At 64.8% G+C, this 227,562-nt stretch carries 219 protein-coding genes, 3 tRNA genes and 3 pseudogenes (2 of these 225 cut by a window edge); 93 read left to right on the top strand and 132 right to left on the bottom strand.

Annotated elements, in window-relative coordinates; translation table 11 throughout:
* The 3 genes from QMF22_RS06550 to QMF22_RS06540 all read right to left on the bottom strand — a co-directional run.
* On the bottom strand, window positions 1–1,282 hold the 5' portion of the coding sequence (locus QMF22_RS06550) for a glycosyltransferase (RefSeq protein ID WP_283451550.1). Its footprint begins 1,199 nt before the window's first position; the window shows 1,282 of its 2,481 coding nt (coding positions 1–1,282); its start codon is at window positions 1,280–1,282; the stop codon falls past the left edge of the window.
* A 109-nt stretch (window positions 1,283–1,391) separates the two neighbouring features.
* Entirely contained in the window at window positions 1,392–2,138 is a 747-nt protein-coding gene (locus QMF22_RS06545) for an ABC transporter ATP-binding protein (RefSeq protein ID WP_283451549.1), read from the bottom strand.
* Window positions 2,135–2,971, bottom strand: a complete 837-nt coding sequence (locus QMF22_RS06540; protein WP_283451548.1) for an ABC transporter permease — start codon at window positions 2,969–2,971, stop codon at window positions 2,135–2,137. The genes QMF22_RS06545 and QMF22_RS06540 overlap by 4 nt, the downstream gene beginning before the upstream one ends.
* A gap of 110 nt (window positions 2,972–3,081) precedes the next feature.
* Between QMF22_RS06540 and QMF22_RS06535 the strand changes: the two genes are divergently transcribed.
* The gene (locus QMF22_RS06535) at window positions 3,082–3,933 is read left to right on the top strand and encodes a glycosyltransferase family 2 protein (protein WP_283451547.1); all 852 of its coding nucleotides are present in this window, start codon (window positions 3,082–3,084) and stop codon (window positions 3,931–3,933) included.
* Here the strand turns inward: QMF22_RS06535 and rfbA are convergent.
* The 3 genes from rfbA to QMF22_RS06520 form a co-directional block, all read right to left on the bottom strand.
* Window positions 3,930–4,793, bottom strand: a complete 864-nt coding sequence (gene rfbA / locus QMF22_RS06530) for a glucose-1-phosphate thymidylyltransferase RfbA (protein WP_283451546.1) — start codon at window positions 4,791–4,793, stop codon at window positions 3,930–3,932. The two genes, QMF22_RS06535 and rfbA, sit on opposite strands and share 4 nt — an antisense overlap.
* A 5-nt stretch (window positions 4,794–4,798) precedes the next feature.
* Window positions 4,799–5,407, bottom strand: a complete 609-nt coding sequence (locus QMF22_RS06525; RefSeq protein ID WP_283451545.1) for a dTDP-4-dehydrorhamnose 3,5-epimerase family protein — start codon at window positions 5,405–5,407, stop codon at window positions 4,799–4,801.
* A gap of 277 nt (window positions 5,408–5,684) precedes the next feature.
* Complete coding sequence (locus tag QMF22_RS06520; RefSeq protein WP_283451672.1) at window positions 5,685–6,416, bottom strand: class I SAM-dependent methyltransferase; 732 nt, start codon at window positions 6,414–6,416, stop codon at window positions 5,685–5,687.
* Window positions 6,417–6,609: 193 nt separating this feature from the next.
* Between QMF22_RS06520 and rfbB the strand changes: the two genes are divergently transcribed.
* From rfbB to QMF22_RS06490, 6 genes are all read left to right on the top strand, one after another.
* Window positions 6,610–7,596: a dTDP-glucose 4,6-dehydratase gene (rfbB, locus tag QMF22_RS06515; RefSeq protein ID WP_283451544.1), complete on the top strand. Its 987-nt coding sequence runs from the start codon at window positions 6,610–6,612 to the stop codon at window positions 7,594–7,596.
* Window position 7,597: 1 nt separating this feature from the next.
* Window positions 7,598–8,452, top strand: coding sequence for a dTDP-4-dehydrorhamnose reductase (gene rfbD, locus QMF22_RS06510; protein ID WP_283451543.1), 855 nt, complete (start codon window positions 7,598–7,600; stop codon window positions 8,450–8,452).
* On the top strand, window positions 8,449–9,591 hold the full coding sequence (locus QMF22_RS06505) for a glycosyltransferase family 4 protein (RefSeq protein WP_283451542.1): 1,143 nt from the start codon (window positions 8,449–8,451) through the stop codon (window positions 9,589–9,591). Before rfbD ends, QMF22_RS06505 begins: the two co-directional genes overlap by 4 nt.
* A gap of 5 nt (window positions 9,592–9,596) precedes the next feature.
* Entirely contained in the window at window positions 9,597–10,001 is a 405-nt protein-coding gene (locus QMF22_RS06500) for a GtrA family protein (RefSeq protein ID WP_283451541.1), read from the top strand.
* Between the two features lie 83 nt (window positions 10,002–10,084).
* Window positions 10,085–10,342, top strand: coding sequence for a type II toxin-antitoxin system Phd/YefM family antitoxin (locus tag QMF22_RS06495; protein ID WP_104131970.1), 258 nt, complete (start codon window positions 10,085–10,087; stop codon window positions 10,340–10,342).
* Window positions 10,339–10,740, top strand: a complete 402-nt coding sequence (locus tag QMF22_RS06490) for a type II toxin-antitoxin system VapC family toxin (protein WP_283451540.1) — start codon at window positions 10,339–10,341, stop codon at window positions 10,738–10,740. The genes QMF22_RS06495 and QMF22_RS06490 overlap by 4 nt, the downstream gene beginning before the upstream one ends.
* A 175-nt stretch (window positions 10,741–10,915) precedes the next feature.
* On the opposite strand, the gene QMF22_RS06485 is transcribed toward QMF22_RS06490, so the two are convergent.
* The 3 genes from QMF22_RS06485 to QMF22_RS06475 form a co-directional block, all read right to left on the bottom strand.
* Window positions 10,916–12,280, bottom strand: coding sequence for an LCP family protein (locus QMF22_RS06485; protein WP_283451539.1), 1,365 nt, complete (start codon window positions 12,278–12,280; stop codon window positions 10,916–10,918).
* Window positions 12,277–12,744: a 5-(carboxyamino)imidazole ribonucleotide mutase gene (gene purE, locus QMF22_RS06480; RefSeq protein ID WP_283451670.1), complete on the bottom strand. Its 468-nt coding sequence runs from the start codon at window positions 12,742–12,744 to the stop codon at window positions 12,277–12,279. Before purE ends, QMF22_RS06485 begins: the two co-directional genes overlap by 4 nt.
* 83 nt (window positions 12,745–12,827) lie before the next feature.
* Window positions 12,828–13,964 (bottom strand): 5-(carboxyamino)imidazole ribonucleotide synthase, encoded by a 1,137-nt coding sequence (locus tag QMF22_RS06475; protein ID WP_283451538.1) that lies wholly within the window; start codon window positions 13,962–13,964, stop codon window positions 12,828–12,830.
* 130 nt (window positions 13,965–14,094) lie between these two features.
* Here QMF22_RS06475 and QMF22_RS06470 point away from each other — a divergent pair, with 130 nt between their 5' ends.
* Window positions 14,095–14,625 carry a GtrA family protein gene (locus QMF22_RS06470; RefSeq protein ID WP_283451537.1) on the top strand — a complete coding sequence of 177 codons (531 nt, stop codon included), beginning with the start codon at window positions 14,095–14,097 and terminating at the stop codon, window positions 14,623–14,625.
* On the opposite strand, the gene QMF22_RS06465 is transcribed toward QMF22_RS06470, so the two are convergent.
* Window positions 14,602–15,177 carry a PH domain-containing protein gene (locus QMF22_RS06465; RefSeq protein ID WP_283451535.1) on the bottom strand — a complete coding sequence of 192 codons (576 nt, stop codon included), beginning with the start codon at window positions 15,175–15,177 and terminating at the stop codon, window positions 14,602–14,604. The genes QMF22_RS06470 and QMF22_RS06465 overlap by 24 nt on opposite strands.
* Window positions 15,178–15,185: 8 nt before the next feature.
* Entirely contained in the window at window positions 15,186–16,010 is an 825-nt protein-coding gene (locus tag QMF22_RS06460; protein ID WP_283451533.1) for a biotin--[acetyl-CoA-carboxylase] ligase, read from the bottom strand.
* Window positions 16,011–16,253: 243 nt separating this feature from the next.
* On the opposite strand from QMF22_RS06460, the gene QMF22_RS06455 reads away from it, so the two are divergent.
* The gene (locus tag QMF22_RS06455) at window positions 16,254–17,858 is read left to right on the top strand and encodes an acyl-CoA carboxylase subunit beta (RefSeq protein WP_283451531.1); all 1,605 of its coding nucleotides are present in this window, start codon (window positions 16,254–16,256) and stop codon (window positions 17,856–17,858) included.
* Window positions 17,858–18,088, top strand: coding sequence for an acyl-CoA carboxylase subunit epsilon (locus tag QMF22_RS06450; RefSeq protein ID WP_283451528.1), 231 nt, complete (start codon window positions 17,858–17,860; stop codon window positions 18,086–18,088). The genes QMF22_RS06455 and QMF22_RS06450 overlap by 1 nt, the downstream gene beginning before the upstream one ends.
* A 446-nt stretch (window positions 18,089–18,534) precedes the next feature.
* On the opposite strand, the gene QMF22_RS06445 is transcribed toward QMF22_RS06450, so the two are convergent.
* From QMF22_RS06445 to QMF22_RS06430, 4 genes are read right to left on the bottom strand one after another with little or no spacing between them, the layout of a single operon-like run.
* Window positions 18,535–19,590, bottom strand: a complete 1,056-nt coding sequence (locus QMF22_RS06445) for a DUF8320 family protein (RefSeq protein ID WP_283451526.1) — start codon at window positions 19,588–19,590, stop codon at window positions 18,535–18,537.
* Window positions 19,587–20,978 (bottom strand): sensor histidine kinase, encoded by a 1,392-nt coding sequence (locus QMF22_RS06440; protein ID WP_283451524.1) that lies wholly within the window; start codon window positions 20,976–20,978, stop codon window positions 19,587–19,589. Before QMF22_RS06440 ends, QMF22_RS06445 begins: the two co-directional genes overlap by 4 nt.
* On the bottom strand, window positions 20,971–21,678 hold the full coding sequence (locus QMF22_RS06435; protein WP_283451522.1) for a response regulator transcription factor: 708 nt from the start codon (window positions 21,676–21,678) through the stop codon (window positions 20,971–20,973). Before QMF22_RS06435 ends, QMF22_RS06440 begins: the two co-directional genes overlap by 8 nt.
* Window positions 21,679–21,716: 38 nt before the next feature.
* Entirely contained in the window at window positions 21,717–23,033 is a 1,317-nt protein-coding gene (locus tag QMF22_RS06430; protein WP_283451520.1) for a class I SAM-dependent RNA methyltransferase, read from the bottom strand.
* Window positions 23,034–23,118: 85 nt separating this feature from the next.
* Here QMF22_RS06430 and QMF22_RS06425 point away from each other — a divergent pair, with 85 nt between their 5' ends.
* On the top strand, window positions 23,119–23,769 hold the full coding sequence (locus QMF22_RS06425) for a Maf family protein (protein WP_283451517.1): 651 nt from the start codon (window positions 23,119–23,121) through the stop codon (window positions 23,767–23,769).
* An 85-nt stretch (window positions 23,770–23,854) separates the two neighbouring features.
* Window positions 23,855–25,627 carry an acetyl/propionyl/methylcrotonyl-CoA carboxylase subunit alpha gene (locus tag QMF22_RS06420; protein ID WP_283451515.1) on the top strand — a complete coding sequence of 591 codons (1,773 nt, stop codon included), beginning with the start codon at window positions 23,855–23,857 and terminating at the stop codon, window positions 25,625–25,627.
* 417 nt (window positions 25,628–26,044) lie between these two features.
* Here the strand turns inward: QMF22_RS06420 and QMF22_RS06415 are convergent, their stop codons facing one another.
* Window positions 26,045–27,481 (bottom strand): NAD(P)H-quinone dehydrogenase, encoded by a 1,437-nt coding sequence (locus QMF22_RS06415; RefSeq protein ID WP_283451513.1) that lies wholly within the window; start codon window positions 27,479–27,481, stop codon window positions 26,045–26,047.
* A 182-nt stretch (window positions 27,482–27,663) separates the two neighbouring features.
* Here QMF22_RS06415 and QMF22_RS06410 point away from each other — a divergent pair, with 182 nt between their 5' ends.
* Entirely contained in the window at window positions 27,664–28,497 is an 834-nt protein-coding gene (locus QMF22_RS06410; RefSeq protein ID WP_283451510.1) for a purine-nucleoside phosphorylase, read from the top strand.
* Window positions 28,498–28,937: 440 nt separating this feature from the next.
* Window positions 28,938–30,620, top strand: a complete 1,683-nt coding sequence (locus tag QMF22_RS06405; protein WP_283451667.1) for a phospho-sugar mutase — start codon at window positions 28,938–28,940, stop codon at window positions 30,618–30,620.
* A 136-nt stretch (window positions 30,621–30,756) separates the two neighbouring features.
* On the opposite strand, the gene QMF22_RS06400 is transcribed toward QMF22_RS06405, so the two are convergent.
* From QMF22_RS06400 to QMF22_RS06385, 4 genes are all read right to left on the bottom strand, one after another.
* A complete protein-coding gene (locus tag QMF22_RS06400) occupies window positions 30,757–31,455 on the bottom strand; it encodes a hypothetical protein (RefSeq protein ID WP_283451508.1) in 699 nt (232 codons plus the stop codon).
* 230 nt (window positions 31,456–31,685) lie between these two features.
* The gene (locus QMF22_RS06395; RefSeq protein WP_283451506.1) at window positions 31,686–31,961 is read right to left on the bottom strand and encodes a PTS sugar transporter subunit IIB; all 276 of its coding nucleotides are present in this window, start codon (window positions 31,959–31,961) and stop codon (window positions 31,686–31,688) included.
* A complete protein-coding gene (locus tag QMF22_RS06390; RefSeq protein ID WP_283451504.1) occupies window positions 31,958–32,401 on the bottom strand; it encodes a PTS sugar transporter subunit IIA in 444 nt (147 codons plus the stop codon). The genes QMF22_RS06395 and QMF22_RS06390 overlap by 4 nt, the downstream gene beginning before the upstream one ends.
* A gap of 45 nt (window positions 32,402–32,446) precedes the next feature.
* The gene (locus QMF22_RS06385; RefSeq protein ID WP_092341600.1) at window positions 32,447–33,565 is read right to left on the bottom strand and encodes an adenosine deaminase; all 1,119 of its coding nucleotides are present in this window, start codon (window positions 33,563–33,565) and stop codon (window positions 32,447–32,449) included.
* 229 nt (window positions 33,566–33,794) lie between these two features.
* Here QMF22_RS06385 and uriH point away from each other — a divergent pair, with 229 nt between their 5' ends.
* Window positions 33,795–34,745, top strand: a complete 951-nt coding sequence (uriH, locus tag QMF22_RS06380) for a uridine-preferring nucleoside hydrolase UriH (protein WP_283451499.1) — start codon at window positions 33,795–33,797, stop codon at window positions 34,743–34,745.
* Between the two features lie 175 nt (window positions 34,746–34,920).
* Window positions 34,921–35,874: an SDR family oxidoreductase gene (locus QMF22_RS06375; RefSeq protein ID WP_283451497.1), complete on the top strand. Its 954-nt coding sequence runs from the start codon at window positions 34,921–34,923 to the stop codon at window positions 35,872–35,874.
* On the opposite strand, the gene QMF22_RS06370 is transcribed toward QMF22_RS06375, so the two are convergent.
* Complete coding sequence (locus QMF22_RS06370) at window positions 35,871–36,710, bottom strand: alpha/beta fold hydrolase (protein ID WP_283451495.1); 840 nt, start codon at window positions 36,708–36,710, stop codon at window positions 35,871–35,873. The two genes, QMF22_RS06375 and QMF22_RS06370, sit on opposite strands and share 4 nt — an antisense overlap.
* Before the next feature lie 2 nt (window positions 36,711–36,712).
* A complete protein-coding gene (locus tag QMF22_RS06365) occupies window positions 36,713–36,934 on the bottom strand; it encodes a hypothetical protein (RefSeq protein ID WP_283451493.1) in 222 nt (73 codons plus the stop codon).
* A gap of 159 nt (window positions 36,935–37,093) precedes the next feature.
* On the opposite strand from QMF22_RS06365, the gene QMF22_RS06360 reads away from it, so the two are divergent.
* Genes QMF22_RS06360 through QMF22_RS06350 form a run of 3 tightly spaced genes read left to right on the top strand, consistent with a single transcriptional unit; the run spans window position 37,094 to window position 40,509 of the window.
* Window positions 37,094–37,933: a DUF4349 domain-containing protein gene (locus QMF22_RS06360; RefSeq protein WP_283451491.1), complete on the top strand. Its 840-nt coding sequence runs from the start codon at window positions 37,094–37,096 to the stop codon at window positions 37,931–37,933.
* A gap of 9 nt (window positions 37,934–37,942) precedes the next feature.
* The gene (locus tag QMF22_RS06355) at window positions 37,943–39,166 is read left to right on the top strand and encodes an acyl-CoA dehydrogenase family protein (RefSeq protein ID WP_502846910.1); all 1,224 of its coding nucleotides are present in this window, start codon (window positions 37,943–37,945) and stop codon (window positions 39,164–39,166) included.
* Window positions 39,163–40,509 carry a threonine/serine exporter family protein gene (locus QMF22_RS06350; protein ID WP_283451489.1) on the top strand — a complete coding sequence of 449 codons (1,347 nt, stop codon included), beginning with the start codon at window positions 39,163–39,165 and terminating at the stop codon, window positions 40,507–40,509. Before QMF22_RS06355 ends, QMF22_RS06350 begins: the two co-directional genes overlap by 4 nt.
* Window positions 40,510–40,552: 43 nt before the next feature.
* Here QMF22_RS06350 and QMF22_RS06345 read toward each other — a convergent pair whose 3' ends face one another.
* The gene (locus tag QMF22_RS06345) at window positions 40,553–40,798 is read right to left on the bottom strand and encodes a hypothetical protein (protein WP_283451487.1); all 246 of its coding nucleotides are present in this window, start codon (window positions 40,796–40,798) and stop codon (window positions 40,553–40,555) included.
* Window positions 40,799–40,988: 190 nt separating this feature from the next.
* Here QMF22_RS06345 and QMF22_RS06340 point away from each other — a divergent pair, with 190 nt between their 5' ends.
* Together QMF22_RS06340 and QMF22_RS06335 are read left to right on the top strand one after the other, a co-directional pair.
* The gene (locus QMF22_RS06340) at window positions 40,989–41,111 is read left to right on the top strand and encodes a hypothetical protein (protein ID WP_255408738.1); all 123 of its coding nucleotides are present in this window, start codon (window positions 40,989–40,991) and stop codon (window positions 41,109–41,111) included.
* Window positions 41,112–41,370: 259 nt separating this feature from the next.
* Window positions 41,371–42,240: an alanyl-tRNA editing protein gene (locus QMF22_RS06335; RefSeq protein ID WP_283451480.1), complete on the top strand. Its 870-nt coding sequence runs from the start codon at window positions 41,371–41,373 to the stop codon at window positions 42,238–42,240.
* Between the two features lie 171 nt (window positions 42,241–42,411).
* Here the strand turns inward: QMF22_RS06335 and QMF22_RS06330 are convergent, their stop codons facing one another.
* On the bottom strand, window positions 42,412–43,227 hold the full coding sequence (locus tag QMF22_RS06330) for a putative endonuclease domain-containing protein (protein WP_283451478.1): 816 nt from the start codon (window positions 43,225–43,227) through the stop codon (window positions 42,412–42,414).
* Window positions 43,228–43,523: 296 nt separating this feature from the next.
* On the opposite strand from QMF22_RS06330, the gene QMF22_RS06325 reads away from it, so the two are divergent.
* Window positions 43,524–44,768: an acyl-CoA dehydrogenase family protein gene (locus QMF22_RS06325; RefSeq protein ID WP_283451477.1), complete on the top strand. Its 1,245-nt coding sequence runs from the start codon at window positions 43,524–43,526 to the stop codon at window positions 44,766–44,768.
* Between the two features lie 74 nt (window positions 44,769–44,842).
* Here the strand turns inward: QMF22_RS06325 and adhP are convergent, their stop codons facing one another.
* On the bottom strand, window positions 44,843–45,853 hold the full coding sequence (gene adhP, locus QMF22_RS06320) for an alcohol dehydrogenase AdhP (protein WP_283451662.1): 1,011 nt from the start codon (window positions 45,851–45,853) through the stop codon (window positions 44,843–44,845).
* A 345-nt stretch (window positions 45,854–46,198) separates the two neighbouring features.
* Here adhP and QMF22_RS06315 point away from each other — a divergent pair, with 345 nt between their 5' ends.
* From QMF22_RS06315 to QMF22_RS06305, 3 genes are all read left to right on the top strand, one after another.
* Window positions 46,199–47,083 (top strand): dioxygenase family protein, encoded by an 885-nt coding sequence (locus tag QMF22_RS06315; RefSeq protein ID WP_283451475.1) that lies wholly within the window; start codon window positions 46,199–46,201, stop codon window positions 47,081–47,083.
* Window positions 47,084–47,476: 393 nt separating this feature from the next.
* Complete coding sequence (locus QMF22_RS06310; RefSeq protein WP_283451472.1) at window positions 47,477–47,758, top strand: hypothetical protein; 282 nt, start codon at window positions 47,477–47,479, stop codon at window positions 47,756–47,758.
* 260 nt (window positions 47,759–48,018) lie between these two features.
* A complete protein-coding gene (locus QMF22_RS06305) occupies window positions 48,019–48,435 on the top strand; it encodes a DUF6855 family protein (protein ID WP_283451471.1) in 417 nt (138 codons plus the stop codon).
* 142 nt (window positions 48,436–48,577) lie between these two features.
* Here the strand turns inward: QMF22_RS06305 and QMF22_RS06300 are convergent, their stop codons facing one another.
* From QMF22_RS06300 to QMF22_RS06270, 7 genes are read right to left on the bottom strand one after another with little or no spacing between them, the layout of a single operon-like run.
* On the bottom strand, window positions 48,578–49,258 hold the full coding sequence (locus tag QMF22_RS06300) for a GntR family transcriptional regulator (protein ID WP_283451469.1): 681 nt from the start codon (window positions 49,256–49,258) through the stop codon (window positions 48,578–48,580).
* Window positions 49,259–49,283: 25 nt separating this feature from the next.
* Complete coding sequence (locus QMF22_RS06295) at window positions 49,284–51,014, bottom strand: acetyl/propionyl/methylcrotonyl-CoA carboxylase subunit alpha (RefSeq protein ID WP_283451467.1); 1,731 nt, start codon at window positions 51,012–51,014, stop codon at window positions 49,284–49,286.
* Between the two features lie 3 nt (window positions 51,015–51,017).
* Window positions 51,018–52,550 carry a 5-oxoprolinase subunit B/C family protein gene (locus QMF22_RS06290; protein WP_349357077.1) on the bottom strand — a complete coding sequence of 511 codons (1,533 nt, stop codon included), beginning with the start codon at window positions 52,548–52,550 and terminating at the stop codon, window positions 51,018–51,020.
* A 33-nt stretch (window positions 52,551–52,583) separates the two neighbouring features.
* Complete coding sequence (locus tag QMF22_RS06285) at window positions 52,584–53,342, bottom strand: LamB/YcsF family protein (RefSeq protein ID WP_283451462.1); 759 nt, start codon at window positions 53,340–53,342, stop codon at window positions 52,584–52,586.
* 5 nt (window positions 53,343–53,347) lie between these two features.
* Entirely contained in the window at window positions 53,348–54,421 is a 1,074-nt protein-coding gene (locus tag QMF22_RS06280) for a DUF2891 family protein (RefSeq protein ID WP_283451461.1), read from the bottom strand.
* Window positions 54,422–54,444: 23 nt separating this feature from the next.
* On the bottom strand, window positions 54,445–55,413 hold the full coding sequence (locus tag QMF22_RS06275) for a DUF979 domain-containing protein (protein WP_283451459.1): 969 nt from the start codon (window positions 55,411–55,413) through the stop codon (window positions 54,445–54,447).
* A complete protein-coding gene (locus QMF22_RS06270; protein ID WP_283451458.1) occupies window positions 55,410–56,129 on the bottom strand; it encodes a DUF969 domain-containing protein in 720 nt (239 codons plus the stop codon). The genes QMF22_RS06275 and QMF22_RS06270 overlap by 4 nt, the downstream gene beginning before the upstream one ends.
* 436 nt (window positions 56,130–56,565) lie before the next feature.
* Between QMF22_RS06270 and QMF22_RS06265 the strand changes: the two genes are divergently transcribed.
* Complete coding sequence (locus tag QMF22_RS06265) at window positions 56,566–57,552, top strand: trypsin-like serine peptidase (RefSeq protein WP_283451455.1); 987 nt, start codon at window positions 56,566–56,568, stop codon at window positions 57,550–57,552.
* Entirely contained in the window at window positions 57,533–57,703 is a 171-nt protein-coding gene (locus QMF22_RS06260; protein WP_283451453.1) for a hypothetical protein, read from the top strand. The genes QMF22_RS06265 and QMF22_RS06260 overlap by 20 nt, the downstream gene beginning before the upstream one ends.
* 50 nt (window positions 57,704–57,753) lie before the next feature.
* Here the strand turns inward: QMF22_RS06260 and QMF22_RS06255 are convergent, their stop codons facing one another.
* Window positions 57,754–58,401, bottom strand: a complete 648-nt coding sequence (locus tag QMF22_RS06255; RefSeq protein ID WP_283451451.1) for a CoA transferase subunit B — start codon at window positions 58,399–58,401, stop codon at window positions 57,754–57,756.
* Between the two features lie 11 nt (window positions 58,402–58,412).
* Window positions 58,413–59,129: a CoA transferase subunit A gene (locus QMF22_RS06250; RefSeq protein WP_283451449.1), complete on the bottom strand. Its 717-nt coding sequence runs from the start codon at window positions 59,127–59,129 to the stop codon at window positions 58,413–58,415.
* A 180-nt stretch (window positions 59,130–59,309) separates the two neighbouring features.
* Between QMF22_RS06250 and QMF22_RS06245 the strand changes: the two genes are divergently transcribed.
* Window positions 59,310–60,167 carry an IclR family transcriptional regulator gene (locus QMF22_RS06245; RefSeq protein WP_283451447.1) on the top strand — a complete coding sequence of 286 codons (858 nt, stop codon included), beginning with the start codon at window positions 59,310–59,312 and terminating at the stop codon, window positions 60,165–60,167.
* Between the two features lie 54 nt (window positions 60,168–60,221).
* Here QMF22_RS06245 and QMF22_RS06240 read toward each other — a convergent pair.
* From QMF22_RS06240 to galU, 4 genes are all read right to left on the bottom strand, one after another.
* A tRNA-Ala gene (locus QMF22_RS06240) sits at window positions 60,222–60,294 on the bottom strand.
* 99 nt (window positions 60,295–60,393) lie between these two features.
* Window positions 60,394–61,323 carry a hypothetical protein gene (locus QMF22_RS06235; protein ID WP_283451445.1) on the bottom strand — a complete coding sequence of 310 codons (930 nt, stop codon included), beginning with the start codon at window positions 61,321–61,323 and terminating at the stop codon, window positions 60,394–60,396.
* Between the two features lie 105 nt (window positions 61,324–61,428).
* On the bottom strand, window positions 61,429–62,088 hold the full coding sequence (locus tag QMF22_RS06230) for a GNAT family N-acetyltransferase (RefSeq protein ID WP_283451443.1): 660 nt from the start codon (window positions 62,086–62,088) through the stop codon (window positions 61,429–61,431).
* A 41-nt stretch (window positions 62,089–62,129) separates the two neighbouring features.
* Window positions 62,130–63,023, bottom strand: a complete 894-nt coding sequence (gene galU, locus QMF22_RS06225; protein ID WP_283451440.1) for a UTP--glucose-1-phosphate uridylyltransferase GalU — start codon at window positions 63,021–63,023, stop codon at window positions 62,130–62,132.
* A gap of 34 nt (window positions 63,024–63,057) precedes the next feature.
* Here galU and QMF22_RS06220 point away from each other — a divergent pair, with 34 nt between their 5' ends.
* The 3 genes from QMF22_RS06220 (at window position 63,058) to mscL (ending at window position 64,595) form a co-directional block, all read left to right on the top strand.
* On the top strand, window positions 63,058–63,636 hold the full coding sequence (locus QMF22_RS06220; RefSeq protein WP_283451438.1) for a 5-formyltetrahydrofolate cyclo-ligase: 579 nt from the start codon (window positions 63,058–63,060) through the stop codon (window positions 63,634–63,636).
* 106 nt (window positions 63,637–63,742) lie between these two features.
* On the top strand, window positions 63,743–64,099 hold the full coding sequence (locus tag QMF22_RS06215; protein ID WP_283451436.1) for an FmdB family zinc ribbon protein: 357 nt from the start codon (window positions 63,743–63,745) through the stop codon (window positions 64,097–64,099).
* Between the two features lie 4 nt (window positions 64,100–64,103).
* The gene (gene mscL, locus QMF22_RS06210) at window positions 64,104–64,595 is read left to right on the top strand and encodes a large conductance mechanosensitive channel protein MscL (RefSeq protein WP_283451434.1); all 492 of its coding nucleotides are present in this window, start codon (window positions 64,104–64,106) and stop codon (window positions 64,593–64,595) included.
* 240 nt (window positions 64,596–64,835) lie between these two features.
* On the opposite strand, the gene QMF22_RS06205 is transcribed toward mscL, so the two are convergent.
* From QMF22_RS06205 to QMF22_RS06195, 3 genes are all read right to left on the bottom strand, one after another.
* A complete protein-coding gene (locus tag QMF22_RS06205) occupies window positions 64,836–65,054 on the bottom strand; it encodes a hypothetical protein (protein WP_283451432.1) in 219 nt (72 codons plus the stop codon).
* Window positions 65,051–68,821, bottom strand: a complete 3,771-nt coding sequence (locus QMF22_RS06200) for an AAA family ATPase (RefSeq protein ID WP_283451430.1) — start codon at window positions 68,819–68,821, stop codon at window positions 65,051–65,053. The genes QMF22_RS06205 and QMF22_RS06200 overlap by 4 nt, the downstream gene beginning before the upstream one ends.
* Before the next feature lie 79 nt (window positions 68,822–68,900).
* Window positions 68,901–69,917 carry a magnesium and cobalt transport protein CorA gene (locus tag QMF22_RS06195; RefSeq protein WP_283451428.1) on the bottom strand — a complete coding sequence of 339 codons (1,017 nt, stop codon included), beginning with the start codon at window positions 69,915–69,917 and terminating at the stop codon, window positions 68,901–68,903.
* An 89-nt stretch (window positions 69,918–70,006) separates the two neighbouring features.
* Between QMF22_RS06195 and QMF22_RS06190 the strand changes: the two genes are divergently transcribed.
* A complete protein-coding gene (locus QMF22_RS06190; RefSeq protein WP_283451426.1) occupies window positions 70,007–70,615 on the top strand; it encodes a 4'-phosphopantetheinyl transferase family protein in 609 nt (202 codons plus the stop codon).
* Here the strand turns inward: QMF22_RS06190 and QMF22_RS06185 are convergent.
* The gene (locus QMF22_RS06185) at window positions 70,612–71,937 is read right to left on the bottom strand and encodes a M1 family metallopeptidase (protein WP_283451424.1); all 1,326 of its coding nucleotides are present in this window, start codon (window positions 71,935–71,937) and stop codon (window positions 70,612–70,614) included. The genes QMF22_RS06190 and QMF22_RS06185 overlap by 4 nt on opposite strands.
* Window positions 71,938–71,955: 18 nt before the next feature.
* Window positions 71,956–75,903: a Pls/PosA family non-ribosomal peptide synthetase gene (locus tag QMF22_RS06180; RefSeq protein WP_502846909.1), complete on the bottom strand. Its 3,948-nt coding sequence runs from the start codon at window positions 75,901–75,903 to the stop codon at window positions 71,956–71,958.
* Between the two features lie 133 nt (window positions 75,904–76,036).
* Here QMF22_RS06180 and QMF22_RS06175 point away from each other — a divergent pair, with 133 nt between their 5' ends.
* Complete coding sequence (locus tag QMF22_RS06175) at window positions 76,037–76,402, top strand: hypothetical protein (RefSeq protein WP_283451685.1); 366 nt, start codon at window positions 76,037–76,039, stop codon at window positions 76,400–76,402.
* The gene (locus QMF22_RS06170) at window positions 76,285–76,611 is read left to right on the top strand and encodes an alkaline phosphatase family protein (RefSeq protein ID WP_283451422.1); all 327 of its coding nucleotides are present in this window, start codon (window positions 76,285–76,287) and stop codon (window positions 76,609–76,611) included. Before QMF22_RS06175 ends, QMF22_RS06170 begins: the two co-directional genes overlap by 118 nt.
* Here QMF22_RS06170 and QMF22_RS06165 read toward each other — a convergent pair.
* Window positions 76,592–76,888 (bottom strand): sigma-70 family RNA polymerase sigma factor, encoded by a 297-nt coding sequence (locus tag QMF22_RS06165; RefSeq protein WP_283451420.1) that lies wholly within the window; start codon window positions 76,886–76,888, stop codon window positions 76,592–76,594. The genes QMF22_RS06170 and QMF22_RS06165 overlap by 20 nt on opposite strands.
* Window positions 76,889–77,190: 302 nt before the next feature.
* On the opposite strand from QMF22_RS06165, the gene QMF22_RS06160 reads away from it, so the two are divergent.
* Both QMF22_RS06160 and QMF22_RS06155 read left to right on the top strand, forming a co-directional pair.
* A complete protein-coding gene (locus QMF22_RS06160) occupies window positions 77,191–77,343 on the top strand; it encodes a hypothetical protein (protein WP_283451418.1) in 153 nt (50 codons plus the stop codon).
* A gap of 126 nt (window positions 77,344–77,469) precedes the next feature.
* Window positions 77,470–77,682, top strand: coding sequence for a nucleotidyl transferase AbiEii/AbiGii toxin family protein (locus QMF22_RS06155; RefSeq protein WP_283451415.1), 213 nt, complete (start codon window positions 77,470–77,472; stop codon window positions 77,680–77,682).
* Here QMF22_RS06155 and QMF22_RS06150 read toward each other — a convergent pair.
* Window positions 77,660–78,214 carry a TetR/AcrR family transcriptional regulator gene (locus QMF22_RS06150; RefSeq protein ID WP_283451413.1) on the bottom strand — a complete coding sequence of 185 codons (555 nt, stop codon included), beginning with the start codon at window positions 78,212–78,214 and terminating at the stop codon, window positions 77,660–77,662. The two genes, QMF22_RS06155 and QMF22_RS06150, sit on opposite strands and share 23 nt — an antisense overlap.
* A gap of 70 nt (window positions 78,215–78,284) precedes the next feature.
* On the opposite strand from QMF22_RS06150, the gene QMF22_RS06145 reads away from it, so the two are divergent.
* Together QMF22_RS06145 and QMF22_RS06140 are read left to right on the top strand one after the other, a co-directional pair.
* Entirely contained in the window at window positions 78,285–78,641 is a 357-nt protein-coding gene (locus tag QMF22_RS06145) for a sulfur reduction protein DsrE (RefSeq protein WP_283451412.1), read from the top strand.
* 100 nt (window positions 78,642–78,741) lie between these two features.
* Window positions 78,742–79,587: an SDR family NAD(P)-dependent oxidoreductase gene (locus QMF22_RS06140; protein ID WP_349357076.1), complete on the top strand. Its 846-nt coding sequence runs from the start codon at window positions 78,742–78,744 to the stop codon at window positions 79,585–79,587.
* 531 nt (window positions 79,588–80,118) lie between these two features.
* Here the strand turns inward: QMF22_RS06140 and QMF22_RS17460 are convergent.
* The 3 genes from QMF22_RS17460 to QMF22_RS06120 all read right to left on the bottom strand — a co-directional run bounded on the left by QMF22_RS17460 (window position 80,119) and on the right by QMF22_RS06120 (window position 82,021).
* Window positions 80,119–80,637, bottom strand: coding sequence for an integrase core domain-containing protein (locus tag QMF22_RS17460; RefSeq protein WP_502846913.1), 519 nt, complete (start codon window positions 80,635–80,637; stop codon window positions 80,119–80,121).
* Window positions 80,638–81,169: 532 nt separating this feature from the next.
* Window positions 81,170–81,460: a DUF4287 domain-containing protein gene (locus QMF22_RS06125; protein ID WP_283451407.1), complete on the bottom strand. Its 291-nt coding sequence runs from the start codon at window positions 81,458–81,460 to the stop codon at window positions 81,170–81,172.
* Between the two features lie 120 nt (window positions 81,461–81,580).
* On the bottom strand, window positions 81,581–82,021 hold the full coding sequence (locus QMF22_RS06120; RefSeq protein WP_283451405.1) for an SRPBCC family protein: 441 nt from the start codon (window positions 82,019–82,021) through the stop codon (window positions 81,581–81,583).
* A gap of 259 nt (window positions 82,022–82,280) precedes the next feature.
* Here QMF22_RS06120 and QMF22_RS06115 point away from each other — a divergent pair, with 259 nt between their 5' ends.
* Entirely contained in the window at window positions 82,281–82,751 is a 471-nt protein-coding gene (locus tag QMF22_RS06115) for a GNAT family N-acetyltransferase (protein WP_283451403.1), read from the top strand.
* A gap of 141 nt (window positions 82,752–82,892) precedes the next feature.
* Here the strand turns inward: QMF22_RS06115 and QMF22_RS06110 are convergent, their stop codons facing one another.
* The 3 genes from QMF22_RS06110 to QMF22_RS06100 all read right to left on the bottom strand — a co-directional run bounded on the left by QMF22_RS06110 (window position 82,893) and on the right by QMF22_RS06100 (window position 84,303).
* Window positions 82,893–83,330: a bleomycin resistance protein gene (locus QMF22_RS06110; RefSeq protein WP_283451401.1), complete on the bottom strand. Its 438-nt coding sequence runs from the start codon at window positions 83,328–83,330 to the stop codon at window positions 82,893–82,895.
* Window positions 83,331–83,334: 4 nt separating this feature from the next.
* A complete protein-coding gene (locus QMF22_RS06105; protein ID WP_502846912.1) occupies window positions 83,335–83,736 on the bottom strand; it encodes a GNAT family N-acetyltransferase in 402 nt (133 codons plus the stop codon).
* Window positions 83,737–83,910: 174 nt separating this feature from the next.
* Window positions 83,911–84,303, bottom strand: a complete 393-nt coding sequence (locus QMF22_RS06100) for a VOC family protein (RefSeq protein ID WP_283451397.1) — start codon at window positions 84,301–84,303, stop codon at window positions 83,911–83,913.
* 124 nt (window positions 84,304–84,427) lie between these two features.
* On the opposite strand from QMF22_RS06100, the gene QMF22_RS06095 reads away from it, so the two are divergent.
* Both QMF22_RS06095 and QMF22_RS06090 read left to right on the top strand, forming a co-directional pair.
* Entirely contained in the window at window positions 84,428–85,057 is a 630-nt protein-coding gene (locus tag QMF22_RS06095) for a hypothetical protein (protein WP_283451395.1), read from the top strand.
* Between the two features lie 479 nt (window positions 85,058–85,536).
* Window positions 85,537–86,250 carry a GAF and ANTAR domain-containing protein gene (locus tag QMF22_RS06090; protein WP_283451392.1) on the top strand — a complete coding sequence of 238 codons (714 nt, stop codon included), beginning with the start codon at window positions 85,537–85,539 and terminating at the stop codon, window positions 86,248–86,250.
* A gap of 149 nt (window positions 86,251–86,399) precedes the next feature.
* On the opposite strand, the gene QMF22_RS06085 is transcribed toward QMF22_RS06090, so the two are convergent.
* The 5 genes from QMF22_RS06085 to QMF22_RS06065 all read right to left on the bottom strand — a co-directional run bounded on the left by QMF22_RS06085 (window position 86,400) and on the right by QMF22_RS06065 (window position 89,606).
* Window positions 86,400–86,471: transfer RNA gene (locus QMF22_RS06085), tRNA-Arg, on the bottom strand.
* An 84-nt stretch (window positions 86,472–86,555) separates the two neighbouring features.
* Window positions 86,556–86,945 carry a VOC family protein gene (locus tag QMF22_RS06080; protein ID WP_283451391.1) on the bottom strand — a complete coding sequence of 130 codons (390 nt, stop codon included), beginning with the start codon at window positions 86,943–86,945 and terminating at the stop codon, window positions 86,556–86,558.
* A 10-nt stretch (window positions 86,946–86,955) separates the two neighbouring features.
* On the bottom strand, window positions 86,956–87,453 hold the full coding sequence (locus QMF22_RS06075; protein ID WP_092112504.1) for an HNH endonuclease: 498 nt from the start codon (window positions 87,451–87,453) through the stop codon (window positions 86,956–86,958).
* A 346-nt stretch (window positions 87,454–87,799) separates the two neighbouring features.
* On the bottom strand, window positions 87,800–88,468 hold the full coding sequence (locus QMF22_RS06070) for a C40 family peptidase (protein WP_283451388.1): 669 nt from the start codon (window positions 88,466–88,468) through the stop codon (window positions 87,800–87,802).
* A gap of 418 nt (window positions 88,469–88,886) precedes the next feature.
* On the bottom strand, window positions 88,887–89,606 hold the full coding sequence (locus QMF22_RS06065; RefSeq protein WP_283451386.1) for an iron-dependent transcriptional repressor DtxR: 720 nt from the start codon (window positions 89,604–89,606) through the stop codon (window positions 88,887–88,889).
* 133 nt (window positions 89,607–89,739) lie between these two features.
* On the opposite strand from QMF22_RS06065, the gene serC reads away from it, so the two are divergent.
* Complete coding sequence (gene serC / locus QMF22_RS06060) at window positions 89,740–90,858, top strand: phosphoserine transaminase (protein ID WP_283451384.1); 1,119 nt, start codon at window positions 89,740–89,742, stop codon at window positions 90,856–90,858.
* Between the two features lie 171 nt (window positions 90,859–91,029).
* On the opposite strand, the gene QMF22_RS06055 is transcribed toward serC, so the two are convergent.
* Both QMF22_RS06055 and QMF22_RS06050 read right to left on the bottom strand, forming a co-directional pair.
* On the bottom strand, window positions 91,030–91,659 hold the full coding sequence (locus QMF22_RS06055) for a DUF3027 domain-containing protein (protein ID WP_283451382.1): 630 nt from the start codon (window positions 91,657–91,659) through the stop codon (window positions 91,030–91,032).
* Entirely contained in the window at window positions 91,652–92,032 is a 381-nt protein-coding gene (locus tag QMF22_RS06050; RefSeq protein ID WP_092112494.1) for a cold-shock protein, read from the bottom strand. Before QMF22_RS06050 ends, QMF22_RS06055 begins: the two co-directional genes overlap by 8 nt.
* Before the next feature lie 93 nt (window positions 92,033–92,125).
* On the opposite strand from QMF22_RS06050, the gene QMF22_RS06045 reads away from it, so the two are divergent.
* From QMF22_RS06045 to QMF22_RS06035, 3 genes are all read left to right on the top strand, one after another.
* Window positions 92,126–92,401 (top strand): hypothetical protein, encoded by a 276-nt coding sequence (locus QMF22_RS06045; RefSeq protein WP_283451379.1) that lies wholly within the window; start codon window positions 92,126–92,128, stop codon window positions 92,399–92,401.
* A 29-nt stretch (window positions 92,402–92,430) separates the two neighbouring features.
* Window positions 92,431–94,293, top strand: a complete 1,863-nt coding sequence (locus QMF22_RS06040) for a helicase-associated domain-containing protein (RefSeq protein ID WP_283451377.1) — start codon at window positions 92,431–92,433, stop codon at window positions 94,291–94,293.
* A gap of 111 nt (window positions 94,294–94,404) precedes the next feature.
* On the top strand, window positions 94,405–96,057 hold the full coding sequence (locus tag QMF22_RS06035) for a DNA repair helicase XPB (protein ID WP_283451375.1): 1,653 nt from the start codon (window positions 94,405–94,407) through the stop codon (window positions 96,055–96,057).
* Between the two features lie 116 nt (window positions 96,058–96,173).
* Here the strand turns inward: QMF22_RS06035 and QMF22_RS06030 are convergent, their stop codons facing one another.
* Entirely contained in the window at window positions 96,174–96,932 is a 759-nt protein-coding gene (locus tag QMF22_RS06030; protein WP_283451373.1) for a pyrimidine reductase family protein, read from the bottom strand.
* Between the two features lie 35 nt (window positions 96,933–96,967).
* Complete coding sequence (folP, locus tag QMF22_RS06025; RefSeq protein ID WP_283451371.1) at window positions 96,968–97,882, bottom strand: dihydropteroate synthase; 915 nt, start codon at window positions 97,880–97,882, stop codon at window positions 96,968–96,970.
* Window positions 97,883–98,024: 142 nt separating this feature from the next.
* Between folP and QMF22_RS06020 the strand changes: the two genes are divergently transcribed.
* From QMF22_RS06020 to QMF22_RS05995, 6 genes are all read left to right on the top strand, one after another.
* The gene (locus tag QMF22_RS06020; RefSeq protein WP_092112483.1) at window positions 98,025–98,717 is read left to right on the top strand and encodes a response regulator transcription factor; all 693 of its coding nucleotides are present in this window, start codon (window positions 98,025–98,027) and stop codon (window positions 98,715–98,717) included.
* A gap of 46 nt (window positions 98,718–98,763) precedes the next feature.
* On the top strand, window positions 98,764–100,497 hold the full coding sequence (locus tag QMF22_RS06015) for a sensor histidine kinase (RefSeq protein ID WP_283451366.1): 1,734 nt from the start codon (window positions 98,764–98,766) through the stop codon (window positions 100,495–100,497).
* A gap of 124 nt (window positions 100,498–100,621) precedes the next feature.
* Entirely contained in the window at window positions 100,622–100,912 is a 291-nt protein-coding gene (locus QMF22_RS06010; protein WP_283451363.1) for a WXG100 family type VII secretion target, read from the top strand.
* Window positions 100,913–101,180: 268 nt separating this feature from the next.
* Window positions 101,181–103,337 carry a choline BCCT transporter BetT gene (gene betT / locus QMF22_RS06005; RefSeq protein WP_283451361.1) on the top strand — a complete coding sequence of 719 codons (2,157 nt, stop codon included), beginning with the start codon at window positions 101,181–101,183 and terminating at the stop codon, window positions 103,335–103,337.
* A complete protein-coding gene (locus QMF22_RS06000; RefSeq protein ID WP_283451359.1) occupies window positions 103,334–104,821 on the top strand; it encodes an aldehyde dehydrogenase family protein in 1,488 nt (495 codons plus the stop codon). The genes betT and QMF22_RS06000 overlap by 4 nt, the downstream gene beginning before the upstream one ends.
* 50 nt (window positions 104,822–104,871) lie before the next feature.
* The gene (locus QMF22_RS05995) at window positions 104,872–106,452 is read left to right on the top strand and encodes a GMC family oxidoreductase (RefSeq protein ID WP_283451357.1); all 1,581 of its coding nucleotides are present in this window, start codon (window positions 104,872–104,874) and stop codon (window positions 106,450–106,452) included.
* A 221-nt stretch (window positions 106,453–106,673) separates the two neighbouring features.
* Here QMF22_RS05995 and QMF22_RS05990 read toward each other — a convergent pair whose 3' ends face one another.
* The 10 genes from QMF22_RS05990 to QMF22_RS05945 form a co-directional block, all read right to left on the bottom strand.
* The gene (locus QMF22_RS05990; protein ID WP_283451355.1) at window positions 106,674–108,074 is read right to left on the bottom strand and encodes an ABC transporter permease; all 1,401 of its coding nucleotides are present in this window, start codon (window positions 108,072–108,074) and stop codon (window positions 106,674–106,676) included.
* Complete coding sequence (locus tag QMF22_RS05985) at window positions 108,071–108,832, bottom strand: ABC transporter ATP-binding protein (protein WP_283451353.1); 762 nt, start codon at window positions 108,830–108,832, stop codon at window positions 108,071–108,073. The genes QMF22_RS05990 and QMF22_RS05985 overlap by 4 nt, the downstream gene beginning before the upstream one ends.
* 81 nt (window positions 108,833–108,913) lie before the next feature.
* Window positions 108,914–109,582 carry a response regulator gene (locus QMF22_RS05980; RefSeq protein ID WP_283451350.1) on the bottom strand — a complete coding sequence of 223 codons (669 nt, stop codon included), beginning with the start codon at window positions 109,580–109,582 and terminating at the stop codon, window positions 108,914–108,916.
* Complete coding sequence (locus QMF22_RS05975; protein ID WP_283451348.1) at window positions 109,579–110,841, bottom strand: sensor histidine kinase; 1,263 nt, start codon at window positions 110,839–110,841, stop codon at window positions 109,579–109,581. The genes QMF22_RS05980 and QMF22_RS05975 overlap by 4 nt, the downstream gene beginning before the upstream one ends.
* Window positions 110,842–110,872: 31 nt before the next feature.
* On the bottom strand, window positions 110,873–111,313 hold the full coding sequence (locus QMF22_RS05970) for a hypothetical protein (protein WP_283451346.1): 441 nt from the start codon (window positions 111,311–111,313) through the stop codon (window positions 110,873–110,875).
* A 170-nt stretch (window positions 111,314–111,483) separates the two neighbouring features.
* Complete coding sequence (gene groL / locus QMF22_RS05965) at window positions 111,484–113,112, bottom strand: chaperonin GroEL (protein ID WP_092341848.1); 1,629 nt, start codon at window positions 113,110–113,112, stop codon at window positions 111,484–111,486.
* A 142-nt stretch (window positions 113,113–113,254) separates the two neighbouring features.
* Entirely contained in the window at window positions 113,255–114,310 is a 1,056-nt protein-coding gene (locus QMF22_RS05960; RefSeq protein ID WP_283451343.1) for a DUF3048 domain-containing protein, read from the bottom strand.
* 69 nt (window positions 114,311–114,379) lie between these two features.
* Window positions 114,380–114,583: a cold-shock protein gene (locus QMF22_RS05955; protein WP_035834941.1), complete on the bottom strand. Its 204-nt coding sequence runs from the start codon at window positions 114,581–114,583 to the stop codon at window positions 114,380–114,382.
* Window positions 114,584–114,867: 284 nt separating this feature from the next.
* The gene (locus tag QMF22_RS05950; protein WP_283451339.1) at window positions 114,868–115,431 is read right to left on the bottom strand and encodes a LytR C-terminal domain-containing protein; all 564 of its coding nucleotides are present in this window, start codon (window positions 115,429–115,431) and stop codon (window positions 114,868–114,870) included.
* Between the two features lie 82 nt (window positions 115,432–115,513).
* The gene (locus QMF22_RS05945; RefSeq protein WP_283451338.1) at window positions 115,514–115,831 is read right to left on the bottom strand and encodes a DUF3263 domain-containing protein; all 318 of its coding nucleotides are present in this window, start codon (window positions 115,829–115,831) and stop codon (window positions 115,514–115,516) included.
* A gap of 228 nt (window positions 115,832–116,059) precedes the next feature.
* Here QMF22_RS05945 and msrB point away from each other — a divergent pair, with 228 nt between their 5' ends.
* Together msrB and QMF22_RS05935 are read left to right on the top strand one after the other, a co-directional pair.
* Window positions 116,060–116,461, top strand: coding sequence for a peptide-methionine (R)-S-oxide reductase MsrB (gene msrB / locus QMF22_RS05940; protein WP_283451337.1), 402 nt, complete (start codon window positions 116,060–116,062; stop codon window positions 116,459–116,461).
* Window positions 116,462–116,465: 4 nt separating this feature from the next.
* Window positions 116,466–117,038: a nitroreductase family protein gene (locus QMF22_RS05935; protein WP_283451336.1), complete on the top strand. Its 573-nt coding sequence runs from the start codon at window positions 116,466–116,468 to the stop codon at window positions 117,036–117,038.
* A gap of 1 nt (window position 117,039) precedes the next feature.
* Here the strand turns inward: QMF22_RS05935 and QMF22_RS05930 are convergent, their stop codons facing one another.
* From QMF22_RS05930 to QMF22_RS05910, 5 genes are all read right to left on the bottom strand, one after another.
* Window positions 117,040–117,744: a type 1 glutamine amidotransferase gene (locus QMF22_RS05930; RefSeq protein ID WP_283451335.1), complete on the bottom strand. Its 705-nt coding sequence runs from the start codon at window positions 117,742–117,744 to the stop codon at window positions 117,040–117,042.
* A gap of 2 nt (window positions 117,745–117,746) precedes the next feature.
* Window positions 117,747–118,790: a DMT family transporter gene (locus QMF22_RS05925; protein WP_283451334.1), complete on the bottom strand. Its 1,044-nt coding sequence runs from the start codon at window positions 118,788–118,790 to the stop codon at window positions 117,747–117,749.
* A gap of 270 nt (window positions 118,791–119,060) precedes the next feature.
* Complete coding sequence (locus tag QMF22_RS05920; protein ID WP_283451333.1) at window positions 119,061–120,656, bottom strand: ABC-F family ATP-binding cassette domain-containing protein; 1,596 nt, start codon at window positions 120,654–120,656, stop codon at window positions 119,061–119,063.
* A 154-nt stretch (window positions 120,657–120,810) separates the two neighbouring features.
* A tRNA-Thr gene (locus QMF22_RS05915) sits at window positions 120,811–120,886 on the bottom strand.
* Window positions 120,887–120,978: 92 nt separating this feature from the next.
* Window positions 120,979–121,893, bottom strand: a complete 915-nt coding sequence (locus QMF22_RS05910) for a DsbA family protein (protein ID WP_283451332.1) — start codon at window positions 121,891–121,893, stop codon at window positions 120,979–120,981.
* A 210-nt stretch (window positions 121,894–122,103) separates the two neighbouring features.
* Between QMF22_RS05910 and QMF22_RS05905 the strand changes: the two genes are divergently transcribed.
* Window positions 122,104–123,201: an ABC transporter ATP-binding protein gene (locus QMF22_RS05905; protein ID WP_283451331.1), complete on the top strand. Its 1,098-nt coding sequence runs from the start codon at window positions 122,104–122,106 to the stop codon at window positions 123,199–123,201.
* A gap of 113 nt (window positions 123,202–123,314) precedes the next feature.
* The gene (locus QMF22_RS05900) at window positions 123,315–124,625 is read left to right on the top strand and encodes a DUF4032 domain-containing protein (RefSeq protein WP_283451330.1); all 1,311 of its coding nucleotides are present in this window, start codon (window positions 123,315–123,317) and stop codon (window positions 124,623–124,625) included.
* Window positions 124,626–124,888: 263 nt separating this feature from the next.
* Here the strand turns inward: QMF22_RS05900 and QMF22_RS05895 are convergent, their stop codons facing one another.
* The 5 genes from QMF22_RS05895 to QMF22_RS05875 all read right to left on the bottom strand — a co-directional run bounded on the left by QMF22_RS05895 (window position 124,889) and on the right by QMF22_RS05875 (window position 130,642).
* The gene (locus tag QMF22_RS05895; protein ID WP_283451329.1) at window positions 124,889–125,875 is read right to left on the bottom strand and encodes a type IV toxin-antitoxin system AbiEi family antitoxin domain-containing protein; all 987 of its coding nucleotides are present in this window, start codon (window positions 125,873–125,875) and stop codon (window positions 124,889–124,891) included.
* Window positions 125,876–126,203: 328 nt separating this feature from the next.
* Window positions 126,204–127,355 (bottom strand): 23S rRNA (guanosine(2251)-2'-O)-methyltransferase RlmB, encoded by a 1,152-nt coding sequence (rlmB, locus tag QMF22_RS05890; RefSeq protein ID WP_283451328.1) that lies wholly within the window; start codon window positions 127,353–127,355, stop codon window positions 126,204–126,206.
* Entirely contained in the window at window positions 127,355–128,770 is a 1,416-nt protein-coding gene (gene cysS / locus QMF22_RS05885; RefSeq protein WP_283451327.1) for a cysteine--tRNA ligase, read from the bottom strand. Before cysS ends, rlmB begins: the two co-directional genes overlap by 1 nt.
* Window positions 128,767–130,080, bottom strand: coding sequence for a 2-C-methyl-D-erythritol 4-phosphate cytidylyltransferase (ispD, locus tag QMF22_RS05880; protein ID WP_283451326.1), 1,314 nt, complete (start codon window positions 130,078–130,080; stop codon window positions 128,767–128,769). The genes cysS and ispD overlap by 4 nt, the downstream gene beginning before the upstream one ends.
* A gap of 79 nt (window positions 130,081–130,159) precedes the next feature.
* The gene (locus tag QMF22_RS05875; RefSeq protein WP_283451325.1) at window positions 130,160–130,642 is read right to left on the bottom strand and encodes a CarD family transcriptional regulator; all 483 of its coding nucleotides are present in this window, start codon (window positions 130,640–130,642) and stop codon (window positions 130,160–130,162) included.
* Window positions 130,643–130,818: 176 nt separating this feature from the next.
* Here QMF22_RS05875 and QMF22_RS05870 point away from each other — a divergent pair, with 176 nt between their 5' ends.
* Window positions 130,819–131,346: a hypothetical protein gene (locus QMF22_RS05870; protein WP_283451323.1), complete on the top strand. Its 528-nt coding sequence runs from the start codon at window positions 130,819–130,821 to the stop codon at window positions 131,344–131,346.
* 59 nt (window positions 131,347–131,405) lie between these two features.
* Here the strand turns inward: QMF22_RS05870 and QMF22_RS05865 are convergent, their stop codons facing one another.
* Both QMF22_RS05865 and QMF22_RS05860 read right to left on the bottom strand, forming a co-directional pair.
* Window positions 131,406–132,089, bottom strand: a complete 684-nt coding sequence (locus tag QMF22_RS05865) for a response regulator (RefSeq protein WP_283451321.1) — start codon at window positions 132,087–132,089, stop codon at window positions 131,406–131,408.
* The gene (locus QMF22_RS05860) at window positions 132,086–133,267 is read right to left on the bottom strand and encodes a sensor histidine kinase (RefSeq protein WP_283451319.1); all 1,182 of its coding nucleotides are present in this window, start codon (window positions 133,265–133,267) and stop codon (window positions 132,086–132,088) included. The genes QMF22_RS05865 and QMF22_RS05860 overlap by 4 nt, the downstream gene beginning before the upstream one ends.
* Before the next feature lie 159 nt (window positions 133,268–133,426).
* Between QMF22_RS05860 and phoU the strand changes: the two genes are divergently transcribed.
* Window positions 133,427–134,083, top strand: coding sequence for a phosphate signaling complex protein PhoU (phoU, locus tag QMF22_RS05855; RefSeq protein ID WP_283451317.1), 657 nt, complete (start codon window positions 133,427–133,429; stop codon window positions 134,081–134,083).
* Window positions 134,084–134,320: 237 nt separating this feature from the next.
* Here phoU and QMF22_RS05850 read toward each other — a convergent pair whose 3' ends face one another.
* The 5 genes and pseudogenes from QMF22_RS05850 to QMF22_RS05835 form a co-directional block, all read right to left on the bottom strand.
* Entirely contained in the window at window positions 134,321–135,073 is a 753-nt protein-coding gene (locus QMF22_RS05850) for a phosphoglyceromutase (RefSeq protein ID WP_283451315.1), read from the bottom strand.
* 276 nt (window positions 135,074–135,349) lie between these two features.
* Window positions 135,350–136,624 carry a CAF17-like 4Fe-4S cluster assembly/insertion protein YgfZ gene (gene ygfZ / locus QMF22_RS05845; RefSeq protein WP_283451310.1) on the bottom strand — a complete coding sequence of 425 codons (1,275 nt, stop codon included), beginning with the start codon at window positions 136,622–136,624 and terminating at the stop codon, window positions 135,350–135,352.
* Between the two features lie 344 nt (window positions 136,625–136,968).
* A pseudogene (locus QMF22_RS17370) lies at window positions 136,969–137,370 on the bottom strand (nitrobindin family protein); the annotation flags it as partial.
* 231 nt (window positions 137,371–137,601) lie between these two features.
* Window positions 137,602–137,799 (bottom strand): annotated as a pseudogene (locus QMF22_RS17365) (heme-binding beta-barrel domain-containing protein); the annotation flags it as partial.
* Window positions 137,800–137,942: 143 nt separating this feature from the next.
* Window positions 137,943–138,194, bottom strand: coding sequence for a hypothetical protein (locus QMF22_RS05835; RefSeq protein WP_283451306.1), 252 nt, complete (start codon window positions 138,192–138,194; stop codon window positions 137,943–137,945).
* Window positions 138,195–138,266: 72 nt separating this feature from the next.
* Here QMF22_RS05835 and QMF22_RS05830 point away from each other — a divergent pair, with 72 nt between their 5' ends.
* The 8 genes from QMF22_RS05830 (at window position 138,267) to pstB (ending at window position 147,709) form a co-directional block, all read left to right on the top strand.
* The gene (locus tag QMF22_RS05830) at window positions 138,267–138,959 is read left to right on the top strand and encodes a response regulator transcription factor (protein WP_283451304.1); all 693 of its coding nucleotides are present in this window, start codon (window positions 138,267–138,269) and stop codon (window positions 138,957–138,959) included.
* Complete coding sequence (locus QMF22_RS05825; RefSeq protein ID WP_283451302.1) at window positions 138,928–140,067, top strand: GNAT family N-acetyltransferase; 1,140 nt, start codon at window positions 138,928–138,930, stop codon at window positions 140,065–140,067. Before QMF22_RS05830 ends, QMF22_RS05825 begins: the two co-directional genes overlap by 32 nt.
* Window positions 140,068–140,354: 287 nt before the next feature.
* The gene (locus QMF22_RS05820; protein WP_283451300.1) at window positions 140,355–142,526 is read left to right on the top strand and encodes an RNA degradosome polyphosphate kinase; all 2,172 of its coding nucleotides are present in this window, start codon (window positions 140,355–140,357) and stop codon (window positions 142,524–142,526) included.
* 5 nt (window positions 142,527–142,531) lie between these two features.
* Window positions 142,532–143,467 (top strand): NUDIX hydrolase, encoded by a 936-nt coding sequence (locus QMF22_RS05815; RefSeq protein WP_283451656.1) that lies wholly within the window; start codon window positions 142,532–142,534, stop codon window positions 143,465–143,467.
* Between the two features lie 172 nt (window positions 143,468–143,639).
* Entirely contained in the window at window positions 143,640–144,734 is a 1,095-nt protein-coding gene (gene pstS / locus QMF22_RS05810) for a phosphate ABC transporter substrate-binding protein PstS (RefSeq protein ID WP_283451298.1), read from the top strand.
* A gap of 144 nt (window positions 144,735–144,878) precedes the next feature.
* Window positions 144,879–145,820 carry a phosphate ABC transporter permease subunit PstC gene (gene pstC / locus QMF22_RS05805; RefSeq protein WP_283451297.1) on the top strand — a complete coding sequence of 314 codons (942 nt, stop codon included), beginning with the start codon at window positions 144,879–144,881 and terminating at the stop codon, window positions 145,818–145,820.
* Window positions 145,820–146,908, top strand: a complete 1,089-nt coding sequence (gene pstA / locus QMF22_RS05800; RefSeq protein ID WP_283451294.1) for a phosphate ABC transporter permease PstA — start codon at window positions 145,820–145,822, stop codon at window positions 146,906–146,908. The genes pstC and pstA overlap by 1 nt, the downstream gene beginning before the upstream one ends.
* Window positions 146,909–146,929: 21 nt before the next feature.
* Complete coding sequence (gene pstB / locus QMF22_RS05795) at window positions 146,930–147,709, top strand: phosphate ABC transporter ATP-binding protein PstB (RefSeq protein ID WP_283451293.1); 780 nt, start codon at window positions 146,930–146,932, stop codon at window positions 147,707–147,709.
* Between the two features lie 181 nt (window positions 147,710–147,890).
* Here pstB and QMF22_RS05790 read toward each other — a convergent pair whose 3' ends face one another.
* Window positions 147,891–149,375 carry an amidohydrolase gene (locus QMF22_RS05790; protein ID WP_283451291.1) on the bottom strand — a complete coding sequence of 495 codons (1,485 nt, stop codon included), beginning with the start codon at window positions 149,373–149,375 and terminating at the stop codon, window positions 147,891–147,893.
* Between the two features lie 275 nt (window positions 149,376–149,650).
* Between QMF22_RS05790 and QMF22_RS05785 the strand changes: the two genes are divergently transcribed.
* Complete coding sequence (locus tag QMF22_RS05785; protein ID WP_283451289.1) at window positions 149,651–149,995, top strand: hypothetical protein; 345 nt, start codon at window positions 149,651–149,653, stop codon at window positions 149,993–149,995.
* An 853-nt stretch (window positions 149,996–150,848) separates the two neighbouring features.
* Here QMF22_RS05785 and QMF22_RS05780 read toward each other — a convergent pair.
* The 3 genes from QMF22_RS05780 to QMF22_RS05770 all read right to left on the bottom strand — a co-directional run bounded on the left by QMF22_RS05780 (window position 150,849) and on the right by QMF22_RS05770 (window position 153,285).
* On the bottom strand, window positions 150,849–151,370 hold the full coding sequence (locus tag QMF22_RS05780; protein WP_283451287.1) for a PIN domain-containing protein: 522 nt from the start codon (window positions 151,368–151,370) through the stop codon (window positions 150,849–150,851).
* Entirely contained in the window at window positions 151,367–152,488 is a 1,122-nt protein-coding gene (locus QMF22_RS05775) for a helix-turn-helix domain-containing protein (RefSeq protein ID WP_283451286.1), read from the bottom strand. The genes QMF22_RS05780 and QMF22_RS05775 overlap by 4 nt, the downstream gene beginning before the upstream one ends.
* A 368-nt stretch (window positions 152,489–152,856) precedes the next feature.
* Window positions 152,857–153,285, bottom strand: a complete 429-nt coding sequence (locus QMF22_RS05770; RefSeq protein ID WP_283451283.1) for a hypothetical protein — start codon at window positions 153,283–153,285, stop codon at window positions 152,857–152,859.
* Window positions 153,286–153,592: 307 nt separating this feature from the next.
* Here QMF22_RS05770 and QMF22_RS05765 point away from each other — a divergent pair, with 307 nt between their 5' ends.
* A complete protein-coding gene (locus QMF22_RS05765) occupies window positions 153,593–154,762 on the top strand; it encodes an ATP-binding protein (protein WP_283451281.1) in 1,170 nt (389 codons plus the stop codon).
* Window positions 154,763–155,088: 326 nt separating this feature from the next.
* Here the strand turns inward: QMF22_RS05765 and QMF22_RS05760 are convergent, their stop codons facing one another.
* The gene (locus tag QMF22_RS05760) at window positions 155,089–155,931 is read right to left on the bottom strand and encodes a TRADD-N-associated membrane domain-containing protein (RefSeq protein ID WP_283451279.1); all 843 of its coding nucleotides are present in this window, start codon (window positions 155,929–155,931) and stop codon (window positions 155,089–155,091) included.
* Window positions 155,932–156,076: 145 nt separating this feature from the next.
* On the opposite strand from QMF22_RS05760, the gene QMF22_RS05755 reads away from it, so the two are divergent.
* Window positions 156,077–156,436, top strand: a complete 360-nt coding sequence (locus QMF22_RS05755) for a YidH family protein (RefSeq protein ID WP_092340272.1) — start codon at window positions 156,077–156,079, stop codon at window positions 156,434–156,436.
* 5 nt (window positions 156,437–156,441) lie between these two features.
* Window positions 156,442–156,789, top strand: coding sequence for a DUF202 domain-containing protein (locus QMF22_RS05750; RefSeq protein ID WP_283451654.1), 348 nt, complete (start codon window positions 156,442–156,444; stop codon window positions 156,787–156,789).
* A gap of 30 nt (window positions 156,790–156,819) precedes the next feature.
* On the opposite strand, the gene QMF22_RS05745 is transcribed toward QMF22_RS05750, so the two are convergent.
* From QMF22_RS05745 to QMF22_RS05730, 4 genes are all read right to left on the bottom strand, one after another.
* Complete coding sequence (locus QMF22_RS05745; protein WP_283451275.1) at window positions 156,820–157,875, bottom strand: N-acetylglucosamine kinase; 1,056 nt, start codon at window positions 157,873–157,875, stop codon at window positions 156,820–156,822.
* Window positions 157,875–158,774: a carbohydrate ABC transporter permease gene (locus QMF22_RS05740; protein ID WP_283451273.1), complete on the bottom strand. Its 900-nt coding sequence runs from the start codon at window positions 158,772–158,774 to the stop codon at window positions 157,875–157,877. The genes QMF22_RS05745 and QMF22_RS05740 overlap by 1 nt, the downstream gene beginning before the upstream one ends.
* The gene (locus QMF22_RS05735) at window positions 158,771–159,724 is read right to left on the bottom strand and encodes a carbohydrate ABC transporter permease (protein WP_283451271.1); all 954 of its coding nucleotides are present in this window, start codon (window positions 159,722–159,724) and stop codon (window positions 158,771–158,773) included. Before QMF22_RS05735 ends, QMF22_RS05740 begins: the two co-directional genes overlap by 4 nt.
* A gap of 70 nt (window positions 159,725–159,794) precedes the next feature.
* The gene (locus QMF22_RS05730; protein ID WP_283451652.1) at window positions 159,795–161,057 is read right to left on the bottom strand and encodes an extracellular solute-binding protein; all 1,263 of its coding nucleotides are present in this window, start codon (window positions 161,055–161,057) and stop codon (window positions 159,795–159,797) included.
* A gap of 273 nt (window positions 161,058–161,330) precedes the next feature.
* Between QMF22_RS05730 and QMF22_RS05725 the strand changes: the two genes are divergently transcribed.
* A complete protein-coding gene (locus QMF22_RS05725) occupies window positions 161,331–163,136 on the top strand; it encodes a family 20 glycosylhydrolase (protein WP_283451268.1) in 1,806 nt (601 codons plus the stop codon).
* 34 nt (window positions 163,137–163,170) lie between these two features.
* Here the strand turns inward: QMF22_RS05725 and QMF22_RS05720 are convergent, their stop codons facing one another.
* From QMF22_RS05720 to QMF22_RS05680, 9 genes are all read right to left on the bottom strand, one after another.
* A complete protein-coding gene (locus QMF22_RS05720; RefSeq protein ID WP_283451267.1) occupies window positions 163,171–164,298 on the bottom strand; it encodes an ROK family transcriptional regulator in 1,128 nt (375 codons plus the stop codon).
* Between the two features lie 586 nt (window positions 164,299–164,884).
* Window positions 164,885–165,271, bottom strand: coding sequence for a RidA family protein (locus QMF22_RS05715; RefSeq protein ID WP_283451265.1), 387 nt, complete (start codon window positions 165,269–165,271; stop codon window positions 164,885–164,887).
* 52 nt (window positions 165,272–165,323) lie between these two features.
* Window positions 165,324–166,055 carry an IclR family transcriptional regulator gene (locus QMF22_RS05710; protein ID WP_283451264.1) on the bottom strand — a complete coding sequence of 244 codons (732 nt, stop codon included), beginning with the start codon at window positions 166,053–166,055 and terminating at the stop codon, window positions 165,324–165,326.
* Window positions 166,056–166,115: 60 nt separating this feature from the next.
* On the bottom strand, window positions 166,116–167,693 hold the full coding sequence (locus tag QMF22_RS05705) for an N-acyl-D-amino-acid deacylase family protein (protein WP_283451263.1): 1,578 nt from the start codon (window positions 167,691–167,693) through the stop codon (window positions 166,116–166,118).
* A 1-nt stretch (window position 167,694) separates the two neighbouring features.
* A complete protein-coding gene (locus QMF22_RS05700; protein ID WP_283451261.1) occupies window positions 167,695–168,870 on the bottom strand; it encodes an ABC transporter ATP-binding protein in 1,176 nt (391 codons plus the stop codon).
* A 5-nt stretch (window positions 168,871–168,875) separates the two neighbouring features.
* Complete coding sequence (locus QMF22_RS05695; protein ID WP_283451259.1) at window positions 168,876–169,712, bottom strand: carbohydrate ABC transporter permease; 837 nt, start codon at window positions 169,710–169,712, stop codon at window positions 168,876–168,878.
* A complete protein-coding gene (locus QMF22_RS05690; protein WP_283451257.1) occupies window positions 169,709–170,632 on the bottom strand; it encodes a carbohydrate ABC transporter permease in 924 nt (307 codons plus the stop codon). The genes QMF22_RS05695 and QMF22_RS05690 overlap by 4 nt, the downstream gene beginning before the upstream one ends.
* A gap of 87 nt (window positions 170,633–170,719) precedes the next feature.
* Window positions 170,720–171,976: an ABC transporter substrate-binding protein gene (locus QMF22_RS05685; protein WP_283451255.1), complete on the bottom strand. Its 1,257-nt coding sequence runs from the start codon at window positions 171,974–171,976 to the stop codon at window positions 170,720–170,722.
* A 153-nt stretch (window positions 171,977–172,129) separates the two neighbouring features.
* The gene (locus QMF22_RS05680) at window positions 172,130–173,275 is read right to left on the bottom strand and encodes an alanine racemase (RefSeq protein WP_283451254.1); all 1,146 of its coding nucleotides are present in this window, start codon (window positions 173,273–173,275) and stop codon (window positions 172,130–172,132) included.
* Between the two features lie 281 nt (window positions 173,276–173,556).
* Between QMF22_RS05680 and QMF22_RS05675 the strand changes: the two genes are divergently transcribed.
* Genes QMF22_RS05675 through QMF22_RS05665 form a run of 3 tightly spaced genes read left to right on the top strand, consistent with a single transcriptional unit; the run spans window position 173,557 to window position 175,436 of the window.
* Complete coding sequence (locus tag QMF22_RS05675; protein ID WP_283451253.1) at window positions 173,557–174,438, top strand: sugar kinase; 882 nt, start codon at window positions 173,557–173,559, stop codon at window positions 174,436–174,438.
* 19 nt (window positions 174,439–174,457) lie between these two features.
* Window positions 174,458–175,069, top strand: coding sequence for a bifunctional 4-hydroxy-2-oxoglutarate aldolase/2-dehydro-3-deoxy-phosphogluconate aldolase (locus QMF22_RS05670; protein ID WP_283451252.1), 612 nt, complete (start codon window positions 174,458–174,460; stop codon window positions 175,067–175,069).
* On the top strand, window positions 175,062–175,436 hold the full coding sequence (locus tag QMF22_RS05665; RefSeq protein ID WP_283451251.1) for a rhodanese-like domain-containing protein: 375 nt from the start codon (window positions 175,062–175,064) through the stop codon (window positions 175,434–175,436). The genes QMF22_RS05670 and QMF22_RS05665 overlap by 8 nt, the downstream gene beginning before the upstream one ends.
* An 11-nt stretch (window positions 175,437–175,447) precedes the next feature.
* Here the strand turns inward: QMF22_RS05665 and QMF22_RS05660 are convergent, their stop codons facing one another.
* Together QMF22_RS05660 and QMF22_RS05655 are read right to left on the bottom strand one after the other, a co-directional pair.
* On the bottom strand, window positions 175,448–176,617 hold the full coding sequence (locus QMF22_RS05660) for an exo-beta-N-acetylmuramidase NamZ family protein (RefSeq protein WP_283451250.1): 1,170 nt from the start codon (window positions 176,615–176,617) through the stop codon (window positions 175,448–175,450).
* Window positions 176,618–176,639: 22 nt separating this feature from the next.
* The gene (locus QMF22_RS05655; RefSeq protein ID WP_283451249.1) at window positions 176,640–177,506 is read right to left on the bottom strand and encodes a MurR/RpiR family transcriptional regulator; all 867 of its coding nucleotides are present in this window, start codon (window positions 177,504–177,506) and stop codon (window positions 176,640–176,642) included.
* 166 nt (window positions 177,507–177,672) lie between these two features.
* Here QMF22_RS05655 and QMF22_RS05650 point away from each other — a divergent pair, with 166 nt between their 5' ends.
* The 5 genes from QMF22_RS05650 to QMF22_RS05630 all read left to right on the top strand — a co-directional run bounded on the left by QMF22_RS05650 (window position 177,673) and on the right by QMF22_RS05630 (window position 182,853).
* Window positions 177,673–178,596 carry an N-acetylmuramic acid 6-phosphate etherase gene (locus QMF22_RS05650; RefSeq protein ID WP_283451247.1) on the top strand — a complete coding sequence of 308 codons (924 nt, stop codon included), beginning with the start codon at window positions 177,673–177,675 and terminating at the stop codon, window positions 178,594–178,596.
* Window positions 178,593–179,873: an ABC transporter substrate-binding protein gene (locus QMF22_RS05645; protein WP_283451244.1), complete on the top strand. Its 1,281-nt coding sequence runs from the start codon at window positions 178,593–178,595 to the stop codon at window positions 179,871–179,873. The genes QMF22_RS05650 and QMF22_RS05645 overlap by 4 nt, the downstream gene beginning before the upstream one ends.
* Window positions 179,874–179,940: 67 nt before the next feature.
* Window positions 179,941–180,903 (top strand): carbohydrate ABC transporter permease, encoded by a 963-nt coding sequence (locus QMF22_RS05640; RefSeq protein WP_283451242.1) that lies wholly within the window; start codon window positions 179,941–179,943, stop codon window positions 180,901–180,903.
* The gene (locus tag QMF22_RS05635; RefSeq protein ID WP_283451240.1) at window positions 180,903–181,826 is read left to right on the top strand and encodes a carbohydrate ABC transporter permease; all 924 of its coding nucleotides are present in this window, start codon (window positions 180,903–180,905) and stop codon (window positions 181,824–181,826) included. Before QMF22_RS05640 ends, QMF22_RS05635 begins: the two co-directional genes overlap by 1 nt.
* A gap of 52 nt (window positions 181,827–181,878) precedes the next feature.
* Complete coding sequence (locus QMF22_RS05630) at window positions 181,879–182,853, top strand: serine hydrolase domain-containing protein (protein WP_283451238.1); 975 nt, start codon at window positions 181,879–181,881, stop codon at window positions 182,851–182,853.
* 170 nt (window positions 182,854–183,023) lie between these two features.
* On the opposite strand, the gene QMF22_RS05625 is transcribed toward QMF22_RS05630, so the two are convergent.
* On the bottom strand, window positions 183,024–183,899 hold the full coding sequence (locus QMF22_RS05625; RefSeq protein ID WP_283451237.1) for a hypothetical protein: 876 nt from the start codon (window positions 183,897–183,899) through the stop codon (window positions 183,024–183,026).
* Between the two features lie 175 nt (window positions 183,900–184,074).
* Window positions 184,075–184,458 (bottom strand): annotated as a pseudogene (locus QMF22_RS05620) (NAD-dependent epimerase/dehydratase family protein); the annotation flags it as partial.
* A gap of 13 nt (window positions 184,459–184,471) precedes the next feature.
* Between QMF22_RS05620 and QMF22_RS17455 the strand changes: the two are divergent.
* From QMF22_RS17455 to QMF22_RS05605, 3 genes are all read left to right on the top strand, one after another.
* Complete coding sequence (locus QMF22_RS17455) at window positions 184,472–185,449, top strand: FCD domain-containing protein (protein ID WP_502846908.1); 978 nt, start codon at window positions 184,472–184,474, stop codon at window positions 185,447–185,449.
* A gap of 134 nt (window positions 185,450–185,583) precedes the next feature.
* Entirely contained in the window at window positions 185,584–186,081 is a 498-nt protein-coding gene (locus QMF22_RS05610; protein WP_283451233.1) for a hypothetical protein, read from the top strand.
* Window positions 186,082–186,250: 169 nt separating this feature from the next.
* Window positions 186,251–187,720 carry a sugar transferase gene (locus QMF22_RS05605; protein ID WP_283451231.1) on the top strand — a complete coding sequence of 490 codons (1,470 nt, stop codon included), beginning with the start codon at window positions 186,251–186,253 and terminating at the stop codon, window positions 187,718–187,720.
* Window positions 187,721–188,028: 308 nt separating this feature from the next.
* Here the strand turns inward: QMF22_RS05605 and QMF22_RS05600 are convergent, their stop codons facing one another.
* The 3 genes from QMF22_RS05600 to QMF22_RS05590 form a co-directional block, all read right to left on the bottom strand.
* Window positions 188,029–189,312 (bottom strand): oligosaccharide flippase family protein, encoded by a 1,284-nt coding sequence (locus tag QMF22_RS05600; RefSeq protein WP_283451229.1) that lies wholly within the window; start codon window positions 189,310–189,312, stop codon window positions 188,029–188,031.
* Window positions 189,305–190,387 (bottom strand): glycosyltransferase, encoded by a 1,083-nt coding sequence (locus QMF22_RS05595; protein ID WP_283451650.1) that lies wholly within the window; start codon window positions 190,385–190,387, stop codon window positions 189,305–189,307. The genes QMF22_RS05600 and QMF22_RS05595 overlap by 8 nt, the downstream gene beginning before the upstream one ends.
* Window positions 190,388–191,329: 942 nt before the next feature.
* The gene (locus QMF22_RS05590) at window positions 191,330–191,503 is read right to left on the bottom strand and encodes a hypothetical protein (protein WP_283451227.1); all 174 of its coding nucleotides are present in this window, start codon (window positions 191,501–191,503) and stop codon (window positions 191,330–191,332) included.
* 964 nt (window positions 191,504–192,467) lie between these two features.
* Between QMF22_RS05590 and QMF22_RS05585 the strand changes: the two genes are divergently transcribed.
* The 6 genes from QMF22_RS05585 to QMF22_RS05560 all read left to right on the top strand — a co-directional run bounded on the left by QMF22_RS05585 (window position 192,468) and on the right by QMF22_RS05560 (window position 201,972).
* On the top strand, window positions 192,468–193,109 hold the full coding sequence (locus tag QMF22_RS05585) for a glycosyltransferase (protein ID WP_283451225.1): 642 nt from the start codon (window positions 192,468–192,470) through the stop codon (window positions 193,107–193,109).
* Window positions 193,110–193,407: 298 nt separating this feature from the next.
* A complete protein-coding gene (gene galE, locus QMF22_RS05580; protein WP_283451223.1) occupies window positions 193,408–194,421 on the top strand; it encodes a UDP-glucose 4-epimerase GalE in 1,014 nt (337 codons plus the stop codon).
* A gap of 192 nt (window positions 194,422–194,613) precedes the next feature.
* Window positions 194,614–195,690, top strand: coding sequence for a glycosyltransferase family 4 protein (locus QMF22_RS17360; protein ID WP_349357075.1), 1,077 nt, complete (start codon window positions 194,614–194,616; stop codon window positions 195,688–195,690).
* A 269-nt stretch (window positions 195,691–195,959) separates the two neighbouring features.
* The gene (locus QMF22_RS05570) at window positions 195,960–198,227 is read left to right on the top strand and encodes a putative transposase (protein WP_283451219.1); all 2,268 of its coding nucleotides are present in this window, start codon (window positions 195,960–195,962) and stop codon (window positions 198,225–198,227) included.
* A 594-nt stretch (window positions 198,228–198,821) separates the two neighbouring features.
* On the top strand, window positions 198,822–199,691 hold the full coding sequence (locus QMF22_RS05565; RefSeq protein ID WP_283451217.1) for a glycosyltransferase family 2 protein: 870 nt from the start codon (window positions 198,822–198,824) through the stop codon (window positions 199,689–199,691).
* 901 nt (window positions 199,692–200,592) lie between these two features.
* Window positions 200,593–201,972, top strand: coding sequence for a hypothetical protein (locus QMF22_RS05560; RefSeq protein ID WP_283451215.1), 1,380 nt, complete (start codon window positions 200,593–200,595; stop codon window positions 201,970–201,972).
* Between the two features lie 57 nt (window positions 201,973–202,029).
* Here the strand turns inward: QMF22_RS05560 and QMF22_RS05555 are convergent, their stop codons facing one another.
* The 5 genes from QMF22_RS05555 to QMF22_RS05535 all read right to left on the bottom strand — a co-directional run bounded on the left by QMF22_RS05555 (window position 202,030) and on the right by QMF22_RS05535 (window position 205,693).
* Window positions 202,030–202,179 carry a hypothetical protein gene (locus tag QMF22_RS05555; protein ID WP_283451213.1) on the bottom strand — a complete coding sequence of 50 codons (150 nt, stop codon included), beginning with the start codon at window positions 202,177–202,179 and terminating at the stop codon, window positions 202,030–202,032.
* Between the two features lie 314 nt (window positions 202,180–202,493).
* Complete coding sequence (locus QMF22_RS05550) at window positions 202,494–203,561, bottom strand: acyltransferase family protein (protein ID WP_283451212.1); 1,068 nt, start codon at window positions 203,559–203,561, stop codon at window positions 202,494–202,496.
* A 612-nt stretch (window positions 203,562–204,173) separates the two neighbouring features.
* On the bottom strand, window positions 204,174–204,518 hold the full coding sequence (locus tag QMF22_RS05545; protein ID WP_283451210.1) for a nucleotidyltransferase domain-containing protein: 345 nt from the start codon (window positions 204,516–204,518) through the stop codon (window positions 204,174–204,176).
* 334 nt (window positions 204,519–204,852) lie between these two features.
* A complete protein-coding gene (locus QMF22_RS05540; protein WP_283451208.1) occupies window positions 204,853–205,218 on the bottom strand; it encodes a DUF1622 domain-containing protein in 366 nt (121 codons plus the stop codon).
* Window positions 205,219–205,285: 67 nt separating this feature from the next.
* Window positions 205,286–205,693, bottom strand: a complete 408-nt coding sequence (locus QMF22_RS05535; RefSeq protein ID WP_283451648.1) for a hypothetical protein — start codon at window positions 205,691–205,693, stop codon at window positions 205,286–205,288.
* Window positions 205,694–205,992: 299 nt separating this feature from the next.
* Between QMF22_RS05535 and QMF22_RS05530 the strand changes: the two genes are divergently transcribed.
* Complete coding sequence (locus QMF22_RS05530; RefSeq protein ID WP_283451206.1) at window positions 205,993–206,427, top strand: BLUF domain-containing protein; 435 nt, start codon at window positions 205,993–205,995, stop codon at window positions 206,425–206,427.
* Here the strand turns inward: QMF22_RS05530 and QMF22_RS05525 are convergent.
* Window positions 206,419–207,108: a GntR family transcriptional regulator gene (locus tag QMF22_RS05525; RefSeq protein WP_283451204.1), complete on the bottom strand. Its 690-nt coding sequence runs from the start codon at window positions 207,106–207,108 to the stop codon at window positions 206,419–206,421. The genes QMF22_RS05530 and QMF22_RS05525 overlap by 9 nt on opposite strands.
* 133 nt (window positions 207,109–207,241) lie before the next feature.
* On the opposite strand from QMF22_RS05525, the gene QMF22_RS05520 reads away from it, so the two are divergent.
* The 3 genes from QMF22_RS05520 to QMF22_RS05510 all read left to right on the top strand — a co-directional run bounded on the left by QMF22_RS05520 (window position 207,242) and on the right by QMF22_RS05510 (window position 212,143).
* Window positions 207,242–209,023: an L-lactate permease gene (locus QMF22_RS05520; RefSeq protein ID WP_283451202.1), complete on the top strand. Its 1,782-nt coding sequence runs from the start codon at window positions 207,242–207,244 to the stop codon at window positions 209,021–209,023.
* Window positions 209,024–211,846 (top strand): FAD-binding and (Fe-S)-binding domain-containing protein, encoded by a 2,823-nt coding sequence (locus tag QMF22_RS05515; RefSeq protein ID WP_283451201.1) that lies wholly within the window; start codon window positions 209,024–209,026, stop codon window positions 211,844–211,846.
* 96 nt (window positions 211,847–211,942) lie between these two features.
* Window positions 211,943–212,143, top strand: a complete 201-nt coding sequence (locus QMF22_RS05510; RefSeq protein WP_283451199.1) for a hypothetical protein — start codon at window positions 211,943–211,945, stop codon at window positions 212,141–212,143.
* Window positions 212,144–212,196: 53 nt separating this feature from the next.
* Here the strand turns inward: QMF22_RS05510 and QMF22_RS05505 are convergent, their stop codons facing one another.
* The 9 genes from QMF22_RS05505 to QMF22_RS05465 all read right to left on the bottom strand — a co-directional run bounded on the left by QMF22_RS05505 (window position 212,197) and on the right by QMF22_RS05465 (window position 220,861).
* A complete protein-coding gene (locus tag QMF22_RS05505) occupies window positions 212,197–212,412 on the bottom strand; it encodes a cupin domain-containing protein (RefSeq protein ID WP_283451198.1) in 216 nt (71 codons plus the stop codon).
* A gap of 62 nt (window positions 212,413–212,474) precedes the next feature.
* Window positions 212,475–213,140: a nucleoside/nucleotide kinase family protein gene (locus QMF22_RS05500; protein ID WP_283451197.1), complete on the bottom strand. Its 666-nt coding sequence runs from the start codon at window positions 213,138–213,140 to the stop codon at window positions 212,475–212,477.
* Between the two features lie 111 nt (window positions 213,141–213,251).
* A complete protein-coding gene (locus QMF22_RS05495; RefSeq protein ID WP_283451193.1) occupies window positions 213,252–213,572 on the bottom strand; it encodes a hypothetical protein in 321 nt (106 codons plus the stop codon).
* 258 nt (window positions 213,573–213,830) lie between these two features.
* A complete protein-coding gene (locus QMF22_RS05490) occupies window positions 213,831–214,820 on the bottom strand; it encodes a hypothetical protein (protein WP_283451191.1) in 990 nt (329 codons plus the stop codon).
* Entirely contained in the window at window positions 214,820–215,431 is a 612-nt protein-coding gene (locus tag QMF22_RS05485; protein ID WP_283451189.1) for an arsenate reductase/protein-tyrosine-phosphatase family protein, read from the bottom strand. The genes QMF22_RS05490 and QMF22_RS05485 overlap by 1 nt, the downstream gene beginning before the upstream one ends.
* Window positions 215,428–216,864 (bottom strand): tyrosine-protein kinase domain-containing protein, encoded by a 1,437-nt coding sequence (locus tag QMF22_RS05480; RefSeq protein WP_283451187.1) that lies wholly within the window; start codon window positions 216,862–216,864, stop codon window positions 215,428–215,430. Before QMF22_RS05480 ends, QMF22_RS05485 begins: the two co-directional genes overlap by 4 nt.
* Before the next feature lie 108 nt (window positions 216,865–216,972).
* Window positions 216,973–217,497 (bottom strand): hypothetical protein, encoded by a 525-nt coding sequence (locus QMF22_RS05475; RefSeq protein WP_283451184.1) that lies wholly within the window; start codon window positions 217,495–217,497, stop codon window positions 216,973–216,975.
* A 91-nt stretch (window positions 217,498–217,588) separates the two neighbouring features.
* Window positions 217,589–219,385, bottom strand: coding sequence for a DUF4012 domain-containing protein (locus QMF22_RS05470; protein ID WP_283451183.1), 1,797 nt, complete (start codon window positions 219,383–219,385; stop codon window positions 217,589–217,591).
* A gap of 30 nt (window positions 219,386–219,415) precedes the next feature.
* Window positions 219,416–220,861: a tyrosine-protein kinase domain-containing protein gene (locus QMF22_RS05465; protein ID WP_283451179.1), complete on the bottom strand. Its 1,446-nt coding sequence runs from the start codon at window positions 220,859–220,861 to the stop codon at window positions 219,416–219,418.
* A 166-nt stretch (window positions 220,862–221,027) separates the two neighbouring features.
* Here QMF22_RS05465 and QMF22_RS05460 point away from each other — a divergent pair, with 166 nt between their 5' ends.
* Together QMF22_RS05460 and QMF22_RS05455 are read left to right on the top strand one after the other, a co-directional pair.
* Window positions 221,028–221,774: a CPBP family intramembrane glutamic endopeptidase gene (locus QMF22_RS05460; protein ID WP_283451177.1), complete on the top strand. Its 747-nt coding sequence runs from the start codon at window positions 221,028–221,030 to the stop codon at window positions 221,772–221,774.
* Window positions 221,775–221,987: 213 nt separating this feature from the next.
* A complete protein-coding gene (locus QMF22_RS05455; protein WP_283451174.1) occupies window positions 221,988–222,296 on the top strand; it encodes a DUF7882 family protein in 309 nt (102 codons plus the stop codon).
* A 173-nt stretch (window positions 222,297–222,469) separates the two neighbouring features.
* Here QMF22_RS05455 and QMF22_RS05450 read toward each other — a convergent pair whose 3' ends face one another.
* The 5 genes from QMF22_RS05450 to QMF22_RS05430 all read right to left on the bottom strand — a co-directional run.
* Window positions 222,470–223,006 carry a hypothetical protein gene (locus tag QMF22_RS05450; RefSeq protein ID WP_283451172.1) on the bottom strand — a complete coding sequence of 179 codons (537 nt, stop codon included), beginning with the start codon at window positions 223,004–223,006 and terminating at the stop codon, window positions 222,470–222,472.
* 195 nt (window positions 223,007–223,201) lie between these two features.
* Window positions 223,202–225,565: a sensor histidine kinase gene (locus QMF22_RS05445; protein WP_283451171.1), complete on the bottom strand. Its 2,364-nt coding sequence runs from the start codon at window positions 225,563–225,565 to the stop codon at window positions 223,202–223,204.
* Entirely contained in the window at window positions 225,565–226,218 is a 654-nt protein-coding gene (locus QMF22_RS05440) for a response regulator transcription factor (protein ID WP_283451168.1), read from the bottom strand. Before QMF22_RS05440 ends, QMF22_RS05445 begins: the two co-directional genes overlap by 1 nt.
* A gap of 52 nt (window positions 226,219–226,270) precedes the next feature.
* Window positions 226,271–226,900, bottom strand: coding sequence for a thymidine kinase (locus QMF22_RS05435; RefSeq protein WP_283451166.1), 630 nt, complete (start codon window positions 226,898–226,900; stop codon window positions 226,271–226,273).
* A protein-coding gene (locus QMF22_RS05430; protein ID WP_283451164.1) for a hypothetical protein crosses the window boundary here: on the bottom strand, window positions 226,900–227,562 show its 3' portion. The gene runs 753 nt beyond the window's last position; the window shows 663 of its 1,416 coding nt (coding positions 754–1,416); its start codon lies beyond the right edge, outside the window — the gene reads right to left on this strand; the stop codon is at window positions 226,900–226,902. The genes QMF22_RS05435 and QMF22_RS05430 overlap by 1 nt, the downstream gene beginning before the upstream one ends.

The raw sequence follows: 227,562 nt of genomic DNA, 5'->3' as shown, positions 1-227,562 counted from the left end.
ATTTCTCGTGCTCGACGACGGAGTTCGGGTGATGATGATCGATCACACCGACCTCAACAGCATCGTCGAGAGCGACGGCCTTCGTCATGCTTACTAGGCGCACGTCGTGCTCGTCTGAGAGCAGCTTGGCAATATTCCAGGCGCGAATTGCCGGGCCTGCCATCTGATGACCGACGGGGTCGCCCGTGATGACAAGAATGTGTCGGCGTCCTTCAATCCTCAGCTGACCGAGACTGTCTACGATTTTCTCGTAACCGCGAAGATACTTCTCGATGGGGTATGCCGGCTCATCGGTGTTACCAAACAGCCGCTTGAGTTGGCGATCTGTCACAGTGCGGGACGCCTGGACCTCGGCGCGCGCTTTCGTCATCTCGGGAAGCAACTCGACGAACTGATCGACGGCGTAGATTCCGGCCATCGTCTGCTTCGAAATCGGCAGCGTCGGTTCATCATCGTTACCGGGAACCCGAAGGTCTAACGATGCTGAATCGTGCTCGCCACGAGCTACCGCACGGCGGGTTGCGAGAAGCAGTGCCCCCGGGAAGATTTGCGCCAGGGATTCGTCGTCCAGGTTCTTGTACAGCGTGTACAGGGCGTTGCGCTCGAGAAGGTACGTCTCACGAAAGTTGCCGAACTTGTTCATGGAGGCATGGTGCTTATGAAATGCCAACGATTTGGGCTGGAAGCGGAACCTGTACCCCAACAGGTTGAGGCGCCAGCCGAGATCTACGTCGTCGTAGAACATGAAGAAGCTGTCGTCAAAACCACCGATCTGCTCGAAAACGGATGCCCGGACGAACATGGCCGCACCCGTACCGAACAAAACGTCGCGTTCGTCGTTCCAGGCTCCTCGGTCCGTCTCTCCCGCGTGCGGCTTGTACCCCATGCCATACCAGGTTATGGCGGCACCGATGTAGTCGACGCGGTCACCCTCCCAGTCGAGCACCTTGCTCGCGACAGCACCGATATTGTTGCCCGCTGCGAAGGTGGCGATGGCTTCTTTGATCCAACCGGAATCTGGCTTCGCGTCGTTGTTCAGGAAGGCGATGAACTCGCCAGTAGACTTCGATACGCCCAAATTGCATCCACCGGTAAACCCAAGGTTTTCTGAGGACTCAATCAAAGTTACTTGCCCGCTAATGCTCTGGAGCTTTTCAAGGCTGTCATCACCGGAACCATTCTCAACGACGATGATTTCCAGCAGCTCTGACGGCCACTCCAGTTTCAACAGGCCCTGTACACACTCGATCGTGTCGTCAGCACCCCGAAAGTTGACGAGCACGACCGATACAACACCTGTACGTCGCTTCTTCACAGTGAACCTCACAAATAGATGACTAAAAAAAATGGCGTCGATGCCTGTGCTGCGCTAGCGCAGCACACCAGCGCGATTAGGCTGCTGACGCACCCGGCAAGGATCTGAGGTAGGCGTCAATTGTTTCGTCAGCCGGACCGACCTTGATAAGCTCCCCGTGGCTGAGCCACGCTGCGCTGTCACACATCTCCCGCACTGATTCCATTGAGTGGCTGACGAGGATGACGGTTCGTCCCTCATTCTTGAAATCAACGAATTTCTGAGCACACTTCGCCTGAAATTCGGTGTCGCCCACGGCCAGAACTTCGTCGACAACGAGAATATCGGGGTTGACGTTGATGGCCACGGAAAAGCCAAGTCGAACGTACATTCCCGACGAATAGTTCTTGACCGGCTGGTCGATGAACTGTTCGACTCCCGAGAAATCTACGATTTCGTCGAATTTTCCCGTGATCTCTTTCTTGGACATTCCCAGAATCGAACCGTTCAAAAAGATGTTCTCTCGGCCCGACAATTCGGGATGAAAACCAGAGCCGACTTCAAGAAGCGCAGCGATCTTGCCGTTGTAGGTGATGCTTCCTGTCTCGGGGTAGTAGATCTTGGCAAGGCATTTCAACAGGGTCGACTTACCCGACCCGTTGCTACCGATGAGGCCGAAGGTCGAACCGACCGGGACTTCAAAGCCGACATCTTTCAAAGCCCAAAAGTCTTCGTGCACAGACCGACGACCGCGCATGATTGCAGATTTTATGGATTGATTGCGCTCGTGATACAGGCGAAACTTCTTACTGACGTCTTCAATTTTTACGGCAATTTCGCTCACAGTGCTTCAGCCAGTCCTCTCTCGCTCCGTCGGAAGATCCACAATCCTACTGTGAATGCAGCGAGTGCCCAGATCGCACAGAGCAGGAAGTCCTGCGGATCGGGCCACCGGTTGTCGTAGAGGAGCTGACGGAATACCGCGACGAATCGCTCAAGTGGATTGATGCGGTACACATCGAGGATCGTCACCGTCGTGCCGAACAGGCCACCATATTTGTCGGACTGCGTCGCTACGAGGCTGATGGGATAGATGATCGGTGTCAGGTACATCCAAATTTGCATGATGATCGAGACAAAGTATTGAGTATCCCGGAAGTGCACGTTGGCGACGGCCAGCATGAGCGCGAGACCGGCCGCGAAGATAGCCAGAAGGACCATAGTCACAACAACTAGGGGAAGCCAGGGCCAGACGAAGGCACCGCAGATTACCAGCACGACAACGAGCACGCCCATCTCGAAGAGCCAGTTGTACCCGACCGACCCGACTTTTGAGAGAGGGAGCACGATTCGCGCGAAATACACCTTTTGGACGAGGCCAACGTTGCTTAGGATCGACCCCATGCCCTGCTGGACCACGTTCGAGAAGAACGTCCACGGGAGCAGCCCGCAGAGTAGCCAAACGGCGAAAATATCCAACCCACTGGGATCGCCAGCTTCAGGTTGCACTCGGATGATCAACGCAAAAACGAGGGTGTAAACCAGCATTGAAGCGAGCGGGTTCACCAATGACCAGAGCTGGCCGAAAATTGTGCGTTTGTACTGACCGCGAATCTCACGCAGGGTGAGATTGGCCAGGAGCTCTCTCGACTCGAGAACTTCCTTTAGGTATCGCATTTAGCCTCACTGGGGTATCTGGCCGGTATGGCCGCATGCCAATCTAGCCTAGAACTATGATTGGGAGTCGTATGTCCACCGTATCGAAGCCTCCCGCCCCTACCGCACGTGTGGCAGTCGTCACTGTCAGCTATGGCTCCGAGGATGTCCTCGGCCCGTTCCTCGCTTCACTGCCCTTGGCATCCCGCGAGCCGCTCCGCGTGGTCGTGGCAGACAACAAGCCCATGGCGGCCTCCAACGCGATTATGTCGATGACGACCTCGGCCGGTGCGACCTACCTCCCGCTGCCGTCAAATCGGGGCTACGGGTACGCCATCAATACAGCCGTTCGCGAATTGGGACCAGAGATCGACTGGGTTGTGGTGAGCAATCCCGACGTGACAGTAAATCCCGGGTGCGTTGACATCCTGTTGGAGTCGGTCCGCGATTCGACCATCGCTGCGGTGGGCCCGCGCATTCTCTCGTCCGATGGCGAGGTCTATCCCTCGGCTCGCACCATCCCGTCACTTCGATCTGGCGTGGGCCACGCGATCTTTGCCAATTTGTGGCCAAAAAATCCGTGGACGCGAAACTACCGCAAAGAATCCGAAATCGAGCCAATTCGGAGAGATGCCGGCTGGCTGTCTGGGGCTTTTCTCATGATTCGTCGATCTGTCTTCGACGAGATGAATGGTTTCGATGAGAGCTACTTCATGTATTTCGAAGACGTCGACCTGGGTTACCGCATCGGACGCTTGGGTCTCCGAAATGTATATGAGCCAACCGCCGTCGTCGTACACACCGGCGCGCACTCCACCTCAACGCTGGATGAGTCCGCAGGAATGATCCGTGCACACCACGAGAGCGCGAAGAAATTTCTCGCAAAGAAGTACTCGGGCCCGTGGCTTCTCCCCGTTCGCGCAGTCCTGGCGTTCGGGCTGGACGTTCGGTCTCGCATCGAGGGACGCCGAACTGCGCGCTAAGGCTGAACGAGACCTGCCAGGTACCGACCGTATCCGCTCTTAATTAGCGGAGCAGCCAGAACGGCGAGCTGCGCATCTGTGATCCACCCAGCACGCCAGGCGATCTCTTCGATGCAGCCCACCTTGAAACCCTGTCGGTCTTCAATAACCCGCACATATTCAGACGCCTGCATCATGGACTCGAACGTGCCCGTGTCGAGCCACGCCGTGCCACGATCGAGCACCTGAACGTGCAGGGTTCCCTGCTCCAAGTAGCGCTCGTTCACCGTGCTGATTTCCAGTTCTCCACGCGCGCTAGGTTCAATGGTCTTCGCGATCGCGACTACGGAATTGTCGTAGAAGTACAGACCGGGAACTGCATAGTTGCTCTTCGGCTTGGGCGGCTTTTCTTCAATCGAGATGGCGGTCATCGACTCATCGAACTCGACGACTCCGTAAGACGTGGGGTTGCTGACGTGATAGGCGAAAATGCGTGCGCCCTCAATTTCGGCGTTGCCACGTAAGGCCGAGCCGAGGCCCGCTCCGTGGAAAATGTTATCGCCCAGGACGAGCGCAACACTCTCGTCACCGATGAACTCCTCACCGATGATGAACGCCTGGGCGAGACCGTCGGGAGAAGGCTGAATGGCGTACTCAATGCGAATACCCAGATCGGAGCCGTCGCCGAGCAGCGCCCGGAACTGCTCGTTGTACTCCGGAGTGGTGATGATCAGGATCTCTTTGATGTCCGCCATCATGAGCGTCGAGAGGGGGTAGTAGATCATCGGCTTGTCCCAGATAGGCATGAGCTGCTTGGAGATGCCTTTGGTGATCGGCCACAGGCGCGTGCCCGAGCCACCGGCGAGAATGATTCCGCGCATAAGCGTTAGTTCCTGTCGTTCAAAGTGGCGTAGTAGGCGCGCGCGGTGTCCCAAGTAGGGAGCAGGCCGGCGGCTGCAGCTGCGGCGAGGGTGGGGGCTTCCGTGTCTTTGGGAGAAAGCAGCAGCTCTCCGGCTTCGGGCGGGAACACGAGGCCGATCTCTTCGTCGAGTGGGCTGATACCGTGCTCGCGGCCCGGGCTGAATGTGCTGTTGACGAGATAGCTCACCGTGGCGTTGTCGGTCAGCGCAACGAAGCAGTGCCCGAGTCCTTCAGCAAGGTAGACCGCACGACGATCCGTGTCGTCGAGAAGTACGCTGTCCCACTGGCCGTACGTCGGCGAACCAACACGGATGTCGATGATGTAGTCGAGAACCGCGCCGTGAACCGCCGTGACGTACTTGGCCTGGCTGGGCGGGACATCCGCAAAGTGAATGCCGCGCACCGATCCGCGCTTCGACACGGACGTGTTCGCCTGAGCAAGGTCGAGCTTGTGCCCGACCCGCTCTTCGAGCTTGTCAAACCGGTACCACTCGAGAAACACTCCCCGGTCGTCACCAAACTGCTTGGGGGTGATTTCGAATGAATCGGGGATAGAGAGTTCGCGAATCTGCACCTTCGGAGTCTAGCAATGGCCGCCACGTTGAGCGGTTGGGGCTCCCCCGCCCACCGCGTGTCTATGATTTGAGCCGCGCACCGATCGCGCGGAGCGGGCGTGTGACAGTCCAGCGGGTGCTGGATTGAAGGGCAAGAAGTTGTTGACGCAGCCCCGTAACGTCGGCCTCCGCGGCCGCGAATCGTTCGCGCGCGTTTCGGAGCTCTGTCTAAACTTCACGGATGACCTCGTCGCTTCCTGCGACCTTGATCGCCAAGGACTCTGCTTGCTGAGCACGCTAGTGGAGTTCAGCAAGTTCTTCAATTTGGGCACCCAAGCGCTCGTAGGCCGCTCGCACCTGATCAGGCGACGCGGCCGAAGCGGCAAAGAATGCTTGCATCGTGAGCGGCAGGTCTGGCCCGACCCCCAAGACACCCAGCCCGTGGGCGTGCTCAAACTCAAACGACGGATATTGCTTGCTCACGCCCTCCCAAAACTGCCAGACCCCGAATCCCTCTTGGTGTTCGGCGATGTCATGAAAGATGACTACCCCGCGATTCGACATTTTGGGCAGCCACGCCGCGAAATCATGTGTGACGTCTGCATAGCCGTGCCGACCGTCAATGTGCAGGAGGTCGACGCTGCCGTCCGCAATGGAAGCGAGGGAATCGTCGAAATAGCCGCGCAGAAGCGTCGAGAAGCTGGAGAACTCCGCACTATTGGTAGCGCTAACGGACTGGAAGACTTCCTCACCGTAAATGCCGGCTTGGTCGTCTCCCTGCCACGTGTCGAGGGCGTATGCACGGGTATCCAACTGGAGTCGTACCGCGGCTTCACAGAACACGAAGTAGGAAGACCCGAAGTGCGTGCCCAACTCGACGATGGAACGCGGCCGAATCGCATCGACAAGCCAGAACGCAAAGGGAGCGTGCCCCGGCCATGCGGAGGTTGTGATGTGGGTCCGCTTCCAAGAGGAGCTCGCCCCCAGCCAGGCGTCACGCGAATCTGTCGAAGACGTCATCTCGGCCACATCGTTCAAGTTGATCTCCCTTGCACCGCTGGTAATAAGGACGACCTTGTCCTATTGGGTGGATTTCATCGGAATGGTTACACGTGCACTCGCCCAATGCCTGAGCACGCCGCTGCATGGGCTCTCAGGAACCACCGCCCGGCCACGGTAGAATCGCGGAGGCCATTGAAGCGAACGGAACGGTTACTCCTATATGAAGATCCTCGTCACCGGCGGCGCCGGTTTTATCGGCTCCAACTTTGTGCGACGCACGATTGAAGACAAGTACCCGGGCCTGGAAGGCGCCGAGGTCGTCGTGCTCGACGCCCTGACCTACTCGGGCAACCTCGAAAACCTCGCCCCGATCGCCGATTCACCGCGCTACAGCTTTGTGCACGGCGACATTCGCGACGGCAAACTGCTCGACACCCTGTTTCCCGAGCTCGACGCGGTCGTGCACTTCGCCGCCGAATCGCACGTGGACCGTTCCGTGATGGACTCGACGATCTTCGTTGAAACCAACGTGCTCGGCACCCAGCAGCTGCTCGACGCGGCGCTGCGCCACAAACTCGCCCGGTTCGTGCACGTCTCCACCGACGAGGTCTACGGCTCGATCGCCGAAGGCTCCTGGAACGAGGAGCGGGCCCTTGAGCCCAACTCCCCCTACAGCGCATCGAAGGCCGGCAGCGACCTGCTCGCCCGCAGCTACCACCGCACCCACGGCCTCAACGTGTCGATCACGCGCTGCTCGAACAACTACGGCCCGTACCACTTTCCCGAGAAGGTCATTCCGCTCTTCGTCAGCAACCTGATCGACGACCTGCACGTGCCCCTCTACGGCGAGGGCAACAACATTCGCGACTGGCTGCACGTGGACGACCACACTCGCGCCATCGCCATGGTGCTAGTCGGCGGCCGCGCCGGCGAGATCTACAACATTGGCGGCGGCACCGAGCTGACCAACAAGGAACTCACCCAGCTGCTGCTCGACTCCACCGGCAAGGACTGGTCGTATGTGGACCGGGTGGCCGACCGTCTCGGCCACGACCTGCGCTATTCGGTCGATATCAGCAAGATTCAGGCCGAACTCGGCTATGCCCCCGAGGTTCCGTTCGAACAGGGCCTGGCCGACGTGGTGCAGTGGTACCGCGACAACCGTCAGTGGTGGGAACCGCTCAAGGCTCGGGCGGCGCTGAACTAGCATGACCCGCTACCTGATCACCGGCGCGACCGGAATGCTGGGCCTTGACCTGCAGACGGCTTTGGCCGGCCGCGATGTGACGGCTCTCGGTCGCAGTGACCTCGACGTGACCGACCTTGACGCGGTCAAGTCCGCCGTCGCCGGGCACGACGTCATCATCAACTGTGCCGCGTACACCAAGGTCGACGACGCCGAAACGCACGAAGACGAGGCCTACGCCGTGAACGCGGTGGGGCCGTACAATCTGGCGGTGGCGGCATCCGCTCTGCAAGCCAGGCTCGTGCAGATCTCAACGGACTACGTCTTCGACGGCAGCGCGACGACGCCCTACGCCGAGAACACTCCGCACAGCCCGATCTCGGCCTATGGCCGCACCAAGGAGGCCGGCGAGGTTTTCGTGCTGGTGGAGAACGGTTCGCGCAGCTACATCGTGCGCACCGCGTGGCTGTACGGCAAGAACGGTCCGAACTTCGCCAAGACCATGCTCAAGGCCGCTGGCACGCGCGACACGTTGAGCGTTGTCACCGACCAGGTGGGCCAGCCAACCTGGACGGTGGATCTGGCCGCGCAGATCGTGCTGCTGCTCGACTCCGATGCGCCCGCAGGTACCTACCACGGCACGAACTCGGGAGTCGCGTCGAAGTTCGACCAGGCCCGCGACGTGTTCACACTGGCCGGGCTCGACCCGGAACGCGTGCAGCCGACCGACAGCTCGGCGTTTGTGCTGCCAGCACCGCGTCCGGCGTATTCCGTGCTCGGGCACGCCAACTGGGCCGCGGCCGGGCTTGCGCCGATGCGCAGCTGGCAGGACGCCCAGGCCGAGGCTTTCGCTGCAGGAGTTTTCGAGACAGCATGATCACTTTGCGGGTAGTCGTCGACCAGATGGTCGCCCCGGTTCCGGGCGGCGTCGGGCGTTACACCGAGGAACTCACGCGGGCGCTGATCGCTAGTGCCCCAGCCGAGTGCGACGTTGAGGGTATCGTCTCGTCGTCGCCACCCGCACAGTATGAACTCATTGAGGCCGCACTCCCGGGCTTGGCCAACCTGCACAAGACGCCGCTGGCCCGACGTGAGCTGGCCACGGCCTGGGCGCTCGGCGTGACCGCGTCGGCCGGAACTGGCCTGATTCACGCGCCGGGACTGCTCGCGCCGCTGCGCCGCCACAACCGCGCAGAGGACGGCACCCAGATTGCGGTGACGCTGCACGACGTGCTGGCGTGGACGCATCCGTCGTCGCTGACCCCAACGACCGTCGCGTGGACCAAGGGCATGCTCAAGCGTGCCCGCAAGCACGCGGACGCGATTGTCGTGCCGAGCCACGCCGTAGCCAGGCAACTGACCGAGATCATGGATCTGGGCGACCGGGTGCGCGTGATCGGCGGTGCCGTGGGACGCGGGCTGGTGCTGCCGGCTATTCCCTTGGTGGAAGAGCGCCTGCAGGCGCTGGAGCTGCCGTCACAGTACATTCTGACCTCCGGGTCGCTCGACCCGCGCAAGGCCGTGACGGCGCTCATCACAGCGCTCGGGCTGCCGGGTGCGCCCGACCTGCCGCTGATCGTGCTCGGTCCGGATACCTGGGGCGAACTCGACCTCGCCTCGGTCGCCGATGAAGCCGGGCTCGCACCGGGGCGCGTGCGCGCACTGTCGGGCCTGAGCGACTCCGACCTGGCCGTGGTCATTGCCCGGTCGAGCGTGTTCGTGTATCCGAGCCTGGAAGAAGGCTTCGCACTACCGATCATCGAGGCGTTCCACCTCGGCACTCCGGTCGTGCACTCCGACGCCCCGGCACTGCTCGAAGCGGCCGGTGATGCCGGCGTGGCGGTCGAGCGGTCGGACCCGAAGGAGTATCCCGCCCGACTCGTCGACGCCATCAACCGGGTGCTCGGTGACAGCGTGCTGCGGAACCGCATGAGCATCTTTGGTCAGGATCGGTCGCGCGCCTTCAGCTGGCGGGACTCCGCCGAGCGGGTCTGGCAGCTGCACGCGGATCTGTAGCCACCATGCTGAGGCTTCTGGGTGACCAGCGCGTTCGGTTTCTCGCGGTCGGTGCCACGAACACGGCGGTCGGCTACCTGGTCTTCTCTCTTTTCACCGTGTGGGTGTTCGCGGATGTCTACCTCGGCTACCTGATCAGCCTCGCGCTCTCCTACGTGGTCGGTATCACCCTGGCCTTCGTGCTGTACCGGCGGTTCGTGTTCGTCGTGCACGGGCAGGTGCTGCGGGACTTCGCCCGGTTCGTGAGCGTGTATCTGGTAGCGATCGGCATCAACGCCGCCGCGCTGCCGCTGCTGGTGGAAGTTCTGCTGGTGCCTCCGCTGCTCGCACAGCTGATCATTCTCCTGATCACGACGTTGCTGAGCTTCTTCGGGCACAAGAAGTTCTCGTTTCGCCGCAGCGGTGAATGATCGGGCTGAGACGCTTATTGGCATCCGCGGGCATGCTGGAATGATGCTTGCTACAGCGTGCTACTCCCGGCTACACTCAGCGCATGAGCTTGGTTCCTGTTCGAGAATTGCGCAATCACACCGCCGATGTGATCGAGCGCGCGCGACAGGGTGAAGAAGTAACGATTACCAGCAACGGCGTTCCAATCGCGACACTGGTGCCGATCCGTTCAGGCAAGCAGGCGTTTCTCACGAAAGCCGATATGCAACGTCTGGTGCGACGTCCCGGCGATCCGATCGCGGAATACTACGACGACGAGGAACCCGACGAGACAACGGACGATCTGGGTCCTATCCAGTGAACCCCTCCCGGGGTCTGATTGATACCAGCGTCTTCGTGGGGCTCGAGACAAATCGTGCAATACAGTTCAACAAATTGCCCGAAGAGCAGTTTGTCAGCGCCGTGACGCTCGGTGAGCTGTACGCCGGCGTACATGCAGCGCGGGACGCCGACACACGGGGAGCCCGACTGCAGACCCTCGACACAGTGTCAATCGCAACGGTGCTCAATATCGATGAGGCAGTGGCCGCGCATTGGGCGCGATTGCGGCAAAAACTTCGCGAGCGCGAACGTCGGCTCAACGTCAACGACCTGTGGATTGCATCGACGGCACTCGCGCATTCGCTCACCGTCTACACCCAGGACACCGATTTCCAGGTCTTGTCAGACCTTGGTGGCCCCGAAGTGATCGTCATTTAGCCCGCGTTGGCATCCGCTTTCGCCATGCGCGCATTAGTACGGGCGGTCGCGCGGGCGAAAGTTGCAGGAGCAATCAGCGGATGCTGGCGCGAGCAGCGTGCCAGGCGCGCGTGCAACGTTTGGACGCGCATGCAGGATCCGGCGCGAACACCGGCGTGCAGGATCAGCCTCAGGGCTACGGGACCGGGGTGGCGGTGGGCGCGGGGGCAAGAGCCGTGGCGATCATGAGTTTGATGGCGGCGTAGTCGGGGTTCTCAGGGTCGACGCCGTTCTCCGGAATCAGCGGCACCGAGATGACCGGCAGTTCTTTGGTCTTGCTGGCGAGGTTCACAAAGTAGGGGAGCATGCCCTGCGGCACGTCGGTCTTGACGACGCGCGTGCCGGCGGCGGCCACTCCCTGAAACTTGGCGAGCACGTTCGCCGGGCTGGCCTGCGCGAGCAAAGCCTCCTGCATCTGCGTCTGGCGCTGCATGCGGTCGTAGTCACTCGTGCCGTGGCGGGAGCGGGCAAACCAGAGGGCGTGGTAGCCATCCATGTGCTGCATGCCGGGCTCGAACCAGAACAGCACCTTGCTGAAGGTCTCGTCGGTGTGCACCGGAACCCGGTTCTGCACGTCGATGTCGACGCCGCCGAGGGCATCGATGAGATCGGAGAAGCCCTGCATGTCAATGAGCACGAAGTACTGGATGGTGAGTCCGGTGATGCCCTGCGCGGCCTCAAGCGTGGCCTGGATTCCCGGGGAGCTGCCCTCGGCCGTGGCATTCGGGTAGTACTCCGGGCGTTTCAACTCGGCCTCGGTGAAGATGGAGTTGAGCATGCAGGCCGAGACGTCGCATCCGTCGATCGAGCCGTAGCCCTCGGGGTAGAGGGCGCCGAGTGAGGACCCGGCCGAGAACGGCACGTTCTCGAGGTTGCGCGGCAGGCTGATGGTCGTGGCCTGGCCGGTCGTGGCGTCAACGCTGACCACGGAGATGCTGTCGGGGCGGAGGCCCTCACGGTCGGCGCCGGCGTCTCCGCCGAGCAGCAGAACGTTGTAGCGGCCGTCGACCGGCGGTTGGCTCGGGCCGGCGACGAAGACGGAGGAGAGAAAGCCGCTGGCCGAGGTGGCAACGAAGGCGCCATAGCCGGCGGTGCCACAAACCACCACCATGAGGGCCGCCGAGAACGCCGCGATCAGCGGGCGGGCGCCGGGCGCGGCCTTGACCAGGTTGATCAAGCTGAGGGTGTTGACCGTGAGCACGAGCCAGGTGAGGGCGTAGAACGCAAGCGCCGCGGCGGCGACCCACAGGCCGATGGTGCTCGTGAACACGGTAAGCAGCGCTTCGGGCCAGAACAGATTGACGGCGCCAGCGATGATGGCCACGGTCACCAGGGTGAGAGTGGCGCCGAGGCCGAATCGGCCGAGCCGACGGTTGCCGGCCAGTACCTGCGCCGAACCGGGCAGAATGAAATTGAGTACGACAAGCCACCACGCACGCGTTGTCATGATGCGTGCGGAGCCGGAATTCGGGTGCCGGATCGGGTCGGAAACACTACTCATAGTCGCTCTTGGAGGTCCCGGTTCTTCTGCTCAACCAGATCTGCGAGCTGCACGGAATAGTCTTCGAGCTTCAGGCGCAGCGCGCCGTCGCTGATGGCGAGAATCTTGATCGCGATCAGCGCGGCGTTCTTCGCTCCGCCGATCGATACGGTCGCGACCGGCACGCCGGCCGGCATCTGCACGATCGACAGCAGCGAGTCGAGGCCGTCGAGCAGCCCGAGCGGAACGGGCACGCCCACCACGGGCAGCGTGGTCATGGCGGCCAGCATGCCGGGCAGGTGCGCGGCTCCCCCTGCGCCGGCGATGATCACTTTGAGGCCGCGGGCCTGCGCGGTGCGACCGTAGTCGAGCATCCGTTCTGGGGTGCGGTGTGCCGAGACAACCTGCACCTCGTGCGCGACCCCGAAGTCTTTGAGGGTCTGCGCTGCAGCACTCATGACGGTGAAGTCGGAGTCGCTGCCCATGACCAGGCCGACGACAGGCTTGCTGCCGTCAGTAGGCACAGTGGATGTCTCGGTGTTGTTTGGCACGCAGATGATCCTATGGCTCAGTCCTGAAAGATTTGTGCAGTGGCGCGCGCCTGATAGGCAACTTCGTCGAGATCGTCGCCGCCCGCCGTGACGTGGCCGACCTTGCGGCCGGGCCGCGATGCCTTGCCGTAGTTGTGCACTTTCACGAGCGGATGCTCCGCCAGCGCCGCCCCATAACGGTCACCCAGCGAGCCTGACGCCGGCCCGCCGAAGATGTTCACCATGACCGTCCACGGGTCCCTGGCGCCGGTCGCCCCGAGCGGCAGGTCAAGCACAGCACGGAGGTGCTGCTCGAATTGGCTGGTCGTGGAACCCTCGATCGACCAGTGACCGCTGTTGTGCGGGCGCATCGCCAGCTCGTTGATGAGCAGGCGCTCGTCCGTGGTCTGGAACAGCTCGACGGCGAGCACCCCGGTGACGCCGATGCCCTCAGCGACGGCCACGGCGATGTCGGTGGCGACGTCGGCCAGGCGTCCCATGGACTGGGGGGCCGGCGCGATGACCTCGGCGCAGACGCCGTCTTTCTGCACGGTCTCAACGACCGGCCAGACCGCAATCTCTCCGCTCGGGCGGCGGGCCACCACCTGGGCGAGCTCACGGCTGAAGTGCACGAGCTCTTCGACCAGCAGCGCGCCGCCGTTGCCGTCTTCGGCGAGCGCCTGAAACCAGTCGTCAACGTCGTGTTCGTGACTGACCACGCGCACGCCTTTACCGTCGTAGCCGCCGCGCGCGGTCTTCACGACGGCGCGGCCGCCGTGGTCCTTCAGAAAGTCGGCCAGTCCCACGACATCGGTGATGCGGGCCCAGTCCGGCACGGGCAGGCCCAGTTCGGCGAGTTTCTCGCGCATGAGCAGCTTGTCCTGCGCGTACAGCAGGGCGTCGGGGCCGGGGTGCACGGTGATACCTTCGCGCTCGAGCTCGCGCAGAATCTCCTGCGGCACGTGTTCGTGGTCGAAGGTGATGACATCGACGGTTTTGGCGAAGGCGAGCACGGTGGCCAGGTCGCGGTAGTCGCCCACGCTCACGGCGGCGAGCTCCGCGGACATACCATCGGCTTCAGCGAGAACCTTGAGCTCGATGCCGAGGTTCACGGCCGCGGGGATCATCATGCGGGCCAGCTGGCCTGCGCCAATCACACCGACGGTCAAAGCCATCTGTTCACCATTTTCTATGCAAGCGTTCAGCTAAACGATCTGGAATACCCAGCCAGGCACTTTCATCACGCCGTAGACTGCGAGACTTCAGTGCTTTCCTAGCCCACTTTACCGAACGTCGGACGGACGCATGTCGATCACCCTGAAGCAGCGCCTGCTCAGCTTTCTGAGTCAGGGCCTCAAGTTCGGCGCCGTCGGTGCACTGGGCTTCGTTGTGGACTTCACGGTGTTCAACCTGCTGCGCACCACCGTGCTCGACTCCGCCGACGTGCATGCCGGCCCGATCTACGCCAAGGTCATCTCGACCGTGCTGGCCATTCTGGTGAACTGGCTCGGCAACCGCTACTGGACTTTCAGCAAAAACCGGCAGGACCACACGGCTCGCGAGGGCCTGGAGTTTCTCGCGGTGAGCCTCGTGGGCATGGGCATCGGCATCGGCTGCCTCTGGTTCAGCCACTACGTGCTCGGCTACACCAGCGTTCTCGCCGACAACATTTCGGGCAACGTCGTTGGCCTCATTCTGGGCGCGGTGTTTCGCTTCGCGCTGTACCGCTACTGGGTGTTCGCGCCGAGTCGGAGCGGGGCGCCGGCATCCGCTGGTATCGCCGTGGTCAGTACCCGCACCGGGGCTATTCGGCTAGCGGCGACCCCAGAACGCTGACTCCGCAGCGAGGGCCGATTGCTCCTGCCGGCGGGAACCCATAACGGTGCTGGCCTGCTCCATGAGATCGTGCAGGGTGCTCTGTACGAGGTCGACGTTGGGAACATCTTTCAACACAAGCGGATGCTCCAGCCCCGAATTAATGAGCACCGTGCCCGAGCGGAACCCGGCCTGCACCCAGTTTTGCCGCACGCTCACGTCGTAGCCGCGGCTGTGCAGCAGCTCTTGCCGGGTGCGCACGAAGAATCCGTGGCGAAAGATGATTCGGCGAGTGGTGATCGTGTAGCGCTTGGTGAGCCAGGCGGCCAGCGGCAGCAGGCAGCCGAGCAGCGCCAGCAGGATGGCCCCGGCGAGCAGGGCGGCGTTCTGCCACGGCTCGGGCAGGTTGCCGAAGAAGTAGCCGGTGCCGCCGGCCAGGACGAACAGGAGCAGGGTAGGCCAGGCCAGCACCCGGGCGTGCGGGCGCAGGCGGGCAACGACCTTCTCGGGCCGGCTCTCGCGGGCGTAGCCGGAGAGTTCGGTCTCGTTGGTCTCTGTCTTCTTGGCTTTCATTAGTTCTATTAATACCTCAGGTGGGTGACATCGCCGGCGGCGACAGACCGTTCTTCGCCATCGGCCTGGTTGACGACGCGCAGCCTTCCCTCAGCGTCGATGCCGGTGGCGGTGCCGACCAGGTCGGCGCCGCCGGGCAGTTCGACCCGAACCGCGCTGCCGAGCGTGCCGCAGAGTTCTGCAACGGCGGCGTGCAGGCCGCTCGTTTTCGCGTCGCCGTGTGCTGCCAGGAAGGCCCGGTAGAGCGTGGCGAGCTCGTGCAGGTAGGCGGCGAGCACCGCATCGGGATCGGGCGCGGTGCGGGTGACCAGCAGCAGCGAGGTGGAGGTGAGCGTGGGCAGGTCGTGCTCGTCGAGCGAGAGGTTGAGGCCGGCGCCGATGATGATGCCGCTGGCGTCGGGCAGCAGTTCGCAGAGGATTCCGCACACCTTGTAGCCGTCGATGAGCACGTCATTGGGCCACTTGAGGGTCACGTCGTGGCGGGGATCCTCGGCCTCTTTGACCCCTTCGACGGGTTTCATGCTTTGTTCCACCACGTTTTTGACGGCCCGGGTCATGGCGGCGCCGGCCAGGAGCGGGAACCAGCCGAGGCTCGCCGGCGGCAACTGGGGTCGGATCAGCACCGAGATGGCCAGGGCTTTGCCGGTCGGGGCCAGCCAGACGCGGCCGAGCCGGCCGCGCCCCTGAGTCTGGTTGTCGGTGACGAGGGCGGAGAGGTCGGGCCAGGCTGCGGCATCCGTGGTGGCGAGCTGTTTGAGCACATCGTTGGTGGAGGTGGCCTCGTCCCGGTACTCGAACCGGCTCACCTCGGTGCGGCTGAGCGAAAACTCCATGGCTACTCTCTCTCCCAAACGTAACTGCGGTAATTCTCCCGAATCTGACCCCGAATGTGTTATTCCGTGCCATTTCGGCCAAAATCTCCGCAGTTATGAACCGGGAGGGTGGGAGAGGCCGCCCGTGGAGCCGCGAGAGGGGCTGAAATGCATGTCCGGAGGGGGAAACGTGCAGTGTTGCGCTGCAAAGTTGTGGAACATCGTCAACGGGGAGCGTGCGGGGGGTGCCGGTAGAGTGAAACGGTGACTGACAAGACGCCCCCCGCGGCACCGGACCTGTATACGACGGCGGGAAAACTCGCCGACCTCAAGCTGCGCTATCACGAAGCCGTGACCGCCAGCGGGGCGACCGCCATCGAGAAGCAGCACGCCAAGGGCAAGATGACCGCCCGCGAGCGCGTCGACCTGCTGCTCGACCAGGGATCCTTTGTTGAACTCGACGAGTTCGTGCGGCACCGCACCGTGGCCTTCGGCATGGAGAAGAAGCGGCCGTACGGCGACGCCGTCGTGACCGGAACCGGCACCATCCACGGCCGCCAGGTGGCCGTCTACTCGCAGGACTTCACCATCTTCGGCGGTTCGCTCGGCGAGGTCGCCGGCGAGAAGATCATCAAGGTGATGGACCTCGCCCTGAAGACCGGGGTGCCGATCATCGGCATTCTCGACTCCGGCGGAGCGCGCATCCAGGAGGGCGTCGTGGCCCTCGGCAAGTACGGCGAGATCTTTCGTCGGAACACGGCGGCATCCGGGGTCATTCCGCAGATCTCGATCATCTGCGGCCCGGCCGCCGGTGGCGCCGTCTACTCCCCCGCGCTGACCGACTTCGTGATCATGGTCGACAAGACCAGCCAGATGTTCGTCACCGGCCCCGACGTCATCAAGACCGTCACCGGCGAAGACGTGGGCATGGAAGAGCTCGGCGGCGCGCTCACCCACAACAAGATCTCCGGCGTCTCGCATTACCTCGCCAGCGACGAGCCCGACGCGCTCGACTTCGCCCGCGCCCTGCTCAGCTACCTGCCGGACAACAACCTGGCCGAGCTGCCCGTGTTCGACAGCGAGGTCGAGCTGGAAACAACGGATGCCGACCGTCGCCTCAATACGATTATCCCCGATTCGCCCAACCAGCCCTACGACGTGAAGACGGTCATCGAACACATCGTGGACAACGGTGACTTTCTCGAGACGCAGCCGCTGTATGCGCCGAATATCGTCGTGGGCTTCGCCCGGGTCGAGGGCCGCTCGATCGGCATCGTCGCCAACCAGCCCAACGCCATGGCCGGCACGCTAAACATCGAGGCCGGTGAGAAGGCGTCTCGCTTTGTGCGGTTCTGCGACGCGTTCTCCATTCCGATTCTCACCCTCGTGGACGTGCCCGGCTTTCTGCCGGGTACCGACCAGGAATGGACCGGAATCATCCGTCGCGGGGCGAAACTGCTCTACGCCTACGCGGAGGCCACCGTGCCGCTGGTCACCGTCATTTTGCGCAAGGCCTACGGCGGCGCGTACATCGTGATGGGTTCCAAGCAACTCGGCGCCGACACCAACCTGGCCTGGCCGACCGCGGAGATCGCCGTCATGGGCGGCCAGGGCGCCGTGAACATTCTCTACCGCGCCGAGATCAAGGCGGCCGAGCAGGCCGGCGAAGACGTCGCGGCCGTGCGCACCCGCCTGGCCAACGAGTACACCTACAACGTGGCCAGCCCGTTCCTGGCCGCTGAGCGCGGGGAGCTCGACGGCATCATCGAGCCGGCCGCGACCCGGGTGTCCGTCATCAAGGCCCTGCGCGCGCTACGCACCAAGCGGGCGACCGTGCCCGCCAAGAAGCACGGGAACATTCCGCTCTAATGCCGAAGCCGTCAGAGTTTGATCCGTCGGAGCTGGTTTTCGTGACCACCGGCGTGAGTGACACCGAAGTGTCGGCGGTGACCGCCGTCATCCGTGGTCTGTTGCGGGAGGAATCCGACGAGCGTCGGGCCGCTCCGGAACTGGGCCAGAGCGCCTGGCAGCAGAACCAGCGCGCCATCCGCAAGCCCGTGCACCCTGGCTCGGGTCGCTGGCGCGGCTTCACCGGCTGACGCTCAAGTTTCGTCCCCTCGCTATTTTCCGGGCCCGGGCCCGGAAACTGGGCCCATGATCTATCATGGTCCCAGTTCCCGAAGGTGGGCCCGGAGCAGACCGGTCCGACGAACAGTGTGCCCGCGTTCATAAGGTGGTCCTGCTTCCAGGGCCTGGGCCCGTCCCGAAATGCGGGGGCGCAACTACCGGTCGGTCTGTCCTCCTAAATGCCGACTGTGCGAATGATGGAGATGGTACAGACTGAAGGTGCTCGGTGACGCTCCTGGAGTTTCACCACCAATCATTCGCTGACTAGGGTAAGCGAGCGAATGTGTTGGGGGCGAGAACGGATGCCATTCGGGTTGGCGTCCTTTCTCGAATAGTCGTTAGGGGATCAGCTTCGGCTGATCCCCTTTCGCGTTCCCACCTCAAGCAGGCACCACTTTGGCCAGCGGATGCCGCGGCTCTACGCGGTCGCGGCGGCAGTCGCTGCCCGCCGAGGGATTTCCATCCACAGGTCGACTTCTTCTTCGCCGGATGAGTCCGGTCCGAGGGCGCTCACGGCCGGGTCAGGGCTCAAGAGGCCCACCACGGTGACCGCGACGATCGCGCTGTCGGCCGATGTGCGGGCGATGATCTTATCGGCCTTCGTGCGGCCGATGGCCGTCGCGAGGGCGTTCAGCACGACCTCCAGCTCGGAACCGTTGAGGTCGTCGATCCCGCCCTCATCCAGCAGGGTAACGCTTGCACCGCGTCGCCTGGCCGCCATGACCTGCTCGCGCACGGCGTGGTTCAACAAACGCCGCCCACGGATTTCGTCCCGAATTGACGCTTCGAGCAGACGGCACTCCTGGCGATCGGCCTCGCTCAGATCGCCGTCCCTTTCGCTGATGCGGCGCAGCATGGGCATGGCCAGGCGCATGGTCTGGGTAAGTCGCACCTGGCGCTCGTAGAGGTGGGCCTCCTGGGCTGCGTGCCATCCGCTCGCCTCACGCTCGGCCCGCGCATACTGGCGCGCATCCCGGCTGGCCTTTACGAGGGCTCGAGAGAGGAGCCCGGCAGCGACAACCCAGACCACGCTGCCGATGACGCCCATGTGTCCCAGCTCGCCGACGCCGGCCCAGACGATGCTGTGCACGACGAGCGCGCCAACTCCCAGCAGGGCCAGCTGCGGGCGCTTGCGGGTGGCGGTGATCGTCATCAGGGTGCCGACCGCGGCCACGTACCAGGTGGCATACCCAAGATTTCCGGAGGATCCGTCGAGCTGGCTGCCCACGATCAGTGGGATCGCCACTGAGACGCCCACATTGAACAGGGCCAGCGGCAACGACATGCGCATGGGGCTGGTAGGCCAGAGGCTCGCAATCGTCGCCACGAGGTACAGGCCCATGGCAGCGAGAATCGGCCCTGCCGAGTGCGGTGTGTCGAGCGAATATACGCCGAGCAGCACGTGATAGCCAGAGAAGAAGGCCGCCACGATGAGGGTCAGGGTGCGGGAGACGACGACGACGCCGGTCATCATCGGCCACCCGCGTCGCGCCCGGAGTGCCCGCCCTTCGCCTCGGTCGGCTGGTCGGCGATCGGCTCGTCCGCCTCATCGTGCCGCGGCCAGGTGATGGTGATGGTCGTGCCGTGGCCGACGCTGGTGCGCAGCACGGCCACGCCGCCGGCGGTGGCCACGCGGTTATGGATCGACACTCGCAAGCCCAGGCGGGCGCTGGCGACGGCCGACACGTCGAAGCCGCGGCCAGTGTCGCTGATCTCGATGGTGCATCCGTTCTGGTCGTTACCGCCCACCGTGACGCTGCGCGATTGTGCGTGACCCGCGTGCTGCACGCTGTTGACCATGGCCTGTACGCTGGCCGAATAAAGGGCCTCGGCGGCATGCTCCGGAATGCTGAGGCCCTCCACGCAGAGCTCGGTCACCGTGAACACGCCCGTCGCGGTCGCCGCGGAGCGGATGCGCGCGACCAACTTGCTGACGGCGACGGAAGCATCGTCGAGATTGCGCTCGCCGTTGGCTTCCTGCAAGCGGATGATGGCGCTGCGAGCCATTGCGGCGGCCAGTTCGGCGCCTTTAGCGTTGCGCACGCCCGCAGCGGAGAGCAGGGTCGCGAGCACGCTGTCGTGCACGATGGAATCGACCTCGACCCGTTCCACCTCGGTGGCGTGATGGCGCACCGCCACGGAGTACTTCGCGAGCGCATTGGATTGTGCGGTATCTACCTTGGCGGTGGCCTCGCGCAGTACGTAGATAATGATGAGCACGGTTCCGCCGAGCAGCATGGCGTAGCAGGTGTCTAACACTGCAAGCAGGTTCTCGGCCTCGCCGCCGGAGGGCAGCACCCGCACCAGCCCAAACGCGACCGGGGCAACCACCGTGTAGACAGCTGCCCAAAACAAGGGCAGAGCTATGGCCGCGCACGAGGTAGCAACACTGCAGAGATACCAGAGCCAGGGCTTGCTCGCTAGTACCGCTGTGGGATCGATCATGACCAGGGGCCACACGAAAAGTGCGGCGAGGTAGACGGCAGCCACTGCCGCCGCGGCCGTGCGGATGCCCCGTCGAATCAGCGTCGCAACGACGAAGATCACAATCGTCAGCCCCAGAAGGAGCGCAATCGGCACACCCGCCGCGGCTTTGCGGCTCTCCAACTGCTCGAGTATGAGCGGCACGGACTGCAGCGCGAAGATCACCGCGACGGCGGCTACCGATCGCGACAGCACGATTTCGATCTGGGCGTGGCTGATCGGGTTGCGCGGCTGCCGGGCGCGGCCAAACAGGCTGCCGTCGGTTTCGATTCCGGCGTCACCGACGGCCGCGAATGGCTGCGTTGTCGTGGAGACCAGGGTGCCCTGACTTTCGCGCTGCCGGTGTTGGTCGCCCTGGCGGGCGGCCCGTTTAGACACCGCGGTCAGCTTCGGTGGCGTCGAGCCCTGGCAGGATTCCGTCTTCGACGGCGCGTCGCAGCAGGTCAACCTTGGTCGGTGCGGGACGCCCGACCTCGACGTACTTCACCCGAATGCGATCGAGGTATTCGCGGGCGGTGGAGTGCGCGATCCCCAACTGCATCGCGACCATTTTGAGTGGCAGGCCCGAGGCGTAGAGGTGCAGCACATCGCGTTCGCGGCGGCCGAGCTGCGCCTTGGCGAAATCCCGGTCGGCGTCGATGGCGGTGGCCCACTCGAGGTTGTTGAGTACGTCGCCGCGGGCAACGGATGCGACGGCCGCCATCACCGTGGTGGTCGGCGACGACTTGGGGATGACGCCGGCCGCGCCGGCGGCGAGGGCTTCCCGCACCGAGGCGACCCGGTCGGCGATGCTGTGCACGAGCACGGCGGAGCCGGTCGTCTGCACGAGGTGCACGTTGTCGGTGACGAGCGAGCCATCACCGAGGGACAGGTCCAGCACGATCACATCGCATGTGCGGCCGGCCAGGCCGTCGACGAGCCCCTGCGCGGTGGCTGCCGCGAACAAGACTTCGTAGCCGGCGTTCTCGCAGGCGGCTTGCAAGCCCAGTCGTACCGACTCGTGGTCGTCGACAATGCCGACGCGCACGGGCGCGTCGGCGGGGGTGGATGGTGCGGGATCAGTTACTGCGTGGCTCACGGTAGGGCTGCCTTCGGGTTGTCTAGTCTCAACGATAGCTATTTGCAGAGCAGTGCGACGGCTTCGACGTGGTGAGTATTGGGGAATAGGTCAAAGGCGCGCAGGGTCTTCAGCTGGTAGCCCTGCTTCGCAAACAGCGCCACGTCGCGGGCGAGCGCCACCGGGTCGCAGGCCACGTAGACGATCTGCTGCGGTGCGAGGATCACAAGCTGGTCGACGACGGCCTTGCCCGCACCGGAGCGTGGCGGGTCGAGCACCACGGTGGCGGCGGCGAGACGGGCCCGTTCGGCGGCATCCGCTTCGCGCAGCAGGCGCTGAAGAAAGCGGTCCACGCGGTCGGCCTCGGCGGTGGCGCCGGCCCATTCCTTGAGGTTGCGGGCGGCGAACGCAACAGCTTCGGAGTCGCTCTCGACCGAGGTGATGCGGGTCGTGGGGCCGAATTTATCGCCGACGGCCGCGGCGAGCAGTCCGACGCCGCCATACAGGTCGAGGTTGGAGGCGCGCGGGTCGAACAATGACGGATCGATGATGTTCCGAACCGCGTGGAACAGGGTGTCGGCGGCCATGGAGTGCACCTGCCAGAATCCGGAGCGGTCCAGCTCGAATTCGCGGTCGGCGACGACCTCGTGAATGAGGCCGTGCGGCACCCGTTTGGGCTTTCCGTTGCTGTCTTTGGCCGAGACCAGCACCTGCACGTCGCCCTTGCTCGGCGCGACCAGATCCACCTGAGCTGCGTTGTGAAATAGGGTGTCGAGCGGGGCGCGCAGTTCAAGCTCGTGCTCGGCGAGCGGCAGGTCGTCGACCGGAATGACCCGGTGACTGCGGGCGGCATACGGGCCGATAGTTCCGTCGGCGGCGACGTGCAGGCTGACCCGGGTGCGCCATCCGGTGCCGTCCATCGCGTCGCCGGGGCTGGCCTTGGCGCTGACGGCGACCGGCTCCACCACGACGTCGGTGGCGATTCCGGCCATGCGCTGCAGGGCGTCGGCGAGCACCTGGCGCTTGAGTTCGCGTTGGAAGCCGAGTTCGATGTGGCCGAACTCGGCACCGCCGGCGCGGTCTTCGGGGGCGCGATCAATGGAGGCCGCGCTCCAGATATGCGGCTGCCGTTCGGGGGCGGCGTCGACGGCGGCGACGGTTTCGGCACGCCAGAAACTCTTGTGGTTGGCCTCGGTGAGGCGGGCGCGCACCCGTTCGCCGGGCAGGGTGTCGCTGACGAAGATCACGCGGCCCTCGTGGCGGGCAATGAAGATTCCGCCGTGGGCGACGTTGGTGATGTTCAGTTCAAGCTCGTCGCCGACACTCGCAGAGGATGTCGGCTCGGAGGCCTGGGGCTGGTGACTCGTGTTGCTCATCTAACGATGATCCCACACCCCTTGCCGGGCTGGCGGTTGCCGCCTGCTTGAATGGATGCTTACGCCCCGTTTGAAAAGGATCACCATGCGCCTCTATCTGGCTTCCACCTCTCCGGCTCGCCTGGCCCTGCTGCGCGCGGCCGGCATCGAACCGGTGCTCATCAACCCCGAGGTCGACGAGGCCCGGGTCGTCGCCGAGACCGAAGCCGCCGTGGGCTCGGCGCTCGAGGCGCGAGTACTCGTGGAGCTGCTGGCGCGCGCGAAAGCGGAGGCAGCGGCATCCGCTCGGCTGGACGAACCTCTGAACGGTCTGCTGCTCGGCGGCGACTCGGTGTTCGTGCAGGGCGATGTCATCTACGGCAAGCCGCACACAGCGGATGCTGCCCGCGAGCGGTGGGAACGCCAGCGCGGGCGCACCGGCACGCTGTATTCGGGTCACTGGCTGATCGAGATGGCCGACGGCCTGCCCGGCCGGGCGATCGGCGCAGTCGCGGTGGCCGAGGTGACCTTCGCCGACGACCTCGACGATGCCGAGCTCGATGCCTATATCGCCACCGGTGAGCCCTTGTTCGTAGCGGGGGCGTTCACGATCGACAGTCTCGGCGCTCCCTTTATTACAAGCATCATCGGGGATCCGTCGACCGTGGTGGGGCTGTCGCTGCCGACGCTGCGGCGGCTGGTGCGCGCCCTCGGACACGAGTGGCCGACCCTGTGGAATCGCCCCGGAGCACTGTAGTTGTAGGCATCCGCAAGAATCTGCCGCGTCTTTTTGTGGGACAGAACCAAAAGGGATGCGGCGGCGGGCAATAGGCTAGGTGATTGTGTCACTCATAACGAAGGTCCTCATCGCCAACCGAGGCGAGATCGCCGTTCGGGTCATCCGTGCCGCGAAAGACAGTGGAATTCTCTCTGTCGCCGTCTACGCCGACCAGGATCGCGACTCCCTGCACGCCCGTCTCGCTGACGAGGCGTACGGTCTCGACGGCACCACCGGCGCCGAAACCTACCTGGTCATCGACAAGATTCTATCGATCGCCCGCCGGAGCGACGCTGACGCCGTGCACCCCGGCTATGGCTTTCTGGCCGAGAACGCCGACTTCGCCCGCGCCGTGATCGGCGCCGGTCTCACCTGGATCGGGCCGTCGCCCGAAGCCATCGAACAACTCGGCGATAAGGTCTCGGCCCGCAAGATCGCCGAAAAGGTCAATGCGCCTATGGCGCCCGGCACCCTGAACCCCTGCAGCGACGCCGCTGAGGTGCTCGCCTTCGTCGACGTGCACGGCCTGCCCGTCGCGATCAAGGCCGCCTTCGGTGGCGGAGGCCGAGGCCTCAAGGTTGCCCGCACCCGCGACGAGGTTGCCGAAATGTTTGACTCCGCCACCCGCGAGGCCGTTACAGCCTTCGGTCGCGGCGAATGCTTCGTCGAGAAGTACCTGGACTCCCCCCGTCACGTTGAAACGCAGTGCCTCGCTGACATGCACGGCAACGTCGTCGTGGTGTCGACCCGCGACTGCTCGCTGCAGCGTCGGCACCAGAAGCTCGTCGAAGAGGCCCCGGCCCCGTTTCTCACCGAAGCGCAGACGACCGAGATGTACCGCGCCTCCAAGGCCATTTTGAAAGAGGTCGGCTACCTCGGTGCCGGCACCTGCGAGTTTCTCATCGGCCAGGACGGCACCGTCTCGTTCCTCGAGGTCAACACCCGCCTGCAAGTGGAGCACACGGTCTCCGAAGAGGTCACCGGCATCGACCTGGTGCGCGAACAGTTCCGCCTCGCTGAGGGCGGCGAGCTTTCCGGTGGCGACCCGGTCGCATCCGCTCACTCCTTTGAATTTCGCATTAACGGGGAGGATGCCGGCCGCGGCTTTCTGCCCGCGCCCGGCCCGGTTCACGTGTTCAAGCCCGCCGGCGGCCCTGGCGTGCGTGTCGACACCGGCGTGCAGTCCGGCGATGTGATCAGCGGATCGTTCGACTCCCTCATCGCCAAGCTCGTCGTCACCGGTGCAACCCGTGAGGAAGCGCTCGAGCGCTCGCGCCGTGCCCTCGACGAGTTCGAGGTGGCCGGCCTGCCGACCGTGCTGCCCTTTCACCGCAAGGTCGTGCGCGACCCGGCCTTCGCGCCGACCGACGGCAAGCCCTTCACGGTCTTCACCCGGTGGATCGAGACCGAATTCGAGAACGACATCGAACCGTGGAGCGGCAGCATGGAAGACGCCGCCGGCCCGCAGAAACGCCACAGCATCGTCGTCGAGGTGGAGGGACGCCGCATCGAGGTGACGCTGCCCACCCGCCTGCTGCCCGGCGGCGCGAGCGCCCGCTCGGTCGGCCCAGCCCCCAAGCGGCGTGGCGGCCTGCACTCCGTCGACACCGCCACCGGAGACGCAATCAAAGCGCCGATGCAGGCGACCATCGTGAAGCTGCTCGTCGCCGAGGGTGATCTGGTCGTCAAGGGCGACCTGCTGCTCGTGCTCGAGGCCATGAAGATGGAGCAGCCGCTGGTCGCCCACCGCGATGGCACCGTGGGCAACGTCGCCGCGGTAGTCGGCGAGACGGTCTCTTCCGGCAGCGTGCTGCTCACGGTCTCCGACGCCGCCTAGCCCTTTCGTTTTCCCGCCGACCGCAAGTTACCGAGACTGGCGGATGCTGTTCTAGACGGGGTTGGGGACAAGGCAACCGCTCCTCAGCTCAAACAATGCCGGTTTCCAGAAAGAGATCCGAGAAAAGCGTTCGGATCCCTTTCTGAAAACCGGCATAACTCGTCACCCCGCGGATACCTTGCCCCCGCCCGGTTCCCGAGATAGCTCGGGAAATCAGATGGTGACACTACCAAAACTCGACCCGCGCTGCTGGCAGCCGCGGGGGCGGGTTTTCCGCGGGGTTGCGAGTTTTGCGGTGTTTCGGGGCTCTGCGCACGCTTTTCGCGCAGGGCCCCGAAACATCGCAATGTTTGAGCGAGGAGCGGATGACCCGCTCACGCGGCCCACCCCGAAAACTATGGCGGCGTGCCGCGGGAGCTAGAGGACTACGTGCATCGCTCGCGCAGCATCCGTTATGGAGCCGGTGAGCGAGGGGTAGACGGGGAACGTGCGGGCGACCTCGTCGACGGTGAGCCGGTGCTCGACGGCCAGGGCGAGCGGGAAGATGAGTTCGCTGGCCTTGGGGGCAACGATGACGCCGCCGATGACCGTGCCGCTGCCGGTGCGGGCGAAGATCTTGACGAAGCCGTCCTTGATACCCATCATCTTGGCGCGCGGGTTTTGTGACAGCGGCAGCTTGTAGATCTCGCCCTGCGCAAGTCCGTCTTCGATCTGCTTCTGGGTCCAGCCGACGGTCGCGATCTCGGGCTGCGTGAAGATGTTAGCGGCCACGTTGCGGATCTCGATGGGGTTGACCGTGTCTCCCATAGCGTGGAAGACGGCAGTGCGCCCCATCATTGAGGCAACGGATGCCAGCGGAAGCTCAGTCGTGCAGTCTCCCGCCGCGTAGATGTTCGGAATCGAGGTGCGGGCGACCCGGTTCGTCTGGATGTGCCCGGAGTCGGTGATCTGCACGCCGGCCTGCTCGAGACCGATGTTGGCGGTGTTCGGAATGGAGCCGACGGCGATGAGGCAGTGGCTGCCCTCGACCGTGCGTCCGTCTTCGAGGGTGGCGATGACACCGGTCTTGGTGCGTTCCACCGAGGAGGCCCGCGACTTGGACAGCACCGTCATGCCGTTGCGCTTGAAGACGTTCTCGATGACGTTGGCGGCGTCGGCGTCTTCACCGGGCAGAACCTGGTCGCGGCTGGAGATGAGGGTGACCTTGGCGCCGAGGGCACGGTAGGCGGAGGCGAACTCGGCTCCGGTGACGCCCGATCCGACCACGATCAGGTGCTCGGGGATGGCCTTGAGGTTGTAGAGCTGGGTCCAGGTGAGGATATGCTCCCCGTCGGGCAGCGCGGAGGACAATACGCGCGGGCTCGCGCCGACGGAGACGACGAGGGTGTCAGCGTCGATGCGGTCGAAGTCGGTGGCGGCCTTGTCGCCGGAGGTGGCGACGATGATGCCGGTGGTGCCGTCGAGGCGTCCGTGACCCTGCACGTAGCGCACGCCGGCACGAATGAGCGTGGCCTTCATATCTTCGGACTGCTGGCGGGCGAGAGCGAGCAGGCGCTTGTTCACTGCGGCCAGGTTGATGGCCACTTCCGGGCGCAGGGGCTTGCCAGTTTCTCCGCGCACGAAGAACTGCACGCCGAGGTCGGTGGCCTCACCGATCGAGTTCGAGGCCTCGGCCGTGGCGATGAGAGATTTGGAGGGGACGACATCCGTTATCACGGCGGAACCGCCGACACCGACGCTTTCAATGAGGGTGACGTCAGCACCCTGTTGTGCTCCGGCGATGGCCGCTTCGTATCCGCCGGGCCCACCGCCTAGTACTGCGATGCGCTGCTTGCGTTCGAACTCATAGGCCATGTTCTCCATTCTCTCAAGCCGTCGAGCCCCCGCAAAACCGCTTCACCGCCCGTCGAGCCCGGTTTGTCCCTCGAAAAGGGCGAAAACACGCCGAATGACCGTCTCGACGGCCGGTCGGCGCGCCGATGAGCAGAATTCGCGCAGAATCTCCGTGCTCAAGGTGGGGGTTCTAGAGTAGTGAAATGTTCACGAACGAGATCAACCCGTTAGACCTGCCCGAAACAGATCCGTTTGAGGCAGCACGGTCGGCCGCTGCGGAGATCGCCGGCATCACGGGAGTGCCCCGGCACGATATCGCTCTCACCCTGGGCAGCGGTTGGGCCAAGGCCGCTGACCTGATCGGCGAGACCACGCACACGGTCGCCGCCGCGGACATCACCGGGTTCAGCGCGCCCGCGCTGGTCGGCCATGCCGGCACGCTGCGCTCGATTCTGCTGCCCGGCGGCAAGCGCGCGCTCGTGATCGGTGCCCGCACGCACTACTACGAGGGCCACGGCGTGCGCCGGGTCGTGCACAGTGTGCGCACGGCGGCGGCGACCGGAGCGACAACGATGATTCTGACCAACGGGGCCGGCGGCATCCGTGAATCGTGGAAGCCCGGAACCCCGGTACTGATCAGCGACCACATCAACCTGACGGCTGATTCCCCGATCGAGGGCGCGAACTTCGTCGATCTGACCGACCTGTACTCGAAGCGGTTGCGCGATCTCGCGCGCGGAATCGACCCCACGCTCGACGAAGGCGTGTACTGCCAGTTTCGCGGGCCGCACTACGAGACGCCGGCCGAGGTGCAGATGGCCAAGGCCATCGGCGGCCACATTGTGGGTATGTCGACCGCACTCGAGGCCATCGCGGCCCGGCAGGCCGGCATGGAGGTTCTCGGGCTCTCGCTCATCACCAACCTCGCCGCCGGCATTCAGACGACCCCGCTCAGTCACGGCGAAGTGATCGAGGCCGGCGCGCTGGCCGAACCCGTGATCAGTGCGCTCCTCGCCCGGATCGTGGCCGCACTGTGACCGGCGCCGAGCGTGGCGACGCGGAGCCGACGGTTTCGCGCAGCGGCGGCCGCCATTCCGGCCCGCCAGCGGTTGAACCGGCGAACGTGACCCCGCCGGTCACGCCGGCTACCGTGCCGGTCGTTGCGCCGGCTACTGCGCCCGTCACGCCGCCGACCACCTCGGATGCCGCGCCGCAGGTCACCGACTCCGACGAGGCCGACGAGGTGCACACCCCGACCCGCGCCCTGCCGATCGTGCAGGACGGCGACGATGCCGGCTCCGAGCCGACCGTTGCCATTCAGACCATCGCGCACGACAGCGACGATGCCGGCTCTGAACCGACCGTTGCCATTCAGACGATTAGAACCGATGCTGCTGCGAACGACGATGTCGACGACCTCGCAACCGCTCCGGTCGCACACGAGACGCCGAAGACTCCGAGCGACCGCACAGCAGCTCTGCTGCAGGCGGCCAGGGCCTGGCTGAACCAGGATCCCGATCCGGAGACGCAGGCGCAGCTTCGTGCGCTCATCAATGCCGTCGACGACGGCGACACGGTAGCCCTGTCGAACCTTCACTCGCGCTTTGACACCCGCCTGGCGTTCGGCACGGCCGGGCTGCGCGGCGAAATCTCCGCCGGACCGAACCGCATGAATCGCGTGCTCGTCTCGCAGGCGGCGGCTGGCCTCGCCACCTACCTGCGCCGGCACGCCGCGCCCGGCGTGACGCCGTCGGTGGTCATCGGGTACGACGGACGCAAGAACTCGCACGTCTTCGCGACGGACACGGCGGCGCTGATGGCGGGCGCGGGGGTGCGCGCCATCCTCTTGCCGCGGCTGCTGCCGACGCCCGTTCTCGCCTTCGCGGTGCGGCACTTCGACGCCAGCTGCGGTGTGATGGTGACCGCGTCGCACAACCCACCCAATGACAATGGCTACAAGGTGTATCTGGGCGGCGCGAACAATGGCGCGCAAATCGTCTCGCCCGACGACAAGGCGATCTCGGATGAGATTTTGCGGGTCGCCGCCGACGAGCACGTGTTGAAGCTTCCGCGCGGGGCGTATGAGACCGCCGAGGAAGACGTCGTGCTCGCCTACATCGCGGCGACGGCCGGCCTCGCACACACGCCGCGCGCGCAGGTGAACGCCGTGTACACCGCTATGCACGGGGTCGGCTGGGATACCACCCGCCGCGTGCTCGTCAAGGCCGGGTTCGACCTGCCGACCTTGGTCGATGCGCAGATCGCGCCGGACGCTGCCTTTCCGACCGTGGCATTTCCGAACCCGGAAGAGCCCGGCGCCATGGATCTCGCCTACGAGACCGCGCGTGAGGTGAGCGCCGAGCTGATCATCGCCAACGATCCGGATGCGGACCGCCTCGCCGTGGCCATCCCCGATCTGTCCAGCGCGAGCGGCTACCGCCGGCTGAGCGGCAACGAGGTTGGCGCAATTCTCGGCTGGCGGGCCGCTGCGCTGGCTGGTTCAGACCCTGACGCTGTTATCACTGAGGAGACCGGGGCACTCGCGTGTTCCATCGTGTCGTCTCCCGCCCTGCATGCGGTAGCGGATGCCTACGGCCTGCGTTTCGTAGAAACCCTCACCGGATTCAAGTGGGTCTCGCGCGTGCCTAACCTGGTCTACGGCTTCGAAGAAGCACTCGGCTACCTGGTCAACCCGGAGACCGTGCGCGACAAGGACGGCATCTCCGCCGCCGTCGCACTGCTCTCGCTGGTGAGCGATCTCAAGTCGGAGGGGACCACTCTCGCCGGCTACCTCGACCTGTTCAGCGAGAAGTTCGGTCATTTCGCGTCGGGTCAGATCTCGGTGCGGGTGTCGGACCTGTCCACGATCGCGCTCGTGATGACGCGTCTGCGGGAGTCCCCGCCGACCCACGTCGGCCGCATCCGGGTCGACGAGATCGACGACTTTCGCTGGGGGCTGGGCGACCTTCCCCCGAGTGACGTGCTGCGCATCCGTTTGACGGACGGGTCGCGCGTCATGGTGCGCCCGAGCGGAACTGAACCGAAGCTCAAGGTGTACATCGACACGCGCAGCACGGTCGGCACGCTGGTGGAGCGGCGGGCGGCCGCGCAGGCGGCGCTCGATGAGCTCGATCGGGGCATGCGCGCGCTGATCGCGTAGGTGGCGGCATCCGCTCGCGCGCTGATAGGCATCCGTTGGTGATGCTTCTTTAGGCATCCGCTGCGGAATCCGTTTGCTCAGCGATGGGGCATCGGCGGACGGGGCCCGTCCCGTGTGGGGTGGTTCGGGGGACGAGCTAGCCGAGCAGGGAAACCGCCCGGGCGATCACGAGGGCCAGCAGTACGAAGCCGCCGAACGATTCGAGGGCCATGAGCGACTTGGCGCGCAGCGAGAGCGGCATCGTGTCGGTCGGGCTGAACGCCATGGAGTTGGACAGCGAGAAGTACACGTAGTCGAAATACGACGCGACCCAGCCGATGCGCCGCGAGGAGCGGGCCGCGACCTCGTCGATGGCGTCGTGGTCCTCGTCCTGCGGAAAGCGAAAGTCGGCCGGGGGAAAGTCGGCGCGCTTCGCATGGCGGCGGGAGACCGGTCCGCCGCGGTCGAGTTCCCAATAGACCAGGGCGAACGCGATGACGTTGGTGACCCACACCTGCAGGGCCGCGAGCAGTAGGGTCGGGCCGTCGTTTTGGCCGCCCGAGGTGAGCTGGATCACGAGCTGCACGAGGGCGACCTCGTTGGCCACGACGAGCAGAAAGGCCTGGCCGGTGGCGATATATCTGGACCAGCGGGTCTCGCGGTGCAGGCGGTGCGGGTTCAAGGCAATGAGCGGGATCAGCAGGGCGAGTCCGATGGCGACGACCGTATAGCGCAGGCCAGGCAGGAACGTGCTCGGCAGCGTGGCGTACAGCGCGAGCGCGATCAGCAGCCCGAGTACAGCCGGCCAGCGATGTTCGGCCCTGGCGCTGTCGCTGTCGTTGGCGTTGTCGCTCATGCGCTGAGCATAGGCCCGCGGCGCCGGCGTTCATTGGTGCCGCGCGCGCTCATATGGAGTGGGTGGCGGCATCCGCCTGCCGGGAGGGACATGCGAGCGGCGTCATCCGTTTGCCTGGCGGGAGGCGGGACCAGGCGGCATCCGCTCGCCGGGCCCACCTTTGAGAACCGGGCCCATGATCGAACCTGGGCCCGCTTTCCGGGCCCGGGCCCGGAAAGCGCTCAGCGGGGCTAGGAGCCCAGGGCCACCTCGAGCTTGGCGACGAGTTCGTCGACGTCGAAGTAGTTGTTGATGACGATCACGTCGGCGTTGGTCTTACCGATCGCGTCGACGAGTTCCGACGAGGTCAGAATGACCTGGGCGTCGGCTGCGGCGGTGCGCACGCCCGCCACATCCGTTGCCTGCACCCGCGCGTCGATGTCGAGGCGTTCCAGGGCTCGCTCGGTGTTGACTTTGAGAATGGCCGAAGTGCCCAGGCCGATTCCGCACATCACGACGATCTTCATGACTGACCGAACACACTCTGCACGAACTCGGCGGTGGTCGCGCCGGCGAGGGCCGGAATCACCGTCGGGTCGTTGAAAACGTTGGCGAGTTCGGCGACGAACTGCAGGTGATCGTCGGCGCCGGTCACGGCCAGGCCGACGATCACGCTGACCGGGTCGTTGTGCGGATGCCCGAAGGCGACCGGATCAGCCAGGGTGACGACGCAGAGTCCGTCGGTGAGAACATCCGCTCCCGGGCGTGCATGCGCGAGCGCCAGGCCCGGCGCGATCACGATGTAGGCGCCGAATTCGCGAATCACCGCGATCATGCGCTCGGTATAAGCGGATGTCGCGGCGCCGGAACGCACGAGGGCGTCACCGGCCGCCGTGATGGCGGCCGGCCAGTCGTCAGCGTTCGCGCCAATGGTGATGGCGTCAAGCGGGAGGTGAGGGAGTGGCATGATCACTTTCGGTTGAGCGGCTGGTGCGGGCTCGGGCGGCCGGTCTCAGGCGTCGCCGAAACCGGCTTCGATGGCTTCCACGAGCTCTTCGCGGTCTTCCAGCGGCAGGAACGCGGCGTGGGCCGCGTTGAGCTGGAACGTCTCGAGGTCGCCGAGGTCGTAACCGAAGGCATCCGAGAGCAGGGCGAGCTCCTGGGTGAGGGTGGTGTCGCTCATCAGACGATTGTCGGTGTTGACGGTGACCTTGAAGCCGAGCTGGTAGAGCAGGTCGAACGGGTGGTCGAATAGCTCCTCGCCCCAGGCGGCGACCGCTCCGGTCTGCAGGTTCGAGGAGGGGCTCAGCTCGAGCGTGATCTCGCGGTCGCGCACCCACTGGGCCACCGGGCCGAGGGTGACGAAGGTGTTGTCGTCGTCCTGACGTTCGATGGTGACGTCTTCGGCGAGGCGCACGCCGTGGCCGAGACGCAGTGCGCGGCCGTCGAACAGGGCGCCGCGGATGCTGTCGAGCCCGTCGGCCTCGCCGGCGTGCACGGTGACCGGCATGAACTCACGGGCCAGCAGGTCGAAGGCTGCGCGGTGGTTTCCGGCCGGGAAGCCGGCCTCGGCGCCGGCAATGTCGAAGCCGACGACGCCGTCGAAGCGGTAGCGCACGGCGAGTTCGGCGATCTCGAGGCCGCGGTTGGCGTGGCGCATGGCGGTGATGAGCTGGCCGATGCGGATGCTGCGGCCCGACTGCTCGACGTTCTCGATGCCGGCCTCGATGCCGTCCTGCACGGCTTCGACGACCTCGTTGAGGGTGAGGCCGCGGGCCAGGTGCTGCTCGGGAGCCCAGCGGATCTCGCCGTAGATGACGCCGTCATCGGCGAGGTCCTCAACGAATTCGCGGGCAACACGGCTGAGGCCCTCGCGGGTCTGCATGACCGCCGTCGTGACGTCGAAGGTCTTCAGGTATTCCACGAGCGAGCCGGCGTTGGACTGGTCGGAGAACCACTCGCCGAGGGCGTCGGCATCCGTTGTCGGAAGCACGAATCCGATGGAGTCGGCCAGCTCGATGATGGACTGCGGTCGCAGGCCGCCGTCGAGGTGGTCGTGCAGCGAAACCTTGGGCAGGGTGTTGATGCTCGTGCCGCCGCCGGGCATGAGGAATTCCTCGATCAAAGTCATACGAACAAGCTCCTCGGTACGGGGGCGGATGTGAACTACAACCGCGCGCCCAGCTTATCGGAGGCGCTCTGGACGGACGATGAGAAATGCGGCGAGTGGATGCCGCAGCGCGCGTCGCTGCCTCTGCCCGCACGCGCAGTGCCCACCTTCGGCAACCGGGGCCATGATCTACCGTGGTCCCAGTTTCCGGGCCCGGGCCCGGAAAGAGCAGGACCACGTACCCTGAGCTGTGCCCACCAAAATCATTCTCGACTGCGACCCCGGCCACGACGATGCGATCGCGCTGCTGCTCGCCCACGGCAATCCGAACATCGAACTCGTCGCCGTGACCACGGTGATGGGCAACCAGACGCTCGCCAAGGTCACCCGCAATGCCCTGTCCGTCGCCCGCGTGGCCGGCATCACCGGCGTGCCATTTGCCGCCGGATGCCCGCGCCCGCTGGTTCGGCAGATTGAAACGGCCCCGTCGATTCACGGCGAGTCCGGCCTCGACGGCCCGGTGCTGCCCGAACCGACGCTCGAGCTCGACACCCGGCACGCCATCGACCTCATCATCGACACGGTCATGGCGCACGAGCCCGGCGAGATCACCCTCGTGCCCACCGGCGCGTTGACCAACATCGCCCTCGCCGCCCGCAAAGAGCCCCGCATCGTCGAGCGGGTCAAGCAGGTCGTGCTGATGGGCGGCGGCTATCACGTGGGCAACTGGTCGGCCACGGCCGAGTTCAACATTGTCATCGATCCCGAAGCCGCCCACATCGTCTTCAACGAGAAGTGGCCGCTGACCATGATCGGCCTCGACCTGACCCACCAGGCCCTCGCCACCCCCGACATCGTCGCCCGCATCGCCGCCGTCGGCACGGCGCCGGCCCGGTTCGTCGGCGAGCTGCTGGCCTTCTTCGCCGAGACCTACAACGATGCCCAGGGTTTCGACTATCCGCCGGTGCACGACCCGTGCGCGGTCGCCTACGTGATCGACCCGAGCGTGATCACCGTGCGGAAGGCTCCCCTCGACGTGGAACTCGCCGGCACCCTCACGCTCGGCATGACCGTGGCCGACTTTCGCGCGCCGGCCCCGCTGGATTGCACCACGCAGGTGGCCGTGGACCTCGACCACGAGAAGTTCTGGGCGCTCATCATCGACGCCCTCGAGCGCATCGGCGACCCGCCCCAGGGCTAGCCGCGCCGCCCTGCAGGGTGCCCGGCAAGACGGACGGGGCCCGGGCCCGTCCGAAAGTGCAGCGGTCACTGGCACAGAATCCGCGGCCACCCGTGAATCTGCCGGGCACCGCGGGCGCCGCGTGACTTCCCCCGCCCGAACGGGTTCAATAGAGCACCACGACAACGGGAGACCCATGACGAAGACCGACGCAACCACTCCCGACATTCAGGTCCCCGACCTGCGCGGCAAACTCGCCGTCGTCACCGGCGCCAACAGCGGCCTCGGATTCGGTCTCACCGGCCGCCTCGCCCGGGCCGGCGCCGAGGTCATCCTCGCCGTGCGCGACGAGGAGAAGGGCAGCGCGGCCATCAAACGGCTCACAGACCAGAACCCCGACGCGACCCTCAGCATCCGTCATCTGGATCTGGCCTCACTGTCGAGCGTCGCCGGGCTCGGCGAGGAGCTCACCCGCGAGGGGCGCCCGATCGACATCCTGCTCAACAACGCCGGCCTCATGATGCCACCCGTGCGCGACGAGACGGAAGACGGGTTCGAGCTGCAGTTCGGCACCAACCACCTCGGCCATTTCGCGCTCACCGCGCACCTGCTTCCGCTGTTGCGAGCCGCCGGAACCAGCCGGGTCGTGAGCCTCTCCAGCCTGATCGCCCGAACCGGACGCCTCGATTTCAACGATCTGCAGAGCCTGCGCTACCGCGCGCACCGCGCCTACGGGCTCTCGAAACTGGCGACGCTCATGTTCGCGCGCGAACTCAACCGGCGCAGCATCGCCGCGGGCTGGGGAGTGCGCAGCATCGCAGCACACCCCGGCGCGACCGTCACAAACCTGCAGATCACCGGCCCCACGCACAACGGCGCGTCGGCGAAGGTCTTCCTCGCCGTGAACGAAGCCACCCACCGCATCGGCTGGCTGTGGCAGCAGATCGAGCAGGGAATCCTGCCCGCACTCTACGCGGCGACGAGCCCGGCCGCGGCCGGCGGCGGCTACTACGGCCCCGGCGGATTCGGCGAACTCACCGGCAGTCCTGCGCCAGCCAAACTGCCCCCGCGCTCCCTCGACGAAGCGGATGCCCGCCGCCTCTGGTCCCTCTCCGAGGAGCTCACCGGAGTTTCTTTCCCGGCCGTCTAGCCGTCGATGACCTTCACCAGCACCCGAGCGAGGCGCTTCCGAATGATGTGGTCGTTGGCCTCGACGCGGTGCATGGTGACGTGGCGCATCCGTTCGATCACGGTCATGCTGCCCTGCGCGATGAACGCGTCGAGCGCCCCGTAGATCACATCGACCGGCACGGTGAGGCTCGCGATGTCGCTCACCACGGTCTGCGATTCAATGCAGTGCTCCATCGATTTGATGAACGGTGTCCACGTTTTCTCGGACAGCTCGAAGATGCCCTTCGGCAGCAGGCGCGACATGATCGCGGCATTGGCGAGCGTGAACTCCTTGTTGGCGCGCAGAAAATCGTAGGCACGCAGGTACGCGCTCACCCTGGACCGCACCCGCGGATCGCCGATATCACTCGGCGTCAGATACACCGGCGGCCCCACCAGCAGCAGGCGGGAGACCGGTCCGCGGCCGGCCAACCGGCGCCACGCTGCCCAGAACCGACCGTGCCGTTCCATGGCCGCGTAACGGGTGCTGATCAGGCTGCCCAGCGAATGCCCAACCATCACGAACGGTTCTCGCAGCTTCAACGCGCGGATGGTCGCGGCCAGGGCCCCGACATGATCCTCCAGCCGGTACTCGCACCCGACCGGCTGCGGCGACTGGCCGAACCCCAGAATGTCGACCGCGATCACCCGGTGATTCGGCGTCAGCATGGGGATCACCTCGTAGAAGGTGACCGACGACGACGCGATGCCGTGCACGAGAATGACCACCGGGCCGCTGCCGGCATCCGTTGCGACGTGCAAAAGCGGCGGGCGGGGCCGACGCGCTCTGCGCATCCGCTCCACCCACCAGGTCATATCTAATTATCGTCGCGCAGGGTGGCCTTGAAGTCATTCTTGGCCTCGGTGGCATTGCGCTCGGCCTCGGCGTGCTTCACGTCGCCCTCAGCCTTTTTCACCTTGGCGTCGGCTTTGACCTCGTCGGCCTTGTCTTCGATGCGGTCCTTGGTGTCATCCACCGCCCGGCCGATCTTCTTGCCGGTGGCGTCAAGTGCATCCTTGGCATCGTCAATGAATCCCATGTCGTCCTCCTGGTCGTTACGAGTCGGGCTGAACCGCCGACCCCACGACCTTACTTCGGGGGACAGACACCGAGTCCCAATTGTGATCCGACTCCCAGACTGCCTCCAGTCCCGGGCGTCGGCGCGCCCATACAGTGAGGCATGAGACGAACTTGGGGTGTGATCACAGTTCTTCTGACGGCTCTACTGCTGGCGGGATGCACGACAAACAGCGGCAGCTCGGTGAGCGGCGATTCGTCAGGCAGCGTGTCCGGCGGGGGCGCTCCCGAGCAGGGCGACAAGGCTTCAGACCTCGTCACCGGCACCACCGGCGACGTGAACACCTCCAGCCGCGATGTCATCACCACCGGATCCCTCTCAATCACCGCCACCGACCCGGTGAAAGCGAGCGACTCGGCCGTCACGATCACGGAACAGGCCGGCGGCCGGGTCGACAGCCGCAGCGAAAACCCGGCCACCGACGTGCAGCCGGCCAGCGCCAACCTGACCCTGCGCATTCCGTCCGACGAACTCGACCACACCCTCAAAGAGCTGAAAAGCCTCGGAACCCTCAACTTCGTCACGCTCACCGCGCAGGACGTGACCCAGCAGAGCCAGGACCTCGACGCCCGCATCACCGCGCTGACCACCTCGGTCGACCGGCTGCTCGCGCTGATGGCGTCGGCCACCACCACGGCCGACCTGATCAGCATTGAAAGTGCTCTGTCCAGCCGGCAGAGTGAGCTGGAAAGTCTGCAGTCCCAGCGTGACTATCTCGCCGACCAGATCGACTACTCCACCGTGCAGCTCGAATTGGTCGCGGAGGGCACTGTCGCGGCGAGCGGTCCCGACACCTTCTGGAGCGGAGTCATCGCCGGCTGGACCGCCCTCGTGACCGCCCTCGGCGGCCTGTTGGTCGGCCTCGGAGTTGCCCTGCCCTGGCTGGTCGCGCTGGCGATTGTGGGGACAATTGTGCTTCTGATCGTGCGCATGTTCGCGCGGCGTCGCAAGGCTGCATAGGCTTGACCTGTGACCGAGTTTCTCCCTGCGATAGCCCTGCCCGTGGCGCCCGTTTTTGTACCCTCCAGCGACGAACCGCTGCTGTCTGCCGAGCTGCTGGCGGGCATCCGCTCGCGGGCTGCCGGGTACGACCAGGCCAACGCGTTCTTCACCGAAGACCTCGCAGAGCTCGTCGCCGCCGGCTACCTGCGCGCCCTCGTGCCGACCGAATTCGGCGGGTTCGGACTCACCCTGCAGCAGACCGTGCACCAGCAAACCCGGCTCGCCGCGCATGCCCCGGCCACCGCCCTCGCCGTGAACATGCACCTGGTCTGGACCGGCGTCGCCGCGAGCCTGCACGCCCAGGGCGACCACTCCCTCGATTTTCTGCTCGAGGAGGCCGGCCGGGGCGAGATCTTCGGCTTCGGCGTGAGCGAACCCGGCAACGACCTGGTTCTGTTCGGTTCCCAAACGGATGCCCGCCCCACCCCCGACGGCGGCTACCGGTTCACCGGCACCAAGGTTTTCACCTCCCTGTCCCCGGCCTGGACCCGGCTCGGCACCCTGGGACTCGACTCGTCAGACCCGGCGCACCCGGCGATCGTCTGGGCTTTTCTCGACCGGGCTGACATCGGCATCCATTCGAAGGATGACTGGAACACGCTCGGTATGCGAGCCAGCCAGAGCCAGAGCACGGTGCTCGACGGGGCGCTGGCCCGCCCGGACCGGGTCGTGCGGCGGCTGCCGGTGGGCCCGAACGGCGACCCGCTCGTGGCCGGCATCTTCGCCAACTTCGAGATCCTGCTCTCAGCGGTGTACACCGGAATCGGCCAGCGCGCGCTCGAACTCGCCGTCCAAGGCGCACATGCGCGCACCTCGCTGAAAAACGATGGTCGCTCGCACGCCCAGGATCCGGTGGCGCGCTGGCGGGTCGGTGACCTCGTCATCGCGATGGACGGCATTTACCCGCAAATCGACGCCCTCGCCCGCGCGGTCGACGAGCTGTCCGTCATGGTCGGCCCGGCCTGGTTCGCCCAACTGTCCGGACTCAAATACCGCGCCACCCAGAACGCCAAATTCGTCGTGGACACCGCCGTGCAGGTCGCGGGCGGCCGGGCCTATAGCGCGTCCTCCGAACTCGCCCGGCTCTACCGCGACGTGCTCGCCGGTTTCTTCCACCCCTCCGACGCGGATTCCGCGCACGCCACCGCCGCAGCATCCGTTCTCGGCCCGATTGATCTGCACACCTCATGACTTTCAGCAAGACCACCGCCATCACCCTCGACCACTCCGGCTACACCCGGGCGGTGCTCGACCTCACCATGCGACTCGCCGAGGTCATCTTCACCGCCGGAGCCGGTGCGGAAGACGCGACCGCCGCCATGATCGGGCTCACCCGCGCCTATGGGCTCAAGGGCACCGACGCGAACATCACCCACACGACCATCACCCTTACGCAGGAAGACGCGGTAACGCACGAATCGGTCATCCGCAGCCGCAACGTGAAGTACCGCACCCTCGACTACTCCAAACTCACGGCCACCTCGGAATTGATCGCGGACATCATCGAGAAACCGATTGAAGTGGCCGAAGCGCGCAAGATGCTCGCAACCATCGTCAGCTCCAAGCCGCAGGTCCCCCGCCAGTGGCGGCGCATCGGCTGGAGCCTCGTCGGCGCGGGCGCCGCCGTGCTGATCGGCGCTGGTCCAACGGTGATCATTGCCGCGTTCATCGCCACCTGGATCATCGACTGGGTCACCTCCGCCCTCGACCACCGCCAGGTTCCGCTCTTTTACCAGACCGTCGTCGGTGGCGCGATCGGCCCGCTCGTCGCCGCGCTCGTGCGGGTTATCGACCCCACCGCGAATCCCTCGCTTGTGGTCGTCGCGGCCATCATCATGCTCCTGGCCGGGGTCACCACATTCGGCGCCGTGCACGACACGCTGTCGGGATTTTATCTCACCGGCACCGCCCGGCTCGTGGAAGCGTTGCTGATCACGGCCGGCCTCGTCACCGGGGTGTCCGGTTCGGCGCTGTTCCTGGCTCGTTTTGGACTCACCCTCGAGATCGACTCGAACCCGATCGTCACGCTGGCCGTGCTGCCGATACTTCTCGTGGCGGCCGTGGTGATCGTGATCGGCTTTGCGCTCGCCGTGCAGGTGCCGTGGCGAGCCATCTGGGTGATCTGTGTGCTCGGCGCCCTCGCCGAGTTCTTGTTCGTGGCTGCCATGGCCGGCGGATTCGGTCTGGTCTGGGGATCAGCGGCGAGCGCGCTCGGTGTGGGCCTGCTCGCGGCGATGGCGGCACGCATGGTGCGCACTCCCCCGCTCGTGATCATGGTGACGGCCCTGGTGCCGCTCGTTCCGGGGCTCACGCTGTTTCGCGGACTGCTCAAGCTCTCCGAGGGCGACATCAACGGGCTGCTCTCGCTGCTCACCGCGGCGGGCATCGCCATGGCGCTCGCTGCCGGCGCGCTGCTATCCCAGTACGTCGTGCAGATCGTCTGGGGTCCGGCCCGCCGCCTGCAGCGCCGCTTCGTCGGACCGCTCATGGCCCTGCCGGTGCGGCTCGGCCGCGACGCCACCAAGCGCATCTAGTGCTGTGGCGGCATCCGCTTGAAAACGGATGCCGCCACTCGCGTCAGTTGGGAACGTCCGCCTCACCGTCGTCTTCGGCGACGTCTTCTTCGACGAAGCGGTACGGGATGGGCTCGTCGGTCTCACGACCGCGCTTGTAGGTGCGAATGATCGTTTCGGTATCTTCGACCGCCTCGAGCACCACGACGTCCTGGTAGGCACCGTCGATGTATTCCAGCTCCACCTCGGTTCCGGCGGCGATCGGGTTCGGTCCAAAGAGAACTGCACGGTAGGTGGCGCTATGGCTCATGACGGAGACCTTTCGACGAGGGAGGGTTCGGTAGAGCGACAGCATACGACAGACCGGCAGTCGTGCACAGGGCTGCCGGCGGGTTGGCCGGTTCGGCTGGCACGGTCGGCGCGCGCAGGATGACGTTTGCGACAAACCCGCGTATTCTCAAGGTGACGGGGCCCCACGGCTCGGCGCGAAGGAGTACACAATGGCTGACAAATCACCGAAAAAGGATGCAACCAAGAAGGTTGCCGACAAGTCCCTCAAGGAAAAGAGGGCCGACAAGAAGGCGAAGTCTGAAGAGACCGCTTCTCGGGCCCGCAAGAGCTAGTTTCTGCACCCTCCGGCACGCACCCTGTGCAACGCCTGAAGTAACACGTGCATGACCAGCACGCGAGGTGCCGCCACGATCGTGGCGGCACCTTTTTCCACCCCAAGCGGCTGAGCCTGATACGCCGGCGCGATCGCGCGGCGCCCGTGCTTACTCGCACAGCACCCGGGGGCGGGCCGGCTGACCAGGCGGATGCCACTGACCGAGCCAGCGGCATCCGCTTGACCGATGCCGGTACGCCTCATTGAAAGGACCAGCCATGACCCTGCCCACCGAAGACACACGCGTGCTCTACCCGGGCGGCGCCGTCGACAACCAGGCGACCGTGCTGCACTCCGAAACGCTGCCCGATGGCCGCTCGGCGGTGCTGCTCGACGCGACCTGCGTGCATCCGGTCGATGCGGGCTGGCCCGACCAGGGCCCCGACCTCGCTCTGCTGCACCACGGCGCAGCCTTCTGGCCGGTCGACGACTGCATCGTGGGAGCCACCGACGGGTCGGCGCTGTATATCGGCGAGGACATTCCGGTGGGCAAGGGAACGCCCGGCTGGGCATTCGTAGTCGTGCACGTAGTCGACGCTGCCGGGCTGTCGGCCGGGGACACCGTCACCGTCGAGGTCGACGAGGGCCTGCGCGAGCGCACGAGCGCCGGGCACACGAGCTGCCACCTCGCCTCGCTCGCCCTCAATGACGCCCTCACCGACCGCTGGAAGAAAGAGGTGCGCGCCGATGCCCTCGGCCACCCCGACTTCGACGGGCTCGCCATCGACGAGTCCCTGATCGGGCAGAACGCCTCGGTCGACACCTATCGGCTGGGCAAGTCGCTGCGCAAGAAGGGCTTCTCGGTCGACGGGTTCGCCGAGGCGCTGCCCCAGCTCGAAGCGGCCGTCAACGCGACCCTCGCGGAGTGGACAGCAACGGATGCCGCGGTGCGCATCGACCGCGACGGCGACCTGCTGACCGATCGGCGCTACTGGGTCTGCGAGCTGCCGGGCCGAAGTGTGCGGATTCCCTGCGGCGGCACCCACGTTTCCTCGCTCGGCACCCTCGGCGCCGTGACCGTGACGCTGGGCCTGCACGACCTCGAAGGCACCGACGTGCTGACCATGAACACCTCCGCGACCCGCTGACCGGGCATCGTCGCATTCCTTGAGCCGTGAGTTTCGGGCATCGACCCGTGAGTTTCGAGCGTCGACCCGTGAGTCTCGAAGCCTTGAATCGTTCAAATTGACTCCAAACTCACGACTCGACGTCGCGACCCCTCCCACACTCACGCCTCGACATCGCGACCGCCCCGAAACTCACCCCTCGCGCGAGTCAGGCCCATCCTCCGGCCTGATGCGCAGCCGATCGACCGCCTCGACTCCGCGAATCTGCATGAGCAGCTCCATGATGCGGTCAACGACCCCGCTGGACAAGGCCGGGCAGACGATGCTGTACGGGCCCAGCTCGTGCAGTCCGTTGGCGCGCAAGCGGATGACCTCCCAGCCGACCTCGTTGAGGGCCGCATCTTTCTCCCGGTCGGACGTCTCCTTCAACCCGCGGTGCGACATCCCGTCCCGCCCCGGGTCGTCATATTCGATCGCCACCATCAGCCCCGGAATGATGATGTCGGGCCAGACCTCCGGCTTGCCGAAAAAGGTGCGGCTGATTTTGATGGCATTCACCCGGTGCGGCAAGCGGATGCGCTCGGCCAGCATCACGCGCAGCCGCTGCTCGGTCTGCGACGTGCCGAGCCGCAATCCCGGCTTCATGAATGGCACCCCGCCCTCGAACCGCGCGGCCGGTGCCTGGGCGTTTCTTCGGCATTTCGGGCAGCCGGGACCGGTCAGCACCTCGCGCACGCTTGCGGAGTAGCGCGAGTGCCCGCGCACGCAGATCCACTCGTAATCGGCGCCGATCCGCGTCTCGACAGCGAGGGCGGCCCGACCGGCCGGGGCGACCCGGTGCAGCAGCTGGTCGCGGGTTCGCCTGGTCTCGGCGAGCAGCATGCACAGCGGACACTGTCGCTGCAGCGTAATGCGAGCCTCGTCGACCGGCGCACCGTGCCCGCAGCGAAACCGAACGCTCGTGCCGGGCACTCCGGTGCCCGTACGCGGCGGCGCGTCGTCCTCCACGTTGCCCTCCTGACATCCCTGTTGCTTCCACGTTAGACACCACCACCGACACGCGCATCCGCTTGATGGTCGGGCGCGCCGCCGGTCAAGCATCGTCGGGATGTGTGTTTCGAAGCCGCCGTAACGCCGGCCTCGTGGGCTGGGTTATCGGGGACGCTCAAGAGTCGAGCATTAGGCGCACTCTGACGGGTCAGTTCTGGTTTCGAATTCGCACTGTGCACGGTATTCAAGCCCGAGATTGCGCAATTCCGCCCATTGGCTCACACTCAGGGGTACCAGGTCAGAGAGGACCAGCCATGAGCATTGTCATTGATACTCCCGAAATCGACGCAGCCAACGGCACGGACGACGCTAACACCCCCGGGCACACCACCCCTGAATTCTTCACCGGCCCGACCGCTGACTTCTTCTCCTACGAAGACCTGCTCACCCCAGAGGACCGCGAGCTGCTTGCCCACGCCCGCGAGGTCTTTGAACGCGACGTGCGCCCGGTCGTGGCCGACCACTGGAACAACGCCACGTTCCCGTTCGAGATCATCCCGGTGCTCACCTCCCTCGACCTCGTCGGCCTGTGTGCGCGAGGCGAGAACTACCTGCTCCACGGATTCATGACCCTCGAGCTGTCCCGGGTGGACGCTTCCATCTCCACCTTCGTCGGCGTGCACAGCGGCCTGTTCGCGGCGGCGATCGCCCAGCTCGGCACCGACGACCAGCGCGACCGCTACCTGGCCGACGCCATCTCGCTGCGCAAGATCGGCGCCTTCGCGCTCACCGAGCCCGACCACGGCTCCGACGTCTCGCGCAATATGGAGACGACCGCCACGCGCACCGGCTCCAGCTGGACCCTGAACGGCGTCAAACGCTGGATCGGCAGCGGAACCTTCGCCGCGAACGTACTCGTCTGGGCGCGCGATACCGACGACGACCAGATCAAAGGTTTCATCGTCGACGCCACACTGCCCGGTTATACGGCCGAGGCGATCGAGAACAAGATCGCCCTGCGCATCGTGCAGAACGCCACGATCACCCTCGAAAACGTCGTCGTCGCCGAACGCGACCGACTGCCGGGAGCTACGAGCTTTCGCGACACCAACCGGCTGCTCACCAACTCCCGGGTCTGGGTGGGCTGGCAGACCGTCGGGTTGCAGTTTGCGGCGTACGATCACGCGTTGCGATACGCCCTCGAACGCCAGCAGTTCGGCAAGCCGATCGCGTCGTTCCAGCTCGTGCAGGAGAAGCTCGTGCGGATCCTCGAGAACGCGACGATGTCACTAGGCCTCATGGTTCGCATCGCCCAGCTGCAGCAGGCCGGAACCCTGCGCCCCGAGCACGCCGCCATGGCCAAGGCCTCCTCGAGCGCTCGCATGCGCGAATCCGTTGCGCTCGGCCGTTCGGTTTTCGGCGGCAACGGCATCTCCACCGACTACGGCATGGCCCGCGTGTTCGCCGACGCCGAAGCGCTCTACACCTACGAGGGCAGCTACGAGATCAACACCCTGGTCGTCGGCCGCGCGATCACCGGCATCTCCGCTTTCCAGTAGCCGCTCGGGCAACACAAAGCGGATGCCGCGTGCCGCCTCGTGAGGCGAGCCGCGGCATCCGCTATGGGCGTGCGTTAGTACTGGATGACGACGCGGCCGTCGATCTTGCCGTGGCGCATCTCGTCGAGCACGGTGTTGACCTCACCGAGGGTACGGCTGGAGACGGTCGGGTGGATCTCGCCGCGGTTGTAGAAAGCGAGGGCCTCCTCCATGTCCTGGCGGGTTCCGACAATGGAACCGCGGATGGTCAGGCCCTTGAGCACGATGTCGAAGATCGGCGCGGGAAAGTCGCCGGCCGGCAGTCCGTTGAAGACGATGGTGCCGCCGCGGCGGGTCATGCCGATGGCTTGGCCGAACGCGGCCGGGTGCACGGCGGTGACGAGCACGCCGTGCGCGCCGCCGGTCTTGGCCTGGATGACCTCGACCGGGTTCTCGTTGAGCGCGTTGATGACGATCTCGGCGCCGTGCTTGGTGGCGAGGGCGAGCTTGTCGTCGGCGACGTCGACCGCGACCACGCGGAAGCCCATGGCCTTGGCATACTGCACGGCGATGTGGCCGAGTCCGCCGATGCCGCTGATGACGACCCATTGGCCGGCGATGGCCTCGGTCATCTTGAGGCCCTTGTAGACGGTGACGCCGGCGCAGAGGATCGGCGCGATGTCGACCGGGTCAGCGTCTTTCGGCAGCGGCACGGCGAACTTGGCGTCGACGATCATATACTCACCGAAGGATCCGTCGACGCTGTAGCCGCCGTTGATCTGCGCTTCGCACAGGGTTTCCCAGCCGGTGCGGCAGTACTGGCAGGTGCCGCAGGCGCTCCAGAGCCAGGCATTTCCCACGCGGTCGCCCACCTTGATCTCGGTGACGCCCTCGCCGATGGCGACGACATCGCCGACGCCTTCGTGCCCGGGGATGAACGGCGGCGTGGGCTTGACCGGCCAGTCGCCCTCGATGGCGTGCAGGTCGGTGTGGCAGACACCGCTCGTGATGAGCTTGACGAGCGCCTGGCCGGCGCCGGGCGTGGGCACCGGAACCGCTTCGATGATGAGGTCTTTGCCAAATTCTTTGACGACGGCAGCTTGCATAGTGGTCATGATGTTGTTCCTGTTCCGAGTGCGGGTTGAATCGGTGACGCTGTGTGGCGGGCGCCGACGAAATCCCAGAGCGGATGCGCGGCGGCAACGCCTCGCAGGTGGCGGCAGCGTCACATTCACAGACAGCAATCGTGCGGCACGGGCGCTTCGCGACCACAGGGTCGACGGGCGCGGGCGGACACGATCACTAAAAGCCTAACCCTCAGCTCACACTGCCACAGACGAGTGCACCCCCAGAACGGGGCCGTGCTTTCATAGGCGACCCATGGCGTCCGCTCTGCTGACTGTGAGGCCGGCCCGACACGGTTGGTGTCAACGACAAATCTAGGAGATCCGATGCCATTCAAGAAGCTCAACGTTGACGTGGCCAGCAGCCGGCTAGCCGTCAGCCGGCGGCGCGCGCTCGGCCTCGGCGGCTCGATCGGACTCGGCGCGCTACTGACCGCGTGCAGCACGACCGAGCCCGGAGCATCGACCACGGCCGCGACCTCGACCGGCGCTGCCACACTGACGCCGTCGACGGCGGCGGCCGGAGACATCGTGGCCAAGCTCGACGCGGTCGGTTCCTCGTGCGGCACCGAGACCGAAGACGTCACGTCAGGGCCCTACTACTTCGACGTGGATTCCATTCGCAGCGACCTGCGCGAGGACCGCCCGGGAACCCAGCTCGACATCGCCTTTCGGGTCTGGGACGCCAACTGCACTCCCCTGCCGAACAGTGTTGTGGAGATCTGGCACTGCGACGCTGGCGGGGTGTATTCCGGGTTTGAGAGTGCGTCGACCGGCGGAGGCGGTGGTGGCCGGGTTGGTGGGGGCGGCGGTACGACCGATGGCAGCTACACCGAGGGCGATTCCGAGGCGACACCGGGCGATGACGGCACCTATCTGCGCGGCGCGCAGGTGGCCGACGCCAACGGGATCGTGCAGTTCACTACGGTCTGGCCGGGCTGGTATCGGGGCCGTACCGTGCACGTCCACTTGAAGGTGCACGTCAACAAGGCAACCGTTCTGACCGCCCAGGTCGGCTTCGACGATGACCTCAACACGATCGTGTTCGACACGAGCCCGTACGACGAGCACACCGGCCGCGACACCTTCAATGGCGGGTCGGCCGGCAGCGGAACCGACAACATCATCTCGTCGTCCGCCCAGCTGCTGACGGTCGAGACCACTGCGACGGGCTACCTCGGCTACATCAACCTGGATGTGGGCCAGGTCTGACGCTTGCGTCACCCCGACGAGTGGCAGCATCCACTCGCCGAGCCGTGAGTCTCGGTCCTCATCGATCGCCGAGCCGTGAGTTTCAGGCCATTTCTGGTGAATTTCGGGCTGAGACTCACGGGTCGGCGCGCGAAACTCACGGGTCGATGGGTCGATGGGTCAATGGGTCAAACTCACGAGCCGGTCAGGGCCGTCTGTGCATAACAAATCTGCGGTCCAGGCATTTCCGTCATGATCTGTGCATGTCAAACTCACCTGAACGCGCAGCCGTGTCGTTTCGTCGTCTGCGTGCAGACCGGACGCATCCCGCGTCCACGTTTGACTTGGCCAAGGCATATTCGAAGCGGATGCCCGTCACCCACGTTTTCAGTCACGCGACGGCAGCCGTGATTCATGGGATCTGGCTGCCCCGTCGTCTTCAAGACGACCGCCGACTGCACGTCACGGTGCCCGCGGGCGCGCGCACCGCAGGTTGTCGGCATCATCGGACACGAAGGAATGGGCGGCACGATGCAGCGGGTGTATGGGTTCCCGGTGACCAGTCTGCTCCAAACGTGGATCGACCTCGGGCCCACGCTCACCCGGGTTGAGCTTAAACCGTCCGCGGCGGCGCTCGTGCGCTTCTGTGCTGGTTTTCCGCTCATAACCCGCCACGCTACCCATAGCTTCCACTGAATGGAAGCGGGGGTTGCCGGCGGAATCTGCTCCTGTCGTTCGGCCGGCCATGCCGGTTTTCCGTGGATGATTCAGGTAGACCGGGGCCAGGTGCTCTGGTCACCGCCGAAACACGTGGGTGGGCGCGCCGCACCGCTCGGGTTTCCTGAAATAGGCTCTGAGCCCGCGTGAGTTCTGCGACGGACGTAACGTCGCGCTCGAGACTGGGCCAAGATGGGCATGGTCCACAGACCCAGCCGAGCGATTACGAGGAGACAGTCATGACCGATACGAGCATCGGAACCGGCAGCAAGGACGACCCGTGGGTGCTGCGCACTCCGCCGGGGTCGTCGGAATACGTCATGTATCGCGATGAGGCTGCCGACCCTCCGGCACTGATCTGCAAGGTCGGGTCCACGACGCTCTCCTATCGACTGAGCTGCGTTGAGGACCTGCACGCCATGCTCAAAGAGAACGGTGATTGGGTCGAGCTGGGCGCCGCCGACGAGAAGAAGGACGCCAAGCCCGACACCGTCGAGGCCTGGGGCCGCGCAGAGAGCAACCCGGTCGGCGGCTGGTACGGCCTGAAGAACGGGTTTCGCGGTCGGTTCGGCATGTACGTGCCGCCGCTGCTCGAAGCCCTCGGCCTTGCCGAGCTCGAGCACAACCCGCGCAATAACCGGATGCGCGCGCTCTAAGCACTGTGGGGTCGCGGCCGTCCGGGCGAGCGTCAGCGTTCGGCGCACGTTAGCGCGCCTGGCGCAGGTTTGATCCTGCGCCAGGCCACGAAACCCCAGCACCGAAACCCCGACGACCCCAAAGCGGATGCCCCGTCCGCTGCTACGCGCGCGCGTGCGCCTCGAGCAGCTGTCGCTCGGCCCGCTCCAGGTACTCGACCATGAGAGCCGCAGCTTCGGAGTGCTCCCCCGCCTCGAAACGCTCGAGGATTCCGGCGTTCTCGTCGACATACGGCGCGTGGAACAGCGGATCAGCGACCATCGAATGAAACACGAGGCGCATTTCCGCGAGCACCTGAGCCATCTGCCGGCTGAGTCCCTCGCTGCCGGCCAGCGCCACGACGCCGGCGTGAAAGTCCTGGTTGGCGCCGGCCATGTCGGCCACAGAGCCCCGTGACCGGGCCTGGCGGGCGCGTTCGATCGCGGCGTGCAGAGCGTCCGTTGTGGGGCTGGTCGACCATAGGAGCGCGGCCGGTTCGAGAAAGCGCCGCACTCGGTAGATCTCCCGAATGTCATCGGCGGTCGGTCGTGCCACGAACACGCCCCGGTTCGGGATGCGCGCCACCATGTGCTCGATGGCGAGCGTCGCGAAGGCCTCCCGGAGGGTGTTGCGGGAGACGCCGAGCAGATCGCAGAGCGGTTCCTCCGACAGCTTCGTGCCGGGGACCAACTGTCCGGCGGAGATCCGCTCGCGCAGCACCTCGGCGGCCCAGCTGCCGGTCTCGGCGTGGCGCACCGTCGTGCCCTGACGACGCAGGTCGGCAAAGATCTGGTCGAGAGTCATACCCCCAGAGTAGCGATTGGGCCGCTCAGGTATCGATGCGCGCGATGGCCTCGTGCAGGGCGACACCGTCCCCCACGGCCACGAGCACACCGACCAGCCTTCCCGAGCGGTGCGCCATGACGGTCGACTCCATCTTCATGGCCTCGAGCACCAGAAGCGGATCGCCCTCGGCCACCGTGGCCCCCTCCTCGACCAGCCATTTGACCACGGTGCCGACCATGCTGGAGTGCAGCTCGACCGGGTCGGATTCGTCGATCACCGGCGCCGGGACAGCGGGAGCGCCCTGCACGAGGCCGCCCAGCAGATTCTCGGGCAGACCGAGCGCCACCCGGCGTCCGTCGAGCTCGATCGTGATCGTGCGGCGGCCTCCGGCCGGGGATGTCGCAACCAGCGAGGGTTCGGCCGCGAGCTGCTCGGCGAACTCGGTTTCTATCCAGCTCGTGTACACGCCGAGCCGGTCCGGCCCGGCGAACGCGGGCAGGTCGACGACGGCGCGGTGAAAGGGCAGCACGGTCGGCAGCCCGGCGACCTCAAATTCGGCGAGCGCCCGGCGGGCTCGGCGCAGCGCCTGCGGCCGGTTGGCGCCGGTGACGATGAGCTTGGCGAGCAGCGAATCGAATTGCGGGGCCACTGCATCTCCGGAGCGGATGCCTGCATCCACCCGGATTCCCGGCCCGGTCGGCACGGTGAACGTGGTCACAGTGCCCGGCGACGGCAGAAAGCCGCGGCCCGGGTCCTCGGCGTTGATGCGGAATTCGAAGGAGTGGCCGCGCGGCACCGGGTCTTCGGCGACCGGCAGCTCCCCGCCGGCAGCGATGGCCAGCTGGGCGAGCACGATGTCAACACCCGAGGTCTCCTCGGTGATCGGGTGTTCCACCTGCAGACGCGTGTTCACCTCGAGAAACGAGATGCCGCCGTCCTCGGCCAACAGATACTCCACAGTGCCGGCGCCGATGTAGCCGGCCTCCCGGCAGATGGCCTTGGCCGAGGTGTAAATGAGGTCGCGCTGGTCAGCGCTGAGAAACGGTGCCGGGGCCTCCTCGACGAGTTTCTGGTTGCGGCGCTGCAGCGAGCAGTCGCGGGTGCCGACGACGATCACCCCGCCGTGACCGTCGGCCAGAATCTGCGCTTCGACGTGCCGGGGGCGGTTCAGAAAGCGCTCAACGTAGCATTCGCCCCGACCGAACGCGGCAATGCTCTCGCGCACGGCGGAGTCGAACGCCTCCTCGATGGCGTCCAGTTCCCAGACCACCTTCATTCCGCGGCCGCCGCCGCCGAAGGCCGCCTTGATGGCGACCGGCAGGCCGTGCTCCTCGGCGAAGGCACGCACCTGCACAGCGGTCTCGAGGGTGCCCTGCGAGCCGGGAACGAGCGGAGCACCAACGCGCACGGCGATTTCGCGCGCCGACACCTTGTTTCCCAGCAACCGGATGCTCGCCGGGCTCGGGCCGATCCAGATCAGGCCGGCGTCCTGCACGGCTTGGGCGAAGTCGGCGTTCTCGGAGAGAAAACCGTAGCCGGGATGCACGGCGTCGGCGCCGGCCCGCCGGGCGATGGCCAACAGTTTCGGCACGTTGAGATAGGTGTCAGCAGGGCTGTCACCGCCGAGCGCATAGGCCTCGGTGGCCATACCCACGTGCAGGGCATCGGCGTCGACATCCGCGTAGACGGCGACGGAGGTGAGCCCGGCGTCTGAGCAGCCGCGAATGATGCGTACGGCGATTTCGCCACGGTTGGCGATGAGTACTTTCTGCACGGTTCAGCTCTCGTTTGAAGGAATTGGTGTGAAGCGGATGCGCGCGCCGGTTCCGAGCTGCGCCGCCCGGTCCAGGTCGGCGTGCAGCACAACGCCGAGCACCGGGTAGCCACCGGTGACCGGGTGGTCGGCGAGAAATAACACCGGAACACCAGACGCCGGCAGCTGGATGGCACCCGACACGGTGCCCTCACTGGGCAGTTCGCCGTCCTGCGCGCGTTCCAGTGCCGGCCCGCCGAGGCGCAGACCGATGCGGTTTGACTGGGCGGTGACGGTCCACTCGGTATGGTCGAAGTCGGCGAGGGTGTCGGCGCTGAACCAGTCGGCACGCGGGCCGGGCAGGTACCGCAGCACGGTGACTGCGGCCGGCGGGGCCGGCGAGGGTTCGGCGGCACCGACCACGCTGGTCGGCGGGGCCGGCAGTACCGGTAGTTCGGTGCCGGCCACGAGCGGGGCCGGGCCGATGCCGGACATCGAATCGGTGGAACGGCTGCCCAGCGTGAGCGGCAGGTCCAGTCCGCCGCGCACGGCGATATAGCTGCGTACGCCCCCGAGCGGGGTGCCCAGGCTGAGTTGTTCGCCGGCGTGCAGCGCGAACGGGGCGTCGGTGGGAACGACGCGCGGGGTGGCATCCGTTCTGCTGATCGTGATCAGAACGGATGCCCCGGCCACCGCGAGCACCTGTTCGCTGCGGGCCTCGAGCACGAGGCCGCCGAGCGCGTTTTCGAGCACGGCGGCGGAGGAGGGGTTGCCGACCAGGCGGTTGGCGCGGCGCAGGGCACCACGGTCGAGGGCGCCGGCACCGGCCACACCGAGGTGGGCGAGGCCGGGGCGGCCGAGATCCTGCACGGTGGTCTGCAGGCCGGGCTGCACGACGACGAGGTCCCCGGGGCGCTGTGCCTCCGCCATCGGGGCCATCGAGACCGTCGGTGCGACGCGCAGCAATTCCCGCACGGCGCGAAACTGCACCCGGTTGCCGGGTTGTACCAGGGCCGGCTGGTCGCGGTCGAGGTTCCACAGGGCGGCGTCGGTGCGTCCGATCAGCTGCCAGCCGCCGGGACTGACCCGCGGATACACGGCCGAATAGCCGTCGGCGAGCGCGACCGCGCCGGCCGGCACGGCCTTTCGCGGGGTGGCGCGCCGGGAGACGCGCAGGCGGTCGTCGCCGACGAGATACGCGAAGCCGGGGGCGAAGCCGCCGAACGCGGCGGTCCACAGCTGACCGGTGTGCGCCGCGATCACGCCGCCCTGGCCCAGGCCGGTGCACTCGCCGACCTCGGCGAGGTCGTCCCCGTCATAAATCACGTCGATGGTCACGATCCCGTCGTTCCCGGCCGGAATCGGGCGCGGTTTCATCGCGCGCAGCCGGGCAGCAAAGCTGCGGGCCTCGGTCGCCGAGTCGGCCGTCACGAGCACGGTTTCAGCCGCCGCGACGACGTCGACCTGCCCAGGCAGCGGATGCTCGCGCAGCGCCTCATACAATCCGAGGACCTCGCTGAGGGTGCCGAGCTGCACGAGCACCGCCCGCTCACCCACGGGCCGGATGGATCGAATGGGGGCCGGCATCCGCTACACGAAACTGGCGATGGACACGCCGGCCGACACCAGCGCGGAACGCACCGCAGCGGCAAGCCGCACGGCGTCGGGGGTGTCGCCGTGCAGGCAGATGCTCGCTGCCGGCACCGCGATGACCGAACCGTCCACGGCGACCACGGTTCCCTCGACGGCGAGGCGCACGACCTGCGCTGTCACCGCGTCGACCGAGTGCAGCACCGCGCCCGGCAGCGTGCGTGGCACCAGGCTGCCGTCGGGGTTGTAGGCGCGGTCGGCGAAGGCTTCGGCCACGGTGCGGAGGCCCGCGGCTTGGGCAACGCGTTCGATCTCACTGTTCGGCAGCACCATGAGCGGCAGGGCCGGGTCGACGGCGAGCACGGCGTCGACCACGGCGCGGGCCTGCACCGGGTGGAGAGCGATCGTGTTGTACAGGGCGCCGTGCGGTTTCACGTACTGCACCCGTGTGCCGGCCGCGCGGGCGAGGGCCTGCACCGCACCGATCTGGTAGATCACGTCGTTGCTGAGCTCGGTCGCATCCATCTCGATGAATCGGCGGCCAAAGCCGGCCAGGTCGCGATAGCCAGGGTGCGCGCCCACCGTCACCCCAGCGGCGGCGGCGGCAGCGCAGGTCGCGCGAATGGTCGTCGGGTCGCCGGCGTGGAATCCGCCGGCCACGTTGACGCTCGTGACCGAAGCGATGATGGCGGCATCGTCGCCGAAGGTCCAGTTGCCGAAGGATTCTCCGACGTCGCTGTTCAGATCGATCGTGGCCATAGGTTCTATGCTGCCGTATCGGTCGGCTTCACGAGGGCGGATGCCGACATCAGCGCATCCCAGGCGAAGGTCGCCAGCCAGTGCGACGACATGAACTCCTGCGCCACAACGGCCTCGAGTCCCGCCCGAAGCAGGGGTTCCCTGGCGGCGTCCAAGGCGTCTACGGCGGACGCCGACTCCCGCGCGCGGCGCAACGCAGCGAGAATGCGGGCCACCTGCCCAGCGCGGGAGAGGTTCAGCCCGTGCAGGTGCACGAGGTAGCCGTCGGTTTCATCGGTGACCCGAAACGGGCGCACAATGCGGGAATCGGCCGTCAGACTCGGCAGAAACGAGGCGAACCAGACAGCGAATTGCTCGGGTGAGAGCACGCGGAGCAGCAGGTCGGCCTCACTCAGACCAGCCGAGAGAAAGTCCTGGCCACTCATTTCCCAGTCGCCGGGCCAGTCGGCATCCGCTTGGAACCAGGTGCGGGCCGCCGTTTCACAGGCCGCCGCGGCGTCGGCGCGGCCGAGGGATCGAAAGGCGTCGAGCATCAGGCCGAGCCCGAACGCCGTATTGGTGTGCAGGCCGTGACGCACCGGCCATTCGGCCTTGCCCGCCCAGGCCACAAACAGTTCGGCCACCGTGTCCACGATCGGATCGAGAGCGGATGCCCACCCGCGAATCTCGGCGTCGGTCGACGCCGCGCAGGTGGCCGCGAGCCGCACCAGCCAGGCCCAGCCGTATGGGCGTTCCCAGCTGGGGTTGGCCAGCAGGTACGCACCCTCGACGAGTAGCTTCTCCGCCGTGAGGTTGGCGCCGATCGCCTGACGAAGGGCCGCCTCCCGCTCACTGTCCAGACCGTGCTCGAGCAGCATCACGCCCAAGGCGTGCATGTGCACGCAGGAGTGCCAGTCGAACGAGGTGTAGAACGACGGGTGGATCTGCTCGGGCGTTGGTCGGTCATCCGCTGAATGCGTGGTGTGGTGCGCCGAGTGCGGATAGGATCTGGCCAGATTGTCGAGTACGACGTCGGCGTAGGTCGGGGCCAACCCAGCCAGCAGTGCGGGTGCGTCGAGAACGGTTGATGCGTCGGGCATGGTGCTCCACTTCGTTGTGCGGTTTAGAACGCGAGAAAGTACATCAGGGCCACGTTGACGCCGAGCATGGGCACGCCGGTGCCCACCTGGGCCTTGATCACACCGTACTTATCCTTCATCTCCAGCAGCGCTGAGGGAACGAGGTTGAAGTTGGCGGCCATGGGTGTGACCAGGGTGCCGCAGAATCCGGAGAGCATACCGATGGCGAAAACCGCCGCCGGGTTGCCGTCAAAGATCTGCACGAGCACCGGCCAGCCGATGGCGGCGGTCATGATTGGGAATGCCGCGAAGGCGTTGCCCATCAGCACCGTGAACAGGAACATGCCAACGCAGTAGACGAGAACGGCGGCGATCAGCGAGCCCTCCGGCAACACGACTGTCGCTAGGGTACCCACGGCCACGCCGACGCCGGCCTTGGTAAAGAGGATGCCCAGGGTCGACAACATCTGCGGCAACAGTGCCGCCCAGCCGATCGACTCCAGAATGCGACGCCCTTCGAGAATTGGGGTGAAGACCTGGCGCGGCCGCAGAATGAACAGACCGACGATCACGCCCGCCAGCGAACCGATCCCGAGAGCGACCAGGGTCGTGTTGACCGGGCTGATCAGCAGCTGTCCGTTGATGGAGATGTAGGGGGCCAGCAGCACGATGGCCACGGTGACGACGGGCAGGGTCAGCGCCGGGATGAACAGCTTGTTGCCGAATCGGCGCGAGGAGACGTCGCGTTCCTCATCGGTGGTCGTGCGTGCCCGGCCGTCTTTGAGCCGGCCGGTGCTCGCGAGCACGACCATCACGATAACGGCGATACCGAGAATCCAGCCGGGAGCCTGTTCGCTCTGCACCCAGGTGCCGTAGAAGAAGCACAGGCCGAGGAGGCCCCAGAAGGCTGCGCTTCCCCAGCGGCGCGGGTGGCCCGCATCACCGGCAATGAGCAGCGCCCAAGCCAGAAAGAGCGCGCCGACAAACCAGTAAACCGCTTCAACGCCAATCATGCCGTGCCTCCTGCGTTGATGATCTCGACGTTGTCGGCGGCCTCAATGGCGCGCACCTCGCGGTCGAGCTGTTTGTCGAGTCGAAGCAGCCGGAATCCGTGCACGAGCAGGGCGGCGATTGCGGTCGGGATTGCCCAGACGGCAACGTGCAGGGGGTCGAGCTGCAGGCCGTAGGTGGCATCAACGAAGGTGGTGATCAGCAGAATCGAGCCAACAGCCACGAAGATGTCTTCACCGAAGAAGACGCCGACGTTGTCGGTCGCGGCCGAATGCGCCTTGATCTTCTCCTTGATCGGGCCCGGAACGGTTCCGTAGCGGCGCAGGGCAGCGCCCTCCGCCATCGGAAAGATGAGGGGGCGCACGGTCTGCGCGTGGCCGCCGACGCTGTTCAGGCCGAGCGCCGCCGTGGCCTGGCGAATAACGAGGTAGCCGATCAGCACCCGGCCCGTGGTCAGCCGCGACAGCCGGGAAATCAGTCGTTTGGCCTGCTGTTGCAGGCCGAAGCGTTCGATCAGTCCAATAACCGGGAGCACGATCACGAAAACGGTCACCGAACGACTGCTGGCAAAGCCCGTTCCGAAGGCATCCAGAATCTCCAGCGGTGTCAGCCCGCCGAGCAGAGCCGTGACGATCCCCGAGACCGTGACCACGACCAGCGGGTTCATGCCAATGGCAAACCCCACGATGACGAGCAACACACCAATCAGTACGAGCATATTTCTCCCAGTAGCGCCCGCGTACCCGGGTATCCGGGTACGCCAAATAAACCCGTGATCACCGGGGGTATTGCTCGCGATTTCAGAGCGGGTGCCCGATCAGCGTTTTCCAGAGCCTACCGAATTGTTGAACAATCCCACAAGGTTTTGGCCGCAAGTTCTGTCGAGCGCGCTCCCGCGATCAATTCAAATCTAAAAGAGCTGTCACGGTGAGCTTGCGCCCGGTTTAGCTGCGGGCGCCACGCTGAAGCACGGATTGTCCGCGCAGGTTACCCACGTAGACGTCGACAATCTTTGATCGAGTTCGAAATCAGATCTCTCCCCCCCTAATGGGTGTAACCCATAAAGGGTAGACAAGAGGTGCGCTCCTCAATATTGTATTAATACCTACGGCAATACAGTCCGTGGGATGCGATCGATAACTGGAGTGAAGCACATGATGCGAAGCAAAGTTAAGACCGGCGCCCTCTCGGCGCTTCTGATCGGCACGTTAGTCGGTGCCGGCGGTTTTCTGTCGACCGGCGCAGCTTCGGCCGCCATCGCGCCGGGGTCACTCACGACGACCACGTCAGCGTCAGCGGATGTCGACCGCTGGGTCGTTCCGCAGACCCAGCAGGGCGGCGACTACTGGACCGCCGAACGCATGCAGTCCGCCATCCCCGGCGAGATCCTGGTGCAGGATAACATCGCGGCCGGCGTGATCGGCGCCGTCGCAGCCGGAGCCACCTCGCTCGTGGCCCCGCAGCAGGCCGACCCCGACCAGTCGCCCACAGCCACCCGGGTCTCCCCCATCTCGCACATCGGCAAGATCTTCTTCACCCTCGGCGGCACCGACTACGTCTGTTCCGGCAACTCCATCTCGGCCGCGAACGAGAACACCGTCGTCACCGCCGGGCACTGCGTCAATGAAGGTCCAGGCAACTTCGCCTCACGCCTCATCTTCGTGCCGGCCTACGAGAACGGCTCGGCACCGTTCGGCCAGTGGAATGCGACCGAGCTCTACGCGCCCACCCAGTGGAGCAATAACGGCGACATCAGCTACGACACCGGCTTTGCCATCGTCTCCTCACCCACCGGAACCTCGCTGAGCGACAGCGTCGGAGCCTCCGGCGTCACGTTCAACCAGAGCCGCGGCCTCACGTACACCGCCTACGGCTACCCGGCGGCCCCGCCCTTCACCGGCGAGACCCTGCAGTCCTGCTACGGCACCGCCAGCGCCGACCCCTACGGCCAGAGCCAGTCCCAGGGAATCCCGTGCGACATGACCGGCGGCTCCTCTGGTGGCCCGTGGATGATCGGCAGCGGCTCCAGCGGCCTGCAGAACTCGGTCAACAGCTTCGGCTACAACAACATCGCCAACACCATGTTCGGCCCGTACTGGGGCTCGGTCATCGAGAACACCTATGTCGCAGCATCCGCTTGATCCGAGCGACGCAGCCGACGCGGCCCACCAAAAGCTCGACCCCGAGACTGACGCTTGGGACGACGAACGGATGCGCACGGCCCGGCCGCGCATCATCCGCTTGAACCCAGACGGGTCGCGCGAACAGGACGATGACAAACCGGAATCCTGAACAGATGAAGGCCTCGCCTAGAACCTGAGCGAGGCCTTCACATCCGGCGACTAGACCGGAGCAAGTTCCTCAACCGTAAACGCGGCCTCGGTGGTGTCCTCGATGTCCTGCAGGCTCACGCCCGGGGCGCGCTGCCGCAGCACCAGGCCGGTCGGCGTCACGTCGAACACGGCGGTGTCGCTGATGATACGGTCCACGACGCGCACGCCGGTCAGCGGCAGGGTGCACTCGGTGACGATCTTCGGCGTGCCGTCCTTCGCGACGTGCTCGGTGAGCACGACCACGCACGGGGTGCCGGCCACGAGATCCATCGCTCCGCCCATCCCCTTGACCATCTTGCCGGGGATAGTCCAGTTGGCGAGGTCGCCCCGGCCGGAGACCTGCATGGCGCCGAGAATGGCCACCTTCACGTGGCCGCCGCGGATCATGCCGAACGACGTCGCCGAGTCGAAGATCGACGCCCCCGGCAGCACCGTGACGGTCTGCTTGCCGGCGTTGATCAGGTCGGCATCTTCCTCACCCTCGAAGGGGAACGGCCCCATGCCGAGCAGGCCATTCTCGCTCTGCAGGGTCACGTGGATTCCCTCGGGCAGGTTGTTGGCCACGAGCGTCGGAATGCCGATGCCGAGGTTCACGTAGTCGCCGTCACTCAGTTCCTGCGCCGCGATCGCGGCCATTTCGTCTCTGGTCCAAGCCATGGTCATTCTCCCTAAGCTGATGCCAGCACGGGCCGGCTGCGCACGGTGCGCTGTTCAATGTCTTTGACCCGCGCCGACGCCTGGACCAGGCGCTGCACGTACACCCCTGGGGTGATCACGTGATTGGGATCGATGTCGCCGGGCTCCACGATCAACTCGGCCTCGGCAATGGTCACGACCCCGGCCGTCGCCACGACCGGGTTGAAGTTGCGGGCGGTAAACCGGTACTCAAGGTTGCCGAGGGTGTCGGCGCGCCAGGCTTTAACGAGGGAGACGTCGGCGACGATGCCGCGTTCCTGAAGGTAGGTTTCACCGTCGAAGTCGGCGAGCGGCTTACCCTCGGCGATCAACGTTCCGACACCGGTCTTGGTATAGAAAGCGGGAATGCCGGCACCACCGGCCCGCAGCCGCTCGGCCAGGGTGCCCTGGGGGCTGAACTCCACCTCGAGCACGCCAGCTAGAAACTGCTCAGCGAAAAGCTTGTTCTCACCCACATACGAGGCGATGACCTTGCGCACCTGCCCGGCTTCAAGAAGCACGCCCAGGCCCTTGCCATCGACGCCCATGTTGTTGGACACGACGGTGAGATCTTTCACACCGGATGCCCGCACCGCGTCGATGAGATCGGCCGGGATTCCGCTGAGGCCGAATCCGCCGACCGCGAGCACCATCCCATCGCGCAGAACGTCGTGCAGCGCCTCGCTCGCGCTGGCCTGAACCTTGGACATGCTGTCTCCTCATTGAGTGATGCGTGACTGGTGATCCTGTACGGTGTCCACCTTGTGGACACCGACCTATTACGTCATGGTATTCAGGCGCAGCAAGGCCTGTCAACCGCTATTTTGGTCCGATTCCATCCTGTGAACAGTAGGCTGAGATTCATCCACATTATGGACAAAGGAGCCTAGATGACCGATCAGTCGCCCGCCTCCGAGCCGCAGACGGCTCGCCGTACGCAGCCCGCACGCCCGGCCCAGCAGTCCCCACTCGCTCAGCCCGTGCAGGGCGCGCAGGTTGTGGGGCGCATTGCCCTGCTGCTGCGCCTGGTTGGTCGGAACCCCACCGGCACTCCCCTGTCCGAGATCGTGCGGGACTCCGGCCTGACCCGGCCCACCGTGCACCGCCTGCTCACCTCGCTCGCCGCCGAGGGCCTGCTCGACCACGACGCGCTCAAGCACACCTGGCACTACGGGCCAGAGGTCTTCGTCATGGGAACGGTCGCCGCCGCCCGCTACCCGATCGAAGAGCTCGCCCGACCGAGTCTCGTGCGCCTCGCCGAGGAGACCGGGGAGAGTGCGTTCCTCTCTATCCGGCGCGGCGCCGAAACGGTGTGTCTGCTCCGCGAGGAGGGCAGTTTTCCCATCCGCTCCTTTGTGCTGCACGAGGGGGTGCGCTTTCCGCTGGGCGTCGCATCCGCTGGAATGGCGATTCTGGCCTACCTGCCCGACGCCGAAGTGGATGCCCTCCTCGCCGATTCCGAAACCGTAGCGGCTCGCTGGGGCGCACAGCATTCGCCTGCAAGCATCCGTGCCAATCTGGAACGCACCCGGGTCACAGGTTACGCGGTGAACCCCGGACTCATTCTGGAGGGCAGCTGGGGTATGGGCGCCGCGATCTTCGACCGCGGCGGCCGGCCGGGCTGGGCGCTCTCCCTCACCGGCATCGAGCCACGGTTCCGGCCCGAGCGGCAGAAGATGCTCGGCCAGCTACTGCTCGACGAGGCCAGCCGTATCACGCAGACCCTGCAGCGCCCGCCACTGAACTAGCCCCCTGCACCCAGAAAAGTCCCGACCGAGGCCGGGACTTTTCTTACAGGTTCGTGGAGCCTAGGAGATTCGAACTCCTGACCTTCTCATTGCGAACGAGACGCGCTACCAACTGCGCCAAGGCCCCAAACTGCCTTTGAAGAATATCACGGGCTGGCCGACACTTTCACCGCTTCGAGCGTGCGGCACAATTTCGAGACCGCGCCTCCAGCACGAGTACGGCGAACTAAACCGCGCGACGGCGTCGCAGTACGGCGTCGAGGTCGGTCATGCCCGGCTCCGTCTCGCCGACGATGCCCATCGACGCGAATCGACTCGGTACCGCGGCAGGCTCAGGGCGCACCAGGGGCGTCACCGCCCGGTTGGCTTCCTCGGCGAGCGCGGCGGCACGGCGGGCAACCTCCGCCTCGGCGGCAGCCTTGCGCAACTGGTTAGCCGCTTCAACGGATGCCATCGCCGTCTGCGCGATGGATCCGCGCGACAGGTGCAGCGCGCGTGGCAGCGGCTGCGGCGTCCAAGTGGCTGCGGCGACCGGAGTCTCTTCGAGCTGAACGGGTTCAAAGGTCTGGCCGATCAGTACTGGCAGCTGCACCGGGGTTTCCAGCCGCACGATGCGGGCAGAGCGGGCGACCGTGGCCAGGCGTCCGAGAATGCCGAACGCGGCGACCACGACGACGCCGCCGCTGACCAGCGCGGTGAACGACCCCGCCAGAGCGGGCACGATTCCAGACCCAGCGAGCACGAGGCCGACCAGCAGAATCAGCGACACCAGACCGCGAAAGCGTCGAAGACGGCGGAGTTTCTTCACCGGCGACTCCGGCAGGCGCGGTGTGGCCGCGGCGGCCACTGCGGCCGCGGCGCGGCGAACGTCGAGGGCGGCATCCGCTATCGCCTGAACTTCAGCCCGCTCGGACTGCTCGACCCTGGCCAGTACCCGCTGCTGCTCGGCCACGGTGCGAGCCGTCGCCTCAAGCCGCACTTGCTGCGGAACCTCGGCTGTTTCCGCCAGAATACGCAGCGTCTGCTGCAATCGCACCGCATTTCGTTCGGTCGCCTGGTACTGCTTGCGGCGCGACCAGGTGGGCATCAGATAGGCGACCCAGAGCACGGCAGCCACCGCCACCATGACCCCGCCACCCAATGCCTCATTACTCATGTTGACAACGGTAAGAGGCCCTGGCGCATCCGCCGAGGATTACTCTCGGTGTGTCACGCAACTTAATGCACTGATTCTGCCCCCGAACAGGGAAAATCTTCACCGTCATCGGGTGATGACACGCACCGGACGCGCGGCCGACTCAAGATCGGCCGCGGTGACGGTCGCGGCATCCGCTGGTACCAGGCCGTCCTGCCAGCGGCGCATGACGCCCTGGCTGAGTTCCTCGGCGACCAAGCCGAAGCAGAAGTGATCGCGCCAGTCGCCGTTGATGTGGATATAGCGGCGGCGCAGGCCCTCATACCGAAAGCCGAGCTTCTCGACGACACGCAGGCTGGCCTTGTTCTCCGGGCGGATGCAGATTTCCATGCGGTGCAGGCCCAGCTGGTAGAAGCAGTAATCGGTGGCGAGTGCCACGGCCGTTGGGGTGACCGACTGGCCGGCGAACTTCTCACTCACCCAGTAACCGATCGTCGCCGACGACAGCGACCCCCAGGTGATCGACGACACGTTGAGCTGACCGGCCAGCTCACCGTTCTGCTCCACAATGAACGGCAGACCGTTGCCCGACCGCGAGTGCGTCAACAGACTGCGGATGCTGGCCCGCGTGTCGAAGGACATCGGCGCGTACGGGTTGGTCGCCTCCCACTTGCGCAGCCACGACCGGTTGGCCAGCAATTCGCCCTCGAGGGTGCGCGCATCGCGCAAACGGATGGGGCGCAGCGTTACAGCGCCCTCACGAAGGGTCGGAATTGCGATCGGCACGGTTCGCCTGTCTGTTATGGAAATGGAAGCTGGGTGATGATTTAGTCGAGCGTGGCGACGAATTCGTGCAGCCACGGCTTCAGGTCGGCACCGAGATCTTCACGATCGACGGCGAGCTGCACAATGGCCTTGATGTAATCGAGCCGGTCACCGGTGTCGTAGCGCCGACCGCGAAAGATCAGACCATACACACCGCCGGTCGACTCGGGGTTGACGGCCATCTCCTGTAGGGCGTCGGTGAGCTGAATCTCGTTGCCCTTGCCGGGCGCTGTGTGTTCCAGAATATCGAACACTTCGGGGCGCAGTACGTAGCGACCAATGATGGCAAGGTTCGAGGGGGCATCCTCGGTGCTCGGCTTCTCGACCAGGCCGGTGATGCGCACGACGTCGGGGTCGTCGGTGGCCTCGACTGCGGCCGCACCATACATATGGATCTGCGAGGGGTCAACCTCGAGCAGCGCCACGATGCTGGCGCCACGCTTGACCTGCTCCTCGAGCATGCGGGTCAGCAACGGGTCGCGGGCGTCGATGATGTCGTCACCGAGCAGCACCGCGAAGGGCTCATTGCCCACGTGCATGCGCGAGCGCAGCACTGCGTGGCCGAGACCGCGCGGGTCGCCCTGACGCACATAGTGAATGTCGGCGAGCTCGTTGGATTCGCGCACCTTGGCGAGCCGGGTCTGGTCGCCCTTGCGTTCGAGCATCGCCTCCAGTTCGGTCATGCGGTCGAAATGGTTTTCCAACGCGTTCTTGTTGCGCCCGGTGACCATCAGCACGTCACTGAGGCCGGCCGCGACGGCTTCCTCGACGACATATTGGATGGCCGGCTTGTCGACGACGGGCAACATCTCCTTCGGCATGGCCTTGGTCGCTGGGAGGAAGCGTGTTCCGAGTCCAGCTGCGGGAATGACGGCTTTAGTTATCGGGGTACCCATGGGCACTAGGTTAGTGGCAAGTAGGATGCCTTATATGGACTCCGACACAGGTCATCAAAAGCGTGCGCTGAGAGCGGAATTGCGCGAACGCCGCCAGAACATGACCTCCTCGGAACGCGAGGCCGCCACGGCCGGCTTCACCGAAAACCTGCAAAGCCTCGTGCTTGACCTGTCAGCCCGGTCGATCTCCTGCTATCTGTCTGCCCGCAATGAGCCCGATACCCGACCTTTTCTCAACTGGGCCACGGCAGAGGGCATTCGTATTTTGTTTCCGATTTCGCGCGAAGACGGCCTGCTGGATTGGACCGTCGGCGACGGTGAAGAAGAATTCACAGGTATTTCCGGGGTGCCAGAAGCCGTGGGCACCCTCCTTGGCCCGATCGCCATCAACGATGTCGACCTCATCATCGTTCCGGCCGCCGCCGTCGACGAATCGGGGCTACGCATGGGCTGGGGCCGAGGCTACTTCGACAAGACCCTTGGCTCGATGGAAAAGTGCCCGCCGGTCTACGCCGTGGTGTTCGACAGCGAATATCTGCAGGAAGTTCCCCGCGAGGTGCACGATCAGCCGGTCAACGGTCTCGTGACGCCGACCCGAATCCTCGCTTTCTGACCGTTTTCAAGCTTAAGACCCGCATTCTGAACGTGCGGGCCCGTGGGCGCGCATAACCTTAGTACTGGCAGGCGTTTGCCTGTCGGCTCAACCAGCTGGAGATGCAGTGCCTACCTACTCTTACCGTTGCACCGAGTGCGACACCGCCTTCGACATCCAGCAGGCCTTCACCGACCACTCGCTCACGGTGTGCCCGACCTGCCAGGGAAAGCTGCGCAAGGTCTTCTCCTCGATCGGCGTCACCTTCAGCGGCTCCGGTTTCTACAGCAATGACTCCAAGTCCGACTCGAAGCGGTCAAACCCCAACCTTGACCGCAAGCCGAGCGAAAGCTCGAGCGAGAGCTCGGCTCCGAACAAGCCCGCTGAAAAGTCCGAGAAAAGAGCCGACAGCACGCCGGCCAAGAACGATGCCTCGACGTCGTCCTCCGCCGCCGCCGCCGCCGCCGCCGCCAAGGCGTCCTAGAACCATGGAGCTGACCAAGACGGTCTCCCAAGTCATTCGATTGGAGCACCCCGTGATCAACGGTTTCAAAGAATTCATCATGCGCGGCAACGTCATCGACCTCGCCGTCGCGGTCGTCATCGGCACGGCGTTTACCGCCGTCGTCACGGCGATCGTCACCAACATCTTCAACCCTCTCATCGCCGCTATGTTCAACGCCGAAACATTGGCCAAAGCGCTACCGATTCCGTTGGCATCGGGCTTGAATCCGCCCACCATCCTGCTCGGTGCGGTGATCGCCGCCATCATCAACTTCATTCTCATCGCGGCCGTGGTCTACTTCGTCTTTGTGCTGCCGCTCAACAAGCTCAAGGAGTCGCAGGATCGCCGCCGCAACGCGGGCATTCCCCCGGCCGTCGTCGTGGACCCCACGACCGAGCTCGACCTGCTCACCGAGATCCGCGACCTTCTCGCCAAGAACGCCGCCGCCGAGCAGGGCCCCAAGCACACCGGCTAACGGCCAAAACATGCCGCCCACTCGGGCATTCGGATCGCGCTGGCACAGCCGCGGGGGCAGGTTATCTGCGGGGTGTCGAGTTTTCGGGGTGTTTTGGGGCCTTGCGCACGCACTTCGCGCAAGGCCCCAAAACACCCCGAATGTCTGAGCTGAGGAGCAGGTGACCTGCTCCCGGGGCGTCCCCACCTCGACGAGGCGCAACCGACGCCTGAGGTGAGCGCCGGCGGGCGCACTCCACAACTACCAGTGCGGCGGGCGATCCTGCCGGAGCTGCGTCTCGTTCGCGCTCGGCGCGCTGCCCGTGTGCGCGACGCCGCCTTCTTCGCGGAGCACCGGCGGGTGCGGGTTGGGGTCGGTGTCCGGTGCCGGCAGCAGCTTGGCCCTGCGGGCTGTGCCGGCGGCCTTCACGATGGGCTGACGAGCCGTTCCGAGGGGCGGCTCACGGTCAGAGGCATTCACGCGCCGGGCCGCTTCGGGGTGATCGGGTCGCCGGTCGAAAAGTGCGGGGCATCCGTTTTGGGCACACCAGCAATCGCGGCGACGCGCGCGGCAACGGCGTCGGGGTTGCTGAACAGTTCGAAGCTGTGCACGCGCAGGTAGTGCCAGCCGAGGCGGCGCAGCACTTCGGGGCGCAGGCGCAGGGACTCGCGGAGGCTCGCGCGGCCGACGACGGCATCCGTTTCGACGACGATCGCGCGGGTGCCGTAGGAGGCGGCGAGGGCAAGCTTGCCGCGATGGCCGAGGCGCACGGTCAGGCCGAGCTTTTCGAGGCGACCGCCGAGGTCGACCAGCATGGCCTCGCTGGCGTCGGGCACCTGCACCTCGTCGCGGCGCGCTTCGGTCTCGCTCAGCACTTGGGACAGGGCGAGGATGCCGTGGCGCTGGCGGTCCTCGTCGATATCGGCGGGCCGGAAGCAGGAGACGATGTCGAGCGCGCGGCGGGCGCGGGTCATGCCGATCGCGAGCAGGCGTTCGCCGCCGGGTTCGCCGAGTGACCCGAAGTTCGACAGCAGGCGGCCGTGGGGCGTGCGACCGTAGCCGATCGAGAAGATGACCCGGTCCCGGCTTTGCGCGACAGCCTGCTCGAGGGTGAGCACGGTGAACGGTTCGCTGCGATCCTTCAAAATGAAGTCCGACAGGTCGGTGCGCTTGGCGAATGCGGCCAGCACGGCCTGCTGCACCCGCACGGCGTGCCGGGTACTCGCGGTGATCACCATGAGCGATTCGCGCGGACGCTTCGAGGCGTGGTCGAGCACGAGGTCGACGACCTTGACAACCTCAGCATCGACGCTCTCGATGGCGCCGCTGTCGGCGTCGGGCATGCCGCGACCGCCAGCGACATAGTTGATGGTGAGGCTGCCGTGGCCGAGAAAGCTGCCGGCCCAGGGCAGAGAGTCGATACGTCCGCCGTAGAAACGGTGGTTGACGAGCTCAGCGAGGTCTTCACCGCCGGCCCGGTAGCTGCGCGTGAGGGTCAGGGTCGGCAGCAGTTCGCCGAGGCGGGCCAGGGCGGAGTCGGCGTGCAGGGCGTCGACCGAGACCTCGGGCGCGGCGACCTCGCCCGATCCGCCGATACCGGTCTCGAAGGCCGACGGAGTCTGGGTGACCGGGTCACCGAACGCAACGATCTGACGGCCGCGGCGAATTGCGCCGACGTTTTCAGCGAGGGTCGTGGCTCCGGCGTCGACGAGCAGCACGGTATCGAAGGTTATTTGGTCGCTGATGCCGGCGATTTCATACGGCGAGGCCAGCCAGACCGGCGCGAGCACGCGGCCGAGGTGCGGGGCAACCTCGTTCAGCCGGGCGGGCGTGGCGCGGTCGGCGCGCAGCAGGCGGCGCAGCTGGTCGGCTTCCTCGGGAAAGTCGACGACGCCGATCTTCCACGTTTCGGCCAGCAGCCAGGCCAGCAGCTTGCCGGTAGCGGATGCATGCGCCTCGTCGACGAGTTTGAAATCGGCCTCGAGGCGGTCCAGCACCGCCGTGTTGGCGCCGAGCAACGCACGGTCGCTCGCGAGCATGATCTCGAGCACGGATTGCCACCAGGCCAGCTCGAGTTCGGCGGCGACGTTCTCCTCCGAGACGTGGCGTTGGGACAGGTCGGTCATCAGCGGGTCGAGGTTGTGCTCGCGCAGCGTTGCCAACAGCGCGGTGCGCTCGTGCAGGTTCGCGAGCACCTCGCTCTCGGCGGCGAGGCCGGAGATCATCGACACGAGCTCATTGATCTGGCGCCCGGCGAGGGCGCGCGTCGTGCCAATCGTGCCGAGCGGAACGTCGAGCAGACCGAGGTCTTCGGAGACGCGCTGAAAAGCGACGTGCACATCGTTGATGCCGACCGGCACCTCGGGCGTCACACCGGCGGCGGCATAGCGCTGCCAGAGCGTGCGCTGGCTTTGGATGCGGCGGAGGCTCTCGTTCATGTCGTTGACCCGCACGCCGGGGCGCTGGTATTCCTCGGCGAGCTTACGCAGCCTTCTGCGGCTGGCCGAGCTCATCTCCGACGATTCGCGGCGCGACGAGGTGGCGGCGATCAGCTCGGTGAGCGACCGGTCGTATACCCCGGGCTGAAACTTGTCGAGCGTTTCGCGAATATCCAGCAGCAGGCGCAGGTAGATGCCGAGCTCGTTGATTGTCTCGAACGGGCGGAGCCGGGTCTGGCCGATGAGGCCGTTGGCCCGTTCGAGCAAACGCGGCAGTTCGATCTGGTTGATGCGTTTGGCGAGCTGGTGGCTGTTGGAGGCATCCGCTGTGGAGGTGAACGAGGCGCCATACCAGGGCGAGTCGTTGGGACCGTAACGGAATTCGCCGAGCACGGCGGCCTTGATCAGGGTGTTGGCGGCGGCCGAACGGGAGTGGGCGAGCAGTTCGAGGGCCTGGCGGTCGAGGCGGGCGGTGGTCGACGGTGGCTCGGGCAATTGGGCGAGGCGGGCGAGTTCGCCGAGCGCGTCGAGCACCGACACTCCGAGGGCGGAGTCACGTCGGGTCAGTGCCGACCGGTAGTCGAGCAGTACCTTGCGCAGGCGCACGAGGGCGTCGTCGACGTCGCCGACCCGCGGCTGGGCGGCCTTCTCATTGCGGGTGATCGATTGGATCAGGTCGCGGCGCAGGGTGCGCGGGGTGACGGCGATGCCGGGCAGGCCTACCTGCACGAGGCGGCCGTGGATACCGTCGAGGCTCGAACGGCGCGCGCTCACCACGAGCACCCGCTTGTGCTGCGCCACGAGCGAGCCGATCGCGTTGACGATGGTCTGGGTGCCGCCGGTGCCGGGCAGCGTTTTCACGACGAGGCTGTTGCCGGCCGCGATCTGCGCGACGACGTTCTCCTGTTCCGAGTCCGCATCACCGAGAAGTGTGTCGGTGGCGGGGGGCCTGGCATCCTGTCCGATCGGAACCACCGGGTTGTACGCCGTCTCGATGTTGCGGCGGGCGGTCTTATTACCGGCCACGGCGTCGAGCAGCGGATGGTCAAGGTTCGACGCGTCGGCGGCCAGCGCTCGGCCCACGTCAGCGAAGCTCGAGACCACGAGGCGCGGGACGACGTTGAACCAGGGTAGGTGCGAGGTCAGCCCGCGCAGACGGTCGATGACCGGCTGCGGTTTGAACGCGCCGTTGGTCACGGCGAGCGCCACAAACGCGTCGGCGTCGAGAACGATCTGAAACTGGTCCTTCAGGGCTCGCGCGAGTTCGGGGTTGAGAAAGGGCTGGCCCTTGAGCTTGAGTTCGTAGTCGCGGCCGTAACGGCGAATGGCGAGGGGGCGTAGCAGCACCGGGGCGCTGTAGTCCACATCCTGATAGCGCCATTCGGCGAGGCCGATGGCGAGGTTGACCGATTCGAGGCCGCGCATGGAGCGCAGTTCGATGCCCTTCTGGGTGATCTCGTTCGCGGCCAGGCGGGCGTTGCGCAGCGCAAGCTCGTCCCGAATGAGGTTGGACAGAAGGGTGGTTTTGCCGATGATGAACTGCGGCAGACCGCCGGGATGCGTGGCGCTCAGCTCGATGCGGGTGCGAGCCTCATCGGTGAAGTGCAGCAGCGGGGAGCGGCCTCCGAGCGCGGCGAGTTCGTCGCGCCAGCGCTGCCAGACCGGCTCGGCGATGTTGCCGGCGGTGAACGCGGGATCGCCCAGACTGAGGTTGTGTGGACTCGTCACGTTTTGCGGGTCGACGGGGACGACGTCCAGGTACTTGGAAAGCACGTCGTCGTCGTCTTGTTTTCTATCGAGGTGCCACACAGGGATACCCTAATTGGCAAATCACCGGTTTGCCCTGAGGCGGCCGGGGTTTTGCGTGTTTGTGCCCCAATCTGGCCGTTCACAGCCAACCTCGCCGTTTGAACACGGTGTACAGGGTGAACCCCATGGCGAGCATCAGAGCGATCGCGAAGGGGTAGCCGAGCGGCCAATGCAGCTCGGGCATGTTGTCGAAGTTCATGCCGTAGATGGTCCCGACCAGGGTAGGCGCGAACAGGATGGCCGCCCAGCTGGAGATCTTCTTCACCTCTTCGCTCTGCGCGAGGCTCGTCTCCGACAGGTGGCGCATCTCATCGTTCTGGCGTTGGCCCACGAGTGTGCTGTGTACGGTGAGGGCATTCTGCAGCAGCTGCCGAAACGCGTCGCCGCGCTCCACGATGCGCAGTGTGTGGTCGAGCACGTCGCGCAGGTGCCGGTGCAGTTCGAGGTCCACGTTGTACTTGTCGAAGCCACGTTGCATCGCCTCGAACATGCTCACGAGCGGCTGGGTGGCCCGCTGAAACTCGATCACTTCGCGAGACAGGGCGTAGATGCGTCGGCTGACTTCGGGGTCGCCGTCGAACAGCTGGTCCTCGATTTCGTCGATGTCGTTTTCGAGGCCGGCCACGACCGGCCCGTATTCGTCGACGACCTGGTCGAGAATGGCGTATAGCACGGCCTCCGGGCCGAGGGCGAGCAGGTGCGGGGTGCTCTCCATCCGCTCCCGTACGAGGGCAAGGTCGGGTGATTCGGCGTGGCGAATGGTCACCACGAAATCGGGGCCGACGAACACGTGCAACTCGCCGAATTCGACGCGCTCTTCGTCGTCTATATAGCGGGCCGGGCGCAGCACGATGAACAGGATGTCGGCGTACCGTTCAATCTTGGACCGCTGGTGCCCCTTGAGGGCGTCCTCCACGGCCAGGTGGTGCAGGCTGAACTCGGTCGCGACGGCCCGCACTTCTTCTTCGCTCGGCCGGTACAGCCCGATCCAGGCGAAGCCCTGATGCTCTTTCAAGGCCTCGAACGTGTCGTCGAGGCTCGGCGGCGTGGCAACCCGGTGCCCGTCCACGTAGACCGCGTTGTCCACCAGCGCCATGGGCTCTCCTTCTCCGATCTACCAGTGTGCCACTCGGCGTAGCTGCGCGGTAACGCCGGTGAAGTTTTGCCGGCGGGTACGGTTGGATCGTGCCGCACACGGATGTTTCCCTCTTCTTACAGCCACGCGCGCCGCTTCCCGAGACCGACCGGCTACTGCTCGCCGCCGCCGTCACCCGGGTCTGCGCCGTTGATCTGGCGGCGGTCACCATCGAGCAGCGCTGCGAACGCTGCGGTGGTGCGCATGGGCGGCCCCGCGTGCTCGCGCCGTCTGGCATTTTTGTGAGTCTGAGCCGGGCAGACTCCGCCGTGGTCGTCGCCGTGTCGCTGGCCGGGCCGATTGGGGTCGACATTGAGAGCTTGGCGGCGGTTGACCGAGCTGGGTTCGACGACGTCGCGTTCAACGCGTTCGAGCGCTCTCAGTTGGCCGGGCTGCCGGCCGGCGAGCAGGGCCGGGCGCGGGCCGTGCTCTGGACCACGAAGGAAGCGCTTCTCAAGCTCTCCGGCGAGGGGCTGACCGTGGACCCGCGGGAGCTGACGGTGGGGCTGGTCCCGGGTGGGGCATCCGCTCTGCAGAGCTGGCCGACCGCCACGCTCGATCTGGCTCAGGTGCACGTCGCTGGTTTCGACGTCGGGCTCGGGCTGGTCGGCACCCTGGCCGTGCTCGGTCCGTCAGCCCCAAGCGTGTCGGTGCTTTAGAGGCTCGGCAGGGCGCTCAGCTGCACCCAGCGGGCCACGAACCCGCCGATCGCCCGGCTGCCGGTGTGTTCGGAGAAGAACTCCACGAAGTCCTCGGTCGAGACGGACCCGTGCCGCCTGGCAGCGGTGTAGGCGCGCAGGGCAGCGAAGAAGGCCTCGTCGCCGAGCGATTTGCGAATCGCGTGCAGGGCGAGCGCGCCGCGTTTGTACACGCGGTCGTCAAACATGGCGTGCGGGCCGGGATCACCGACGACGATGTCGTGCGGCAGGGCCGCCACCCTGCCACGGTGCAGCACGGCAAGGGCGTCAGCGGTACGACCGCCGCGCTGTTCCTCCCACAGCCATTCGGCGTAGCAGGCGAAGCCCTCCTGTAGCCAGATGTCCTGCCAGCGCGCCACGGTGAGGCTGTTGCCGTACCATTGGTGCGCCAGCTCATGGGCGATCAGCCGGTCTTCGCCGTGGTTGCCGTCGACGTGGTTGCTGCCGAACACGGCCAGGCCATGCGCCTCGAGCGGAATCTCCAGCTCGTCCTCGGTGACGACGACCGTGTACGACGCGAACGGGTACGGTCCGAACCGGTCGGCGAAGAACGCGATCATCTCGGTGAGGCGAGCGAAGTCGATGCCGACCCGCGTCGCCAGCTGGGCCGGAAAGAACAGACTGTGCGCGACCGGGGCTGCGGCGAGGTCGCGGCGGCGGTAGCGGCCGATCAGCACCGTGGCGAGGTAGGTCGCCATCGGCTCGCGCACGTCGAAGGTCCAGCTAGTGCGACCCGACCGGCTGGACCTGGCCGACAACACCCCGTTCGACACCACTGTGTAACCGGATTCGCAGGCGATCTCGATGCGATAGGTTGCCTTGTTGCTCGGGTGGTCGTTGCAGGGAAACCAGGACGCTGCCCCGCACGGCTGCCCGGAGACGAGCACACCGTCGTCGAGTTCTTCCCAGCCGACATCGCCCCAGGCACTGCGCACCGGATGCGGCGCCCCGCGATAGCGCACCGTCACCTCGAACACGGCCCCGGCCTCGATGGTCGTGGCGAGCGAGATGACGAGTTTGCGGGCAGAATGCGTGACCTTGGTCGGCCGCTCGCCGTTGACCGTGACCTTTTCCATGCTCAGCCCGGCGAAGTCAAGGCTGAATCGGTCAAGGGGTATGAGGGCGCGCGCGGTGATGACGGCGGTCGCGTTCAGCCGGTTGGTGGCCACTCGGTAGGACAAGTTCAGGTCGTAGTGTTCGGCAACGTAACCGCCGTTGCCTCCGGTGGGAATATAGGGGTCGCCAGCGCTGGCCGAGCCGTAGGTCGTCTGTACAGTGGCCATCGGTCCACTATTCCACGTTCACCGTTGCCACGGCGGCTGGTGCCACGGCGTGATCGGGTTTCCCGACCAGAGCGACCCGGTGGGCACCCGTTCACCGCGCATCACGAGCGAGCCCGGCCCCACTGTCGCGCCGGCCTCGATCGAAGCGGCCGGCAGGATCACGCCGTTCGGGCCGAGCGTCGATCCCTCGGCGAGTTCCACCGCGTCAAGCTGCATGATGCGATCGTGAAACAGATGCGTCTGCACAACACAGCCGCGGTTGACGGTGCTGCCATCGCCCAGCCGCACCAGGTCTGCTTCGGGCAGCCAGTAGGTCTCGCACCAGACGCCGCGCCCCACGGAGGCTCCTAGCGTGCGCAGCCACACGGCGAGGGCCGGCGTGCCCGAGGCTTTCTCGGCAAACCAGGGGCGGGCTACCATCTCGACGAAACTGTCCGACACCTCGTTGCGCCAGATGAATGACGACCAGAGCGGATGCTCCGACGCGTCGATCCGCCCGACCAGCGTCCACTTGACCACCGTCGTAACGCCGGCGGCTACCGCGCCGGCAGCGAGCATGACCACGCCCGACAGGCCGATAGCCGCGCCAAGGCCGAACTGCAGCCAGAGCAGGTCGAGCAGGGCGAGCACCAGCAGGGCGATCCAGGCGGTGGTGAAGCCGGCCACGATGCGCAGCAACTCCCACAGCGATCGGGCTACTTTCAGGCGCCCGGGAGGGTGGAAGGTGCGGGAGTCATCGGCATCCGTTTGCCTGCGACGCAGTCGCGACGGCGGGTTGCCGAGCCAGCTCGAGCCGCGCTTGGCCTTGCGCGGCGTCGACGACAGCACAGCGACCAGTCCGTTGCGCGGCACGGTGCGGCCGGGGCCGGCCATTCCGCTGTTGCCGAGAAAGGCCTTGCGGCCGATCTTGGCCGGGCCGATGTGCATCCAGCCGCCGCCGAGTTCGTAACAAGCCACCATGGTGTCGTCGGCGAGAAAGGCGGCGGGCGCGATGGTCGTGAGCGAGGGCAGCAGCAGCACGGTCGAGGCCTCGACGTCGGCTCCTACTTTGGCGCCGAGCAGGCGCAGCCAGGTGGGGGTGAGCAGGCTCGCGTAGACCGGGAACAGCACGGTGCGGGCGCCGTCGAGAATGCGTTCGGTCATCCAGACCTGCCAGCCGATGCGGCTGCGCACCGGGTAGTAGCCCTCGCGCAGGCCCAGGCCGAGGGCGCGCACAAAGCCGAGCACGAGCAGCGCGTAGGCGAGACCGCCGGCGATCACGGCGGCCGGCATGATGAGCGCGGCGCGCAGCACCGCCAGGCCGAGGCTGTCGGCGTGGCCGACGACGGCTCCGACGATGACCGCGCCGAGCACGAGGGCGATTGTGGGGATGGCGGTCATCGCGACCGACCCGGCCGCGAAGGCGCCGAGCCAGCGACTGGCCCGGGGCGGTCGTTCGGCCGGCCACGGGCGGCGGGCTGAGCCCACCCTGCGTGCCGGGGATCCGGCCCATCGCTCCCCCGCCGGCACCCGCGTTGAGACGGCGGCGCCGGGTTCGATCTCGGCGCCGTTGCCCACGTGGGCGCCGCCGAGCAGGGTGCTGCGCGAGCCGATACGGGCGTCGGCGCCCACGTGCAGGTGGCCGATGCGCAGCACGTCGCCGTCGATCCAGTGCCCGGCCAGGTCGACCTCGGGTTCGATTGAGGCCTGGGTGCCGATGGTCATCAGCCCGGTCACCGGCGGAAGCGAGTGCAGGTCGACGTCGGGTCCGATCTCGGCGCCGAGGGCTCTGGCGTAGTAGCTGATCCAGGGCGCCCCGGCCAAACTTGCGGCGTCGACGAGCAGCGCGATCTGCTCGGCCAGCCACAGCCGCAGGTGCACCGACCCGCCGCGCGGGTAATTGCCCGGCATCACGTCGTGCAGCAGCAGCCGTGCGGCAATCACGGCGATGAGCATCTTGCCGGGCGGCGTCACAAACAGGGCGAACCCGAGCGCGACCCACCACCACGACAGCGTCGGGGCAAAGCTGGCACCGTTCCGGTTCAGCAGGTTGTTGGCAATGGCCAGGTAAACCAGCCAGCGGGCGCCGCTCAGCACGTGCAGGGGAATACCGAGCACCGTCTGCGCGAACTGGCTGCGGGCAGGGGTCGGCAGCACCCGCCGCACGACGGGGGCTTCGACCGGGGTGCGGGCGTCGAGTTCGTCGGCGAGCGACCCGATGCGCGGGTGGTCGTAGAGGTCGGCGACGGTCGTTTCGGGGTGGCGGGCGCGCACCGCCGACACGAATTGCGCGGCCGAGAGTGAACCGCCGCCCTGGGCGAAGAAATCATCGTCGGGCCCGGTCACCGGTACGCCCAAAACGGATGCCCACGCCTCGGCCAGCCACGCCGCCGTCGGCGACAGCGCCACGACGTCTTCGGCCGAGGCGGGCAGGGGCCAGGGCAGCGCCGCCCGATCGACCTTGCCCGAGGTGCGGGTCGGCAGTGCGTCGACGATCGCCAGCAGCGGTACGAGTGCGGCCGGGAGCTCCTCGCGCAGCCGGTCGATCGCGGCCGGCCGGTCGAAGGGGGTGTTCTTTTCGGTGAGGGCGATGTAGCCCACGAGGATGTGGTTTCCGGCCGGGGTGGTCTGCACGACCGCGGCGCCGCCGGCCACTCCGGCGAGCGCGCCGAGGGCGGCATCCACTTCGCCGAGTTCGATGCGGCGACCGCCGAGTTTCACCTGGTCGTCGGCGCGGCCGGCGAAGACCAGGCCGGCGCTGTCGAAGCGCACGAGGTCGCCGCTGCGGTAGGCGCGGGCCCAGCCGAGTTGCGGGTGCGGCGCATACTTTTCTGAGTCTTTGGCGACGTCGAGGTAGCGGGCCAGTCCGACGCCTCCGATGATGAGTTCGCCGGTCTCGCCTTCGGCTACCCGCTCTCCGCGGGCGTCGACGACGGCGAGGTCCCAGCCGTCGAGTGGCAGGCCGATGCGCATCTCGCCGACGCCGTCGACGAGTGCGCCGCAGGCCACGACGGTGGCCTCGGTCGGGCCGTAGGTGTTCCAGACTTCGCGGCCGCGGGTCGCGATGCGGGCGACCAGTTCGGGCGGGCAGGCTTCGCCGCCGAAGATGAGCAGTCGCACGGCTTCGAGCGACTCTTCCGGCCACAGGGCTGCGAGGGTCGGCACGGTCGAGACGATGGTGATGCCGTGGGCGATCAGCCACGGGCCGAGGTCGGCGCCGCTGCGTACGAGGGAGCGCGGGGCCGGCACCAGGCAGGCGCCGCTGCGCCAGGCCAGCCACATCTCTTCGCAACTCGCGTCAAAGGCCACCGAGAGTCCGGCGAGCACCCGGTCTGCGGTGCCGATCGGTTCATCACGCAAGAACAAGCCGGCCTCGGCATCGACGAAGGCGGCGGCCGAGCGATGGGTGACGGCCACGCCCTTCGGCACGCCGGTGGATCCGGAGGTGAAGATGACCCAGGCATCATCGTCGGGGGTGGGAATGTTCTCGGTCGGAAAGACCAGCGCAGGGTCGTCGTGCGGCGCCACGGCTCGCCCACTCAGGGACTGCAGGTCGAGGCCGTCACGCGGTGTGAAGACGCTGTTCTCGCCGATGATGCCGACCACGTGCGCCTCGCTGAAGACTAGGCGGGCACGTTCCTCGGGGTCGTCGGCGTCGACCGGAACGTAGGCGGCCCCGACGAACAGCGTGGCCAGAATCGACACGTACAGGTCACGGGATCCCGAGGGAATGCGAATGCCCACGGTATCGCCGCGGCGCACTCCGACCAGGCTCAGCGCGTTGGCCTGCGCCTGCACTCGCCGCACCAGGCCGCGGTAGCTGATCGTGCCGGCCGCGTCTTCGAGGGCTAGAGCATTCGGATGCTGCGCTGCGGTTACCGCAAGAATGTCGGCCAGGGTGCGGGCTGGCTTGGCCCGGTGTCCCGCCGCGAGCACCGACTGGGCGCGCCCGCCGGGGACCGCTGGGCTGTGCTGGTGCTCGCTCACACGACTCCTCGTTCAGGTCGTGGCAGTACGGGACGCCGCGAAAGTATCAGTCTAGAACTTGCGGGTAACGGGCGGGTGAACTGTGCGGCACTCTCCGCTCAGCACGGGCATAGTATTTGCGTGAGGAGTCTTCATGAAACGCGTCTTCGCATCCGCTGCCCTGCTGGCATTGCTGTGCGTTGGACTCTGGGCTCGCCAGCCGGAGGTGGCGTTCGCGAAGACCCCGCCGCGACCCGCTCACGTCGTGATCGTTGTGCTCGAGAACCACTCGTACAGCCAGGTCGCCGATGAGCCCTATCTCACGAGCCTGCGGGCCAAGTCGGCGGTGATGACCAATTCGCACGGGGTCACGCATCCGTCCCAGCCGAATTATCTGGCGCTGTGGGCAGGGAAGTCGCTCGCGACCGACAGTTCCTGCCCGCACACCTTCTCGGCAGCGTCGCCCGTGGCGATGCCTGGCTTGAGACCAACATTGGCCCGTACGCAACATGGGCACTGACACACAATTCCCTGCTTATCATCACCTGGGATGAGAACGACGGCTTCGCCGGAAATCAGATTCTTACGTTGTTCGAGGGGCAGCAAGTCGTCGCCGGCCGCTACGACCGGTACGTGAACCACCACTCGGCACTCCACACGATCGAGGCGGCCTTCGGTCTGCCGCCACTCGGCGTCGCCGCCACGCCCATCACGAATATCTGGAAGTAGACGCCGGCGGCACCAGTTCGTCATATTCGGCCGCCTGCTCGGCGTACGCCAGAATCCAGGGCACGGCACTGCGGCGGATTTGTGGATACAGCGGGCAGCGCTCCCACAGGCCCAGAAAGACCTCGAGCAGCAGCCGTTCCGCTTGGGCCTGATTCGTGGTGCGCGTGAGAATCACCGCGTAAATGGGGAGCGCCATGATGTCGTACAGCTGGGCAAACGCCCGGCGGTTGCCCAAGGCTGAGCGCTGCAGCATCTTCTCAACCGCATCGGCATCCATGGCCGACACTCCACCGGCGCTGGGCCCCTCACTCGGCCCGATTGTGCGGGTCAGTTGAACACGTGCTCGCATGGCGAACCCCCAAAGTTCTCTCGTGTGCAATCGGGGTCCTGGACGGCATCTTTACATTAGTTGATGTCTTCTCATTTCGCTACCATTTCGGGCGCGATCCTTCGGATCCTGTTCGCGGCCGTTCGGGGTGTATTCCCGGCCCACTGGTTGCCTTCTCCCGGCTCAACTCCCGTTGGCGGGCGAGGATAATAGATGTTGATCCCGTCGGGGGACGAACGGAGCGCTAAACCATGAAACACGTATCGAACTCCACGTGGGAGCGCCTGAAAGAAGAGTCGGCCGTTCATCTCTACGACGAGCTGCATCACGTTGCGCAGGACACCAGCTCTGGCGCTGCCGACCCGGAGACGTCACCGATCACGGTGCAACGCCCCGTGGATTGATGACCCCGAGTCGGTGCCGGCAGGCCTCTGCCGTCCGTGATCTCCTGCCCGATCTAGGCCTTTGAAACGGATCCCCGAGCCAAGCGCACCGCGGAAACGGCCATCCGTGAAGCCCGTCTCAGCCGCTTGAGCAGACTCGCTCAGACAACCTACCAGGATGACTTCGTGTTGAAGGGCGGCGTGCTGCTGGCTGCGTATCGCCTCCGCCGTCCGACTAGCGACATCGATATGGACGCAGTCAACTTTCAAGTGGATGCCGCCCATTTCACCGTCGGAGCACTCGTCCTGCGCGGGCGCACGAACGAGACGTTCCCGACTACACCAGTTCCCGAGCCATAATGCTTGCTTCGCGGACCAGGCCGGCGTCGCGATCAACCTTCGCCGCCATCGTGGCCGCGTCATAGAGCAGGAAGAGTCGGGACACTACCTTTGTGGTCGCGTCCGTCTCGAGGATGTCCGCAATATGTGCACGGACGGCGGCCCGGTATCGCTCCGCGACCGTGCGGACTGCCGCGCACTCCGGCAGTTCGATCACCGCGTTGGTAAAGGGACAACCATAGTATGCGTGTGAATCCACCGCCCGCGCGAGTGCCTCGAACAGTGCTGCCACCCGCTCCCGCCGCGGAGTGAGCCGGTCGTCACGAGCGCGAGTTGACTCAACCCAGCCTTCCAGCTCCTGTTCCAGATAGGCCACCACGAGCGCTTCCTTGCTAGCGAAGTTGTTGTACAGACTGGCCTTCGCGACGCCGGCATCACGAACAACCAGGTCAATTCCGGTTGCATTGATGCCGCGTTCGTGAAAGAGACGGCTCGCGGAAGTAAGAAGTCGTTGCTTGGCGCTACGCGCGGGGGCACTGGAGCTGGATTCCATGACTTGAGATTACCAGACAGATCGGTATAGTTGTAAGTGGCCAGATCGGTCTACCTAGGAGGTTCATTTCATGTCGCACACCAAGATTGCCGTCGTCATCTACGAGCCGCTGAACTCTGACGGGTCACGCGTGTACCGGGGGCTGAAGACCGCCCTCGAGTTCAAAACAGCCGGTGACGACGTCGTGGTCGTCTTCGATGGGTCGGGCGTCGAATCCCTGGCAGCCATCTCAGCCCCGGCGCACAAGATGAACCCTCTCGCCGTCGCTCTTCAGGACAATATCTTGGGAGCCTGCGGATTTTGCGCAACATCCCACGGTGTCGCCGAGCCAATCACCACCAGCGGATGGGCGCTGCTCACGGACAACAAAGGGGAAGCAAGCATTCGCAATCTAGTCGTCGACGGGTACCAGATCCTCAACTTCTAAGCAACACACCCGCCCGTACGCGCACTCGGGCACACACTGGCACCCACTGGCACCCGGTATGACGGCTGAGAGTTCCCAAGCGTCATACAGACCGAAATAAATGGAAAGAAGAGCACTCATGGACCTGAACATTCTGAATCTCAACAACCGACGCGGAATCATCACCGGCGCCGGGCAGGGCATCGGCCGGGCACTTGCGCTGGAATTCGGGCGACGAGGAGGACATCTCCTTCTTGTCGGGCGCCAGCTCGACACATTGACCGAAACCGCACGTCTTGTTGCCGCCGAAGGCGGAACCACCGACATCCTCGTCGAGGACCTCACTCAGAGCGGCGCTGTTGAACGAATCGCACACGCAGTCGCTTCGTGGAACACCATCGACCTCCTCGTCAATAACGCCGGGAATGTGCGCGCAGGCAGGCTCGAATTGACCAGCGATGCGGACGTTCACTCGATGATCGATCTGAACCTCACCGCCCCGATTCTGTTGACCAAGACCCTGCTGCCCGCGCTTCGACAGAGCGCGACGGGAAACGGGAGCATCCTTTTGAACATTTCCAGCGGAATTGCGCTCGTGGGGATGCCGTTCTATTCGGTCTACGCGGCAACGAAATCGGGTATTTCACAGTTCGGCGAGTCACTCCGCCGCGAGCTGACCGGAACGGGCATACATGTTGCGACCGTGTACCCCGGCGCAACCGACACCGCAATGATGACCTCACAGAGTGCCGGAGCCGAACTCGGTTGGGGACGCCGACCACTCGACGACGTCATCACCGACCTGATAACCGCCCTCGAGGCCGGCGAGCACGAAATCAACACGGCACCGGAAGGTCGACGCGAGATGCAGGAACTCAACATCACCGACCCGATGGCCGTGGATGCCGCCCTTGCGCCAGGCCTCGAGGCCCTGGAACTCGCGGTACGCGACCACCGCAGCATCTAGCACCACAGAACACAGCTGACACCATCTCGCGTGGCCAACGCATCAATGCTCGGCGAAAGACTGTTCGACATGTCACCGGTGAAGCAGTGTTGGTGGACATCGATGGACGAAGCATCAGCACGAACGCTCGTGACGCCACCGATCGGCGCGCTAACTCTGACACGATGCGAAGCGCGCGCCGATGGGCCAGCCTTCGGGGCGCGGAATTCGCACCGAGGGTGATGATGGCAAATCAGACCAGGCTCATGAGCGCGTGGCGGATAGAAGCAGCCCCATGGCGAGTGGGGAGGCGCCTTCTGGAATGAACTGCTCACGGGCAAACAGCGCAACCGGCTCGCGTTCGGCGACGGCAACATCTACCTGGCCACGCCGACCCACGGCGACAGTTGGTTCGCGGGAGCCCGAAAATGTGTCGACGACGGTTGAAAAGTGAGCCAAAAGCGACGGTGAAAACTGAGCCACCCGATCACGATAGATGTGTAGGACCCGGGGACTTCCCTGACACTTCGTGGTCAGGACATGCCTGACAGTTTATCCTTCGCGTGGTTTAACTGGGGGCTGCGGGACCTTTCGGGGTCGGCCGCGTTTGTTGCAGTTGCCGTGGTCGGTGCCGACGGGGCCGAGGTCGACGATCTCACGGAGTAGTCGTCCGTCTTCGACGAGGTGCACGATGACGAAGTCTTTCGCTTCGGTGACACGGACTTTCTGACCCGACAGCGGCATCCCGACGTTGATCCGCCGCCTGCGGTATTTGATCGAACCGCTTGCGGAAACAATCAGCACGCGCGGTCCGGTGTTTCCTCCGCGGCGCACGTCGCTGGGGGTCATCTTCCGCGATGCGTCGTAGACGACTGAGGGCGTCTGTTGGTTGAGGGCGCGGTGTGGTCGTTCGTGGTTGTAGTACCAGCGGAATCGGTCACACAGTTCTTGCAATTCCTCGATCGTGCCAGCGGGGCCGTTGTCGGCATAGAACTCTTTGAAGGTGCGGTGGTAGCGCTCAAGCTTCCCGCAGGTCTGCGGGTGTCGGGGTCGGGAGTTGAGTTGGTGAATGTTCAGCGCGGCCAGGCGTTCCTGGAAGAAGACGGGCTTTTGTCCTTGCGGGATTTGAATTGCAGGCCGTTGTCACTGACATTGGAAACGCGAGCCACTTCACCGTTCCTCATTTACCGACATCCCAGCCGCGAGAATCAGGAGAATTGCAGGCTCCGATTGACCACGTGCAACTGACGTCGACGACAACTGATCATTCGTTACCGATACGAAAAAGACCGCTTGTGAACCGGCTAGTTGATCAATCCCCGGCTTCGTGCGACATCGCTAGATGCAGCCCCGCGATGCGGGCGGCGGTCCGAGCATCCGCTTCAGTCAGGCGGGTCGCCGGCACGCGGTCGAGGACCTTCTGCATAGCTAGCGACACGAAGAGCGTGGGCGACGACGTCACCGTGCACCTGACCGCCCGGCTCTCGTGAACGTTAACTACACCGAGCATCCCCTTCGAAACAGGAGAACTTGATGAAAGACACGATCATCGGCACCCATCCGCGAGCGCCCATCCTGGACGCGCCGACCAGATGCGAATGGCTCACGCGGGGCGGTTCTGTTTCCCGTCGAGCCACAGCGTGTCGGATGGGTCGCTGTGCGCGGCACCGGTGCCCACATGCTTGGTGTCGATCTTTTCGCCGTTCTTGATGACGTGCACCAGAGCCATGGCATAACCGCGGCCCAAGTCGAAGTCCGTTCTTAACCAATCGACGATCACCCCAGCTTTCGTCGACGGATCGTCGAAACCCTTCGCCTCGGCCAGCGCGATGAACTGGCGCGGGGTCAGTCCCGTCTTGTCTTCGATGTTGTCGAGGTACGCCTGGAATGACATCTCTACTCCTCTGCCGGTGGTGCTGAGAACTGTAGGTCGGTCGTGCCGCCCACTGGAAAGCTACCTTCGCCACGCTCTCGGGGCTGTCGCTAATCCAGACCGGGTCAGGATTTCGCACACCTAGGCCTGCTCTGCCAACCGTTTGATCGTGACGATGGCCTCCGCCCACATGCCGCGCATGTCGTCGGCCCACTCGTCGGGCACCTCGAGCTCAACGACGAGAGTCGTCACCCCGTCGGTCTCGCTGAACGAGTAGCTCTCGTGCAGCCCGACGGCGGGCCCCGCGCGGTTCTCGACGTCGTTCTCGATATCGCCGAGATAGCGGATAGACACGAACTCGTGGGGCCGATTCTCGACGATGGTACCGAAGAGACCGCTCGCCGTGCCGTCGGCGTTCGGGCCGAGGAACCGGATCTCGTCACCCTCGTTCCAGCTGCCCTCGTAGGTCGATCCCTCGTGGAAGGCGCCCGTCCATTCGCGATAGGTGTCGAGGTCGAGCATGACGTTCCAGACGTGCTGCGCCGGAGCGCCCACATCGACGCTGAATCGAAGACTCTCCATGGTCCTTGTATAACCGAGACACCCTGGCGGCGCAAGATCGCCTACAGGGCCGGTTGGTCGACGGGCTCCGCAACTCGGCGGTGTGGAACGGCGGAGGACAACACTCGTGCCCGGCGCCTGTGTGATTCGACCGCCGCTTCGACGAAATGGGTTACATGCGATCTGACGCCAGGGTCGCTTTGACCGCCTGATAGCCCAACCCTATTCGAGCAATCTTGGGCTGGCGCTAGTGTCGATTCTTGTCTGGAAGAATTGAGAGATGACCGTGACTCTTCAGCGAATTCTCACGAGCGAGTTCCCGTCGTGGTTGGACCGCAGCTGCACCGAATTCGTCGGTGATTTGGTTACCCAGGGTCGATCGCACGAAGAAGCTCAACGCGTAGCGGCGGAGAGCATGAATCGTTCGTTCCCGGATGGTGCTCCGAGCCCTGGCAATGAGGTCTTTCATGTCATGAACGAGGCCGGTGCGACCGTGGGATACCTGTGGATCGGACAGGATGTCAGCGCCGATCCAGGGGCGTGGTGGGTCTGGGACGTTGTCATCAACCCTGACCAGCGTGGTCATGGTTTCGGGAGAGCGGCAATGCTCATCGGCGAGGAATACGCACGCTCACATGGTGCGCATTCTCTCGGCCTGAGCGTCTTCGGATTCAACACCGGCGCCAGGGGGCTCTACGACTCGCTGGGGTACGAAACAACTTCGGTGAAGATGCTCAAGAACCTCATCTGAGCCTTCCGAAAGAGGCAGGAAGGCCGCATGACTCCAACTGCCACTTTCCTACTAGTCACCGTCGGCAAGATGGCCATACACTTCGCCACTGCCGGTTGGCGCCCCCAAGGCCTGGGATGGACGCCACGTAGACCAAACGGCTTATGCGGTAGACCTCCGGCCGATCGACGCTTGGAATCGGATCAGATATCCGTCCGGGTCCTGCACAAGAAACTGAGCCACACCGGCCTCGGACCCGCCTGTTCGGTACCATTTTGTCTCCGGTTCCATGAAGAGCGGCCAGCGAGCAGCACGGAGAGCATGTTCTAGCGGTTGGATCGACGCGACAGTGATCTGGAAATTGATGCCGCGACCGAATGGTTGCTCCAGCGCCGCCGGTATCCAGTTTCGTCCTGCGCCCCGTTGCTCGAGCATGATGTGCGCCCTGCCTCTGGTGATATAGGCAAACCCGTCGTCTGGGCGATCGTAGAAGACCTCAAATCCACAGAGACCGCACCAGAAATCTAAACTTTTGTCCAGTGAGGTGACCAGGAGCTCCGGGACGAGGTCTGGACCCGGCGTGGTTTCCGCGCTTGTCATGGGTTCATCGCAGTTCTTTTCGGAACCAGTGGTTTGCATACGGGTCCGCGTTGTGCGCTTCGCCCTCAATGAAGCCAAGCGACACATAGAGACTTCGAGCCTCAACGAGGTCGGTTCGCGTGTCTAACCGCAACGCGATAACCCCCAAGCCGCGGGATTCGCGTTCCAGAGTTTCCATGAGACGCCGCCCCACGCCGTTACCACGGGCAGTCGGCTCGACGAAGACTCGGGTCACCTCACCGATCGCTCCGGGGTGAACCCTCATTCCTGCGCAGCCGAGCACGGTGCGCCCCTGGCGGGCGAGCAGAAGGAGCCCGGTTGGAGCGATGAGGTCATCACTGGGGTACCCTGCCTGAGCGTCCAAGACCTCCTGCCGAGACGCGGGACGCCCGTGGAAGCGACCCACAATGTCCTCGTAGTATCGAAGGGACACACCCTCGGCTTCAGCGGCCGTGGGCAGTGCCGTAGAGATGAGGACCGGCAACGCACGCAACATGCCTTCCACCCTAGTTCCCGAGCCACTACGTGACTGTCTCGCACCCCGTTCACGAATGCTGACCGTAACCCGAACCCTTCTGGGTCAGGATGCGCCCACTACCTCGACCTTGAAGCCGGCTTCGTTTTCGAGGTATGCGGCGTAGTGGTCGGGGCCTCCAGCGTGGGGATAGCGATCCGCGTCGAGAGAACTCCAACCGTGGCCTATCGCTTCGCCAACAATGCGGTCGACGTCGGCCGCGGATCCTCCATGACGCGCGACGTGGTTGATTCCGGGGAGTCTCCGGTCATGCGCGTCGCCAGAGAGGGCCGGCGGTCGTGTGATCACAAGGTAGGCGTCACCACACGTCCAGGACATCCCGCCGTTCCACTCCTGATCGACCGACCATCCGAGCCTCACGAGGAGCCAGCTCCAGTGCCTTCGCGCGCTGTCGAGGTCAGCCACCCAAATCTCAATGTGGTGAACCCCAAATGCCATGTGGCCATCGGTCCATGGCGGAGCCGGTCGTGCCTCAAGGGGAACCCTCTAAGGGACGTGCGCGGCAGCCTTGCCGTCAATCCACCGATCGGGATCGGGATCGGGTTTTAGGTAGGCTGCGCGGATGCACGTAAGCCGCACGCATGCGCAGATTTTGACCGCGCCTGTTGAATTACCTCGCCATGCCGCAGAGTCGAGCGGTGTGATCGGAATTTTGGCGTCCATCGGTGGTCTGTTCAGCATTAATCCCATCGCGATGCATGATGGGGGAATGCTTGACGTGTTGTGCACCGCCTCCGAGCAGGCAGAATACGGCGAAGTGCTCGTTGTAGGGGATCGGCTGGAGCGACTCGCGGTCACGATCACCCCGAATTTCTACGGCACCGAGTTGGACGAAATCGAATTGGTCTTCGATCGCTTCGCCCAGGTCGCGAGCGGTGGGCGCAAAACTGCGACGATCTCGGGGGTCATCGTCTCCATCGACGCGGCTTATGTCAGCTTGACCCGAAAATCGCTGGGCTGGGCGCCGGCCGTGGAAACAGCGACTCTGGAACGGTTGGAGACGACCGCCGCCACTCGTCGGCCGGAGCGCCGGATTGTGTGGGGGGGGCGGCATCCGCGCCGGATGAGCACGGTCACGCGAATCGAACGGGATACCCGGTATTCGATGAGGGCGACGAGAGCTTCACTGGTTGGGTCATCACCCTCGCCGACGAACACGTTCGTCTCGCGGACGCTGTTTGACGGGCGATAAGGACGGACGCGCATCCTCCACCGGACAACTTCACCAAACCCTGGGTTTTACTGACCGTGCGAAGTGGGTTAGAAGATGCCAGCCGCTGGATTTTAGCATTGTTGCTTTCGCATTGTTGACGGAACGTCGGATCTCGTCCTAGTGTGCGGCGAGGGTCGCCGCGTCGTCCTTCCTCACCGTCTTTACCTTTGTAATAGTTGATCGCGCATCGAATCGCTTAACCCGTGTCCACGAACCGGGGCAAGGCCAGACACCGGTTTTCCAATCGCGCCACTACTTCTTGGATTCGAGTTTCCGGCTCTGGCCGCCTGATTCAGGTCGCAATCTTCACCGGATCCGCAACCTGTCACAGCCCCGTGTTCGCTAGACGTGTGGCCCTGCTCGCTCGTACGTTGGAGGAGGATCGTTCAACCTGCCAAAGGACTGACATTCGGCTCTGACGCGGCATCCGCTAAGAGTTCAGGGCCACACTCAACAGCATGACGAGCATGACCCGGGCCGCGCTGGTAAGCGGAGCATTCGTAGAACTAGCCGACGCACTGGTCGGCGAATATGACGTGCTCGATCTCTTGCACACCCTGGTCGACCAATGCGTGGTGTTACTTGACGCCACCGCAGCTGGCATCCTCCTGACGGACCACAACGGCAACCTGCAGGTTGTCGCCTCCACGAGTGAAGAAAGCCGGATCGTTGAAGTTTTGCAACGTGAAGCCGGAGCAGGTCCCTGCATAGATGCGTTCCGGACCGGGAAGGTCGTCACGCTCAGCGATATCGCCACCAGCGGGGATCTCTACCCCAGTTTTCAGGCCGAGGCACTGTCCCAGGGATTCCAGTCCGTTCATGCCCTTCCGATGCGCTTTCGTCCGCACACCATCGGGGCGCTGAATCTGTTTCGAACGGAGAAAGGCGTGTTGAGTGATGAAGACGCGACAATCGGCCAGGCCCTAGCCGACGTCGCTACAATCAGCATCCTCCATGAACGCACGGCTCGAGAGAACGCAACGACAAACGAACAGCTACAGCGTGCCCTCAACAGCCGAGTATTCATCGAGCAGGCCAAGGGAGTCATCGCTCAACGCAACGGTATCAACATGGATGAAGCTTTCCAGCGGCTGCGCGAGCACGCCCGCTCGCATCAAGAGCCGATGCACACAAGCGCCGCAAACGTGATCAGCAGTCGCATCATGATTTAGGCGCGGTGTCCCCATTCGCGATCCGCGTGCGCCGTGCGTTCGTGCAGGTCCTCGCTATAAACCTGACATGGGTTAGTTCTCCCGACCCTGTGGAGCCAAAAAACCCTACAGCCCAGTGTTTACAAGGGATGCAGGGCCGTATAGCGTCGTGCCCCTGGAGGGATTCGAACCCCCGGCCATTTCCTTAGGACGGAATTGCTCTTCCACTGAGCTACAGAGGCGGTTCGGCAAGTTTAGCCGGTCGCGCCGGTCCGCCCGCTCGATGGCGGGTCCGCTTCACCCGAACGCCTGTGGCCTTGGGCCAGCTAACTGGCCATGTGCACAATCTGAATGAGGTTGCCACACGTGTCGTCGAGAACCGCCGTGGTCACCGGCCCCATGACCGTGGGGTCCTGGGTGAAGCGCACCCCGAGGCCGCGCAGCCGCTCATACTCCGCCGGAACGTCATCGACAGCGAACTGGGTGAACGGGATGCCGTCGGCGACCAGGGCATCCGTGAACGGCTTCGCTGCCGGGTGGCGGCTCGGTTCCAGCAACAGTTCGGTACCCTCAGGGTTCTCCGGGGATACCACCGTCAGCCAGCGGTCCTCACCCAGCGGAACGTCGTTCTTTTTAACGAAGCCCAGCACCTCGGTGTAGAACCGCAGCGCCTTCACCTGGTCGTCGACGAACACGCTCGTAATGTTGATTCGCATGACCAAAAGCCTACGCGGCGGGCGCCAGGTAGGCATCCCATTCCTGCTCGGGCCTCTCGACGCCGCGTACGATCCAGGTCGTGCCCTGCGGCATCCGTGGGGTGAAGCGCAGCTCCCAGCCCATCTCGGCCGGGGTGTGGTCGCTCTTGAGGTTGTTGCAGCGCAGACAGCAGGCCGCGAGGTTGTCCCAGGTGTCGCGGCCACCGCGCGACCGCGGCAGCACGTGGTCGATTGTGGCCGCCGACTTGCCGCAATAGCAGCAACGATGCTCGTCGCGGCGCAACACCCCGCGGCGGCTCACCGGCACCAGGCGCGACATGGGGATGCGCACGTAGCGGGTGAGCAAAATGACGCTCGGACGATCCCACGAGCCCGAGGCCGCGAAAACGGGGTGGTTCTGATCCGACTGTACGATCGTGGCCTTCTGATTCATCACCAGAATGAGCGCTCGTTTGAACGAGACGACGGCGAGGGGCTCATAGCCCGCATTGAGTACCAGTGTGCGCATGCGCTCCCTTTCGAAGGAGGCTGGACGGCTTCCAGCCATTCGAACTACATCCAATGCGGAAAGAACAGGAGCGTGGCAAAGCGAAAAAGAGTACAAAAAAAGGCGCCGTCACAATGACAACGCCTTCTGGCTGCTCACACAGCTCTTCTCGCTCTGACAACTACGCCGAAAGCACTCGCGACCGCGCACATCCATGGTGTGGATAGTGCGTCGCTCATGCATTGGCTCTCCTCACGGCCCTACAAACTACATCAGGGCACTAGGTTAACCCACAAATGGCGCAACAGGTGAACCTGTATGCGCCATTTGTGTGAGCTGTTACCTAGTGTTCACGGGAGGAGGCGAACTAGATGCCGATCCGCACGATGTAATAATCGCTGGTCCAGATGGGCTGGATCCGCACGGACTGGCCTGTGTACGGCGCGTGCAGAATATTTCCGTTGCCCGCATAGAAGCCGTCGTGACCGTTCATGATCACGAGGTCGCCGGGCACGGCATCCTCGATCGAGATCTTCGTTCCGGCAGCTCCCTGGCCCACCGAAGAGTGCGGCAGGCTGATGCCGAACTGCGCGTAGACGTACATGATGAAGCCGGAGCAATCGAAGCCGGCCGGGGTGGCGCCACCGTAAACATAGGGTGTGCCCTGATACTGCGAGGCCACATTGAAAACGGATGCGAGATCAAAATTCGGGTAGGTCGGGTTGGCCAGGAAGTCGGCAACACTCGGGCCCGAATAGCTTGCGGCGTAGGAAGTCATCTGAGCGGCAACCTCGACACGGCGGGTTTCCGCGGCGGCGGCAGCAACGGCCGCAGCAAGTTCTTCGGGAGTGGTCGCGGTGAAACCCTCGCGAGCCACGCTCACGGTTGCGGCCTGCGCATCGACTTCAACAGCCTGCGCCTGAGCCTTGGACATCTCCGTGGACTCGGTGGCCTTGAAGGAGGCGTCCTTCGAACCGGGAGCGAAGGCATATGCCGGGAGAGCCATCGTGGCAACGAGGCCGGTGGCGAGAGTCATGACGACAATGTTGGCGAAACCGCCACGGCGCTTCTTCGGGGTCGCGCGCGGTAGTGCTCGGTGGGAGCGTGCCGACGATTCCACTTTTTCTAGGGAATCGGACGTTCGGCTCGGCCCGCGTTTAGACCTTCTGGTTCCTAATGCAGCCAAAGTTTTAACCTCCGGCGCCTCGACAACACTAGGTCGTTGTCCCGTCCACTTCGCTAATCGCGGGTGTGTTCCGAATCAAGAGACGGGGCGAGAAGGCGTCTTGACTAGAGTCCTTCGACCTTTTATGGTCTGTGGGACATCCCCGAGGCTACAAGAACTGCGCCCATTTGTCACCCTGAAGTAACACTTTTCTAACGGATTGGTAACGGACCGGCCAGCAGGTCGAGACGACTGGCTCGATTCGCTGCGCTTCGAACCCCGCGCGATGTCAGTGAGGGACCGGGCTGTAGCCGGTCGGCGTGGTCACGAAAATGTGTCCGGCTACCTCGTTGGGCAGCTCTAATCCGGCACCAAAACCCTCGACCTGTACTAAAACGTACGATCCGGCGGCCGAGAACGCCCCGGTCGCACCGGGCATCACGCCGCTCTGCTTGAGCTGCAGCAGCAGCTCCGGGTCGAACTGCACGGGTTCACCGAGCCGACGGATGACCGCGGTCACCGGCGCGGGCGAACTCGCCACCACCGACAGCACGTTGGTCACCCCGGCCATGAAGGCAACGGCCGCAGACTCACCGAACTCGTCGAGGCCCGGAATCGGGTTTCCGTAGGGCGATTCGGTTGGGTGACCGAGCAACTCCAAAATCTTGCGTTCGACCTGTTCGCTCATTACATGTTCCCAGCGGCAGGCCTCGTCGTGCACGAACTCCCACTCGAGTCCAATCACGTCGCTGAGCAGGCGTTCGGCCAGGCGATGTTTGCGCATCACGTGCACGGCCTTGCTGCGGCCGGCCGGGGTGAGTTCCAGGTGTCGATCGCCGGACACGATGACGAGGCCGTCTCGTTCCATGCGCGCGACGGTCTGCGAGACCGTGGGGCCCGAGTGCCCGAGGCGTTCGGAGATGCGCGCCCGCAACGGCACGATCTGCTCTTCCTCCAGGTCGAGGATCGTGCGGAGATACATTTCGGTGGTGTCGATCAGATCGCTCATCCGCAGCCCTTCGTTCAGCTCGTGCGCGCACCCCTCATCCGGTGACGGACAGGCGCCTCGTTGGCGGCCTCGGCGATGGCCCGCACAGCGTCACAAGCCTACCCGCCGCGTGGCAGGCAACTAGAATCGCCACATGGCCGACCTACTGATACCCACCGATCTGCTCCCCCTCGACGGACGATTCGGCTGCGGCCCCTCGAAAATTCGACGCGAACAGCTCGACCACCTGCTCGGATTCGGTACCGGAGTGCTTGGCACCTCGCACCGCCAGGCACCCGTGAAAGACCTCGTCGGCCGCGTGCGCGCTGGCCTAGCCGAACTCTTCAGCATTCCGGACGGCTATGAAGTCGTGCTCGGCAATGGCGGCTCGACCGCGTTCTGGGATGCCGCCGCCTTCTCCCTCATTGAAACCCGCGCGCAGAACCTGGTCTTCGGCGAGTTCGGCGGCAAGTTCGCCAAGGCTGCCGCTGCCCCCTGGCTCGAAGCCCCCGATGTGATCAAAGCCGACACCGGTTCGCGCAGCGACTTCGTGGTGCGCGACGGCATCGACGTCTACGCGTGGCCCCAGAACGAAACCTCGACCGGCGTCATGGCCCCGGTCACCCGGGTCGACGGCGATGCCGGCGCACTCACAGTCATCGACGCCACCAGCGCCGCCGCCGGCATCGACTTCGATGCCAGCCAAGCGGATGTCTACTACTTCGCCCCGCAGAAAAACCTCGCCTCCGACGGTGGCCTGTGGATCGCGCTATTCTCCCCCGCTGCGCTTGAGCGCGTTGAACGCGTTGCCGCGAGCGGCCGGTACATTCCGGAGTTCCTCAGCCTCAAGAACGCCATCGACAATTCGCGCCTGAACCAGACGCTGAACACGCCGGCCCTCAGCACCCTGTTGCTGATGGAAAACCAGATCGACTGGATCAACCAGAGCGGCGGACTGGCGTGGGCGTCCGCGCGAACGCAGGCATCGTCATCCGTTCTGTATGACTGGGCAGCCGGCGTCGACTACGCGACCCCGTTCGTGGCCGACCCCACGCACCGCTCGCAGGTCGTCGTCACGATCGACATCGACGACGCCATCGACGCCTCGGCCATCAGTAAGACGCTGCGCGCCAACGGCATCGTCGACACCGAGCCGTACCGCAAGCTCGGCCGCAACCAGCTGCGCATCGCGACCTTCACGGCGATCGACCCTGAGGACGTCAAGAAGCTCGTCGCGTCCATCGAGCACGTCGTCGGACACCTCGGAAACTAGCGAAGTAAGGATCGGGTCATGCGTCTCTGGTTGAAAGACAGCGAGCGTCGGCCCGATCCGCTGCCCGCAAGAACGGATGCCCGCAAAGCCCTGTTCGCGGGCACCATCGTCTGGCTGGTGGCTCTCGGCACCGCCCTCGTCGTTGAGGTCACGGCGCCGAGAGCGACAGGCTCAGGCGCGGCGAGCGCGCCGGGAGCGGGTTGGTGGCTGTGGTGCACTGTGATCGGCGTCGGCCTCGGCCTCGTCGGGCTCGCCTGGGTGCAGTTCCGCCGCCGCTAACGCCTCGTCGAAGTCGATGCCGTCGAGCGCGTCGAGCGAGTCATCCGCGTCGTCGTCCACCGACTCTGCGTCGTCGTCCGCGTCGTCGTCTGAATCGTCATCCGACTCGTTGTCGTCGTCATCGTCTGACTCGTCGTCGTCGGTGTCGTCAGCATCCGCTTCACTGTCGTCGTCACCTTCGTCGTCGACGAGGCGATCCGACCACGGCACCCACTCGGGTGCGAGCAGCGAGTCATCGCCGGGCGTGAGCTCGGTTTCGAGCACCTTCGGCTCGGAGCTCTCGTCGACCCGTGCGAGGCTGACGGTCCAGCGCCAGCCCGGGTAGCCCGTCATCAGGCAGTCGAACAGCAGCGACACCACCAGGTCGCCCTCGTCGATGTGGCCGATGACCTCGCCGATGGTGTCGTCGGTCGTGATCTCCAGCAACGCGGTTCGGGCCAGCTCGACGGCCGCAAGCAGGGTGGCGTCGGTCGGCTGCGTGGGTTCCGCTGCGGTGGGCAGAGCGTCCGTCAGCTCAGGCATCCAATTCCTCGGCAACCTTGCGAAGCATCGCCGCGATCTTCTTGCTGTGGCTCGACTCGGGGTAGCGTCCGCGCTTGAGGTTGGTACCGATACCGTCGAGCAGCTTCACGAGGTCTTCCACAATGATGGCCATATCGTCGGCCGGCTTGCGGTTGAACTTGCTCAGGCTCGGCGGTGCCTCGATCACGCGTACCGAGAGCGCCTGGGCGCCGCGTTTACCGTCGGCGATGCCGAATTCGAGCTTCGCGCCGGCCTTGACGGTTACGCCGGAGGGCAGGGCGGAAGCGTGGAGAAAGACTTCTTGACCGTCATCGGATGTGATGAAGCCAAAGCCTTTCTCCTCGTCGTAAAACTTGACCTTGCCGGTGGGCATCTGAACCTCACTGAGTTTTGGGCGCACAGAAGTGCGCGGGATGTGAACCCAGCATATTCGGTTGGAGCACCGGCGTGCCCGTATCCTTAGGCTGTGACCAATCAAACTCCACATCCCGTCAGCCGGCTTGAGCGCGTTCTTGCCTACATGGTGGCGAGCGTGGTGGGGCTGTCGATTCTGGCCTTCGTCGCCGTGATCATCGCAACGGCGATGGGCGTCGGCGCCAATGACGGATTCAGCCGCGGTATTTGGCCGCCGATCTTCATTCTGCCGCTCTATGGCCTGCCCGTCGGGTTCGTGCTCATCATCGCGCTCATGATTTCTGTGGGAATTCGCCGCAGTCGCGAAGCTCGACGAGACCGCGAGTAATGCTCGGCCTCGCATCGAGACTTCGGGCCATGCCCGATGCCGAGCTGCGGCGCGTTATCGGGGTGCGCGGCATTTCTGCCAGCGGTATCCATGACTTCTTCGATCTGGCCGAGGCTCTGCTCGACCCGGGCAATGTGCAACTGGCCTTGAGCCACCTCGACCGTTCGACGCTCGCCGTTCTGGCGGTAGCTGGGCAACTCACGAGCAACAATGCCGTTCCCACTCTCCAGGCGGTGACGAACCGGTTGCGCGAATTTGGGTCGACCGAGGTCACGCTGACCGATGTAATCAGCCGGGTCGACACCCTGCACGCCCAGCTCCTCGCCGATCACGTCGACGGATGCTGCATTCCTTACGACGCCGTGTCGGCTCACCTGGCACGCTGGCCGGCCCAGGGCCTGCCGGGTGCCGGCGACCTTGCCGTCGCACTGCCCCCGGCATCCCTCACCGCTGTCCCCGACACCGAGGTCGCGTTCATCGACCAGCTGGCCGCCGAACGCGCCTTTGCGGTCGTGTCATCGATCGCCGAGCTGGTCAACGAGCTCAGCCGCGAGCCGGCCCGGCAGCTCAGCCGGGGTGGGCTCGGCCTGCCCGACACCAAGCGACTGTCCACCGTGATGACGGTCGACGTCGATCTGGTGGCCCCGATCCTGGCCCTGGCATCGCGGGCCGACCTGCTCGCCCGCTCCGACGGTTATTGGATGGAGACCGAGGCCGGCGAAGCATGGCTGCTCGAACGCACGACCGCGCGGTGGTCGGCGTTGGCCGCAGCCTGGCAGGCGGCGCTTCCGCCGATCGTGGCCGATATCCTGCCGCGTCAGGCGGGGCTGCTCTGGGGTGACGGTCTCACCGCCTTCATCGCCTGGCTGTATCCGGCCGGCGGCGAGTGGATGCTCGCCCAGCTCACCGAGTTCGCCCGCGACGCCGAGTTGCTCGGGGTCACCGCCCACGACACCACCAGCACGGCCGGCGCGAGCATACTGCGCGGCGACCTCGAGGCGGCCGTGGACACCATGGCGATCGCGCTGCCGACCGAGGTCGGCGCGGTGTATCTGCAGCACGACCTCTCGATTGTTGCGCCCGGCCCGCTCGCACCGTCCATCGACTCCCGCCTGCGCGGGATGGCCGATGTGGAAAGCCGCGAGCTGGCGTCTAGTTATCGCATCACCGCGGCATCCGTCAATCGCGCGCTGGCCGCGGGCGAGAACGCTGACTCGCTACTGGCTTTTCTCTCGTCGATCTCGCTCACCGGCATTCCGCAGCCGGTCGATTACCTCATCAAAGAGTCGGCTTCGCGGTACGGTCGGGTTCGCGTGGGCAGCCTCACCGGCGCACCGAACGCTCCGGTCGCTCCGGTCGGCGATGAGTCCGTTTTTCTGAGCTACGTCTGTTCAGCGGATGCCGCGCTGCTCGGCACGATCGCCGTCGACCAGACTCTGGCGCCACTCGCTCTCGTGCGCGCCGGCGACAGCGCAAACTTACTCAGCCGCTTCGCCGGTGACGCCGTGTTCTGGGCACTCAGTGACGCGCGCTATCCGGTCGCCGCCGAGGACGACCTCGGTGAGATCGTGCACCTGCGCCGCCACCAGATCGCCCACGTCACGCTGACGCCGACGGTTGATACCGCCCGCAACCTGGTCGAGAAGCTACGACTCGGCGCCGAAAGTGGTATTTCGGTCGCGGATGCCTGGCTCACCCGCCAACTCGACACAGCGATCAAGGCCAAGCAGACCATTCTGGTGAGCATTGCGATGCCCGGCGGCGCTGTGGTGGACTACCTGCTCGAACCGGCCAGCGTCAGCAACGGACGCTTTCGGGCTCGAGACCGCCGTGCCGATATCGAGCGAACCCTGCCGCTCAAGAGCATCCTCAGCATCACACCGGCGCCCTGACCGGCCTGCGCCCCGGCATCGGCTGGACGCGACCGACGACCGACGAGAGTGTGAGCGCAAAGACCAGCCACTGGACAGGACCGCAGACTGACGAGAGTAGGATTGGGCGCTATGTCTGATGGCCCCCTGATTGTCCAAAGTGACCGCACGGTGTTGCTCGAAGTCGCCCACCCTCTTGCCGAGGATGCTCGTCACGACCTCGCCGTTTTCGCCGAGCTGGAACGCGCGCCCGAACACATCCACACCTACCGCATCACGCGGCTCGGCCTGTGGAATGCCCGTGCGGCCGGGCACGATGCGTCGGACATGCTCGCAACGCTCGAGAAGTATTCTAAATTCGCCATACCGCAAACGGTCAGCGTGGACATCACCGAGACCGTCGGGCGCTACGGTCGGCTCGTCATCGAGCGCGACTCAGAGGGCGCCCTCGTGCTGCACAGCAGCGACCAGGCTGTGCTGACCGAAATCGCCGGAGCCAAGCGAATCGCGCCACTGTTGATCGGGCATCCGTCACCGGAGACCTACCTGGTCGAGGCATGGGCACGCGGACAGCTCAAGCAGGAGCTGGTCAAGCTTGGGTGGCCGGCCGAGGACCTCGCCGGGTACACGCCCGGAACCCCGCAGGACATCGATCTGCTGGAAGACGGCTGGGCCCTGCGCGACTATCAGAACAAGGCCGTCGCGAGCTTCTTCGACGGCGGCAGCGGCGTCGTCGTGCTGCCCTGTGGCGCCGGCAAAACCCTCGTCGGCGCCGGAGCCATGGCCACCGCCAAGACCAACACACTCATTCTGGTGACAAACACGGTTTCCGCCCGCCAGTGGCGGGACGAGTTGCTCAAACGCACGACCCTCACCGCGGAGGAGATCGGCGAGTATTCCGGCCAGGTGAAAGAGGTCAAGCCGGTCACCATTGCGACCTATCAGATTCTCACCGCGAAGCGCAAGGGCGAGTACGCGCACCTTGAACTGCTCGACGCGATGGACTGGGGCCTCGTGATCTACGACGAGGTACATCTGCTGCCCGCGCCCGTGTTCAAGCTCACTGCCGAGCTGCAGGCCCGCCGCCGACTCGGCCTCACGGCCACGCTCGTGCGCGAGGACGGCCGGGAGGGCGACGTGTTCAGCCTGATCGGCCCGAAGCGCTTCGACGCCCCGTGGAAAGAGATCGAGGCCCAGGGCTTCATCTCCCCGGCCAACTGTTACGAGGTACGCATCGACCTGCCGCAGTCCGAGCGACTCAGCTACGCGGCAGCGGCCGACGACGAGCGGTACCGCATGGCCGCGACCGCACCGGCCAAGCTCGGCGTTGTGCAGGCGCTGATTGCCAAGCACGAGGGTGAGCGCATCCTCGTGATCGGTCAGTACCTTGACCAGATCGACGAACTCGCCGAGGTCTTGCACGCCCCGCAGCTCACCGGAGCCACGCCGATCGACGAACGCGAGCGGCTGTACCAGGCGTTCCGAGTGGGCGAGGTGAAGGTGCTCGTCGTCTCGAAGGTCGCGAATTTCTCGGTCGACCTCCCCGAAGCGACCGTGGCCATCCAGGTGTCGGGCTCGTTCGGCTCCCGCCAGGAGGAGGCCCAGCGCCTCGGCCGGCTGCTGCGTCCCAAGGAGTCCGGCTTGTCAGCGAACTTCTACACGCTGGTCGCCCGCGACACGGTCGACCAGGATTTCGCGCAGAATCGCCAGCGTTTTCTGGCCGAACAGGGCTACAGCTACACGATCCTCGATGCCCAAAGCCTCGAGGCACCCCTGGCTGTCTGACCCGCGTCCCCCTACTACTTCTTTCCGGGCCCGGGCCCGGAAACTGGGGCCGTTTTCGTTCGATCATGGTCCCAGTTTCGCAAGGTGGGCCGAGCGGATGAGGCCCACCCGCGCGCTCAGCCGGCGCGGCGCACGTAACGCAGAAAGAGCATGTCGCCGGCGCGCAGCACGTGGCGCAGCTCCATGCCGCGGGTCGCAGCGGCCTCCCCGACCGCGATGCGCCCGGCGGAGCCGCCCTCGAGCACCGGCGCCAGGCTCAGGCAGAGCTCGTCGACCAGATCCGCCGCAACCAGATCGCCGAACAGGTGCGGACCGCCCTCGCACAGAATCTGCGGCAGGCCCCGCGCCGCGAGCTCCGCCACCAACCGGCGTGGGTCGATCGCCTCGTCGCCGCAGATGACGACGTCGGCCACTGCGGAGAGCTCGGCGCGGCGGTCGGCCGGTGCGGCAGCATGGGTCAGCACGATCGGCCGGGTCGCCGCATCAACGAAAACGGGATGCCCCGGCTCAAGATCCAGCCGCCCGGACACGATCGCAACGGGGGGCTGGGCGGCGAGGCCCGCCTGCACGCGCCAGGCCGCGTCATCCGCTGGCAGGAGACTGCCGCCGTAGCCCTCGGCGCGCACCGTTCCGGCGCCGACCAGAACAACGTCGGTGAGGAGCCGCAGCGTGTCGAAGACCAGCTTGTCGTCGGCGTTGTTCAGTCCCCCACTGAGGCCGTCAACCGTGGCTGCGCCATCGAGACTCGCGATGAAATTCACGCGCACCCAAGGCACCGAGCGGTCGACCACCCGGTAACGGTCGATCAATTCGGCCCGTGGCGGCAGTTCGGCGCGCACGGAAGGCTCAGAGCTCGGCGGTAGTTGGGCCCGCACCGACGGCTCCGCCCCGGGCGGCAGCTCGGCCCCCATCAGGCGAGGTTGTGACGCTCGTAGGCGGGCTCGCGAAACCCGAGGATGGCCTCGGTCATGCGCACGGCGTCGACGGCGGCCCGCACATTGTGCATGCGCACGATGCGGGCGCCCTGCAGAATGCAGACCGTCATGGCGGCCAGCGACCCCTCGACCCGTTCGCCGCGCTCACGGCCCAGGCTCTCCCCCACGAAATCCTTGTTCGACACGGCCACCAGGGTGGGCAGGCCGAGCCGGGTGATCTCACCGAGCCGACGGGTCAGTTCGAGCGAGTGCCGCGTGGTCTTGTTCAGGTCGTGGCCCGGGTCGATGATGATGCGTTCGGGCGGCACCCCGCGCCCGACCGCACGGTCGACCCTGGCGAGCAGAAACGCGCTCACCTCGGCCACAACATCGTCATAATGCGGCGCCGGGTACGGCATGCGCGGCGCCGCGAGGCTGTGCGTGATCACCAGGGTGGCATCGCTGTTTGCAACGACATCGGCCATCGCGGGGTCATGCACCCCGGTCGTGTCGTTGATCACGTGGGCGCCGGCGGCAATGCTCGCGGCGGCGACGGCGGGGTGAAAAGTGTCGACCGAGATGACCGCCCCGGAGCCGCGCAGGGCTTCGACCACCGGCACCACCCGGTCGATCTCTTGCTCGATTGGCACGGCCGGTCCGGGCGCGAACTTGGCGCCGCCAATGTCGATCCAGTCGGCCCCGTCGGCGATGGCCTGATGCGCGGCCAGGACGGATGCGTCGAGCGCGAACGTTGCGCCCTGGTCATAGAACGAGTCCGGCGTGCGATTGATGATGGCCATCACGGCGACCTCGCGATCGAAGTCGAAGGTGCGGCCACCGATCAGCCGGCGCGGGGCATCCAGTTCAGGCAGCGTCAAGGCCGGGGCCGAGCTGATTCTGGTTCGGGTCATAGGGGTCCTCGGGTTGAAACAGGTCGATTGCTCCTCCCATCATGTCGGTAATTCGTGCTGCACAACGGATCCGCGCCCGCCGATCCCAGCACGCACCGCCCACTCTCAGCAAAGCTCCAGCTAACGCGCAGATACTGGGGGCATGACTGACGGCCCCCGCATCCTTATCGTCGATGACGAACCCAATATCCGCGACCTCCTCACCACCAGCCTCCGTTTCGCCGGCTTCGCCGTGCGCGCCGTTGGCAATGGTGCGCAGGCCATCTCCGCCGTGCTCGAGGAGGAACCCGACCTCATCATTCTCGACGTCATGCTCCCCGACATGAACGGATTCGGGGTCACCAAGCGCCTGCGTTCAGCGGGCTACACCGCACCGATCCTCTTCCTCACGGCCAAAGACGACACCGAGGACAAGATCACCGGCCTCACCGTCGGCGGCGATGATTACGTGACCAAGCCGTTCAGCCTCGACGAGATCGTCGCGCGCATCAAGGCCATTCTGCGCCGCACCATGCACGCCGACGAGGATGCCGTAATCCGCGCCGGCGAGCTCACAATGGATCAGGACACCCACGAGGTTCTCGTTGGCACCGAGGCCATCGAGCTGAGCCCGACCGAGTTCAAGCTGCTGCGCTACCTCATGCTGAACCCCAACCGGGTGCTGTCAAAGGCGCAGATCCTCGACCACGTCTGGGAGTACGACTTCAACGGTGACGCCGGAATCGTGGAGAGCTACATCTCCTACCTGCGCCGCAAGGTTGACGTGCACTCGAGCGAACCGCTGATCCAGACCAAGCGCGGCTTCGGCTACATGCTCAAGGCTGCCAAGGCATGATCCATGGGGCTTAGGCACAGCGAGCCTTCGTAGACTAAAGCCACTTATGCACGAAACCCTGTCCAGGCGGTGGAGCAGCATCTCCCTCCGTTCCAAGATCACCGGTGTCACGGTGCTGATGCTCACGCTCGGCCTGCTCGTTTCGGGCATCGGCACCATGGCCATGCTCAAGCAGTATGTGGTGACCCAGGTCGACACGCAGCTGCAGGTCGACACGCAGACCGCGCTCAGCGGCTACTCATCGAGCGTGTTCTCGCAGGGTGACACCCAGGGCGTGGCCTCGGACTACTTCGTGGCCCTGTATGACCAGGACGGCGCCCTGATCACCCGCACCTGGCAGGAACGCGACCACGCTGAACTGCCGGTGGTCGGTATGCCGCTCGACCTGAAGCGGGTGTCGCAGCTCGACGGGCAGATTCAGACACTGTGGGACGCTGCCCACGACACCGAGTTTCACGCGATCATGGTGCCCGTGGTGATCAGCCCCACCGGCACCTACGGCACCCTCGTCATGGCCGTCTCGCTGCGGCCGACCGAGAACACGATGGCCACCTATCTCACGATCTTTCTGGGCTTCGGCGCCGGAGTCGTGTTGATTGGCGCCATGCTCACCCGGGTGCTCGTCACGACCACCTTCGTGCCGTTGCGTGAAGCCGAACAGACCGCCGCGGCCATCGCCGACGGCGACTTCAGCCAGCGACTCGGCGGCGCCACCCCGAACACCGAGGTCGGTCGCCTCAACCGCTCGCTCAACATCATGCTCAGCCGCATCGACCGCGCCTTCAAAGACCGAGCCCGCACCATCGACCAGATGCGCCGCTTCGTCGGCGATGCGAGCCACGAGTTGCGCACCCCCCTTGTCTCGGTACGCGGCTACGCCGAGCTGTACCGCATGGGCGCACTGCAGACCCCCGAAGACGTGGCCCAGGCGATGGAACGCATCGAAAAAGAGGCGATCCGCATGGGCGGCCTGGTCGAGGACCTGCTCGAACTGGCCCGCCTCGACGAGACCAAGCCGCTCGCGCTGACCCCGGTCGACCTCGTCCCGCTCGCCCGCGACGCCGCGCTCGACGCCATGGCGAGTTCACCGGGCCGCCAGGTCACCGTGCTCACTCCCCCGGCCGTTTTCGGGCCGCTCCCTGGCGACCTGGACGGGCACGATGACGTCGACTCCGGTGAAATTGCGCCGCTTGAGAATGAGTCGTTGGAGAGCGTCACCACCGGCGCCATCACCCGGCCGTCCGGTACCGCCACGCCGACCGGAGCCATCGCCTTCGCCGGCGCCACCCTGGCCCGGCTGCGCACCCGCAAACCGCGTCGAGGAACGGTCGTTCTGCCCGAGGCCGACCAGACTGCACTGCTGGTGGAGCCGCAACTGCCGCCCATCGTCATGGCCGAAGAGAACAAGATTCGCCAGGTCATCACCAACCTGATGGGCAATGCGATGCGCTTCACCGCTTCGGACAGCCCGATCGAGCTTGAGGTAACGGTCAACCCGCACGCCCAGCGAGCTTCCATCGCCGTGATCGACCACGGCGACGGCATTCCGCCGCAGATTCGGGAGAAGATCTTCCAGCGATTTTGGCGCGCCGACTCGTCTCGCGCCCGCGAAACCGGCGGCAGCGGCCTCGGACTCGCCATCGTCGCCGCGATCATCGCGAGCCACAACGGCACCGTCGACGTCGTCGACACCCCCGGCGGGGGTGCCACTTTCCGGGTCTCGCTGCCCCTCGCCGGAACGCCGAGCGCCCCGCAGCACGCCCAGCCCGTCATCCCCTAACGACTCCTCCACAGGGCGCGGGCGGCGGCGTCCGCTCACCGATCTGCGCCTGACAAGCGGATGCTGCCGTTCCTCTTCTACTCTCACAGTCACCAACCACTGTTAAGTAGGAGAAGGGCACACCATGACGAGCTTTCAGGTCGACAGCGATGCGGTGCAGAGTACCGCTAGCACCGCCCGCGGCACCATCGCGCGAGTGCAGGCCGATGTGGGCGATCTCAACGCCCAGCTGACCAGTCTTGAAGGGTTTTGGACAGGTCAGGCCTCCGCCGCCTTTCAGGGCGCTTTCGCCGAGTGGCGCGGCATGCACCAGCAGCTGGAGGACAGCCTGACCGTGCTCAACCAGGCGCTGAGCGTGGCGGGTCAGCAGTACGCCGAGACCGAGCAGGCCAATACCCGCCTCTTCGCCCGGTAGGTGCGCTGCACCGAGGTGTGAGCCTTGGGCCGATTTTCGCGAAAAGCGGCGTGAATCTCATGCCTCGGCGGTAGAAACTCACAACCAGGAATCTGTGATACCACGCGCGGGATAACACCCTGAACCCCGAAGAAGCCCGGAAAGACGCGGATCTTGCCTTGCTAGACTGACAGATGCGCACCACGCCGCCACCGCGGCCACTCGGATTGCCAGTTCGCATTTCGGCCACTGGCGCCATCGAGACATCACACCGAGCACCAAGGATGAGATGACTCTCTCTGCCCACACTCCCGCTCTTCCCCCGGAGAGTCCCGCCGCCGGCCCACCGTCGGGATTCGCCGACCTGCCACCGGAGAACAAGACCCGGGTCAATAAAACAGTCTTCGTCGGCTCCGCCTCCGGCATCATCGCGATAGCGCTGTGGGCGATCCTCGCCCCCACCCAGGCCAACGACGTCATCGCCGCCGTCGTCGGCTGGGTGTCGGTCAATCTCGGTTGGTACTACTTTCTCATCGTCACCGTCGTGCTCGCGTTCGTGATCATCATCGCCCTCTCCCGCGTCGGGAAGACGCGACTGGGCCCGGACCACTCGCGTCCCCAGTTCAGCCTCTTTACCTGGACGGCCATGTTGTTCGCCGCGGGAATCGGCATCGACCTGATGTTCTTCTCGGTCTCCGAACCGGTCACGCAATATCTGGCACCGCCGACCGGCGACGGCAGCACCCTCGAAGCCGCGCGACAGGCCATGGTCTGGACCCTCTTCCACTACGGCATCACCGGTTGGGCGCTTTACGCTCTGATGGGCCTGGCCCTGGGCTACTTCGCCTATCGGCAGAACCTGCCGCTGAGCATCCGGTCGGCCCTGTACCCGATCTTCGGCAAGCGCATCCATGGCCCGATCGGCGACATCGTCGACATCGCCGCCATCCTGGGCACCATCTTCGGCATCGCTACGAGCCTCGGTATCGGCGTCGCCCAGCTCAACTACGGCCTCGCCTTCATGTTCGGCACCCCCGAGTCTCTCTTCGTGCAGGGGTCGCTGATCGCGCTGAGCGTGGTCATGGCCACGATCTCCACCGTGTCGGGCGTGGAAAAGGGCATCCGCCGGCTGTCGGAGCTCAATGTTCTGCTGAGCGTCGGCCTGATGCTGTTCGTGCTCATAGCCGGCAACACCAGTTTTCTGCTCGATGCCATCGTGCTCAACATCGGCGACACGCTCAGCCGGTTCCCGGCAATGACGTTGAACACGTTCGCCTACGACCGCCCCGACGACTGGCTGAACTGGTGGACGCTGTTCTTCTGGGCCTGGTGGATCGCCTGGGCACCGTTCGTGGGCCTGTTCCTGGCCCGCATCTCCCGCGGACGCACCATTCGGGAGTTCGTTGCCGGCACCATGATCGTGCCGTTCGCGTTCATCCTGCTCTGGATCTCGATTTTCGGCAACAGTGCCCTCGCGATCGTGATCGGCGGCGACGCCGGCTTCGGCGAGGTCGCCATGAATTCGCCGGAGCGCGGGTTCTATTCGCTCCTGGCCGAGTTCCCATTCGCACCGGCGACGGCGGCGATCGCCACGTTCACCGGATTGCTATTCTATGTCACGAGCGCCGACTCGGGCGCCCTGGTCATGTCGAACTTCACTTCCCGGCTCAAGGACTCCGACTCAGATGGCCCGAAGTGGCTGCGCATCTTCTGGGCGGTGACGACGGGTGTTCTCACGCTCGCCATGCTGCTGGTCGGCGGCATTCCCACCCTTCAGAATGCCACGATCATCATGGGGCTGCCGTTCTCGATCGTGCTCATGCTCGTGATGCTGGGGCTTTACAAGGCGCTCCGCGTCGAGCAGTCCCTGACCGACAGCTATCGGGCGAGCCTGCCCGGTCTGCTGTCGGGCCGCAGTACCGATCCGGCTCGCGCCCGCAACTGGCGTCAGCGCCTCAGCCGCGCCATGAGCTATCCCGGACCAAGACAAGCCGAACGGTTCGTGTCGGACGTGGCCACGCCGGCCCTGCAGGAAGTGCGCGACGAGCTGCGCACCCAGGGGGCCGAAGTTACCCTGTCCAAGGGCGTCGTCGACGGCCTGCACATCTCACACCTCGACCTGAACGTGTCGATGGGTGACGAGCGCGGGTTCAAGTACCAGATCTACCCCGTGCAGTTCGACACCCCCACCTATGCCGTGCGCGCGGCCAGCGCTAGCGCCAAGTACTACCGCATGGAGGTGTTCTCCCTCGAGGGCAGCCACGGCTATGACCTCATGGGCTACAGCAAGGAGCAGGTCATCACCGACGTGCTCGATCATTACGAAACACACCTCGACTTTCTGCACCTCAACCGTGCCGAACCGGGAAACACCGCCCTCGCCGAGGACCAGGTGGCCAAAGACAACTGGGAAGCCGATTTCGATTCGGACGAGGTCAAACAATGAGCACCACCACCGCACCGGCCACACTGTTCATCAGCGGGGTCTGGGTACCGGCAAGCGACGCCGGCAGCAGAGAGATCCGTTGCCCGGCCGATCAAACACTGGTCGGTACCGTCAGCGAAGCCACCACAACGGATGTCCACGCCGCAATCCGCGCCGCCCGCACCGCTTTCGACAGCGGAATCTGGAGCACAGTGCCGGCGCCCGCCCGCGGCGACTTTCTTCTGCGGGTGGCCACTGAGCTGCGGGTGCGCCGGGCCGAGTTCGCCCGCGCCGAGACCCTCGACACCGGCAAACGCCTGGTCGAGAGCGAAATCGACATGGACGACATCGCCAACTGCTTCACCTACTTCGGCAAGCTCGCCGGACAGGACAGCGGCCGCATGGTCGATGCCGGCGACGAGAGCGTCATCAGCCGCATCGTGCACGAACCCGTCGGAGTCTGCGGCCTGATCGCGCCGTGGAACTACCCTCTACTGCAGGCTGCGTGGAAGATCGCCCCGGCCCTCGCGGCGGGCAACACCTTCGTGCTCAAGCCGAGCGAGCTCACCCCGCACACCAGCATGCTCATGATGGGACTGCTCGACGACCTCGGCCTGCCCGCCGGGGTCGCCAACCTCGTGCTCGGCGCGGGCGCCGTGGCCGGAGCCCCGCTGGCCAGCCACCCCGACGTTGATCTCGTCTCGTTCACCGGCGGGCTCGAAACCGGCAAGAAGATCGCCGCCGCGGCCGCCGGAACCGTCAAAAAGGTCGCCCTCGAACTCGGCGGCAAGAACCCGAACGTGATCTTCGCCGACGCAGACTTCGATGCCGCGGTCGACAACGCGCTCAACGGCGCGTTCGTGCACTCGGGGCAGGTATGTTCCGCCGGCGCGCGCATCGTGGTGGAGGCATCCATTGCGGAGAAGTTTGTCGACGAGCTGGTGCGCCGGGCCGATCAGATTCGCCTCGGTGGGCCATTCGACCCGAACGCCGAGACCGGACCGCTGATCAGCGCCGCCCACCGCGACAAGGTCACCGCCTACGTAGCCAAGGGCCTGGCAGAGGGAGCCCGCCTCCGATCGGGCGGAACCTGGGGCGACGGCGACCTGACCGAGGGGTTCTACTACACGCCCACCATCCTCGACCAGGTGTCCAGCGGCATGTCCGTCGTGATCGACGAGGCGTTCGGACCGGTCGTGACCATCGAAACCTTCGAGACCGAAGCCGAAGCCGTGCGGATCGCGAACGACACCGTCTACGGCCTGGCCGGAGCGGTCTGGACCCAGGACGCCGGCAAGGCTCAGCGCATCGCCAAGGCCCTGCGCCACGGCACCGTCTGGATCAATGACTTTCACCCCTACCTTCCGCAGGCCGAGTGGGGCGGCTACGGCCAGTCAGGGTCCGGCCGCGAACTCGGGCCGATGGGCCTCGGTGAATACCAGGAAACCAAGCATATCTACCAGAACACAGCCCCGGCCGTGACCGGCTGGTTTCAGCAGCGGTAGCTGCGGGCATCCGCATATCGTGTGAACAGATCGACCAGACTAGGAATCAATTGACCACTGCAACACCAGCTGTGCCCACCGAATTCGACTACATCGTCATCGGGGGCGGGTCGGCGGGAGCCGCCGTCGCCGCGCGACTCTCGGAAGACCCCGCCGTTCAGGTCGCCCTCGTGGAGGCCGGACCAGACGACCGCGGCATCGACGCCATTCTGCGACTCGACCGCTGGATGGAACTGCTCGAGAGCGGCTACGACTGGGATTACCCGATCGAACCGCAGGAGCACGGCAACTCGTTCATGCGGCACGCCCGGGCTAAGGTGATGGGCGGCTGCTCGAGTCACAATTCCTGCATCGCCTTCTGGGCGCCGGCCGAAGACCTCGACGATTGGGCCGGCAAGCACGGCGCGACCGGCTGGGAGGCCGCGAACACCTTCCCCCTGTTCACCAAGCTCGAAACCAACGAAGACCAGACGTCCCATCACGGCCACGACGGTCCCGTGCACCTGATGAACGTGCCCGCCAACGATCCGTGCGGCGTCGCCCTGCTGGACGCCTGCGAGCAGGCGGGCATTCCGCGCACGACGTTCAATTCCGGCACGACCGTGGTGAATGGCGCGAATTTCTTTCAGATCAACCGGCAGGCCGACGGCACGCGCGCGTCGTCGTCGGTCTCCTATATCCACCCCATCATGCAGCGCGAGAACTTCACCCTGCTCACCGACCTGCGCGCGCGCAGGCTCGTCTTCGACGCGAATAAGCGCTGCATCGGCGTGGACGTCGTCGACGCCGCTTTCGGCAAGACGCACCGGCTCACCGCGCGCGCCGAGGTCATCCTCTCGGCCGGCGCCATCGACTCGCCGAAACTGCTCATGCTCTCCGGCGTCGGCCCGGCCGCACAACTGGCCGAGTTCGGCATCGAGGTGCTCGCCGATTCCCCCGGCGTGGGCGAAAACCTGCAGGACCACCCCGAGGGCGTCATCCAGTGGGAGGCGAAGCAGCCGATGACCACTGAATCCACCCAGTGGTGGGAGGCCGGCATCTTCACGACCACCGAGGAGGGGCTCGACCGCCCCGACCTCATGTTCCACTACGGTTCGGTGCCGTTCGACATGCACACAGCCCGCCAGGGCTACCCCACCACGGAGAACGGCTTCTGCCTGACCCCGAACGTGACGCATGCCCGCTCGCGCGGCACGGTCAAGCTGCGCTCGAGCGACTACCGCGACAAGCCCATGGTCGACCCGCGCTACTTCACCGACCCGCACGACATGCGCGTGATGGTGGCCGGCATTCGCCGGGCGCGAGAGATCGTTGCCCAGCCGGCCATGGCCGAGTGGGCCGGCGTTGAACTGTACCCGGGCATCGACGTTCAAACGGATGCCCAGATCACCGACTACATCGAAAAGACCCACAACACGGTCTACCATCCGGCCGGCACCGTGCGCATGGGCGCCGTCGACGACCTCGGCTCGCCGCTCGACCCCGAACTGCGGGTGAAGGGCGTCACGGGCCTGCGCGTCGCCGACGCCTCGGTGATGCCCGAACTGGTGACCGTCAACCCGAACATCACCACCATGATGATCGGCGAGCGGTGCGCCGAACTCGTGAAGGCGAGCCGCAACATCCGCTAACCAGCAGCCCGCCGCTCTGGTCTGCCCGCCGCTCGGGTCTGCCCGCCGGCGGAACGCGGGACGGAACAGTGGGCGCCTCCGAAGGAGACGCCCACTTTCTGTCGTCATAGCTGGACTCAGAAGTCCATGCCACCGAGGCGGTCGTTGCCGACCAGGCTAAAAGAACTCGGCTCCGGCCGGCGACCCTCCGGGTGGCACCACACCCGCTCGGCCAGCTACGCCTACTCAGTCGCGAGGGCCGCGACCGGGGTGATGCGGGTGGCCCGACGAGAGGGCGCCACGGAGGCGACCGCTGTGAGGGCCGCCGCTGCTACCGCGATCACCGCAACCAGCAAGAGCGGCACGGTCGGCATGACGATGCCCGGTGAACCTTGGATTCCCCCAATGAGCGACTGTGCGCCAGCCCAGCCGTAGAAGGTGCCGAGCACCAACCCGACCACCACGGCCGCGGCGCTGAGCTGGGCGCTCTCGATGAGGATCATGCGGCGGATCTGCCGGGCGGTGAACCCGAGTGCGCGCAGCAGGCCGAGTTCTCGGGTGCGCTGCAGCACGTTGAGCGAGAGGTTGTTCACCATTCCGACGGCGGCGATCAGGGCGCTGAAGCCCATGAGCACCGAGAAGACGCCCACGGTGATGGCCAGAATCGGGTCGACGCCCTCGTACACCCCCGGCTGAGCCTCCTGCGCCGCCTTGATGATGGTCTGGTAGCTCGCAACGGTCACGGCGAACGTCGTGATCAGGGTGACGCCGATGACGAGACCGATCGTCGTGCGGGCGCTCCGCTCCGGGTAGCGCACGGCGTTCTCGCGTGCCAGCCGGGCGGTCGCGCTCGTTCCGAACACCCGGCCGACCACGCGCAGGGCTCGCGGCATGACCACGGCAGCTCCCAGCACGACACCGCTGAACGACAGTATCCCCCCGAGGAGGCCGATGAGCACGCCGAGCGGATGCACGAGGCCCACCAGCATTCCCAGCACGAGGATCACATCACCGACGAGGAAAACTGCGAGAGCAACCCGGTTTCGGGTTCGGCGCTCGCTCTGCGCGCCGAGCGATGACTCGCCGGCCGCCCCGAGGGCGTCCATCGGCGACACCGACAGTACGCGCCGCGACCCGGCCCAAGACGCCGCGGTCGTGGTGAGCGCCACGGCCACGACCGGCAGCAGCATCTGGGCGCTGAGGTAGCTGTAGGTTCCCGGTGGGATTGTACCGGACTGCACCCCGACCGAGACCACGAGAATAGGAAACAGCACGCCGACGATGCCGCCCATGACAGCTCCGGCCACACCCACCGTGAAACCTTCGCGGGCCACAGCGCGGCGCTGCATGGCGGCGCTGGCACCGATCAGCCGCAGCAGGGCAATCGTACGAACCCGGCCGGCGATGATGGTGGCAAAGGTGTTCGCGGTGACCAGGGCTCCGACGTAGAGCGCGATGACGATGAAGACGGCCGCGATGAACGACAGGATGAACGTGAGCGTGGCGCTGTTGAGCCCGGAATTGCCGATCACCTCGGCGAGAACACCGGTGATCGAGATCAGGCTGACACCGAACGCCGTCGACAAGCCCGCCACCAGGATGCTCGGCGCATGCTCGCGCAGAGTGTGCACGGTGAGGTTCATGACCGGGCTTCCATACCGAGCATGATCGTGCTGATCTGTTCGGCGGTCGATCGGCCGCGGTCATCCACGATTCGGCCGTCGTTCAGCAGGATGATGCGATCGGCGTAGCTGGCCGCGACCGGGTCGTGGGTGACCATGGCGATGCTCTGCCCGTACTCCCGGCTCGCCGTCTGCAGCAGGGTGAGCACCTCCCTCGAAGTTCGGGAGTCCAGGTTGCCGGTCGGCTCGTCGGCGAACACCAGGTCCGGCCGGGTCGCGAGGGCCCGGGCGATCGCCACGCGCTGCTGCTGCCCGCCCGAGAGCTCGTGGGGGCGGTGGCGCAGCCGATCGGTGAGTCCGAGCACCGCGACCAGCCGGTCGATCCAGGCCCGCTCGTCGATCGACGGCGCGCGGCCGTCCAGTTCGAAGGGCAAGAGAATGTTCCCGCTGATGTCGAGGGTGGGCACCAGGTTGAATGACTGAAAGATGAATCCGACCCGCCGGCGGCGCAGAACGGTCAGGCTCGAGTCATCGAGCCCGGAGATGTCGGTATCGCCGAGCCACACCGATCCGCTGGTCGCGGTGTCGAGGCCGGCCATGATGTGCATCAGGGTGGATTTGCCCGATCCGCTTGGCCCCATGATGGCGGTGAACTCGCCTCGACGGATGCCGACGCTCACGTCGGTGAGCGCGTTCACGCGAGTGTTGGTCGCCCCGTAGGACTTGTGCAGGAGAGCCACCCGGGCGACGAGGCCGAGGTCGGTGGTTGTAGGTTTCATGTTTTCCAGTCTGCAGAGCCGACTCAGCTTGCGAGTCCGGCCGAAGGATGGTTGTGCTACATCGCAGGGATGATCGGCTGGCTAGGCGATGAGCGAGTTCTCGTAGGCGTAAACCACCAGCTGAACACGATCGCGCAATTCAAGCTTGGCCAGGGTTCGACTGATGTGCGTCTTCACCGTCGCCTCACTGAGATACTCCGCCGCCGCGATCTCGGCGTTGCTGAGCCCCCGGGCCGCGAGCGCGAAGATCTCCTGCTCGCGCGGGGTGAGCCGGGTATAGGCGACCGGCGGGGCCGGCGGCATCCGCTTAGTGTCAAAGTTCTCGAACAGTTCGATGATCTGCGCGGCAGCGATGACGGAGGAGCCCGCGTGCACGGTGCGGATGGCCGCGAGCAGAAACTCCGGGTCGGCGTCTTTGAGCACGAAACCGCTCGCGCCCCCGCGAATCGCCCGCGCCGCGGCTTCGTCGAGGTCGAAGGTGGTTAGCACGATGATGCGGGGGCCGCCCCCGCCCGCCGCGGTCGCCGCGTCGACGATGCGCGTGGTGGCTTCGATGCCGTCCATGACCGGCATGCGGATATCCATGAGAACCACGTCGGGCCGGGCACTTTCCACCAAGCGGATGCCATCGGCCCCGTTTCCGGCTTCGCCCACGCATTCGAGGTCGGCCTGCGACGAGATGAGCAGTCGGAGACCGGCGCGGAACAGCGCCTGGTCGTCGACAAGGACGACGCGGATGGGAGCGCTCATTCGGACACCGCCTCGTCGGAGAGCGGCGGCGCCGCGGTCAGCGCCGGAAGAGTCAGGCACACGACGAAACGATCCCCGATCTCCCGCGCCGAGAATGACCCGCCGGCCAACACCGCCCGTTCGCGCATGCCGTCGATGCCGTGCCCGTCCGGTACCGCGCCTCTGTCGCGGGGCACGAGCAGCCCGCTGTCGATCGTGACCGTGAGAACGTCGTACTGCCAGCGGAAGCCGACGGCCACGGTGCTCGCGGCGTCGCCGTGGCGGAGCACGTTGGTGAGCGATTCCTGCACGATGCGGTAGATCACAAGCTGGTGACCGGCGCCGAGCTGGGCAGCTGGGCCGGTTTCGTTACGTTCCACGGTGAGGCCGGAGGCACGGAACTGGTCGACCAGCCGGTCGAGATCGTCCAGGCTCGGCTGCGGTGCCGCCGTGACGGACCGGTCTGATCCGTCGCGACTGGGAGCGGCCTCATCGTTGGCGCGCAACTGGCCCAGCAGTACTCGCACGTCGGCGAGGGCTGACCGGGCCGTGCTTGCGATGGTGCGGAATGCTTCATCCGCTGCCTCGGGGTTGGCGGCACGGGCGTAGCGGCCGCCGTCGGCCTGGGCGATGACGACGGCCAGGGAATGCGCCACCACGTCGTGCATGTCGCGGGCGATGCGGGTTCGCTCCTGCTCCACGGCCACTTCGCGCAGGGCGTCGGCCTGCTCGGCTGCCGCCGAACGGAGAGCCGCCCTGCCCTCGCGGGCGGTGCGCCAGGTAGCCACGAGCAGTCCGAGAACCCAGCTCAGCCCGAACAGCGCCACGGCAGAGACGAAACCGATCACCCCGGGGGCTCCACCCTGGAAGGCCTCGCCGGTTCGTACCTGCAGCGCGAGTCTGGTGAGCCCGTCGAGGCCGCCGGACTGTAGGAAGAGCACGTACACGGTCGCGATCACCGCACCGATGGGCACCGATGCGAGACCGGCCCACCGTACGGTTCGGGAACCGTAGGCGGCCGTGGCATACAGCACGGGTAGAACGGCCGCGTTCGCGATGTCGGGAGGCAACGATGCGGAGAGTTGAACGGCCACGGTGCACCACGCTAGCCCGAGCGCGATACCCGGACTGAGCCGCCTGAGGAACAGGGCACCGGCCATGCCGACGGTCACCCAGAACACCACCGCAGCGTCATAGCCCAGCACGCTGCGCGCAAGGATCGCGATCACGGCGACCGCAGCATCCACCACGAGTTGCGGGCGGGAGAGGCTGCGGATCATGACTCAACCGTAGACGGTGAATGACCGGCGATCATTGCGCGGGGGACACGGCCAGCTCGTCTGGGTCGTTCGGCGTCCAGCCGTACCAGCCGTCGGCGGTCTTGATTACGGCCCAGTTGGCACAGGCGAAGACACGATCCACGTACACGTCATCCGGTGACCAGTCTTCGGCGTAGGTCGGTGCCGACTGCCGGTCGGTCTCCGCACACTGCATTGGGTCGAGGTCCGAGTTGGTTGTCGCCGCCAGGATGGCCGGACCGCCGCCGGCCGCCGCCTCCCGGATCGTAATTTGGGTCGCATCAGCGGGCAGCCAGTCCGCACGCTGGTCCCATTCCTCGGTGAGGATCGGCACAGACGGGAATTCGAGCGACTTCTCGCGCTGGACCTGTTCGATGATGTTCGAACACCCGGTGAGCGCGAGGGCGGTCAGCGCTGCGGCGGCGAGAACGGGGAGGAGCTGGATCATTTTCATATCTCCAGCCTGCTAGGTCACGACCGCGCGGTCGTCCGTCCCGAGTCGTTGCGCGCTACCTCGCAAGGATGACTCTGTCGGGTGGACCGAACTCATGGCTCGACGCGGAACGCACAAAAAATGGGCGCCTCCCGAAGGAGACGCCCATTTTCGTGTACTTCTGGCGGGACTTAGAAGTCCATGCCACCCGAGGGGTCGCCGGCCGGAGCCGAGTTCTTCTCGGGCTTGTCGGCGACGACGGCCTCGGTGGTGAGGAACAGTCCGGCGATCGACGATGCGTTCAGCAGCGCGGAGCGGGTGACCTTCACCGGGTCATTGATTCCGGCAGCGATCATGTCGACGTACTCGCCGGTGGCGGCGTTGAGGCCCCATCCGACGGGCAGGTTGCGCACCTTGTCGGCGACAACGCCCGGCTCCATGCCGGCGTTGAGTGCGATCTGCTTGAGCGGGGCGTCGATGGCAACGCGCACGATGTTCGCGCCGGTCGCCTCGTCACCAACGAGGTCAAGGATTGCCTTGCCCTCGAATGCGGTCTTGCCGGCCTGAATGAGTGCAACTCCACCACCGGCGACGATGCCCTCTTCGACGGCAGCCTTGGCGTTGCGCACTGCATCTTCGATGCGGTGCTTGCGCTCCTTGAGCTCAACCTCCGTTGCGGCTCCGGCCTTGATGACAGCAACGCCGCCAGCAAGCTTGGCGAGGCGCTCCTGGAGCTTCTCGCGGTCGTAGTCGCTGTCGGTGTTCTCGATCTCGGCACGGATCTGCGAAACGCGACCGGCGATGGCTTCGACATCGCCGGCACCCTCAACGATCGTGGTCTCGTCCTTGGTGATGACGACCTTGCGGGCACTACCAAGCAGGTCAAGGGTGACGTTCTCGAGCTTGAGGCCGACCTCTTCGGAGATGACCTGTCCACCGGTGAGGATGGCGATGTCCTGCAGCTGGGCCTTGCGACGGTCACCGAAGCCCGGAGCCTTGACGGCGACGGACTTGAAGATGCCACGGATCTTGTTCACAACGAGCGTGGCCAGGGCCTCACCGTCGACGTCTTCAGCAATGATGAGGAGCTGCTTGCCGGTCTGGATGACCTTGTCCACGATGGGGAGCAGGTCCTTGATGTTGGAGACCTTGGAGTTGACGATCAGGATGTAGGGGTCTTCGAAGACCGCTTCCTGACGGTCGGGGTCAGTGACGAAGTACGCCGACAGGAAGCCCTTGTCGAAGCGCATGCCCTCGGTGAGCTCGAGCTCGGTGCCGAAGGTGTTCGACTCCTCAACGGTGACAACACCTTCCTTGCCGACCTTGTCGATGGCCTCGGCGATGATGGCGCCGATTTCGGTGTCTCCGGCGGAGATGGACGCGGTGGCGGCGATCTCTTCCTTGGTTTCAATTTCCTTGGCGCTGGCGACGAGCTCGGCGATGACAGCGGCCGTGGCCTTCTCGATGCCACGCTTCAGGCTGATCGGGTCGGCGCCGGCTGCGACGTTGCGCAGGCCTTCGCGAACCAGGGCCTGGGCGAGAACGGTTGCGGTGGTCGTGCCGTCGCCGGCTACGTCATCCGTCTTCTTGGCGACCTCTTTGACGAGCTCCGCACCGATCTTCTCGTACGGGTCGTCGAGCTCGATCTCCTTGGCGATGGACACGCCGTCGTTGGTGATCGTGGGGGCGCCCCACTTCTTCTCCAGAACGACATTGCGGCCGCGCGGGCCGAGGGTGACCTTGACGGTGTCGGCCAGAATGTTCAGGCCGCGCTCAAGCCCACGACGGGCCTCTTCATTGAATGCAATGATTTTTGCCATATGTGTAACTCGTCCCTCCCGGACGTTCCAAACGATTATGGGGTTAGCACTCATGTGACGAGAGTGCTAGAACGATTCTGGCACTCTGGGGTCGAGAGTGCAAGCGAGCATCCGGGGGTGACGCCGAGCTATCTGCAGACGGTCAGGGAACGAGGTCGACCGAGCCGGTGCCGTTGGGCACAAGCTGAAACCAGGTATTGCCCGGTGCCAGGCGAATTGTCACTCCGTTGGCATCAAGGAGGCGGATCGGCGCGGTCTGGGAGCCCTTGCTCCAGGTGGCCGCGATGGTCTTTCCGCCGCTGGAGATCGACGCTTCACCCGACGCGATCAGCTCGGTCTTGGGGATGCTTTGGTCGACGGTCACGTTCACCCGCACCACGACGACGTTCGTCGCCTTCAGTTGCGCGCCTTCCGGAGTCAGATCGGGCGCGCCGTCCTGCGCGCGCAGGTACGCGGCGGCCTCGGCGTTCCAGTTCCAGCTGCGGGCACTCGAGTTGGAGAATCGGGTGTTGATCACCGAGATCGGGGTGCCGTCTACGACAGCGGATGCCCCGGCGAGCGTGGCCGCATAGGCGTACTGCTGGGTGGGCGGTGCGACCGTGGCGTTGCGGTTGACGAATTCGGAAGCCGCGAGGATGACGTTGTGCGGGGCGGCTGTGGCCTTGGAGCGGGAAAATAGCCCAGTCGTGTCGTAGTCGAAGATGGCGCTGATCTGACCGGTCGCGTTCATCGAGTCGACGAATCGTTGCTGCCCGCCCGAAAAGGCGACGAGTCCGCCGAACGGCGCGATGATGTCGGGGTCCATCGGGCGAATCGAGCGCACCGGTCCGACCTGGTCGGGAATGCTGGATTGCCACACGGCGACGTACCGGGTGATGCCGCCCTCGACCAGCTCTTCGAACACGAGGTCGGTACGGTCGATCGCGACCTGCGGTCGGGCGGCCACGTGGTTGTCGATCTTGGCCGCGAGCGAGGGATGTGCCGACGACCCGACTGCAACGGTCAGGCCGGTGAGCGGGGCGATCTCTGTGGCCGCGGGAGCGACATACTTCGACGTCCAGGCGGCGGCCGTCGGGGTCTGGGTCGGCGTCGCGCTACTGCCGGTGCATCCGCTCAGCAGCAATGCCGGAACGATCAGGGCGAGCAGACCCGCGGTCTTCAGCGGTCGAATGGTGCGGGCGGTCTTTTTCTTGGTCACCGGTAAACACTAACGCCGCCCGTTGCAGCGGGCGGCGTTAGATGGGGACAGACCCCGTTTACGAGTGGGTCAAGCCGGTCGAACCGATTCAGCCTGGGGGCCTTTCGCACCGGCACCGACCTCGAAGACGACCTGCTGGCCTTCTTCGAGAACCTTGTACCCGCTCATGTCAATGGCGGAGTAGTGGACGAAGACGTCCTGCCCTCCCCCGTCGACAGTGATGAAGCCGAAACCCTTTTCAGCGTTGAACCATTTAACGGTTCCGTTCGCCATGTGTTACTCCTTGCTCAGTTTTCAACGGCAACCGCCCATTGGCTGTTCCGGGCCCTGCCGCAGAGACTGCGTTCATTCTGAACGAGCAGCAAATCCCCGAGAGCAAGTCTTCTGTTGCAAGTTACCTACTGGTGCAAGTTACCTTGGGCGAGCGTTCTTGATCCGGGCGGGTATTGCCCGAACAAAATGTGTGACCAAAACCAGATATTACTGAAGTCGCAGCGGAAGAAAAGGGGCTTGACGAATCAGATAATGCCCGCTAAGTCGGCGGTTTCGAGTGCGGGTCAGCCAGCTGGAATGACGTAGTCGTTGCCAACAACGACCGTCAGAGCGGCGCCTGAATCAATGAAGTTGGTCGAGACGACGATCGTCGAGCCCGGCAGTGACGCCGCGATGCCGCGTGCGGCACCTTCTTGGCTGGCATCGCCGTAGTAGATGACGGTGGAAGGTTCGGTGTCTGTGCTCGCGTTGCCGGTGGCGCTGACCACCCAGCCGGCGGCGGTGAGGGTGTCGCTGACGGATGCTGCGACACCGTTCGTCGCAGAGCCGTTCAGCACATTCACGGTCAGCGCCGGGTCGACGGTGGCTTCAGCGGTCGGAATGACGGTCTCGGTGGGGATCGGAGTCGAGCTGGCCGAGGACAGTCCCGGAATATTGGAGAAGTCGAGGCGATTGTTGATCGCGAAGATTCCGACCACGCCCACCGCGATCAAGAGCACGGTGGAGCCGAGCGCCCACCAGAACCCGATCCAGCCGCGGCCCTTCTTGCCGGGAGCACGGTGAGCACCCACCCGGTCGAGGGCATGCGTGTGGGTGTCGAAACGGTCTTTCGCAAATTTTCGCGCCATGGTGATTGAATCCTTGGTTGGCCAGCCAGGCCGGAATCGAGCGATGCGTTGCGGCCCGGTACTGGCGGAAAGCGGTCAGGTACTAGTCGTGGGTGGGCAGCGAACGACTGGCGCGCGCCTCGGATCGTGCGGAACGCATCCGCTGCAGTCGGTTCACGAGCATCGGGTCGAAGGCGAGCGCCAACGGTGAATCGACCAGCGCCCCCAATAGCTGATAGTACCGGGCAGCCGAGAGGCCGAATGTGGCGCGAATGGCCTCTTCCTTGGCACCGACGTGCCGCCACCATTGCCGTTCAAAGGCGAGCACGGCTTCGTCGCGCTCGCTGAGCTGGGTCGAAATCGGGGCGTTGCCGGCCGGCAGAGTGGTGCGTTGCGCTGGGGTCGATGTACTCTCACTCATTGCTGTGTCTCTCCCCCAGGGCAGTTTCGACGGGTTATCCGACGGGCTCATCCTATTTGCGGGCGGCTGGATGTTGCCTCCGGCACGCCCGGAACGGCGCAGTCGAACGACCGGTGGCCGTGCAAACGCTGCGAAACCTAGCGGCCAGGAATGCGCGTGCAGCCGCACGAGTTTAGGCTGGGTAGAGGTTGTCCGGGTGCGGACAGCCGGATCGAAGGGACGTCCACCATGGACTACGCAATCAAGAAGTCAAACGACGAGTGGCGCTCCGAGCTGGGCCCGGAGAAGTTCAAGGTCTTGCGTGAAGCCGGAACCGAACGCCCCGGAACCGGCGAACTGCTCGACGAAGAGCGCTCCGGCACCTACACCTGCGGTGCGTGTAACGCCGAGCTGTTCAAGAGCGGCACCAAGTTTGATTCCGGCTGCGGCTGGCCGAGCTTCTACGAGTCGGTACGGCCCGACGCGGTCGAATTACTCGAAGACCGTTCCCTGGGTAGCGTGCGCACCGAGGTGCGCTGCGCGAACTGCGGCTCACACTTGGGCCACGTTTTTCCCGACGGATTCGGCACGCCGACCGGCGACCGGTACTGCATGAACTCGATCTCGCTCAACTTCACGCCCGCCGAGTAGAGCGGTGCTGTCGACAACGGATGCTGCCACCTCGGTTGTCGTTCGGGCCGTCAATCATCGGCGCAGCTACTCCAAAGTGAGCGAATTGGCACCGACCCGAGCCGAGCTGCTGCCCCTCGTTGCCGCGGCGGCGCGGGTCGCGGATCACGGCGCGCTGCGTCCGTGGCGGCTGGTGGAGCTGCGCGGCGACGCCCGCGAGCGGCTGGGGGCGGCGCTCGTGGCGGCATCCGCTTGTGAAGGTAGTGATGCGCTCAAGCTGGCCGCCAAGCCGCTGCGGGCACCGCTACTGATCGCGGTCGTCGCGTCACGTCGGGTCAGTTTCAAGGTGACCGATTGGGAACAGGATGCTGCGGCGGCAGGGGTCGCGCACCTACTGTCGCTGCTTCTCGATGACGCGGGGTGGGGCGCGATGTGGCGCACTGGACCGCTCGTGCGTACGACGGCGGTGCGGGACCTGCACGGCCTCGGCGACAACGAAGAGCTGCTCGGCTGGCTCTATGTCGGCGGCATTCCGGAGGATTCGAAGCCGGGCGTGCGGCTGCCGATCGACCCCGAGGAGTTTCTCGGGGTTCTGTGAGTCAGACGAGGCCGATCCATCGGTCGGCAACTTCTGACCAGACCCGCCGAAGTTCTTCTGCGTTCTCGCGCATGGGGTCGATGACGTGTTCCGGCAGGTAGCCGGCGGAACGCACATCGTCGCTGTCGCTTTCCGCCCAGGCTTCGGCGGTCGCCGCCGAAGCCTCCAGGTGAAATTGCAGCCCCCACGCCGCAGGCCCGACTCGAAAAGCCTGGTTGGGGCAACGATCGCTGGTGCACAGCGACACGGAGTTCGCCGGCAGGTCGTGTACTTCGAGCGAATGCCACTGCAGTGCCCGGAGCGGCGTCGGCAGGTCATGGAGCAGTGGATCCGCGGCGGCGCTGTGGGTCAGCTTGAGACCGCTGAAGCCGATCTCGGCGCCCCGCCGCACCCCGCCGACCGTTCCACCGGCTACGACGGCGAGCATCTGGGCTCCCAGACAGATCCCGAGGAGCGGAACTTCGTTCTGGAGGCAGTCGGCGATGAGTTCACGAACTCGGGGCAGCCAGGCTGCTCGTTCGTCGTCCATCGGCCCGGTCGTTCCGCCGAGCACAACGACACCATCGAAAGCGTCGGCACGACCGGGAATCGGCGCCCCGGCATCCGGGCCGACCCGAACCAGGGCGATGCCGGCCGCGAGGATTCGCTCCCCGACCAGCCCCACACCAGCATTCGCCTCGTGTTCGACCACTAAAATTCGTTTCACACTCACAGCCGTTCGCTTTGTGCGTCAGAATGGCCAGGTGTTCGCGGGGTGCCCCGTGCGTGGTCGGGCCGGCGCCAGCGCACCGCGGCGATGACGACGGCCACCAGGGCGAGAGCCGTGCCGGCAATGGTCGTCAGGCCAAGCGGATGCCCGGCCGACGGCGCCAGCAGATCCAACGCGAGGGCGCAGAGCAGCTGGCCGGCGACGATGCAGAGACCGAGCATGAGCACGCCGGTGGTGCGCACGACGAGCGCGGCCCCGGCGATGAAGATGCAGCCGATCAGTCCGCCGGTGTAGAGCCACGGGTTGCTCGGCAGGTCGAGCGCGAAGCCGACCAGCAGGCCGTGCACGATCGCGGCGAGCACGAGAGCAATGGTGCCAGTGAGAAAATTCAGAAAGGTCGCGGTGAGGGCGCTCTGCGCGGTGACCCGCACCTGACCGTTCACGGCTTGCTGCCAGCCCTGCCCGATGCCGGCGATCAGCGGCAGTGCGAGCAACCAGAGGGCGCCGCTGCCGTGCAGTTCGCCGCTGACGGTGAACGCGACGGCCGCCAGGGCGAGCGCGGCACCGACGATTTTGGACGCGTGCAGGGTTCGACGCCCACCAGGACCGATGCCGAAGCGGTCCATGAGCACGCCGCTCACGGTCTGGCCGGCCACGACGGCCACGGTGAACAGTGCAATGCCGAGCGGCGCGGCGACGAGGCCCTGGGACAGCACGAACAGGGCGCCGGCCAGGCCACCGAGCAGATGCCACCAGGACAGGTGCTTCGCTTTCACGCCGCGGGCGACGAGTTGCAGGCCGCGGCGCCCGCTTCTGGCCACGATGAGGCCGAGGCTGAGGATGACCAGGCCGGAGCCGAAGGAGATGACGGCGGCGGTGAATCCGTCACCGATCTGGTGCCCGAGTTCGCCGTTCACCCGCGATTGCACCGCGTACAGCGCCCCGATCAGCACCGAGAAGACCAGGGCCAGCCAGACCGGCACAGCGGATACTGCGGGCGCGACGGTCCCATCGGTTCGGATCTGCGCGCGGGCCTGGGTCACCTGGCAATACTACGAGGTACCGGGCGCGGAATGCCTCCGGGCCCACCTTGAGGAACTGGGCCCATGATCTATCATGGGCCCGGTGTCCGGGCCCGGGCCCGGTCGCGAGAAGTACAGTGCCGCTGAGGTCAGGGGCTGCGCGGAGCAGGCATCCACTCGGGCGGGCAGCCGGGGGGTGAGTTTCGCCGGGCCCACCTTGGGGAACTGGGCCCATGATCTATCGTGGGCCCAGTGTCCGGGCCCGGGCCCGGAAAGTCTAGACAGCGGGGGTCAGGCGGCGCGGACCTCGATTTCGCCGGGAGCGGCTCCGTCGCTGCCGAAGACGAGACGGCGGTTGGCGATCTTGTCGGTGAAGAACCGGTCGTGGCTGACCACCACAACGGCACCGGGAAAGTGCACGAGCGCGCGTTCCATCACCTGGGTACTCGACATGTCGAGGTGGTTGGTCGGTTCGTCGAGCAGCAGCACCGAGGCGCCGCTCAGCAAGCACTGGGCCATCGCTACTCGCGCGCGCTGCCCGCCGGAGAGTGCACCGATCTTCTGCTTGAGGTCGGCCTCGCTGAACTGGAACATGGTCAGAAATCGGTTGACCGACTTCTTGGTCGCAGTCAACGCGAGGCTGCCGGGCATGGCATTGACGGCGTGACTGACCGTATCGCTCGGGTCGAGCTCGTCGAGAACCTGGTTGTAGGAGACGACGCCGGCGCCGCTGGCCCAGGCGACGTCACCCCGGTCGGCCGTCTCCTCGCCGGTGAGCACCCGCAACAGGGTGGTCTTGCCGCTGCCGTTGCTGCCGAGCACGACAATGCGGTTGCCGCGGCGAACCTCAAAGCTCAGGTTCTCGAACAACAGCTTGTCGCCGTAGCTCTTGGCGAGGCCGTCGACCCGGCAGAGCACGTCTTTCACGTGCAGGTTGCCATAGATCTCGGTGATGATCTGGTCGACCGGGCGTGGGGTGCGCGACTTCTTGATGTGCGCGAGCTGGTTGCCGAGCTGGGGGCTCTCGGCTTTGGCGGCTTCACGGCGGTCGGCGATGCCCTCGGCCTCGAAGGCGAGGAGTTCAGATTCGTGCACGAACTGGGCCTCGAGGCTCTTAAGCCGAAACTGTTTCTGAACGATGTACTCACCGAAGTTGCCGGGATATTCGTGCAGGTGAAAGTTCTCCACCTCGATGATGCGGGTGACCACGGCGTCCAGAAATTTGCGGTCGTGCGAGACGACGATGGCAGCACCCTTGAAGCCCTTGAACCAGGCTTCGAGCCACTCGACGCCGGCTACGTCGAGGTAGTTGGTCGGCTCGTCGAGCAGCAGCACGTCGGGCGCCTCGAGCACGATCTTGGCCAGCGCCGCGCGGTTGCGCCAGCCGCCCGAGAGCTCGTCGATCGAGCAGATGCGGTGCGCCTGGTCAAATCCGAGGGTGGTCAGGGCGGTGTCGATGTGGCGCTTGTAGTCCCAGCCGTCCAGGCGTTCCATCTCCTCGAACAGTTCACCCTGGCGGGTGATCAGCCGGTCGAGTTCGGCGCTGGCCGAGGAGTCCAGGGCGATCGCCGCGTCGATGGCGGCGAGTTCGGCCTCGACCGCCTTCACGGCCACGAACAGCTCGTCGAGCACCTCGGTGATGGTCTGCGCGCCGTTGAGTTCGGAGAATTGGGAGAAGTAGCCGACCCGCACGCCGTCCTCGAGCGTGACCTCACCGGTATCGGGCGAGACCTGGTCGAGAATCAGCTTGAGAATGGTGGACTTGCCGGAGCCGTTCTTGCCGATCAGGCCGACCCGGTCACCGGGTTCGAGGCGAAAGAACGCTTCGCGCAGAATCTGCGTGTTCTCAAAGCGGATGCTGACGTCGTTCAGCCGGATCAGGCTCATGCGTGTTTCCTTTCGGGGCGCGGGTGCGCGGGGGCGGGCATCCGCTTGTACAACCCCAGCCATCAGTGTACGTGGCGGCCGTGTGTGGCCCTGGGGACAGAGCCTCTAACCGGCAGACAAAAACCCCTACGTCCCAGTTGGGAGTAGGGGTCTGTGGGGCCGGCCACGGGACTTGAACCCGTAACCCCCACTTTACAAGAGTGGTGCGCTACCAATTGCGCCAGGCCGGCATGAGGCCTAAGCCTCGAAAGACCATCCTAAATGATTTCGGGGCCGCCACGGGCAACGGTCAAGTGGATGCGCGTGGGGCAACCGCTGGTGACTACCCGCCGGGTGTCGGTTCGGGCGTCGGCGTCGAGGTGGAGTACGTCTCGCCGAGGGCCACCTGCACGAAGGACGCGAATTCCTTCGGGTCTTCGATCGACCCGGTGTACGGCTTGCCATTGACCAGCACGGTGGGGGCGCTCGTGATCGCCTTGATCGAGGAGTTGGGAATGGGGCCGTCGAGCGCGCGATTGGTTGCCGCCTTGACCCACGATTCATAGGTGCCGTCATCGATGCAGGAGTTGATGTTGGAGACCGCCGTGCTCACGCCGGAATCCTTTACGATGGCCTTGATCTCATCGTTGCTGCGGCCGGGCGACGTCTCTTCCGGCTGGTCGACGAAGAGGGCCGAGCTGAAGGCGAAAAAATCATTTGGCGAGTAGTTGGCGACGCAGGCTGCAGCGTTCGCCGCCCGCAGGGAGTATTTGGTGCCGGCGGACTTGCTCGTGAGAATGGCCACCGGGTGAATTTCAACGGTCGCAGCTCCGGAATCGACCCAGTTGGCGATCTGTTCGTTGTTGGCGTCTTCGAAGTCGCCGCACAGCGGGCAGAGGTAGTCGACATAGATGCGGATGTTGGCGACGGCGCCGGAGGTATCGGGTTCGGATGCCCGCAGGTTCGCGTCGGGCTGCAGCGCGGGCGTCAGCGCGGTGACCATGCCCTCGCCGATGAACGCGCCGTCACTAGCCATGTTTTTCGGGCCAGGACCTGCCGGTTTGATCGAATTCACGATGATGACGGAAACCAGAGCGACGATGGCGACGGCGGCGATAGCAATGCCACCCTGCAGGAACAGCTTGTTGCGGCGGTCCTTCTTCTTTTGACTCACTCGAAGCTGCTTGGCCTTGACCCGGGCGGCATCACGCCGCCGGTTCTTTGAGGGACTGCTGTCGCTTGGTCCGCCAATAGTCATAAAAAATCGCTTTCGAGAAGTAGGGGCGCGCGTGAATGCACCTCTGAAATAGTAGATGCCCTGACTGGGAAACGACCAAACAGGGGTCAGACCGGCGCCGCGGCATCCGTCGTGTAATAATGGAAATGTCGTGCGCTTTGGCGTGCGACGCACAAATCCTATTCACAACGGATCGTCCGGCACGTTCCTGCCGGTGAAGGAGTAATAATCATGGCTTCAGTGACCTTTGACAAGGCAACCCGGCTCTATCCCGGTTCCACGAGGCCGGCTGTTGACCAGCTCGACCTGCAGGTCGCCGATGGCGAATTCCTGGTTTTGGTCGGCCCGTCCGGCTGCGGCAAGTCCACCTCGCTGCGAATGCTCGCGGGCCTCGAAGAGGTCAACGACGGCAACATTCTCATCGGTGACCGCAACGTGACGGATGTCCCGCCGAAGGACCGCGACATCGCCATGGTCTTTCAGAACTACGCGCTGTACCCGCACATGACCGTCGCCGAGAACATGGGCTTCGCCCTCAAGATCGCCGGCATCAACAAGGACGAGCGCGCCGCCCGCGTGCTCGAAGCCGCCAAGTTGCTCGACCTGGAGCCCTACCTCAGCCGCAAGCCGAAGGCACTCTCCGGTGGTCAGCGTCAGCGCGTTGCCATGGGCCGCGCGATCGTGCGTCAGCCTCAGGTGTTCCTGATGGATGAGCCGCTCTCCAACCTCGACGCCAAGCTGCGCGTGCAGACGCGTACGCAGATCGCGTCGCTGCAGCGCCGCCTCGGCGTCACGACGGTCTATGTGACCCACGACCAGACCGAGGCGCTCACCATGGGTGACCGGATCGCGGTACTGAAGGACGGCATTCTGCAGCAGGTCGGTTCGCCCCGCGACCTGTATGCGAAGCCGCAGAACGTATTCGTGGCCGGCTTCATCGGCAGCCCCGCGATGAACCTGTTCCTCGCCGACACCGTCGACGGCGGCATCAAGTTCGGCACCGCGACCGTTCCGGTTCAGCGCGAGACCCTCGCCAGCTCGAGCGGCAAGAAGGTCACCGTGGGCATTCGCCCGGAGGACATCCAGATGTCCTCCACCGCCGGCGACGGCCTGCAGATCGAGGTCGACCTGGTTGAAGAACTCGGCGCCGACGGCTACCTCTACGGTCATTCCACCATCGAGGGCAAGCGCACCGACATCGTCGCTCGCGTCGACGGCCGCTCGCACCCGAACGCCGGCGAGACGGTGTACCTCACGGCCACCCCGAACCACCTGCACGTGTTCGACGCGGAAAGCGGCCTGCGCCTCGGCGGCGCCGTCACCGACTAGTCCGGTTGGGCGCTGGCCGGGCGGACGTGCCCGGCCGGCGCATCCACTTGATTCAGGGAACGGCTGGAGGGACTTCTCCCTCCAGCCGTTTTTTCGTAAGTTAGGGTCAAACAATGAGCGGTTCCCTCAATATCATCGCGGCCACGGCCGACCCTGCGCTTCTCGACCTGCCGTGGCAGTTGCCCCTCGACGCCTGGCCGAATGAGAACATCGCCTCGCTGCCCAAGGGCATTTCGCGCCACCTCGTGCGGTTCGCCCACCTGAGTGGGCGGGTGGTCGCCATCAAAGAGACCACGAGCGAGATGGCCAAGCGTGAGTACGACATGCTGCGAACCCTGGCCAACCTCGAGATCCCCTGCGTCGAGCCGGTCGCCGTCATCACCAACAGAACGGATGCCGACCTCGACCCGCTGAATTCGGTTCTGGTCACGCGTCACCTCAAGTTCTCACTCCCCTACCGCGCCCTGTACTCGCACGCCCTGCGCCCGGATACCGCCACCCGACTGGTCGATGCCCTCGCCGTGCTGCTCGTGCGGCTGCACATGATCGGGTTTTTCTGGGGCGACGTGTCGCTGTCGAACACCCTGTTCCGGCGCGATGCCGGTGCCTTTGCTGCCTATCTCGTCGATGCCGAAACCGGGCAGTTGTACTCGGGCGGATTGTCGAACGGGCAGCGCGAGAACGACCTCGAAATTGCCCGGGTTAACATCGCCGGGGAACTCATGGACCTCGAAGCCGGCGGCCGAGTCGCCGACGAGCTCGACCCGATTCGGGTCAGCAACGGAATCGTCGCCGCCTACCGGCTGCTCTGGAAGGAACTCACCGGGTCTGAGTCGTTCTCCAACTCCGAACGCTGGCGCATCACCCAGCGCGTGCAACGCCTCAACGACCTTGGATTCGACATCGAGGAGCTGGCGATCAAGACCGACAGCGCTGGCTCGAGCGTGCGGATTCAGCCCAAAGTCGTCGACGCCGGCCACCACCAACGACGACTGCTGCGCCTGACCGGCCTCGACGCCGAAGAGAACCAAGCCCGACGGCTGCTGAACGACCTGGATTCGTACCGGGCCGCCTACGGTTCGCCGGCCGCCGACGAGGAAATGGTCGCCCACGAATGGCTGGTGCGGGTGTTCGAGCCGGTGGTGCGGGCCATTCCCGAGGAACTGCAGGGCAAGCTCGAGCGGGCGCAGGTGTTTCACCAGCTGCTGGACCACCGCTGGTACATGGCGCAGAACCAGTCCCGGGATATCCCGCTCGCCGAGGCCGTAACCTCCTACGTGCAGGACGTGTTGCGCCACCGCCGGGACGAGGCCACCATGATGGGTCCCGTCACCGAGGCCATCACCCTGCCGATTCGCACGCAGCTCGGCGACGACACCGCCCCCGACCCCGACGATGCCGACGACTGGATGCTCAAGGTCTAGCCCCGCCAACATGGACCGGGCCCGGGCCCGGTTCCGTAAGGTGGGCCCGGAACGCCCAGACACCGCGCGTGGTCCACGATCGGATCGCGAGGCGACAGGCATCCGCTGCCGCGCCGTGCCCCTCTTTTTTTCGACCGGGCCCGGGCCCGGAAACCGGGCCCACGATAGATCATGGGCCCGGTTCCGTAAGGTGGGCCCGGAACGCCCAGACACCGCGCGTGGTCCACGATCGGATCGCGAGGCGACAGGCATCCGCTGCCCGTCTACGCGCGGGGAACGCCGTGCTCGAGCAGGAATTCGTAGAATCGGCGGGGCGAGTAGGCCGTGTCCCAATCCCAGCGGTCGAAGCTGCTAACGCCAGGTCTCAACAGGTTCTCCCGATTCTTTTCGACGACGACGACTTCTGAAGGGTGCCGGTCGCCCAGAATTGCGCCCCGGGTGTACTTGATCTTGCCGTCGAACTCGCCGATCTTGCTCACACTTCGCCAGAAAAAGTCGACCCAATACTCGCGGCCCTTCACGACGAAGAGCACCTGGAGTTCAGGAATCTCGAATCCTAATTCTTCCATGCGAACGCGGCTGAGCGACTCGCCTGGGTTGGCCGAGAGCGGATTCGCGAATTGAATCACCCGGCGCGCTTGAGCGCCGCCGGTTCGCGGATGCACCCTCGCGAGTTCCTCGTAGAGGTCGTCTTTGGACAAAGGCGGCGCGCCGACGGCACCCCGACGACGTTGCTCGTTCGCGCGCTCCTGCTCCACGCGCAAAGCGTGGTCCGTCATGGTGACGCCGACGAGAAAGGTGGAGCTGGCCGCCACGTCGATGAGGGTGCGCGCGAGTGTGGTGACGGCGCATCCGTTTACGATCACGGTTTCGGGTTCGACCACGCTCCGATGACTCGTCGTGAATCGGGCGCTGCTGCCGCCGGCGGTGTCGTTGTTGATCGCATGAACTACCTGCGGCCAGGGCCCGATGATCGGAAGGCCGTGGAGCGCCGCCGCAGACTGATGCGACAGGAGAAGTGGTCGCTCAGCGGCGAGATCGGTGGCACGAACGAACAATCGATATTTGTCGTCGTTCTCGGCTCCGCGCCAGGTGTCCCCCAGAGCATAAATTCCCCGACGGATGCGGACCAGCTCGCCATTGGCAAGCAGGGCGCGCACGGCATGGGTGGTGAGGCCCGCCGCGCGCAGGGATTCGGCGAGCATGAGGCCCTCGTTACCGGCATTCGGTGTGTTCAGGTGGTCAAGCATGGCCAATTTTTACCGGGCGTAGGCCGTGAGCGATGTCTGGTCGACGGATTTGTGCATATCGGACGGCGGCCTCCGCTGTGGAGGAGGCACTGCGGGCAGATGTCGTACGTGGCTGTGGCTGCGTCCCCGGCCGGGCCCGCCTTACGGAACCAGGCCCATGATCTATCATGGGCCCGCTTTCCGGGCCTGGGCCCGGTCGGAGAAGATGGGGAAAGCGCGGGCGCGGGGCCACCGCAGCGACCGGGGCCCACCTGACGAAAGCGGGCCCATGATCTATCACGGGCCCGCGTTCGGGGCCCGGGCCCGTGCACAGAGAAGAGAGCGAGGGCTAGAGCTTCGCGGCGAGCTTGGCCTGCTTGATTTGGGCTCGGAGACGCGCGACCTCGTACAGGGTGACGCCGGCGGCGATTCCGGCGTTGAGCGACTCGGTCGCCGCGCTGATCGGAATCGAGACGATCGCGTCGCAGGTCTCGGTGACGAGGCGAGACAGGCCCTTGCCCTCGCTGCCGACGACGATCACGATCGGGCGCTCGGCGAAGCCGATGCCCAGGTCGGGCAGCGACACGTCGCCGCCACCGTCGAGTCCGAGCACGAACACGCCCTGCGCCTTGAGCGCCTTGAGCGTCTGGGTGAGGTTGCTCGCCATGGCGACGGGCGTGCGGGCCGCGGCGCCGGCGCTGGTCTTCCAGGCTGACGCCGTCACGCCGACCGAGCGACGCTGCGGCACGATGATGCCGTGGCCGCCGAACGCAGCGGTCGAGCGGATGATCGCGCCCAGGTTGCGCGGGTCGGTGATGCCGTCGAGGGCCACGAACAACGGCTTGTGGCCGCGGCTGATCGTGAGTTCGAGCAGCTCCATCGGATGCGCGTACTCGTACGCGGGCACCTTCAAAGCGAGGCCCTGGTGCACGGCGTCACGACCGGCGAGGCGGTCGAGTTCGGGGCGCATGACCTCGAGGATCGGGATGTTGCGGCTGGTCGCCATAAGCAGCACCTCTTTTACCCGCTCATCCATTTCGATGCGCGCGGCAATGTAGAGGGTCAACGCGGGGATCTTGGCGCGCAGCGCCTCGAGCACCGAGTTGCGGCCGGTGACAATCTCGTGCTCGTCGATCTGCTTGGCGCGACGGGTCGAGGCTCCGCCGCCGCCGGTGTTGCCGGTGCCGCGCTGGGGTGCACCCTGCGACGCTCCGCGGGCGCCACCGCGCGGGGCGCTGCCGCGAGCCGGGGTGCCGCCGCGGGCGTTGCCACGGTTGGCCGAAGCATCCGCTGCGGGGCGCGAGTTGAAGCCACCGGCTGCGGTGAACCGCTCGGCGGCGGCCTTGCGCTTGCCGGCGGGGTGGTACGGACGGTCTTCGGCCTTGGGGGTGGGCTTTTTGCCCTCGAGCGCCTGACGGCCCTGGCCGCCGGAGCCGACCTGGGCTCCGCGGCTGCCCTTGCGCACCGATCCGGTGCGCGATTTGCGGTCAAGATTCTTCATCAGTCAAAGCTCCAATGGGCACCCGACGGGGTGTCTTCGATGGTGATTCCGGCGGCGACGAGTTCGTCCCGGATTCGGTCTGCGGCGGCGTAGTCGCGGTTGTCGCGGGCTTCGCTGCGGTCGCCGAGCATGCGCTCGACCAACGCACTCAGGGCCACCATGGCCGGTTCGTCTGTTGCCACGGCCCAGCCGGGCGACAAAGGGTTGATTCCCAGCACTTCGCTCATCGCGAGTACTTCACTGCGAGCGGATGCCGCAGCGTGAAGGTCTTCGGCATCCAGCGCGGCGTTGCCGGCGCGCACGGTGTCGTGGAGAACGCCGAGCGCTTGCGGAACGGCGAGGTCGTCGTCCATCGCCGCGGCGAAATCATCGGGCACAACCTCGACGCCAGTACCGGCGAACCGGGTACCGGCCAGCCGTCGATCGGCGCGGTCAAGAAAAATCTCGACCCGTTCGAGGGCGGCTTCGGCCTCGGCCAGCGAGCCGTCGTTGTAGTCGATGGTGGATCGGTAGTGGGCGGCGCCCAGAAAGTAGCGCACGACGATGGCGCGGGCCTGATCGAGCAGCTCGGCCGCGAACACCGAATTACCGAGCGACTTGCTCATCTTCTGCCCGTTCACGTTGACCAGGCCGTTGTGCACCCAGTAGTTCGCGAAGTCGCTGCCGGCCGCGTTCGATTGAGCCAGTTCGTTCTCGTGGTGCGGAAACCGCAGGTCGAGTCCGCCGCCGTGAATATCGAAGTGGTCGCCGAGGTAGCGTGCGGCCATGGCCGAGCACTCGATGTGCCAGCCGGGCCGGCCCTGGCCCCACGGCGAGGCCCAGGCTGCGGAGGCAGGTTCGCCGGCCTTGGAACCCTTCCACAGGGCGAAGTCGCGGGGGTCGCGCTTGGCGCGCGGGGAGGCATCCGTTGCCGCTTCCATATTGCCGGGCGACTGGTGGGTCAACGCCCCATAGGCGGCCCAGCTGGCACTGTCGAAGTAGACGTCGCCGGAGGAATCGGGGGCAGCATAGGCGTGGCCGAGCTCGATCAGGGTGGAAATGAGGGTCTGCATCTCGGTGATGCTCGCCGTCGCGCGCGGCTCGTAGGTGGGGGCGAGAATGCCGAGGCGCTGGTACCCGGCGGTGAATTCGAGTTCGTAGCGGTAGGCGAGCGCCCACCACTGCTCGCTCGAGCCCTTCGCGTTGATCAGAATCTTGTCGTCGATGTCGGTGACGTTGCGCACGAAGGTGACATTCATACCGCGGTAGCTGAGCCAGCGACGCAACTGGTCGTAGACCAGGGCGCTGCGCAGGTGACCGATGTGCGGGCTGGACTGCACGGTGGGACCACAGACGTACATCGAGACCTGGCCCGCCTCGAGGGGGACAAAGTCGCGCAAGGCCTGGGCCTTCGAATCGTACAGTTGCATGGTCACGCCTCCCAGTTTAGGTCAGGGGTCTGACCCGGACCGGGCGCAGGGTACAGCAGCGCTGTAGCCGTTGCCGCGATGCCTTCACCGCGTCCAGTGAAGCCGAGCGCATCCGTGGTGGTCGCTGCGATGTTGACCGGAGCAGAGAGGATGCCGGCGAGTCGCGTTTCGGCGTCGGCCCGACGCGGTGAAAACTTGGGGCGGTTACCGATGATCTGCACGGAGACGTTCCCGACCCGGAAGCCCGCGGTCGCAACCAGGCGCACGGTTTCCTCGAGAAAAACGTCGCCGTGGGCGCCGCTGAAGCGCGGATCGGCCGTGCCGAATACGCTGCCAATGTCGCCGAGTCCGGCAGCTCCGAGCAGGGCATCGCAGATGGCGTGGCAGACGACATCGCCGTCGCTGTGTCCGCTGAGTCCGCGCTCCCCGGGCCAGAACAGGCCGGCCAGCCAGAGTTCGGTTGTGTCCTCGGCCGCGAAGGCGTGCACGTCGAGCCCGGTGCCGATGCGCGGAAGCAGCGGGGGCTGCGGGGACGCAGCGTGCAGAATTAGATCGGCACGCTCCAGGTCTTCCGGGGTCGTGATCTTGAAGGCCAGCGGATGCCCACCGATCACGCTCACCGGGTGCCCGGCGTCAGCCACGAGCGCTGCGTCGTCGGTGAGCGCTTCGAACCGTCCGTTCTGCACTGCCCAGGCGCGGGCTGCCTCGAGCATGGCGCGGGGAAACCCTTGCGGGGTCTGCACTGCGGAAAGTTCCGAACGGTCGACGGTACCGAGAATGGCACCGGACTGGGCGACGCGCTTGATGGTATCGACTACGGGCAGGCCCGGAATGATGCCGTGCCCGGTGGCGCGCACGGCGGCGACGACCTCATCGCACAGTGCTGCGGGGGTGAGGGCGCGGGCGGCGTCGTGTACGAGCACCACGTCGACGCTCGGTAGCAGGGCGTTCATGCCCTGGTCCACGGAGTCCTGACGGGTGCGTCCCCCGGCGACCACGGTCACGATCCCGGTGGGCGCCGCGCGACGGGCTGCGGCGCGGACGGCGATGCCGCGGGCATCCGTTACCCGGTCGCCGGGGGCGACGACGATGATCTGCACCGGCTCGCTCATGCCGAAAATGGAATCTAAGGAATGGTCGAGCAGGGGGCGCATATGCAGCAGAACGAATGCTTTGGGTTCGGCGTGGCCGAGGCGGGTTCCGCTGCCGGCAGCGACCACGATGACGGCGACCGTAGTGGCCGCAGGGTCGGCGATCGGGGGGTCGACGTGAGCGCCGGGCAGGGGCGCGGCCACGGAGGCGGGAGGAACAGTCATATCTGGAGGGTATCTATCTGCGTCAGGGAACGTGCAAAAGGCGGCACCTCACGGCGCCGCCCCTCACGAAAAAAGTTTGTTAGGAAGCGAGAACCTCGTCGAGAACGGTGGATGCCTTCTCTTCGTCGGTCTTTTCAGCCAGGGCCAGTTCGCTGATCAGTATTTGGCGGGCTTTGGCCAGCATGCGCTTCTCGCCGGCGGACAGTCCACGGTCCTGGTCGCGGCGCCACAGGTCGCGCACGACCTCTGACACCTTGATCACATCGCCGCTGGCCAGCTTTTCGAGATTGGCCTTGTACCGGCGGGACCAGTTGGTGGGCTCCTCGGTGAACGGTGCGCGCAGCACTTCGAACACCTTGTCGAGGCCGTCCTGGCCGATCACATCGCGAACGCCGACGAGATCGACGTTTTCGGCGGGAACCTCGATGGTGAGATCACCCTGGGTGACATTCAGCTTGAGATACAGCTTCTCTTCGCCCTTGATGATGCGGGTCTTAACCTCGGTGATCACCGCAGCACCGTGGTGGGGATATACGACGGTTTCGCCAACCTGAAACAGCATGGATGTGATCCCTTCAGCAACGTCTAGGATACCACAGCTTCGACGTGCTACAGTACGCGCGCCCCCGCGAGGCACCGGCCGACAATCGTGCGCTCACACACGCCGCTAAGCTAGTGACAAAGCGAATTTTGCAGCGTCGGCCCTATCGATCGTTGCTTTTAGTAAGTGGAGGTCTTGTGAGAGCGCGAATCGCTGCATCCGTCGTCTTGGCGGCTGGCATTCTGTTGGGCACGAGCGCGTGCGGGTTTTTCGCACCGCAGGCCACCCTGATCCAGTACAACGCGAGCGACGGCGTCAGCGGGGACGTCGGCGACATTCACATTCGCAACGCCCTGCTGCTCTCGGACGACGGCGAACTGGCCAACCTGGTCGTCTCCGTCGTGAACCCCACCGACACCCTGCAACAGGTGCTCGTGCAGTACGAGTCCAGCACCGGCAAGGTCTCCCAGGACATTCCGGTGGAAGCCAACACGACCGTGACGTTCGGCACCGAGGGAGCGGCCTCGGTCGTTCTGGAGAACATGGACAGCCAGCCCGGCTCGCTGTTTCCGGTGTTCTTCCAGTACGGCGAAGAGACCGGCATCGAACTGCTGCTGCCCGTTCTCTCTGGCACTCAGGGCGAGTATTCGACCCTGCTGCCCACGCTGGCACCGACCGAGACTCCCACCGAAACACCGACGCCGACGGCAACGCCCGCCGCGTAACGTTCTTCTGGCTCAGGCCGTCACCCCCTACGGGGCGGCGGCCTGAGCTGTCTTTCGGGCTACGCTTCGAACCGGTAACCCAGCCCGCGAACGGTGACGAGCATGACCGGTTCGGAGGGCGCCGTCTCAATGCGCGAGCGGATGCGTTTGATGTGCACGTCGAGGGTCTTGGTGTCACCGAAGTAGTCGGTGCCCCAGACCCGGTCGATGAGCTGGCCGCGGGTGAGCACCCGGCCGGCATTGCGCAGCAGAAATTCGAGCAGTTCGAATTCCTTCAACGGCATGTTGACGAGCTCGCCGGAGACGGTCACGGCGTGCCGCTCCACATCCATGCGCACGGTGCCGGCGGTGAGCATGGTGTCCGCGTCGGCCGTGCTCTGGTCTTCGTGCCGGCGAAGCACCGCGCGAATGCGGGCGACCAGTTCCCGGGTGGAATAGGGCTTGGTGACATAATCGTCGGCGCCGAGCTCGAGCCCGACGACGATGTCAATTTCGGAATCCTTCGCGGTGAGCATGATGATCGGCACGGTCGACCGGGTACGAATCTCCCGGCACACTTCGGTGCCCGGAACCCCGGGCAGCATCAGGTCGAGCAGAATCAGGTCGGTGCCGTTCTGGTCGAACTCGCTGATCGCGCTCGGGCCGTCTTCGGCCACGACGACCTCATAGCCCTCACGTTCGAGCAGAAAGCTGAGCGGCTCGCTCAGTGCGCTCTCGTCTTCAACCAAGAGGATGCGTGTCATAGTGTGTCTCCTGCCGCCACACGGACGGCTCGTTTCGGTTGGATGGTGTCGACGGGCTTCGCCGCTTCTGGAAGGCGAATGGTGAAGGTGGAACCGCTGCCAGGCTGCGACCAGACGCGAATGTCGCCGCCGTGGTTCTGCACGACGTGCTTGACGATGGACAGCCCGAGGCCGGTACCGCCGGTGTGCCGGGACCGGGCCTGGTCGACGCGGAAGAACCGCTCGAACACCCGGTCGAGGTCGGCTTCGGCGATTCCGACACCCTGGTCGGTCACGGTGATCTCAACGATGCCCTTCTGCAAGCGCACGCCGACGCCGACCCGGGACCCCTCGACCGAATAATTCACCGCGTTCGCGACCAGGTTGTGCACGGCCACGGTGAGCAGGGCCTCGTCACCGAAGACCAGGGCGCCGGACTTCTTGCCGATGACGATCGTGATGCGCTCGGCCTCGGCGACTACCCGGCTTTGGTCGACCGCAGCGGCGACGATGTCGTCGACCTTGAGAATCTCGGGCTCGGCGAGGGCATCCTGCGCCTGCAGCCGGGAGAGTTCGATGATCTCCTGGGTGAGGCGACCGAGCCTGGCCGACTCTGTCGTTAACCGGTTGGCGAACCGGCGAACCTGCTCCGGTTCATCCGCTGCCTTGTCGAGCGCCTCGGCGAGCAGCCCGACGGAGGCGATGGGGGTTTTCAGTTCGTGGCTGATGTTGGCCACGAAATCTCGGCGCACCTCGTCGAGGCGAAACGCTTCGGTGCGGTCCTCGGCCAGGAGCAGCACATAGCGGGTGCCGAGTCGGGCCAGGCGCACCCGGAAACGCATGCTCGCGTCGCCGAACGGGCCGCGGGACAGCACGAGGTCTTCACTGATCGGCTCGCCGGTCAGCCGCACCCGGCGGGCCAGTTCGAGCAGTTCGGGGTGCACAAGCTGCTGGTTCCAGACCAGGCCGAGGGTGAGGGCACCCGGGCTGGTCTTGATCACGTTGTTCGACGGGTCGAGCACGACCCCGGCAGTCTCGAGGGCGTCGAGCACCTGATCGATACCGTCCGGCACTGCGGGGTTCACGACCTCAGAGGCGCGGCGACCGTGACGCTCGGCGACGTGCACGAGCGACACGAATCCGGCACCAACCCCGAGTCCGAGTGCCAGCGACAGCAACACCAGCCACGTCGATTCCATCTCTACAGATTACTGACAGTCTTCGGTCGTCGTTCGCAGCGTCGGTGTGCGGGAGCCTGTACTTTAGAAAGTGTTCAAGTCTGCGGCACCTGCCGTTAACCTGAATTCGACATCATAAACCGATCGTGCGTGTTCGCGCGGCAAGGAAGGATCACCCCCATGCGCGATGTATTCCAACAAGAACTCGCCGAAGTCCAGAAGCGACTCGTGGAAATCTCGCGCCTCGTCGCGATCTCCATGGACAAGGCCACTCGCGCTTTCAATGAGAGCGACGTGGGGCTTGCCGAAGAGGCCATCACCGAAGATGAGAAGATCGACGAGCTCACGGTCGAGCTCGACGAACTCGCCATCACCATTCTCGCGCGCCAGCAGCCGGTCGCCCGCGACCTGCGCATCGTGGTCAGCGCCCTGCGCATCAGCGCCTCCCTCGAGCGGATGGGCGACCTCGCCACCCACATCGCCCAGCTGGCCCGCTACCGGTTCCCGGACAAGGTCATCCCCAAGGGGCTGCGCGGCACCTTCGCCGAGATGGGCACCCTCGACGTGGTCATCGCGAATATGCTCACCGAGCTGCTCACCAACCAGGACATGCACCTCGCCGAAACCATCCGCAACGAGGATGACAAGGTCGACGCCCTGCACCTGAGCGTGTTCGACGCCGTGCTCGGCGAGACCTGGAAGGGGCTCGCGGCCGATACCGTCGACGCGACGCTGGCCAGCCGGTACCACGAACGTTTCGCGGACCATGCCGTGTCCATCGCCAAGAAGGTTCAGTACCTCGGCACCGGGGCCTGGCACCAGGACGACAACGTCTGATTTGTTGCTCGTGAGAGGCCCCGGAGCATGCGCTTCGGGGCCTTCGTGCATGAACGAATGTCGCCGCCCGGTCACGGTGGCCGCCGCGATGCCACCGCCCCGTGCGCGCGCCAGTTACCGGTGAGCGCGCCAGTTCTAGCTGGAGCGCTGACCGACAGGGGGCGCGGCGAGCCAGCGCGGGTGCCCCGCGCATGGGAAAGGCCCCGGAGCATCCGCTCGCGGGGCCTTTCACGTGCCCTACTTCTTGTTGCCCTGGGCGGCTACGGCGGCCGCGCCCGCGGCTGCGGCCTCGGGGTCGAGGTACTGGCCAGGGCTAAGCGGCATGAAGTCCTCGCCGAGCTGGTAGACCAGCGGGATTCCGGTGGGGATGTTCAGCTCGGCGATGTCCGCGTCGCTGATGCCGTCGAGGTGCTTGACCAGGGCTCGCAGCGAGTTGCCGTGCGCGGTCACCAGCACGGTCTTGCCCGCCTGCAGGTCGGGAACGATGTCGGACTGCCAGTAGGGCAGCATCCGCTCGACGACGTCCTTGAGGCATTCCGTGCGGGGCAGGTCGGTGCCGAGGTCGGCGTAGCGGGCGTCGTGCGCCTGCGAGAATTCGCTGGCGTCGTCGAGCACGGGCGGCGGGGTGTCGTAGGAGCGGCGCCACAGCATGAACTGTTCCTGGCCGAACTTGGCCTGGGTGGCGGCCTTGTCGAGGCCCTGCAGTCCGCCGTAGTGGCGTTCGTTGAGGCGCCAGGAGCGTTTCACCGGGATCCACATGCGGTCGGCCTCTTCGAGCGCGAGGTTCGCGGTCTGGATGGCGCGGGAGAGGAGGCTGGTGTGCAGCACGTCGGGGAGCAGGCCGGCGTCCTTCAGTAGCACGCCGGCGCGCGCGGCCTCGGTGGTGCCTTGCTCGCTGAGGCGAACGTCCACCCAGCCGGTGAACAGGTTCTGCTGGTTCCAGGTGCTTTGGCCGTGGCGGAGGAGGACGAGTGTGTAGGGGGCAGACATGTGCCCACTCTATCGAGGGTGGTCAGTGTGTGCGCGGGAAGGCGTTGGCTGCAGCAGTAAGTCGGGCCACAACGGATGCCGCCACCCGCGTGATTGCGCGCGCGGCCGCATCCTCTTCGTGTCGGCTGACAAAACTGCGGAGATTTCGGAGGGACCAGGCCCAATCTGCCATCTTTCAGGGGCTGCGAATGAGAATCTCCGCAGCAGTTGCAGGGCACCCAGCTCGGGCCGAGGCCGTGAAAATATAGCCCGTAGCTATATTTAGGTGATCGCGGGCTAGTGCGCGGTGCGCACTCCGAGGCGGGGCAAGCGGGGGATGTCGGCGACGGATCCGGCGGACTGCGGCACGATGATCTCCTGGGCGGCCGAGATGCTGATTCCATCGGACTCGACGTAGAGCGTCGACGCGGCCGGAATGGTGCGCTTGATCACTGCGAGCGCGATCGGGCCGAGCTCGTAATGGATTCCGCTCGAGGTGATGGCGCCGACGGTGACCCGCTCGGCTTCTTGCTCTGGCCGCACGCGGTCGGCCTGCACGGGGTCGCCGGGTGCGGGCAGCACGCCCTCCGAGCCGTCGAGGTGCAGCATGACGAGGCGGCGCGGCGGGTGGCCGAGGTTGTGCACCTTCGCCACGGTCTCTTGCCCGCGGTAGCAGCCCTTGCTCAGGTGCACGGCGGTGCGCAGCCAGTCCAGCTCGTGCGGGATGCTCTTCTCATCGACCTCGCGGGCCCGACGCGGCCGCCAGGCGGCGATGCGCAGGGCCTCGAGGGCGAGGAGTCCGGCCGGTTTCACTGGTGAAGCGGATGCGGCGGCACCGGTCTCGAGGGCGGGCGCGGTTCGGGTGTCGGGCGCGGTTCGGGTGTCGGGCATGCCGAGCGCGGGCGTTACCATCAGGGTGCCGGCGGCGAGGGCATCGCGCAGGGCTGGCAGGCTCGCGCGCGGTACGAGGGTTTCGGTGTAGGTCCAGAGGGTTCCGGGGTGGACGGGGGTCTCGGCGTACTGGTAGCCGCCGCGGGTGACGGAGGCCCAGGGGTCCAGCCAGGTCAGGGGCACGTCGTTTGGGGCGGCGGCGGCGAGGCCGACAGTGGCGGGGGCATCCGTCATGGCGCCGATCGTGGCGTAGGCGAGGGTGTGGTCGACGACCTGAACGCGCAGCATGAACTTCATGCGGTCGAGGAAGGTGTGCAGGGCTGGCAGCTCGGCGGCTTCGAGGAGGAGCCAGGTTTCGACGCCGTCGTCGAGCACGCGGATGGCGAATTCGAGGCGTCCGGTGGGGTCGAGCAGCAGCATCTCGGTGGATTCGCCCGGTTTCAGGGCTTTCAGCTCCTGGCTGGCGATCGAGTTGAGCCAGGTGAGGCGGTCGGGGCCGGCGACGGAGAGCACGCCGCGGTGCGAGAGGTCGACGATGGCCCGGCCGGCAGCGAGGGTGCGCTGCTCGATCATGGGGTTGCCATAGTGGGCGGCGACGCCGGCGTCGATTCCTTCGGACTGCACCGCGCCGGGCAGGGTCAGCAGCGGGGATTCACGGGTGGTGGTTGCCGGGTCAGTCATGTCGCTCAATTCTGCCGGCCGGGTTGACGGCGGCTGGGGGTTCCATCCGTATCAACAGTACGGGTGCGCGTTTTATTCGGGGTGGGACTATTGCTCGGGCGACCGGGCCCACCTTCGGAAACTGGGCCCACGATAGAACATGGGCCCAGTTTCCGGGCCCGGGCCCGGTAAAAAAGAGGTTCGGGAGCGGGCACACGACATGGGTCGGCAGACAACCGTTCACTGGCCAAACGGACGCGCACGACGGGCCTCACGCGCTCGACCGGGCCCACCTTATGCAACCGGGCCCACGATAGAACATGGGCCCAGTTTCCGGGCCCGGGCCCGGAACAAAGAAGACGGGGCTACTGGACGCGGGCCAGGCGGCCGGAGGCGTGGGTGCGCAGGTCCTGGCCGAGGGCGGCAATGTCCCAGGCCCAGAGCAGGTGATTGTCGACGAGGCCGTAGAGGCGCGTGGCGGCCGCGTAGGGTTTGGCACCCGCGGTGCGGAGCACGGCATCCGTTGCGAGGTCGATGCGCGGACCCTTGACCTGCCCGAGGTAGAGCTCTGCGACGCCGCCGGGATGCACGAGGGTGACCTCGATGTCGAAGCCTCCGTCACGGTTGCGCAACGTTTCCACAGCCGCAGCCGAGGTGAATGGACGTTCCCCGGTGCCGGGCAGCATGCCGGGTCCGGGGTCGCCGTCGCCCTGATGGCGACTGAGCCGCCAGTATCCGGTTTCGGTGACCAGGGGGGTTCTTTCGTCCGAGATCAGCTCGGGCGGCAAGTTCATGGCGTGCGTTTCAGCGGATGCTGCGGCATCCGTTTCGGAGCGGGCGGTGTCCGTGCCGGGTGCCGCGGCATCCGTTTCGGCGGGCACGGCGGAGGCTGTCGAGGTGGAGGCCGCGCGAGCGGCGGCATCCCATTCAGACGCGGCCGCGCGAGCGGCGGCATCCGTTTCGGACGCGGCGGCGGACGCGGCGGCATCCGTTTCGGATTCGGGCTCGAGCCAGGTGTAGGAGCTGTAGTTCAGGTGCGGCAGGCCGTCGTGGCTGAAGCTGATGCGGTGGCCGAAGGTGCGGCTGACCGACTCCTCGCCGATTTTGTATTCGAGCACGCCGGAGCCCTCCCAGACTCCGATCAACCAGGAGAGTGGAACAAGTTCGGACGGCAGACCGACCGGAAGGTCAAACATACGTACTTACCGCTGCCCCCGGAACAGCTTGAATACGACCATGCCCGATACCCAGGCGATCGACAAGCTGGCAAGCCCCAGGAGGCCCAGGAAGAAAAGTTCTAGCGCTAACAGATCCATGCTGCGAGTCTAGTGGGAGCGCGTCAGACCAAGGCGACGATTGTGGCCACTACGAGGATGACGATGGCCCCGGTGATGCTCATGGTGACCCGTTTGACGTAGCCCTCTTTGGTGCGGGTGGCGATCTGCAGGCCGAGCGTGACGAGGGTGCACAGTGCCAGGGTGAGCCCGATCCAGCTGATGGTGGAGGCGGGTGTGGCGAGCACACCGGTGAGGACGGCGCCAACAATCGCCAATACCCACACGGTCGCAATCGTTTTCCAGTGCCAGCTCACGTCTCTATTGTGCCCGACCGCCCGCGTTCCATGGCACGCTAGTATGAAATTCGAGATACTTGGAGGGCGCGAGTGGCGCAGTTGTTGATCCTGACCTCGGCGGCCAACAATGACGTGCTCCCCGCCTTGGCGTTGCTGTCGCACAGCGCCCGGCTGATTCCCGCCCAGGCGGACCAGCTCATCAATGCGCCCGATTCGGACCTCATTCTGGTCGATGCCCGCAGCAATCTCGCCGCAGCCAAGTCGCTCTGTCAGATTCTGCGCACCATGGGCAGCTCCACTCCCCTGCTGCTCGTGATCACCGAGGGCGGCCTCGCCGCCGTCAGCCCCGATTGGGGCGTCGACGACGTCATCCTCGACACGGCCGGCCCGGCCGAAGCGGATGCCCGCATCCGCCTGACCGCAGGCCGCCTCGCCCAAACCTCCCCGTCGAACACGATTCGCGCTGCCGGAGTCGTCATCGACGAGGCGAGCTATTCGGCGAAGGTGCACGGAAAGCCGCTCGACCTCACCTATAAGGAGTTCGAGTTGCTGCGGTTTTTGGCGGCGCATCCGTCCCGGGTGTTCACTCGCGAGCAGCTGCTGAGCGAGGTTTGGGGCTACGACTATTTCGGTGGTACCCGCACGGTCGACGTGCACGTGCGGCGCCTGCGCGCCAAGCTCGGCGACCAGGAGTCGCTCATCGGCACGGTGCGCAACGTCGGCTACCGGTTCAATGTGCATGAAGAGAACGATGAACGAGTTCCGAATTCTGTTCGCGCTTAGTACAGCGGATGCGGCGGGCCTGGCTACCTTTCATCGGGTCGCCGCGGAGGCGCTTGCCTTTGATGGGTACGCGCCGTTCAATGAGCAGGCGCTGTATGACCTGCAGGCTGGGCTTCGGACGGCGTATCTGGTCACCGTGCCCCCTGGCGATTTCGAGACAGCTCGCGAACCCGGAATGGCGGTCTCAACAAGCTCGACCAGCGGAGTTGGGAACGACGTCGCGGGAAACGGCGACGTGTTGGGGAACCATGGGTTCTCGGAGAGCGACACTGTTACGGGAGCGGCCCTGGCGGGACGCGGCGAAATCGACCTGGTTATCAGCCCGGAACATCGACGACGCGGGTTTGGCCGAACGGCCTTTCGCGAACTCGCCGATTTGGAACCACACGAGGTGACAGCCTGGTCGCACGGCGATCATCCGGCCGCCAGGGCCCTCGCGAGCGAACTTCGGTTCGTGGCCGTTCGCACGTTGCTGGAATTGCGCAAGCCGCTCTTTTCCGCTGGACCCGCCGCTGAGCCCGAGGCGGGGACGGCAGGAACGGGAGCTGCGCCGGAGACCGAGGCAGGCGCGTCTGACGCCGCATCGGAAGCCGAGGCAGCCGCATCGGAAGCCGAGCTGGCCGGAACCGGAGCTGCAGGCGACGGCGGGGCGGGGGTATCCGTTTTGGGCGATGCGAGTATTTCGGGATTTCGGGTGGGGGTCGACGACGCTGAATGGGTGGCGCTCAATTCGTTGGTGTTCACGAGCCACCCGGAGCAGGGCGCGATCACCGAGGCCGACTTGGCCGCGCGGCAGGCCGAGGGCTGGTTCGATGCCGATGACTTTCTGATTCTGCGCGACGCCGACGGCCGCATGATCGGCTACAACTGGCTCAAGGTTGACGGGGCGATCGGCGAGATTTATGTGGTGGGGGTGCATCCGGATGCCGCTGGCCGCGGGCTCGGCCGCGTGCTGATGCAGGCCGGCCTGAAACGCCTGGCCGACCACGGTTGCACGACCGCCGCGCTCTACGTCGAGGCCGACAGCCTGGGCCCGGTGCACCTGTATCGGGCGCTCGGCTTCGTTGACCACACCGTCGACGTGCAGTACCGCCGCCTCACCGACTGACGCCGCTCCAGCCCCTAAACGAGGTCCGTGCACACGGTCAGGCAGCATAACTCCTGCAAATTCTCGGACGCCGCCGCAAGTTCCGCGTGATTCCGCGGTGCCAGAATCGGCCGGGCGCAAATTGCAGGAGTTATGCGCGTGGGGCGGTGGAACTCCGGCCGGCACAGAAGGTAACAGGCCGAGTTGACGCGGGCGACACGCCGCAAAGTCAACAGCACGGGGATAATTTCGCGTGACGTTCACCCGGTTCGTCGCGACGGCGCGACCAACGGTGTCAGGATGGTCAGATGGACGGCGAAATCACCCAAGCAGACTCGGGACTCACAGACTTCGATGACGACTTTGACCCACTCATCGAGAAAGTCGACCCCGCGCTGCCCGACGACCGCTACCTCGACCGCGAGCTGAGCTGGCTCGCCTTCAACCAGCGCGTGCTCGAACTGGCCGAAGACGAGAGCCTGCCGGTGCTCGAGCGCACCAACTTTCTGGCGATCTTCGCCAGCAACCTCGACGAATTCTTCATGGTGCGCGTCGCCGGCCTGAAGCGCCGCATCCTCACCGGGCTGGCGGTGCCGACCAACGTGGGCCGGGCCGCGCAGGACGTTCTGAGCGACATCTCGGCCGCCGCCCACGCCCTGCAGGATCGCCACGCCCTCGCGTTCCAGAACCTTGTGCGCCCCGCCCTCGCCGAGGCCGGCGTCGACGTCGTCTCCTGGGACAGCCTTGGAGACGCCGACCGTCGCTCGCTGCGCACCTACTTCTCCAACCAGATCTTTCCGGTGCTGATGCCGCTGGCTGTCGACCCGGCGCATCCGTTTCCCTATATCTCCGGGCTGTCGCTGAACCTCGCGGTGCGGGTGCGCAATTCCAAGACCGGCAAGCAGGAGTTCGCCCGGCTCAAGGTGCCGCCCATGCTGCCGCGCTTCGTACGGGTCGATCGCACCGAGTCGGTCGATCGCATCCGCTATATCGCGCTCGAAGATCTCATCGCCAACCAGCTCGGCGACCTGTTCCCTGGCATGGAGATTCTCGAGCACCACGTGTTCCGGGTCACCCGCAACGAAGACGTCGAGATCGACGAAGACGAGACCGAGAACCTGATCAAGGCGCTCGAGAAGGAGCTGCTGCGTCGCCGGTTCGGCCCGCCCATCCGCCTCGAGATCACCGAGGACATGGACGAGGTCACCCTCGGCCTGCTCGTGCGCGAGCTCGACGTGACCGAGCAGGAGGTCTACCACCTGCCCGCGCCGCTCGACCTCGGCGGCCTGTTCGACCTGCGCATCGACCGGCCCGACCTGCACTTCGTCAAGCACGTGCCGACCACGGCCGCGCAGCTGCTGCCGAGCGAGCCCAACGCCGAGCAGGACATCTTCGCCGCCGTCGCCAAGCAGGACGTGCTGCTGCACCACCCCTACGAGTCCTTCGCGACCAGCGTGCAGGCGTTCCTGGAGCAGGCCGCCGCCGACCCGAACGTGCTCGCCATCAAGCAGACGCTGTACCGCACCTCGGGCGACAGCCCCATCGTCGAGGCGCTCATCGCAGCGGCCGACAGCGGCAAGCAGGTGCTCGCGCTGGTGGAGATCAAGGCCCGCTTCGACGAACAGGCCAACATCACCTGGGCGCGCAAGCTCGAAAAGGCCGGCGTGCACGTGGTCTACGGCCTGGTCGGCCTGAAGACGCACTGCAAGCTCGCCCTCGTGGTGCGCTATGAGAAGGGCGTGCTGAGGCACTACAGCCACATCGGCACCGGAAACTACAACCCGAAAACCAGTCGCATCTATGAAGACCTCGGCCTGCTCACAGCGGATGCCCAGGTCGGCAAAGACCTTACCCGCCTGTTCAATGAGTTGTCGGGCTACGCGATTGAGAAGAAGTTCAAGCGGCTCCTGGTGGCTCCGCTGCACCTGCGCAAGGCGCTGCTGAAGCACATCATTGGGGAGACAGAGAACGCGCTCGCCGGCAAAACCAGCGGCATCCGGATCAAGGTGAACTCCATGGTCGATGAGGACATCATCGACGCGCTGTACCGGGCCAGCCAGGCCGGCGTGCAGGTGGATATCTGGGTGCGCGGCATCTGCAGCCTGCGGCCGGGCGTCGCGGGCATGAGCGAGAACATTCGGGTGCGGTCGATTCTCGGCCGGTATCTCGAACACTCACGCATCTTCAGCTTTCACAGCCTCGGCGGCACCCAGGTGTACATCGGCAGCGCCGACATGATGCACCGCAACCTCGACCGCCGGGTTGAAGCCCTCGTGCGGCTGGTCGACCCGGAGCACTTGGTCGAGATCGATGCGCTGTTCGAGCGGGCGATGGATCCGCGCACGTCGAGCTGGTGGCTCGACGAGACCGGAAAGTGGACCCGCCACGACGTCGACGAGAACGGCGTGCACCTGGATGACATGCAGAACAAGTTGATGCAGCAGATCAGTGCGCGCAAGCGGCCGACCGGGCGTCGCTAGTGGCCGTGAAATCGACCGACGTTTACGCCGCCGGAGCGGTCTGCTGGCGCCTGGTCGACGGCCGCATGCACGTGCTGCTCATTCACCGCACGGTGCACGGCGACGTGACCATCCCCAAGGGCAAGGTTGATCCGGGCGAGACCCTGCCCCGCACCGCGGTGCGCGAGGTCGAAGAGGAGACCGGGCTGGCCGTGGCGCTGGGGGTTCCGCTCGGGGTGTCGCACTACGATATGCCCGACGGCCGCACCAAGATCGTGCACTACTGGGCCGCTGAGATCACGCCGGAGGCCATCGCGAAGTCGACGTTCGTGCCGAACGGCGAGGTCGCTGCCATCGAGTGGGTCACGATCAAGAAGGCCCGCACTTACCTGACCTTCCCAGCCGATGTGGAGATTCTCGAGACGTTCTCCGCGCTGGTCGATGCCGGCGTGACCCGCACGTTCGCCCTGATCGCGCTGCGTCACGGCAAGGCAGCACCGCGTACCGGCATGGGGCTCGACGCGCGTCGCCCGCTGACCGCTCGCGGAGTAAAGCAGGCCGCGAGCCTGGTCGACACGATCACGGCCTGGCGCCCGCTGCGCATCCTCTCGAGCACCGCAACGCGGTGTGTCACGACGGTGGCTCCGCTTGCTGCGTTCACCGGCATTCCGATCAAGCAGACCGAGCTGATCAGTCAGGACGCCCTCGAAACCGGCGAAGCGGATGTTCGCACCGTCGTCGGCAAGCGGGTGCGGGCCCGCAAGACGGCGGTCTTGTGCAGCCACGGGCCGGTGCTTCCGGAGATCCTGCGGGAGATCGCCCTGGCGACGGGGTCGCAGCCGTCTGCGGCGCTGTCGGACGCGGCTCATTTGGACACGGGAGGGTTCTCGATCGTGCACCTGTCGTCGGAGAATCCGGCCGCGGGCATTCTCGCCGTAGAGACGTACCCCGCGACTGCCTGAGTTCCGCAGGCCGCCTCGCGCCAAGGCGATGGCGGCAAGCGTTATCTCTCGTTTACCTTCTGTTTACCTTCAGGATGGTCGGTGGTTACTTGAGATCTCTAGCCTCGTTGTCGGGCCAGCACCGGCTCTGCATCAATAACACAGTCTTGATAACCCTCGAAAAGGAAAACACGTGAACTTCAAGCGCTTCGGCCGCCCAGCGATCATCGCCATCGTTGCAGGCCTCGCACTGTCCTCCTGTGCCGCAAACGAAGGTGCCACCCCGGCCTCCGACGACGCAGCGGCCAGCACGCTGTCCGGCACGATCAACGGCGCCGGCGCCTCGTCCATGGGTGCAGCGCAGGAAGCCTGGCGCGCCGGGTTCCAGACCGCGAACCCCGACGTCACCGTCAACTATGACCCCACCGGTTCCGGCGCGGGCCGCGAAGCCTTCATCGCCGGCGGCACCGACTTCGCCGGTAGCGACTCCTTCATGAGCACCGACGAGCTGGCCGGCACGTTCGCCGCCTGCGCTCCCGACTCCAAGGCTGTCGACCTTCCGGTCTACATCTCCCCCATCGCCGTCATCTTCAACGTCGAGGGCCTCACCGAGCTGAACATCGACGCCGACACGCTGGCCAAGATCTTCGCGGGCACCATCACCAGCTGGGATGACGCCGCAATCGCCGCGCTGAACCCCGACGCGACTCTCCCGGCCACCCCGATCACCGCCGTGCACCGCTCGGACGACTCGGGAACCACCAAGAACTTCTCGGACTACCTCTTCCAGACCGCACCCGATGTGTGGACCGAAAAGGCCTCTGACACCTTCCCGTTCTCCTCGGGCGATGGCGCACAGGGCACCTCGGGTGTCGTTTCGGCCGTCACCAACGGCGTGGGCACCATCGGCTACGCCGACGCCTCGCAGGCCGGCTCGCTCTCGACCGCCAAGCTCATGGTCGGAAGCGACTTCGTTGCTTACACCCCCGAGGCTGCGGCCGAAGTTGTCGCCGGATCGCCCCTCGTGGCCGACCGCGCTGCCGATGACCTCGCGCTCAACCTGAACCGCAAGACCACCAACCCGGCCGAGTACCCGCTGGTTCTGGTGAGCTACGCGATCGTTTGCAACACCTACGCGGATGCCGCCCAGGGCGAGCTCGTCAAGGCCTACATCGAATACATCGCCAGCGCTGAAGGCCAGATCGTCGCGAAAGACGCCGCCGGCGTTGCACCGCTCTCGTCTGAGCTCGAGGCGAACGTCGCTGATGTTCTTGCGACCGTCAAGTAACAACTGAACACACCTGCCCGGTCCGTTCTCGCACATTCGCGAGGGCGGATCGGGCAGACTGGGTGTGCGGCCACTTGCGTCACGCCGCTCTCCACCCGAGCTTCTGCACAATTTCACCAGTACGACGCTACTTAGGAGACCGGCATGACCACGGCTGCCGCCACGACCATCAAGGCCAGGCAACGACCCGGCGACCGTATCTTCTCGTCGGCCACGGTCATCGCCGGCAGCGTGATTCTGGCCATGCTCGCTGCCGTGGCCATCTTCCTGCTGATCGAGAGCCTGCCGGCGTTCGTCGCTGATCCGTCCGAGTTCAGCGGAGACGTGACCAACTTCTGGTCGTACGTAGGGCCGCTCGTCTTCGGCACCGTCTACTCAGCCATTCTGGCTTTGATCATGGCCGTGCCGGTTGCCATCGGCATCGCACTGTTCATCTCGCACTTCGCACCGCGCAAGCTCGCGCAGGGTCTCGGTTACCTCATCGACCTGCTCGCCGCGGTTCCCTCGGTCGTGTTCGGCCTCTGGGGTATCACCGTGCTGGCCCCGCTCGTGCAGCCGTTCTACACCACACTGGTCGAGTGGTTCGGCTGGTTTCTTCCCCTCTCCGGCCCCGTGTCGGGCACCGGACGTACGATCCTCACCGTCTCCGTGGTGCTGGCGGTGATGATCCTGCCGATCATCACCGCCATCTGCCGCGAGATCTTCCTGCAGACTCCACTGCTTCACGAAGAAGCCGCGCTGGCCCTGGGTGCCACCCGCTGGGAAATGATCCGCATGGCCGTGCTTCCCTTCGGCCTGCCAGGCATCATCTCGGCCTCGATGCTCGGCCTCGGCCGGGCGCTCGGTGAGACCATGGCCGTGGCCATGGTGCTCTCCCCCAGCCCCGAGGTCTTCTTCCAGCTACTGACGTCTCAGAACTCCAACACGATCGCCGCGAACATCGCACTCAACTTTCCCGAGGCGCACGGCGTCGGCGTGAATATCCTGCTCGCGACAGGCCTCATGCTTTTCATCGTCACGCTGCTCGTGAACATGCTGGCCCGCGTCGTCATCAACAGCCGTAAGGCATTCTCGGGAGCCAACTGATGACATCCGTCACCGAAGCCCGCCCGCTCACCAACTCGCTCACCGCGGGAAAGCTGCCGCCACGCTCACCGCTGTGGGTGTTGCTGGCCAGCTGGGCCGTCGCGGCCGCCTTCTTCGCCATGCTGAATCTGTCGGGCGCTGTTGACGGGTTCAACGTCGTCGGAACCTTCGTCTTCGGCACGGTGCTCTACTGCGTGGCCATCTACGTGCTGTCGCGCCTGGTCGAAGGCTCACGCAAGGCCACCGACCGGCTGGTGACGGCCCTCGTGACCGCCGCATTCGTGATCGCACTGCTGCCGCTGATCTCGATAATTTACACCACGGTCGTCAACGGGCTGCCCGCGTTTTTGACGCCGACGTTCTTCACCTCGTCACAGCGCAACGTGGTCGGCGCGGGCGGCGGCGTGCTGCACGCCATCACCGGCACGCTGCTGGTGACCGGCGTCGCGACACTCATCTCCGTGCCGATCGGCCTCCTCGCCTCGATCTACCTCGTGGAATACGGCCGCGGCCGCCTGGCCCGCGCCATCACCTTCTTCGTCGACGTGATGACCGGTATCCCCTCGATCGTCGCCGGGCTGTTTGCCTTCGCACTGTTCGCGCTGTTGTTCAACGACCCGGGCATCCGCTTTGGATTCGGTGGGTCGATCGCGCTGTCAGTGCTCATGATTCCGGTCGTGGTGCGCTCGAGTGAAGAAATGCTCAAGCTCGTGCCGAACGAACTGCGCGAGGCTGCTTTTGCACTGGGGGTGCCGAAGTGGCTGACCATTCTCAAGGTCGTGCTGCCGACATCCATTGCGGGAATCGTGACTGGAGTGATGCTGTCGATCGCCCGTGTGATCGGTGAGACGGCTCCGCTGCTGATCATTGCCGGATTCACGTCGAGCATGAATTACGACCTGTTCAGTGAGCGCATGATGACTCTGCCGGTGTTCGTCTACACGCAGTACGCCAACCAGGGTGCTGACTCGCAGGCGTACGTCGACCGTGCCTGGGCCGGCGCGCTCACCCTCATCGTGATCGTGATGCTGCTCAACGGACTTGCCCGTCTCATCGCCCACTGGTTCTCGCCCAAGCTGGGCCGCTAACACTTACTTAGAAAGGGACTTATGTCCAAGCGCATCGAAGTCAACGACCTCAACGTGTATTACAGCAACTTTCTCGCCGTCGAGGGTGTTTCGATCGTGATCGAGCCGCGCACGGTGACGGCGTTGATCGGGCCGAGCGGGTGCGGAAAGTCCACGTTCATTCGCACGCTCAACCGCATGCACGAGGTCATCCCCGGCGCGCGCGTCGAGGGTGAAGTGCTCATCGACGGCAACAACCTCTACGGCCCGGGCGTCGACCCGGTGCTCGTGCGCCGCCAAGTGGGCATGGTGTTCCAGCGGCCCAACCCTTTTCCGACGATGTCGATTCAGGACAACGTCCTGGCCGGCGTGAAGCTCAATAACCGTCGCATGAGCAAGACGGATGCCGACGACCTCACCGAAAAAGCCCTCCGCGGGGCCAACCTGTGGCAAGAGGTCAAGGATCGCCTCGCGCGACCGGGTTCGGGACTTTCCGGCGGGCAGCAGCAGCGCTTGTGCATCGCCCGTGCCATTGCGGTGGAGCCCGACGTGATTTTGATGGACGAGCCGTGCTCGGCCCTCGACCCGATCTCGACTCTAGCTATCGAAGACCTCATCGAAGAGATGAAGGCCGAGTACACGATTGTGATCGTGACGCACAACATGCAGCAGGCCTCGCGGGTGTCGGACCGCACCGCGTTCTTCAACATTGCGGGCACCGGCAAGCCGGGCAAGCTCATCGAGTACAACGACACCACGACGATGTTCTCGAACCCGAGCGTTCAGGCCACGGAGGACTACGTGTCGGGGCGGTTCGGGTAAGTCGCTCGACAGCACGGCCCGCCTGGCCGCCTGGCCGCCTGGCCGCCTGGCCGCCTGGCCGCCTGGCCGTCTGGCCGTCTGCGGGAGCCGACCATTCTTCCGCTGGTCGAGCTTGCCGAGATCGCAATCGACCAACGCAACTCTGTCTGCGAAACAGATGGCCGCGGGGTGGCTATCCGGCTCAGGGGGCCAGGAGTGCGGCGCCGTGGGTGACGCGACCGGCCAGCAGCGTGGCGGCCACGGGCATCCGTTCGAAGGTGGCGTCGGAAACCGTGAGCGGGTCGCCGTCGAGCACCGCGAGGTCGGCAACGTCGCCGACGTTGAGGCGGGTGCGTCCGCGGGCGGATGCCGCGAGGGCCTCGGCGCGGGAGATGACCTGATCGGGGCGCCAGGGGTCGCGTCCGTCGCTGCGAGCCCGCGATGACGCGGCGCTCATGGCCGTGAAGGGGTCAAGGGGTGCGACGGGGGCGTCGGAACCGAGGGCGAGGGTGGCTCCGGCATCGAGCAGCGAGCGCAGAGCGAAGACTCGATCGGCGCCTGCGGACCAGTTGAGTTCCACCGCGTCACGGTCGTCGAGCGCGTGCTCCGGCTGCACGCTCGCGATGACGCCGAGGCGGGCGAAGCGCGCGAAGTCTGCGGGCTGCAGAAACTGGGCGTGCTCGATGCGGCCAGGCACGGCCGCGCGCTCGAAGGCGTTCAGGGCCACGGTGTTGGCCGCGTCTCCGATGGCGTGCACCGCGGGCATGAGCCCGGCGCCCTGCGCGGCCAGGAGAATCTCGGTGAGTTCGTCTTCGCTCACGGCGAGCACGCCGTGCCCGCCGACCGGGTATTCGTCGACGCAGAACGCCGTGCGGGTGTTCAGGGATCCGTCGATGAGCAGCTTCAGCGGCCCCACGCTGAGCAGGCCGTGGGTGTCTGCGATGCGGTCGCCGGTGTGCATCCGCTCGGCGACGGCATGGTCGAAGTCTGCGAGGTAGATGCCGGCCTCAACCCTGAGGGCGTCGAACCCGCCGGCGATGCGGCGCTGCCAGACGGAACGGTTCCAGGTCATCTCGAAGTCCACGATGCCGACGACTCCGCGGGCGGCGGCCCGGGCCCCGGCCTGGGCGGCGAGAGCGTCGACCTCGGCGTCGGGCATCTGGCCGAGCGCGATGGTGAGGACGAACGCAGCCTGTTCGCGCAGCAGCCCGGACTCGTCGACGTGCACACCGAATTGCTCGGCGGCGGCGCTGTTGATCCAGACGCAATGCAGGTCGTGGCTGATCAAAGCGGTCGGATGCCCCTGCGTCACCTCATCGAGACCGCGCCGGGTGGGCAGGTCGGCCCAGACCGCATCCCGAAACCGCACTCCGATAAGCGGGGTCGGGCGGCTGGACTGGTCGACCTGTGCGGCGGGGTGGTTGAGCGGGACCTGCTCCCGCACGAGCTCGAGGGCCTCGTGCGCCGAGACCGCGGCCGAGAGGTCGAACCGGGCTCCGGCGAGCGCCCACTGGGTCAGGTGTACGTGTTCGTCCCAGAGGCCGGGGATGACGGTGCGTCCGTCGAGAGTGGCGGCATGCGTTCTGGCGGAGGGCACGATCTGCGTGATGACGCCGTCGGTGATGTGCACGTCGGACAGCGTGGTGTCGCCGGGCTGTCGGACGGAGCGCAGAACGAGGTCGGGCATGGCGCGGCTTTCGGTCGAGGGGGGTCTTGCCACCCTACAGGCGGGTGCGGAGTGGATCTGTCAGCCCGTTTCGGATTCCGCGCACGGCACCTTCGCCACCCCTCAAATCGTGCGCGGTTCGGCGGAGCGGCACGAAAGCGTACAGCAGAAAACCTTCAGTGAGAATTTGTCATTAACCCGTAGATATCTACGGTGCAGACCACTACGGTATGAGTCGTTCGAGGCATACCCTGCTTCGATTCGTGCCGACCCGACCGTTCTGACAGGAAATTGCCATGCTCAAGAAACTCTTTGCAATCACAGCCCTGGCCACGCTGGCCGTCTTCGCAGTGCCGGCCGCGGCATCCGCTGTCACGTATGTTCCCAGTGATAGTCAGAGCACGAAAGTGACCCATACCGTTGTGCCGCCCGATGCGGGGTATGTCGGCTCCAAACATGTCGACTCCAAACAGGTCGGCTCCAAAGCGGCCTCCCTCGGCTCCGTCAAACTCGCCTCCACCGGCTATGACGCCTCCGTGCTGGCGATTTCGGGCGGAAGTGCCGCGCTCCTGCTCGGGCTGACCCTCGTGACCACGTCGGTCGTGCGACGCAAGCGCGCCGAAGGGCCTGTGCGGCCGTAGAGCGGATGTTGCCGCGCGCGGGACCCGCGCGGCACCCGCGCGGCACCCGCGCGGCACCCGCGGCACCCTTTAGCGACGCGGGCACCCCTAGGAACGCGTGCAGTGATCGCTAACGGGTGCCGCGAGCGAGAAGAATCACGGGTCCGCGCGCCGGTGCCCGAGTTGATCTGCATCCAGATCGGACTGCGACCGTCGATGGCGCGCCGGCTGGCAATTCCGAAGGCGAAATAGGTGTCGGGCTCCGGTTGCCCGATTAGAATCCACCGGGCACAGTCGAAGCCACTTCTCGGGCCGATGGGCAACGCGCGGCCCGACGTCTCGAGCTGGAGTTGCTTCGCCGCCTCCCGCACAACCTCCTTGAGCCGCTACTGGCGACCCAGCCACTCGTCACCGAGGCAGAGTTCACCAGCGACGGTCGGCACGAATCGCGATTTGGCCGCCGGCGCCACGATAGGCGCGGCAATGCCCAACGCCTCGTGAAACCTGTGCTCATTCGTGGGATCGCCGCCGTCAGTCGATCGGCCGGGCAAGCGCATACGGGGGCGTTGCGTCACGCAAGCCAACAACCGTCTGCCGTGACCCGGTGAGCCCACCCGATCGCCACGGCGAGAATCTGTTCAATAGCAAAATCGGGGCCCCGGCCTCATCAGCGGGTGCAGCGCCCGCTCCTTCAATTCCGGCGGATTCTTCTTCCGTGTTGGCATAATTCCCAACCTTTCCGGGGGGTCAAGAACCTCCGCTAAACCCGGTGCGAGACACTCCTGACCCCTTCGCGGCGACTACGACCATTACCGGGCCAGCTTTCATAGCCGCGTTCCGAGAACGCGTGATTAGTAGTCGATCAAGCCCTCGCCTACGGCCCACTGCCGAAAGCCGCCTTGTTCGAACGGCAGAAAGTATTCGCAGAGATGAGGTCGTCCGCGAGGCTTTCGACCATGCGCAAGGTTAGCTGTCCGTCGCGAATCGCTTTACACAGCAACGGGAGAGTTGCGGTGACACGAATGCCCTCGTCATGTGCAATCTGCCGGGGCACTGCGTCATCGAGAACGATTTCGAACCCACGCACCTTGCCAAGAGCGAGGACACCGCATTCGCCAGTGTTCCGGCCGCCTTCGACAAGTCGATCTGCAAACGCCGCGAAGGAAACCATGTAGGCGAGATCAGTACTTCGATCAACGGTAATCCAGTCTGCGTCCAGAATCTGCTTGAGGACGGGAACCTCGTACGACTGCCGCCGAAGTTCCGCTTCCACGCTGTCCGGGATCACGACGGGTCGATCACCGGCAAGAAAGTGAAGTACCCCAAGCCAGCTTTCCACAGCAAAGTGCCGAAGCGGCCCCGTGTCGAAGACAAGGGGCTCCGGTAAATCCGTCACGAAACGAAATTCCAGAGTTCATCTTCCCGCCGAGGCCGAATCGGTGGCAGATCCTCGTCTTCAAAAGTGCCGCGAAGTAGACCAAGCGCACGCTCCCGGCTGATCTTTTCTTCGCGGAACGATCGCAGGACGCCTTTCTGGAACGCAATCGGAAGGCTCGTTGCCTCCAGCTCCGTCGGTACGTTGAGACCGAATTCGACTATGTCGGCACGGGTCGTGGAGATAGTACGGATGAAATTGGCGACGTCGCTCTCGACTATCTCCAGCTCACGCAGTCGGCGTGCCAGGGTCGCCATGTCGACGCGAAAGTCGCTCGCGCAGAGCACTGCGGTCTCACGCACGCCGTGAGCTGCGCGCTTTTCTTCCCACAACCCAGCGAGACCATCTTTGGGAAGAAGCAGTGCTCGAGCGAAACGGTCGAGCGTAGCTTCGATGTCGCCGTTCGGCTCGCAAATTCTCCAGTCAATCGTGTAGTCGTCTGCAACGAGAAAATGTCCGAGCTCGTGCGCGAGAGCCAGCCGCCTCCCACCGACCTTGTTGTGGCTGTTTACCAACGAAACACCACCACTCGTCAGCAAAATGGTGCCAGCGTCAGCAGTGTCGACTCCCAGGTCCCTAGAGAAGGCAAATAGGCCAATCCTGGCGACTTGGTTCGCTAGGTCGTGCACGGGCTCGGTGTAGTTCAGCTCAAGTAGGTGTCGCGCTGTGGCGGCGAGGTCTTCAGCGGCGGAGTTGCTCCGTGGGCGGGGGTACGGCGTTTCCGCGAATCGCTCCGGGACCAGTTCAGATGACGCAAGAGACCGCACAAGCTCTACATCTGCTGCGAGGCCGGCGAGCAGTTGGTCGATCTTCGAATCGACGGTGTCCAGCCCCTGACTGGAGCGATGCGACACCAGTGCCGGAAGCGGGTCGGAGAAGAACGACGTCATTCGAACACCAATCGCCTGGGCGACGCTTGAGAGCTCCAGCGCTGTGATCTTCCTCGTGCCCGCTTCGATTTTGCTCACGGCCGTGCGATCTAGCGCGACAAGACTGCTCAGCTCTCCCTGGTTGAGGCCAGCGCGCTCGCGCGCTTCACGAATGCGCGCGCCGAGTGTGTTCGCATTGATCTCGTTCATGTGTGCTATTTTCGCACATATACGAGGAAAAGCGCCATATCAAGATTCACTCCCGCGGCCAGTCAATCCCGGCGAGACCCAGCGCCGCTCGGTCGAGCGTTTGAACAACGGGCGAGACGGGATCCAGGACGCATCGTTGCTCCGCCCATTGCGCGGGTGACCTGGCACACTTCGCCGAGCGCGGTGGCGGGCACGTTGGCGGCGTACATGACCCCGATGTCGGCCTACGTGGCGGTAGGCGGTGGTTGGGGGTCGAATCGCATATTTGGCATCGGGCCGTAATGGCGCAGCTCGTTCCACGCCAGCGCGTGCGCGGTCGGGTCAAGGGCCCTCGGGTTCACGCAGCGACAACGGCGCGCTGCGGGCATCTACCCTGCGAACTCAAAATCGATCGTGACTTCGGGAGCGACGCTGGCGATGATTCCGGAGTAGAACGCCTTGGCCTGGTCTTGGAGCGCTGCGGTGTTTTGGCTGATGTACTTCTGCTTGTTCTCGTCGCTGAGATCCCCATCTCGAACCATATACGTAAGCAGGAGCTGTGCGATCGTGGCCCGCGCCACCGCGCTCGGAAATGCAGCTGCAAGGTGATGCTCGGAACACTGGTGCGCGAGGGGTACGCCAAGTTCGACCCGACGACCCGGCAGTACACCGTGGGCCTGCGCATCTTTCAGCTGGCCCAGACGGTGGCCGTGGCCTACAGCGCTTGGGTTTCCGCTCGTCCAGTCGGTCGATACCGGCACGACCAGCTGTCCTGTAGCGTCCGTTCCCCACACGCCAACCGGCCAGGCAATCTGCACAGAGTGACGGAGAACTCACGCCCCTGGTCCTGGTGGATAAGGGCATTTTTTTGAGCGTCGGTGGTGCCGCGTCTATTGGCACGCACCGTACAACAGTGGCCCGCCCGGTGAATCGGCCTGTGGCGAGGAAATCAGGGCCATCGTGACGACGATTGACGGCGGTCTTGGCTTCGCTCGTGGGTCTCGATCGCTCGTACCTCGCGCCTCGACCGGCGGGGTGGAGTACGCTTCTCAGAACAAAAATCGTAAGCATAAGGACCTTGTATACTATAAGGTTTTTGAACACGGATGGTGGTATCGTCTTCCCATGAACCTCCTGAACCCGTACACGCCCGGCGCGGGTACTCGCCCCGCACTGCTGGCGGGACGCGACAGCCAGACTGCCTTGGTACGAAACCTGGCAGACCAAGTTCAGGCCGGACGCACCGCAAACCCACTCATCTACGTGGGTTTGCGTGGCATGGGGAAGACGAGTCTGCTGTATGCGGCACGCGACTTGTTCCGGGAACGTGGCTGGCTGGCCGGCTACTTCGAGGTGCGTCGAAACGTGGAACCTGGAATAGCGGTGCAGCACATCATCGCCGACAGTGCCCAACTGTCCACCGGGATGTTCCGTGCTGCCCTCGCGAACGGCGGCCACCGTATCGGAGGTATGAAACTTACGCTCGGACCCGCCGGATTTAGCTTCGAGGTAGATACAGACAGACGAGCCGTAAGTCCTGCGGCTGATGCCTTCCCCGCTCTGGTGGCATTTCTGCGGACGCTCGGCGCTGACGCTCGCGCCAATGGTGTCGGGGTAGCACTGCTCATCGACGAGCTGCAGCTATTCCGGAAGCGTGACCTCGCGGTGCTGATTCAGGCGCTCTCTGCGCTGGATGACGAACCCATTGTGCTCATCGGTGCCGGTCTGCCCGGCCTTCCCGCGGACATGGCGAAAGCCAACACGTACGCCGAACGATTCCGATTCGAGGGTATCGGGCCGCTGAATGACCCAGACGCGAGAGAAGCGGTCGTGAGCCCGGCTTTCGGACAAGGCATTATGTGGGATGAAGGCGCGGTATCCCACCTCGTTGCTGAGGCGCATGGCTACCCGTACTTCCTTCAGTTGTACGCGAGTGAGGCATGGGTTGCTGCCGAGGGCGCCCGAACCATAACCCTGAAACACGTGCAGGTGTCCGCCGATGCGGCGCAGCGTCAGCTCAGCGTCGGCTTGTACGCCGCACGGTACGACCGGCTCAGCGACAAGGAACGAGAATACGTTGATGCCATGGCGGCCCTCATGCTCCCTGACGTCGCTCGAGTGGGTTCCGGCGCCGTCGCCCGCAACCTTGGAAAATCGTTGAGCGTAGTGGCACCGGTACGAGACCGGGTTATCAAGAAAGGTATTGTGCACTCCCCCGCGTTTGGAATGCTCGAATTCTCGGTCCCCGGTTTTGCCAGCTATGTCGTAGCCCGCAGCAGCACCGCAGACCTCTAAGTATTAGAGGCACTGAGACCCGTTTCGATATCTGCGTTGGAACAACCCGTCAGACTTCCACGTTTGTTGCTGGGTTCCCCCACCGGCCGCGATGACGGGCGCCGTGGCCAGAAAGGGCAGCAGCGCCCACGGAGCGGGAAAGGGCATGGTGTCGTCGATGACAAAGATGGAGGCGAGGATGCCGAGTAAGCCAGTCTAGGCGAGCACCGGGCGGGCCTTGGCCGGCAGTTTCGCCCCCCAGGGTGCGGTGATGGCGTTGAGTGCGCCGACGCCTAGGCCTGGTGGGTGCGGCATCCGCTTGGGTGGGGTGTCGCTCGAGCAGTGGCCTAGACGACGGGGTCGGCGGGCTTGGCGGCTGCGCCGCGGGCGGGGATGCGCCGCTTGACCCGCGCGGGGGCGTCGGTGAGTTGACGTTCGGTATGGGCGGCATTGAGGGCCTCGGCGATGACGAGCACCAAGGCATCGTTGCGGGCGGAATCGTCGAGGCCGAGGGCCAGGCGTTCCGCCGTGAGCAGGTAGCTGCTCACCAGCGGTTGGTTGAAGAACCGGTTGAGTTGCGCGACCGACGCCGTGTGCGACTTGAGGAAGGTCTGGGTGATGTATCCGGACACGGTGGTGCTGACCAGGCCGAGGGCTGCGACAGTGAACTTGGTCTGCACGCTGGTGCTGGGCCAGACGACGATGAGAATGCACAGGGCCAGCAGGCCGAAGCCGAGATACATGGCGACCTGACTGTGCCGGAACGACCGGGCGGCCTGCTCGATGGTGAGGTGGTGGTAGCGCTCCATCTCGGTGCGGTTGAGGTGCAGCAGGGTGCCCATGGTGGGATCGGCCTGCACGTTTTGCATGCTGAGCATCACTCGCTGCGCGCCGCGCTCGGTTTCTTCGAACCGTGCCCGCGCGTTTTTCAGCATGAACGGAATGAAGATGCCGGCGCCGACGGCCCAGCCGACCAATCCGCAGCCGGCCAGGAAGACGAACTCATTCACGGCGGGATCGAGCCACCACCAGAGGATGAGTGCGCCGCCGCACAGAAGCACGATGGGAGTGGAGATGAGATAGGTGCGACGGGACTTTCTGGCGGTGCGTTCTTCGGCGGAGCCGATCCAGGCGGAGGTTCTGGGGGCTTCGTGTGGGGGTTTTTCGGCGGCATGAATTTGATCGAGCACGGTGGGCCCTCCGCTTCATTTTGGTGCCGTCACGCTACTCCCGGTGCGGGGCTGGGGATAGTGGGGGCTTGGTTGCCCCGACGACGGCCGCTGCGGCAGCAAGGCGCCGCCCGGCCGCTATTGCCCACCGGTATGCTCGGAAGATATGAGATCACGGTTTCCGCGCAAGGTCTTTGAGGTGGGCGACGAGCCCGATCCGCGCTTCAGCCTCGCCAACGAGCGCACCTTTCTGGCCTGGATTCGCACGTCCCTCGCGCTGCTGCTCGCCGGCGTTGCGCTGGAAGCGCTGGATGCCCCGATTCAGGCCGAGATCCGGCTCGCCTCCGCGCTCATCTTCATCGCCCTCGGTCTGGTGTCGATCGTGCACGCCTGGTGGTCGTGGGCGGCAACCGAGCGGTCCATGCGGCTGATGCAGCCGCTGCCCGGCCTTGCCGTCGGAGCCATCATCACCAGTGGCGCGGCCATCGCCATCGTCGGCATCATCGTCGGGAGCCTGCTGGTGTGAGCGAGATGCGAATTTTCGAGTCGGGGCTGCAGCCGGAACGTACGCTCCTCGCCTGGCGACGCACCTGCCTCGTACTCGCGCTGGGAGTCGCCGTCTCCATTCGATACGGCGCCATCGCCGACCCGCTGCTGGCGCTGCTGATCGGCGTGCCCGCTCTCGCGCTCGTCGGCGGTGCCTACGCGCTCACCTCGATTCGCTACCGCCGGGCCACCCGGGCTCTGGTGAACGACCCGACCGCGGCCGTCAGCGGGGGCAGGGCCGTGGCGGCGGTGACACTCACTGCCCTGCTGATTGGCCTCGCTGCCCTCGTCTTCGTGGTCTCCCAGTCGTCGGTTCTGGCGGGCTGGCTATAAACCTCGACGAACTCGTGCGCGGTGCCCGGGTTACTCGACTGCGGGCAGAACTCTCGTGATGAACGGCGGATGGTGCGGCACCATGGCGGGATCCAGCACGAGGTGCCGGGCCAGAACGGCTGCTCCCTGAAGCGAGCCGCCCCCGCCCAGGTGCACGTGCACCCCCGGCAGCAGCCGTTCCGCGGCGGCGTTGAACGGATCGGTGAGGAGCCGCCCGGCCGCCAGCAGACCGCCGACGAGGGCAACACGCTGGGGCAATTGCGGGGTGAGCGCTGCCTGAGCAGTTTCGGCCAGCGCCTGGCCGGCCCGCTGCCACACCGCTGCGGCCACGGCATCACCGGCATGAGCGGCCTCGACCATCGCGGGCACGAACGTAGCCATGACCCCGGCACGGTCGTCGCGGGTGTACAGCATGCGGGGCAGGTCGTGCACCTCGCCGAGGTCGCGGGTAGCGAGCTTCAGCAGAAGCGCGGAACCGCCCGCGCGTCCGTCGTAGGCGCGCACCGCGGCCCGCAGGCCCTGCATACCGATCCAGGCCCCACCGCCGGCGTCTCCGAGCAGGTGGCCCCAGCCGTCGACACGGTTCCAGACGGTGTCGAGGTCGCTGCCGAGCCCGACCACGCCGGTGCCGGCTGCCACGACCGCTCCCCCGCCGATGCCGAGCGCACCCACCAGGGCGGTGACGGAATCGGAGGCGACCACGGTGCGGGCGCGCGGCCAGAGCGCGGCGATGGCATCGGTAACGCGCGTGGGCCGGTCGACGAGTTCCATGAGGCCACTCATGCCCACGACCACCGCGAGCGGTGAGCCGAGGCCCTGGGCGCGCCGCAGCTGGTCGCCGAGGCCGACGAGGGTGCCGATGAGGGCTTCGACGTCGATGCCGGAAGGACCGACCATAACGGATGGCCCGGTCGCGCTCGCGAGCGGAAGGTCGCCCGCCGCCGATGGCGCGTGCGCGGAACCGACGTAGACACGGGACCCCGAGCCGCCGATGTCGATGGCAACGTAGGGCGAGGGGTCGAAGACGGTGGCGCGGGGCGGCATCCGCTTGTCGGGAACCGGAGCATCCACTGCAGCATTCACCATCAGCCTTTCACCGCGCCGGCAACGAGCCCGGTGGCCATTCGGCCCTGCACGATGAGGAAGACGATGATGACCGGTATGGCGATTAGTGCGGAACCGGCCATGATGGCACCCCAGTCGGTGGCCTCGTAGGTGACGTTGAATCGTTTGAGCCACAGCGGCAGCGTCGCGGCACTGTTTTCTTTCATGATGACGAGGGCAAGGGTGTACTCGTTCCAGGAGGCCAGCAGGGCGAAGATTCCCGACGCCACCATGCCGGGCGCCAGCAGCGGAAAGGTGATGCGGAGGAAGGCGCCGAAGCGGCTGCATCCGTCGATCATCGCCGCCTCTTCGAGTTCGATGGGGATGCCGTCGACGAAGCCCTTGAGCATCCAGATCGTAATCGGAACGGAGTGGCCAGCGTAGAGCAGGCTGAGGCCGACGATGCTGTTGATCATGTCCCAGCTGTCGAGCATGCGGTACTGGGAGATGAAGAGGGCTTCGGCCGGGATCATCTGGATGACGAGCACCACGATGACCATCGCCGTGCGACTGCGAAAACGGAACCGGCTGAGGGCCACGGCGGCCAGGAACGCGCTGAACAGGGCGACGACCACGGAGATGGCGGTGACGAGGGCGCTGACACGCATGGCGGACCAGAAGGAGGCGTCGCCGATGATGGTCGCGTAGTTGGAGAGATCGATGGGGAAGGGGAGGAATTGCGGGGTCGCGCCGTAGAGGGCGGCGTCGGTCTGGAAGCTGCTGTTGATCATCCAGTAGACCGGGAAAGCCCAGAGCAGGGCGAGGGCCACGCCGCCGATATTGATGCCGATGCGGCCGAGGCGACGCCGACGGCCCACGGCGGTACTGCCGGTTCCGGAGTGGGTCCGGGAGGTTCTCACCAGGGTCGATGCGGCGGTCATGAGACGTTTCCTTGCTTGACGAGGGAACGAACGTAGCCCCAGCTGATGATGAGGGTGATAAGCAGCATGATCATGGCCACGGCCGATCCGGCGCCGTAGTCGCCCTGGCCGAGGCCGATCTGGTAGACGTAGGTGCCGAGCACGTTGGTGTCGGCGGAGACTCCGCCGGAATCCTGCAGCACCGAGATTTGGGTGAAGACACGGATGTCCCAGATGATCTGCAGCAGACCGACGAGCATCAGTACCGGCGCGATGCCCGGCACGATGATGTGCCGAAAACGCTGCCAGCCGGTGGCACCGTCGAGCTGCGCCGCCTCGAGGATTTCGCCATCAATCTGGGTGAGCGAGGCGTAGACCATGAACATGACCAGGGGCACGCTCATCCAGATGATGACAGCCCCGGCGATGACGAAGAAACTGCCGGCCTCGAGCAGCCAGGCGAAACCGTCAAACTGCTCGAAGCCCAGGGAGACGAGCAGCCAGTTGACAACGCCGGTGCGGGTATTGAAGAGCCACTGCCACACCGTGAGGGACGACAGCACGGGAGTCGCCCACGCCACAAGCATGGCGCTCTGCACCAGGATGCGCACCGTTTTGGTCAGTCGGGTGAGCAGCAGCGCCGTGGACACGCCGATGGCCATGGTGAGGCCGGCGCAGGCGAAGCAGAACACCAGCGAGCGCACCAGAACGACCCAGAACACCGGGTCTGCGGTGACGGCAGCGTAGTTGTCGAGCCCCACCCAGTCGGCCGGCTGGCCGAACTGCTGCTTCAGGCCGAACTCCTGGAAGGACATGATGAGTTGGTTGGCCAGGGGGTACCCCTGGGACACGATCACGATCAGCAACGCCGGCAGGCCGAGCAGCAGCGGGATCAGGGCCGGGGAACGACCGGCGACGGACTTCTTCGGTGTGGGAGCAGCGAGGGTGCGGGGCTGAGCAGTGAGTGTCATGCCTGATCTCCTTTCAGAACGGTCGATGCGACGAGGGCCGGCCGCGCCCGTGCGGGGCGCGGCCCTCGTGTTAGTTGAGCAGGCTCTCGATCATGGCGTCGGTGTCGGCGGCGAGCTGCTTGACGTCGCCACCCTGGGCGAGCTGCGTGAGCAGGTCACGGATGACGTCATTGCCCTCGACGGTGGCCCAGCCTTCGGCAGCGGGCGTCATGACCGAGGCCGCGACAGCCTGCACCTCAACCTGGCCAACCTCGGTGGCTTCGAGCGGTGCGGCGTAGCTGATGTTGCCGGGAACCCAGCCGCCGTCCGAGGCGAAGTAGCTCTGGAAGGTCTCACTGAGGGTGAGAGCGAGGGCCTCACGGGCGAGGTCCTGCTTGGGCGACTGCGCCGGGATGGCGATGTTCGACCCACCCGCAAAAGCCTTGCCGGTGCTGCCGGCTTCAACGCCGGGGAGGGCGAAGACTCCGGTGTCTTCGAGCAGGGCTGGGTCGATCTTGGCATAGGCGTTGTTGAGCGCGACGAACATGCCGGCCTGGCCGGCGCTGTAGCGCACGGCGGGCTGGCGAGCCTCGTCGAGGGTGGCGGTGGCGGCATCCGCTACGCCATTGAGGTAAATATTCTGCAGGTCCTCGAGGGCGGCGATGCCCTCCGGAGTTGAGAGTGTGCCTTTCCAAGTGTCACCGTCGAGTTCGGCGAAGGTGCTGCCGTGGGTGTAGACCCAGCCCTGAGCAGCGCCGAAGTCCTTGGCCGGCAAGAAGATGCCGGAGAAGTTGTCGACGCCCTCCGGATTGGCCTGCTGCAGGGTGATCGCAGCCTGGGCAACCTCGGCAATTGTGGTCGGCACCGCGATACCAGCGGCCTGGAACAGCGACTTGCGGTAGTAGACGATGCGCGAGCCCGCAAAAAACGGTGCCGCGTACAGGGCGCCGTCGTGGGTTCCGGCCTCGACGAGGCTCGGGATGAGGTCTGAGCCGCCGAGTTCGTCGGTCATGTCGGTGATGTCACTGAGCGCCCCGGCGGCGCTGAACGTGATGACCTGCGAGTTGCCGAACTCGACGAGGTCGGGCGTCTGGCTGGGGCTGGCCAGGGTGGTCTGCAGCTTGGTGACGATGCCGTCCCAGTCCTGGATTTCAATCGTGAGCGTGGCGCCGTCGTGCGTGTCTGCCCATTCGTTGACCAGCCAGTCCTGGGCCACCTGAGGAACATCCTCACGCATGAACCAGACCGTGAGGTCTTCGTTCGCGTTCGCGGCGGTGGAGCCGGCGCTGCAGCCGGCCAGAAGCACCGACCCGGTGAGGGCGAGGCCGATCGCAGTGCTGATCTTGCGGGACATTTTCACAGAAGTCTCCTTGGTGACGCGAGCTAACGAGCACGAAACGGATGAAGTATTTTTGTTAGTACATCATCTAAACAAACTCGCGTCAATGAAATTCTGCTATTTACTTGGTCACTGCGACGGCCTGCGGCACGAATCCGGGATGGGGTCTGTCATCTGGCCACCCGGTTTAGTACGCTTTCCATACAAACCTCGTCCGCCCTGTTCGAGCACCGTTCGTCATCCGCTAGCCGGATGCCGGTGCCCGCGTTCCTCCACCGATTGGACCCCGTGTCGCTCACTTTCTCGCTCTTTCCCCGCCCACGCAGCATCGACGAGACCCCGGGCGCTGGGCCCGGCACCAGCGCCGCGGTGCGGGCGGAGATAGACGCCACCCTGCCTGCCGACGGGTTTCGCCTGCAGACCTCCCCCGCCGGAATTGTTCTGCGGCACGCCGACGCCGCTGGGCTGCGCTACGCTCAGCAGGCGCTCGATCAGTTACGCGCCAACCGCGACTTCGCCACCGTCGGCGTCGTCGTCGAGGACTGGCCCGACTTCGCCGTGCGCGGCTTTATGCTCGACATCAGCCGCGACCGGGTACTGACTCGGCGCACCCTGCTGCGCCTGATCGAGTTGCTCGATCTCGCCCGTGTCAACCAGCTCGAGCTGTACACCGAGCACACCTTCGCCTACGCCGAGCACGGATCCGTCTGGGCTGAGGCATCCGCTCTCACCATTGACGACGTGCGGTGGATCGACGACCAGTGCGCCCATCGCGGCATTGCCCTCGTGCCCAATCAAAACACCCTCGGGCACATGGAACGGTGGCTGAAGCATGCGCCATACGCCCACCGCGCCGAGAATATCGAGGGCTTCGAGCGGATGGGCGCACATCGCGCCTCCAGCACGCTGGCGCCCACAGCCGAGAACGCCGAGTTCGTCAACGAGCTGCTCACCGAGCTACTACCGCTGTTTCGCTCCCAGCGCGTCAACGTGGGAGCGGACGAACCGTGGGAGCTGGGCCTCGGCGTGAGCGCAGCCGAGGTGAGCGAGCGCGGTCGAGGGCCGGTCTACTTCGACTACGTCTCCCGGGTGCTGCGGCATTGGACCGAGCAGGGCTACGAGGTGGAGTTCTGGGCGGATGTCTTCGGCAACCACCCCGAACTGATGGGGCAGGTGCCCGCCGGCGCCATCCCCGTGGTCTGGCAGTACGATTCAGCCGAGCTCACCCGTGCGGTGGTCGAACGCGCCACCGACGCCCAACGCGAGCTCTGGGCCGGCAGTGACCTCGACGTAACCTCGCTGCAGAGCGGTTTTCGGGGTCGGGCCGTTGTGCTCACCGAGGCCGAGGAAAACTTTTGGGTAGCTCCCGGCACGAGCGCCTGGCAGTCCTTCACGGGTCGCATCGACAACGGTGTGGCCAACATGATCGACGCTGCCGAGATCGGCCTCGAATTTCACGCCACCGGGTACATCAACACGTCCTGGGGTGACAATGGCTCGTACGACCCGCCGGCAATCTCGTTCGCCCCGCTGCTGTTCGGCGGCGCCGTGAGCTGGAATCTGGCTGGCAACAGAGACCTCGACCTTGCCGACGTGCTCAACCGGCACGTCGTTCTGGACCCCAGCGGCATCACCGGACGGGTGCTCGTCGACATCGGGCGGGCCACCCGCGCCCTCGACGCCCCGCTGCTCAATGCGAGCCAGCTCTTTACGGTGCTGCACCAGGGCGGCCGGCTCGCCGCCGATTCCTGGCCCAGCGCGGCCGGCATCGAACGTGCCGACGCCATCCTGGCCCAGGGGCTCAACGATCTCGACGGCGCCGACCCGGCAGCCCTGGACGGCGACACGATCGTGCGCGAAACCCGGCACGCCATTCGCTTCGCCCGGTTCGGGGCGGATATTCTCCGGCTACGCCCCGGTGGCATCGACTCGGTGCCCGCCGCGGATGCCCGCGTTCTGCTGCACCGCTTCGACGCCCTGATCGAGGAGCACCGACAGACCTGGCTGCTGCGTGCGCAGCCCGGCGGCCTCGCGGACAGCGTCGATCGCCTGGCTCGTATGCGCCTGGCGCTCGTGGCCCGCACGGCCTGCTGACTAAGGTCGGGCGGCGGGTCCGGCCGGCCTCGGGTTAGCTGATGCCGAGCTGGCTGGTCAGAACCTGCGCGGCGACGCCGCGCAGCACGCCGTCGTCGCCGAGGTCGCTCAGGCGCACAGGGACCTGCGCGCCATCGACCGCCATGGTGCGGGCGGCGATGGTCTGCTCGGTGACTGTGAGCATCCGGTCGGTGAGCACGTCGGGGGGTCCGCTCAGCACGATCTCGCTCACGTTGAGCATTCCGACGACCGGCGCCAGGGCGATGCCGAGGCGAACCCCGGCGGCTTCCCGCACGGCATTCGTCACCTCGTCGCTCCCGGCCCGATTCAACTGGCCTCGGATAGCCGGGACCGACAGCCACGTTTCCAGGCATCCGGTTTTGCCGCACGTGCACAGTGCACCGCCGTCGGTGCCGACCACGACATGCCCGATCTCGCCGGCCGCGAACCGGCTGCCGCGCACGAGCTGTCCGTTGACGATGACGCCGGCGCCGAGGCCGCGGCCCACCCGCACCACGATGACGTCCGCGGCGGCATCGCCCCAGGCCCGTTCGGCGATCGCGGCCGCGTCAGCGTCGTTCATGACCACGGCGACTACCCCGAACCGGCGCGATACCGTGTCGGCGAGGTCTTCGTTGGTCCAGCCGAGGTTGGTGGCCTGAAGAACGACGCCGCGCTCGTTGATGATGCCGGGCGAGCCGATGCCAATGCCGAGCAGCGGTGATGGGCTGCGCTCGGCCAGTTCGGCGATGAGGTCGAGCACGGCGTCGACGGCCACCACACCGCGGGCATCCGGCGAGCGGGTCTCGGCACGGCGCAGGATCTCTCCGTTGAGGTCAAGCAGGGCGCCCCGAAACAGCGCCGGCTGGCTGAGGTCGATGCCGATAATAGTGAACGCGGCCGCGTTGATGTCGAGCACGGTCGCCGGTTTGCCGGGTCGGGCATCCTCTCTCCGGCCCAGCTCGCGCACGAGAGTGTCGTCGATGAGTTCGCCGATGAGATCAGACACGGTCACCCGGGTGAGCCCGGTGGCCCGCGCGATGTCGGCCCGACTCAACTGGGCGCCGCGATACAGGGTTTGCAGCACGAGCGCACGATTGTGGCGGCGGGTGTGTTCAGGCAGGAACTTCTTGCCAGCGACGGGACCCATCAGGGGTGTCACGGGGCGGCTTCGGGGGGGCACCGGGGAATCCATCTGGCCAATCCTGGGGCGTGGGGAACAGCGGGGCAAGTTTTGTTAGGTCAACTAACGAAACCTTACCGTGTGCTCCACCGTGCACGCCAGAGCATACTCGTGGCCTGAGTCGATTCCGTCAGTCTCCAGTGCAGTCTGCCCCCGAGAAGAGTCGCTGGCGTCCTCTCCCGCCCCTCGTGCTGACGGCGTTATTAGCGCCTCACTTGCCCTTCCAGGCTGGGTCGGCTCGCACGGTGGCGGTCAACGGGCCCTCGCACCTGGGCAGGTTCGCCTAGAAAATTGCCTTGCGTTCATTAACGCGGATGCCCCGACTCCTTTCGGCTGAAATCTGCGATATTCAGGCACTTTCGAGCGAATCTCCGCAGTTTCGTACAGAGGGGCCCTGTGATGGGGGCTCGGCGCGGCCGAAATTGGGCCCGGACGCGGCTGCCACGCACGCTATGCCGGTAAATTTCGCGACACGCCGTGCCTGGTGCTCGCCGTGTCTGAGTTTTACCGGCAAAACGTACGGGCGGGCAGCGGCGGGCGAGCAGCCGCGGACAGCCCCGGGCGGCTACTCGCCGGCCGGGAGCACCGCCACGACGTCGATCTCGACCAGGATGTTGGCCAATTGGGAGCCGACCGTGGTGCGCACGGGGAACGGCGCGGAGAAGAACTCCTTGTAGGCCTCGTTGAACTCGGCGAAGTCCTCGTTGAGGTGCTGCAGGTGCGCGGTGACCTTGACGGAGTCGTCGAGGGTGAGTCCGCGCTCGGCGAGCACAGCGGAGATATTGCGCAGCACCTGGCGGGTCTGCTCGCCGACCGTGGCTGCCTTCTCGCCGGTCTCGGGGTTCTGCGGGCCAAAACCGGCACTGTAGAAGAACCCGTTGGCCACGATGCCCTGGCTGTAGGGGCCGGCCGGCTGGGGAGCGTTGGCGGTTCGAATGGCGATTTTCGTCATGGTGTTCCTTTCGTGGTGGGCGCGCGCCAGAACAGCAGCGCGACACCCGTGATCATCCGAGCTCGCGAGAAATGAGCTCGGCAGTCTGTTGCATCAAGGGCAGGTGAGTTTTGAGCTGGGGCAGGTTCTGCACCATGCGAATAGCGGTCACCGACAGGGCGCCGACGACACCCATCGATGAGTGGATGGGGACGGCAACGCAGTTGACGAAGTCCTCGAACTCGCGGTCATCGGCCGCCCACCGCTGCTTCTTGATGATCTCGAGCTCGCGATCGAGCGCGTCTCGAGAGGTGATGGTGTGCTCGGTGAATTTCTCCCAGGTCGACCCGGCCAGCACCGCGTTGCGGCCGCCCTCGTCGAGATCGGCCAGGATGGCCTTGCCGACGCCGCTGCAGTAGGGCAGCACGGCTTTGCCGATGCGAGAGTACATGCGCACACCGTTGGGGTCTTCGACCTTGTCGACGTAGACGATGCTGCTCTCCATGAGCGCGGCCAGGTGCACGGTATTGCCGACCACCTTGTGCAGGCGGCGAATATGATCGTGCGCTGCCTCTCTCAGGTCGAGATTGTCGAAGGCCAGTTTGGAGAGCGAGATGAGGTGCAGGCCCAGGGTGTACTGGCCCGACTTGCGTCGGTGCACGTAGCCCACCTCTTCGAGGGACTGCAGCTCGCGGAACATCGTGGAGCGGTGCAGCTCGAACATTTGCGACAGTTCCACGACCGTCTTCGGACCCTCCGCGATGGAGTCGATGATGAGCGCGGCGCGACGAACGCTTTTCGACATGTGACTACTTTCTCGTCTGAGGACCGAACCGGTTGATGCAAATACTGCAACACTGCGACGTTATCGCCCTATCGGGACCCGTCGTAATCCCCGACCGGCCAATTCGGCGGTGAGCTGGCCGTCGCGGAGCACCGGCCGGCCCGCGACGAAGACATCGTCGATACCGGTGGCCAGTGCGAGCGGAACTTCGTAGGTGGACCGATCGGCCACCGCGGCACCGTCGACGACAATGATGTCGGCGATCTGCCCGGGCGCCAGCCGCCCGCGCGCACCGAGTTCGAAGGTGTCGACCGGCCGGGTGGCGAGGTGCGCCACGGCCGCCGGCCAGGTGTAAAAACCGTGTTCACGCACGAATTCGCGCAGGTAGCGGGCAAAGGTTCCGTGGGCTCGCGGATGCGGGTGCGCACCCACAAAGATGCCGTCCGACCCGCCGATGTGCAGCTCGTGCGAGAGGATGCGCCCCAGCTCCTCGACCGGACGGGCGTAGCGCACCGCCATGATGGCGTTCACTTCAAGCCGAGAGGCCAGCAGCAGGTCGAGCGCGAAGTCGATCACGTCAACCTCGGCCCGCTCGGCTCCCTCGGCGATGGTGAGGCCGTGCGCCCAGGCGTACTCGGGCGCCCGAATGTGGCCGAGGGTGATCATGGTGGGCCAGTCCGGTCCGAGGCTCGGCTTCTGGTCGATCTGCGGGAACCACTGGCAGCGGAGCGCCGATCGCGCTTGGGGGCTGGCGAGCTCGAGCAGAATCTCGTGCACCGGGCGAATTGCCAGTTCCGGTGGCAGCAGCGGCATGGCCAGCAGCGTGCATCCGCGGGTATAGGGGTAGGCGTCAAAAGTGGTGTCGATGCCGGCGCCCCGCAAGCGGCCAAGCAGGGGAAGGAGGGTGTCGGCTTCGGCGTGAAAGTGCGAAATGTGGGTGCGCACCCCCGAGTGCCGGCTGATCGCGGCGATCTCGTCGACTCCGGCGGCCGAATTGGCCTCGTAGCCGCCACGCATGTGGGTGACATACACCGCGCCGACGTGCGCGACCGGCTCGCACAGGGCAGCCAGTTCGGCCGTGTCCGAGTAAATCCCCGGCACGTAGTCGAGCCCGCTGGACAGGCCGATAGCGCCGTCACGCAGCCCCTCGGTGACCAGGTCGCGCATGCGGCCCAGCTGCTCAGGGGTGGCGGGCTCGGTGCTGCGTGCCATCACTTCGTGGCGCACGGTTCCCGCCGGCACGAGGTAGGCCACGTTCAGCCGGGTGGTGTGATCGTAGGTGGCGAGCAGTTGCGCAACGGTCGACCCTGAATAGGTTGGATGTTCGCCGTTGATCGCGGCGAAATACTCCGACGCGTAGGCTCCGTCGCCGGGGGCGTAGGAAACGCCGTCCTGGCCGCCGATGATGGTCGTCACGCCCTGGCGCAGCAGCGCGAGCTGCACCGCTGGATCGAAGACCTGGCCCTCGCCGTGCGAGTGTGCGTCGACGAAACCGGGCAGCACAAGCCGGCCCGTGCAGTCCACATCCCTGTCTCCGGGCTCGGCCGAAATCTCACCGACGGCTTCGATGCGGTCGCCGCGCATCGCGAGGTCGCCGCGGTATGGCTCCGTCGCGCTGCCGTCGACGATCGTGCCGTTGCGCAGCACCGTGCGGGTCATGTCAGTGCTCCAGTCGCTTGCCGGTCTCGGGGTCAAACAGGTGAACGGCGTCGCTGGCGAAGGTGATGCGGCATCCGCTATTGGTCGTGAACTGCTCCTCACCGGCGATACGGGCGTAGTGCAGGCCGCGGCTGGCGCCGACCCCCACGTCGACAGTGGCGCCGACCTGCCCGGTCTTGACGCCAACGATGGTTTCGGCACCGAGGTGTTCCACCACGAGGGTGTGCGCCTCGATCGAAAGCAGGTCGCCGCCTGGCGAATCGAGCCCGATCTTCTCGGCCCGCACCCCCAGCGACACCGTCTGCAACCCCAACGCCACAACGGATGCCGCCCAGCCGCCGGAATTCTGCACCGGGACGTCGCCGACATAGAGCAGTCCGTCGCGCACCGTCGCCGCGAAGATGTTCATCGGCGGGGATCCGATGAACCGCGCGACGAATTCGTTGGCGGGAGCGCTGTAGATCTCGGCGGGGGTGCCGTACTGCTGCACGACGCCCTCGTTCATGACGATGATGCGGGTGCCCATGGTCATCGCTTCGACCTGGTCGTGGGTGACGTAGACGAAGGTTTTCTGCACGCGGGCGTGCAGGGCCGAAATTTCGGCGCGCATCTGCATGCGCAGCTTGGCGTCGAGGTTCGACAGCGGTTCGTCAAAGAGGTAGATCGCGGGTTCGCGAATGATCGAGCGGGCCACGGCCACCCGCTGACGTTGGCCGCCGGAGAGTGCTTTCGGGCGGCGCTGGAGGTAGTCGGTGAGCTCGAGCATCTCGGCGGTGCGCTCGATCTTGGCTTTGATGTCGGGGCGTTTCAGCAGCCGGGACCGCATCACCGCACCCACGAATGGCAGATGGTACCACCAACGAAAGTTGTCCATGATGAGCGGAAACGCGATGTTGGCCCGCACGGTCATGTGCGGGTACAGGGCGTAGGACTGGAACACGAACGCAATATTGCGCTGCTTCGGCGTGAGCGTGTTCACGACGTCGTCGCCGAACTTCAGGGTGCCGGAGCTGATGTCGGTGAGCCCGGCCACCATGCGCAGCATGGTGGATTTACCGCAGCCCGATGGGCCGAGCAGGACCAGGAATTCTTTGTCGTCGACCGTGGCGCTGAAGTCGCTGATGACGGTGTTGGCGCCATAGCTCTTGGACAGGGCGTCAAATGTGAGCGATGCCATCGGGGTCAGCCTTTCACAGAGCCGGCGGTGAGGCCGGCGACGATCTTGCGTTGCATAAGAAGGAAGAAAATGGCTGCGGGAATCGTGAAGACGATCGCGCCGCTGAAGACCATGTCGAGCGGGGTGGTGAATTCGCCGATGAAGGACGCGAGCCCGGTGGAGGCGACCCAATTCGCGGTGTCGTGAATGAAGGTGGTCGCGAACAGGTATTCATTCCAGCCGTCGAAGAAGGTGATGACGGCTGCCGCCGCGAGGGAGGGCGCGATCAGCGGGATGAACATGACCTGCAAAATTGTGAGGGCGTTGCAGCCGTCGACCCGCGCGGATTCTTCGATCTCGTAGGGCACCGTGTCCATCGCCGATTTCAGCAGGAACACCGCGACCGGCATGGCGAAGGCCGTGTTCACGAGCACGAGCCCGTAGAGCTCGTTGAGCAGCCCGAGGGTCATGAACATGGAGTAGAGGGGAACGATGAGCAGGGCCTCTGGCAGCATCTGGGTGGCGAAGAAACCGAAGGTCATCAGGCCCTTGCCGACGAACTTGTACCGGGAGAGCGCGTAGGCGGCCAAGCAGGCCAGCAGCAGGCTGAGCATTGTGGTGCCCCCAGCCACCAGGGCGGAGTTGCCGAGCCAGCGGAGAAAGGGCGAGTCGCTCACGAGCACCTGGAAGATGTTCAGTGTTCGGCTGAAGTCGGGGACGATGCGCTGGTTGTTGGCGTAGAGATCACCGACCGGCGTCATGGCCGTGTTGATCATCCAGAATACGGGGAAGCCCGCGAGGATGACGAGCGCGAGGGCGAGCAGTGTGCGCACCCCGATGCTGAGATTGCGCCTGCCGATCATGATTCGATCCCGTTCGCTTTGGTCGCGCGTTGTTCGACGAAGAAGTAGACGACGGTGACGATGAGCGAGAGCAGCAGTCCCAGCACGCCGGCCGCCGCGGCCAGTCCCAGGTTTCCGTTGTTGAAGGCCTGGCGGTACACGTTGATGACGATCGTCGTCGTCGCGTCGACCGGGCCTCCTCCGGTGAGCAGCCAGATGATCTCAAAGCGACGAAACGACCAGATCGTCATGAGCAGGGCGACGACGCGCATGGTGGGCGCAATCTGCGGCAGGACGACCTGCTTGAAGGTGGTGAAGGCATCCGCCCCGTCGACCCGGGTGGCTTCGTAGAGTTCCTCGGGAACGGATTGCAAGGCAGCCAGCACGATGAGCATGACAAAGGGTGCGAGCTTCCAGACCGTGGCGATGACCACGGCGAGCATGCCGTAATTGGGATCGATGAGCCAGCCGACCTGGCCGAGGCCGAGCCCCTGACTGACGTCGCCGGCGATGCCGTTGGTGTCGTTGTAGATCCAGCGAAAGACCAGTGCGAGGGCAACGGTCGGTACCGCCCAGGGCAGCACCATGATGGTGCGGGCGATCGCGCGGCCGGGCAGAAACCCGTTGATGACGAGCGCGGAGGCCGTGCCGAGAACGAGGCAGCCGATCACGGTCGCCGCCGTGTAGATGAGCGTCGTGGAGACGCTCTTCAGGAAGGCACCGCTCGTGATGAGAGCGCTGTAGTTGTCGAAGCCCACGTAGGTACCGGCCGAGGGGTTGAGCAGTTTGCTGTCGGTGAAGCTGAGGTTCACCCCGGTCAGCAGCGGAAACGCCGTGAAGAAGAGCAGGTAGAGCACGGCGAGGCCGATGAAGATATAGGGCGCCGAGCGTACGCGTTTCTTCGTACGAGCGGGCCGCGCCTGGGGCATTACGGAGACCATGCGACTCCTCGAAAAGTCGGGCGGAGAGCGGCCCTGCACGGGTACGGCGGCCAGTGGCCACCGCACCCGTGCAGGCTGTGGCGGGTCTTACTGGGTGAGGGCTTCAGCCTGTTTCTGGGCTGCGCCGAGCGCTTCCTTGGCGGAAATACCCTCGGTGAGCACGCGTTCGATCTGCGTGAGCACGATCGTGCGAATGGCCGAGGTGTCAGCCTCGAATCCGGCGATGATGACGCTGCTGGCGTCGTTGACCTGCTCGTGGAACGCGGCAACCCAGGGGTTGGCGCTCAGCAGTTCGTCGGACGCGGCAACCTCGGTGGCGATGGCCGACGGGAAGAGAGTGTCGGCGAGGCCCTGCTGGGCGTCGTCGGTGAGCATCCACTTGATGAAGTCTTTGGCCGCTTCCTTGTTCTTGGAGTTGGCGTTGACACCGATGGAGAAGCCGGCGTACGCCGAGCCGCCCTCGGGAAAGGGCAGAACGGCCGAACCGATCTTGTCGGCCGGAACCGCGTCGCCGACCAGGGTCATGACGGCCGAGGAGTTGTCGATGGCCATTCCCAGTTCGCCGGCTGCGAACGCCGAGCGGTAGGTGGAGGCGTCCTGGCCTTTACCGAAGCCCGGGGAGTCGTAGACCGACTTGAACGCCTCGACCGCTTCGATGTTCTCGTCCGAGTCGATGGTGAGCTTCTCACCGTCTGACCACTCGCCGCCGTAGCCGAATTCCCAGTTGGATTGGTCGGTCCACCACGGGGTCTCCTCGTTCATCTGGTGGCGAACCGAGAAGCCGGTCTTGCCGGTGGTTTCGGTGATCGTGGCCGCAGCGGTGATCAGTTCGTCGACGGTGGTGGGCGCTTCGATACCGGCAGCGGCGAGGATGTCGGTGTTCCAGAACAGGGAGTAGGGAACGACCTCCCAGACCAGGCCGAGCTGGCTGCCATCGACGGCGTAGTTGTCGTTGATGTTGCGCAAATCGGTTGCTTCGCTGACGACATCGTCGAGCGGTTCGAGCAGGCCGGCATCGGCCAGCTGAGGGAAGTAGGCGTCGGGGATGACGAACACGTCGGGGCCGGCGCCGGCGCCGAACTGCGTGCTGAGGGTCTTTTCGTAGTCGGCGCGAGCGATCTCGACCCTTTCGAGCGTCACGTCGGGGTTCTCGGCCGTGTAGGCGTTGATCGTGTCGAACAGAGCGTCACCGCGGGTGGGCTCCAAAAACTGCCAGGTGGCCACGGACAATGCGCCGGCAGCCGCGGCCGTGTCGGCGGCGTCGTCCGTGCCGCCCGCACAGCCCGAGAGTGCGAGTGCGGCGACCGCTATGACGGCGACTGGGACTGTCTTTTGAACTTTCATGTTTCCTCCTAATGCAGTAGTGCGTGTGCATATATTGCAACGCATGTTGCAGATGCTGTGAACTCAGTATTATTCAGCCCGGAGTCGGGCGGAAGAGCGGCATGTTGCGGGTTTGTAACATTTGCACGCTCTTGTGCGTATATTGCACACTTTTTAGAAGTAGGTGCGCAGCAGACCGACCACGAGGTCGGACTCCCAGTTCTGCACGACGGGGATGCAACGCCATTTGTCGAATGCGGTGCACGGGTGCGACAGCCCGAGCGCCACCACCGAGCCGATAGCGAGCTCCTGCGCCGGGGCCAGCCGCAGAAAACTGTGCTGGTCATTCATCGCGCTGACCGAGGCCCCGGTCAGCGACGTTGCGGCCGCTCCGAGGTCGATCGCGCGCGCCTGGGGTACGGGAAGCCCCTCGTCGTAGGGAAAGTCGCGCTTGCCAGCGTCGAGCAGGGCGAGCTGCGGTTCCGGGCGCGACACCACCCGAGCGAGGCCCCGCATGGCCGGTCGCAGCACGTGCGCCGGGTCGGCGTCGCCCAGCCGCGACGCATCCAGGGGGGATATCCCCCGATAGAAGCCGTCATCGTGGGTGAGATAGGCACCGGAGCGCAGCACGTAACGCGTGTTCGGCACGGGGTTGTCAATGGGATCGAAGACCTCATCAACGAGGTCGAAGAAGGCGCTGCCACCGGCCGTGAGAATGACCTCCTCGTCGTCGTACTCGTCGGCCAGGCTCGTGTGCAGTTCGAGCATCGCTTCGAGATAGTCGCGTACGGCGGCGAGTCCCTGCGCGCTGCGGTCGTGCGCGAGGCAGCCCTCGTAACCCGCGACGCCGGCCAGACGCAGCACGGACGACCGACGGATGCGTTCAGCTACGCCCCGCGCATCGGCCAGCGTGCGCGCGCCCGTGCGCCCGCCCTCGGAGCCGAGCTCTACGCAGACATTGATCGGTCGGGCGAGTTCAACGCCGTCGAGCGCGCGCTCCATGACCTCGACGGTGTCGACGGAGTCTGCCCAGCAGCTGAACGAGAAACTCGGGTCGGCGAGCTGGGCGGCTACGAAGCGTAAGGCGCGGGCATCCGTCAGGGCGTTGGCGAGCATGATCGAGTCGAAGCCGAAGTCGCGGGCCACGCGTACTTGGCCAGCCGTGGCGAGGGTGATGCCGAAGGAGCCGGTGTCGAGCTGGCGCTGCCAGAGGTCGGGTGCCATGGTGGTCTTGCCGTGGGGCATGAGAGAGAAACCGTGGCGCGAAGTCCAGTCGGCCATGACGCCGAGGTTGTGGGCGAGGGCGTCGTCGCTGAGCACGAGGAGCGGGGTCCAGAATTCGGACAGCGTCGGGCGCGTGGCCAGGAACTGCTCAACGGTGAGGCCGGCCGCGCGAGCCGGGAGGCCCTTGTCGCGGGGCGATAGCTGGTGGTTGTCTACTCTGATTTCTGCACCTTACCGATCGAGTTGTTGCATGACGTGCACACGCAGTTGCAATTTCTGTTATCGATTATCTAATCAGAAGCGTCGCCAACTTGCGAGCATGTTGCAGCATTTGCAACAGTGTTGCAATATACGCTCAGATAGTCGACTATGGAGCCATGAGCCAGACCGTGATCACCATTGGCGAGACCATGGTGCTCGTCACGCCCGTTGAGGCCGAGCCGCTGGAGACTGCGAACGCGTTTCGCCTCGATGTCGGCGGTGCCGAGTCGAACGTGGCGTCACACCTGTGCAGTCTGGGCACGCCCAGCGCGTGGGTGAGCCAGCTCGGCGACGACGCCCTCGGCCGCCGGGTAGAACGGCTTCTGCGCGAACGCCAGGTCGATACCGGCTGGGTGCGCCGGGTCGCCTCAGCGCCCACCGGCGCATATTTCAAAGACCCCGGCAACGGCGTGCAGTACTTTCGCGCTGGCTCTGCGGCGTCACTGATGAATGCTGTGACTGTCGCTGAGGTTCCCCTCGAAACTGCCCGACTCGTGCACATGTCTGGCATCACCGAGGCACTGTCGGCGAGCTGTGCCGAGCTGGTCGCGGCCGTCATCGCTCGGGTTGCCGCCGCGCCAACACTGCTGAGCTTCGACGTGAACTATCGCGGCGCCCTGTGGAGCGTGGCCGAGGCCGCTCCCGCGCTCGCGCGCTCGGCCAGCGGCGCCGACATTGTTTTCGTCGGCCTCGATGAGGCTCACACCCTCTGGGACACGCGCACCCCCGACGACGTTCGAACGAAGCTGCCCCACGTGCCATACCTGATCGTGAAAGACGGTGACGTCGGCGCGACCGAGTACTCCCCCGCGGGAACCGTGTTCGTTCCGGCTACTCCGACGGCCGTCGTCGAGGCGGTCGGGGCCGGTGACGCCTTCGCCGCCGGGTACCTGCATTCCTTCTTGCAGGGCCAGGGCAGCGCCGAGCGCCTGCAGGCCGGGCATGACCGTGCCGTGCTGGTTTTGCAATCGACGAGTGACTTTCTGCACATCCACTGACCGCTTTTGAGAGGCACACATGACCGCACTATCGAATGACTCGCTCAGCCCCCTGCTCGACGGCCAGCCATTGATGGCCATCCTCCGCGGCTTCGGCGTTGAGCGCAGCCTGGAGCTGGCACAGAAGGCCTGGGATCTCGGCATCGACTGCGTCGAGCTGCCGATTCAGTCCAGCCGCGACATCGACGCGCTTCGTGCGGTCGTGGCGGCCGGGGCAGACCGCGGCAAATCGGTCGGGGCCGGAACCGTCGTGACTCTCGAACACGTACGCCAGGCCCACGAAGCTGGGGCCGCCTTCACGGTGAGCCCCGGCTACGACCCGCTCATTGTACGCGCCTCGTTCGATGCCGGCATGCCACCCCTGCCGGGCGTGGCCACCGCTTCGGAGGTGCAGGCCGCCCTCGCGTCCGGCCTGACCTGGCTCAAGGCCTTTCCGGCCAGCCTGCTCGGGCCGACCTGGTTCACCGCAATGGCCGGTCCGTTTCCGCAGGCCAAATTCGTGGCGACCGGCGGCATGGACGCCTCGAACGCCTCACTCTTTCTCGCCAACGGCGTGCGCACCGTGGCCGTGGGCTCGGCCCTGGGCGACCCGGCCCAGCTGGAGCTGCTCGCTGCCATCGCCCATGCTTGATTACCTGACGGCCAAGCTCGCCTACGAGGTGGACGTGCTCGATGCCGCCGCCGGGCTGGACTCGGGAGAATACGTTCTCGTGGACACGCGCATGCAGGCATCGTGGGACCACGGGCATGCCCTGGGCGCAATTCGGCTGCAGGATGCCATTCCGGCCGGGCGAACCGTGGTCGTCTACGGCTGGGGTCCGGGCTGTAACGGCGCCACCCAAGCGGCCGCTGCGCTCATCGCGCAGGGCCATTCGGTGCGGGAAATGATCGGTGGGTTCGAGTACTGGTACCGTTCAGGGCTCGCCGTCGAAACGGCCACCGGCATCATCCATCCGCCGGTGGACCCGCTGGTCGGGGCGGCGGGCGTGGCGCTCTAGCTGCGCGGGGCTCAGCCGTAGAGCAGATCCTGCCGCACCGCGTCGGCCCAGTGTGGCACCTCGAAGGCGGCGCGGTCATTCCACGCCCCCGCGGTGATTTCGTCGAACGCTCCGCGGTGGCCGAACAGCTTCTCCAGCGGTGTCGCCGTACTCTCACCCGGCAGGGACAGGTGGGTGCGCTCCGACAGCATTCCCGGGTGGATCTCCTCGACCGCGGCGAGCAGGCGCACCCCGGTGTGCACCGGGCGGAATGCCTGCGCATCGGTCACGTGCAGGATGATGCCCGTACACGCCTCGCCGGCCCAGTCCCGCACCCACGGGGTGAAACCGTATTCGAGTGCGCTCACCCCGGCAAGGTCGAGTTGCGCCATGCGGTCGGCCAGGGCCGCTCCGTCGAGCCAGGGCGCGCCGATCACCCGGAACGGCACGGCCGTACTGCGTCCTTCCGCCAGGTTGACGCCCTCAGCAAGACAGGTTCCCGGGTAGAGCAGAGCGGTCGCGGCGGAGGGCATGTTCAGCGACGGCGGCATCCACGGTCGATCCATCGCCCAGGTCGGTTCCGCACGGTCCCAGCCCTCGACGGACACGACCTCGAGGTCGACGGCGATGCCACGCGCGCGCACCCAGTGGCGTGCCGCCTCACCGATGGTGAGGGAATGGCGGATCGGCATCGACCACCGGCCGACGAGCGAGTGGCAGTCCTCATCGAGCATGGGGCCCTCGGACTGCGCCAGAGAGCCGCCGAGCGGGTTCGGCCGGTCGGCGATCACGACCGCGACGTTCGCCTCGGCGCAGGCCTCGAGCAGGTGGCTGAGCGTCCAGATGTAGGTGTAAAAACGACTGCCGACGTCGGGCAGGTCGACCAGCACGATATCGAGGCCGTCGAGATCGGCGGGTGTCGGACGCACCCGATCGCCGTAAAGACTCACGACCGGGATGCCCGTGGCCGGGTCACGCCCGCTCGTCACGACGGCTCCCTCGCTCGCGCGACCGCTCAACCCATGCTCAGGGCCGAAGAACCGCTCCACAGGGAATCCGCTGGCCACGATGGCGTCGCGCGCGCGGCGGGCATCCGCTGTGATGGCGAGGTCGTTGGTCAGGTAGCCGAGCCGTGCGGACTTCAGTCGGGCCACGAGTGGCGCGGGCGTTCCGGCGATGAGCCTGTCGATGCCGTTATGCACTGGTGGCCTTTCGTTCGTGTGGTCAGTTGACGCGATGGCCCTGCACGGCCCGGTAGGTGAGCTCGAGTTTGGTAGACGTACTGTCGTAGTTGCGTTGCGCAATGCGCACGAGCAAAAAGTCGATCACCGCCAACTGCGCCATGCGGCTCGACATTGCGCCGGCCCGGAACGGGGTGTCGCTGGCCGAGGTCGCGAGCAGAAGATCAACCCGGGTGGCCAGCGGCGCGTTCGGGGCGTTTGAGATCGCGGCGGTCATGGCCCCAGTGCCGGCTGCGACATCCATCGTCTGCAGAAGCTCGAGCGTGCGGCCGGAGTGCGAGATGCCGATCGCGACATCCGCTTCAGTGAGCAGCGCAGCACTGGTGAGCGCGATGTGGTGGTCACTCCAGCACTGGGCGAAGAGGCCGATGCGGTGAAGTTTCTGCTGCAGGTCCATGCCGGAAAGCGCACTGGACCCGAAGCCGTAGATGTCGATGCGGCGAGCGCCCGAAATGCGCTCGGCGAGGGTGTCGAGGGCCACGAGATCGATGTCACGCGCGGTCTGATCGATGGCCGACGACTCCTGAAACGCGATCTTGCGCACGGTCGTCTCGGCGTCATCGAGGGGCCCGACCTCGCCGTCACCCACCTGAAAGCGCTCACGCCCGGCCGTCGCGCGGTCGACATCGACGGCGATGGCCAGGCGAAACTCCGCATAGCCCGCAAACCCCAGCGTGCGGGCGAAACGGGCCAGGGAGGCCACGGAGACCTCGCACACTGCGGCGACCTGGGTGATGGAAGCCCCGACCACCGCGCTCGGATCGTCCAGGACGTGCGCGGCGATCCGCTGCTCGGTGGGAGTCAGCTCGGCCAATCGTTGGTGCATCGCCGTCAGGGTGTTTGAAGACATGCGCGCTTCGCTTTCTCGCGGATACAGCGGATTTGTTGCTCCATCTTGGCACGGAATATTTCAATACTGTAAATAATTTACAGGGCAGACTAAAGTTCTGATACTTTTTCTCATACCGCAGGCAGAAGACTCGGCTCGGCGGTTACCATTTCAGCGAACGGACAGTATGCACACGGCAAACCTGCCACGGACCGAGCGTCGCCATCCGGCGTCGATGCACCTCGATCGGCTCGAATCGATCGATATCCTGCGTCTCTTGAACGACGCCGACGCGGAGGTCGCCGCCGCCGTTCGGGTGGCACTGCCGGCAATGGCCCGCCTCGTCGACGCGGGCGAAGTCACCCTCGCCCATGGCGGAACGATCGCCTACTTCGGCGCCGGCACCTCTGGCCGACTCGCGGTACTCGACGCAGCCGAGCTCATCCCGACCTTCGATCTCGAACCGGGCCGGGTCGTGGCTCACATCGCGGGAGGCCGCGACGCACTGCTGAGCGCCGTCGAGGGATCAGAAGATTCCGAAGAGCAGGGCGCCATCGCCGCGGCGACTCTCGGCGCGGGCGATGTCGCCATCGGCGTCACCGCCTCCGGTACGACGCCCTACGTTCGGGGCGCGCTGCGGTCTGCGCGGGAGCGGGGCATCACGACCGCGCTCGTCACGAGCAACCCGCAATCGCCGCTCGCTGTGTTCGCCGACATTGTCATCGTCGCCGACACCGGGCCGGAGATTCTCACCGGCTCAACCCGGCTCAAGGCCGGGACGGCCGCGAAGTTCGTGCTGAACGGCTTTTCCACCGCGGTTATGGTGCGTCGCGGTCGGGCCTACTCCAACCTCATGGTCTCGCTCGTCGCCTCCAACGTGAAACTGCGTCACCGCTCGGTACGCATCCTCGCCCAGGCGCTCGATCTCGGCCTGGCTGCCGCGGCCGATCTGCTGACAGAGAGCGACGGCGAGGTCAAGACGGCGCTCGTGCGCCATCTCGGCGCGGTCAAGGTTCCCCACGCTCGCGAGCTTTTGCGCGCGAGCGACAACAACATACGCGAGGCACTCCGCCTCGCCGCACTCGAAGAACCACAGAAAGGAACGTCATGAAGAAGAGAACACTCATGCTCGTCGCGGGGCTGTCGGCCAGCGCACTCGCGCTCGCCGGCTGCGCGCCGGGGGATGCCGGCAACGACGCCGGTGGCGACTCGACCACTCTGAAAGTCTGGTCCTGGCAGGCAGCGAGCTCAGCCGACTGGGAGCGCATCTTCGACGTCTACGAAGCCGCCAACCCCGGCGTCACGGTGGAATTCGAAGGTTTCCAGGCCACCGAATACAACCAGCTGCTCTCCACCGGTCTCGCCGGGCGGGACGGCCCCGATGTCGCAATGATCCGCGCCTACGGTGGAGCCCAAGGCCCGATCCAGGCCGGCCAGCTCGCGCCGATCGACGATGTCGTCGATGGCCTGGATCTGTTCGAACCGACCGTGCTGCAGGCTGCGCAGGGCCGGGAGGACGGCGTCACCTACGGCGTGCCGTTCGCGTACCAAACCATGCACATGTTCTACAACAAGGACATCTTCGACGCGAACGACCTCGAAGAGCCCAAGACCTGGGACGAGTTCATTCAGTTGCAGGACGACCTGCTCGCCGCAGACATCACCCCCATGGCGCTCGGCGCCCGCGAAGACTGGGTGCTGCCCATGTTCCACGACCTGATCGGTTCGGCGCGCTACGGCGGATCCGAGTTCGGCGCCGAGGTTCAGGCCGGCACGACCGACTTCACCAACCCCGACTACGTCGCGTCGCTGGCGCTCGTGCAGCAGATGCAGCAGTACTTCGATCCGAACGTGAGCGCCATCGCGGTAGCGGATGCCACGCTGCAGTTCACCGCCGGACAGGCCGCGCAGTGGCCGGGCGGTTCGTTCGATCTCAAGGTGTTCCAGGACTCCGCACCCGACACCGAGTGGGGCGTCTACCAGGTGCCGCCGGCTCCCGGCTCGGTGTTGCCCGCGGCGGTGACCCCGTCGTACGCCGACGGCAGCTTCGGCATCAACGCCGCGAGCGACAAGCAGGAACCGGCGACCGACCTGCTCAACTGGATGACCACGGTGGAATTCGGCCAGCTGGTCGGGGATGAGCTCAAGCAGTTCTCCCCACTTGCCGGCGTCAAGTATTCCGACCCGCTCATGCAGGAGATGAACGATCTGTACCTCGCGAACCCGTCTCCCTACCTGCTGCTGGTTGACTTTCGCTACGGCGACCCGACCGGAACTGCGGTACTCGGCCCGGACATCCAGGCCATGTTCCTCGGTCAGAAGACACCGGAGCAGCTCGCCGCGGATCTGCAGGCGGGAATCTCCACCTGGTTCACTCCCGGCTCCTGACATCACGTGGTGGGGGCTTCGGCCCCGACCACGCTCGCCCTTTCCCCTTCTGCTGAGGAGAATTCGTATGGCCATCGCCCTCCCGCCGCGTCGCCCGCGGCTTGTCCGCACGGCCAGTCACGCCGGCGTGCACATGAGATTCGGGTCGACCCTCGTCTTCGTGTTGCCGGCACTGCTGCTGTTCGGCGTGCTGATCCTCTACCCGATGCTCGCGGCGCTGAGCTACTCGTTCTTCGGGTGGCAGGGCACGAGCCGTGACGACTTCGTCGGGTTTGGCAACTACATCACTCTGCTCACGCGTGAGCCGTACGCCAGCGAGCTCTGGGGTGGGTTCTCGCACAACATTCTGCTGTTCGTTGGCGCGTTCATCTTTCAGAATTCGCTCGGTCTTGGCATTGCGACGCTGCTGCACAAGCGCAAGCGCAGCAAACGGTTCTTTCAGACCATCTTCGCCCTGCCCTACCTGGTGAGCCCCATGGTGATCGGGTATCTGTGGTCGCTCATGCTCTCGCCGCTGTTCGGGCCGGTCAACGCGATCCTCCGCGGGGTCGGTCTTGAAGGCCTCGCACTGCCCTGGCTCGGCGATCCCACCCTCGCGATCTGGGTGGTCGTGTTCGTGACGGCCTGGCAGTGGCTCGGCTTTCCGATTTTGCTCTACGGCGCTGCGATTGCTGGCATCCCCGAGGAGATCAGCGAGGCGGTCTCGCTCGACGGGGCATCCGCTTTTCAGCGTTTTCGCTACGTGACGCTGCCGCTGCTCACCCCGAGCATCGGGATCATCACCGTGTTGACCTTCATCGGTTCCATGGAGGCGATGGCGATCCCGTTCGCTCTCGGCGGTTCGTCCGGAAGCCCGGCCGGCGCGACCGACGTGATGATGCTGCTCTTTTATCGCACCGCCTTCGAATCGGGAAACCCCAACTCCGTCGGTATCTCGTCTGCTCTGGCCACGGTTCTGTTTATTTTCATTCTCGCGATCTCCGTGGGCATCACCCGCGTGATCCGCCGCGCTGAGAGAAAGTTGTACTGATGACAACCTCACTCGCCGAGAAGACGGCCGTGACAGCGGATGCCGCGCCCCCGCAGCCCCCGCGCGATCGCGACCGTCGCAAGGGTCGCAACCACCGCGAGGAAGGTCCGCTCGCCGGTCGTATTGCCGCGAACGTCTTTCTGTGGGGCTACGCGATCGTCGCGATCTGGCCGTTGCTGCTCATGGTCTCGAATGCCCTGCGCACCCAGCAGCAGATCGCCAGCGAGCCGCTCGGCCTGCCGATTCCGCTGAACTTCACCTCGTTCCAGGAGGCCTGGGTTACGGCGTCGTTCGAGACCTACTTCGTCAACTCGGTGGTGGTCACCGTAGGGTCGGTGCTGCTGTCGACCGTGGTGTCGGTGATGGCCGCCTACGCGTTCGCCCGCACCCGCAGTCGCTTCTTTCACGGGATCGAGGCGCTGTTTCTCTCCGGGCTCATGCTGCCGGTGCACTTGGCGATTCTGCCCCTGTTCTTCATGCTCGACCAGCTGCGCATGACGAGTAACATTTTCAGTCTGATTCTCGTTTACGGCGCACTGGGCATCCCGTTCAGCACCTTCGTGCTCGCCGTGTTCTTTCGCCAGCTTCCGCTGGAGCTGGAAGAGGCGGCCCGGCTCGACGGTGCCGGCCCGTTCCGCGCCTTCTGGAGCGTTATGCTGCCGCTCGTGCGCCCCGCACTCGCAACGGTTATCGTCTTTCGGTTTGTGCCGATCTGGAACGATTTCTTCTACCCCCTGATCCTGATGCGTGACCGGGACAGCTATACCCTGCCGGTCGGGCTCACCCGGTTCTTCGGCGAATACTCCACCGACTGGCCGCAGCTCTTCGCCGGGCTCACGATCGCCACAATTCCCCTGGTGATCGTGTTTCTCCTGGCCACCAAGCAGATTATCTCCGGTCTGACCTCCGGCATGAGCAAATGAGCAGCGCGGGCAGCGGATGCGATCGCTCACGATGTTCCGCCGGGTTTCTCCCGTGACCGCTTCGTTCGCCTCCGAGGGGTGGTCGGCGCTGGCATCCGCCGTGCGCACGCCGTCGGGCCAGGTGCACCGCGAGCTGGTCGGCACGACGGATGGCTCCGAGCCCCTGACGAAGGACCACCTGTTCGATCTCGCGTCGCTCACGAAAGTGTTCACCGCCATCGCCGTGCACGCCGCCATCGACGATGGACTGCTCGGCCTCGACCAGCCGATCGCCGAGATCGTGAACGTTGCCGCCGTGCGCGGGGGCGTCACCGCGCACCATCTGCTCACCCACACGGCAGGGCTGCGTGCGGGTTCGGTGGCCTGGCGCACGGGAGCCAACGGAGATACCGTGCTCGCCGACGTACTCGATGTTGCTCCCCTCGCGCCGCCGGGCGCCGTTCACGAGTACTCGTGCCTGGGTTTCATCGTGCTGGGGATCGTACTCGAGAACCTGCATTCCCAGCCGCTCGACCGCATCGTGCTCGAGCGTGTGGCGGCACCTCTCGGGGCGACGACGCTCTGCTGGGGACCGATTTCGCCGGCGGCAGCGGTCGCGACCGAGCATCAGCCGCTGCGCGGAAGACTTCGAGGCTCGATCCACGACGAGCTCGCCGCCTCAATCGGGCGACCGGTCGGCAATACCGGGCTGTTCGGCACCCTCGACGATGTCGAGGCTCTCGCCACGGCGATCGCCTCGCGGAAGGTGCCGTTGAGCTCTCGCGCGTTCGCACTGCTGACGACACCCGACCCCGCCGCTGAGGCCTCGGGAACACAGGCTCACGGACTCCGCGTTGGCCTACCGACGTTTGCGAGATCGCCCACGCTCGTCGGCCACACCGGGTTCACCGGAACGTCGTTCGTGGCGGATACTACGACCGGCGCTTATGCGGTGTTGCTCACGAACCGGGTGCACGCGGGCCGTGCGGGAACGTCGGTCGAGGCGCGCCGCCTCGCGCTCTCCCATGAGATTGGCGACGAGGGGTGAGTCTTGGCAGGGTTTTAGACTGAGCGCCGGCGGGCGCTCACCGTGGCGGCCATCACGAGGCCGGCGAAAACAGGCTATCCCGCCGACGACGGATGCGGAACGGCCAGCTCCCGCGGACATCCCCCTTCGCTACGACCAGCCTGGGCACCGGCACGAGAAGCCCTCCCGCACTACTCCGCGCGGTGCAGCAACGACAGGTCGATGATGACGACCGCGTCGCGGGCATCGCGGGACAGGCGATCCTGCGCCTTTTTGAAGCGGGCATCGGCGGCCGCCTTCTCCTCCGCGGTCATCGATCCGGTGTCTTCCACGGGGGCCTGGCTCAGGTACAGCGCGGCCCTCGCGCACAGGTATCGGGCGTTGCCGCGGTCGAGCACCAGCTCGATGGAGTCCTTTGCAGCTCCCGTCGCCGACGGCCCGGTCTCTCCCCAGTAGACCGACCGCCCGGCGGCGCCCTCAACGTGTTTGCTGACCAGCGAGTCTCGGCACCAATCCAGCGTCGTTCCGCCCGCCCCGGCGTCAACGGTCTTCACGTCGAGCAGCATCTTCTCGTTGGCCTTCAGCGACGTGCTCGAGGCGTCAGCCGACACTCGCACGCTGCCGTCGGCGGCAATCGTCGCGGTGAGGTTGACGATCGGCTGGTCCCGCAGCGCGAGGCTCTCCGCGCCGATCCAGACCATCCACGAGACACCAATCAACAACAACACCGCGCCCAGGGCCGCTCCAATGCGAGTCAGCAACGTGCGTTTCCAGAGCGCGCCGATAAACGGCAGCGCCCCACCCAGCAGCACCACCACAATCGCCCACGGAAACAGCTGGGATTGATTGCGAATGAGCCGCCCCAGAACGTCACCCTGAATGCCGATGGCCGCCAGCACGGCGAGGGCGAGCGTGATGGAACCGTAGAGCGCGACGCGCGCCGAGACGGGCAGGTCGCCGTCAGTCGGCTTCGCTGCGGCTTTCGTCAACTCGGCATCGAGCTCGGCGGGTTCGCCCGCGGCTTTCTCCCGCGCCACGACTTTCGACCTGCGCGAGACACGAGTCATCAGATCGCCGTTCTGTCGGGTGCGTTCAGCTGCCCGAACCCTACCTCCCGGCCACCCCGACGGCTAGGTCGGCCTGCGGCATTCCGCTGGCCCGGCAGACAGCGGATGCGGCTCCCCGCGCTCCGCAAATACGCTCCCGTCCGCCGATGCGGCGCCCCATGCCTACGAAATGCGGCTACTCCCGCAACGCCCCCGCCTGCGCCCGGTACCACTCCACCGTCGAGCGCAGCCGGTCTTCGAGCCCAATCGACGAGGTCCACCCGGCCGCAGCCAGCTTCGACACGTCGAGCAGCTTCTGCGGGGTGCCGTCGGGCTTCGACGCATCCCACTGGGTAGCGCCAGTGAACCCGACCACCTCGGCAATGGCCTCCGCAATCTCGCGAATCGTCACATCGCGCCCGGTGCCCACGTTCACCTGTTCCGGCCCGTCGTAGTGCTCCAGCAGATGCAGGCAAGCGGATGCCATGTCGTCGACATGCAGAAACTCCCGCCGTGGCGTGCCGGTTCCCCAGTTCGTCACCGAGGCGGCGCCCGCCGCCTCGGCGTCACCGAAGCTGCGACTGAAGTGACGCATGGAAACCAGGGGCGGCGCCGGCGTACTGGTGGTCTCAAGCATTTTGAGTCCTTTGCGTGATTGTCGCTCGTGTCTGTTTGGTTCGGGTGAGACGCTGCACGAAACTCATTTGGTCGACGATGCCCACCTGGGCGTTGAGCTTGCGTTCGATCCCGGCCTGGATGAAGGTCCAGATGGTGGTCAACGCCAGGTAGTAGATGGCGGTGACGATGAAGATCTCAAACGTGCGGAACGTGGCCGAGCTGATGGCCTGCGCCACCAGAAAGACTTCGGCCACACCGATGATGCTCAGAATGGACGTCGCCTTCATGAGGCCGTTGAAGATATTGGGCACCCGACCGCGGAACCGTCGTGCTGGGGCCGGGCAACACTCCCAAGGGCAACGTTCTGGCGTCAGGCTCGACGTCGACCAGTCCGAGCTGATCGACATGATGGACGTGCGCGCCTGTATCGAACCCCGGTGGCGGCCCGGGCGGCGCGGCGCGCGACCCGGCTCGACGTCGTGCAATTGCAGCAACTCATTGCCGAGATGAGCATGGATCTGAGCATCACCGAGTTCGCCAAACTCGACCGGCAATTTCACCGCGCCATCGCGCAGTACGCCTACATCCCGCTCTTGCTGCGCCTCCTCGATCGCGTGAGCGAGATCATCGAGTACAGCCGCAAAGACCGCCTGCTCCCCCGTTCGCGGCATCGTTCCTCGATCAAAGAGCACAAAGAAAAATCGTCGACGCCATCGCGGCCGGAGATGAGGAGGCCGCCTGCCGCGCCTCCCGGGCACACATTCGGTCCGTGCAGGACCGGTTGGTTGCTCTGGGTGCCCGCGATCGCGATGAGGCCTCCAACCGCTGAGCAACCGTGCTTGACAACACGAAGTCCTCCCGCTCGCCGCCAAAGAACAGGAACCAGGCGAGCAGCCCCGTTGCGTACATGCCGCCGCGTCTTGCAAGGCGTTGTCGTGGTGGAACGCCACTAGTCGCACGGCGAGCCAAGTCACAAGCGGCACCAACTAGAACAACCCCTGCTCGGGCACGCCCCGATATGCGGCCGTGGTGACGGCCATTCAGCGCGATAATTTATCCAAACACGACGCGTCACCGGAGCGAGAAAATGCACGCAATTGACTTGGAAGTTTCCTCCGTCTTGGCGCAGTGGGTGGGCGCTGTAGCGGCTGTCGGCGCGGTGGTGGTGGCTATTGTTTTTGGCTATCTGACGCTGGCGACCACCCGCCGGTCGAAGGACGCCCAGGAGCGCTCCGCTATCACGGCGGTGACCGACTCGAACGAGCAAGGTATTGACTCCTTGATGTTCAATGCAAACCGGCAAAGTTGGCCAATTCAGCGCACCAATGCAGGGACTTTCACGCTGATGAACAACAGCACTCTGCCGTTCTATGACGTTCGAATAGAAGGACTGACCGATCTCGACAAGCGCCGGCTGACCGTCAACTCTCCTCAGCCGCTGATGCTGGAAGCAGGCGCCCGACTGGAATTCAGCCTGGTGTCCCGGCTGACGCTCTCGGGGCCTGCCAACCTAGTTCTGACCTACGCGATCGATCCGGGTGGTACTCAGCGAATTCGCAAGGTTCTGCTTGTGCCCGCAACCTGACGCGCGATGGGTTATCACTAGTCCTCAACGACAAAACGTCGGACGCGCGAGTGCCTTAACGGAGCCCACCAGCCCTCGATACCCCTCAATGGGGAAAACCCACTCCCGTAGGATTAGAAGCACTGGCTACCTGCCATAAAGCACACACACTCGGGGGAGGTGACCGCATTTGACGAACACAACACGAACGCCAAAGCGGATCAAGCCACCCCAGGACTGGCACGCCACCTATTCCGCCCGCCTCACCCTCAGCGACGTGGTCGTACTCATCTGGGTGGTCTTCGGCGTGCAGATCGCCTGGTTCGGCTTCGATAGCGCCAACCTCGCCGTGCGCTCCAGCGACCTGGCCGTTTCGTACACCTCGGTATCGGTCATCCTCATCGCCAGCTGGATGGCCGCACTCAGCATTTATGGCACCCGCACCGACCGCGTACTCGGTACCGGATTCGACGAGTACAAGCTGATCACCGGTGCCTCTATCCGGCTCTTCGGCCTGCTCGCCATCGTCGCGTACCTGTTCAAGATCGACGTGGCGCGCGGCTACATTTTGCTCGCCTTCCCCCTCGGCATCGCCGTGCTCGTGTTCTCCCGGTGGATGTGGCGGCAGTGGCTGGTCGCCCAGCGCTCCCACGGCCGATACACCTCTCGGGTCATTCTGATCGGCACCGAGGAATCCTCCGCGCACATCGCCCGCGAACTGTCTACTCGCCTCGGCGCCGGCTACCTCGTGGTCGGCGCGTGTGTCACGGCGGGCCCCGTCACCCCCCACCTGCCCGGCAGCACCATCCCCGTGCTGGGCGGCATCGACGACGTGCACACCGCCCTGGATTCGCTCGGCGCTGATACCGTCATCATCACCAGCAGTGACGACATCTCCCCCACCCGCATGCGCGAATTGAGTTGGAGCCTCGAGCCCGGCCGCCACCACCTCATTATGGTGCCGCGCCTCATCGACGTCGGCGGCCCGCGCATCCACACCCGCCCCGTCTCCGGCCTGCCGCTCATCCACGTCGAAACCCCTCGCTACGAAGGCCACACCCACTTCACCAAGCGTGCCTTCGACATCGTTGGTTCGGCCGCGCTCATCGTGGTGCTCTCCCCCGTGCTCGCAGTCATCGCCCTCGCCGTGCGCCTCAGCGGCCCCGGCGGCGTGCTGTTTCGCCAACAACGCGTCGGCCACAACGGCCACCGCTTTCAGATGCTTAAATTTCGATCAATGATAGTGGATGCCGAGGCTCGCCTGGCCACCCTGCAAGACGCTCCCCGCATGGTCGGCAACACCGTCATGTTCAAGATGCAGCATGACCCCCGCGTCACCCGCGTCGGCCGGTTTCTGCGCAGCTACAGCCTCGACGAGCTGCCCCAGCTGTTCAACGTGCTGCGCGGATCAATGTCACTCGTCGGCCCGCGCCCGCCGCTCGAGACCGAGGTCAGAGAATACGAGTCGCACGTGCACCGCCGCTTTCTAGTCAAGCCCGGCATCACCGGACTCTGGCAGGTCAGTGGGCGCTCCAACCTCACCTGGGACGAAACCGTACGCCTCGACCTCTACTACGTCGAGAACTGGTCCCTCGTCGGCGACCTCGTCATTCTCTGGCGCACGGCAAAGGCTGTGCTGGCCCGAGACGGCTCCTTCTAAACGGATGCCGCGCGTCGCACTGCGACGCCAATTTGCTGCGCCCCAACTTCACCGCGGCGGAGTCCGAGTATATGTGGCCAGAGCCACCATCCAATCTCGTCGGCCGCTATTGAGCGCGGGGGCTCGTGCTAGAGCCCGTCCTTCACGTCAGCGTGCCTCTCACAAACAGTCCAAACCCACACCGGTCGCTGCGCCTTCCTTCATCATCATCCCAACAGCCGGCCCGGCGGCTGACTGGACACGTCACAAGAAAGAATGTTCACACGGAAGAGGTATGCAGCGAACCACTTGGCACTTGGCACGCATAGCTACTTCCGAAACATTCCAGTCCGCAGCACCACATCCCTGAGCACCCTTAGGTCTTGTCGACGAAGACCGAGAAAGCTCCAAATCGGCATATCAAAGACAAGTTTCATCCAAAGAAGGTTGAGCCCTCCTGCTACGACATTGCCTCCAAAAGTCGCCCACGCTGCTCCGGCGGCTCCAAGCGCTGGTACGAGCGCAACAATAAGGACGACGTTCACGGCGAGCCCCACTGAAATCGACCAGCTGCGAAGGTCCGGCCGCTGCCTCGCATTCAAACCAGCGCCAGCAACGGAGCCTGGATTTCCCGCGGCGATCCCAAGCGCTAATATTCCAATAACCGAAATTGAAGAGGTGAATGCGCTGCCAAAGAATACGGGAATTAGCCAAATAGAGAGTGCAAAAATTACAGCGGCCGCAAAGCCGGTTACAACAGTGGAAATACGGCCAGCCGACTGTATGCGTAGATTATTGGATTCCGCTGACTCGACAGAAAAAACGACATCCCGAACAGCAGAGTTAAATACCATAGTTAACTCGGCGACCGTTACGGCAACTGCATAGATCCCCAAAGCACCGGCTCCGGCCAACGGAAGGATGAGGATCTGGTCGAGGCGCGAAAGCAATGATCCAGCCAACGAGCCAACCCAGACCTTGAGCCCGTAAGGGATAAGCGACCGGTAAAAGCTCAGAGTCGACTCGGACTGTAATTTCGTGCCAATCATCGGCACATATGCCAGGGCGCCCATAAGTGGCGTTATTGCCAATGCAATTGTCGCAGACTGGATATCCAGGATATTGGCAAAACTAAGCGACAGAATGAGAATTAATCGTGATGCCGAACCAACGATCCGCTCGGTTGCAACAAGCCACCAGCGCAAGTTGCCAATTGCTATCGCCCGCATGGAAGCCAGGAACAAAGAAGGAACAACCGTCAATGCGGATATTCGTATCAGCTTGATTACATCTTCATTTCCTGCTGAAAGCAGGGGGGCAACCAAATATAGTAACACCGTGGCGCTGAAACCAAATACGGCCATCACCCCAAAAGAGGGCCAAATCTGATTCCTTGACAACCGCTTCTTAGCAGCAAAAAATGTCAATGCCTCCGGTATGCCTAAAGTTACGAGACTAATCGCAAGAAGTAGGGGTGCCGCGCCCGCCGCTACCTCTCCTCGGCCGATTACGCCAAGATCACGCGCCAAAGTAGGCGCCGTAATTAGCCCCGCCAGAGGAGGGAAAAGATTACTGAAGGTAGACACTGAGACACCGCGAAGGAGACTACTCATGTCCTCCACCAACTACAATGTAAAGGCTCTCCAACTCCTTCGACAAACGATTGATATCAAATTCCGCTTCTACTCTACGGCGGCCTTCTTTACCAAATGACTTTCGTAAGTCCGGACGCTTCAGAAGGCGGCTGATATTGTCTGAAAGACCCTGGATATCACCTTCATCGGAAAGAAAGCCAGTCACGTCTTCTAAAACGGATTCAGGGACGCCCCCGTGCCTATACGCGATTACGGGAAGCTGCGCAAGAGCTGCCTCAAGAAAAACCATTCCGAACCCCTCGGAATCACCGTTCGCCGCGGCTTTTGAAGGGCCAACAAAAATCGAGCATTCTGCGAATATCCCGCGTATCTCGTCTGGCTTCATCGATCCAAGGAATTCAATTTGCGCCAAACTCGAGGAGGAGACCATCTCCAGATCGGATCGCAGGTCCCCGTACCCAACAACCGCGACACGACACGGCTGCAAAGACGTCGGTAGGCGCTGCAGGGCAGCAAGCAGGTCGGACACTCCCTTTTTCTCTGCCAACCGACCTACAAATACAATGTCCCAAGTACTTTTCTGTTTCACTACTAAGTCGGTAATTGGCGTGCCGATGTATCTCACACATGTTTTGGAAGCGCCTATACCCGTTGCCACGGCCCGCCTCTGAATAAACTCTGAAACGCAAATAATTTTCGATGCATATCCAACGGCGAAGGCTTCGCGTCTTGACAACCATGCCCCACCTCGTGCCCGCACTCGGCGTTCGGTTATGTCGTATCCGTGCAGCGTAATTACCAACGGAATTCCGAGGCGCCTCGCCATCGGGGCGATCAATGCAGCATCCGCCAAGAAATGCGCGTGAATAAGATCAATTCCATTCGTTTGCGCGAACTTTTTCACCCGCGATGAAATACCGAGGCTCTTGAAGAGCCGGCGGCAAATCCTGTCTATGAGAGACGAGCCGTACAAGACAACGTCAGAATCTCTTGACAAGTTGGACTTGGATACACTCGAACCGAAGAGTATGACATCAGTGCCGTGACAGCTGTCAACCTGATTTCTTATGAAAGTTTCAGAGGTTGGAAGCACAAATTCGCGCCACACTGCCACACGAAGCCTACGCGTCACCAGACGCCCCCTTCAAAAATAGTCCAGTTTTTGTGCCCTACTTTTCTTAGGAATATTGGTCGACCTGGATCCATCACTCAATTATATCTCTAACAGGCTGCTTTTTGCAGAGGATGCAACGACGGTGTTGACGGACTTTGGCACACAATGCCCTGGGAGGATTCCGGCTTTGCGGTGCTGGCCTTATTACGTGCAGTCGCAGCATCTGGCTTGTTTACAAACTGCACCGAGGAATCTCTCGAGTCATTTCACCCGAAAATAAGATAGGGGCGATGATTGAGAATCGGAACAATGGTGCCTTCACGAACAATCGGCGAGGGCATAGAGCGACCTACATCTTTCCGCCCCTAACCGCTTGCCCTGCTGTCGGTTCGGCGACGCGGGTTAAGTGACCAGTTGAACCGCCGCCTTCTCTGACGATTATCGCAGTTCGAAATCGACGGGGCTGACATCGTAGATCCAAGAGTTCCGGAACCGACCGTTGTATCGACCGTCGATCCCTGCTCCGATTCCCCAGCTTGCGCGTTCGAAGTGGGCCACGGTCTGCGGTCAAATTCCGTTCTCTGGCTCCCGAAAATGCTCTTGGGCATCGCTTTGCCCTGCATGAACCGGTCAATCCCATCGAGCGCGCAACAGCTTGCTTGGTCGCCATCCACGGCACTTTGAGTTCCGCGGTCGATCTGAACCGTGACCTGCTCCGGTATCTCCATGCTGCGTGATTGTCATGGCGAGGTTTGTCCGTATCCGTGCGGGCTACGGCCCAGCCGCTTGCTGGGCGACTGTCGGCGTTGATCGCGGTCGCCCGGGCAACGTCCTCATGGCCGTAGAGCCGGTGCCAGATCAGCCACCATTTGCATATTGAAAGCCCCGTCGATCTGCTCTGCCTCGATGCGGTCGGCTACTTCAAAAGTAATCTCCGCGGAACAGAACCACTCTTCTTAAATCACCAGCGTCCGCGAGGAACGCACCGCCGCCTTTCAACGAATGGGGCCACACCTCCACCGACCCCCACTCGCCGCCGAGCTCGTCGACCGACTCATCTTCCGCGGCCACATTATCAACACCGATACGTGCCACCCCTCAAAACTACCCAATCCAAACCCCTCCTAGGCTCAGCGCCCAACCCCCAAATCGGGCGAAGTCGAAAAGCTACCGGGGTCAACTCAGCTTGCTATATCCAATCGAAAGCGGATTCCGAGTCTCTGGTGTTCTGAATTTTCCCGCCAGGACGGCAAGGGGGCTCACCCGAGTGGCGAGTGAAGACGGTCGAACAGGCCCTTCCAGAGAAGCCATTTAGTCACATCATCCGCAACAAAAACCAAACCCGAGTCCCCATATAGGTTTTTCCCCATAATGGGTGTTACCCTAAGACAAAGGCGATCAGGTAGGTCATTGCAGCCGACCGAGCGTTTCTGCAAGGGGCACCTGCACGAGTACGTCCGGACCAAAAGTCGACAGAAAACACGAGGCGACTAAAGATGAGCTTGGTGCCCGGGATAACGATACGAGACTCTCTAAAGTGACTGGGCTAATCGTCCATGAGTGGATCGAAAAACAGGGCGGCGCTGAACGCGTACTTGACCAAATGGTCAGGACGTTCCCGGACTCCGATATAGCCAGTCTTTGGAATGATGCACCAGATCGTTTCAAGAACACAAGGGTATTCGAAAGCTGGATGTCTAAGACGCCCCTTCGTAGTTTCAAGGCGATCGCGTTACCTCTGATGTCCGCGACTTGGCGATCATGGAGGGCTTCAACGGAATACGACTGGATTCTTGTGAGTTCTTACGTGTTCGCTCATCATGCTCAGTTTCGACATAAATATTACTCGCCTCGAAAATATGTATATGTCCACACCCCTGCACGTTACATCTGGGCTCCCGAACTGGATCCACGGGGCGACTCTGTCCTGGCAAGGGCGGTCTCACCGTCCCTTCGGTGGCTAGATCACGCCGCTGCTCGCGATGCCAGCTCGCTTGCTGCAAACAGCAAGTTTGTCTCAGAACGCATTCAGCGTTCCTGGGGTAGAGAGTCCCGAGTCATGTATCCACCAGTTGAAGTGGCTCACATTCAAGAGGAAAAAGACTGGGCAAACCGTGTGACAGCCGCGGAACAGGACCTTCTCGAACGGCTCCCCGACACCTTTTTGTTGGGTGCGTCGAGATTCGTCGAGTACAAGGCCTTAGACCTTGTAATAGACGCTGGGGCCCAGGTTGGGCTGCCAGTTGTGCTCGCTGGGAGTGGGCCCCTGGCAAGATATCTCGTTAACCGCGCGCAAAACGCCTCAGTGCCGGTAACCATAATCTCAGCCCCAAGCGACCAACTGCTTTATGCTTTGTACCAAAGGGCACTTGCTTTCATCTTTCCTCCGGTTGAGGATTTTGGCATCATGCCTGTCGAAGCAATGGCTGCCGGCTGCCCCGTCATCGTGAATCGTCGTGGAGGGACCACGGAATCGGTATCCACGGCGGTTTCCGGGTTCAAAATCGACAATTTCTCCGGAGCGGATCTGACAAACGCCATTTCGGCCGTGGCCAGTCTGAACAGAAACGAAATCCAGGCTTCCGTCTTGAGATTTAATTCGCAGCGTTTTCGAGCCGAACTAAAGTCTTGGATCGAGGGGCAAGAATTGCCGACAACTTTAGCGGCGCAAGAGCCCAGTCACGCCCAACTCTCACGATAAGTAAATCCACATCACTTTTCCAACTCCAGCCGACCCCGTATTAGGGTCCAAGGCGCCTCGCACAAGGGAAATCGCGCATTTTCGAATGCATTGAGGACCTATTCACCAGCTGTCGGACCTTGATTAGTGTGTGAGGAAATCCATCCGGCAAGTGTTCAACTTATGAGGGACATATGGACGACGTGAACGGGATTTCAGACAGAAGCGTTTTCACAAGAATTCAGATTACGATTGCAAACCTAAATTCATATTGAACCCAAGTCTCACTTGTTCACTACGCAAATTGGAAATAATCTAAATGAAGATACTGCTTACTGGAGGCGCCGGATACATTGGCTCGCATACGGCCGTAGAATTAATCGAAGCCGGGCATGAACTCGTCGTCATCGACAATCTGTCGAATAGTAGCGTCAAGTCCCTTCGCCGTGTAGAAGCGATAACTCAGCGCGACATAGTTTTCCATCGCGTGAACCTCGCAGATTTGTCCGGCGTGCGCGAGGTATTTTCTTCAGAGAGCATAGACGCAGTCATTCATTTTGCTGGGCTGAAATCCGTCAACACCTCTTTGCGCGATCCGATACGGTACTATCAAAATAACGTCGGCTCAACGCTAATACTCCTCCAAGTCATGGCTGAATTTGGCGTGCATAAACTTGTTTTTAGTTCTTCAGCAACGGTGTACGGAATTCCCCAGGAGCTGCCGGTATCCGAGACCGCGGGCGTCGGTTTCGGTATCACCAGCCCGTACGGTCGATCAAAATCTATGATCGAGCAAATCTTGACGGATGCGAGTCTGGCAGAGCCCAAGCTGCAGATAGCAATTCTGCGCTACTTCAACCCCATAGGGGCGCACGTCAGCGGGCGTATTGGTGAAGACCCTCGTAATACTCCAAGTAATTTACTGCCTTACGTAAGCCAAGTCGCAATCGGATTGCGAAAAAAAGTCGCGGTGTATGGCCAGCAGTATCCTACCACCGACGGAACAGGTGTTAGGGATTACATCCACGTCGTCGATCTTGCCCACGGTCACCTGCGAGCTCTAGATCACCTCCGCTCTGGCGTCTCGACATATAACCTAGGTACGGGCCGTGGCTATAGCGTACTTGAGGTCATAGAGGCATTTTCTCGAGTGAGTGGCAGAGATATTCCGCTGGAGATTGTTGCTGCACGATCAGGGGATGTGGCCATGTCCTTTGCCGACGTGGAGAAAGCTAAGAGAGAACTGGCGTGGGTTGCTGAAAGAACGCTGGATGACGCGTGCCGAGACGTCTGGCGGTGGCAGTTGCAGAATCCACGTGGATATGACGATTAATAGTTTCGTGGGACCTTCAAGATCCGCACACGCGGCAAAAGATGTCGACGCTCTTTGCGCCATACACACCCCGGAACAAGCATCCGCGGATACGCAACCCTATTTTGAAGCCAAAGGAGAAAACATGAGCCTTGTTGAAGAGGTACATTATTCGCTCACACGAGGCAGCCGTGCGTGTTGGGATGCGGGTGCATGCATTTTTGGTCCAGCTTAGTGAAACGGCCACGTGTCCTGATCAACGGAGCCTTTCGCGGTCAAACTGTTACCGGGCAGCAGCGATATGCAACTGAAGTCGCCAAGCGGCTCCTTGTAGGGGAGCGAATAGCGACGCGCGAAAAATCGCCAGTAGGTACAATTCGAAAATCGAAAGTCCTGACTTGGGGTTGGGCACTAATGTTAGCCTACCTGCCGCGTCTACGCGGCGAATGGCTGCTAACGCTGACCAGCAGGGGGCCGCTGACAGCGCGACGACATATGTTAGTTGTCCATGATCTATTTATCTTGGATCACCCTGAGTGGTTTTCTACTCTCTATGTTCGCACGCATGCTCCTATTTTCCGGTCGCAGCTCCGAAGCGCTTCACTTCTGATAGCCGTTAGCCAACCCGTCGCTGATTCCATTCGTGCTCGGTTCGGTGATCGCGAGATAGTCGTTGCGCCCAATGCTCCGGCTGACGTCTTCTCGCGAAAGCCCGGTCGCAGTGTGGATGGCCTTCTTGACCTCGGACTGACCGCGAAGAAATACATACTTTCAGTGGGGAGTCGTGATCCACGAAAGAATGCATCTGCCCTAATTCGCGCCCACGGAAGCTTGCCCTCATCGACACAGCTTGAATTTCCCTTGATTTTGGTGGGAGCCGGGGCATCAAGCGCGTTCGACACGAGTGCCACCCTTATCGAAACGGGTGTCCGTCATCTTGGGTACGTCTCGGACGAAATTCTAGCGATGCTTTATGCCCAAGCGCGATTGGTGGTCTTTCCTTCAATTGATGAAGGATTTGGTCTTCCGGCGATAGAGGCACTCGCCTGTGGGGCAGATCTTCTCGTCTCCGAAATTCCAGTACTCCGTTGGGTGTGCGGGCAGCATGCAGAGTACTTCTCTCTAGCTGATACTTCGGCATTGGTTAGAGCGCTGAGCCTGCTTATTCATGCTCCCTCCGCTGGTACAGGTACGCCAGAAGAGCGCAGCTCATATGCGACTGAAAGATTCTCTTGGTCGACCACCGTCAAAGTGATTGAAAATGCCATTGCTGACCAAACCTTACTTTGACGCAGATATTGGGGCTGCGGCCCGCAAATAGTCTTGGACGATGCGTCGACAATGTCGAGTTGCCCAAATTGCGTTCGCTCTACTCACTTCGATGATGGAGCCGAGGTCTTAAGCGGGGTCCAGGGGTCTGGACATGGGCGGTTGGGCCGTGTTGCGGTTTCGCGGATTCATGCGGTTTTTGTTTGATCTGTGCTGTTAATTTTGCCCAATTTGCGATAGAATCATGTTATACAAACACGTGTTTTAGCTGGGGGTGGAAGATGGATTCGATGACGGCCCAACTTCCCCTCCCGTTCGCTCCGGTATCTAACGCCAAGCACATTGGTGCTGCTGTTGACCTGGTCGAGGACGACGGCGGCGGGCAGGTGTTCCTGCACGGTATGTTGGTCTATGTATGGGACGCCGGCGAGCATGCGATGCGACGCTTTGTGGCGGTGAAGTTGTGGGACATGAAAACCGCGAAGATTGCCGAGATCGCTGCGGCGTTCGGGGTCCATGAAGACACCGTGTGGAAGTGGCACCGCACCCTCAATAGTGAGGGTTTCGCGGCGTTGTCCAGCGACAAACCCGGCCCGAAAGGCGGCTCCAAACTCACCGCCACGGTCATCACGCATATCCAGGAGTTAAAGAAGAAGACCGGGCTATCCAACCGGCGCATCGGCACGCAGGTTGGCGTCTCGGAATTCAGCGTCCGCCGCGCCCTCACCCTGACGCGCGCCGCCGAAGGCGCCGGAACCCCGGCGGTCGCGCCCGCCGCCATCGAACCGGTGGAACCCGCGCTGTTCGCCATGTCCGTGCCGGAAGAGTTACCCGTTCTGCCGGCCCCGACGGATCGCACCGCCGAACGTTTGGCAGCATCGGTCGGGTCGCTGACAGAGGTGCCGCCGGTCTTCGCGCCAGCGGCACGCGTCCCGCTCGCGGGCATGTTCTTCGCGCTCCCCGCATTGGAAACGACCCTGCTGCTGCGCTGCGCCCCGAAGGTATTCACTGGACTATCGAACCGGGTTTATGGGCTGAACACCCTGCTGCTGGAGGGTGTGCTGCGCACCCTGGTCGGAGAACCCCGGGCGGAAGGCGCCACCCGGCTGAACCCGAGCGCGTTCGGACGGGTCCTGGGGATGGACCGCTCCCCGGAGGTGAAAACCATCCGCCGGCAATATCAGGGCCTGGTGGACACCGGCAAAGTCCCCGAGCTCATGTCGCTGATCGCATTCGAACAGTTCGCGGCCGACAAGAACGCCGGCACCACAATGCTCGGAATCCTTTACGTCGACGGACATACTCGGGCTTACGAGGGTGGGAAGAAAATCGGCCGGCTGCATTCGACCCGGTTGAAGATGCCCGTCCCCGCCACCGAGGAAACCTGGGTTTCTGCGGCGAATGGGGACCCGTTGTTCATGGTCATGGCCCAGCCCAGCGCCTCCCTCGTCTCCGAACTCAAAGCCCTGGTCCCGAAGCTGCGGGCGATGATCGGCGACGACCGACGCATGCTGGTCGGGTTTGACCGCGGCGGCTGGTCCCCGACGATGTTCGCCCACCTGCACAAGGCAGGGTTCGACGTGTTGACCTGGCGCAAGGGCACCACCGGCGACGTTGACGGAACCCTGTTCCACGCGGAAACCTATGTTGACGAGCAGGGAACCACCCACACCTGGGACCGGGTCGCCGACACCGAGGTTGACGTGCTCCTCAGCGCGAAAACCGGTGACACCTTCAGCATGCGGCAGGTGTCCCAGATTGTCCCGTTCACTACGAGAACGGGTACGCGTCAGATCCACATCCTCACCACCCTGGACACCCAGAAAACCATGGGCACCGCTGAGGTCGTGTTCCGGATGGCCGCCCGGTGGCGCCAAGAGAACTACTTCCGATTCGGCCGGGAACGCTTCGCGCTCGATGCCCACGATTCCCACGCCAGCAGTGACGACGACGCGACACGTCTCGTGCCCAATCCCGCCAAGGCGAAAGCCAAACTCGTGCAGGACAACGCCCGCAACTACCGCGACGCCGTCGCCGGAACCGTGACGGCCGCCATGCTCGCGATCAACACCCCGACACCAGGCACCCAGGGCATAACGATCACGAACCAGATGCACAATGACATCCACGCACCCCTGCATGCCGCCGAAACCACGGTTGCCGCGGCCGAAGACACCTACCGGCAGCTACTCGCACGGGTTCCGCTCGGTGAGAGCCGGCCCGGGCAGCAGGTTCTGGATCAGGAGATGAAGCGCTTCACCCACATCATCCGAATGGCCGCCTTCAACACCGCCGTCACCCTGGCCCGAGAGATCCGCACCAACACCGGTTTCCAGCGCGCCGACCGCGAGGCCCACAACCTCGTTCGGCAGATCCTTAAGCAGCCCGGCGACATCGATCCCACCCAGCCCGGCATCCTCCGCATCACCCTGGATCCGATGCCGACCCCACGCGAAACCGCGGCCGTCCGTGAGCTCTGCACGAGCCTCACCGACACCGAAACCCACTATCCGGGCACCGACCTGATCCTGCAATATGCGATCAAAGACCGGCTCTGAGTTACGCCAGAAAATATCGCATCAAGCCCCCATGTCAGGACCCCCGGAACCGGGTGGTGCCGTCAGCGCCCGCGCAACGACGAACCGAAGACCGCGAAGGACTGCACGAAGTCATGCCCGGAGCTTCATCGCGACGGTTTGACCGGGTTGGCCACATCGCCATCCCTGCCAATTGCATCTCCCCGGAATAGCGGTACCAACAACGTGGACTACCCGTACCAGTTACGACTATCCGCCATGCTAGACCATTACCTGTGACCTAATGAATGTGGAAGGACTGTCGCCTGCGACAAATGGGGCCGTCGAACAAATTGACATAATCTAAAGGTAGAAACGCGCCGATCATCTTGTAAGCAGGAGTCCCCGGTCCGTATCTGTTGCTAGCATGCAGCCTTCAACACTGCGGTACTCTATTTTGGAGAGTACATACGCTTTTCTAGGACAATGGGTCACTTCCTAAATTCGTCGACCATTGGCAGGTCCGATTGCTGAGTGACAACACCTGCGAAATATCTGTCCGGCCCCAAGCACCCGTCCCTCACACAGTTCTACGGCAGGAACCATAATGCACTTCACCCGCAAGGAGACATAATAGTGACAGGTGTAAATCCAAACGTCTCGGTCGTAATCCCTTGTGGAGCGGAAATTCTCTACTTAAAAAAACAACTCATAGCCCTCTCTCAGCAAGACTTTCGGGGCTCCGTTGAGATTATTCTAAGTGACAATTATGGCAACCTCGATGAAAGCAATTTAGATGTCGTGGCCCTGCCTGCCAACTGGAGCCTAAAAGTTGTTGATTCAAGCGAGCGTGCGGGTGCGAGCCACGCACGGAATGTGGGCTGGAAGCACGCCACTGCACCCAGTGTTCTATTCTGCGATGCTGATGACGAAGTCGCGCCGATGTGGGTTTCATCCTTGATGGCGGCACTTGGGACATCGTCCTTGGTCGGAGGCCGTTTAGAGTACGAGCGCCTCAATCACCGGGTCGATGCAGCTTGGAGTGGGGGTCAAAGCGACGCGTTGCGCACAAAATTCAATCATCTGCCTTTCAATCCAACGTGCAATTTGGGTGTTCATCGCGATGTACTCGTCGCCATTGACGGCTTCGACACCGAGTTGGCTCGCGGCCAGGATATCGACTTTTGTTGGCGCGCTCAGTACCACGGAGGGACAATGGCATTTGCATCGTCTGCCGTCGTGCATTACAGGCTTCGGCAGGAGCGTTTAGAGTTGTGGAGTCAATCCTATTCGTACGGCCTTAGTGACGCCATCTTGATGAAGAAACATGCCGTTTGGGGTGCAAAACGCTTGATCAGGGATTCGAATAGAGAATTTCTCTCAGTTTTCAAATCAGGCTTGCAAGCTATACTTATACCCCGCTATGGACGCAAATTCATTTCCAGAATTGCAAACTTATCTGGGCGGATTGTTGGCACCCTTCGGCAACGCACTTGGGTCATATAGTGAGCCCCACGAACCCCGGACGTCCACTAAAGCGGATTAGTAATCTTGCGGCGGGTGAAATGCATTTGTGCTTCGTCCTTTCCAGCATAGGAAATTCAGACCACCTTGAAGATCTCGTGAATTCCTTGAAACAACAGACTGACGGAAATTTCACCTTAGGAGTCTGCGACCAGTCGTTAGATGCATCCGTTCGGCGCAGGATTGAAAACTCTGAAGGTTCGCTGCACGTTTTCCATACAGTTTCTCCAAGGGGCCTTTCTCGAGGGCGCAACAGCGTTATGCGAGCGGCACCCTTGACGGTCACTCATTTTGTATTTCCAAACGACACCAGCACCTTTGGGCGCAACTTTGTCGCCGACGTCAAGCACCGCCACAAGAATGCGGATGTCACGGTCCTAAGATACGTTGATAGCTCAGGCAGCAGGCATGCTTTTGCGTCCGCGGAGATTGATTTTGATCGCCGAAATATTTGGTATGTTTTGGAAGCCGCTATGGTGCTTTCGCGCCGCCTCATAGAGAGTGTGGGAATGTTTGATGAGGGGCTGGGTTCGGGAAGCACGGGGCCGTTTCAGTCCGGAGAAGGTACCGATCTTCTTCTTCGATCCAGAGCGGTTCTACCAACAGTCCACTGGGATGACGAGCTCCTTGTATCAGGCGTCGGCCAAGGCTATGGGCTTAGCGTGTCACAGCGCCGGGCCAAATTGCTTGCCTACGGCCGCGGGTACGGCCACTTACTTCGGAAGTACAACTATCCGATGTACTACCAAATCCGTTCATTGATGGGACCTATCGCGAATGTGATTTTGCGACGGCGACACGAGGGGGTCATGGATGCTCTCTGGTCTATGTGGGGTCGGGCAGAGGGCATCAGCGGCGTACTTACGCATGGAAAGAGCCCGCATTGACCCAACAAGCGGCGGGTCCGAATAGAGTGGCAAGTTTTATCCCACACCAACTATTGCCCCGCGATTTAGTCCGTCGCATCCTAGGCGGCGGCGCAGCATTGACCCTACTTTTAATCCTAGATAGCACAACCCTGCTAGCAGTTCTTCTGGGTTGGTATTTCGTTCTTGGAACGCAGTTTATTTTCTTTCGGAGAATTCGAATTGTGAGCTTGTTGTTCTTTGCTCTTACCTTGTACGCAACAACTGCATGGCTGGCCGCTGAGTATGCCGCTCAAAGCTTTCCACCCTGGCCCAGTCAGGCAGTGGTGCGTGAGGTTACTGCGACAGACCTCGGCGCGGTCGTACTCTCTTACTGCTTTATGGAAGTCTTTGTGGGCGGTCGCCGCCTCGCAGATTCAGTTTCGCGTGCCAGCGCTTTGGTTCGAGACCGAATCTCGAGAATTCGATCTACTGTTCCAGATTTCCTGCTCTCTCTACTACTCTTGGCCATTGGATTGGCAGACCTCTTTGAAGTTTTTCGCATTGGAATAATTCAGGTTCTGGCATCGGAACGACGCTCTTACGCGTCGGAGTTGTTATTAGGCGGTAATCATAATGTTCAGGTGGTTTGTATCTCCGCGACGGTTTTCTTAGCAGCAAGGTGGATTCTATCGAAGACGGGTTGGTTGCCGTTCTTGGCGGTCATTGTTGTTTGGACGCCATTCCTGTTCGTCGGCAGTCGAAAAGAGATCGCGACGACTGGGGCAATCTGCCTTATCATTTGTGGCATTAAATTCTCTCGTAGAATTGCTGCCACGGTCGCAATCGCTGCGGCTCTCGTACTTCTTGCGCCAGCGATACGTGGACGCAACCTGTTTAGTTCCTTACACGAATTCATCTTGCCGCAGTACATGCACGTGGCTCTCGAGATGGGGCTAGTGCCTTCGACTCTGGGGGGAGAATTTTGGGAACGTGCGCAGTTTCTTCTACCTGAATTCATGCGTGTCACGGAGCTGGATGCTTTAGGTAGGGAGTTCTCCGACCTTCGTCTGACCGGAGTCGGGGTCGGTGCCAGTCCATTCGCTGAGGCACAACTGAACGACTTTTTGCCGACGACAGAGTTGAGCTTTGCTGGTCTGTTTCTCGGGATTATCGTCTTAACTGTATGGTCTTCTAGGCATATGCCAATAGTTACTGTTTTCTCGTATGGTCTTCTATTCGTGTATGGGCGAAGCGACTTTTGGACGTTTGCTTTCTTTGTTCTTTACGGCGCTGCGCTGCTTGCATTTTTCTGCGCTGTTCAGTTCCCATCGAACATTCTTCAGCTCAGGAATCCGCAAGGCAATCACTCTGGCGCTCTCGCCAGCTACCGGCGCCAAGGGCACAAAGGCGATTGAGTGGGACGGCGTAATCGGAGACGCGAATCCGGGCACCGCTTTTACGCGGTCACGCGGTCACGCGGTCACGCGGTCAGCATAGTGCCGGACGACGGCGCCGGCCTTATCGATGCCCCGGTACGGTTCGAGAACGTCGCCATCACCGTCGTCGACGAACGCGTGTGACGCCACCACCCACAAGCGCGGAAAGTTTGCCACCGTGATCATCGACCCCGCGCCCATTCGCCTTCTGTCAGGGCCGAGAAATCGTGCGAGAGAGTGCGCGCAGCCGCATCGCGTGGTGCCGTCAACGCTTGAAACTGTCAGCCTTACTGGCCTACTTTTCGAAGAGCGCTGACATGCACTCCAAATTGTGCAGAGCCATTCTGACTTCACATTTTCTGTGGGAGGTGTCTCCTGTGGTCCGCACTAACGAGTAGGGCGTTACGATTCTATGGCGCAGTGAGCTCCGCAACTTCACCAAAGACGGCGCCAAATCATTGAAACATCCTCGCGGCGCCGGCGTCTCGCGATTGGTACCTTCACGCCATCGCATCTTGCTGGATAGGTGCGACCTTCTGGCGACGACCACGCATCTTCTTCTCGATAGGTTTCTCGACAAACTCACATAGGACCGCGGCCGTCACGATCGAGATAGCTAATGCAACGAGAGTAGTAAGCCACCACGGCGCACCGACCGTTCGGGTGTTTAGACCGATGACGACACGGAGCACGATGAGGTGGATCAGGTAAAACGCGTACGACCACTCCCCAAGAATGACGAGTCGCTTCCGTCCAAAGAAAGTACGCTTCGCGTGCAAGTCAGAGGCTGCCGCGGCCGCGAGAAGAAGCAGGAACGGAACGATAGAGGCGGCCACAAGATACGCCCAGATTGGAAGCCAATTCGACGAGATAGAGACTGCGACAGCGACAGCAACAGCCCCCCAGGTGGGTATGGAAGTTCGCACGCCGCGCCTGAACATGAATCCGAGCGTCACTCCAGCAATGAACTCAAAGAGACGAGTGCCCGGGAAAACATATGTCAAGTAATAGTCGGCACCTTCCGTGCTGTCGGGATGAAGCATGATCGGAATTAATATCACAACTACGACTGATAAGACCAAAATCGCTGAAAGCCATCGCGGACTCAATTTGCCGAGCAATATTACAAGCAGCGGAAACATTAAGTAGAAGAATGCTTCTGCGGACAGAGACCAGCCTACGGAGTTGCCGGCGAAATATATTCGCTCTTGCGGAGACCATGTTTGCACTAAGAATAGCGACGGAAGAATATCAAGTAAGCGTGATTCATTTAGCACGATTTCGTAAGCCGCTCCGATCGACCACGCAATCCAATACAGCGGCAGTATGCGGGCTCCCCGTCGGCGATAGAAGCGTCCCACAGAGTCATCTCCTCGGAGCGACCACGCTAAGACGAATCCGGAGAGCATGAAGAAGAAGGAAACTCCTTGGTTACCGGCGTCTGTGATGTGGCCAAACCAGTCAGGCGACGCCTGCCAAGTGGCTGCATGGTGCAGGAAGACTGCCAGAGCGGCGAAGGCTCGTAGACCCGTTAGTGAGTCCAGTCGGATCGATCCGATTGGTTGCATTAGTGTGTTTCCCCCGAAAGTCATACTTTGCATAATAACTGTGGATTAGCTTTGGCTAGGCACCCCTGATGACGGCGAAGGCAGACGTCGCCGCGTCCCGCCCGGTCTGCGGGTGAGATCGAAGACCTTTACACTGGGTACGTCGGCGAGCGCGTGGCCTCGGAAAAGAGCACCAATAGCGGCTCTTTGGGTATCGGATCGGGCTCATACGAGGTGCGACCGATGCCAACGGCAATGGTGCCGTCGTGCATGGCGGCGCGCCGTTCGATTTGATGCATTTACGTTTTCGCACGTGATTGCGGGCTTGTGTTGAGGCGCGGCTGGCGCCCGCTTTCATGGAGGTCCAGACTGCCGGGGGTATTGAACTCTCTGACCCAGTTTGTTGCCGACGGTGTCGCGGCTCGCACTCCCTCGATGTGACCGCGAGCGATGAGATCGTCAACTTCGGCTCGTCCCTGTCGCCAGCGCGCAATCACGATGTCCACAAATCGAGTTGTACGAGTGGCCGGGCCTGCACCGTTTTGATAAATCCGTCGTCAGCGCGCTGCCATCGGTTCGGTGAGATCACGTTGATGCTCACCTCACGACCCAGCGTTTTCGTTGCCTCGAGTGCTATCGGGAAAACTGGCTTGGTTCGACGTCGCCGACCACCAGCAGGTCAATGTCGTTTGGATCGGTCCCCGGCTCGCCGTTCAGACGAGCGGCCCACGAACCGTAGATGTACGCCGCATCGATACCGGGCAGACCGCGCAGCAGATCGGGAATGACGACAGTCGGCCCATATCCGTAGGTGACTATTTGCTTGAGGGCTGCATAGAGCGGATGTCCCTCGTTGGCACGGATCATGCGGTTGCGTCCCACGCGGCGTTCGGTCAGATAGCCACCCTGTACGAGACGATCGACATCTCTCAGGGCAGTGGGCAACGTGGCTTCAGCCAAACGTGCAAGCTCACTCACGCTGACCTCTCGCTGCGGGTGCGCGAAGAGCTGAGCCAATAGACGGCCTTGGGTGTCAGACCGCAGGATTGGGCTCAGCAGGGGGACAGACGGTTTCATAAAAGAAAGCATGTGCGATCTTTATTGGAAGTCAAGCGGGCGCTGCGCCGCGATTCATTCCGTCGGCCCCTGACCGCTCCGCCAAGCCGAATTAGCTCGCGGCCTGCATGAATGACGGCATCTCGGGCTGCGGCGCCGCTGCGCGCCCGCGTGGCAGCGAACGCTGGCAGGTGGTTCGGAGTTGCTGCCCGTCAGCATCCGTTTGTCGGCTGTCATGCAGTTGTCGAGGCGGTCCCTACGCGTCGGCAGCCGCGCTTGCCGGTTCGGTGCCCTTCTGCCAGGGCCACTGGCCCGTGATCTCGAGCTCGAGGGACCAGCTGAGAAAGGTTCGAATGAGAATGATGCCCGCCAGCACCCCGACGCTTTCGGCGGTTGGGGTGACGGCGACCGTGCGAATGATGTCCGCGGCCACCAGCAGTTCAAGCCCGAGCAAAATGGAACGGCCCAGAAAGCGCCGAAACCGGCCGTAGACGTCGGATTGCCGCCGCAGGAGCCGGCTCAGGGCGAAGACCGTGGCCAGCACGACGCCCAGCACGACGGCGATGACTCCGGCCGCATCCACGGCTTTACCGGCCGTCTCGATCCACTCTTGAAGGTTCACGTCGCCTTCCCTTCAGCTTTCGTCGGTGCGTGAACGTTTAGGCCGACGCGGTGGGGCCGCGCGGGGGTCATTCGACTGTCCGAGGCGCATCCGGTGTCGCTTCGTGGTGCCGCAGACCCTGCGTGCGGCGGTCTTCTTTCATCTCCGCCTCGTAGAGGTGCCGGCGGCCATCGCCCAGAACCTGCCGAACGCGTGCCTCGGTCGATTTGATCTCGCTGTAGTAGTTGTCGTCGTAGTCCTCGACGATCTGAAAGGTCCAGCGCCCATCGATCACGTTGCGGCCCACCAGGGTGCGATCGATCTGCTCGGCAATGCTCGGGTGGCCGGCGTCCCTCAGCAATTGCACCGCCTCGCCCAACGCGAGATCTCCCTTTCCGGTGAGCCGGTGAAACCCATACAACAGGCCGCGGGCATGCTCGATGGTCTCGAGCGCTTCGGAGAGCTTGCCGAGCGCCGCTACCTCGGCGTCGGTCATGCCGGCGGGGCGCCGGTGCGCGGCATCCGGCGCGTCGTCAGCCTGAGCAGCGTCAGCCTGCGGAGTGTCGGCCTGGGGAACGTCGGCCCGGCCGGGAATCACCGGCACACCCCGCAGAGTGGCCGTGCATTTGAACCGTGCCTTGCTTGCAGCATGCAATCTCCCCTGCCCATCGGTGCACTGGTGCAGATTGTGCTGCGCATTGGCAACTCCGTCAAGCGGCACGACCCTCTCTCGGGGGCTGGACAGCTACTTTGCGAGGGAGAAACGTAAGGCGTACTAAACGTTTGGGGAACACCGTGCTATCCATTGCCTATGTGAGCGCCGCGGCGACCGCGATGAGCGACGACGATATTGCCGCAATTTTGGTGCAGGCGCGAGCGAATAACGTTGCGCACCGGCTCACCGGCGCCCTCATTTATCACGATCGCAAATTCATTCAAATCATCGAGGGGCCCGACCAGGAGGTTCGCTCCCGGTTGCAGGCCATCACCGCCGACCCGCGCCATCGCAGCATCCATATGGTCAGTGAAGAATCGATAACGCAACGCCAATTTCCCGAGTGGACCATGGGCTTTCGCCCCCTCTCCGACACTGCGGTGAAAAACTTGGCCGGATACGACGACATCTTCGATGGGGCTACCGGCGAAGTGCATCTGGAACAGGATTCCGAGCAGGCGCAGGCCCTTCTTGAATGGCTCGCCCGGTACTGGTTCTCCCCCGTCTCAGCCTAGGAGCGGGGTAGCGATGGCGGCCTGCGGGCCGGCCTCGCCACCAAGGGCGGCGACCAGGCGCTCACGGGCTCGGCCCAAATGGTCGTCGAGCAGCTGGGCGGCGGCCTCGCCGTCGCCAGCCTCGAGAAGTTCGAGAATGCGCTGGTGTTCGGCATGAATGAGCCCAGGCTCAAGCAGGTTCAATGACTGCACCCGCGTCATGCAGAGGCGTACCTCGCTCATGAGCGATTGATACATCTTGTTCACACGCTCGCTACCGACAGCATCGATGAGGCTCAGGTGAAAGCGAATATCGGGCTCAATAAGGTCCATCGGCGAACCCGCGGTAAGGTTGGCAATCTCTTGGTTGGCGGCGACGGCACCCGTAGGTGCCAGTTTCTGTGCTGCGAGCCGGCGCACAATTTCGCTTTCTAAATACGCGCGGGCCAGGTAGATGTCGCGCACGGCGTCCGGTCCGAGAACGGCCACCCGGGCGGTCTTGTGCAGACCACGCATGAGCAGGCCCTCGCCCACGAGTCGTTCGATCGCGGCTTTCGCAGTGGGTCGGGCGACGTTGTAGGAGGCAGCGATCTCGGTTTCGGTCAGCGCAACCTCGGGGGTTAACTCCCCCGAAAACAGGCGATTGCGAAGGTCAGTGGTGATGGCGTCGACGATGGACGTCGCCGCGACGGGGATGCGCACGAGGGCTCACCTTTCATAACGGAGGAGCATTCATCATGCCAGACCAGTCAACCTGGCACATTGACTTACGTGCACACTTGTTAGACAATCAATGAGTCGTTACGCCTGTGACGCGTTCTCAGTGTGGAGACCAATGTTGTTACGTCGTACAGACCTTTTTGAACAGATCACCGATCCCATCTTCGGCAACCTGCTGTTGTCGGCCCTCTGCGCCGCCCTCCCTCTCGCGCTCTTGTTTGTGCTTCTTGGCGTGTTTCGCATAAAGGCCCATAAGGCCGCTCTCGCGAGCCTGCTGCTCTCGATCGTGCTGGCCATCGTGGGCTGGCAGATGCCGATGGGCCAGGCCATAAGCGCCGCCGCCGCCGGAGCCTTCTATGGACTGTTCCCCATCTTGTGGATTCTGGTCAACGCGCTGTGGATCTACAAGCTCACCGTGGCCACCCCGTGGTTTGAGGTGCTGGGCCGCACCATCCGCTCCATCACCAATGACCTGCGCATTCTTTCTATTCTCATTGCGTTCTGTTTCGGCGCGCTGCTCGAATCGCTCGCCGGCTTCGGCGCCCCGGTGGCCATCTCGGCCGCGATGCTCATGGCCGCCGGCATGAAACCGTTGAAATCTGCGCTGGTCTCCCTGCTCGCCAACACCGCCCCGGTGGCCTTTGGCGCCATGGCAGCACCGATCATTGCTCTCAACGGAGTTACCGGTTTGCCCATTCACGACCTCGCCCAGATGGCCGGCCGCCAGACGCCGTTCGTTGCCGTTCTCGTTCCGCTGATTCTGGTGTTTATGGTTGACGGCAAGCGCGGTCTCAAGCAGACCTGGCCGGTAGCCCTCGTAGCCGGCGTGGTCTTCGGCCTGGCCCAGTTCGTCACCTCCAACTTCTTCGCCGTGGAGCTGACCGATGTCGTGGCCGCCGTCGCCACCGTAGCCGTCGTGCTCATCATGCTGCGGTTCTGGCAGCCGCGGGAGATCATCGGCATAACGGATGCCGGTGCGCCGCCGGCCGAGGCCCGCCCGGCCGCTGCGCCCACGGCATCGGCTGGCCGCGCTTCGTCTGCCGCTGGGCCTGCCGCTGGGTCTGGGTTTGGGTCTGCGCCACCCACGACCTCCACGTCATCGCCGGCTCCCATGACCGGCTCGACCGCCGTGCTGGAGAAAACCATCCGCCCGCCGGCCGGCCAGGTGTGGAAGGCCATCGCTCCGTACCTCGTGATTATGATCGTCTTCTCGGTCGCGCAGATTCCCGCCGTGAAAACCTGGCTCGGTCAGGTCGGCAGCGTGACGTTTTCCTGGCCCGGGCTCGACGTGGTCACCGCCGGCGGAGAACCCGTGGCCGCCCAGACCTTTAAGCTCGACCACCTGAAGGCCACCGGCACCCTGCTCATGCTCTCGGGCATCATCACCATGATGATGTATGGGCTGTCGGTTCGCCGCGGCCTCGCCATCTACTGGCAGACGCTCGTGCAGCTGCGCTGGACCATCGTGACCGTCACGAGCGTGCTCAGCCTCTCCTTCGTCATGAATCTCTCGGGCCAGACCAACTCGCTCGGCGTTGCCCTTGCCACCACCGGCGCGTTTTTTGCCGTGCTCTCCCCCGTAATCGGCTGGTTGGGCGTGGCGCTCACCGGCAGTGACACCTCGTCGAACTCGCTGTTTGGCCAGTTGCAGGTTTCCGCCGCCAACCAGACCGGGCTGTCGCCGGTCTTGATGGCTGCCGCGAACAGCTCGGCCGGGGTTCTCGGCAAGATGCTCAGCGTGCAGAACCTGGCCGTGGCCGCCGCCGCCGTGGGCATGGCCGGCGAGGAGGGCACGCTGTTTCGCAAGCTCATCGGCTGGAGCCTTGCGCTACTCGTGCTCATCACCGTGCTGATCGTTCTGCAGTCCACTCCCGTACTGGGCTGGATGGTTCCGTAAATGCCGACCTCCACCGCAACGCCACTGGTGAGTGCGCTACAGCAGGCCGTGACCGATCCCGCCCGCGTGCTGACCCGGGACATCGACCGGCACGCCAACGCGCACGACGCCTCGCACTTTCTGCTCGTGCCGCAGGCGGTTGTCGTGGCCAGCGACGCGCACGAAATGGGCCAGCTTCTGGCCGCGAGCGCCGCGCAGGGTGTTCCACTCACCTTTCGCTCTGGAGGGACCAGCCTGAGTGGCCAGGCCCTGACCGACGGCGTGCTGGTCGACGTGCGCCGCAACTTCAAGAAGATCGAGGTACTCGACGGTGGCGCCCGTGTACGCGTGCAGCCCGGCGTGACCGTGCGGGCGCTGAACAACCGGCTCGCCCGCTACGGCCGCAAATTGGGGCCAGACCCGGCGAGCGAAATTGCCTGCACCATTGGCGGCGTCATTGCCAATAACTCTTCGGGCATGGCCTGCGGCACGAGTGACAACACCTATCGAACCCTCGAATCGGTCACCGTGGTGTTGCCGAGCGGCACGGTGATCGATACCGGGGCAGCGGATGCCGACGAGCGGCTGCGCGCGCTCGAACCCGCACTCCACGCCGGGCTCGTGCGGCTGAGGCAGCGCGTGTGCGGCGACCCGGCATCCGTCGCCACGATTCGGCACCAGTTTTCCATGAAGAACACCATGGGTTACGGCGTGAACAGCCTGCTCGACTTTGAGCGGCCGGCCGATATTCTCGCGCACCTCATTGTGGGCAGCGAGGGCACGCTCGGGTTTGTGGCCGAAGCCGTCTTTCGTACGGTTGCCAAGCTCGCCCACGTCACCACGAGCCTCATGATTTTCGACGACCTCGAAGCGGCCAATGCGGCGCTGCCGGCGCTGGTGTCGACCGGCGCCGCCACGCTGGAACTGATGGATGCCCTGTCGCTGAAGGTGGGGCAGAGCCTTCCCGATGCTCCCCCGATTATTGCCGGTTTGGCCGTGCGCGCCCACGCTGCGCTACTCGTGGAATATCACGCCGACAGCCCCGAACTGTTGACCGACCTGCAGGCCACGGGCGAGACGCTCGCTGGCAGCCTGGGGCTTTCGAGCCCGGCACATTTTAGCGCCGATGCGGCCGCGCGAGCCCAGATGTGGCATCTGCGAAAGGGCCTCTACGCCGCCGTGGCCGGAGCTCGGCCGCAGGGCACCACCGCGCTGCTCGAAGACGTGGTGGTGCCGGTTCCCGCACTGGGCCGCACCTGCATCGAGCTAATCTCGCTCTTTGACAAGTATGCCTATCGCGACAGCGTGATCTTTGGGCATGCCAAGGACGGCAACATTCACTTCATGCTCACCGACAGCTTTGCCGGGTCTGCCTCCCTCGACCGGTACCGCGATTTCACCGAAGACATGGTGTCGCTGGTGCTCGGCGAGGGCGGATCGCTGAAGGCCGAACACGGCACCGGCCGCGTGATGGCGCCCTACGTGCGCCGGCAGTATGGCGACGAGCTCTACGACGTGATGCGCCAGATCAAACTGCTCTGCGACCCCGCGGGCCTACTCAACCCCGGCGTGCTCATGAATGATGATGCCGAGGTGCACCTGCGCAACATCAAGAGCACCCCACCCGTGGCCGAACTCGTGGACCGCTGCGTGTCGTGCGGCTACTGCGAACCGGTCTGCCCGAGCCGCGAGATTACGCTCACACCCCGGCAACGCATTGTCACCCTGCGCGCTATTGAACAGGCGCGCCTGGATGGCGACACCGCGTTGGCCGCTTCACTCACGAAAGATTACGACTACAACGCCGTGCAAACCTGCGCGGTCGACGGCATGTGCCAAACGGCGTGCCCGGTGAACATTGACACCGGTCTGCTCGTGAAGAGCCTGCGCGCCGCCGATGCCACTGCGGTGGCCGGCGCGGTGTGGAACGCGGCGGCCACAAGCTGGGGCACGGTCACCCGTGGCGCCGGGCTGGCGTTATCGGTGGTGCAGAAGGTACCGACTCCGCTTGTGCTCGGGCCGAACAAGCTGGCGCGCGCGGTGCTCGGGGCAGACACGGTGCCGCTGTACTCGGGCGAGCTGCCGGCGGGCGGGGTATCGAGGGCGCGCAAGAGGCCGCCAGCTGCGGCATCCGTGGTGTATTTTCCCGCCTGTGTCAGCACCATGTTTGGGCCAGCGGATGCCGCCACCCCCGGCGTGCAACTGAGCTTCGAGGAGCTGTGCGAGCGCGCGAATATTACCCTGCTCGTGCCGCCGGCCATCGACAGTCTGTGTTGCGGAACCCCGTGGGCGTCGAAGGGCATGGCCGCCGGCCAGGCCAGTATGCGCGCCCGCACACTGGCGGCGCTGCATGCGGCCACAAACAACGGCGACCTCACGATCATCTGCGATGCGTCGTCGTGCACCGAGGGGTTGCGACAGACCATCGAGAGTGACACCAGCGAGAATCGACTCACCGTGATGGACGCGCTGGAGTTCGCTGCCCTGAACATTCTGCCGTCGCTGCCCGCCTACGCAAAGCTCGACTCGTTGGCCTTGCACCCCACCTGCTCGTCAACACGCATGGGAATAAACGATGCGCTTCAGACCGTGGCCAGTGCCGTCGCCGACCGGGTCGACGTGCCGGAAGGCTGGGGATGCTGCGGCTTTGCCGGAGACCGCGGCATGCTGCATCCGGAGTTGACGGCGTCGGCGACCCGGGTTCAGGCCGCCGAGGTGGTGGCGCTCGGAGCCACCGCGCACGCGTCGTGCAACCGCACCTGTGAGCTCGGCATGACCCGGGCCACCGAGGAGCCCTACCGGCACATACTGGAGTTGCTCGCCGACCAGACTCGCCCGGCGTAAGACGCGGCGAGCAGATGGCGCGGTGCGCCCTTCCCGAGATGGTCAGAGCGGTCTAGTCTCACTAGATTCGACCTGAACAAACGAAGGAACCCAGAAATGCCCTCCGAAAACACGAGCATGCCCGACAACGCCGACGACAACTCGTTCGAAGGCCCGGACGTGGAAACCCACACCGATTCCAAGGAGCCGAACGGCCTCGGCAAGGACGGCACTATTCCCAATCACCCCGGAGGGATAGCCGAGGGCCACACCGGCACCGCTTCGAGCTTCGAACCGGAGGAAGACGAACAGGCTTGACGAACGGCCGAGCCCGGTCGAGCGCTCACCTCTGAAGCGGCAGAGCTCTCGGGTCAGGTCGTGAAGATGACAAGACTTTTTGGTTCGTTCCTGAACTTCCCTGGCTCCTGCCATCCGATCGGGAGCACGGCGGCCGTTCCGGCCTGCAGGGTGACGGCTTCGCCGCCGTCTTCGGCGACGACCATGCGGCCGACGAGCACATGGATCCCTTCACTGTGCTCGAGGAATTTTCTCCGGGAGAGCCCCGGCTCGGCGTCCCAGATTCCCAATATGATGCGCGAGTCGTCGCCTGCAGGTGGCGGTGGGGGCCGCCGTGGGCAGCGGGCGAGGGCTACTGGCCGGAGATCGTGCGGGTGGCGCGCGGGCGGGTGGCCTCGATGAGCTCGGCGTTCTTTCCGTCGACGGACTCGGCCCAGGCCAAGGCGGCCTCGGGGGTGCGTCCGTGGCGCTCATGCCGGTCGACCAGTCGGCGGAGGCGCTCGCGTTCGCTGGTCTCGCAGAACCAGGATTCGGCGAGGAGGCTGGAGATCTGAATCCACGGCTCGGAGTCGGCGAGCAGATAGTTTCCTTCGACCATGACCACGCGGGCACTCGGCAGCACGGCGATCTCGGCCGCGATGCCCTCGTCGACGTGCCGATTAAAGCTCGGCGCATAGACCGTGTGGTCGTACTCGGTGATCAGGCGACGGAGCAGGGCGATGAATCCCCAGCCGTCGAAGGTGTCGATCGCGCCCTTGCGATCGTGCCGGCCGAGGCGGTCGAGGGTGGCGTTGGCGAGGTGAAAACCGTCCATCGGGAGGTGCACGGCGACCTCCGTGCTGCCGAGCAGATCGTTCACCGTCGCGGCGACCTGCATCGCGAGGGTGGTCTTGCCGGCGCCGGGGCTGCCGGCGATGCCGACCAGGATGCGCCCGTGCTCGGGCAGAAGCGCGATGACCCGGCGGGCGAGGTCGGTCAGTTGAGTGGATGCTGTGGGCTCGTGGCCGCTGTTCGACATGAGTTGACTATAGGGGAGCGGCGGGAGCGCGAGCGGTTCAACGTGAGTCAGCTGCTGGGCGGCGGCGCTGACGGGGGCACTGCGAAGGCGGGCTGTGGCAGGGGCGGCGGGTCAGGAGCCGGTGGGGGGCCAGATGCCGTCGCATCCGCTTTGTCGGCAGGCGAATTGCCAGTTCTCGCCGTCGGGCACGATGTGCATGGGAATGAGGCAGCGCGGGCAGTTGGGGGTACGCACCTCGGCCGGGACGGCGCTGGCCAGCTCGGCCTCAGAATAGGGCGGACCGAAGTACAGCTGCGGGCAGGCGAAGTTGGCGCAGCCGTAGTCGTAACCCGTGCCGTGCCAAGTGACTTCCAGGGGGTCGCCGCACTGCGGGCAGAGGCGCGGCTGATCGACGTCTTTCTTTTCGAAGACCCACGCGACGTTATCGTCCATGCGGTGAGACTAGTCCCGCCGGCCGGGGCGTGGTGGGAATTGCACGCCCTGTGGAGAATTGGGCGGTCGGCGTTGCACGCAATGCCGGTAAATTTCGCGACTCACCGTGGATTTCGGACGAAAAGCTCGGCGTGTCGTAAATTTACCGGCACAAGGGGCGGCGCAGGGCGACCGGCGGGACCGGGATGTGGGCGCAGCGCGGCCGGCCCGCGCAAGGCGGGGCGGCGCGGGGCGGCGCAGGGCGGGGCGGCCGGGCCGCTAGAGCCAGGTGCGGCCGGAGTCGGTCGAACGGAGGGTGGCGTCGCCGATCCAGAGCCAGAGCGTGTCATCGGCGGCGGCGACCGCGACGTTGCCCGCCAAGGCAGCCGGAGTTTGCTCGGTCGGGTAGCAGCCGGTTACCGTGGGCACGAGGTCGGCCGTGAGGGCGACGAGGTCCACACCGATGCAGTCGGTGGGCGTGGTCGAGCTGGTGGTAGCGACGGCCAGGTAGCCCGTTGTGGTGGCGGTGAGGGTGACCATTCCGGCGACGGTTACCGGCTGCGACCAAGTGGCGGCGGCATCCGTTGTGGAGAACAACCGGCCGTCGGCGCAGAGCACGGCGGCCGAGTCGGCGTCTCCCAGGCCTGGGGCGACGGTGACGACGGCGTCGCACGGGGCAGTGGCGAGGCCATCGGGGCCGTGCACGGTGGCGCGGTCGGCGGGGTCGATGTACCAGGCCACGTCGAGCTCATCGGGGTAGCTGGAGTAGTTCTCACCACCGACGAAGGTCTTGACGAACTGCGGGGCGCAGTCTTCGTCAGCGAGACCCACGAATTCGGCCACGGACTCACTCTGGGCAAAGATGTTCTGCAGGGCGGTGACCCCGGTCGGTGCGGTCGCGTTGCTGGGCACCCAGGTGGCGCCGGAATCGGTGCTGAGCTCGGGCGAGGCCGCCGTGGCCGGGCAGGCTCCGGTGGTGGCGCGCCAGGCAGCGGTGGCCGAAACGGCCGAGAGCAGGCGAGAGGCCGGCATCGGGCTGACCGCGGGTGCGAAGGTGGGAGTGGGAGTCGGCGTCGCGGCAAGGGTGGGCGACGGGCTGGCGCTCGGAGTGGGGAAAACGGATGCCGTCGCCGCCGGCGTCGATGACGCGTCTGTGGCCGCGTCAACCGAGGTGGAGGTGAGTGCGCTCGTGACGAGCACGGCGTCGATCAGCACGAACAATCCGATAGCGGAGTACGCGATGAGGCGACGACGACGTGAGTGAGGCATCAGGCTCCGGCCGCGACCAGGGCGGCAGTGATCGTCGTGACGGACGCGTTGATGGCCGCGGCGGCACGGGCGTAGACGGCCGCGGACTGGCGGTAGGGGTCATCGACGTCGTCGAGGGTGGGCGGTGTGGGCGAGGGGTGGAGTCCGCGGGTCGAGGCGATGTCCGCGACATAGGCCGCGAAGTCGAGCGGCGGTCGGGTTGGTTCGGCGGCGGACACCAGACGCGCGAACTGGTTGAGCGTGAAGGTGTAACGGGTGGCCTTGGGCAGCATTGTCACGACGTCTCGGCGGTGGTCGCGCGTGGCCGTGAGCACCAGGTCGGCGTCGGCGATGAGCTTCTCGGTGAGCTGCCGAGCGACATGGTGGGTGTTCGACGCCCCGTATTGTTGCGACAACGCCGCCGCTTCCGGCGTCATTGCGCTGCCGGTCATGGCACGCGTTCCGGCACTCCTGACGACGGCATCGATGCCCGCCGCGGTCAGATTCTGCCGCAACAGCTGCTCGGCCAGCGGCGACCGGCAGATGTTGCCGGTGCAGACGATGAGGATTCGGGGGGCTGCGGCCGGGAGGTCGCGCGGGGTCTCGTCGGGGAGATCGCGGGGGGCGGTCATGCTTGGGCTCTCGATCGGCGGGAGTAGTTGGGAGCAACGATCTCGGGTGCCGGGCCGACCTCGCCGTAGGTGTGTCCGTAGCCGTACTGGCCGTAGTGGCCGTAACCGTAGGCATCGGGTCCCCTGGTCGGCAGCATTGTCATGACGACACCGCTGATCGGGGCGCCGACATTCGCGAGCGCCGCGATGGCGCCGGTGAGCTGGTTCTTCTGGGTGCGGCCGGCCGCGACGATGAGAATGGCGCCGCCGACGCTCTTGGCGAGGATGGCGGCATCCGTTACGGGAAGCAGCGGCGGGCAGTCGAAGATGACCACGTCGAAGGTGTGGTTGAAGTCCTCGATGAGTTGCGCCATGCGCGACGACCCGAGCAGCTCGCTCGGGTTGGGCGGAATGTGGCCGGCTGGCAGCACGAACAGCTGACCTCGGCCCCAGGGCTGAAGCACGTCCTCGATCTCGGCCCGGCCGACGAGCACGTCGGTGAGGCCGACGCCGCCCTCGATGTTCATGTAGTCGGCGACGCGCGGCTTGCGCAGGTCAGCGTCGACGAGCAGCACGCGGGCACCGGAATCGGCCAGTGAAATGGCCAGGTTGGCGCTCGTGGTGCTCTTGCCCTCGCTGCCGATCGACGAGGTGACCACGAACGAGCGGTCGACCCGCTCCACGTCGAGGTATTGCAGGTTGGTGCGCAGCGTGCGAAAGGATTCCGCCCGCGGGCTGCGCGGGTCGGCGTGCACGATGAGCGGGCGCTCGGCGGCTTTGGGGTCGAACACGATGCCGCCGATGATGGGCAGCTCGGTGACCTGTTCAACGTCGCGCTGGCTGCGAATGCGGGTGTCGAGCGTTTCGCGCAGCACGGCGAGGCCCACGCCGAGGGCCAGTCCTACGAGAGCCCCGAGCGCGATATTGAGGGGAACGTTCGGGCCCACCGACACCAACGGCACACTGGCCACCTGCACCCGGGTGAGTTTCACGGCCGGAGCTTCCGTGACGGCTTCGGGCTGCTCGATCTCCTGCACCTGAAGGGTGAGGCTCTGCGATACCTCGTTGGCAATGTCCGCGGCCCGGCGCGGGTCGGGATCGGTGACGGTGATATCGATGATCGACGTGTCGAGCGGCGCCGAGACGGCGATGTTCTCAGCCAATTCGGCCGCCGAAAGGTCAAGCGTGAGCGTCTCGATGACCGGTAGCAGCACGAGTGGAGTGACGGCGAGGCTTGAGTAGGTCTTGACCCTGGCCACAGTGAAGCTCGCGCCCTGCACGAGATCGCTCGTCGTACCGCTCGATTCGGTCGAGACGAAAACTTTCGAGGTGGCGCTGTAGGTCGGTGTCTGCAGAATCGAGAAAACGGATGCCGCGGCCACAGCCACCAGGGTCAGCGCCACGATGAGCATCCAACTCTTCTGCAGGATGCGGATGTAGTCGCGGAGTTCCACGCTGCTACCTTTCGTTGCGATACACAGTTGCCAACCTGTAGCTTGACACAGGCGAAGGGGCCGCTCGGTTACACGAGCGACCCACGATCAGGGGGTGAAACCGTGAAACTAGACGGTGGCGCCGCGGCGGCGCATGGTGAGGCGCAGCGCGATGACCAGGCCGAGGCCCAGCAGCAAAGCGCCGGCGGCAGAGTAGATGAGCACCATCGGGGCGTCGAAACCGGCGGAGGCCAGACCGGTTTCGTCTGCGGCGACCACGGTGATCGTGGCGGTACCGACACTCTGCGAGCTGAGGCCGGTCGCGGTGAGCGTGTACGAGCCGGTCGCATCCGCTGGCAGGGTGACCTTGAGGTCGAGGGCACCGACGCTGGTTGACGTCTTCCGGAGATCGACCGTTGCCGCGCGCACAGCGGCGAGAATGACCGACCCTTCACCGGAAACGGCTACCGAAACGGTTTCGCTGGCGGCAAAAGCGCCATCGTCGAAGGCGATTGCGACCGTGCTGCCAGCCGTTTGGCTGCCGGAAACACTGATCAGGTCTGCGGCCACATAACCGGCGGCGTGCGCGGCAACCGGGCCGGCCAGCAATGCAACTCCAGCGAGCGCGAGAGTGGCAATGAGCTTCTTGATCAAGGTGAATCCCCCATGGTGCGTTGGTACCGGATGTCGGTGAAGGCCCCGGTCGCTGTGGTTCTGCGACCGCTGGGTTGCCCCGCGGCGAACACTAACAACTGAAGTCTAGTGATGTGGTGTCGTGCAGCGCGATCATTGGTGTGCTCCGAAGTTCGAGATTGCCGGTGAAGGGCGCAGGACCCAGCCACGTGAAGTGCAACACGGTGCTCTCGCCGGGCGCCAGTTCGACGCCGATGGTGCTCACGGGATAGCCGGCGTCGGCGGCAGGATGATATTCAGCTTCGACACCGTCCCGGGTGAGACCGAGGTTCTGCATTGCCGGGCTGCCGTAGCCCGAGACCAGGGTCTTGATGTTTCCGGGCGTCACCCCGAAGGCGCCGGCGCCGGTGACGTAGGCGGGGAGGCTGGTGGCGGCATCCGCTGGGGCGGTATTGGTGAGAGTGACCTCGAACGCGTACTGCGGGCGCTGGTCTTTGCGGCAGGTCTGCTGGCCGATGGCCGTTTGTACGTCGAGGTAGACATCCATCTTGGAGCCGGTGCCATCGTTGAGGTAGAGCCCGAACCGGTTGGTTGAATCGTCGCTGACCGGCCGAGCGCCGGCCAGGGTGGTGCCTTCGAGAACTGCCTGCTCGGCTTCATCGGCGTTGTAGACCAACACCCGGTTCTCGCTCGCGGCGCGGGCCAGTGCGGCGATGAGCTTGGTCGGGTCGGCATTGCCGCTCTTTACGGCGTCGAACACGGCGCCGGCAGCAGCCGCGAAGAAGACGTCCTGCTCCTGAGGGTTCTTGTAGCGCGCGTAGACGTCGCTCAGCAGCAGCTTCACCGCGTTGTCGGCGGTGAGCTCGTCGCCGGTGGCGAGGGTGATCGGCCCGGTCGCTTCGAGCAGGTAGCTGAGCGCGACCGGGTCGATCGAGAGCACGCCGTTGGCGTCGGTGCCGAATTCGAGGCGCCACATTTCGCGGGCAAGTGCACCGGATTGCGCGAAGTCGGGGGTCATCGTGACGTTTTGAATGAACTGGCCCGTGATGTCGCCGTAGACGCTCCGGATTTCGTCGCCGAGAGGAAGCACCGGGGCCGGGTACTGCGGAAACGACGTTGAACTGGCCTGTTGGGCCAGTTCGATACTGCCATTGTCGGTGTGTAGCAGGGCGAGTGCGCCGGGAATGCCGCCGGTGGACCGCAGTTCGGCCGGGTTCTGGAACAGCACAATGTAGTCGCGCGGGCCGGTGGCACCGAGCATGGCCGGCAGCAGGGTGACGGCGCGGTTCATGCCATCGAGGGTGGTCGAGGTCTCCACGGTGACGGTCTTGAGTTGGGTCACAGCGCTTCGTACGACGCCCAACACGTTGTCGGTCTCAATGACCGTTACGTTGGCGACCGCGCGGGCCAAGGCCGTGTTGGCCGACGTCACCGCGGGCTGCGCATCGAGAAGTGGCTGCAGGGCGATGGAGCCGTCAACGGGCTTGAAGTCGGTCAGGTCGAGGTTGCCTGCAAGCGCGGCGAGGGGCGTGACGGCGTTCTGAGCGACGTCGTCAACCACTGCGGCGAGCTGGCGAACGGCCGACAGGTTGGGGCCGAGAAACGGCAGTAGTTCGTAGGTGCGCCAAATGGGGTCGCTGGTGCGCTCCTGGGCGGTGGCTGCGAAGTCGGCCAGCTTGGCGGCGGTCTGGCCTGCGGCCTCGCCGTCACCCGCGACGACCTGGTCCTTGATGCTCGTCGCCAGCGGCACTGCCGCCTCGAGGGCGTCCTTGGCCTGCAGGCCGCGAATGCCGACCCAGGCGGTGGCCGCGACCACGATGACGAGCACACCGAGCACGACGAACCCCGTGACACGGCGCGTTCGCGAGCGCTTCGGGGGTGCGGCGTGGGTCGAACTGGAGGAAGACATGGCCCTATTCAAGCAGAGCGCGGGGGTCGGTCAGGGCTTGACTCGCGTGCCGCGAGCGCGTGCGGGAGCGGCATCCACTGCGGGAATCGACAGCGCCGGGTCGGTCGTGGTGTCGCCATAGCTATAGCCGTAGCCGTAATGGCCGTAACCGTAGGCATCAGGCCCGCTCGTGGGCAGCATGGTCAGCACGAGCCCTGAAATGGGGGCTCCCACATTGTTCAAAGCGGCGATGGCGCCGGTGAGCTGGTTCTTGTGGGTGCGCCCGGCAGCGACGACGACGAGGGCGCCGCCCACGTTTTTGGCGAGGATGGCGGCATCCGTCACGGGCAAGAGCGGCGGCGCGTCGAAGATGACGAAATCAAACGTGCGGTTGAACTCTGCGATGAGCTGGGTCATGCGGGTGGAGCCGAGCAGTTCGCTCGGGTTGGGCGGCACATGGCCGGCCGGCAGGACGAACAGCTTACTGCGGCCCCAGGGCTGAATGACGTCGGCCAGGTCGGCCCGGCCGATGAGTACGTCGGTGAGGCCGACGGCACCCTCGACGTCCATGTACTCGGCGACCTTGGGACGGCGCAGGTCGGCGTCGACGAGCAAAACACGCGATCCGGCATCGGCCAGGGCGATGGCAAGGTTGGCACCGGTCGTGCTCTTGCCCTCGCTCTCGATCGACGAGGTGACGACGAAGGCACGATCGACCCGGCCCACGTCGAGAAACTGCAGGTTGGTGCGCAGGGTGCGGAACGACTCGGCACGCGGGCTGCGCGGGTCGACGTGCACGATGAGCGGCCGGTCTTTGGCCTTGGGATCGAAGACGATGCCGCCAAGAATGGGCAGATCGGTGAGCTGTTCCACGTCGCGGGTGTTGCGGATGCGGGTTTCCAGAGTTTCGCGCAGCACCGCGATCCCCACACCGAGAGCCAGGCCCACGAGAACGCCGAGGGCAATGTTCAGGGGCACGTTGGGGCTCACCGGAACGGTTGGCACAGTCGCTTCCTGCGCACGAGTCAGTTTGACCGGCGAGACCGCATCAGCCGTATCGGGAGTTTCGATGTCTTGCACGATGAGCTCGAGGCTGGCCGAAATAGCGTTGGCGCTGTCAGCAGCACGAACCGGATCGGTGTCGGTGACGGTGATCTCGATGATCGAGGTGTCGAGCTGGGCCGAGGCAGCGACCTTCTTCGCCAGCTCGTCGGACGTGATGCCGAGGTCGAGGCTGGCAATGACCGGCAACAGCACGATGGGAGTGGTCACGAGCGCGGAGTACGTCTTCACTCTCGCCACCGAGAAATTGTTGCCCTGGGCGAGGTCGGCGGTGGACCCGCTTGACTGCGTGGAGACGAAAACCTTGGAGGTGGCACCGTACTGCGGTGTCTGCAGTATCGAATAAGCGGATGCCGCAGCCACGGCCACGAGCATGCTCAGCACGATGAGTACCCAGCTCTTGCGCAGAATGCGAATGTAGTCGCGAAGTTCCATGCGGCCTGATCCCCCTCGAGTCGTGAACGGGTTTGGTAGCTCCCGATACGGCGCGTACTTCACTGCACGAGCGTGCGGCTCCCCTGCTTTGAGGGTACCGAACTTTGACCCGGGCGCTGACCGACAGCCGGTGCCGGTAGTTTGGGGTCATGGGGAGTGTGTATTCATGGGGGTAACAGCTCGGCATTCGAACCCGCTCGTGCCCGCCGGCATCGGCATCGTGGCGGCCATGGTGCTGCTGGGGGCCGTGGGAGCAACGTCGTTTCGCGACGGCAACCTGGCCCTGCTTTTGGGCTATCTCTGCGTCTGGGTGCCGCTCCTCGTTGCGATCGGCGTGACGGCGATCGGCGTCGGTCATGCGGCGGGGGAGCAACGCGGCGCAGCGGTGCGCTTTCTGCGTCTGTCGATTCGCCCGATTGACCTGGTCTGGGGCCTCGCCATTGGGCTTCTGACCCGCACGGCGGCCAGTCTGATCGAACTCGGGATCTACGGCAGTATCGGAACCAGCGGCGTCAGCTTCGGCGAGACCGTCTACGATCTCTGGTGGCTGTTCGGGGCACTGCTGGCCCCGGTGCTGCTGGCCCCGTTCGTGGAGGAGCTCTTCTTTCGCGGGCTCGTGCTGCGAGCCGTTTACGGCCAGGCTGCGGCCGCTCAGGATGCCCGTCCGCCGCACTCAGGCGGCACAGCCGGTATGATCGCGGTTGCCGTCAGCGGGCTGACCTTCGCGCTCATGCACCTGGTGACCATTGAGGTCGGGAACCCGCAGACCATCGTGGTGGTCGGAGTCTCGACGCTGATTTTTGGGCTGGCTGCGGCATCCGTTTCGCTGGCGACCGGGCGTATCGGCGGCGCGATCGTTGCGCACGTGACGTTCAACGGGCTCGTCGTGGTGCCGGCACTGCTGGCGTTCTGAGACCGACGCACCCCGTACCGGTGTCGGACCGCTCTCAGTGTCCCCAGCATTGGGGCTGGGATTTGGCTAACTAGGCGAGGCACTTAGCGGCCCGCATCGGTAAGATCAAAAACGCATAACAATTATCGCTCCCAAACCGGGAACGAAACCGTGGTTGTATGCGACTCGGCCTGCCCGTTCGCGTTCGCCGAAGAACCAGCGCGAGGCACCAGAATGGGCAAATTTACGTACGACTCGAGCATCACGGTCGATTTCGATGACCGGGCGCTCGCACACATTCAGATCGTCATCGGTGCCAAGCTGCGCCGCGGGGAATCGTTCTATTTCTCCTGGCGTGATGATCCGCTCGTGGGCGGAGGGCGCAGCACCGTCTGGGTGCATCCAGGCATCTCCCTGGCCTTCAAGTATTTCGGCAGCAAGATGCCGTCCCTCAACCGCGACTGGGTCGAGGCGTTGACGCTGTCGGCCAACTCGTCGTCCGGTTTGCAGATCGTGACCGAACCGCCGCCGCGCACCTTCTAGCGCAGCGCACGGGCCGCTCTGGCCCACGAAGTTTCCCAGCCCGGCCGGATCTCTGGCCGGGCTTTTCTGCGCCCGCTGGGCGGCTCCGGGCGGCTCGGGTACCCAAAACGCCCCGACTCCGAAGGGAGTCGAGGCGTTCTTGAGAGCAGCCAGCAGCTACACGATGAAGCTAATTACGCGGCAGCGTGCTGACGACGAACCGAGATGCGCACGGCGATGAGTGCACCACCGAGAACCAGGAGGCCAGCGGCACCCCAGATGACGAGGACCGGAGCGTTGAAGCCGGTGGACGCGAGGCCCTTAGACGTGCCAGCGTCGGCGGCCGTGACGGTCAGTACAGCGGTGCCCACGTTGCCGGAGGTTGCGCCAGTGGCCTTCACGGTGTAAATGCCGGTTGCGTTGGACGGCACGGTGATGACGGCCGAGGTCGAACCAGTGCCCGAAGCGACCTTCGTGACGGTGTTGGAGGTCGCGGCCTTGACGACGCTGAGCGTAGCAGCGGGGGTTCCTTCAGCAGTGAAGCTGACGTTCTCGCCAGCGGTGAAAGCCTTCGACGCGAACGACACGGTCGTGGCTGCGCCGGGGGCCGGCGTGGAGTCGGTGACGGAGGTGAGTGCTGCGGGAACATACTCGGCAGCGTTGGCGGCCGGCGCGAAGGCGAAAGCGGCGATCACGGCGAGTGCCGCAGTAGCGAGGCTTTTCTTGAACATAGTGAGGGTCCCCCCGGTAAGTGAATGGCTGATACGCCGAAATCGGCGTGTCCCGGCATATCGTCGTGAGATACCTAGGCGACTCTCAGGTTAGCGGGGCGATTGGTGCAATACACAATCGATTTGCTTTTTTCTTTGCAGAATCGCCGCAGAAACGTTGTTAAGCACCCGTAGTGGGGGTGCGGGCGCCAGTGATCACCTTTCGCGCACGATGCCGTCACGGCTCACCAGAAGAATGCGGCTCTGCCCGCTTTCCACAATGATCGTTGCAAATTCCGGCCTGCCAGGGGGAAGCACCCGCACTGTGAGCCGCCCCTGCGTGAGCCGGTCTAGCTCACCACTGACGATCGCAGCCATCAACACAACGGATGCTAGTGGCCGGTCACCGCTGTCGTCGAGCAGCACGACCTCGACCCCGCGGGAGCGTGCAGCCCAGGCTGCCCCGATGATGGGTTCGACGAACAGACAGCGTGCTCGAATGGCGTCACGCAGGCTGGCCTCGATCAGCAGGAACTCGTCGCGCTGAAAATCCGTCACCGGGTCGATGCGGGTGAGACGTTCGAGCGATGGGCGCGCCATCGCGTTCAATCGGGCGACCTGCACCTGACGTTCGGACGTAGTCGCGCCGGTGCGCGCCACAAAGGTTTCCCTCTGCATGCGATCTCGATACAGTTCGTCGAGATTGCGTGAGTAATGCCGCAGGGCCACGGCGAACAGAGTGCCCGCCAGGAGGGTACCCGCGTGACTGCTCGCCTGCAGAACGCCGTCGCCGACGGTGAGCCCGGTGCGCACCGCCAAGGCGATGGAGCTGAGCGCCATCATGGCGTACCCCGCCCAGGCCCAGCCTGTTCGTCCCCGGGCGACCAACACGACGAGCAGCAGCGTGATGGCACCCAGGTGCCAGTGGGCGAACGGTCCAACCGGACCGCTCGGAATGTGGAAGAACATCAGGACGGCAGTGACAGTGCAGAGCAGGAGAACCCCCAGCGTGCGGATCATCGGCATCGGATCAGCGGCATCACCGGTGACCAGGATCGCCGCGCTGGAGAGCACGAGAAAGGCAAAGATGCCCAGTGGCATCACGGTGATTCGATCGGAGTTGGCGGCGGCGAGCACCGAGTGCACGACGATGAAGAGCACCACGACGAGCCGGGACAGGTGCACGGAAATCCCGAGCGACGCCGAGAACGACAGTGGACGCGGCGCTGCCCCGGGTATCCGGGCGAGGAGACTCGTCGCGGTCACGGCCGGCGGAGCGGCCACAGGCGGGGCCCAGATCGCGGGCGCTATCGTTCGAACCCAGAACAGGTCGACCGTGACTCCATCACCCGGCCGGCTCGTGATGACGGCGCTTCCGCCCGGCAGGCGTTCCATGCGACCGACGATGCTCTCCACTATTCCCAGCCGGTGGTCAGGGACTCGGGCGCTGTCGAAGCCCACCCCGTCGTCGGTGACCGCCAGGTGGATCGCATTGCGGTCGGCACTCAGAATGACCCGACGGTGCACCTCATGCGGATGCCCGACTCCGGCGGCGGCGACCGAGTTGCGCAGGGCCTCGCCTGCGGCGCCGAGCAGCGCCCGTACGACCGGGGCGGGGATCGGCTTGAGATCGTTCTGCAGAATCGTGACGTGCACCTCGGCCGCGAGCTGCTGACACTGGTGTCGCAACTCGTTCGCGAAGTCATCCCCGGTGATCGGTGTCGGCGGGGCTTCCGTGCTGAGAGCGTCGAGCTGGTCAAGCGTGAAACGCGCTTGGCGGGCGACCACGGTGGGCGAAGCCCGGTTCCGGCCAGCCATCAGCAGGGTGGAGAGCACGCTGTCGTGCACGAGAGCGTTGATGGTCTGCCGCTCCGCGCGCCGGGCGAGCCGGGCTGCCTGTTCGGATTCGGCGGCCCGTCGCACGTATTCCTCGCCATCGACTCGAGCGGCGCTGCGCCGGATGGTCAGCGTCAGCCCCACCAGAACGCTCGACAACAAGAGCATATAGAGGGCATCCTGCAACCCCACGAGGAGTGGGCTGGCTTCCGCCGAGGTCGCGCCGCGAATGAGCCCGCTCGCGATGGACGCCAGCAGGGCATAGATCCGCGCTGTCCAGGGGCGCACGATGATGGCGATGGTAACCGTGGGAATGCCAGACAGCATGAGCACCCACGGCACGTCGGCGCCCGCCGGGAGGGGTTCGAGCCGCATGACCAGCCACCAGCAGAGAATGAACGAGAAGGTGAAGCCTTCGGTGATCGCGATGCGCCGTAATATTCGCAGCGGCACTACGTGGGAGAGAAAACCGAGGGTGGCCGGCAACCCCACGATGAACAACCAGCCGAGGGTCGACGCGACCGGGAACGGGCTGTAGACCTGGCGCAGGAACACGTCGAGGGACAGCACGCCGAAGATCAGCGCGGTGGCACCGACGCCAAGGTAGAGCATTCGGGTGAGTCGTTCGGTGGCGGAAACGTCGTCGACCTCGGTTGCGTAGGTCCTAGCGGCCGTGTCGGGGTCGGGACGCGCTTTGGGAGGGCACGGCGGAGCATCCGCTTCGCGTGCATTTCCTGGAGGCATTAGGAGCGGCCGGGGACGGGCAGGATGCCGTCTTCCAGAGCGCGCTTGTACAGGTCGATCTTGGTGTTGGCCGGGCGGCCGACCCGCTCGTACTTGGACCGGACGCGGCGAATATAGTCGATGACGGTGGCCTCGGAGAGTGCGGTGCGCGACGCCACGAGGGGCGCCTTCGCGCCGGCCGCGTAGAGAGAGAGTACCTCGCGTTCGCGCGGGCTGAGTCCCGCGTCAGCGAGGTCGGGGTCGCCGTCGAGGGCTGCGGCCCAGTCGGTCGAGGCGATGGTTTCACCGCGCGCGGCCCGCCTGATGGCGTCGAGCAGCACGGCGGTCGGCTCGGATTTGCGCACGACGCCGAGCACGCCGGCGCGGGCTGCGGCCCGCATGAGCTGCGCGTCGTCTCCCCCGGTGAAGGCGAGCACGGCCGCACCGCGGGCGCGAAGGCGGTCGACATTGCTCGTGACCGTTGACCCGTCGGAGAGTCGCAGGTCGAGGATGACCAGGTCGATGCGGGTGCCGTATGGCGTAGCTTCAAGCAATTCGCTCACCGTGGCGACAGTGCCAGCGACGTCGATTTCGGGGATCGTGGAGAACAATTCGGCGAATCCGCGCGCAACGATCTCGTGGTCATCGATGAGGGCCACTCGATAGCGGTACATGGGTTTTACCCTAATGTGACTTTTCGCATCCGCCGGCAACCCGTCCTGGGTTTTATTCGGGCCCTGGCCGGCTGCGGTTGTTGAGCACTCCGTGGCTTTCATCGAGATAGCAGCTACCGCAGAGCGACTCGTAGGTGACCTCTTCGCCGTCGATGGCCACCTGGTCGCCGTCGAATACGAACGCACCGTCGATCTTGCGCCCGTTGAACACCGCTTTGCGCCCGCAGCGGCAGATGGTCTTGAGCTCTTCCAGGCTGTGGGAGACCTCCAGAAGCCGCCGGCTTCCGGGAAAGGCGACGGTTTGAAAGTCCGTGCGGATACCGTAGGCCAGCACGGGCACGTTCTCCAGGATCGCGATGCGCAGCAGGTCGTCGACCTGGGTTTCGGTGAGAAACTGGGCTTCGTCGAGTAGCAGGGCGCTCACGTCACGGCCCGACTCTTTCACAACCAGCGCGCGGTGCTGCTGGAAGGCGGCGTAGGCATCCGTTTCGGGCGTGAGCAGAAAATCGACGGCGCGGGTCACGCCGAGGCGGGACAGGATGCCGCGGTCGCCCTTAGTGTCAACGCTGGGTTTGGCGAGCAGCACGTGATGCCCGCGCTCCTCATAGTTATAGGCCGCTTGCAGCATAGACGTGCTCTTGCCGCTGTTCATGGCGCCGTATCGAAAGTACAGTTTCGCCATTATTTGATGCCCTTGGTCGTGGTGCGTTCAGCGTCAAATTCTAGCGTGAGAAGCGGATGTCGGCTGGTCACGCTCACCCGGGTGAAGACGGCGCGCAGCACGCTGAGGTACGGGCGCAGAGCGCGACGGCGGTGAAACGGCGGCAGGGAGATGCCGGCCTGGATCGTGATGGTGTCGATCGCACTCAACCCGGTTGTGCGCGGCCTGGGGGCGGTGGCGGCGTGCACCCGGGCCTGCGCGCGGGCCAGGGCCTTGGCCTGGGTGGCAGCCTGCTGTTCGGAGGCGGTCACGATGGCAATGGTCGTGGTGTCGGCGGCCGGTGTCGGGCGGGCTCCGCTGTGGCCGAAGGCCTGGGTGATCTGGTCGGTGTCGGCGGGGGCTTGGCCGGATCCGTCGATCTGCACGACCAGGCTGGTGGGGTCGAAGCCCTTGAGTCGGCAGAGGGCCACGATCAGGGCACCGACGGCGGCGCGCTGATCGGAATCGAAACCGGTCGCGCGGCGTTCCGGGTCGGCGATCACGCAGAGCGGGCTGAGGCCGCGCTCGGTGAGTTTGAGGCGTTCGCGGTCGATGAGGTCGTCGAGCCAGGTGTGGTCGACCTCGGCCACGAGCACCCTCCGCACCTGGAAGGCGAGGGAGCGCGCACGTTTAATGTCGGCCGG

The organism is Cryobacterium sp. PH31-L1, from assembly GCF_030063145.1.
Lineage (GTDB): Bacteria > Actinomycetota > Actinomycetes > Actinomycetales > Microbacteriaceae > Cryobacterium.
The sequence above is the reverse complement of the archived record's forward strand: the minus strand, read 5'-3'. Positions and strand labels throughout refer to the sequence as shown.

Bases quoted from the DNA above. Each gene is read 5' to 3' on its own strand.
- QMF22_RS06540 (WP_283451548.1), bottom strand. From the start codon at position 2,971: ATGCGATACCTAAAGGAAGTTCTCGAGTCGAGAGAGCTCCTGGCCAAT.
- rfbA (WP_283451546.1), bottom strand. From the start codon at position 4,793: ATGCGCGGAATCATTCTCGCCGGTGGCTCGGGCACGCGCCTGTGGCCG.
- rfbB (WP_283451544.1), top strand. From the start codon at position 6,610: ATGAAGATCCTCGTCACCGGCGGCGCCGGTTTTATCGGCTCCAACTTT.
- rfbD (WP_283451543.1), top strand. From the start codon at position 7,598: ATGACCCGCTACCTGATCACCGGCGCGACCGGAATGCTGGGCCTTGAC.
- QMF22_RS06505 (WP_283451542.1), top strand. From the start codon at position 8,449: ATGATCACTTTGCGGGTAGTCGTCGACCAGATGGTCGCCCCGGTTCCG.
- QMF22_RS06500 (WP_283451541.1), top strand. From the start codon at position 9,597: ATGCTGAGGCTTCTGGGTGACCAGCGCGTTCGGTTTCTCGCGGTCGGT.
- QMF22_RS06495 (WP_104131970.1), top strand. From the start codon at position 10,085: ATGAGCTTGGTTCCTGTTCGAGAATTGCGCAATCACACCGCCGATGTG.
- QMF22_RS06485 (WP_283451539.1), bottom strand. From the start codon at position 12,280: ATGAGTAGTGTTTCCGACCCGATCCGGCACCCGAATTCCGGCTCCGCA.
- purE (WP_283451670.1), bottom strand. From the start codon at position 12,744: ATGGGCAGCGACTCCGACTTCACCGTCATGAGTGCTGCAGCGCAGACC.
- QMF22_RS06475 (WP_283451538.1), bottom strand. From the start codon at position 13,964: ATGGCTTTGACCGTCGGTGTGATTGGCGCAGGCCAGCTGGCCCGCATG.
- QMF22_RS06470 (WP_283451537.1), top strand. From the start codon at position 14,095: ATGTCGATCACCCTGAAGCAGCGCCTGCTCAGCTTTCTGAGTCAGGGC.
- QMF22_RS06465 (WP_283451535.1), bottom strand. From the start codon at position 15,177: ATGAAAGCCAAGAAGACAGAGACCAACGAGACCGAACTCTCCGGCTAC.
- QMF22_RS06460 (WP_283451533.1), bottom strand. From the start codon at position 16,010: ATGGAGTTTTCGCTCAGCCGCACCGAGGTGAGCCGGTTCGAGTACCGG.
- QMF22_RS06450 (WP_283451528.1), top strand. From the start codon at position 17,858: ATGCCGAAGCCGTCAGAGTTTGATCCGTCGGAGCTGGTTTTCGTGACC.
- QMF22_RS06445 (WP_283451526.1), bottom strand. From the start codon at position 19,590: ATGATGACCGGCGTCGTCGTCGTCTCCCGCACCCTGACCCTCATCGTG.
- QMF22_RS06430 (WP_283451520.1), bottom strand. From the start codon at position 23,033: ATGAGCAACACGAGTCACCAGCCCCAGGCCTCCGAGCCGACATCCTCT.
- QMF22_RS06425 (WP_283451517.1), top strand. From the start codon at position 23,119: ATGCGCCTCTATCTGGCTTCCACCTCTCCGGCTCGCCTGGCCCTGCTG.
- QMF22_RS06415 (WP_283451513.1), bottom strand. From the start codon at position 27,481: ATGGCCTATGAGTTCGAACGCAAGCAGCGCATCGCAGTACTAGGCGGT.
- QMF22_RS06410 (WP_283451510.1), top strand. From the start codon at position 27,664: ATGTTCACGAACGAGATCAACCCGTTAGACCTGCCCGAAACAGATCCG.
- QMF22_RS06400 (WP_283451508.1), bottom strand. From the start codon at position 31,455: ATGAGCGACAACGCCAACGACAGCGACAGCGCCAGGGCCGAACATCGC.
- QMF22_RS06395 (WP_283451506.1), bottom strand. From the start codon at position 31,961: ATGAAGATCGTCGTGATGTGCGGAATCGGCCTGGGCACTTCGGCCATT.
- QMF22_RS06390 (WP_283451504.1), bottom strand. From the start codon at position 32,401: ATGCCACTCCCTCACCTCCCGCTTGACGCCATCACCATTGGCGCGAAC.
- QMF22_RS06385 (WP_092341600.1), bottom strand. From the start codon at position 33,565: ATGACTTTGATCGAGGAATTCCTCATGCCCGGCGGCGGCACGAGCATC.
- QMF22_RS06375 (WP_283451497.1), top strand. From the start codon at position 34,921: ATGACGAAGACCGACGCAACCACTCCCGACATTCAGGTCCCCGACCTG.
- QMF22_RS06370 (WP_283451495.1), bottom strand. From the start codon at position 36,710: ATGACCTGGTGGGTGGAGCGGATGCGCAGAGCGCGTCGGCCCCGCCCG.
- QMF22_RS06365 (WP_283451493.1), bottom strand. From the start codon at position 36,934: ATGGGATTCATTGACGATGCCAAGGATGCACTTGACGCCACCGGCAAG.
- QMF22_RS06350 (WP_283451489.1), top strand. From the start codon at position 39,163: ATGACTTTCAGCAAGACCACCGCCATCACCCTCGACCACTCCGGCTAC.
- QMF22_RS06345 (WP_283451487.1), bottom strand. From the start codon at position 40,798: ATGAGCCATAGCGCCACCTACCGTGCAGTTCTCTTTGGACCGAACCCG.
- QMF22_RS06340 (WP_255408738.1), top strand. From the start codon at position 40,989: ATGGCTGACAAATCACCGAAAAAGGATGCAACCAAGAAGGTTGCCGAC.
- QMF22_RS06335 (WP_283451480.1), top strand. From the start codon at position 41,371: ATGACCCTGCCCACCGAAGACACACGCGTGCTCTACCCGGGCGGCGCC.
- QMF22_RS06325 (WP_283451477.1), top strand. From the start codon at position 43,524: ATGAGCATTGTCATTGATACTCCCGAAATCGACGCAGCCAACGGCACG.
- adhP (WP_283451662.1), bottom strand. From the start codon at position 45,853: ATGCAAGCTGCCGTCGTCAAAGAATTTGGCAAAGACCTCATCATCGAA.
- QMF22_RS06315 (WP_283451475.1), top strand. From the start codon at position 46,199: ATGCCATTCAAGAAGCTCAACGTTGACGTGGCCAGCAGCCGGCTAGCC.
- QMF22_RS06310 (WP_283451472.1), top strand. From the start codon at position 47,477: ATGGGATCTGGCTGCCCCGTCGTCTTCAAGACGACCGCCGACTGCACG.
- QMF22_RS06305 (WP_283451471.1), top strand. From the start codon at position 48,019: ATGACCGATACGAGCATCGGAACCGGCAGCAAGGACGACCCGTGGGTG.
- QMF22_RS06300 (WP_283451469.1), bottom strand. From the start codon at position 49,258: ATGACTCTCGACCAGATCTTTGCCGACCTGCGTCGTCAGGGCACGACG.
- QMF22_RS06285 (WP_283451462.1), bottom strand. From the start codon at position 53,342: ATGGCCACGATCGATCTGAACAGCGACGTCGGAGAATCCTTCGGCAAC.
- QMF22_RS06280 (WP_283451461.1), bottom strand. From the start codon at position 54,421: ATGCCCGACGCATCAACCGTTCTCGACGCACCCGCACTGCTGGCTGGG.
- QMF22_RS06275 (WP_283451459.1), bottom strand. From the start codon at position 55,413: ATGATTGGCGTTGAAGCGGTTTACTGGTTTGTCGGCGCGCTCTTTCTG.
- QMF22_RS06270 (WP_283451458.1), bottom strand. From the start codon at position 56,129: ATGCTCGTACTGATTGGTGTGTTGCTCGTCATCGTGGGGTTTGCCATT.
- QMF22_RS06265 (WP_283451455.1), top strand. From the start codon at position 56,566: ATGATGCGAAGCAAAGTTAAGACCGGCGCCCTCTCGGCGCTTCTGATC.
- QMF22_RS06260 (WP_283451453.1), top strand. From the start codon at position 57,533: ATGTCGCAGCATCCGCTTGATCCGAGCGACGCAGCCGACGCGGCCCAC.
- QMF22_RS06255 (WP_283451451.1), bottom strand. From the start codon at position 58,401: ATGGCTTGGACCAGAGACGAAATGGCCGCGATCGCGGCGCAGGAACTG.
- QMF22_RS06250 (WP_283451449.1), bottom strand. From the start codon at position 59,129: ATGTCCAAGGTTCAGGCCAGCGCGAGCGAGGCGCTGCACGACGTTCTG.
- QMF22_RS06245 (WP_283451447.1), top strand. From the start codon at position 59,310: ATGACCGATCAGTCGCCCGCCTCCGAGCCGCAGACGGCTCGCCGTACG.
- QMF22_RS06235 (WP_283451445.1), bottom strand. From the start codon at position 61,323: ATGAGTAATGAGGCATTGGGTGGCGGGGTCATGGTGGCGGTGGCTGCC.
- galU (WP_283451440.1), bottom strand. From the start codon at position 63,023: ATGGGTACCCCGATAACTAAAGCCGTCATTCCCGCAGCTGGACTCGGA.
- QMF22_RS06220 (WP_283451438.1), top strand. From the start codon at position 63,058: ATGGACTCCGACACAGGTCATCAAAAGCGTGCGCTGAGAGCGGAATTG.
- mscL (WP_283451434.1), top strand. From the start codon at position 64,104: ATGGAGCTGACCAAGACGGTCTCCCAAGTCATTCGATTGGAGCACCCC.
- QMF22_RS06195 (WP_283451428.1), bottom strand. From the start codon at position 69,917: ATGGCGCTGGTGGACAACGCGGTCTACGTGGACGGGCACCGGGTTGCC.
- QMF22_RS06185 (WP_283451424.1), bottom strand. From the start codon at position 71,937: ATGGCCACTGTACAGACGACCTACGGCTCGGCCAGCGCTGGCGACCCC.
- QMF22_RS06175 (WP_283451685.1), top strand. From the start codon at position 76,037: ATGAAACGCGTCTTCGCATCCGCTGCCCTGCTGGCATTGCTGTGCGTT.
- QMF22_RS06165 (WP_283451420.1), bottom strand. From the start codon at position 76,888: ATGGATGCCGATGCGGTTGAGAAGATGCTGCAGCGCTCAGCCTTGGGC.
- QMF22_RS06160 (WP_283451418.1), top strand. From the start codon at position 77,191: ATGAAACACGTATCGAACTCCACGTGGGAGCGCCTGAAAGAAGAGTCG.
- QMF22_RS06150 (WP_283451413.1), bottom strand. From the start codon at position 78,214: ATGGAATCCAGCTCCAGTGCCCCCGCGCGTAGCGCCAAGCAACGACTT.
- QMF22_RS06145 (WP_283451412.1), top strand. From the start codon at position 78,285: ATGTCGCACACCAAGATTGCCGTCGTCATCTACGAGCCGCTGAACTCT.
- QMF22_RS06140 (WP_349357076.1), top strand. From the start codon at position 78,742: ATGGAAAGAAGAGCACTCATGGACCTGAACATTCTGAATCTCAACAAC.
- QMF22_RS06125 (WP_283451407.1), bottom strand. From the start codon at position 81,460: ATGTCATTCCAGGCGTACCTCGACAACATCGAAGACAAGACGGGACTG.
- QMF22_RS06120 (WP_283451405.1), bottom strand. From the start codon at position 82,021: ATGGAGAGTCTTCGATTCAGCGTCGATGTGGGCGCTCCGGCGCAGCAC.
- QMF22_RS06115 (WP_283451403.1), top strand. From the start codon at position 82,281: ATGACCGTGACTCTTCAGCGAATTCTCACGAGCGAGTTCCCGTCGTGG.
- QMF22_RS06110 (WP_283451401.1), bottom strand. From the start codon at position 83,330: ATGACAAGCGCGGAAACCACGCCGGGTCCAGACCTCGTCCCGGAGCTC.
- QMF22_RS06100 (WP_283451397.1), bottom strand. From the start codon at position 84,303: ATGGCATTTGGGGTTCACCACATTGAGATTTGGGTGGCTGACCTCGAC.
- QMF22_RS06095 (WP_283451395.1), top strand. From the start codon at position 84,428: ATGCACGTAAGCCGCACGCATGCGCAGATTTTGACCGCGCCTGTTGAA.
- QMF22_RS06090 (WP_283451392.1), top strand. From the start codon at position 85,537: ATGACGAGCATGACCCGGGCCGCGCTGGTAAGCGGAGCATTCGTAGAA.
- QMF22_RS06080 (WP_283451391.1), bottom strand. From the start codon at position 86,945: ATGCGAATCAACATTACGAGCGTGTTCGTCGACGACCAGGTGAAGGCG.
- QMF22_RS06075 (WP_092112504.1), bottom strand. From the start codon at position 87,453: ATGCGCACACTGGTACTCAATGCGGGCTATGAGCCCCTCGCCGTCGTC.
- QMF22_RS06070 (WP_283451388.1), bottom strand. From the start codon at position 88,468: ATGACTCTCGCCACCGGCCTCGTTGCCACGATGGCTCTCCCGGCATAT.
- QMF22_RS06065 (WP_283451386.1), bottom strand. From the start codon at position 89,606: ATGAGCGATCTGATCGACACCACCGAAATGTATCTCCGCACGATCCTC.
- serC (WP_283451384.1), top strand. From the start codon at position 89,740: ATGGCCGACCTACTGATACCCACCGATCTGCTCCCCCTCGACGGACGA.
- QMF22_RS06055 (WP_283451382.1), bottom strand. From the start codon at position 91,659: ATGCCTGAGCTGACGGACGCTCTGCCCACCGCAGCGGAACCCACGCAG.
- QMF22_RS06050 (WP_092112494.1), bottom strand. From the start codon at position 92,032: ATGCCCACCGGCAAGGTCAAGTTTTACGACGAGGAGAAAGGCTTTGGC.
- QMF22_RS06040 (WP_283451377.1), top strand. From the start codon at position 92,431: ATGCCCGATGCCGAGCTGCGGCGCGTTATCGGGGTGCGCGGCATTTCT.
- QMF22_RS06035 (WP_283451375.1), top strand. From the start codon at position 94,405: ATGTCTGATGGCCCCCTGATTGTCCAAAGTGACCGCACGGTGTTGCTC.
- folP (WP_283451371.1), bottom strand. From the start codon at position 97,882: ATGACCCGAACCAGAATCAGCTCGGCCCCGGCCTTGACGCTGCCTGAA.
- QMF22_RS06020 (WP_092112483.1), top strand. From the start codon at position 98,025: ATGACTGACGGCCCCCGCATCCTTATCGTCGATGACGAACCCAATATC.
- QMF22_RS06015 (WP_283451366.1), top strand. From the start codon at position 98,764: ATGCACGAAACCCTGTCCAGGCGGTGGAGCAGCATCTCCCTCCGTTCC.
- QMF22_RS06010 (WP_283451363.1), top strand. From the start codon at position 100,622: ATGACGAGCTTTCAGGTCGACAGCGATGCGGTGCAGAGTACCGCTAGC.
- betT (WP_283451361.1), top strand. From the start codon at position 101,181: ATGACTCTCTCTGCCCACACTCCCGCTCTTCCCCCGGAGAGTCCCGCC.
- QMF22_RS06000 (WP_283451359.1), top strand. From the start codon at position 103,334: ATGAGCACCACCACCGCACCGGCCACACTGTTCATCAGCGGGGTCTGG.
- QMF22_RS05990 (WP_283451355.1), bottom strand. From the start codon at position 108,074: ATGAACCTCACCGTGCACACTCTGCGCGAGCATGCGCCGAGCATCCTG.
- QMF22_RS05985 (WP_283451353.1), bottom strand. From the start codon at position 108,832: ATGAAACCTACAACCACCGACCTCGGCCTCGTCGCCCGGGTGGCTCTC.
- QMF22_RS05980 (WP_283451350.1), bottom strand. From the start codon at position 109,582: ATGAGCGCTCCCATCCGCGTCGTCCTTGTCGACGACCAGGCGCTGTTC.
- QMF22_RS05975 (WP_283451348.1), bottom strand. From the start codon at position 110,841: ATGATCCGCAGCCTCTCCCGCCCGCAACTCGTGGTGGATGCTGCGGTC.
- QMF22_RS05970 (WP_283451346.1), bottom strand. From the start codon at position 111,313: ATGAAAATGATCCAGCTCCTCCCCGTTCTCGCCGCCGCAGCGCTGACC.
- groL (WP_092341848.1), bottom strand. From the start codon at position 113,112: ATGGCAAAAATCATTGCATTCAATGAAGAGGCCCGTCGTGGGCTTGAG.
- QMF22_RS05955 (WP_035834941.1), bottom strand. From the start codon at position 114,583: ATGGCGAACGGAACCGTTAAATGGTTCAACGCTGAAAAGGGTTTCGGC.
- QMF22_RS05950 (WP_283451339.1), bottom strand. From the start codon at position 115,431: ATGGCGCGAAAATTTGCGAAAGACCGTTTCGACACCCACACGCATGCC.
- QMF22_RS05945 (WP_283451338.1), bottom strand. From the start codon at position 115,831: ATGAGTGAGAGTACATCGACCCCAGCGCAACGCACCACTCTGCCGGCC.
- msrB (WP_283451337.1), top strand. From the start codon at position 116,060: ATGGACTACGCAATCAAGAAGTCAAACGACGAGTGGCGCTCCGAGCTG.
- QMF22_RS05920 (WP_283451333.1), bottom strand. From the start codon at position 120,656: ATGAGCCTGATCCGGCTGAACGACGTCAGCATCCGCTTTGAGAACACG.
- QMF22_RS05910 (WP_283451332.1), bottom strand. From the start codon at position 121,893: ATGACTATTGGCGGACCAAGCGACAGCAGTCCCTCAAAGAACCGGCGG.
- QMF22_RS05905 (WP_283451331.1), top strand. From the start codon at position 122,104: ATGGCTTCAGTGACCTTTGACAAGGCAACCCGGCTCTATCCCGGTTCC.
- QMF22_RS05900 (WP_283451330.1), top strand. From the start codon at position 123,315: ATGAGCGGTTCCCTCAATATCATCGCGGCCACGGCCGACCCTGCGCTT.
- QMF22_RS05895 (WP_283451329.1), bottom strand. From the start codon at position 125,875: ATGCTTGACCACCTGAACACACCGAATGCCGGTAACGAGGGCCTCATG.
- rlmB (WP_283451328.1), bottom strand. From the start codon at position 127,355: ATGAAGAATCTTGACCGCAAATCGCGCACCGGATCGGTGCGCAAGGGC.
- ispD (WP_283451326.1), bottom strand. From the start codon at position 130,080: ATGACTGTTCCTCCCGCCTCCGTGGCCGCGCCCCTGCCCGGCGCTCAC.
- QMF22_RS05875 (WP_283451325.1), bottom strand. From the start codon at position 130,642: ATGCTGTTTCAGGTTGGCGAAACCGTCGTATATCCCCACCACGGTGCT.
- QMF22_RS05865 (WP_283451321.1), bottom strand. From the start codon at position 132,089: ATGACACGCATCCTCTTGGTTGAAGACGAGAGCGCACTGAGCGAGCCG.
- QMF22_RS05860 (WP_283451319.1), bottom strand. From the start codon at position 133,267: ATGGAATCGACGTGGCTGGTGTTGCTGTCGCTGGCACTCGGACTCGGG.
- phoU (WP_283451317.1), top strand. From the start codon at position 133,427: ATGCGCGATGTATTCCAACAAGAACTCGCCGAAGTCCAGAAGCGACTC.
- QMF22_RS05850 (WP_283451315.1), bottom strand. From the start codon at position 135,073: ATGTCTGCCCCCTACACACTCGTCCTCCTCCGCCACGGCCAAAGCACC.
- ygfZ (WP_283451310.1), bottom strand. From the start codon at position 136,624: ATGACTGACCCGGCAACCACCACCCGTGAATCCCCGCTGCTGACCCTG.
- QMF22_RS05825 (WP_283451302.1), top strand. From the start codon at position 138,928: ATGAACGAGTTCCGAATTCTGTTCGCGCTTAGTACAGCGGATGCGGCG.
- QMF22_RS05820 (WP_283451300.1), top strand. From the start codon at position 140,355: ATGGACGGCGAAATCACCCAAGCAGACTCGGGACTCACAGACTTCGAT.
- pstC (WP_283451297.1), top strand. From the start codon at position 144,879: ATGACCACGGCTGCCGCCACGACCATCAAGGCCAGGCAACGACCCGGC.
- pstA (WP_283451294.1), top strand. From the start codon at position 145,820: ATGACATCCGTCACCGAAGCCCGCCCGCTCACCAACTCGCTCACCGCG.
- pstB (WP_283451293.1), top strand. From the start codon at position 146,930: ATGTCCAAGCGCATCGAAGTCAACGACCTCAACGTGTATTACAGCAAC.
- QMF22_RS05790 (WP_283451291.1), bottom strand. From the start codon at position 149,375: ATGCCCGACCTCGTTCTGCGCTCCGTCCGACAGCCCGGCGACACCACG.
- QMF22_RS05785 (WP_283451289.1), top strand. From the start codon at position 149,651: ATGCTCAAGAAACTCTTTGCAATCACAGCCCTGGCCACGCTGGCCGTC.
- QMF22_RS05775 (WP_283451286.1), bottom strand. From the start codon at position 152,488: ATGAACGAGATCAATGCGAACACACTCGGCGCGCGCATTCGTGAAGCG.
- QMF22_RS05765 (WP_283451281.1), top strand. From the start codon at position 153,593: ATGAACCTCCTGAACCCGTACACGCCCGGCGCGGGTACTCGCCCCGCA.
- QMF22_RS05755 (WP_092340272.1), top strand. From the start codon at position 156,077: ATGAGATCACGGTTTCCGCGCAAGGTCTTTGAGGTGGGCGACGAGCCC.
- QMF22_RS05750 (WP_283451654.1), top strand. From the start codon at position 156,442: ATGCGAATTTTCGAGTCGGGGCTGCAGCCGGAACGTACGCTCCTCGCC.
- QMF22_RS05745 (WP_283451275.1), bottom strand. From the start codon at position 157,875: ATGGTGAATGCTGCAGTGGATGCTCCGGTTCCCGACAAGCGGATGCCG.
- QMF22_RS05740 (WP_283451273.1), bottom strand. From the start codon at position 158,774: ATGACCGCCGCATCGACCCTGGTGAGAACCTCCCGGACCCACTCCGGA.
- QMF22_RS05735 (WP_283451271.1), bottom strand. From the start codon at position 159,724: ATGACACTCACTGCTCAGCCCCGCACCCTCGCTGCTCCCACACCGAAG.
- QMF22_RS05730 (WP_283451652.1), bottom strand. From the start codon at position 161,057: ATGTCCCGCAAGATCAGCACTGCGATCGGCCTCGCCCTCACCGGGTCG.
- QMF22_RS05715 (WP_283451265.1), bottom strand. From the start codon at position 165,271: ATGACGAAAATCGCCATTCGAACCGCCAACGCTCCCCAGCCGGCCGGC.
- QMF22_RS05710 (WP_283451264.1), bottom strand. From the start codon at position 166,055: ATGTCGAAAAGCGTTCGTCGCGCCGCGCTCATCATCGACTCCATCGCG.
- QMF22_RS05705 (WP_283451263.1), bottom strand. From the start codon at position 167,693: ATGACCCGCACGGTGCTGCGCAACGGCACGATCGTCGACGGCAGCGCG.
- QMF22_RS05700 (WP_283451261.1), bottom strand. From the start codon at position 168,870: ATGGCATCGCTCACATTTGACGCCCTGTCCAAGAGCTATGGCGCCAAC.
- QMF22_RS05695 (WP_283451259.1), bottom strand. From the start codon at position 169,712: ATGATCGGCAGGCGCAATCTCAGCATCGGGGTGCGCACACTGCTCGCC.
- QMF22_RS05690 (WP_283451257.1), bottom strand. From the start codon at position 170,632: ATGGTCTCCGTAATGCCCCAGGCGCGGCCCGCTCGTACGAAGAAACGC.
- QMF22_RS05685 (WP_283451255.1), bottom strand. From the start codon at position 171,976: ATGAAAGTTCAAAAGACAGTCCCAGTCGCCGTCATAGCGGTCGCCGCA.
- QMF22_RS05675 (WP_283451253.1), top strand. From the start codon at position 173,557: ATGAGCCAGACCGTGATCACCATTGGCGAGACCATGGTGCTCGTCACG.
- QMF22_RS05670 (WP_283451252.1), top strand. From the start codon at position 174,458: ATGACCGCACTATCGAATGACTCGCTCAGCCCCCTGCTCGACGGCCAG.
- QMF22_RS05665 (WP_283451251.1), top strand. From the start codon at position 175,062: ATGCTTGATTACCTGACGGCCAAGCTCGCCTACGAGGTGGACGTGCTC.
- QMF22_RS05655 (WP_283451249.1), bottom strand. From the start codon at position 177,506: ATGTCTTCAAACACCCTGACGGCGATGCACCAACGATTGGCCGAGCTG.
- QMF22_RS05650 (WP_283451247.1), top strand. From the start codon at position 177,673: ATGCACACGGCAAACCTGCCACGGACCGAGCGTCGCCATCCGGCGTCG.
- QMF22_RS05645 (WP_283451244.1), top strand. From the start codon at position 178,593: ATGAAGAAGAGAACACTCATGCTCGTCGCGGGGCTGTCGGCCAGCGCA.
- QMF22_RS05640 (WP_283451242.1), top strand. From the start codon at position 179,941: ATGGCCATCGCCCTCCCGCCGCGTCGCCCGCGGCTTGTCCGCACGGCC.
- QMF22_RS05635 (WP_283451240.1), top strand. From the start codon at position 180,903: ATGACAACCTCACTCGCCGAGAAGACGGCCGTGACAGCGGATGCCGCG.
- QMF22_RS05625 (WP_283451237.1), bottom strand. From the start codon at position 183,899: ATGACTCGTGTCTCGCGCAGGTCGAAAGTCGTGGCGCGGGAGAAAGCC.
- QMF22_RS17455 (WP_502846908.1), top strand. From the start codon at position 184,472: ATGGAAACCAGGGGCGGCGCCGGCGTACTGGTGGTCTCAAGCATTTTG.
- QMF22_RS05610 (WP_283451233.1), top strand. From the start codon at position 185,584: ATGCACGCAATTGACTTGGAAGTTTCCTCCGTCTTGGCGCAGTGGGTG.
- QMF22_RS05600 (WP_283451229.1), bottom strand. From the start codon at position 189,312: ATGAGTAGTCTCCTTCGCGGTGTCTCAGTGTCTACCTTCAGTAATCTT.
- QMF22_RS05585 (WP_283451225.1), top strand. From the start codon at position 192,468: ATGTATCCACCAGTTGAAGTGGCTCACATTCAAGAGGAAAAAGACTGG.
- galE (WP_283451223.1), top strand. From the start codon at position 193,408: ATGAAGATACTGCTTACTGGAGGCGCCGGATACATTGGCTCGCATACG.
- QMF22_RS17360 (WP_349357075.1), top strand. From the start codon at position 194,614: ATGCATTTTTGGTCCAGCTTAGTGAAACGGCCACGTGTCCTGATCAAC.
- QMF22_RS05570 (WP_283451219.1), top strand. From the start codon at position 195,960: ATGACGGCCCAACTTCCCCTCCCGTTCGCTCCGGTATCTAACGCCAAG.
- QMF22_RS05555 (WP_283451213.1), bottom strand. From the start codon at position 202,179: ATGATCACGGTGGCAAACTTTCCGCGCTTGTGGGTGGTGGCGTCACAC.
- QMF22_RS05550 (WP_283451212.1), bottom strand. From the start codon at position 203,561: ATGCAACCAATCGGATCGATCCGACTGGACTCACTAACGGGTCTACGA.
- QMF22_RS05535 (WP_283451648.1), bottom strand. From the start codon at position 205,693: ATGACCGACGCCGAGGTAGCGGCGCTCGGCAAGCTCTCCGAAGCGCTC.
- QMF22_RS05520 (WP_283451202.1), top strand. From the start codon at position 207,242: ATGTTGTTACGTCGTACAGACCTTTTTGAACAGATCACCGATCCCATC.
- QMF22_RS05515 (WP_283451201.1), top strand. From the start codon at position 209,024: ATGCCGACCTCCACCGCAACGCCACTGGTGAGTGCGCTACAGCAGGCC.
- QMF22_RS05510 (WP_283451199.1), top strand. From the start codon at position 211,943: ATGCCCTCCGAAAACACGAGCATGCCCGACAACGCCGACGACAACTCG.
- QMF22_RS05500 (WP_283451197.1), bottom strand. From the start codon at position 213,140: ATGTCGAACAGCGGCCACGAGCCCACAGCATCCACTCAACTGACCGAC.
- QMF22_RS05495 (WP_283451193.1), bottom strand. From the start codon at position 213,572: ATGGACGATAACGTCGCGTGGGTCTTCGAAAAGAAAGACGTCGATCAG.
- QMF22_RS05490 (WP_283451191.1), bottom strand. From the start codon at position 214,820: ATGCCTCACTCACGTCGTCGTCGCCTCATCGCGTACTCCGCTATCGGA.
- QMF22_RS05485 (WP_283451189.1), bottom strand. From the start codon at position 215,431: ATGACCGCCCCCCGCGATCTCCCCGACGAGACCCCGCGCGACCTCCCG.
- QMF22_RS05470 (WP_283451183.1), bottom strand. From the start codon at position 219,385: ATGTCTTCCTCCAGTTCGACCCACGCCGCACCCCCGAAGCGCTCGCGA.
- QMF22_RS05465 (WP_283451179.1), bottom strand. From the start codon at position 220,861: ATGGAACTTCGCGACTACATTCGCATTCTGCGCAAGAGCTGGGTACTC.
- QMF22_RS05460 (WP_283451177.1), top strand. From the start codon at position 221,028: ATGGGGGTAACAGCTCGGCATTCGAACCCGCTCGTGCCCGCCGGCATC.
- QMF22_RS05455 (WP_283451174.1), top strand. From the start codon at position 221,988: ATGGGCAAATTTACGTACGACTCGAGCATCACGGTCGATTTCGATGAC.
- QMF22_RS05450 (WP_283451172.1), bottom strand. From the start codon at position 223,006: ATGTTCAAGAAAAGCCTCGCTACTGCGGCACTCGCCGTGATCGCCGCT.
- QMF22_RS05445 (WP_283451171.1), bottom strand. From the start codon at position 225,565: ATGCCTCCAGGAAATGCACGCGAAGCGGATGCTCCGCCGTGCCCTCCC.
- QMF22_RS05440 (WP_283451168.1), bottom strand. From the start codon at position 226,218: ATGTACCGCTATCGAGTGGCCCTCATCGATGACCACGAGATCGTTGCG.
- QMF22_RS05435 (WP_283451166.1), bottom strand. From the start codon at position 226,900: ATGGCGAAACTGTACTTTCGATACGGCGCCATGAACAGCGGCAAGAGC.